General features: G+C 63.3%; 176 protein-coding genes, 3 tRNA genes, 2 rRNA genes and 4 pseudogenes (1 of these 185 only partly in view). 118 read left to right on the forward strand and 67 right to left on the reverse strand.

The features are described 5' to 3' along the window. From HN018_RS00530 to HN018_RS00540, 3 genes are all read left to right on the forward strand, one after another. Nucleotides 1-2265, forward strand: a 23S ribosomal RNA gene (locus tag HN018_RS00530); it begins 478 nt to the left of the window's first position. 151 nt (nt 2266-2416) lie between these two features. Further along, nucleotides 2417-2532, forward strand: a 5S ribosomal RNA gene (gene rrf / locus HN018_RS00535). A 49-nt stretch (nt 2533-2581) separates the two neighbouring features. Continuing rightward, nucleotides 2582-2658 (forward strand) — tRNA-Met (locus tag HN018_RS00540). Between the two features lie 619 nt (nt 2659-3277). Here HN018_RS00540 and HN018_RS00545 read toward each other — a convergent pair. After that, nucleotides 3278-3454 (reverse strand): hypothetical protein, encoded by a 177-nt coding sequence (locus HN018_RS00545; protein WP_171832698.1) that lies wholly within the window; start codon nt 3452-3454, stop codon nt 3278-3280. A gap of 945 nt (nt 3455-4399) precedes the next feature. Between HN018_RS00545 and clpS the strand changes: the two genes are divergently transcribed. Together clpS and HN018_RS00555 are read left to right on the forward strand one after the other, a co-directional pair. Next, entirely contained in the window at nt 4400-4705 is a 306-nt protein-coding gene (clpS, locus tag HN018_RS00550) for an ATP-dependent Clp protease adapter ClpS (RefSeq protein ID WP_171832699.1), read from the forward strand. A gap of 136 nt (nt 4706-4841) precedes the next feature. Further along, complete coding sequence (locus HN018_RS00555; RefSeq protein ID WP_171832700.1) at nt 4842-5063, forward strand: hypothetical protein; 222 nt, start codon at nt 4842-4844, stop codon at nt 5061-5063. 31 nt (nt 5064-5094) lie between these two features. Here the strand turns inward: HN018_RS00555 and HN018_RS00560 are convergent, their stop codons facing one another. The 5 genes from HN018_RS00560 to HN018_RS00580 all read right to left on the reverse strand — a co-directional run bounded on the left by HN018_RS00560 (nt 5095) and on the right by HN018_RS00580 (nt 12039). Next, the gene (locus HN018_RS00560; protein ID WP_171832701.1) at nt 5095-6903 is read right to left on the reverse strand and encodes a diguanylate cyclase; all 1809 of its coding nucleotides are present in this window, start codon (nt 6901-6903) and stop codon (nt 5095-5097) included. A 437-nt stretch (nt 6904-7340) separates the two neighbouring features. Continuing rightward, complete coding sequence (locus HN018_RS00565) at nt 7341-8063, reverse strand: DUF3313 family protein (RefSeq protein WP_171832702.1); 723 nt, start codon at nt 8061-8063, stop codon at nt 7341-7343. Nucleotides 8064-8101: 38 nt separating this feature from the next. Beyond that, nucleotides 8102-8263, reverse strand: a complete 162-nt coding sequence (locus tag HN018_RS00570) for a hypothetical protein (protein WP_171832703.1) — start codon at nt 8261-8263, stop codon at nt 8102-8104. A 69-nt stretch (nt 8264-8332) separates the two neighbouring features. Next, on the reverse strand, nt 8333-9019 hold the full coding sequence (locus tag HN018_RS00575; protein WP_239478904.1) for a TetR/AcrR family transcriptional regulator: 687 nt from the start codon (nt 9017-9019) through the stop codon (nt 8333-8335). 344 nt (nt 9020-9363) lie between these two features. Continuing rightward, on the reverse strand, nt 9364-12039 hold the full coding sequence (locus HN018_RS00580; RefSeq protein ID WP_171832705.1) for a glycoside hydrolase family 3 C-terminal domain-containing protein: 2676 nt from the start codon (nt 12037-12039) through the stop codon (nt 9364-9366). A 909-nt stretch (nt 12040-12948) separates the two neighbouring features. Between HN018_RS00580 and HN018_RS29325 the strand changes: the two are divergent. The 5 genes and pseudogenes from HN018_RS29325 to HN018_RS00605 all read left to right on the forward strand — a co-directional run. Further along, nucleotides 12949-13368 (forward strand): annotated as a pseudogene (locus HN018_RS29325) (LysR substrate-binding domain-containing protein); the annotation flags it as partial. Between the two features lie 138 nt (nt 13369-13506). Beyond that, the gene (locus tag HN018_RS29045; protein ID WP_172443415.1) at nt 13507-13749 is read left to right on the forward strand and encodes a Tn3 family transposase; all 243 of its coding nucleotides are present in this window, start codon (nt 13507-13509) and stop codon (nt 13747-13749) included. Continuing rightward, nucleotides 13707-14396 (forward strand): annotated as a pseudogene (locus HN018_RS00595) (Tn3 family transposase); the annotation flags it as partial. The gene HN018_RS29045 and the pseudogene HN018_RS00595, both read left to right, overlap by 43 nt. Nucleotides 14397-14492: 96 nt before the next feature. Beyond that, nucleotides 14493-14615, forward strand: a pseudogene (locus tag HN018_RS00600) (transposase); the annotation flags it as partial. 273 nt (nt 14616-14888) lie between these two features. Further along, entirely contained in the window at nt 14889-15839 is a 951-nt protein-coding gene (locus tag HN018_RS00605) for a hypothetical protein (RefSeq protein ID WP_171832708.1), read from the forward strand. Between the two features lie 160 nt (nt 15840-15999). Here the strand turns inward: HN018_RS00605 and HN018_RS00610 are convergent, their stop codons facing one another. Then, the gene (locus HN018_RS00610; protein WP_171832709.1) at nt 16000-17031 is read right to left on the reverse strand and encodes a glycosyltransferase family 4 protein; all 1032 of its coding nucleotides are present in this window, start codon (nt 17029-17031) and stop codon (nt 16000-16002) included. Between the two features lie 258 nt (nt 17032-17289). Between HN018_RS00610 and HN018_RS00615 the strand changes: the two genes are divergently transcribed. The 19 genes and pseudogenes from HN018_RS00615 (at nt 17290) to tnpB (ending at nt 40456) form a co-directional block, all read left to right on the forward strand. Further along, nucleotides 17290-18705 (forward strand): oligosaccharide flippase family protein, encoded by a 1416-nt coding sequence (locus HN018_RS00615; RefSeq protein WP_171832710.1) that lies wholly within the window; start codon nt 17290-17292, stop codon nt 18703-18705. 356 nt (nt 18706-19061) lie between these two features. Beyond that, nucleotides 19062-19886, forward strand: a complete 825-nt coding sequence (locus HN018_RS00620; RefSeq protein ID WP_171832711.1) for a hypothetical protein — start codon at nt 19062-19064, stop codon at nt 19884-19886. Next, nucleotides 19883-20920, forward strand: coding sequence for a glycosyltransferase family 2 protein (locus HN018_RS00625; RefSeq protein ID WP_171832712.1), 1038 nt, complete (start codon nt 19883-19885; stop codon nt 20918-20920). Before HN018_RS00620 ends, HN018_RS00625 begins: the two co-directional genes overlap by 4 nt. Nucleotides 20921-21078: 158 nt before the next feature. Beyond that, entirely contained in the window at nt 21079-22110 is a 1032-nt protein-coding gene (locus HN018_RS00630) for a polysaccharide biosynthesis/export family protein (RefSeq protein ID WP_171832713.1), read from the forward strand. Nucleotides 22111-22207: 97 nt separating this feature from the next. Continuing rightward, entirely contained in the window at nt 22208-22459 is a 252-nt protein-coding gene (locus HN018_RS00635) for an acyl carrier protein (protein ID WP_171832714.1), read from the forward strand. After that, nucleotides 22459-23634, forward strand: coding sequence for an acyl-CoA dehydrogenase family protein (locus HN018_RS00640; RefSeq protein ID WP_171832715.1), 1176 nt, complete (start codon nt 22459-22461; stop codon nt 23632-23634). The genes HN018_RS00635 and HN018_RS00640 overlap by 1 nt, the downstream gene beginning before the upstream one ends. Further along, entirely contained in the window at nt 23631-24542 is a 912-nt protein-coding gene (locus HN018_RS00645; RefSeq protein WP_171832716.1) for an amino acid--[acyl-carrier-protein] ligase, read from the forward strand. Before HN018_RS00640 ends, HN018_RS00645 begins: the two co-directional genes overlap by 4 nt. After that, nucleotides 24542-25513, forward strand: a complete 972-nt coding sequence (locus tag HN018_RS00650; protein WP_171832717.1) for a DUF1839 family protein — start codon at nt 24542-24544, stop codon at nt 25511-25513. Before HN018_RS00645 ends, HN018_RS00650 begins: the two co-directional genes overlap by 1 nt. Then, the gene (locus HN018_RS00655; RefSeq protein WP_171832718.1) at nt 25510-28002 is read left to right on the forward strand and encodes a glycosyl hydrolase 2 galactose-binding domain-containing protein; all 2493 of its coding nucleotides are present in this window, start codon (nt 25510-25512) and stop codon (nt 28000-28002) included. Before HN018_RS00650 ends, HN018_RS00655 begins: the two co-directional genes overlap by 4 nt. Continuing rightward, nucleotides 27993-29780: an alpha/beta fold hydrolase gene (locus HN018_RS00660; protein WP_171832719.1), complete on the forward strand. Its 1788-nt coding sequence runs from the start codon at nt 27993-27995 to the stop codon at nt 29778-29780. The genes HN018_RS00655 and HN018_RS00660 overlap by 10 nt, the downstream gene beginning before the upstream one ends. A 179-nt stretch (nt 29781-29959) precedes the next feature. Then, nucleotides 29960-31399: an exopolysaccharide biosynthesis polyprenyl glycosylphosphotransferase gene (locus HN018_RS00665; RefSeq protein WP_171832720.1), complete on the forward strand. Its 1440-nt coding sequence runs from the start codon at nt 29960-29962 to the stop codon at nt 31397-31399. A gap of 42 nt (nt 31400-31441) precedes the next feature. Beyond that, nucleotides 31442-32389 carry a glycoside hydrolase family 16 protein gene (locus HN018_RS00670; protein WP_172443416.1) on the forward strand — a complete coding sequence of 316 codons (948 nt, stop codon included), beginning with the start codon at nt 31442-31444 and terminating at the stop codon, nt 32387-32389. Next, a complete protein-coding gene (locus HN018_RS00675) occupies nt 32389-34773 on the forward strand; it encodes a glycosyltransferase (RefSeq protein WP_171832722.1) in 2385 nt (794 codons plus the stop codon). The genes HN018_RS00670 and HN018_RS00675 overlap by 1 nt, the downstream gene beginning before the upstream one ends. 8 nt (nt 34774-34781) lie before the next feature. Beyond that, the gene (locus HN018_RS00680; RefSeq protein ID WP_171832723.1) at nt 34782-36806 is read left to right on the forward strand and encodes a GumC family protein; all 2025 of its coding nucleotides are present in this window, start codon (nt 34782-34784) and stop codon (nt 36804-36806) included. 143 nt (nt 36807-36949) lie between these two features. Further along, the gene (locus HN018_RS00685) at nt 36950-38101 is read left to right on the forward strand and encodes an O-antigen ligase family protein (protein ID WP_172443417.1); all 1152 of its coding nucleotides are present in this window, start codon (nt 36950-36952) and stop codon (nt 38099-38101) included. Nucleotides 38102-38230: 129 nt separating this feature from the next. Continuing rightward, a pseudogene (locus HN018_RS00690) lies at nt 38231-38416 on the forward strand (IS701 family transposase); the annotation flags it as partial. Further along, nucleotides 38412-38684 (forward strand): hypothetical protein, encoded by a 273-nt coding sequence (locus tag HN018_RS00695; protein WP_171832697.1) that lies wholly within the window; start codon nt 38412-38414, stop codon nt 38682-38684. The pseudogene HN018_RS00690 and the gene HN018_RS00695, both read left to right, overlap by 5 nt. 240 nt (nt 38685-38924) lie before the next feature. After that, a complete protein-coding gene (locus HN018_RS00700) occupies nt 38925-39632 on the forward strand; it encodes an EAL domain-containing protein (RefSeq protein WP_338034005.1) in 708 nt (235 codons plus the stop codon). Between the two features lie 608 nt (nt 39633-40240). Continuing rightward, a complete protein-coding gene (tnpB, locus tag HN018_RS00705; protein WP_171832726.1) occupies nt 40241-40456 on the forward strand; it encodes an IS66 family insertion sequence element accessory protein TnpB in 216 nt (71 codons plus the stop codon). A 92-nt stretch (nt 40457-40548) separates the two neighbouring features. On the opposite strand, the gene HN018_RS00710 is transcribed toward tnpB, so the two are convergent. Further along, complete coding sequence (locus HN018_RS00710; protein WP_171832727.1) at nt 40549-41073, reverse strand: GDYXXLXY domain-containing protein; 525 nt, start codon at nt 41071-41073, stop codon at nt 40549-40551. Continuing rightward, nucleotides 41070-42245 carry a DUF2157 domain-containing protein gene (locus HN018_RS00715; protein ID WP_171832728.1) on the reverse strand — a complete coding sequence of 392 codons (1176 nt, stop codon included), beginning with the start codon at nt 42243-42245 and terminating at the stop codon, nt 41070-41072. Before HN018_RS00715 ends, HN018_RS00710 begins: the two co-directional genes overlap by 4 nt. A gap of 117 nt (nt 42246-42362) precedes the next feature. On the opposite strand from HN018_RS00715, the gene HN018_RS00720 reads away from it, so the two are divergent. Both HN018_RS00720 and HN018_RS00725 read left to right on the forward strand, forming a co-directional pair. Further along, nucleotides 42363-44459, forward strand: coding sequence for a M48 family metalloprotease (locus HN018_RS00720; protein ID WP_171832729.1), 2097 nt, complete (start codon nt 42363-42365; stop codon nt 44457-44459). A gap of 196 nt (nt 44460-44655) precedes the next feature. Further along, complete coding sequence (locus HN018_RS00725) at nt 44656-44889, forward strand: hypothetical protein (RefSeq protein WP_171832730.1); 234 nt, start codon at nt 44656-44658, stop codon at nt 44887-44889. Nucleotides 44890-45033: 144 nt separating this feature from the next. Here the strand turns inward: HN018_RS00725 and HN018_RS00730 are convergent, their stop codons facing one another. Continuing rightward, nucleotides 45034-46584, reverse strand: a complete 1551-nt coding sequence (locus HN018_RS00730; protein WP_204259622.1) for an alkaline phosphatase family protein — start codon at nt 46582-46584, stop codon at nt 45034-45036. A 986-nt stretch (nt 46585-47570) separates the two neighbouring features. On the opposite strand from HN018_RS00730, the gene HN018_RS00735 reads away from it, so the two are divergent. Then, nucleotides 47571-50366, forward strand: coding sequence for a bifunctional YncE family protein/alkaline phosphatase family protein (locus HN018_RS00735; RefSeq protein WP_171832731.1), 2796 nt, complete (start codon nt 47571-47573; stop codon nt 50364-50366). A gap of 219 nt (nt 50367-50585) precedes the next feature. On the opposite strand, the gene HN018_RS00740 is transcribed toward HN018_RS00735, so the two are convergent. Together HN018_RS00740 and HN018_RS00745 are read right to left on the reverse strand one after the other, a co-directional pair. Further along, nucleotides 50586-50783 (reverse strand): hypothetical protein, encoded by a 198-nt coding sequence (locus HN018_RS00740; RefSeq protein ID WP_171832732.1) that lies wholly within the window; start codon nt 50781-50783, stop codon nt 50586-50588. Next, complete coding sequence (locus tag HN018_RS00745; RefSeq protein WP_171832733.1) at nt 50780-51523, reverse strand: hypothetical protein; 744 nt, start codon at nt 51521-51523, stop codon at nt 50780-50782. Before HN018_RS00745 ends, HN018_RS00740 begins: the two co-directional genes overlap by 4 nt. 211 nt (nt 51524-51734) lie before the next feature. Here HN018_RS00745 and HN018_RS00750 point away from each other — a divergent pair, with 211 nt between their 5' ends. From HN018_RS00750 to HN018_RS00765, 4 genes are read left to right on the forward strand one after another with little or no spacing between them, the layout of a single operon-like run. Beyond that, the gene (locus tag HN018_RS00750) at nt 51735-53822 is read left to right on the forward strand and encodes a TonB-dependent receptor (protein ID WP_171832734.1); all 2088 of its coding nucleotides are present in this window, start codon (nt 51735-51737) and stop codon (nt 53820-53822) included. Next, nucleotides 53819-54889: an ABC transporter substrate-binding protein gene (locus HN018_RS00755; protein WP_171832735.1), complete on the forward strand. Its 1071-nt coding sequence runs from the start codon at nt 53819-53821 to the stop codon at nt 54887-54889. Before HN018_RS00750 ends, HN018_RS00755 begins: the two co-directional genes overlap by 4 nt. Beyond that, complete coding sequence (locus HN018_RS00760; RefSeq protein ID WP_171832736.1) at nt 54886-56448, forward strand: ABC transporter permease; 1563 nt, start codon at nt 54886-54888, stop codon at nt 56446-56448. The genes HN018_RS00755 and HN018_RS00760 overlap by 4 nt, the downstream gene beginning before the upstream one ends. Beyond that, nucleotides 56445-57506: an ABC transporter ATP-binding protein gene (locus tag HN018_RS00765; RefSeq protein ID WP_171832737.1), complete on the forward strand. Its 1062-nt coding sequence runs from the start codon at nt 56445-56447 to the stop codon at nt 57504-57506. Before HN018_RS00760 ends, HN018_RS00765 begins: the two co-directional genes overlap by 4 nt. On the opposite strand, the gene HN018_RS00770 is transcribed toward HN018_RS00765, so the two are convergent. Together HN018_RS00770 and HN018_RS00775 are read right to left on the reverse strand one after the other, a co-directional pair. Continuing rightward, nucleotides 57495-58640: a sensor histidine kinase gene (locus HN018_RS00770; protein ID WP_171832738.1), complete on the reverse strand. Its 1146-nt coding sequence runs from the start codon at nt 58638-58640 to the stop codon at nt 57495-57497. The two genes, HN018_RS00765 and HN018_RS00770, sit on opposite strands and share 12 nt — an antisense overlap. After that, the gene (locus HN018_RS00775) at nt 58637-59326 is read right to left on the reverse strand and encodes a response regulator transcription factor (protein ID WP_171832739.1); all 690 of its coding nucleotides are present in this window, start codon (nt 59324-59326) and stop codon (nt 58637-58639) included. The genes HN018_RS00770 and HN018_RS00775 overlap by 4 nt, the downstream gene beginning before the upstream one ends. A 442-nt stretch (nt 59327-59768) precedes the next feature. Here HN018_RS00775 and HN018_RS00780 point away from each other — a divergent pair, with 442 nt between their 5' ends. Both HN018_RS00780 and HN018_RS00785 read left to right on the forward strand, forming a co-directional pair. Next, the gene (locus tag HN018_RS00780) at nt 59769-60452 is read left to right on the forward strand and encodes a class I SAM-dependent methyltransferase (RefSeq protein ID WP_171832740.1); all 684 of its coding nucleotides are present in this window, start codon (nt 59769-59771) and stop codon (nt 60450-60452) included. Nucleotides 60453-60609: 157 nt separating this feature from the next. Then, a complete protein-coding gene (locus HN018_RS00785) occupies nt 60610-61344 on the forward strand; it encodes a VIT1/CCC1 transporter family protein (RefSeq protein ID WP_171832741.1) in 735 nt (244 codons plus the stop codon). Nucleotides 61345-61440: 96 nt separating this feature from the next. On the opposite strand, the gene HN018_RS00790 is transcribed toward HN018_RS00785, so the two are convergent. The 5 genes from HN018_RS00790 to HN018_RS00810 form a co-directional block, all read right to left on the reverse strand. Continuing rightward, the gene (locus HN018_RS00790) at nt 61441-61860 is read right to left on the reverse strand and encodes a hypothetical protein (protein WP_171832742.1); all 420 of its coding nucleotides are present in this window, start codon (nt 61858-61860) and stop codon (nt 61441-61443) included. Between the two features lie 5 nt (nt 61861-61865). Further along, nucleotides 61866-64907, reverse strand: a complete 3042-nt coding sequence (locus tag HN018_RS00795) for an efflux RND transporter permease subunit (protein ID WP_171832743.1) — start codon at nt 64905-64907, stop codon at nt 61866-61868. 91 nt (nt 64908-64998) lie between these two features. Then, nucleotides 64999-66033 carry an efflux RND transporter periplasmic adaptor subunit gene (locus HN018_RS00800; RefSeq protein ID WP_171832744.1) on the reverse strand — a complete coding sequence of 345 codons (1035 nt, stop codon included), beginning with the start codon at nt 66031-66033 and terminating at the stop codon, nt 64999-65001. Continuing rightward, complete coding sequence (locus HN018_RS00805; RefSeq protein ID WP_171832745.1) at nt 66030-67364, reverse strand: TolC family protein; 1335 nt, start codon at nt 67362-67364, stop codon at nt 66030-66032. Before HN018_RS00805 ends, HN018_RS00800 begins: the two co-directional genes overlap by 4 nt. After that, nucleotides 67361-68443 (reverse strand): YncE family protein, encoded by a 1083-nt coding sequence (locus HN018_RS00810; RefSeq protein WP_171832746.1) that lies wholly within the window; start codon nt 68441-68443, stop codon nt 67361-67363. The genes HN018_RS00805 and HN018_RS00810 overlap by 4 nt, the downstream gene beginning before the upstream one ends. 116 nt (nt 68444-68559) lie before the next feature. Between HN018_RS00810 and HN018_RS00815 the strand changes: the two genes are divergently transcribed. The 11 genes from HN018_RS00815 to HN018_RS00860 all read left to right on the forward strand — a co-directional run bounded on the left by HN018_RS00815 (nt 68560) and on the right by HN018_RS00860 (nt 83505). Then, a complete protein-coding gene (locus HN018_RS00815) occupies nt 68560-69240 on the forward strand; it encodes a response regulator transcription factor (RefSeq protein ID WP_171832747.1) in 681 nt (226 codons plus the stop codon). 112 nt (nt 69241-69352) lie between these two features. Beyond that, a complete protein-coding gene (locus HN018_RS00820; protein WP_171832748.1) occupies nt 69353-70636 on the forward strand; it encodes a HAMP domain-containing sensor histidine kinase in 1284 nt (427 codons plus the stop codon). A gap of 736 nt (nt 70637-71372) precedes the next feature. Beyond that, nucleotides 71373-72050, forward strand: coding sequence for a response regulator transcription factor (locus HN018_RS00825; RefSeq protein WP_171832749.1), 678 nt, complete (start codon nt 71373-71375; stop codon nt 72048-72050). Beyond that, complete coding sequence (locus tag HN018_RS00830; protein ID WP_171832750.1) at nt 72022-73485, forward strand: sensor histidine kinase; 1464 nt, start codon at nt 72022-72024, stop codon at nt 73483-73485. Before HN018_RS00825 ends, HN018_RS00830 begins: the two co-directional genes overlap by 29 nt. After that, nucleotides 73482-74720, forward strand: a complete 1239-nt coding sequence (locus tag HN018_RS00835) for a TolC family protein (protein WP_171832751.1) — start codon at nt 73482-73484, stop codon at nt 74718-74720. Before HN018_RS00830 ends, HN018_RS00835 begins: the two co-directional genes overlap by 4 nt. After that, nucleotides 74717-75925, forward strand: a complete 1209-nt coding sequence (locus tag HN018_RS00840; protein WP_171832752.1) for an efflux RND transporter periplasmic adaptor subunit — start codon at nt 74717-74719, stop codon at nt 75923-75925. Before HN018_RS00835 ends, HN018_RS00840 begins: the two co-directional genes overlap by 4 nt. Nucleotide 75926: 1 nt before the next feature. Beyond that, a complete protein-coding gene (locus HN018_RS00845; protein WP_171832753.1) occupies nt 75927-79055 on the forward strand; it encodes an efflux RND transporter permease subunit in 3129 nt (1042 codons plus the stop codon). Between the two features lie 376 nt (nt 79056-79431). Then, the gene (locus HN018_RS28520; protein WP_239478905.1) at nt 79432-79893 is read left to right on the forward strand and encodes a carbohydrate porin; all 462 of its coding nucleotides are present in this window, start codon (nt 79432-79434) and stop codon (nt 79891-79893) included. 1 nt (nt 79894) lies between these two features. Continuing rightward, on the forward strand, nt 79895-80449 hold the full coding sequence (locus HN018_RS29330; RefSeq protein ID WP_408886778.1) for a carbohydrate porin: 555 nt from the start codon (nt 79895-79897) through the stop codon (nt 80447-80449). 353 nt (nt 80450-80802) lie between these two features. Next, nucleotides 80803-82014 carry a glycosyltransferase gene (locus HN018_RS00855; protein WP_239478906.1) on the forward strand — a complete coding sequence of 404 codons (1212 nt, stop codon included), beginning with the start codon at nt 80803-80805 and terminating at the stop codon, nt 82012-82014. 51 nt (nt 82015-82065) lie between these two features. Then, nucleotides 82066-83505 (forward strand): oligosaccharide flippase family protein, encoded by a 1440-nt coding sequence (locus HN018_RS00860; RefSeq protein ID WP_171832756.1) that lies wholly within the window; start codon nt 82066-82068, stop codon nt 83503-83505. Nucleotides 83506-83534: 29 nt separating this feature from the next. Here HN018_RS00860 and HN018_RS00865 read toward each other — a convergent pair whose 3' ends face one another. Together HN018_RS00865 and HN018_RS00870 are read right to left on the reverse strand one after the other, a co-directional pair. Further along, nucleotides 83535-84566: a radical SAM protein gene (locus HN018_RS00865; RefSeq protein ID WP_239478907.1), complete on the reverse strand. Its 1032-nt coding sequence runs from the start codon at nt 84564-84566 to the stop codon at nt 83535-83537. Nucleotides 84567-84620: 54 nt separating this feature from the next. Continuing rightward, on the reverse strand, nt 84621-85790 hold the full coding sequence (locus HN018_RS00870) for a glycosyltransferase (protein WP_239478908.1): 1170 nt from the start codon (nt 85788-85790) through the stop codon (nt 84621-84623). A gap of 349 nt (nt 85791-86139) precedes the next feature. Here HN018_RS00870 and HN018_RS00875 point away from each other — a divergent pair, with 349 nt between their 5' ends. The 3 genes from HN018_RS00875 to HN018_RS00885 all read left to right on the forward strand — a co-directional run bounded on the left by HN018_RS00875 (nt 86140) and on the right by HN018_RS00885 (nt 88857). Beyond that, nucleotides 86140-87108, forward strand: coding sequence for a glycosyltransferase (locus HN018_RS00875; protein WP_171832757.1), 969 nt, complete (start codon nt 86140-86142; stop codon nt 87106-87108). 85 nt (nt 87109-87193) lie between these two features. Beyond that, nucleotides 87194-87910, forward strand: coding sequence for a phosphocholine cytidylyltransferase family protein (locus HN018_RS00880; protein ID WP_171832758.1), 717 nt, complete (start codon nt 87194-87196; stop codon nt 87908-87910). 50 nt (nt 87911-87960) lie between these two features. Beyond that, nucleotides 87961-88857, forward strand: a complete 897-nt coding sequence (locus HN018_RS00885) for a CDP-alcohol phosphatidyltransferase family protein (protein WP_171832759.1) — start codon at nt 87961-87963, stop codon at nt 88855-88857. Here HN018_RS00885 and lptG read toward each other — a convergent pair. From lptG to HN018_RS00900, 3 genes are read right to left on the reverse strand one after another with little or no spacing between them, the layout of a single operon-like run. Beyond that, on the reverse strand, nt 88832-89986 hold the full coding sequence (lptG, locus tag HN018_RS00890; RefSeq protein ID WP_171832760.1) for an LPS export ABC transporter permease LptG: 1155 nt from the start codon (nt 89984-89986) through the stop codon (nt 88832-88834). The genes HN018_RS00885 and lptG overlap by 26 nt on opposite strands. Then, the gene (gene lptF / locus HN018_RS00895; RefSeq protein WP_171832761.1) at nt 89983-91071 is read right to left on the reverse strand and encodes an LPS export ABC transporter permease LptF; all 1089 of its coding nucleotides are present in this window, start codon (nt 91069-91071) and stop codon (nt 89983-89985) included. The genes lptG and lptF overlap by 4 nt, the downstream gene beginning before the upstream one ends. Nucleotides 91072-91087: 16 nt before the next feature. Then, nucleotides 91088-92614, reverse strand: coding sequence for a hypothetical protein (locus tag HN018_RS00900; RefSeq protein ID WP_171832762.1), 1527 nt, complete (start codon nt 92612-92614; stop codon nt 91088-91090). Nucleotides 92615-92770: 156 nt separating this feature from the next. On the opposite strand from HN018_RS00900, the gene HN018_RS00905 reads away from it, so the two are divergent. Continuing rightward, nucleotides 92771-94285, forward strand: coding sequence for a hypothetical protein (locus tag HN018_RS00905; protein ID WP_171832763.1), 1515 nt, complete (start codon nt 92771-92773; stop codon nt 94283-94285). 6 nt (nt 94286-94291) lie between these two features. On the opposite strand, the gene HN018_RS00910 is transcribed toward HN018_RS00905, so the two are convergent. Beyond that, nucleotides 94292-95494 carry an inositol-3-phosphate synthase gene (locus tag HN018_RS00910; RefSeq protein WP_171832764.1) on the reverse strand — a complete coding sequence of 401 codons (1203 nt, stop codon included), beginning with the start codon at nt 95492-95494 and terminating at the stop codon, nt 94292-94294. A gap of 840 nt (nt 95495-96334) precedes the next feature. On the opposite strand from HN018_RS00910, the gene HN018_RS00915 reads away from it, so the two are divergent. Next, nucleotides 96335-97510, forward strand: coding sequence for a metallophosphoesterase family protein (locus HN018_RS00915; protein WP_171832765.1), 1176 nt, complete (start codon nt 96335-96337; stop codon nt 97508-97510). Nucleotides 97511-97516: 6 nt separating this feature from the next. Here HN018_RS00915 and HN018_RS00920 read toward each other — a convergent pair whose 3' ends face one another. Next, nucleotides 97517-98815 carry a metallophosphoesterase family protein gene (locus HN018_RS00920; protein ID WP_171832766.1) on the reverse strand — a complete coding sequence of 433 codons (1299 nt, stop codon included), beginning with the start codon at nt 98813-98815 and terminating at the stop codon, nt 97517-97519. A 2519-nt stretch (nt 98816-101334) separates the two neighbouring features. Here HN018_RS00920 and HN018_RS00925 point away from each other — a divergent pair. Genes HN018_RS00925 through HN018_RS00935 form a run of 3 tightly spaced genes read left to right on the forward strand, consistent with a single transcriptional unit; the run spans nt 101335 to nt 104884 of the window. Beyond that, nucleotides 101335-102879 carry a sugar ABC transporter ATP-binding protein gene (locus tag HN018_RS00925; RefSeq protein WP_171832768.1) on the forward strand — a complete coding sequence of 515 codons (1545 nt, stop codon included), beginning with the start codon at nt 101335-101337 and terminating at the stop codon, nt 102877-102879. Then, a complete protein-coding gene (locus HN018_RS00930; protein WP_171832769.1) occupies nt 102866-103879 on the forward strand; it encodes an ABC transporter permease in 1014 nt (337 codons plus the stop codon). The genes HN018_RS00925 and HN018_RS00930 overlap by 14 nt, the downstream gene beginning before the upstream one ends. A gap of 45 nt (nt 103880-103924) precedes the next feature. Continuing rightward, the gene (locus HN018_RS00935) at nt 103925-104884 is read left to right on the forward strand and encodes a substrate-binding domain-containing protein (RefSeq protein WP_171832770.1); all 960 of its coding nucleotides are present in this window, start codon (nt 103925-103927) and stop codon (nt 104882-104884) included. Nucleotides 104885-105465: 581 nt separating this feature from the next. Here the strand turns inward: HN018_RS00935 and HN018_RS00940 are convergent. The 3 genes from HN018_RS00940 to HN018_RS00950 all read right to left on the reverse strand — a co-directional run bounded on the left by HN018_RS00940 (nt 105466) and on the right by HN018_RS00950 (nt 108180). Further along, on the reverse strand, nt 105466-106176 hold the full coding sequence (locus HN018_RS00940) for a GntR family transcriptional regulator (RefSeq protein ID WP_171832771.1): 711 nt from the start codon (nt 106174-106176) through the stop codon (nt 105466-105468). Continuing rightward, nucleotides 106176-107192, reverse strand: a complete 1017-nt coding sequence (locus HN018_RS00945) for a 4-hydroxyproline epimerase (RefSeq protein ID WP_171832772.1) — start codon at nt 107190-107192, stop codon at nt 106176-106178. Before HN018_RS00945 ends, HN018_RS00940 begins: the two co-directional genes overlap by 1 nt. An 88-nt stretch (nt 107193-107280) precedes the next feature. Next, nucleotides 107281-108180, reverse strand: a complete 900-nt coding sequence (locus HN018_RS00950) for a dihydrodipicolinate synthase family protein (protein ID WP_171832773.1) — start codon at nt 108178-108180, stop codon at nt 107281-107283. A 78-nt stretch (nt 108181-108258) separates the two neighbouring features. Here HN018_RS00950 and HN018_RS00955 point away from each other — a divergent pair, with 78 nt between their 5' ends. From HN018_RS00955 to HN018_RS01005, 11 genes are all read left to right on the forward strand, one after another. Continuing rightward, nucleotides 108259-109545, forward strand: coding sequence for an NAD(P)/FAD-dependent oxidoreductase (locus HN018_RS00955; protein ID WP_204259624.1), 1287 nt, complete (start codon nt 108259-108261; stop codon nt 109543-109545). Nucleotides 109546-109558: 13 nt separating this feature from the next. Next, nucleotides 109559-111184 carry an APC family permease gene (locus HN018_RS00960; RefSeq protein WP_239478909.1) on the forward strand — a complete coding sequence of 542 codons (1626 nt, stop codon included), beginning with the start codon at nt 109559-109561 and terminating at the stop codon, nt 111182-111184. Then, nucleotides 111181-112371: a M24 family metallopeptidase gene (locus tag HN018_RS00965; protein ID WP_204259625.1), complete on the forward strand. Its 1191-nt coding sequence runs from the start codon at nt 111181-111183 to the stop codon at nt 112369-112371. The genes HN018_RS00960 and HN018_RS00965 overlap by 4 nt, the downstream gene beginning before the upstream one ends. Beyond that, entirely contained in the window at nt 112368-114716 is a 2349-nt protein-coding gene (locus tag HN018_RS00970) for a glycoside hydrolase family 127 protein (protein WP_239478910.1), read from the forward strand. The genes HN018_RS00965 and HN018_RS00970 overlap by 4 nt, the downstream gene beginning before the upstream one ends. 234 nt (nt 114717-114950) lie before the next feature. Beyond that, entirely contained in the window at nt 114951-117779 is a 2829-nt protein-coding gene (locus tag HN018_RS00975; RefSeq protein ID WP_172443418.1) for a TonB-dependent receptor domain-containing protein, read from the forward strand. Then, nucleotides 117779-119359 (forward strand): DUF5597 domain-containing protein, encoded by a 1581-nt coding sequence (locus HN018_RS00980; protein WP_171832776.1) that lies wholly within the window; start codon nt 117779-117781, stop codon nt 119357-119359. Before HN018_RS00975 ends, HN018_RS00980 begins: the two co-directional genes overlap by 1 nt. A 21-nt stretch (nt 119360-119380) precedes the next feature. Beyond that, nucleotides 119381-121243: a DUF885 domain-containing protein gene (locus HN018_RS00985; RefSeq protein WP_171832777.1), complete on the forward strand. Its 1863-nt coding sequence runs from the start codon at nt 119381-119383 to the stop codon at nt 121241-121243. After that, nucleotides 121195-123630 (forward strand): Tat pathway signal protein, encoded by a 2436-nt coding sequence (locus tag HN018_RS00990; RefSeq protein WP_171832778.1) that lies wholly within the window; start codon nt 121195-121197, stop codon nt 123628-123630. Before HN018_RS00985 ends, HN018_RS00990 begins: the two co-directional genes overlap by 49 nt. A gap of 110 nt (nt 123631-123740) precedes the next feature. Continuing rightward, a complete protein-coding gene (locus HN018_RS00995) occupies nt 123741-125162 on the forward strand; it encodes an MFS transporter (RefSeq protein WP_171832779.1) in 1422 nt (473 codons plus the stop codon). Nucleotides 125163-125399: 237 nt separating this feature from the next. Continuing rightward, entirely contained in the window at nt 125400-126635 is a 1236-nt protein-coding gene (locus HN018_RS01000; protein WP_171832780.1) for an MFS transporter, read from the forward strand. A 396-nt stretch (nt 126636-127031) separates the two neighbouring features. Next, on the forward strand, nt 127032-128879 hold the full coding sequence (locus HN018_RS01005; RefSeq protein WP_171832781.1) for a cellulase family glycosylhydrolase: 1848 nt from the start codon (nt 127032-127034) through the stop codon (nt 128877-128879). Nucleotides 128880-128987: 108 nt separating this feature from the next. Here HN018_RS01005 and HN018_RS01010 read toward each other — a convergent pair whose 3' ends face one another. From HN018_RS01010 to HN018_RS01020, 3 genes are all read right to left on the reverse strand, one after another. Beyond that, complete coding sequence (locus HN018_RS01010) at nt 128988-130355, reverse strand: beta strand repeat-containing protein (RefSeq protein ID WP_171832782.1); 1368 nt, start codon at nt 130353-130355, stop codon at nt 128988-128990. 995 nt (nt 130356-131350) lie between these two features. Then, nucleotides 131351-132241: a response regulator transcription factor gene (locus HN018_RS01015; protein ID WP_171832783.1), complete on the reverse strand. Its 891-nt coding sequence runs from the start codon at nt 132239-132241 to the stop codon at nt 131351-131353. Continuing rightward, nucleotides 132238-135600, reverse strand: a complete 3363-nt coding sequence (locus HN018_RS01020) for an ATP-binding protein (protein WP_171832784.1) — start codon at nt 135598-135600, stop codon at nt 132238-132240. The genes HN018_RS01015 and HN018_RS01020 overlap by 4 nt, the downstream gene beginning before the upstream one ends. A 208-nt stretch (nt 135601-135808) precedes the next feature. Here HN018_RS01020 and urtA point away from each other — a divergent pair, with 208 nt between their 5' ends. Genes urtA through urtE form a run of 5 tightly spaced genes read left to right on the forward strand, consistent with a single transcriptional unit; the run spans nt 135809 to nt 141237 of the window. Then, nucleotides 135809-137128, forward strand: coding sequence for an urea ABC transporter substrate-binding protein (urtA, locus tag HN018_RS01025; protein WP_171832785.1), 1320 nt, complete (start codon nt 135809-135811; stop codon nt 137126-137128). Then, nucleotides 137121-138695: an urea ABC transporter permease subunit UrtB gene (urtB, locus tag HN018_RS01030; RefSeq protein ID WP_171832786.1), complete on the forward strand. Its 1575-nt coding sequence runs from the start codon at nt 137121-137123 to the stop codon at nt 138693-138695. Before urtA ends, urtB begins: the two co-directional genes overlap by 8 nt. Further along, the gene (urtC, locus tag HN018_RS01035; RefSeq protein ID WP_171832787.1) at nt 138692-139789 is read left to right on the forward strand and encodes an urea ABC transporter permease subunit UrtC; all 1098 of its coding nucleotides are present in this window, start codon (nt 138692-138694) and stop codon (nt 139787-139789) included. Before urtB ends, urtC begins: the two co-directional genes overlap by 4 nt. Further along, nucleotides 139786-140529: an urea ABC transporter ATP-binding protein UrtD gene (gene urtD / locus HN018_RS01040; protein ID WP_171832788.1), complete on the forward strand. Its 744-nt coding sequence runs from the start codon at nt 139786-139788 to the stop codon at nt 140527-140529. The genes urtC and urtD overlap by 4 nt, the downstream gene beginning before the upstream one ends. Before the next feature lie 12 nt (nt 140530-140541). Beyond that, a complete protein-coding gene (gene urtE / locus HN018_RS01045) occupies nt 140542-141237 on the forward strand; it encodes an urea ABC transporter ATP-binding subunit UrtE (protein ID WP_171832789.1) in 696 nt (231 codons plus the stop codon). Nucleotides 141238-141401: 164 nt separating this feature from the next. On the opposite strand, the gene HN018_RS01050 is transcribed toward urtE, so the two are convergent. The 4 genes from HN018_RS01050 to HN018_RS01065 form a co-directional block, all read right to left on the reverse strand. Continuing rightward, nucleotides 141402-141974: a histidine phosphatase family protein gene (locus HN018_RS01050; protein WP_171832790.1), complete on the reverse strand. Its 573-nt coding sequence runs from the start codon at nt 141972-141974 to the stop codon at nt 141402-141404. Nucleotides 141975-142038: 64 nt separating this feature from the next. Further along, nucleotides 142039-142512, reverse strand: a complete 474-nt coding sequence (locus tag HN018_RS01055) for a GNAT family N-acetyltransferase (protein ID WP_204259626.1) — start codon at nt 142510-142512, stop codon at nt 142039-142041. Nucleotides 142513-142686: 174 nt separating this feature from the next. Beyond that, entirely contained in the window at nt 142687-145068 is a 2382-nt protein-coding gene (locus tag HN018_RS01060; RefSeq protein WP_171832792.1) for a TonB-dependent receptor plug domain-containing protein, read from the reverse strand. Nucleotides 145069-145314: 246 nt separating this feature from the next. Then, the gene (locus tag HN018_RS01065; RefSeq protein WP_171832793.1) at nt 145315-145974 is read right to left on the reverse strand and encodes an aspartate/glutamate racemase family protein; all 660 of its coding nucleotides are present in this window, start codon (nt 145972-145974) and stop codon (nt 145315-145317) included. Between the two features lie 140 nt (nt 145975-146114). Between HN018_RS01065 and HN018_RS01070 the strand changes: the two genes are divergently transcribed. The 11 genes from HN018_RS01070 to HN018_RS01120 all read left to right on the forward strand — a co-directional run bounded on the left by HN018_RS01070 (nt 146115) and on the right by HN018_RS01120 (nt 157307). Next, nucleotides 146115-146816 carry a GntR family transcriptional regulator gene (locus HN018_RS01070; RefSeq protein WP_171832794.1) on the forward strand — a complete coding sequence of 234 codons (702 nt, stop codon included), beginning with the start codon at nt 146115-146117 and terminating at the stop codon, nt 146814-146816. Next, on the forward strand, nt 146816-147688 hold the full coding sequence (locus tag HN018_RS01075) for a sulfurtransferase (protein WP_171832795.1): 873 nt from the start codon (nt 146816-146818) through the stop codon (nt 147686-147688). The genes HN018_RS01070 and HN018_RS01075 overlap by 1 nt, the downstream gene beginning before the upstream one ends. Nucleotides 147689-147737: 49 nt before the next feature. Next, nucleotides 147738-149102, forward strand: a complete 1365-nt coding sequence (locus HN018_RS01080) for a dihydroorotase (protein ID WP_171832796.1) — start codon at nt 147738-147740, stop codon at nt 149100-149102. A 64-nt stretch (nt 149103-149166) separates the two neighbouring features. Beyond that, entirely contained in the window at nt 149167-149931 is a 765-nt protein-coding gene (locus HN018_RS01085; RefSeq protein ID WP_171832797.1) for an SDR family oxidoreductase, read from the forward strand. Between the two features lie 2 nt (nt 149932-149933). Further along, nucleotides 149934-151082, forward strand: a complete 1149-nt coding sequence (locus tag HN018_RS01090; protein WP_171832798.1) for a MalY/PatB family protein — start codon at nt 149934-149936, stop codon at nt 151080-151082. Then, nucleotides 151079-152089: an ABC transporter ATP-binding protein gene (locus tag HN018_RS01095; RefSeq protein WP_171832799.1), complete on the forward strand. Its 1011-nt coding sequence runs from the start codon at nt 151079-151081 to the stop codon at nt 152087-152089. The genes HN018_RS01090 and HN018_RS01095 overlap by 4 nt, the downstream gene beginning before the upstream one ends. Then, nucleotides 152086-153072 (forward strand): ABC transporter ATP-binding protein, encoded by a 987-nt coding sequence (locus HN018_RS01100; RefSeq protein WP_171832800.1) that lies wholly within the window; start codon nt 152086-152088, stop codon nt 153070-153072. The genes HN018_RS01095 and HN018_RS01100 overlap by 4 nt, the downstream gene beginning before the upstream one ends. Nucleotides 153073-153327: 255 nt before the next feature. Continuing rightward, complete coding sequence (locus HN018_RS01105) at nt 153328-154050, forward strand: amidohydrolase family protein (RefSeq protein WP_204259627.1); 723 nt, start codon at nt 153328-153330, stop codon at nt 154048-154050. Continuing rightward, entirely contained in the window at nt 154043-155038 is a 996-nt protein-coding gene (locus HN018_RS01110) for a sugar-binding transcriptional regulator (RefSeq protein WP_171832801.1), read from the forward strand. Before HN018_RS01105 ends, HN018_RS01110 begins: the two co-directional genes overlap by 8 nt. Before the next feature lie 62 nt (nt 155039-155100). Beyond that, the gene (locus HN018_RS01115) at nt 155101-156519 is read left to right on the forward strand and encodes an MFS transporter (protein ID WP_171832802.1); all 1419 of its coding nucleotides are present in this window, start codon (nt 155101-155103) and stop codon (nt 156517-156519) included. 2 nt (nt 156520-156521) lie between these two features. Continuing rightward, nucleotides 156522-157307, forward strand: coding sequence for an N-acyl homoserine lactonase family protein (locus tag HN018_RS01120; RefSeq protein WP_171832803.1), 786 nt, complete (start codon nt 156522-156524; stop codon nt 157305-157307). A 104-nt stretch (nt 157308-157411) separates the two neighbouring features. Here HN018_RS01120 and HN018_RS01125 read toward each other — a convergent pair whose 3' ends face one another. The 15 genes from HN018_RS01125 to HN018_RS01195 all read right to left on the reverse strand — a co-directional run bounded on the left by HN018_RS01125 (nt 157412) and on the right by HN018_RS01195 (nt 175432). Beyond that, nucleotides 157412-159436 (reverse strand): SUMF1/EgtB/PvdO family nonheme iron enzyme, encoded by a 2025-nt coding sequence (locus HN018_RS01125; RefSeq protein WP_171832804.1) that lies wholly within the window; start codon nt 159434-159436, stop codon nt 157412-157414. After that, the gene (locus HN018_RS01130) at nt 159433-159837 is read right to left on the reverse strand and encodes a VOC family protein (RefSeq protein ID WP_171832805.1); all 405 of its coding nucleotides are present in this window, start codon (nt 159835-159837) and stop codon (nt 159433-159435) included. The genes HN018_RS01125 and HN018_RS01130 overlap by 4 nt, the downstream gene beginning before the upstream one ends. A gap of 13 nt (nt 159838-159850) precedes the next feature. Next, nucleotides 159851-161251, reverse strand: a complete 1401-nt coding sequence (locus HN018_RS01135; RefSeq protein ID WP_171832806.1) for an ABC transporter substrate-binding protein — start codon at nt 161249-161251, stop codon at nt 159851-159853. After that, the gene (locus tag HN018_RS01140; protein ID WP_171832807.1) at nt 161248-162090 is read right to left on the reverse strand and encodes an ABC transporter permease; all 843 of its coding nucleotides are present in this window, start codon (nt 162088-162090) and stop codon (nt 161248-161250) included. The genes HN018_RS01135 and HN018_RS01140 overlap by 4 nt, the downstream gene beginning before the upstream one ends. After that, nucleotides 162087-163097, reverse strand: coding sequence for an ABC transporter permease (locus HN018_RS01145; protein ID WP_239478914.1), 1011 nt, complete (start codon nt 163095-163097; stop codon nt 162087-162089). Before HN018_RS01145 ends, HN018_RS01140 begins: the two co-directional genes overlap by 4 nt. Further along, complete coding sequence (locus HN018_RS01150; protein WP_239478916.1) at nt 163094-164704, reverse strand: ABC transporter substrate-binding protein; 1611 nt, start codon at nt 164702-164704, stop codon at nt 163094-163096. The genes HN018_RS01145 and HN018_RS01150 overlap by 4 nt, the downstream gene beginning before the upstream one ends. 83 nt (nt 164705-164787) lie before the next feature. Then, entirely contained in the window at nt 164788-165801 is a 1014-nt protein-coding gene (locus tag HN018_RS01155) for a C-terminal binding protein (RefSeq protein ID WP_171832808.1), read from the reverse strand. A gap of 25 nt (nt 165802-165826) precedes the next feature. After that, nucleotides 165827-166573 carry an amino acid ABC transporter ATP-binding protein gene (locus HN018_RS01160; protein WP_171832809.1) on the reverse strand — a complete coding sequence of 249 codons (747 nt, stop codon included), beginning with the start codon at nt 166571-166573 and terminating at the stop codon, nt 165827-165829. Beyond that, the gene (locus HN018_RS01165) at nt 166570-167232 is read right to left on the reverse strand and encodes an amino acid ABC transporter permease (RefSeq protein WP_171832810.1); all 663 of its coding nucleotides are present in this window, start codon (nt 167230-167232) and stop codon (nt 166570-166572) included. Before HN018_RS01165 ends, HN018_RS01160 begins: the two co-directional genes overlap by 4 nt. Nucleotides 167233-167246: 14 nt before the next feature. Continuing rightward, the gene (locus HN018_RS01170) at nt 167247-168794 is read right to left on the reverse strand and encodes a flavin monoamine oxidase family protein (RefSeq protein ID WP_171832811.1); all 1548 of its coding nucleotides are present in this window, start codon (nt 168792-168794) and stop codon (nt 167247-167249) included. A gap of 43 nt (nt 168795-168837) precedes the next feature. Then, the gene (locus HN018_RS01175) at nt 168838-169656 is read right to left on the reverse strand and encodes a substrate-binding periplasmic protein (RefSeq protein ID WP_171832812.1); all 819 of its coding nucleotides are present in this window, start codon (nt 169654-169656) and stop codon (nt 168838-168840) included. After that, nucleotides 169653-171101: an NAD(P)-binding domain-containing protein gene (locus tag HN018_RS01180; RefSeq protein ID WP_171832813.1), complete on the reverse strand. Its 1449-nt coding sequence runs from the start codon at nt 171099-171101 to the stop codon at nt 169653-169655. The genes HN018_RS01175 and HN018_RS01180 overlap by 4 nt, the downstream gene beginning before the upstream one ends. Next, nucleotides 171098-172108, reverse strand: a complete 1011-nt coding sequence (locus tag HN018_RS01185) for an NAD-dependent epimerase/dehydratase family protein (protein WP_171832814.1) — start codon at nt 172106-172108, stop codon at nt 171098-171100. The genes HN018_RS01180 and HN018_RS01185 overlap by 4 nt, the downstream gene beginning before the upstream one ends. After that, nucleotides 172105-172893: an RraA family protein gene (locus HN018_RS01190; RefSeq protein ID WP_171832815.1), complete on the reverse strand. Its 789-nt coding sequence runs from the start codon at nt 172891-172893 to the stop codon at nt 172105-172107. The genes HN018_RS01185 and HN018_RS01190 overlap by 4 nt, the downstream gene beginning before the upstream one ends. Before the next feature lie 16 nt (nt 172894-172909). After that, nucleotides 172910-175432, reverse strand: coding sequence for a TonB-dependent receptor plug domain-containing protein (locus tag HN018_RS01195; RefSeq protein ID WP_171832816.1), 2523 nt, complete (start codon nt 175430-175432; stop codon nt 172910-172912). Nucleotides 175433-175737: 305 nt separating this feature from the next. Here HN018_RS01195 and HN018_RS01200 point away from each other — a divergent pair, with 305 nt between their 5' ends. From HN018_RS01200 to HN018_RS01240, 9 genes are all read left to right on the forward strand, one after another. Next, entirely contained in the window at nt 175738-176667 is a 930-nt protein-coding gene (locus HN018_RS01200) for a dihydrodipicolinate synthase family protein (protein ID WP_239478917.1), read from the forward strand. A gap of 176 nt (nt 176668-176843) precedes the next feature. Then, nucleotides 176844-177704 carry an urease accessory protein UreD gene (locus HN018_RS01205; RefSeq protein WP_171832818.1) on the forward strand — a complete coding sequence of 287 codons (861 nt, stop codon included), beginning with the start codon at nt 176844-176846 and terminating at the stop codon, nt 177702-177704. 43 nt (nt 177705-177747) lie between these two features. Continuing rightward, complete coding sequence (locus tag HN018_RS01210) at nt 177748-178050, forward strand: urease subunit gamma (protein ID WP_171832819.1); 303 nt, start codon at nt 177748-177750, stop codon at nt 178048-178050. Further along, nucleotides 178034-178381, forward strand: coding sequence for an urease subunit beta (locus tag HN018_RS01215; protein WP_408886737.1), 348 nt, complete (start codon nt 178034-178036; stop codon nt 178379-178381). The genes HN018_RS01210 and HN018_RS01215 overlap by 17 nt, the downstream gene beginning before the upstream one ends. After that, entirely contained in the window at nt 178381-180087 is a 1707-nt protein-coding gene (gene ureC / locus HN018_RS01220; RefSeq protein ID WP_171832820.1) for an urease subunit alpha, read from the forward strand. Before HN018_RS01215 ends, ureC begins: the two co-directional genes overlap by 1 nt. An 11-nt stretch (nt 180088-180098) precedes the next feature. Further along, a complete protein-coding gene (locus tag HN018_RS01225; protein WP_239478918.1) occupies nt 180099-180593 on the forward strand; it encodes an urease accessory protein UreE in 495 nt (164 codons plus the stop codon). Further along, nucleotides 180571-181251 carry an urease accessory protein UreF gene (locus HN018_RS01230; protein WP_239478919.1) on the forward strand — a complete coding sequence of 227 codons (681 nt, stop codon included), beginning with the start codon at nt 180571-180573 and terminating at the stop codon, nt 181249-181251. Before HN018_RS01225 ends, HN018_RS01230 begins: the two co-directional genes overlap by 23 nt. Next, nucleotides 181248-181898, forward strand: a complete 651-nt coding sequence (gene ureG / locus HN018_RS01235; protein WP_171832821.1) for an urease accessory protein UreG — start codon at nt 181248-181250, stop codon at nt 181896-181898. The genes HN018_RS01230 and ureG overlap by 4 nt, the downstream gene beginning before the upstream one ends. An 84-nt stretch (nt 181899-181982) precedes the next feature. Next, entirely contained in the window at nt 181983-182624 is a 642-nt protein-coding gene (locus HN018_RS01240; protein ID WP_171832822.1) for a GntR family transcriptional regulator, read from the forward strand. Between the two features lie 61 nt (nt 182625-182685). Here the strand turns inward: HN018_RS01240 and HN018_RS01245 are convergent, their stop codons facing one another. Together HN018_RS01245 and HN018_RS01250 are read right to left on the reverse strand one after the other, a co-directional pair. Continuing rightward, nucleotides 182686-183714, reverse strand: coding sequence for a zinc-dependent alcohol dehydrogenase family protein (locus HN018_RS01245; protein WP_171832823.1), 1029 nt, complete (start codon nt 183712-183714; stop codon nt 182686-182688). Nucleotides 183715-183774: 60 nt separating this feature from the next. Then, nucleotides 183775-184581 (reverse strand): DeoR/GlpR family DNA-binding transcription regulator, encoded by an 807-nt coding sequence (locus HN018_RS01250; RefSeq protein WP_239479229.1) that lies wholly within the window; start codon nt 184579-184581, stop codon nt 183775-183777. 202 nt (nt 184582-184783) lie between these two features. Between HN018_RS01250 and HN018_RS01255 the strand changes: the two genes are divergently transcribed. From HN018_RS01255 to HN018_RS01280, 6 genes are read left to right on the forward strand one after another with little or no spacing between them, the layout of a single operon-like run. Next, nucleotides 184784-186052 carry an ADP-dependent glucokinase/phosphofructokinase gene (locus HN018_RS01255; protein WP_171832825.1) on the forward strand — a complete coding sequence of 423 codons (1269 nt, stop codon included), beginning with the start codon at nt 184784-184786 and terminating at the stop codon, nt 186050-186052. A 20-nt stretch (nt 186053-186072) separates the two neighbouring features. Further along, nucleotides 186073-187395: an ABC transporter substrate-binding protein gene (locus tag HN018_RS01260; RefSeq protein ID WP_171832826.1), complete on the forward strand. Its 1323-nt coding sequence runs from the start codon at nt 186073-186075 to the stop codon at nt 187393-187395. Nucleotides 187396-187429: 34 nt separating this feature from the next. After that, nucleotides 187430-188338, forward strand: coding sequence for a carbohydrate ABC transporter permease (locus tag HN018_RS01265; protein ID WP_204259629.1), 909 nt, complete (start codon nt 187430-187432; stop codon nt 188336-188338). 1 nt (nt 188339) lies between these two features. Continuing rightward, nucleotides 188340-189164: a carbohydrate ABC transporter permease gene (locus HN018_RS01270; protein WP_171832827.1), complete on the forward strand. Its 825-nt coding sequence runs from the start codon at nt 188340-188342 to the stop codon at nt 189162-189164. 28 nt (nt 189165-189192) lie between these two features. Further along, nucleotides 189193-189966, forward strand: coding sequence for an SDR family NAD(P)-dependent oxidoreductase (locus HN018_RS01275; RefSeq protein WP_171832828.1), 774 nt, complete (start codon nt 189193-189195; stop codon nt 189964-189966). Between the two features lie 26 nt (nt 189967-189992). Beyond that, a complete protein-coding gene (locus tag HN018_RS01280; protein ID WP_171832829.1) occupies nt 189993-191024 on the forward strand; it encodes a hypothetical protein in 1032 nt (343 codons plus the stop codon). Nucleotides 191025-191053: 29 nt separating this feature from the next. On the opposite strand, the gene HN018_RS01285 is transcribed toward HN018_RS01280, so the two are convergent. Further along, nucleotides 191054-192013, reverse strand: coding sequence for a LysR substrate-binding domain-containing protein (locus tag HN018_RS01285; RefSeq protein WP_171832830.1), 960 nt, complete (start codon nt 192011-192013; stop codon nt 191054-191056). A 318-nt stretch (nt 192014-192331) separates the two neighbouring features. Between HN018_RS01285 and HN018_RS01290 the strand changes: the two genes are divergently transcribed. The 6 genes from HN018_RS01290 to HN018_RS01315 all read left to right on the forward strand — a co-directional run bounded on the left by HN018_RS01290 (nt 192332) and on the right by HN018_RS01315 (nt 198530). Beyond that, complete coding sequence (locus HN018_RS01290) at nt 192332-193285, forward strand: sugar phosphate isomerase/epimerase family protein (protein WP_204259630.1); 954 nt, start codon at nt 192332-192334, stop codon at nt 193283-193285. A 67-nt stretch (nt 193286-193352) separates the two neighbouring features. Continuing rightward, complete coding sequence (locus HN018_RS01295; protein ID WP_171832831.1) at nt 193353-195059, forward strand: dihydroxyacetone kinase family protein; 1707 nt, start codon at nt 193353-193355, stop codon at nt 195057-195059. Next, complete coding sequence (locus HN018_RS01300) at nt 195056-195532, forward strand: ribose-5-phosphate isomerase (protein WP_171832832.1); 477 nt, start codon at nt 195056-195058, stop codon at nt 195530-195532. Before HN018_RS01295 ends, HN018_RS01300 begins: the two co-directional genes overlap by 4 nt. Nucleotides 195533-195548: 16 nt before the next feature. After that, nucleotides 195549-196304: a triose-phosphate isomerase family protein gene (locus HN018_RS01305; RefSeq protein ID WP_171832833.1), complete on the forward strand. Its 756-nt coding sequence runs from the start codon at nt 195549-195551 to the stop codon at nt 196302-196304. A 27-nt stretch (nt 196305-196331) separates the two neighbouring features. Continuing rightward, nucleotides 196332-197315 (forward strand): 3-hydroxyacyl-CoA dehydrogenase family protein, encoded by a 984-nt coding sequence (locus HN018_RS01310; RefSeq protein ID WP_171832834.1) that lies wholly within the window; start codon nt 196332-196334, stop codon nt 197313-197315. Between the two features lie 162 nt (nt 197316-197477). After that, nucleotides 197478-198530 (forward strand): enoyl-CoA hydratase/isomerase family protein, encoded by a 1053-nt coding sequence (locus HN018_RS01315; RefSeq protein WP_171832835.1) that lies wholly within the window; start codon nt 197478-197480, stop codon nt 198528-198530. Nucleotides 198531-198569: 39 nt separating this feature from the next. On the opposite strand, the gene HN018_RS01320 is transcribed toward HN018_RS01315, so the two are convergent. Then, nucleotides 198570-198887 carry a 2Fe-2S iron-sulfur cluster-binding protein gene (locus tag HN018_RS01320; protein ID WP_171832836.1) on the reverse strand — a complete coding sequence of 106 codons (318 nt, stop codon included), beginning with the start codon at nt 198885-198887 and terminating at the stop codon, nt 198570-198572. 228 nt (nt 198888-199115) lie between these two features. Between HN018_RS01320 and HN018_RS01325 the strand changes: the two genes are divergently transcribed. Then, nucleotides 199116-201374, forward strand: a complete 2259-nt coding sequence (locus tag HN018_RS01325; RefSeq protein WP_171832837.1) for an EAL domain-containing protein — start codon at nt 199116-199118, stop codon at nt 201372-201374. A 402-nt stretch (nt 201375-201776) separates the two neighbouring features. Continuing rightward, nucleotides 201777-202604: a 2OG-Fe(II) oxygenase gene (locus HN018_RS01330; RefSeq protein WP_204259632.1), complete on the forward strand. Its 828-nt coding sequence runs from the start codon at nt 201777-201779 to the stop codon at nt 202602-202604. Nucleotides 202605-202638: 34 nt separating this feature from the next. Here the strand turns inward: HN018_RS01330 and HN018_RS01335 are convergent, their stop codons facing one another. Together HN018_RS01335 and HN018_RS01340 are read right to left on the reverse strand one after the other, a co-directional pair. Further along, nucleotides 202639-203574 (reverse strand): isopenicillin N synthase family dioxygenase, encoded by a 936-nt coding sequence (locus tag HN018_RS01335; RefSeq protein ID WP_171832838.1) that lies wholly within the window; start codon nt 203572-203574, stop codon nt 202639-202641. A gap of 3 nt (nt 203575-203577) precedes the next feature. Further along, complete coding sequence (locus HN018_RS01340; RefSeq protein WP_171832839.1) at nt 203578-204129, reverse strand: NUDIX domain-containing protein; 552 nt, start codon at nt 204127-204129, stop codon at nt 203578-203580. A 147-nt stretch (nt 204130-204276) separates the two neighbouring features. On the opposite strand from HN018_RS01340, the gene HN018_RS01345 reads away from it, so the two are divergent. Together HN018_RS01345 and HN018_RS01350 are read left to right on the forward strand one after the other, a co-directional pair. Then, on the forward strand, nt 204277-204864 hold the full coding sequence (locus tag HN018_RS01345) for an LOG family protein (RefSeq protein WP_171832840.1): 588 nt from the start codon (nt 204277-204279) through the stop codon (nt 204862-204864). 65 nt (nt 204865-204929) lie between these two features. Continuing rightward, a tRNA-Pro gene (locus HN018_RS01350) sits at nt 204930-205006 on the forward strand. 76 nt (nt 205007-205082) lie between these two features. Here the strand turns inward: HN018_RS01350 and hemH are convergent. After that, nucleotides 205083-206132: a ferrochelatase gene (gene hemH / locus HN018_RS01355; protein ID WP_171832841.1), complete on the reverse strand. Its 1050-nt coding sequence runs from the start codon at nt 206130-206132 to the stop codon at nt 205083-205085. An 82-nt stretch (nt 206133-206214) separates the two neighbouring features. After that, nucleotides 206215-207732: a catalase gene (locus HN018_RS01360; protein ID WP_171832842.1), complete on the reverse strand. Its 1518-nt coding sequence runs from the start codon at nt 207730-207732 to the stop codon at nt 206215-206217. A 128-nt stretch (nt 207733-207860) separates the two neighbouring features. Here HN018_RS01360 and HN018_RS01365 point away from each other — a divergent pair, with 128 nt between their 5' ends. Next, the gene (locus tag HN018_RS01365; protein ID WP_171832843.1) at nt 207861-208847 is read left to right on the forward strand and encodes a LysR substrate-binding domain-containing protein; all 987 of its coding nucleotides are present in this window, start codon (nt 207861-207863) and stop codon (nt 208845-208847) included. Nucleotides 208848-208858: 11 nt separating this feature from the next. On the opposite strand, the gene HN018_RS01370 is transcribed toward HN018_RS01365, so the two are convergent. Together HN018_RS01370 and HN018_RS01375 are read right to left on the reverse strand one after the other, a co-directional pair. Next, on the reverse strand, nt 208859-209368 hold the full coding sequence (locus tag HN018_RS01370; RefSeq protein ID WP_171832844.1) for a DUF4142 domain-containing protein: 510 nt from the start codon (nt 209366-209368) through the stop codon (nt 208859-208861). Between the two features lie 48 nt (nt 209369-209416). After that, the gene (locus tag HN018_RS01375; protein ID WP_171832845.1) at nt 209417-209980 is read right to left on the reverse strand and encodes a hypothetical protein; all 564 of its coding nucleotides are present in this window, start codon (nt 209978-209980) and stop codon (nt 209417-209419) included. 258 nt (nt 209981-210238) lie between these two features. Here HN018_RS01375 and HN018_RS01380 point away from each other — a divergent pair, with 258 nt between their 5' ends. The 3 genes from HN018_RS01380 to HN018_RS01390 all read left to right on the forward strand — a co-directional run bounded on the left by HN018_RS01380 (nt 210239) and on the right by HN018_RS01390 (nt 211062). Continuing rightward, nucleotides 210239-210472, forward strand: coding sequence for a hypothetical protein (locus tag HN018_RS01380; protein ID WP_171832846.1), 234 nt, complete (start codon nt 210239-210241; stop codon nt 210470-210472). A gap of 81 nt (nt 210473-210553) precedes the next feature. Further along, a tRNA-Thr gene (locus tag HN018_RS01385) sits at nt 210554-210628 on the forward strand. 149 nt (nt 210629-210777) lie between these two features. Then, the gene (locus HN018_RS01390) at nt 210778-211062 is read left to right on the forward strand and encodes a hypothetical protein (protein WP_171832847.1); all 285 of its coding nucleotides are present in this window, start codon (nt 210778-210780) and stop codon (nt 211060-211062) included. Between the two features lie 348 nt (nt 211063-211410). On the opposite strand, the gene HN018_RS29050 is transcribed toward HN018_RS01390, so the two are convergent. The 3 genes from HN018_RS29050 to HN018_RS01405 all read right to left on the reverse strand — a co-directional run bounded on the left by HN018_RS29050 (nt 211411) and on the right by HN018_RS01405 (nt 219293). Next, a complete protein-coding gene (locus tag HN018_RS29050; protein ID WP_172443419.1) occupies nt 211411-217473 on the reverse strand; it encodes a Hint domain-containing protein in 6063 nt (2020 codons plus the stop codon). Between the two features lie 178 nt (nt 217474-217651). After that, entirely contained in the window at nt 217652-218167 is a 516-nt protein-coding gene (locus HN018_RS01400; RefSeq protein ID WP_338034006.1) for a DUF72 domain-containing protein, read from the reverse strand. Between the two features lie 559 nt (nt 218168-218726). Next, nucleotides 218727-219293 (reverse strand): hypothetical protein, encoded by a 567-nt coding sequence (locus HN018_RS01405; protein ID WP_171836185.1) that lies wholly within the window; start codon nt 219291-219293, stop codon nt 218727-218729. 424 nt (nt 219294-219717) lie between these two features. On the opposite strand from HN018_RS01405, the gene HN018_RS01410 reads away from it, so the two are divergent. Then, nucleotides 219718-221037, forward strand: a complete 1320-nt coding sequence (locus tag HN018_RS01410; RefSeq protein WP_171836184.1) for a family 1 glycosylhydrolase — start codon at nt 219718-219720, stop codon at nt 221035-221037. A gap of 78 nt (nt 221038-221115) precedes the next feature. Here the strand turns inward: HN018_RS01410 and HN018_RS01415 are convergent, their stop codons facing one another. From HN018_RS01415 to ubiA, 3 genes are all read right to left on the reverse strand, one after another. Beyond that, nucleotides 221116-222021: a hypothetical protein gene (locus HN018_RS01415; RefSeq protein WP_171836183.1), complete on the reverse strand. Its 906-nt coding sequence runs from the start codon at nt 222019-222021 to the stop codon at nt 221116-221118. Between the two features lie 166 nt (nt 222022-222187). Further along, nucleotides 222188-222850, reverse strand: a complete 663-nt coding sequence (locus HN018_RS01420) for an HAD family hydrolase (RefSeq protein ID WP_171836182.1) — start codon at nt 222848-222850, stop codon at nt 222188-222190. A gap of 109 nt (nt 222851-222959) precedes the next feature. Next, nucleotides 222960-223865 carry a 4-hydroxybenzoate octaprenyltransferase gene (gene ubiA / locus HN018_RS01425; RefSeq protein WP_408886738.1) on the reverse strand — a complete coding sequence of 302 codons (906 nt, stop codon included), beginning with the start codon at nt 223863-223865 and terminating at the stop codon, nt 222960-222962. 65 nt (nt 223866-223930) lie between these two features. Here ubiA and HN018_RS01430 point away from each other — a divergent pair, with 65 nt between their 5' ends. The 4 genes from HN018_RS01430 (at nt 223931) to HN018_RS01445 (ending at nt 230574) form a co-directional block, all read left to right on the forward strand. Next, complete coding sequence (locus HN018_RS01430; protein WP_239478922.1) at nt 223931-224659, forward strand: 16S rRNA (uracil(1498)-N(3))-methyltransferase; 729 nt, start codon at nt 223931-223933, stop codon at nt 224657-224659. A 166-nt stretch (nt 224660-224825) separates the two neighbouring features. After that, a complete protein-coding gene (locus tag HN018_RS01435) occupies nt 224826-226220 on the forward strand; it encodes a glutamate--cysteine ligase (protein WP_171836180.1) in 1395 nt (464 codons plus the stop codon). A 184-nt stretch (nt 226221-226404) separates the two neighbouring features. Continuing rightward, nucleotides 226405-228282 carry a bifunctional 2',3'-cyclic-nucleotide 2'-phosphodiesterase/3'-nucleotidase gene (locus tag HN018_RS01440; protein WP_204259633.1) on the forward strand — a complete coding sequence of 626 codons (1878 nt, stop codon included), beginning with the start codon at nt 226405-226407 and terminating at the stop codon, nt 228280-228282. 111 nt (nt 228283-228393) lie between these two features. Further along, on the forward strand, nt 228394-230574 hold the full coding sequence (locus HN018_RS01445; RefSeq protein ID WP_171836178.1) for a glycosyl hydrolase family 28-related protein: 2181 nt from the start codon (nt 228394-228396) through the stop codon (nt 230572-230574). Nucleotides 230575-230686: the final 112 nt, after the last annotated feature.

Raw genomic sequence — 230686 nt, forward strand, 5'->3', positions numbered from 1 at the left:
GGGAGTGAAATAGACCTGAAACCGGATGCCTACAAGCAGTCGGAGCCTCTTATGGGGTGACGGCGTACCTTTTGTATAATGGGTCAGCGAGTTTCTGTTTGCAGCGAGCTTAAGCCGTTAGGTGTAGGCGCAGCGAAAGCGAGTCTGAACAGGGCGTTCAGTTGCTGGCAGAAGACCCGAAACCAAGTGATCTAGCCATGGCCAGGCTGAAGGTGCGGTAACACGCACTGGAGGGCCGAACCCACGCCTGTTGAAAAAGTCGGGGATGAGCTGTGGCTAGGGGTGAAAGGCCAATCAAACTTGGAGATAGCTGGTTCTCCGCGAAATCTATTGAGGTAGATCGTTAGGTGTTTACCCCGGGGGGTAGAGCACTGGATGGGCTAGGGGGGCCCAAAGCCTTACCAAACCTAACCAAACTCCGAATACCCGGAAGTATAGCCTGGCAGACAGACGGTGGGTGCTAAGGTCCATCGTCGAGAGGGAAACAGCCCAGACCACCAGCTAAGGCCCCCAAATCGTGGCTAAGTGGGAAAGGATGTGGAGATTCCAAAACAACCAGGAGGTTGGCTTAGAAGCAGCCATCCTTTAAAGAAAGCGTAATAGCTCACTGGTCTATTAGAAACTCTGCGCCGAAGATGTAACGGGGCTCAAGCCACGTGCCGAAGCTGTGGGTGCATACTTTGATGTATGCGCGGTAGCGGAGCGTTCCGTAGGCCTGTGAAGGGAGATGGTGATGTCTCCTGGAGGTATCGGAAGTGCGAATGCTGACATGAGTAGCGACAAACAGTGCGAGAAACACTGTCGCCGTAAGTCCAAGGGTTCCTGCGCAAGGTTAATCCGCGCAGGGTGAGCCGGCTCCTAAGGCGAGGGCGAGAGCCGTAGTCGATGGGAATGGGGCGAATATTCCCCAGCCTGCCAGAAGTGACGAATGCAATATGTTGTCTGTCCTTATCGGATTGGATGGGCTTTTGGAGCATTCCAGGAAATAGCTCTGGCGTATAGACCGTACCCTAAACCGACACAGGTGGACTGGTAGAGTATACCAAGGCGCTTGAGAGAACGATGCTGAAGGAACTAGGCAAATTACTCGCGTAACTTCGGGATAAGCGAGACCTGTCCTTGGGCAACCATGGGTGGGTGGCACAGACCAGGGGGTAGCGACTGTTTAGTAAAAACACAGGGCTCTGCGAAGTCGAGAGACGACGTATAGGGTCTGACGCCTGCCCGGTGCCGGAAGGTTAAGAGGAGGTGTGCAAGCACTGAATTGAAGCCCCGGTAAACGGCGGCCGTAACTATAACGGTCCTAAGGTAGCGAAATTCCTTGTCGGGTAAGTTCCGACCTGCACGAATGGCGTAACGACTTCCCCGCTGTCTCCAGCATCGGCTCAGCGAAATTGAATTCCCCGTGAAGATGCGGGGTACCCGCGGTCAGACGGAAAGACCCTATGAACCTTTACTGTAGCTTTGCAGTGGCATCAGGAAAATGCTGTGTAGGATAGGTGGGAGGCTATGAAGCATGGGCGCCAGCTCGTGTGGAGCCATCCTTGAAATACCACCCTGAATTTTTCTGATGTCTAACCGCGTCCAGTCAGCCTGGACCGGGACCCTGCATGGTGGGCAGTTTGACTGGGGCGGTCGCCTCCTAAAGTGTAACGGAGGCGCGCGATGGTGGGCTCAAGTCGGTCGGACATCGACTGTTGAGTGCAATGGCATAAGCCCGCCTGACTGCGAGAGCGACAGTTCGAGCAGAGACGAAAGTCGGCCATAGTGATCCGGTGGTCCCGCGTGGAAGGGCCATCGCTCAACGGATAAAAGGTACTCTAGGGATAACAGGCTGATCTCCCCCAAGAGTCCACATCGACGGGGAGGTTTGGCACCTCGATGTCGGCTCATCACATCCTGGGGCTGGAGCAGGTCCCAAGGGTTCGGCTGTTCGCCGATTAAAGTGGTACGTGAGCTGGGTTTAGAACGTCGTGAGACAGTTCGGTCCCTATCTGCCGTGGGTGTTGGAGACTTGAGAGGAGCTGTCCCTAGTACGAGAGGACCGGGATGGACATACCTCTGGTGCACCGGTTGTCACGCCAGTGGCACCGCCGGGTAGCTACGTATGGAAAAGATAATCGCTGAAAGCATCTAAGCGAGAAACTTACCTCAAAACCAGGTCTCCCCGAGGGCCGTGATAGACCATCACGTTGATAGGCCAGATGTATACGGGCAGTAATGCCCTCAGCTAACTGGTCCTAATCGCCCAATAGGCTCAATCATAACCGGGACCGCAGCAATGCAATCCCAAAACCACATGCATAGAAATCATCCACAACACCAGAACTGCTACTCACACACACGACCAAACGACAACACGCACACGCACCAACCCCCACACGTCCCATCAAACATACCAAGTTTGCTCGGACGACCTGGTGGCCATGGCGGGGAATGATCCACCCGATCCCATCCCGAACTCGGCCGTGAAAACCCCCAGCGCCTATGATACTGCATCTTAAGATGCGGGAAAGTCGGTCGCCGCCAGGTCTTCCAAACAAACCAAGCCGCATCCTCCATGCAGCAATCACATCACCCACGCGGGGTGGAGCAGCCCGGTAGCTCGTCAGGCTCATAACCTGAAGGTCACAGGTTCAAATCCTGTCCCCGCAACCATCTTAACTTGCAACGCTAACACCCCCGCGCCATCAGGCGCGGGGGTGTCGCTGTTTGCGCCGGCCGATCCACCCGATAGCGTCCCAGACGCGCTGTTGCGGCTCACGCCAGACACACACAGCGCCAGGATCGCCCCTAACTCCCCGCGCACCTCCATACGATAACCTCGTCTGCTGCCCGCTCGGCCGCAACGTCGCCCTGCGTGCGCTTCCATTCAAGCATTCAAGCGCAAACGTCTCGGCGAACACCTTGTAGAGCGTCGGGTCCATCAGGCGATCCCGTAGCGGGTGCAGCACCCGATCCGCGAGCGTGTCACGCCCAATGGTACGTCGATTGCCAAACGTAGTCGGCCCCCTTGTTGCAGGCCGTCGAGCAGGCGGACCAGTCGCGCTGATCTTGGAAAAGCCTCCGCCACATACCCCACCATGCATCAAACCCGAGAACAGGTAGCGTGACCGTTTTTAGGATGTTGTGAAGCGGCCAGAAGCAGGTGGTAGGTGATCAGCACTTCCACGCCGACTGGATCATCCAGGTTCCAGCGAACTCTATCGTGCCGCCTTACCTCGTAGCCCCTCATTCTGCAGCAGCAGGCGAAGGGCGCGAGGGTCGTGCCGAGCAACTAGTGGGCAACGAAGAGCCAAACGATCGCGCTGAAAGGCATCAGGGCGAGCGAGGCGCGGATTGCCAGATCGGCGGTGGCAGTCAGGTGCTCTGAGGGCAGCGGGTTCGTGCTGCGCGCAACCTGAACGGTCGCGAGGCGGGTATGCAGACCGTCGATGATGCTGGTGGTGGTCATGGATTTATCCTTTGCTTGCCGGTCCCTGCCAGGACCTGAACACTACTTTGCATCAGACGTGCCACGACCTAACGTATTGAAGTAACTCAGCTAGTCTTCATGCCTCAACCGACTCGAGGTGTAAGGCATCAACTCTTGGCATCTAGGAACTCATGATAGTGAAAAACACCAATGTAACCCTGATGTGCTCGTCGGGCTCACCTGCAGGTGAGGCACCGTGTTGTGACCACATGGCGTTCTCGCGTTTTGGTATCGGACATATTCTAAGAGCAGAGCGCGGGCCATGCTGCTATCTCCAGATGCTGTCGACATCGAGATGCTGATCCGCCGGGGTCGTGAGACGATCAGGCAATGCCGGTCTGATCGCGAGTGGGTCTCGGCCATGGTTGCGCAGAGCCACGCCATAATCGCACGAGCTGACGAAGACCGGAATGCTGTGCAGCGGGCGCGTGAGACTTCGAATTCTCTGTCTTTGGCATCGCTATCTGACCAGGCTACCGGACCGCCACCTCATCCGGATCCAGCCCGCTCTACCCCATAAGCCGATGACCTGCTTCTCGGTCAGGTCGAGGCAGTTCTTCAACGGCACCCAGCTCGCCTCCCTCGTGCCCTTTCAGATATAGACAGAGCGGGCTGAGCTGGTAGCGAGCGCTTCAGGAGCTCATCGGTCTTTTGGATGGGAACGCACGGCTTGTCGTCCGGGACAACGCTGCATGCTATGGGAAACGATGCGAGCTGTGCTTTATACCGATGTTACCTGCGGCAAACGCCTGGTGGTGCTGGTTGGGTAGCGGAAGGCGTTTGGCCTGGCGGTCGGGAACGGTAATGCACGTCCCTGGTGGTCCAACCTAGGAATGGCTGCAACCAGGCCGCTGACAGGAACTTAGCTAAAGGACGGGATTTGTCCCGTGAAACGGCAGGCCTGTCTTTTGATGAAAGTCGTCGATGCCTGAAACCATCACCGCGCCAAGGGTCCAACTCGAGATCAAGGTCGAGCGGCCACGCCTCTACAAGGTCATGCTGGTCAATGACGACTTTACGCCGCGTGAGTTCGTGGTCCAGATATTGAAGGCGGAATTCCGGCTGGATGAGGGTCAAGCCAGCCGGGTGATGATGACGGCGCACCAACGTGGGGTTTGCGTGGTTGCCGTCTTCACGCAGGAAGTGGCGGAGACCAAAGCAACCACCGCAACTGACATGGCCCGCAGCAAGGGCTACCCGCTGCTGTTCACGACTGAGCCTGAAGAATAGAGCGAAAGCGATTTTAGGCGCTGCTGCTCCGAGCTGGCAGCACATCCAGACCTGCTACCATCGCTTCACGCCGGCCATCTGCATCTGGGTGACTGTCATTTTTTGGCTGTGATCGACAAGTCGTGAGCCTGACTTGATGGCCTCGGGTGTCGCGACCGCGACGATGCTCTCGATCGAATATTGCCCGGATCAGTCCCTGCTTAAGCATCTCGTCACTCATCGCCATCGCCAACTAAGTCTGAAGGCGCTCTGCCTGTCGGCGGCTGATGTTATGGTCAACAGACTCACGATTCCGTTAACTCGCGCCATGCTGCAGCCTGAGCAACTACAACATCAGGAAGTCGAGGTGAGTGACTGACATTTAAGTGAGGTTTGTTTCGAGCGCAGCCTTATGCGGATTGCGATTTGCCATCAGGCAAGGTTGGTGGTGTGCGCACAAGATCTAGCCTACCGACGGTGAGGCCAAGAGGCGTGGCGGCCGTGCGCAGCGGAGCCGCTACGACGCGGTCGCGACCCTGCTGCTTGGCCGTATACAGCGCCGCATCCGCTGTCGGAATCAAATCGACAGCACGCAGCGATGTGTCTGGAGTCGCTGCAACACCGAAGGACGCTGTGACGGTCACTCTCTCACGGGCCTGTGCCACTTCGGCAATACGTACGCGCAATTGCTCGGCACGGCCAACCGCCATATCAAGCGGGCAGTCGGGCATCAGGATAGCGATCTCCTCGCCGCCATAGCGGCAGGCCACGTCCGTGGCGCGCAGCATCGACATGATGGTGCTACCAACGTCTCTCAGGACAGCATCGCCAGCCGCATGGCCATGCTGGTCGTTCAATCGCTTGAAATGGTCGAGATCGATCATGATCGCCGAGAGTGGCGACTGTCGCCGCTCGGCATCTCGTCCAAGCCGCTCGAGCATCTCCTCGAGAAAACGCCGGTTATATAAACCGGTCAATGGATCGCGGAGCGCCTGATTGCGCAATTGTGCTCGCAAGGCAATGCTCGACAATGCCAACGACATCGCGTCGGCCAGAGCTGTGGCAAGTTGCTGCACATCGCGCAGCTGCTGCTCGGCATCATCGCCGGCGTGGGATATTTCCAGCAAGCCGTAGATCTGGCCACGCGCCATCATCGGGATTTCCAGCCCGACATGGTGGGGCTTGCTGTGGCCGCAACGCAGCGCGCCCTCACCGTCGCTATTGACCTGAAACTTACCTCGCTTGAGAGCCCAGCATGATGCGGGCGCGATATGATCGGGATATTCGTCGGGGGCGCGCGCCCCCCAATTCGTGGAGAGATCCAGCCGATCGCGGGAATTGTTGAACACGTATAGCGCACCGCTGAAACCAGGCAGCAGACGCAGAGCAGTGGCTCGTAGTACCTCGTTTGCATCCTCGCCATCACTGGCACTCTGCAAGGTGTCGGTCATACCGAACAGCTCTTCGATATGCTGACGGGCTCGAACGCTCACCGAGGTCGCCTCTTCACGTCCACGCGCTTCCTGTGTGCTAATACGGAAGGCGTAGATCAGGGCGAGAATAGCAATCAGCGCTCCCGCCGGATTGATTAACAGCAGGGCATCCTGTTCCAGCGAGATTCGACGTTCGGCCGCCTCGATACCGACGTCACGCTTCGCCAGATAACCCGATATGACAGCGCGCATCTCATCCATCAGCGCCTTGCTGTGCATTGCTTGCAGGCCAAGCTGTGCTTCCGCCGGCTCTCCGTCCGCAACCTTATCCTGGGCCTGCTCCCAGGCCTTTCGCAGATCCCCAAGCCGGCGTGCAACAGGTGACGCCTCCTCGTGCATCCCGGGCAGGACGGTTGAATAGGCCTCTAGTTTGGGCAATAGCCTCGGGCTCAACGTCTCTATCCTGCTCAAGCCGGATACGTAGGGTTGAAGGTATTCAGCCTTTTGGGTCAATACGTAGCCACGTATGCCGGTCTCGGCATCGATCAGTGCCACCTGGAACACGCGCACCTCCCGGGTGGCGGTCCGATAGTCCCACAACTTCATCTGGTCCTCGCGGCTCAGCATGAAGCCCACGACCGAGCTAACGCCCATGAATGCCACCAGCAACACCGCCAGTGTCGGCAGCGTTCCGTAATTGCGGGAGATCTCTACGATCGCGCCGCGGCCGATACGACGTTTCGCCGGCCCGGTCTGCTTAAATTCGGGGGACAGGTCGTCGGACATGCCTGAGATTTTCAACTTTTCTGTAATTAATTAATAATTCTAAAGGCTGCGCACCTAGAATTCAACACGAATATGATCTTAGTTGTCGAGCGTTTAAGTATTGGGTGCGTCAATACTTAAACGCCGACCCATTTTTTCGAACAAGGTTCATTATCGGGTCATTTCCGGCTTAGGAAATGGGCTTGCGGGATTCCCGATATCATGTTGCTCGATACTGGTAATCTATTCAAACGCACTGCCAGGGCCGTATGTTTGCGACCTATACTCTAGGATCGAGGATGAACTCGCCCTTGCTCACCTTGCTCAAGGTACGAAGATCAGAAGTAAAAGCTACTCCGATTTTCTCGAAACTGCGTCGGACGTGACGCTCGCCCGAGGCGTTGAACTTCGACCCGCTCCACTTCATCGAAACTGAGCGGCTTCGGATGGTCCGCAGCCTAGCTGCGCCCCGCTTTCATCTCCAAGACGAGCAGGTTCGAGGCGATATGGAAGGCACGCCTTGCATGCCCATACGGCGTGATCTGGCCGACCGGGTTCCACGGCATCCCGTTATTGTAGGTCGAGATCGCGACCAGAACGTCGCCGTGGCCATTGACGACCTCGATTTCCTCGCTTGCCCCACCTGGGGCCGGCGGCGGGATCGGCGGCAGCACGCCGCCGGCAGCACTCGCACCCAGGCCGAGCACCATCGGCACGATATTGTAGTACCACTTGCTCCGCCGGATGTTGGTGATGGCGGCCCTGATGTGGAGGACGTGTGAGCCGTCGCCGCAGGCACCCGCCTGCACGATCGGCAGGCTCTTGCCGACCTGCTGCACGAGTTCAGCGCGGAATGCGCTGGTCATGCGCGCCACGACTTGGTCTTTCAGATGCGGCGCCTTGCCGACCGGATGCCAGACGACGGGATCGATCAGGGCAGCCTGGTATTGGTTCAGGGCGAAGCCGGGCCTGACGTAGATCAGGTCGTCGGTGTGATCGCCTGTCGGCTTCATATCGGTGTAGTCGGCAATGAAGCCTGTTTTCGTTGCTCCCTGTCCCGCGCAGCCCGATAGGATCAGGAGCAGCAATATGAACGCCAGACTGATGACGAGCGGCGGGACAGGATCGCCGAGAACAGCGACGAAACGATTGCCGGACCGGACCGGTGTCTGGCGGAGCATAGCGAGGATACAGTTCCGGACCGAAAACCTGGACGCGCTCATAACCAGGGCAGCCGCGGTAGACCGCCGTAGAGAAGTCCGGGAACGATGTTTCCGACCGAACCGGATGACCGGAAGCGCCGATCCTCCCGCACGATCCAGCGAACGCCCATGATCCGCAGCCGAACCTTCAGGGCGCGCAGAAAGCCACGATGCCGCATGGGTCGTTCTCCTTGTTCAGAAGAACATCCTAGCGTCCCCAACTGCCAAACGCAAACCGTCCGGTCGGTTTATGTATCTATCGTTCTATTGGCTTTCTGGTCGCTGTGTCCCGGCCAGGAGGCAGTGTTCAGGATCCGGTCGAAAAGCCGTTCCCGCTCCTCATCAGAGAAAGGGCACATCCCGATCATCTTGGTCACCAGGAGCCCCCGCGCCGCCGTCCATCGCAGGAGGGCGAGATCCGCGTCAGCGGCCTCTTCCTTCATCGCCTGGATATTGTCCCTCTGGCTGTCGGTGGACGCTTTCAGCAAAGCCGGGTCCTCCGCCATCGCTGCCAGGACGGCGGAGACCATGTTCCTCGACGTCGACAGGGCCTTGCGGAGCATCTCGAGCTGCGCGATCAGGTATTTCTGGTCGGTCGCGGGATCGAGTGCTGCCAGGTTCTGCTCGAAACGATCCCTTGAGGTCTTGACCTGATGGTCCAGCAGCGCCTTGATCACCGCCTCCTTGGTGCGGAACTGGTGAGTAAGGCCGCCCTTGCTGATACCGCTTTCCCGGGCGATCGCATCGAGTGTGAGTCGCGTAGGGCCGTCCCGCTCCAGGATCGTCGCAGCCGCCGAAATCGCTGCCTCGCGCGTCCGGCGCGAACGCTCGGTGTTTTCCATCCGTCCGCACTCTGTCCTATCGGCTGGCACTCGAAACAGACCAGCCGGTCTGATCGTGATGTAAGGCCCGCCTCCTGTCCAGCCGAGCGGCAACGCTGCAGCCGTGGCACTCCGTGTCACTCGGCAAGTTTCTTACCGGGGCGCTGGCCGCCGACTGATGCGACAGTACGCTGTAACTTCCGACTGGAACGGCGGTAAGCGCCTGCGCCATCATGACGTGTCGCTTACGCTTAATCTTAAAGCTTGGGTTTAGGTCGCTGATCGGCTGAAGCGCCTTCTCCCGGAATAACGGTACGAGACCTGTTTACTGGCCTCCGCCGAGAGAAACCGGCGATAATTGGCGGGTCGGCCGGGCGCCAGCTGGAAGAAAACCCCACCGCTGGGCGCGGCGGGGTTTTCCAGTTCCGCTGGGCAGCCTCGACGCTGCTGCCGAGCAGCTACTTCAGCAGGCGGATCTGCACGCCGCCGTGCCGGACCGCCGGTTTGCACGACTCCCGTCCGCTTGCAGCATACTGTGCAAGTTGTAGCGGATTGGCCGCCTGTGCGTCGGCCACCCGGGCACAGGTGCTCGGGGCGAAGTCGGCTGTGCCGAACAGCGTGACGTCGCGCGTGACCGCATCCGCCGGCGGGGTCAGCTGAAACGCGACACTGAGCGTCTGACCGGGCAGCACGTTGCTAAAGCGGGTGGCGGTCGTCGGCTGCACCTTCCACCCGTCGGGGGCGGCAAGTGAAAGGTTGATTTCGGCCAGCGTCTGGCTGCCGCCGGCGCTGAGCGTAACGACCGCGGTATTGGAGCCACCCAAGGTGAAGCTGCGTGGCGCAGAGACGCCGACGTGACGGTTGCCGATGCCTCGATCCATTGCATAGCTTCCGGTCGCGGGGAGATCGGCGAGGGCGGAGCTGTCACCAACCCAGACCTTGTATTCGCCGGTGGTCTCGTCCCATCCGTTGGTGTTCCACCACCACTCGTCGCTCGGGCGGATGGTGAAGTTCAGGCGCTTCGATTGCCCGGGAGCCAGATTCACGCGCTGGAAATCGACCAGCTTGCGAGGCGGCTCGCCGGCGGCGGACGGATAGCCCAGATAGAGCTGCGCCGCATCGCTGCCCGCGACCCTGCCGGTGTTGGTGACGGTGGCGCTCACGCGCACCGGCGTCACGCCGTCCACGGACCTGCTCTCGACCCGAAGGTCACTGTACTTGAAGGACGTGTAGGAGAGCCCGTAGCCGAAGGGGAACAGCGGCGTGACCTTGTTCTGGTCATACCAGCGGTAGCCCACCAGCAACCCTTCCGAATACTCGACCGTGTTGTTCTGCCCGGGAAACTGCGCGGGCGATGCGGTCGGGATCGCGCTCAGGCTGGTCGGGAAGGTGATCGGGAGGTGCCCGCCGGGGTTCGTCTTGCCATACAGCAGATCGGCGAGCGCCGTGCCGCCGGTCTGCCCGGGATACCAGGTGTCGAGCACGGCGCCGACACCGTTGAGCCAGGGCATGGTGATCGGCGCACCAGCCTGGACTACCACGACGGTGCGCGGATTAACGGCCTCGACGGCCTCGATCAGCGCATCCTGCGCTGAAGCCAACGACAGATTCGGGCGGTCGGCAGCCTCCGACTCGGTGTCGTCGGCAACCACCACGATAGCCGTCCTGGCTGCCCGGGCGGCGGCGACCGCGGGGGCTACGTACTTCTGAAGCGTGGACGGTGTCGCCCAGACCAGGTTGCTGGTCGGACCGGCGCCGCCGAGCGTCAGGCTGTATTTCCGACCCGCCGTGAGTTGGACCGCAGCCGAGTAGATGGAGACCGGCGGGGTCCCCGGGTTATTGATGATCGCCGTGCCGTTGATGGTCAGCGAAGCGACGTTGTAGCTACCGGGATTGGTGAAGCCGACGATGTAGGTACCGCTCTCCGTGGGCGTCAGCGTCGCGCTGTAGGAGCCGCCATAGTTGGTGGGGGCGTAGGGCGTGGACAGGTCACCCGACGGGATCGGCGTGAGTTGGGCGTCAGTCGGCAGGCCCTGCTGGTAGGTGACGCCACCGCTCGACGCGGCCTGGATGCCCGCAAGTGGCGTGACGACGGGGCCCGGGATGACATGGGCGCTGCCGCCGCCGCTGGTGGTCACCTGCGCCGAGGCGGCGGGGCCGATGACGACGATGTCGGCACCGGGCGCGAGCGGCAGCAGGCTGTTCTTGTTCTTGAGCAATACACTGCCTGCCTCCGCGAGCGCATTGCTGGTGGCGACATGGTCGGGCGAGGTGGCGACAGCTGCCGTATTCCCCTGCGGCGGATCGTTGAAGAAGCCGAAGCGGAACATCTCGTAGAGGATCGGCTCGACCTGCGAGTTGAGTACTGCGCGGGAAATCGAACCGTTCTGCACGGCAGCCTGCAGCGGGGCGCCGAAGTAGGTGTTCTCCGGCTGCTCGGAATCGGTGCCGGCTGTCGCGGCGCTGACGTCGTGGACCGCGCCGTAGTCCGACATGATGAGGCCCTTGTAGTTGACCTCGTTGCGCAGCACGCCAGTCAGGAGCGACCGGCTTTCACATGAGTAGTAACCGTTCACGGACGAGTAGGCGCACATCAGCGAGCCCGACCCGGCGTCGTTGATCGCCGTACGGAAGGCGGGCTGGTAGATCTCGTGCAGGGTACGCTCGGAAACGATGTCATCTTCCGCCTGGGTATTGCGGTTCGTCTCCTGGTTGTACGCGTCGAAATGCTTGACCTGCGCCATGACGCGCTGGCTCTGGATGCCCTTGATCTCGGCGGCGCCGATACCGGCGGTGAGTGCCGGATCCTCCGACAGGCTCTCGAAGGTGCGGCCCCAGCGCGGGTCCCGATCGATATTGACGGTTGGGCCGAGATCAGCACCGGAGCCCTTGGCAGCCTGCTCCGCACCGAGCGTAATGCCATAGAGCAGGGCGTCCATCTTGGAAAAGCTCGCGGCGACGGCGATCCCGGCCGGAAACTGCGTCACATTGGTGAGACCGTCCGCGGCGCCGGCGGGACCATCCTCGTAGCCGATGCTCGGAAGACACAGCTTCGGGTTGGCGGCGGTGAAGAACACGTAGGGCTCGCTGCTGCCATTGCCCTGCACGAGCGCAATCTCGTCGGCTATGGTCATCTTCGCCAAAACCATGTTGACGCGGGTTGCGACAGACAGGCTTGGGTTGAGCCAGGGACAGTCGGCAGGATTGCCAACCGGCCCGGCAACCGCTGCGTGGAGCGGCACGAGCCCTACAAGGAGAGCCGGCAAGGCGGCACCGGTCCAGCGTGTATGCCGTCTGCTGCGGGGTATGGAACCGCTTTCGGGAGGTCGTGGTACCCCTGCAGGACGCATCGCGTGCCGACAGCCATGATCGCTATTCATTCCTGACGTTCCTTTTTATCTTAGATCGACAGCAACAAGACTCCCGAATCACACTCTTGATATGTGCCACCTCGAACACGGCGGCCGGAAACAGGACCAATTGTGCATGCTCGCTTTTGCAAGGTGCATTGATGGGCATGTTCAGGGATTAGCATGATATCGATCCCCGGACATGACTGTAGCTGTCAACAAGGATGAATTTAGGCGGCTGTTTTTTGTTTCGCAAGCACGTTTGATATAACTTCTGCAGATAGACGGTCGGACTGACTTTTCAGGTAACGCGGCGTCCGTCATGTTCCGAGAGCATAGGCAGGTTATCGATTCCTTTGTTTTTGAGGCCTCAGAAAGTTCATCCACCATCAGCATGTATTTTTTGAACTTTTCTTTCCTACGCTGGGGGAAGCAGATGCTATTTATTGCGTTTGGCCAGACGGAATGCTTGGGCTCGCGGCAGGTGTTGACAGATCCTTCCATCCGGGAGGATCGTCCCTTAAGCATACCGAGCCAGGAGCCTTTGCAAGGCAGGGGCTTCGAAGCCTCGTGAAATCTCTAGGTGAGGGGACTGGCACAATCCCGCCACCAACTCGCTGAACGAGGTCGACTACGTTCGCAAAGCTCAAAGGCAAATGCCGCGTCGATACGCGCAGCCCAGCCGTTGCATCGCCCCTCTACCTTGCATGTCATGGCCGCCCTGTAAGGCCGGAGGAACTACAGTGGCATCGCTGCATCCATCCATTACCAGATTCCAGCAAGCAACAAGCCATTGCCTGGGAATTCCACCGCCGGAGAAACATCATTCCGGTCGACGTTACTGGCGCGGTCGCCGTTACTGATGTCTGCACGATGCTGGCGGCCTGCGTTGCCGGTATAGGCATCGCACAGGTGATGGCGCTGAGCAGCGAGACCGTGATCACAAGCGGTACACTGGTCAGGCTCTTCCCCGACTGGCGTGGCGAGACCTTTCTGCTGCCCGCCTATCATCCCTCACGCCATCAACCACCAGCCCGAACCAGAGCGCCGATCGATTGCTGCTTCCAAATCACGGCAGGTGCAGGCTCGGCAGCCGTTAATTCAGCCAACTGAATGCGCAATCGGTGGCCCCTCGTGGCCACTTTGGCCGGTAAAGGCAGGCGTTCCTCCTGCGCGCTGGTGAGGAAGATGCAGAGGCTTCTCCATTCCAAACGTGCAGCGGTGTCACGTCCCGCCGACTCGCCTGGGTGCATGACTGACATCCGTGAGGAGACCTACGCTGCCGCCCTCGCCCGTCTTGTCGATACCTATCGGACCTTGCCGCTCTCCACCGTCTGGGGAGACGGTTCCCGCTCGTCATCGGACGGGCAGTATTTCCGATCGGGCAGTCAGGGGAGCGGCCTGGGTGACATAAACGCTCGCCATGGCAGTGAGCCCGGGGTTGCCTTCTACATACACATCTCGGACCAGTTGGGCCGTTTCACACCAAGGTGATCGCGGCCGCCCCGTCCGAGGCGCTGCATGTCCTGGACGGCCTGCTGTCGCATCGATCGGGCCTGCAGATCCGCGAGCACTGCACTGATACGGGCGGCGCGACCGACCACTCATTAGGCCTTTGCCTGTTCCTTGGCTCCCGGTTCGCGCCCCGCCTGCGAGACATCAAAGACCGGCGCATCTATCTGCTACCCGGCATGAACTGGGACGAACTCTTGAGTCTCACCGTCTCCATTCGCGCGGGCACGACGAGCGCTTCGCCGATGCTCCGGAGGCTGGCTGCTTATCCACGCCAAAATAGTCTGGCCGTCGCACTTCGTGACGTCGGGCGCCTCGAGCGCACCGTGTTTACTCTTGTCTGGATCCTCAGTCGCGACATGCGCCGGTGCGCCCAGGTTGAGCTGAACAAGGGCAAGGCCCGTAACGCGCTGGGTGGTTGCGGCTATCATCATGTAGACCCCCCGCGATCTCAACGAAGCATTCACGAGGCTTGGGGCGACCGTGCCGCAAGAACTCAAGAGGCATGTGTACTGCTTAGCTGGGAGCACATCAGCCTGACCGGTGACTACATTCGGCCTGGCGACGCGGTGCCCGAGCGCAGCGATCTCAGGCCTCTACGTCGGCCCCAGTCGCTGTTGGCAACGTAAACTTGTACATCGATCCTTGTCTGGGGTACGCGAGATCATTTTTCGTGCTGTGACTCCGACATCATCCGTCGTCGCGATGGTGGCAAGGCGTCCGAGGTGCAGCCGCCTCGATGGGTTGTGGAACGATCCTTCGGCTGGATGACCCGCCGGCGTCGCCTCGTTCGTAATTACGAACGCCGGATCGACGTGTCGGAGGCCATGATCTTCCTCGGCATGAGTAGCAATCGACGCCACAGAATACCTACCCATGACTTTCCAAACGGGCTCTCAGGATCAAGCAGTCGTGACGCGCCTCCCAAACAGGATCTCGAGCGGCGGTCACGGTAGCTCAGCGCGCCGAGGGCGTATGCATGCTTTTCGAGACGTGAGTAGAAATATAGATCAACCGAAATCAGATCTAGTCGTCTTCGAAGCAATATAAGGTTGACCTCGGACAGCTGGAATTCTACTCAAACTATCAAACACCTCAAGAAGTCTTAGGAACCGTGCATCATGGCTGCCGCCCCAAGCCTGGAATTGATTGCACGCGACAACTCTATATTGAGACGCGTCCGGGAACGGTTTCCGACCTATTGGAGCGATTTTCGCGAGGATCCCCGTTGGCTCCTGATGTTTATCTTCGGACGAACAAGCATCGGCGGTCGTCTGCACAAACGCGGCCATGTCGATCGGCAGGTTGATGAACTTCCGCTTCACTCGAACTTTACGGCCGATCGGTCCTCCGTCGTTTCCGGACTGTTGAAGGACGGGATCTTCGACAACCTGACGCTCCCGGTCCATGTCAGGGACGCGATCCTTTGCTTCGCAAACACGACCGGGTGTTTCGGCAACCACGACCGTAACCATGATCTCTTGCCGTCCGAGCAGACCGCGCGGCAAGACCCCGACAATCTTATCACCAGCGGACACTATTTCGAGCGCGTGGAAGATTGCCCGGAGGTTATGGCGATCCAGTCGGACCAGCTGCTGCACGCTGTAGCGCGAGACTATCTTGGACCGAATGCTCAAGTCATCAGCACTCGGCTTTGGTGGAGTTTCTCGACAGCGATAAGTGGACACGTGAATGACACGAATCCAACTGAAATGCTGCATTTCGATCTTGATGATTGGCGGATGCTGAAGTTCTTTTTCTACCTCACGCCCGTTGACGCCGGTTCTGGTCCGCACCTCTACATGCGCGGCACCCACAGGCACCATGCTCTCAAGCATCAACTGTCCCTGACCGTGGGACGCCCGATGGACGAAGTGATCTCGACCTACGGGGGCGATAATCTCATGAGGATCTATGGCGCTGCCGGTTCCGGGTTTGCCGAGGATCCGTTCGGATTCCATGCCGGGAGCCTTGCAAGCGCTACGGACCGCCTCATGCTGGAGATTGGTTTCGGCATCACGCCGCCAAATCGTCGTCGCTTCTTCGGAGAGCGAGTGCTAGCCGCTCCCTAGTGATCAACTATGCATCAGCCGTGAACCGAGCCTGCGGCTCCGGCCGCCCGGATACAGGCGGAAACCCATCAATACAGATGGCGACCCGCTGAAGCCTTGGAACTCAGTGCAACGGACGCGATAGGAAAGATGGTTCGGTGTCCCCGTCTCTGTTCGGTGGCTATGCCTGAATGAGGTTCTCGATCCTGTGGCAATACGCCTCGAGGCTGAACTGCTCATGCATACGGGCTGCGCCGGAGGCCCCCATCGCCTGAGCGCGTGCTGGATCATTGAGCAACAGCATAATCTTGTCATGAAGGCCCGCGACATCGCCCGGTTCTGTATAGAAACCCGTCTCACCGTCGATGAGAAGGTCTGACGGAGCATCCGTGCGGGTGGTGATCACCGCCTTGCCCATGGCCATGGCCTCGCCGATGACGGCATAACCTGATGCAAATCGTGCCTGATGAAGCGGAACGACCACGAAGGAAGCGCGCGCATAAAGTGCTCGCAATGCCAGGTAGCTGCCTGCAGATCCAACATCGACATGGGCTGGAACTGCCGACGCATCGAGCCCGCTGTCCGTCGGTCGCCAGAGACTATCTGCGGCAATACGAAGTTGTGCGCCAGTTCCCTCGGTTGCAGCGATCAAGGTCTGATAGTCGCGGTTGGCACTGCCCGCTGCAAGGATCATGGTTGTATCGATAGCGTCGACTGGACGAAAAAACGATGTATCCACGCCATATCCAGCGTTATGGCAACGGTGAGCAGGGAAGCCATATTTCCCGACCATACGCGTGCTCAATGACTCGGACAGACACATGAAATGAACGTGTCGAGCCCGCCGGAGCACCGGTGCAATCAGGGCGAATTTTCGACTCTCGAGATAGGATCCGTGCAGGATTATCCAGATCGGCTTGTGCCGTCGATAAATCAGGGATAACAAGGCCAAGGGAAAGCCGATATCCTCACCAGACGCCACCAGAGCATCGTAGTCGTCGCCTTTCTTCCGCATGACGAGCAGAGCCAAAGCCAACCGCCGACGCTGTGACGTCGGTGATCCCGTTTCCACACGGTCCGTCCCGATGAGCTGCGCATGGTTCCGGGCGATGAAGGTATTAAACTCTGACAGCGGCTGCTCTGCCGAACGCTTTTTTGACTCCAGGCTCTCAAGAACAGGTCCACCAAGGATGTAATTTGTGCGGGACAACATATTGCGTTTAATCCTTCATTATCTTCGACGTTCTACTGTTTTCTAGACAGGTTTCTTCTTGGACAGATTGCGATAACAGTCTAAACCAATTGCAAAACAAAGCCTACCGATTGGTGTCCTGCTGCCTCCGTCTCATTATTTACAAATGAATGGGCAAAGTCGTTGCTTAATTTTAACTTTCGAAAGGTATTTGGACGGAACGACAGGTCGACCGATAACGTTGGTTCCGAGAAGCACGCTTCGTATATAGCAGGCGCGTTGTGGGCAGGTCTGAACGCAGCTGCAAGCGTCCTCCTGCCATTTGCGCTTTTCGTCTTCTTCGCACGTGAGATCACGCCTTCGTTACTTGGCCTTATTGCACTGGCGATGGCCTGCACGGAAGTCTGCAAGGCGATCGGCCTCCCGGGCATCTACGAGGCGTTGTTGCAGCAAAAGAACGATCTGAAGCGTTGCCACGAGGCAGCGCTCGCTCTGCTGCTATCTGCAAGCTGCCTCCTGGTACCGATCTGCCTGCTTATTATCTTCGGTCTGGGCTTTCTCGTACATGGCTTACATGCGCACTTCGTGTTGCTGAGCATGCTTGTCTTGCGCATTCCTCTTGATCTGGCTTCCGTGCAGCCGCAGGCGGTACTTGTCGCGCGTCTGGCATTTCGCAGGCTGGCCGTGCGCACGATCATGGCAAACGTGATCGCCGGCTGCGTAGGTGTGGTGATCACCAGAAACGTCAATGCGGGCGCCGGATTGGTCATCTACCAGCTCGTGCAGTCGATCGTCACCTTCGTGAGTACCTCGTTCGGCTCAGGCTTGCTCGTTCGTCCACGCTTCCATTGGGACTGTATCCGGCGCCTGAGGCGCGAGACCCTACTCGCGACGGGGAATCGAACCCTGGCTGCCACGATCAATTCCGTGGACCAGATGCTGATTGCGCCTTTGGCCGGGAATATCGGGCTGGCATATTATAACCTCGGAAAGCGGCTGGAGACGACGTTCGTGACGGTCGCGAACTCTTTTTCCGCTATTCTGTTTCAACCGCTGTTTGCTGCCGAAGGTGGACTGTCGAAACAGAAGACGACCGTACGCGCGCTGCTTGTCCTCGGCCTCGTCTGCGGTATCCCGGCCTCGGTGGTGTTCTGCAACAGTCGGGTCGTTGTCGGTCTGATCTTCGGCCGGACCTGGCTTCCCGCGGCGCCGATCGTAGCATGGCTGTCATTGAATGGTTTCGTCCGGGCGATCGGCATGGTGCCGGGCTCGTTTCTCTCCGTGTCAGGGCGCAATCGCGAGCTCCTCACGACTTCAATTGTCTCCGCGATCGGAAGCCTCGCCCTCGTCGCGCTGATCGCCTCTAAAAGCATTACGCTCTGCGCGTTCTCTCTGGTCATTAAGAATGCGCTGATCGTCGCCTGGATGGCCTGGCTGAGCCGCCGGGAGGTGCAGCAGCCGGCACTGACCTACACGGCCTCGGTTCTCGTCCCGATAGTACTCATGATCGGCGCCGTCAGCGCGATCAAGTCGATGCTGCCGATGGATGGAGGCGCGGGACCGATGCAAGAGATCACGGGTCTCCTGCTTTCCTGTGTCGGTGCCTTGTGCTGCGGTGGCGTCGCGATGGCATTCGCCTACTTGCTGTCGCTTCGATCGCTTGATCGGCCGATGCCGGCTCGGCTGCACGCATGAAGGTTCTTTATCTCGTGCACGATTTGGGAGATGCCGCCGTAAAGCGGCGTTGTCGCTTTCTCCGCGAAGGCCAGGCACATCTCTCCGTGATCGGCTTCAATCGCAGGAAGGCTACCCCGCGTCGCCTCGACGGCGACGAGCTTTCAATCGGGGAAACCCGGAATGGCCAGCTGTTCCAGAGAGCGGTCGTAACCATCTGGGCCGTCGTCGCATCGGCACGCTGGAGCAGGGCGCTCCAGGATGCAGACGTTGTAGTTGCGCGTAGCCTGGAGATGTTGGTTATCGCCCTGCTTGTACGGTGGCGTGTTCGGTCTGCGTGCCCTGTGGTCTATGAGTGCCTGGATATCCACAGGTTGATGACCAAGACGAACATCCTGGGCGTAATCCTGCGTCGTCTCGAGCGACGGCTTCTCCAATCCTGTGCACTGCTGATCGTAAGCTCCGAGAAGTTTATCGATGCCTATTTCGCGCGATTTCACGAGAGCCTGCCGCGCTGGATCCTGCTTGAGAACAAGCTTCTCCGTAGCGAGTTGGGCACCGACATGATCGCCCAAATAGATGACGCCGGGTGTTCCGACGCGCCACCCTGGCGCATCGGCTGGTTTGGCATCATCCGGTGTAGCCGAAGCCTCCAACTGCTGGCGGCGCTCGTACGGTCTTCGAACGGAACGATCGAGGTGGAGATCCGCGGACGTCCGGCCATCGATGTCTTACCGGACTTCTATGCCGTCGTGGCTGCCACACCCGGTATGACGTTTGGGGGCGCCTATGACCGTGCGACCGATCTTCCCACCATCTATGGCCGTGTCCATTTCAACTGGGCGATCGACTTCTACGAGGACGGGTTGAACTCGGCGTGGCTGTTACCGAACAGGCTGTATGAGGGGAGCATGTTCGGGTGCGTTCCACTGGCGCTGGCTCAGGTCGAGACAGGACGGTGGCTGACGCGGCACGGGTGCGGGCTGCTGCTCGACGGGGTGCTGGAGCAGACGCTTTCCGCCTTGTTTGTTGCCATGACACCGTCGATGTATCGCGAAGCGAGGGAGCGTATAATTTCGCTCGAGCCTGGCGCGCTCATGGAGACACCGGAGACGGCATCGGCCTTCGTGGCAACGCTGGCGCAGCTGCCGTCTACAGCGCGCGTCGTCGAGCCTCGGCTCATTCCGGTTAGAACGATATGAAGACCAAATCCCTGCCATTCTTCTCCGTCGTGATCCCGGTCCTGAACGAGGAGCGTCATATCGGGACGGTACTCGCGTCGCTTATCGTCCAGCTGCAGGATATGGACGCCGAAATCCTTGTCATGGATGGTGGCAGCAGCGATGCAACGCGCGCAATCGTCGCCGATGTGGCTGCAACCAACGCAATGGTCCGTTGGATCGACAACCCGGGTCGAACCCAATCCGCTGCGTGTAATCTGGCTGCCGAGACGTTGGCGCCTCAAAGCCGGATCCTGTTACGGGTCGATGCCCACGCGGCCTATCCACGAGACTTCGTCTTCCAGGTAATCGACGCGCTCCGTACCACGGGCGCCACCTCCGTTGTCGTCCCGATGCGGACGGTAGGCATCGGAGCACAGCAACGAGCCATTGCTGCTGCCCAGAACAGCAGGTTGGGCAATGGCGGGTCGAGCCATCGTCGCATCGGTGAATCCCGGTTTGTGGATCACGGTCATCATGCTGCGTTCGATCTCGACTTCTTCCGCTCCGTCGGTGGCTACGATCGCAACTTCACCCATAATGAGGATGGAGAATTCGATGTGCGCGGACTGCGTGCCGGTGGCCGGGTCTGGCTCTGCAGCGAAGCTGTCATCGACTATTTCCCACGCGAGAGCCTTTCAGCGCTGCGCCGGCAGTATGTTCGACACGGCCGCGGTCGGGCCCGAACCACCCGCAAGCATGGGCTGCGGCTCAAGGCCCGGCAGGCGCTCCCGCTGTTGTTGTTGCCAGTGACTGCGATCGGCCTGCTTACACCGGTGGTGCCATGGGTCGGTATCCCGGGCGGCATCTATCTCTGTAGCAGCTTCCTGTGGGGCACGGTCGCTGCCATCAAGCAGCGCGATCCCGCACTCCTGCTGATGGGACCGGCTGCGGTGGTGATGCATCTATCGTGGGCGATCGGCTTCCTCGACGGATGGCTACGCGCCAGACCTGGCCGGCCGATGCCGGCCCAGCGTGCTCTCGACGACACTCAACAGGCTGAGGCAAACCGATGACGGTCTATGATCCGATAAGGCCAGTCACCGTGCGATGCCATCGCGCCATGACGCGGTATGGGGTCGGTCTTCTGCTCGCGAGCTCGGTTGCCGGGTGTGGACCGTTTCTCTCCGAGAGTGGCCCGGGCCGGGAGGCTGTCGTCACGAAGGCTGCGACCGTGTCGGCCTCGCCCGTCTCTCCATTGTCGTATCGGCTGGTGACCGTCAATTCGATAAGTCTGCCGGCTCTGGAGGCTCCTCCGGCAGAATCGACGTTCGACCTTATGCCGACCCGGGCTGTCACTCGCGGCACGATCGGCGTCGGCGACGATCTTGGAATCACGATCTTCGAGGCAGGCCCGGGAGGGTTGTTCATTACTGACCATCCCGAAAATCCTTCAGGCAATTCGATCACGCTCCCGTCGCAACAGGTCGACGAGACCGGTACCATTACCATCCCATACGGCGGGTCCATTTCTGTCGTTGGTCGGACGCCTACCGCGGTCGGCCGGATGATCCAGCAGCGGATCAGTGCCCGTGCGCTTGAGCCACAGGTCGTTGTCACTATTCTCAACCGGCGTGCAGGGATGATCAACGTCGTCGGCGATGTTGGCGGCGCGACCCGCTTCCCACTCGATCCTGGCGGCGAGACCTTGCTCGGCGCGATCTCCCGCGCTGGCGGCCCACGTTTCCCCGATTACGAGACGGTCGTCACGTTGCATCGCCATGGGCATATCGAGAAGACGAAACTATCGACCATCGTCGAGCGACCGGAGCAGAATATCTCGCTCGAAGCTGGAGACACGCTCTATCTCGAGCATAAGGCCGACTTCTTTCTGGCACTCGGCGCGACCGGGCAGGCGACATCGCTCGGTCCAATCGACCGGAGGATCGCCTTCGGCGATGCACGGATCACGCTTGCCGATGCTCTGGCCAAGGCAGGTGGTCTTGAGGATGACCGTGCCAACGCAAGGGCCTGCTTCGTCTATCGGCTCGAACATAGTCGTGACGGCCAGAAAGCCCTGGTGCCGACCATCTATCTGACCGACCTGCGAGATCCCGCAGGGTATTTTTATGCAAGTCAGTTTCCGATGCATCCGGAAGATGTCGTGTTCGTATCGAATGCGCCTGTTACCGATCTTGCAAAGTTCCTTTCGCTGGTTCTTCCGGTTGCTTACTCGGCAAGCGGTTTCAACAGCGGGTTCAAATAGCATGGGTAGGGAGGGCCGAACATTGTGCGACCCCTCCGAGGGTCCGGGAGCGCCTTACCCGTACATTCACGTCCAGCCAGCAAACAAGGTTCACGACATGGAAAACCGTATCCGCGACATCCTATCGAAAGTCGGCCGTCTTCCGGTTCCGGTCGGAGGGATCGGGATCGACGATGATCTCTACGATGCCGGCCTGAGCTCGTTGGCAAGCGTCAACGTGATGCTGGCTATCGAACAGGCGTTCGATATCGAGTTCCCCGATCAGCTGCTTACCCGCCGGTCCTTCCAGACCATCCGATCCCTTACCGGGGTGGTGGATGCGCTCAAGTCGAGCGCCGTTTCCTCTTGATGGATGTTCAGCATCTTGTCGCGCAGGCGGACGCGGCTGCCTCGATCGCCTCGGTCCATGCCGAGGACGTGGATGCCAAAGGTCGGTTTCCGGCCGAGGCGATACAGGCCTTCCGGAGTTCGGGTCTGCTTGGCCTGCTGGTTCCGGTGGCTGCCGACGGTCCGGGCGCTTCCCTGGCCGATGTCGCCAATGTTTGCCGCATCCTCGGTCAGGCCTGCGCCTCGAGCGCGCTGATCTATGCGATGCACCAGATACAAGTTGCGTGCCTGATCGCCGGGGCAGGCGAGGGTGCGTGGCAGCAGACGTTCTTGAGACGGATTGCGGTCGAGCAGCTGCTTTTGGCCTCGGTGACGTCGGAAGTCGGGATCGGTGGAAACATCCGGTCGAGCCTGTGTTCGCCCGAAATTGATATCGATCATCGACGCGTGACGCTGCTCAAGCACTCTTCTGCGATCTCCTATGGCGAGCATGCGGATGCGCTGCTGGTAACGGCCCGCCGGCATGCTGACGCGTCAGCGTCGGATCAAGTGCTGATCGTGGCGGAGAAGCACGACGTGGTGCTGAGCGAGACAAGCCGCTGGGACACGCTCGGCATGCGGGGCACCGACAGCAAGGCGTTCGACGTCCGGCTGTCGGTCGATGCAGCACAGATCGTGCCGGTGTCGTTTGGTGAGCTCGCCCAGCACACCATGCTGCCGACGTCGCATATCCTCTGGGGGGCGGTGTGGCTCGGCATCGCTGTCGAAGCGACAGAAAAGGCGCGGGCATTTCTTCGTCGCCAGGCCCAGGCCAATCCCGGCGTGTTACCACCGGGTGGGATCCGCTTTGAGAAGGCGGCGTCGCTGGTAGCGACGATGCGTACGCGGCTGGAGAGTGCAACGACCGAGTATGCTCGCAACCCGGCAAAGGATCTGGACGCGCTCCCGCTGGGATTTCTCGCCGAGGTGAATGCGCTGAAGGTGACGATGTCCGAGCTTGCCCTGGACGTCGTGCAGCAGGCGATGATGATCTGTGGAATAGCGGGATATAAAAACGGCACGCCATACAGCATCGGCCGTCATCTTCGTGATCTTTACTCTGCACCTTTGATGGTCAACAATGATCGTATAGCCGCCAATACTGCTACGTTGCTGATAGCGCAACGTTCTCCATTGCTGAGAGGTTCAATCCCATGAGTGCAGAAACGGCGTTCCGCGACGAGCTGATCGAAGCCCGCATCCTGATCCCCAGTGGTGTCGACGGTGTATTCGGGCGAAGCGGACTGTTCGAGTCGATCGTGGATGGGATCGACTCCCTTATCACGCGGAACGGGCAGGATCAGGATGCCGAGATCGTCCGGTTTCCGCCTGCGATGCCTCGCAGCGTGATGGAAACCAGCGGCTATCTGAATGGCTTTCCCCATCTTGCCGGCACCGTCCACTGCTTCTGCGGCGACGAGCGCGCCCACCAGACACTGCTGCGCTGCCTGGAGGCGGGCGAGGATTGGACCGAGGGACAGAAATGTGTCGACCTGACGCTGACCCCGGCCGCCTGCTACCCGGTCTATCCGATGATCGCCGGGCGCGGCGCGCTCCCGCAGGGAGGCTGCACCGTCGATGTCGCCTCCTATTGCTTCCGCCACGAGCCGTCGCTGGACCCGACCCGGATGCAGCTCTTCAGGATGCGAGAATTCGTCCGGCTCGGATCGCCTTCCGATGTGCAGGCGTTCCGCGACAATTGGGTGCAGCGGGGCAAGACCATCATCGGCGACCTTGGGCTGCCTGTCGCCATCGATCTCGCCAATGACCCGTTTTTCGGGCGCGGCGGCACGTTTATGGCGAGCAGCCAGAGGGATCAGGCCCTGAAGTTCGAGCTGCTCGTCCCGGTTACCAATCCGGAAAAACCGACTGCATGCCTCAGCTTCAATTATCACATGGACCATTTCAGCGAGGTCTGGAACCTGCGTCTTGCGGATGGTGAGCTCGCCCATACGGCCTGCGTTGGCTTCGGCTTCGAGCGCCTGACGCTCGCCTTGCTCCGCCATCATGGGTTCGATATCTCATCCTGGCCTCAATCCTGCCGGAAGGCGCTCTGGAATTCGTGATGGAGCGCGAGCCGAACACCAGGTCTTTCGTCGGCCATCCTCTGCATGATTCGGCCCGGTCGTGGCCGGAGACGAACTGCTACATCGATCTTTGGATCGAGGTGCTTGCGTCCCTCGGAGAAATGCCGGAAGCAGCCTTCGGCTTCACCGTCCTTCAGAACTTCGAGGGGGACCAGTTCACTTTTTCAAAGCTCATCCCCGAGGATTTGCGCCGGCTGTATGGGCTGACCGTGCAGGAGCTATCGGTCTACCGGACCCTGGAGGATCATACGGCGCTGCATGTCGGACGGGGTGAGATCGTCCTGCTTGAAGTGGACGCATTCTGGCTTCCTGACACAGCAGCAACGACCTATCGCCAGGTGCACACCAAGACAACCATCGCGATCGACGTGTGCGATCTGGCAGCGCAGGAATGCGGTTACTTTCACAATGCGGCACGCGCCGTCCTGGGCGGGGATGATTATCTGGGTGCATTTCGGCTCCGACCAGAGTTTCGATCCGAACCCGACCTGTTGCCTCCCTATCTGGAAACCGTCACGCAATGCGTGCGTCATCGCGACATTGGGTCGAAGCAGGAGGTAGCGCTCGACATCCTTCGCGGTCACCTGCCCAGGCGACCGGAACAGAACCCCTTTTCAGCCTGGCGCGCCGTCTTCAGCGATCATGTGGAGGATCTTCTGCAATCGCCGGAACGGTTCCACGACTACGCGTTCCATTTCCCCCGGCTGGCTGGGTCGAACTTCGAGCTTCTCGGCAGTCATGTCGCATGGTTGGGTGGGAACGCGCTCCAGCCGGTTGTCGAAGCGTGCGAGCGCCTGGCACAGACGACCAAGATCCTGCAGTTCCGGCTGGCTCGCAGCGTTGCCCGCCGGCGTCCCGATCCATGCACCGAATGCTTCGACAAGCTCGAGGCGGATTATGAAACGGCCCTGAGCAAGCTGGCGCAATGGGCTGGTGCAGGCACGCCATGACCGACTTCGGCCATCCGGCGGATGCGATCCCGACCGATAAAACGGCGCTAAAACCAGCCGTCCGCTGGATGCTGCCGCAAGTCCTGCTGGCGGACTGGTGGATCGCCATCACACCGGAGGGCGAGGCCGGTTCCCCGAAGGATCTACCAGTTGGCGCGAACCGACAAAAAGCACCGGTTCCGGGAACTGCACTCGACGCCCTGTGGGAGCCGCATCTACGGGAGGCTGGCGCCCCACCCTCGCTGCATGAGCATGACGTTTGGTATGGAACAGTCATCCAGGCACTTGCCGGCGATCGGATCAGGTTTCTGGGGCTGGCCGGTCTTGCGGAAATCTGGCTGGACGACGAATGCGTCATCCGCACGACCAGCATGTTCATCGCATATACCGTACAGGTTCCGCGCAGCGGAAAAATCACCCTGTCTATCCGGTTCCGCTCGCTGAAAAAGGCGCTCGCGGCGACGGCCGGAAGGCCAAGATGGCGAACGCAACTTGTTACATCGAACGGGCTTCGCCTGCAGCGCCAGACCCTGCTCGGACACATGCCCGGTTGGTGCCCTTCCTACGACGCTGTCGGTCCTTACCGTGCCATCGAGCATTTTAGTGGCCCGGGTGCGATAGAATCCTGCCGCCTTTCTGCAACCCTACGCGGCGGCACGGGAGTCGTGAATCTCCGAATCGAGTTTGCCGAGGCGCATGATCGGCAGGCCGACCTGAAGGTGCAGGTGGGTGACTATTTTGTGCCGCTCCAACGCGTGGCCACTGGAAGCTTCATCGCCGAACTATCATTGCCTGAGGTCGAGCTCTGGTGGCCGCACACGCACGGTGAGCCGACGCTGCACGACGTGTTCCTGGTCGATGGTACGGCGGAACTACTGATCGGCCGGGTTGGTTTCCGCGAAGTCCGTGTCTCACGGGGTCAGGATGGGAAGGGTTTCGGGCTGGAATGCAACGGGGTCCCGATTTTCTGCCGCGGTGCCTGCTGGACCAACGCCGACCTGATCCGCCTCAGCAGCGACAGGGACACGTACATCGCCTGGATCCGATTGGTCCGTGACGCGGACATGAACATGATCAGGGTCGGCGGCACCATGCTTTATGAAAGCCGCGCCTTCCACAATCTCTGCGACGAGTTCGGTATCCTGGTTTGGCAAGACCTGATGTTTGCCAACCTGGACTATGCGACCGGCCAGGCAGATTTCCGTGAGAGTGCCGTCCTGGAGATCGAACAGCTTGTCGAGCGTCTCGCTGGCAGCCCATCGCTGGTCGTGCTGTGCGGCGGGTCCGAGATAGCGCAGCAGGCAGCCTTCCTGGGCTTGGGTCCGGACCAACGGGCGATGGAATTTTTCGAGACATTCCTGCCGGAACTTGTAGCGCGACTCAAGCCGGATCTCCACTACGTGCCGCATTCGCCCTGGGGCGGACCGATGCCGTTTACGGTCAACGCCGGCGTCTCTCACTACTACGGGGTCGGTGCCTACAAAAGACCGCTCGAGGACGCGCGCCGGGCTGGCGTACGCTTCGCAACTGAGTGCGTCGCGCTTGCCAATCCGCCTGCGGCAACTTCTCCTTCTGCCCGTCGAATTGAGGAAGGTCCCCGCGACAGGGGGGTATCCTGGACGTTCGTGGATATTCGGGACCACTACCTTAGAGACCTCTATAAGGTGGATCCTGCGCATCTGCGCGGTGAGGATCCTGAACGTTATCTCGATCTATCGCGAGCCGTCACCGCGGATCTTGTCGAGACTGTTTTCGCTGAATGGCGACGACCAGGATCGACCTGCTGCGGTGGCCTCATCTGGCAACTGCAGGACCTTGCGCCCTGCAGCGGCTGGGGGATCATCGACAACCACGGCATTCCGAAGGCCGCATGGCATGGCTTCCGTCGGGTATCAGCTCCGATCCAGATCCTGCTCTCGGACGAAGGTCAGGACGGGCTTGGAATTTATATCCTGAATGAACGCAACGCACCCCTGGAAGGGCTTGTTCGCCTGGCTGGCTTGAAGCGTGGATCGGTTCCGGTGGTCACAGCGGAAGCGGCTATCACATTGGAGCCGCATGGCAGCATCTCGATCTCAAGCCAGGATCTTATAGAAGGATTTTTTGACATCAGCAGAGCTTATCGATTCGGTCCGCCGGAGCACGACATCACGATTGCAACGCTGCACTGTCGGAGATCGGGCGAGATCCTCTCGGAGGCATTTCACTTTCCCCTCGGTCGAGCATTGCCACTGAACGATCTTGGCCTGACCGCTGTGCTGTCCCAACAGGATACGGACTGGTTCCTGGACATTGCCGCATCACGCTTCGCCCAGGCTGTGCACGTGGAGGTCGACGGCTATCGTGCCGATCGTGAATGGTTTCATCTGCCACCTGCCGTGACGCGACGGGTCCAGCTCCTGCCCGGCCCCGGCGTCGCAACAAGGCCGACGGGATTCGTCAGAGCGCTGAACGGCGTTCAATCAGCCTCGATCAGAGAATGCCAATGATACCGATCACGTTCTCTGGTTGTTTCGGCTGGCTTCATCCTGGGGCCGGTACGACTGGCGTCGTGCTGTGCGGGGCATTCGGGCACGAGAATATGAACGCCCATAGGGGGTGGAAATACCTTGCCGACCACCTCTCCCGCCAGGGCTTCCACGTCGTCCGATTCGACTATCCTGGCACCGGTGACTCGCTTGGCTTGGACACGGATCCGGATCGACTTGCCGCCTGGAGAGATAGCATATCCGCAGCCACTGTTTTCTTGCGCTCGGCCACTGATACCGACTCCGTGATACTGATCGGCCTCAGGCTTGGGGCGACGCTTGCCTTGCTTGCAAGTCAGGACATCGAGCGGGTCAAGGCGATTGCATGCCTTGCACCGGTGCTGTCAGGAAGAAGTTATATCCGGGAACTTCGCCTCCTCACCAATGCGTGGCGGGAGGCGAACCACCTGCCGGCAGAGGCGCGAACAGGCGGTGACCTCGATGTAGTCGGAAAACACCTGACCAATGAGACACTTCGGACCCTGTCAGCCCTCAAGCTCCAAGAGCTAGAAGTCGCTGCGAAAGCGGTTCTACTTATGCAGGAGTTCGAGGGGCCTCTGAGCACTGACCTTGTCAATCTCCTGAGCAACCAGGGATGCACGGTGCTGAACGAAGACTTCCCCGAATCGTCGGACTATCTCCAGAACTCGCTATCCAGTCGGATCCCCGAGAAATCATTCAGGATGCTGATCGACTGGTGCGCAGCGTTGCCGTCCGATCAAATCCCCGTGGTGGACGCAAAGCCCGTGCCACAACCCGTCGAGAGCGTGCTTCGCCTATCGAATGCGATCGAAACGCCGCTTCGGTTTGGACCAAACGGGAAGCTGTTTGGTATCTTGTGTGCTCAGACCGGTCGAATTCCATCCACTTTACCGACTGTCATCATGCTCAACACGGGCTTTGGCCGTCACACCGGTGACGGGCGCGTCTTTGTAACTATGGCCAGGGAACTTGCATCCTCTGGCATTGCCTCGCTTCGGATGGATCTGGCAGGCTTCGGGGACAGTGACACAGCGAGCGATGCGAGGGTTGAACCTTACCTGAATGACACGAACAACGACGTGGTTGCCGCAATCGATGCCCTAGAGGGGCTTGGCCACGTTCACCCGGTTCTCATAGGGATCTGCTCGGGCGCCTATGCCGCATTCCACGCCGCGCTTGCTGAGCCACGAGTGCGAGGACTGCTACTGGTCAACCTACAGAAGTTCATCTGGAAGGCTGGTTCATCCCTCGAGGTCGAAAACACGCGGCTACGCCGGCCACTTACTTTCTATGTGAGGTCTATCGCTCAACCGGCAGCGTGGCGTCGAATCGTTCGAGGCAATGTAAAGCCGCTAGCGATCGTCAAGGTTTTAAGCTCCCGTCTCTTCCTTGGATTGATCCGAAGGGTTTTTCTGAGATTTGAGAGTATTACCGGCACCGCAACACGTTCTGGGCAAATAAAGAGATGGCTGCAATTACTGAATTCGCGTGAGGTTGATTTGAGCCTGTTATACAGTGAGGCAGATCCTGGCATATCGGAGCTCGCGTGCTATGCCCAAAGAACGCAAACAGGCATACGCAACCTTCCGAATGTCCGCGTCGTAATGCTTGCTGCCGCAGATCATGCGCTTCTCGATCACACGGCTCGAAACCAGTTCATGGATATAGCCCGGCAAATCATAACTACCGAACGCGTCGATAGTCATGCCGCTTGTCCGGCCCGATCAAGAGGCGAAGTCATGGCTGATTCCGTGTGAATATAGTGGTGGGCCTTCCGAGTCAGTTGCCTTCACTTAGTTATGATAGAGACGAAGTGGACCTAAAATATGTCGATTGACGGTGCGTCGTGTCACTCGCGACGCTCAACGCAAATATTTAGTCGCTGCCGCTCGGGGCCGTCTCATCGGCCCGATTACACCGTGACGAGATAATCAGGATGGATATGCACATCGCATCATCTCATGGCGCTGCGGTCAGGGCAGAGAGAGTGGCGGCGCGGACCTGGCTGGCTCGTGGTAGCTACTTGGGAGTAGTTGTAGGCTTTCTTGTTCTCGAGGCGGCTGCGATCTTCGTCGGTGGCCTGATCGCAACCCTTGTAGATCCACGGCTGGCGACCACGGTAGAACTCCGTGACTTGACTGAAACTTATCTGGTCCTCGCCGCAATTACTGCATTACTACGGAGACCAGTCCAGGCACGTGAGACGCATACCATATGGCTCCTTTGGCTCGCACTTCTCCTCGGGATGATGGTCGCCAACAGGCACGGTCGACTTGATCTCGAGGCGCTGACGATCTGGTTCGTATTTGCGGGTTGCTTGCTGACGATATGCCAATTCTCCTGCAGGTGGGTATTGGAGAACGTAGTTGCTCGTATCCCGGTGCCCAGGACCGTCGCATTCCTGGGCAACAGCGACTCTGCCGCCGCTGTGCTCGCGCAGCTTCATGGAAGCCGCTACAGCCAGGTTCACGTCATCGGATTCTTCGACGACCGGATAGGTAGGGCCGGCCCGTTAACGGATCTGCTCCCGTGTCTCGGCGCCATCGATGGGTTGGTGAGCTATATTCAGGATGCCGAACTCTCTGAGGTCTACATGGCCTTGCCATGGTCGGCCGGACCTCGGATCTCGCAATTGATAGAGCGGTTGCGCTTCCTGCCTTTGACGGTCCGCCTGATCCCCGACCATGTGCCACCAGCGCTGCCGGGGCGCGGGAATCAGCAGCTGCAGGGTGTCGTCATGCCGACCCTGATGCTGCCGCCGTTTTCCAACGCCGGCGCGATCTTCAAGCGCACCTTCGACCTTTGCGGGGCGGGAATCCTTTTGATCCCGTTGGTCCCTCTATTCATCGTGGTTGGGCTTTGCATCCGCTTCGATAGTGCCGGACCGGTCTTCTTTCGACAGGTCAGGTCGGGACAATACGGGCAACCCTTCAGGATCTACAAGTTTCGCAGCCTCCATGTCGCTCAGGCAGACTCGGCAGCTGAAACTTTGGTTAGCGCCGGCGACCGACGGGTGACCCGGGTCGGGCAGATCCTGCGAAAATACTCTATCGATGAATTTCCCCAGATATTCAACGTGCTGCTCGGGCAGATGTCGCTGGTTGGTCCACGTCCTCATGCGCAGCGGGCAAAGGCCGACGGAAGGATCTATGCCGAGGTCATTCCGGAATACATGCTTCGCTACCGGGTGAAGCCCGGCATGACCGGATGGGCGCAGGTCAATGGGTGGCGCGGCAATACGGATACGGAAGAGCAGTTACGCAAGCGGGTCGAGTTTGACTTTCAATATATCGGCAAATGGACCTTCTGGAAGGACGTCGAGATTATGATCCGTACGGTTCCGGCGATGCTTCTCCCGCCCGCTCAGAACGTCTAGAAAGTGGAATATATTCGGCACGCTTGGGATTCCCCAGGGCGAATGGGACTCGTCTGCGCAGCGGTTTTGGCCGGTTTGGTTTGTGTCTTAACGCCAAACCCGTTGCTTGCGGAAACTGGGTCGGCTGCGGATAAATCCGGGCGGCCAATCCTCGATCTTGCATTCTCGAGCGTCCCGAACTGGCGCTCCGGTCCGATGCCGTGGCCACCGCTGCCGAAGCCGTTCGATGACAAGGACTTTATTTTGAGTGCCGGCCTGATGAGCGGACTACGCCCGGCGTTCGATAAACGGGCTGGGACGAACTCTGCCTGGGCGAGCCTTTCGAATGAGGAGGAGGCTTATCCGGATGCCGACGCAATGCGGCTTCTGCAGATATCGCCCTATTCCATGCTGGATGGCGCATTGGCGATCACCGCAGCCTCTATGCCAGCGAGCGCTGCCAAAACCCTTCCCCGGGACATGGTGCGTCGCTACCTGTCGGGCGCACTTAATACCTACCCGTTCAGTCAGACATACGGGTATTTCGAGATCACGGCGAGCGTACCCAGCGGCGATGGTTTGTGGCCTGCCTTCTGGCTCCTTCCGGTCGACCAGGCGTGGCCGCCCGAGATCGATATTGCGGAGGTGCTCGGCGGTGACAGTCGCACGGCTTACTTCTCGCTTCATTCCTCAGACTTGGCCTGGGTGCATGCGGAGCCCCACAGCTATAATAACAGCACGACTACAGATTCAAGTTCTGCAGCAGGGGATCTATCCCAGAAATTCCATCGCTACGCGGTCGATTGGCAGCCCGACTTCATCACGTTCTATCTCGATGACGCGATGGTCGGACGCCATGCGACACCTCGCGACATGAACAAGCCTTTCTATCTCATCATCAATCTCGCCGTCGGCGGTCCTGGCAGTTGGCCGGGTCCAACCTCGCGTCAGACCCGTTTCCCCGCGGTGCTCGCAATACGATCGATAAAGATCTGGAAGCGGCAACCCTGATGAAAACAGTTGGAGCGACTGTGGGTACAGGCAGTCTGTCAAGCACGCGGGTGCCGGAAGGTTTATTCCTCGTCGCCACGGATACGGAATGTACCGGTGAAGCAGGCGGTCTGGCCGACCCCGTCAGTAGTCCGATCGTCAGTGTCATCATGGCCAATTATAATGGAGCGGCCTACATTGAGGATGCTCTCTGCTCGGCGACGCGGCAGACGCTGCAGAACATAGAAATCATCATTGTCGATGACGGTTCGACCGACGATAGCGTCGAACGCGTCCAGACAATTGCTCGTGACGATCAACGTATACGGATCATCCAGACGGCCTGCCGTGCCGGCCCTGGCGGTGCAAGAAACCTCGGCATCACAGTTGCGCGCGGAACGTGGATCGCTATCCAGGATAGTGACGATCTCATGCATCCGCGTCGACTGGCGGATTTGGTATACGCGGCCTCGGTTGATGGCGTGCAAATCATCGCCGACAACCAGTTGGTGTTTGATCATGCGCGCGCTGTGCGGACACGGCCTCTTCTTTCGAAGCGGCAATTGCCGGTTGATGGGCGTATCCACTTAGAGGCTTACATCGACTCGAACAGCCTTTCCTCGCGAGCCTCGCCGCTTGGCTATCTTAAGCCATTGTTTCTCCGGTCTTTCATGGAACGGACAGGAAGCCGCTACAACACGACAATGCCGATCGCTGAGGACTACGACCTCGTTCTCCAACTTCTGCTGGCGGGAGCGCGTTTTCGAGTTTTGCCTCAAATGACCTATTTCTATCGAAGGCACTCCGGCTCGACCTCCCATCGTCTTTCAGCGGCAACTCTCGTTCCCATGCTTGGGGCGGACACGTGGTTACGTAGCCGTTTCTCATCGGCCGATACTTTGACGGCTTCGGTCGTTGCGGCCTTGGAGCGCCGGCGTAAATCGATCTCCCGGGCAATCGGCTTCGAGGAGCTGGTCGGCGCTATCAAAGAACGCGGTTGGGTCAAAGTTGTTCGTATTGCTGCGCATAAGCCGGGATCAGTGGCTCTCTTGAGGGGACCTGTCCAAGATCGGCTGCGACGGTTCGTCCAGCGCAAACCGCAGCGTTCGACGGCAATCAGTCCGGAGCGGTGTATAACCCTCCTGTCGCGACAACGCATCGTCGGGACGACGAACGGAAGCTCGGCCTACCTGCTCAGTGTCTGCACAAGCTTACGGAATGCAGGCTATGAGATCGATCTGATCTCTCCATCTCCAGCTATGTTCGGTCGCTGGCCGTTCTTGCGGCTCGACCCCTCCATGGAGCTGTTCCGGTCGATCTCGGTCCGTGGCTCATTTCGTTTCGGACGGATCATCATAGCTCGTGACCCACGGATCGCATTGCGCGCCGGCGGCGGGATGATGTATCGGCTCCTGAGCGCGTTGAACGTCAAGGCGGCGGGTCTGGATCGAAAGGCGCCGCACGCGGTCGCGGTTCCGCTGACCGATGCCGATAGACTCTTCATCGCTGATACGGTCCGGAGATCCGACGCGATCCTGACGGATTACGCGTTCCTGAACGAGTCGATTCCATTCGCCCTACAGCCTCGCATACCCACGGCCGTGGTCATGCATGACCTGTTCTTTGCTCAGGATCAGGAGAAGACAGTGGTCTTGCTTGATAAGGACCAGGAACTCTTGCTGCTGGACCAGGCCGACGCTGTTGTCGCCATTCAGGATGAGGAGGCTTCGACGATCCGGAAGCTTCTTCCACATAAGCACGTCATCCTCGCACCTATGGCAGTGTACCCGGTCGCCGAAGTGCAGCCCGGCGACGACGGAATTGTCCTTTTCATAGGGAGCAAGACGCAACCCAACATAGAGGGGATCAGCTGGTTCCTGGATAAGGTCTGGCCGGATGTTTTGGCCCGGTGTCCGGAAGCCCAGGTCTGGATCGCCGGCAGCTGTTGTGGAAGTCTTCCGATCAATGTCCGTAACGTGAAGCTGCTCGGCCGGATCGACGAGCTGGATGACGTCTATCGGAAAGCCGGGGTTGTCATCTCGCCGTTGCGGCTGGGCTCGGGGCTGAAGATCAAGCTGATCGAGGCCATCGGTCGGGGCAAAGCGGTCATCGCGACCGAGACGACATTGCAGGGCGTCAAATCCATTATGCAGGGTGCTGTCCTGCAAGCCGATACATCGCGAGATTTCACTGAGGCACTTGTATCTCTGCTACATGACCGGGCTACCCGGTCGCAGATCGGAGCCAGAGCTCTCGAAGTTGCGCGAAAGCATTTCTCGCCCGAGAGCTGCTATGCCGGCTTAATCGAGTTTCTTCAGCATACAAGCCAACCGGGCGAGTCAGCCTCGCGACGAGCATTGGTGTCAGAAGCATCGTCGCGTTCCAAAAGGGTTTTGAGCCAATGAATTCGCACTTGGCGCATGAGCGGATACCGCTCGGAGCGAGCGATGCAGCAGCGCAGCCGTTCGCATGGCTTCAGGAGCTTGTCGGGTTCTTTCGACGTAACATAAGGCTGTTGTCCGCGTCGACCGCGTCGGTAACGCTATTGGCCCTGATTTACGTTGCCACTGCGACACCCCAGTTTATGGCGAGTACGATCCTGTTGATCGATCTGAGGCAGGTGGCGCCATTCCAGCAGCATCCGCCGGTCGTCGATGCCCAGATCGAGAACGCGATGATCGAAAGCGAGGTCGAGGTACTTCGCTCGGCGGGCTTGGCGAGGAAAGTGGTCGCAGCGCTGAACCTTACGGCGGACCCCAACTTCGTCGGAAGGTCATCGGCGCTTGCAAGAGGCCTTTCCGGGCTACGAGCTCGGTTCACATCCGGGACGGCGTCGTCGAAAGCGAACTCCGATTTTGAGGATCGGGTAGTCCAGCAGTTTCTTCGCGCCGTAAGCGTACATCGAATTGGCCTGACCTATATCATTGAGATAGACGCGACCGCCAAGGACCGAAATCTAGCCGCGCGTCTGGCGAATGGGCTGACGACGGCCTATCTCGCCGAGCAACTCGTGGTCAGGAATACGTCGACCCAGCAGGCCGCGATGTGGCAGGAGGGAAGGCTTGCCCAGCTCCAGGATCAAGCTCTCAAAGCCGATCAGCAGGTGCAGCGGTTCAAATCCACCAACGGTATTGTCGATACCGGCCATGGCCTTCTGAACGAGCAGCAACTCACTGAACTGAATAGTCAGCTGGTAGCTGCGCGTGGCCGTACCGCGGAGGCTTCGGCGGCACTTGATCGCATCCGGCAGATGACCCGCAAGGGAAGCGATCCCGGTATGGCAGTTACAGACGTGTTGAAAAGCCCGGTGATAAACGGCCTGCGCGAGCGCTACCTGAACGATGCCACGCGTGTCGCGGGATGGTCGTCCCAGTATGGGCACGATAGCGGTCCCGCCATCATGCTCCGCAAGGAGATGGCTCAGCTGCAAGTGTCGATAAACAGTGAAATCCGGCGGATCGAGCAGGCAACGGAAAGCGATCTGGTCGTGGACCGTGCGGGTGAGGCGGCGATCCAGGCGCAACTCGACAAGCTGGTCAGCCAGTCTGCTTCGACCGATACCGCTCGAGCCACTTTCAGATCACTGCAGAGTTCCGCAGATACGTATCGGTCGCTCTACGTCGCGTTCCTCCAGCAAACCATGCAGGCCGATCAGGCCGATAAATATCCCGTCGCTGACGCACGTGTGGTCACGCAGGCCCGACCTCCGCTGACGAAGAGTAAGCCGCAGGCCAAGCTGATCCTGGCCGCGGCCATCGTGTTGGGGTTGGTCATAGGGTTTGTCATCGCCATTCTTCAGGAGGCACTCGACAGGCGGCTGCGCAATCCTGCGGGGCTGCTGGCGGATACGGGCCTATCATGTATCGCGACACTGCCGGATATCGGAGCGGCACCGCCATCGTTCCTGCCCAAGTGGCCCCGGCGCCACGGGTTTGCGCGCACCACCGCTTCGCCCCCGTTCTCATTGATGGAAAACTTCGTCGCGACGAATCCGGACGCCCCCTTCACCATGGGGATGCGGAGGTTGCAACTCCGGCTGCTCCAGCAGCAAGCCGACAAGAGCGGGATCATCGGTCTGGTCGCTCCATCTCGAGGTGCTGGAACAAGCACCGTGGCCGCCAACCTTGTGAAGCTTCTGCAAGCGTCCGGGCACGACGCGGTCCTGTTGCCGCTCCCCGGTGAAGCCGGATTACAGCCGGGGTTTCGTCACCGGATCGAGACCCTCCACCGTGACCACGCCTTCGTCGTCGTCGACTTTCCTGCACTCGATCGACCGGTCGAGGCCCATACCGTGTTCCCGGATATCGGGCTCATGGTTCTCCTGCTCGAGGCAGGCTCTCTGGATGGCGGCACGCTTCTTGAGCAGCTTCGTTACGCCGGCCTGGACCGCCGAAGCATCATGGGCGTCGTCCTCAACCGCGTTCCCGTCGACCCATAATGTTTGCTGGTCCATATCCCGATGAGATGGACATGCGGCCTCCGTTCCTGGCAGCGGGCGCGCGGACTGTCACGCATGGCACAGGCATCTGGTGGCTCTCCTTCTTGTCTCTCACGGGCTTCGTGCTCGGTACGCGCTATGGCATGCCCGCCATGGCGATCTGCCTGGGCGCGTGGGGGCTGTATGTTGCCGCATGGCCCGGTCGGTGCGTCACATGGATGACGGAGTATCGCCTTCCGTGGCTGCTACCCGTGTGGGCGACGATGTCGACGCTCTGGTCCATAGAGCCCAATATCTCGATCAAGCTCGGTATCGAATTCCTGGTATTCACGGCCCTGGCGATCGTCGCCGCGCGGGCTCAGACGCTTCGCAGCCTGATCTCGTCGTTCATGTGTGCGTTGCTCGTGGGCGTCGTGCTGAGCGCGATCACCCGGACGACGGCAGCCGTGGGAACTACTGGTGAAGTCGCCTTGATTGGCGTTTTCGGAAGCAAGAACAACCTGGCAAGCTTTGTCTGTCTCTCCATGATGACAAGCCTCTCAGTCCTTGTAAGTGGCAAACAACCGAGGCACTTGCGCGCCCTGGCACTTCTTGGCCTGGCGATCGATCCGATCCTGCTGCTCAAGGCCCATTCGCTCGGTGCTCTCCTTGCCGGAGGTGGAGCCATGGTCGCGGCACTCGGCATTGTCTTCCTCTCATCGCTGTCGCAAAAAATGAGAGGCCTGGTGCTGCCGTTGCTGGTTGTTACGGCGGCAGGTGTCGGCTTAGTCGTCCTGCTTGCCTTCCAGCAGGGGTTTGACTTGTCGTCGCTTCTTGCGGCAGCCGGCAAAGATGCCAGCCTGACGGGACGGACGTTTCTCTGGTCGCGAGCGCGCGATTACATCGACTTGAAGCCAATGCTCGGGGTCGGATATCAGGCGTTCTGGGTCCAGGGGCATGTTGAGGCGGAAGGCCTCTGGCGTTTCGCGCAGATCGCAAGCAGGTCAGGATTCCATTTCCACAACCTTTATTACGAGACTGCCGTCGAGCTCGGCGAAATCGGCGCAGCATTCCTGGCGGTCTCATTGGTGTTCGCTGCGATCGTGACGGCTCGACGGGGCCTGCGGTATCCCGACGCCGAGGCTGCCTTCCTGTGTGCACTCGTCGTGTTCTACGCTATCCGCGTCAGTGTCGAGCTCGACTTCCTCGACCCGTTTTCGCCTGGAAGCTTCCTGCTTCCCGTCCTTTGGGTCTACTCTGTCCGATACCGCGGAGAAAACTACCCGCGTTCGGCCCCCTGGATGTTACCGCAATAGGCACAGTGCTTAGCCTTACCTTGGGGTTTAACCTCTGCCAACAATAATGCATTAATGCGACCTAGCACTACAGTGGCGCTTTCTGTGAACTTCTGAATCAGTAGGCGACCATGATACGGGAGGTCATGGATGGCGCATGCCTCGATTGAGACCACGGTGGAGTGGTGGGCGTCATCGGTCGGTGACGTCAAAGCGCGGATACAACCCTTCTTTACCCAGGAGCGTATGGCCGCCTCGGCGAGCCTGCCCCTGGACGGTTTGTCGAGGAACGAACACCGTAAGACTGGCTGGATGCATGCGGAGGCTGCTGGTGAGGATGACGCTGCAGCATCTTGGCCAGCTGGTGGCGGGTCGGCGGCACGCCGTTCTCGCCGCAACGGCGGTTCGACTGGAGCAGGAGTTGACGGACGCGACACTCAGCATGGCCGACAAGCTCATGGGTTTTCCGGCCCGACAAGCCGAGCGACGGGCCAAGCAGAAGGTCATGCTGTCGATCCCGGATCTGCAGGCGCATGTCAAAGCAATTGCCGTGGTCGGCGAAGCGCAGCGGTCGGGTGTTGAACCGGACCAGCCTGCCCAGTGACATCATGGCCTCAATGGTATCATGCCGTCAGCACTACCGGCCGACGGTGCGGGACCTGAGCAGAATCTTGTTTATAAAAACTTCCAGGAAGAAGATTCTATCTGTAATGACGAATGGTTGTTCTGCGCCGTCGTCACGGGACCAATATAAGAAGCCATGGTAAATGTTGTTCCTACGGACATGGCTGCGGCTCATGACCATCGATCCGCAGGCTGCCATGGTTGCCTGCAGGACCAGTTCGTGTTGCCGATCACCATGGCGTTCCAGCCGATTATCCGGGCTGATGGCAGTGTCTTTGCCCAAGAGGCGCTCGTCCGTGGTCTGAACGGTGAGGGAGCCGGCGAAATCCTATCGCAGGTGACCAACGCGAACCGTTACAGCTTTGATCAGCGCTGCCGCACGACGGCAATCAAGACCGCAGCATCTCTTGGATTATCAAACGCCGGCGCAATACTGTCCATCAACTTCAAGCCGAACGCGATATACGAGCCGCTCCGCTGCCTTGCAACGAGCCTCGCCGCTGCTCGAAAGGCTGACCTGTCGAACGAATCTATCATGTTTGAGATAACTGAAGACGAGATAGTGCGAGAGCCTCGACGCCTCCGCGACATCGTTACGGCCTACCAAAATATCGGCTTCACAGTGGCGCTCGATGATTTCGGTGCTGGTTACTCAAGCTTCGGTCTACTGGTCGACATTCGGCCAGACGTTATCAAGCTGGATATGAAGCTGGTGCGTGGGATCGATACAGATGTGGTCAGGCGTGCGATCGTTCGTAGCATGGTTAGCCTCTGCAGCGAACTTAACATCAAACTTGTTGCAGAAGGTATAGAGACGCTAGGTGAGTATCGGATCCTGCGATCGATCGGTGTCGGTTTGTTCCAGGGCTTTTTGTTTGCTCGCCCCTTGATAGGAGTATTGCAACAACCTCTCATGCCGCTGGAGTGATGTGACCAACCTGCGATTAAGCATCTGGTCGGATATTGGTGGCTAGGGCAAGCAACACCGCGTGCAATCTCCGAAACCTAGACCGCTGTCTATGAAGGCTGCCGCCTCCAACCCGGTAAATGTCACCGACGAGAGAGCCAGATAGCTGTTCACTTATGGAATATTGTTGGGATCCGGTAGGGTTGACGATCCAGACATGCGCCTACAGGTTTAACCGTCTCGGCGCTGCAGCCGGACCCAGGTGACGCATGCCGCAGATCTATCCGCAAGCTCGCACCACGCCCGCCACCCGTGTCGAGATCACTCCATCCACGAAGCCGAGTAGCGTTGTGATTAGGTACTACGGCATCAGCGCAGGAACCGACCGCAAGTGCGCAAACGGGGCGCCGCTGATTGTTTCGACCACTCAGCGCGCCTTCAGAGCCTGCCCTGAAAGGCGACTGATGAAGAGCGCGCGCTCGTCGGTGCCGAGCGGCGTCAGGTCGACTTCCCCCTTGATGATCTGATTTTCGTCGTCTGCCAGACCCCAATCGCGATCAGTATCTAGCGCATTCTTAAGACAGCAGGCCCGAATCGCAGAATAAAGCCCTCATCCGCCTATCCAGGCGGTGACCGATAACGGAAGCTGCTTCACGCCGGCCTTCGCAAGGATACCTTCGAGCCTCGGTCTCGACCCGTCCAGCGGCTCTCTGTTCCTGTTCCGAGGCAGGCGTGATGACCTGCTCCGATGCCTGTTCTGGGACACCCACGGCCTGGTGCTTTACGCCAAGTGTCTCGAGCGGGGCCGGGTCCATACCTCTCCGCCCGTGAGGCGGGGACGATAATACTGTCCCCAATATCTAAGATTGGGTTGAGGCGGTTGCAAGCCGTTCCTGCCGGCTTGGCCTCACGGGAGGGGCTGCGGTGGCGACCTACGTCAGTGAGCGGCGCGGGAATCCCATTCGGCAATTGTTCTGCCATCGATGTGCCAGGTCACGAGCCGCGCCGTGCCGTCCTTAGACACTGCCAGATCAATTGTCATAGCTGCTCCGCCGGATCGCAGGGCTGACTGGAGCGAGTCGGCGCGCTCCTCCGGGATGAACAACTCGTCTGATATGCCGACGGGCATGAAGCTTCGATAGGGGCCCGGTGCAAGGCGCACCATAAGCAGGCAGGAGGGATCACCGAGTAGGGGTAGCGGCCGAACAGGTGGATTACTGGCGCGGGACGTTACGCATAGAGCCGCTGTCTCCGCAGGCGGTTGGCCACCGAGCCAGTTCCACACGATGCGGTATCCCAGGAAATGACCTCGCAAGGGATCTCGGGGATCGTAACCGGTGATCGGCACCCGGATCACGACACCGCCGCGCAACGCATGCTCGGCTTTCCCGACCATGCCGGCCAGCAACAGCAAGGGCAGCACGAGACTGAGAGCAACGGCACGACTATGGATATGCGTCATTGCCGAGTGGCTTTCCGCACAACGGGGAGCAAGGCCATACGGCGGATTATCTGCCAGCCAAGGGCTGCCAGGACGATGCACACCAATCCACCCATCACCAGACCAAGTCCGGTCGAGAGCAGGCTGCCAAAAGCTTCCCAGTAAAACAGGAATATGCGCAGCGCGATAATCGTCACCGCACCGGCGAACAGGCTGCGGCGACCGGATCGCAGCGCCAGCCAGCTGACGACGCCCCAGAACGCAATGAAAACCAGTGCCACCCCCAGTTGCGCAGCGTCGTCAGTGCCCCGGGCGGTACGGGCCACAGCGTGCAGGCTGTCCCAGGCCCAGATCGTGGCGGCCCAGGAGATCCAGCCCGCGGTAGCCAGGAAAGCCGAAGTCATGCCTCGGTCAGGATGGCGCCGGCGCATGAGGGCCGCCATGAGTACCAGCGCCACCGTTGCCGCCAATCCCCAGTCGAGCCAAAGCATGAGGCCGCGCGTGCCGTCGTCCAATCGCAGGACGACCTGCGGCAGGCTGGCAGCCCCAAGCAGTCCGAGGATAGCCGCGCCTTCCATCCAGAGACCTTGAACCCGCCCGTTCGGCATCAATCCGCGTCCGAGACCAAACGCAAGAAGGGTGATGGCCGGCAACCAGGTCAGGGCCATGATCGGGTTGCCCGCGATGGAGGCGTAGAGATCCGACAGGGCAACCGCGTAAGTGGCAACCGCGCCAAGCTGCCAGGCTACGGCCAGCAGCCCGGATCGCGTGACCAGAAGCATGAATGGCGTGCAGACGACCATCCAGGCCAGCATGGCCTGCCACGCCGTGCCGCCAAGCTGATAGACCTGCCCGACCAGGCCAATCCCGGACAGGACCAAGCCGAATAACAGCAGTGCCAGCAACTCCCGCGCCTTGTGCCAATCCTCCCGCCAGGCGGCAAACAGGCTGGCGGCTACGATGCCATCCAGCGCAAAATGCACGGCGATCTTGGCAGCACCCGGAATGGCCATCCAGTTCGCGGCGACCAGGGCCAGCACGCCAAGGGCGACGGTAAACACCCCGATCCCGGCCAGCCCCAATAGCCAAACGGGCCGCGCATGGTCCGCCTCCCAGGCCTGTATACGCAGGCGGGCAGCATCGTCCAGCAGTCCGGCCTTATGCCATCGGTCGAGGCTGCGGTTGGCAAACATCGTTCCACTCTCAGCACAAGACTGCTGGCCGTCAATCATCCACACTGCTAATCTGGCCCATGTTAGGCAAGCGTAATGTGGCGGAATACACGCGTGTAGCTGATACCGGAGCGTGGGATGGCGGCAGGGGTGTGGCAATGGCGGGCTATAGCCTTGCTGGTCTTGCCGCCGATGCTTGCAGGCTGGCAACTCGAGCGCGGGTCGGCAACGGCAGCCTCGTACCGACGTGAGGCTACGGAGCTTGTTGCCAAAGCTAATATCGTAGCCGCCGTAGCCGCTCACACCCCAGACAGGCCGGTGGCGTTCGGCGATAATTCGACCACGTTACCCGCGATAGCCGCGCTGGCGCTGGTCCATCGTGGCATGGAGGCACTGGGCCGGGATGTGGTCGTCGCCGACCTGCGGGTCGGCTGCGCAGCAGCTACACTAGGCTCCGGTCTGATGGCATGCCTGGCAAATGCCATCGGCCTGCTTGCCGCACGATGGGCATTCCGTGCCGGCACCCTGTCCGGCGTCGGTCTCGCTGCGGTGTTGAGCCGCATTCGATGGCTGCTGCCAGTGCTGCTTGGAACGATGACGCTGGGCCTGGCGCTCTCGATCGTGGGAGCCGTGCTGTTCGAGTTCGCAGGGCTATGGTTTCTCGGCGCAACCGGCGAGGACATGATGAAGGTCGCCGCGGTGCCGATAGCGGTCGCCTGGGTGATCATTTGGCTGGCATGTCTAACCCTTCGCGATCTTGCCGCCACCAGACGCTGGGCCCCGCTGCCGATGCCACTGTGGGGGCGGGACATCACGCTCGCCGAAGCACCGGCGCTTTGGTCTTTGGTCGCCGGGATCGCGTTGCGCCAGCAGGTACTGGCGCCTGAGCATATCGTGTTGGGACTGGTCGAGGGATGCTTCGTGACTTCGTCGACCGTTATGCTCGAACCCGCCTATTGCACGCTGACCGGGCGCACCCTGCATATTGCCATTCCCTGCCTCGCGCTGCTGGATCGGAACCAGTTCGCTGCGATGATCGGTCACGAACTCACGCATTTTGGCGCTGAAGACACCGAGTATTGCCTGCATGTCGTGCCGCTCCACGATGCCGTCGGGCGCATCGCGGCGGCAGCCGGCTGGTCAGGTGTGGCGGGCGACCGGATGCTGCTGCCTCCGGCAGCTCTCGGCGAGTACATGATTCAGGCACTTGACCATGCCATCGGGCATTGGAAACAGCTGCGCGACGTTGCCAGATTGACCATGACGGATGTCGCCGCCGCCGAAAGTGCGTCGATCCGAGGCGCCCTGGTCGCCACTCTCGTCAAACGGATACTGGATGAGGCGGCCCAGTATCCGCGACAGGCACCTGCGGATCTGCTGGCGCACATGCTGGTACGGGCAAAGACAGAAGGTATTGCGGAACTACAGCCGTTGCTTGCCGACAGGGTGTTGCACCCGAAAGACCGAACTCCTTTCACGCGGCAGCGGATCGCAGACCTTGAGGTTACTGCTGATGAGGCGTCAATGGCGCAAGCGAAGCGCTCTGTACTGGAAAAGGACGATGATTTCGGGCGCAGTCTTATTCCCGGTTGGGAGGCATTATGCCTCGGGTTAAGTCAGGACATCATCGATTTCGCAGCCGAGCTTGATGACGAGCTTGATGACGAGCTGGAGGTAGCGGTCGCTGCTCCCATGCCCGATCGAACCGAAATTCATGCAGCTGTCCGTGGCGGCTTATGGCGACGTGGACTTATGAGCGTCGGACTGATCGCAATCGCCGCTCTCGTGGCGGTGACAACCTTGCATACGCCAGACGCGCAGTGGTCGACACTGTTGATCTGTCTGGTTCTTGCTGTCGCCGGATTTGTGCTGGCCTTGCTGGCGGTGCAATTGCGCCGTGAGGCACTGGCGCCCTTCCTTACACTCGATCATTGGGGATTCACCACACGCGGCCTGGACCGCGCTGTTTCCTGGACCGACGTAACTGAGGTGCGGCTATCCACCTACCGTATTACAGTCACTAACTTTCAGCTTTCTTTCGACGCGCGCCTGCCACGGCGGGTGTCCGGCTGGCGCGTGCGAGTGCATCAACGCCGGCGTGTGGTGTCGCTGATCGGGCTTCACCCGCACGGCATGACGATGCCGGCTTATATGGACCTGATCGACCGGTATCTGCGCGCCGCTCACGCGTGCGCCGCACTTGATGCACGCGACAGCGATGCGGCCCTGAAATAAACGGGAACTGGACTATATCCCGCACTGAATGGTTACGACAGCTATAGCATGTCCTGAACTGATCGCTGCGACATGCGTTGCAGCGCCACAACAGGTGCTGCCGTTCAATGGCTAAAGTGGTCATAGAACACCGTGTGCGCCGTCATATCCGGCTAGCCAGCGTCCCGCTGCACCACCCACAGGTGCGTACCTGGCATTGGCACCGCTGGTTGTGCTGGATCCAAACCTGCGCACGCCGATACGAGCGTCGACCATCAAGATGGAAGACACGCTGCGCATCGTCAGGCGTAGCTGCAGCCTGATCGCCAGGGCCATGCTGGTCGCGCCAAGCAGGGCGCAAATTCAGGAGATGGTGAGCAGGAAGGCGCTGACCTGGCTGGCCGCACATGGCGCCGATGGCTGGCGTGCAGGCGAACCCGTTCCTGGGTGAACTCGTGGTCCCGAGGTTCACAGAAATGCAACCGTCATGTCAGGTCAGACTTCAACTCGAGTCCGACGTATGCTCCGCTCACGAACTACGTGTGCCTCTAAATATCCAGCAAGCCCGGGGCCCTTCGCAGGGCCCCGGTTCCAGTTATTTCAGACCGGGCAGCACCGCAGTATGCTCGATCCTCACCGCCTGCAGATCGTTCGGATCCAGGCCGAGGGCAGTCAGAATGGTCGGTGCAATCTGGGTGGTCTGCACCGATGCGATATCGACCGACGGTGCGATACGGGTCCCGGCTACCAGGAGCGCCACGTTGCGATCATCGAACGAGAAACCACCATGCTCTGCAAGCTTGGTTCCGGTGGTGTAGATCACGCCATGTTTCGAGACGTCGATAAAGTCCGGCGTGCGGGCATCGACCGCCGGGTCGCGGTAGACGTCCTTCAGAGCATTCCGATCGAGCAGGTATTCAGTGCCGAGTGCCTGCGCGTTTTTTGTCAGGTAGGATCCGGCGCCAGCCAGGTTTTTCGCCCGGGTTGCCGGGGCCAGCCAGATCATCGCTTCGTCATCGGCGATGTGGAAGCCGTAGCCGGGAGTGAGCGTGAACGGGGTGTCGTCGATGGTCCGGCGGGTGCTGGGGTCGATTGGCGACTGGCCGTGCTTCGCGCTGACGATCAACAGCGTACTGTCGAGCAGTCCTCGGCTTCTCAGGTGAGCGACGATGCGTCCGAGAGCATCGTCCACATACTCGGCCTGGGCCAGCAGAGCATTGTTCGGGGTACCGTTAGCATCGGCATATCCGCCAACAAGACCGGCCGGATCGGTCGGGCCCGAGCTCGCCAATTTCTGGCCGACGCTGACCGCCTGGAAGTTCATTCCGAAGATCTCAGGCACTGGTGCCGCATTGTTGCCGTTGGCGGTCCGGCCGTCGATCTCGTTCAGGACTGCCCGCACTTTCATTTCGTCATTCTGGCGGGTGGCGGCGTAGCTTGCAGTATGGCTCTCGCCGGGCTTGCCGCCGACGAAGTCGGAATCGATCTCAGGCGTGTAGAGATCGATAATTCCCTTTCCCGATGGTCCGTTAAGGATGTCGTATGCGGGATGCTTGTCGGCCCACGCTGTATAGCCGCCATGGGCACGAATGACTTCGAACATCGTGTTTACGCGGAGGAACTGGTGCGGATAGACAGGCGCGCACACGCCGTTCTCCAAGCGCATTGGCAGCTTTTTTGGGTCGATTTGGGTCAGAGGTTGGCCCAAAGTACCGCCGGCATTTATCAACGACGAGTTGTAGTCGATATTCTCGGCGAAATTCGTCTCAGTTCCAGGCAAGCCCTTGCAGCCGGAGCCAGGTGCATACAACGTCCGGTCATAGCTGTCGTCATAGAAGACGCCGGCTGAGTAGGGCGTGCCACCCGTCACCTGGCCGACCATTCCCGGGAAACTGTCGGACGGCGCGGACGTGAAGGCGTTCGGATAGACGACCGCATGCTGGCCAAGAAGCTTCAATGTCGGGAAGCCCTTCGCACTCGCCAGGATGTTCGAGAGGTCGATGCCATGCAGGCCATCGACACTGACTAGCAATACGTGGCGATACGGGGTGTTGGAAGCAGCGGTCGCGGAGCCGCCCGCGGACAGACTGACGACGAGGCTGACGGCACTTGCCGAAAGCACCGCTCGCTTGGACGAAATTGACACCTGGAACCTCCATTCACGATCGATGACAAACAGTATCGGCGGGTTTTGTATCCAAGTGTGAAGCTTTGGGGGCAAAGACCGAACGGGAACCTCTGGGTTAAAGCTTACACCAATCCGTGAATTGCATGTCCAGGATCTCAGACTTAATAAATTCGAGGCGAATCACGGGTCCTGACTGAACGCCTCAACGGGATCGATTCGCTATTCGTCGTTCGCCTCTGCAAGAAATAGTTGAGTGGACGGCTCGAGGGTTACCACAAGATTGATCGAGAGCCCAAGATATCATCTAGTTGTGATCTATCAATTACTACGTACACCTGTTTATCAGGCTTGCGGAGACCATGGCCGGTGAGGCCGTGGGGCACCCCTCTGGGTAGGCAGGCAGTCGATGGGGCGCCACCAGCCATCGAGGGCAAGCAGGATTCCGGCGGCGCCACATGCATGGCATCAATCCGCCCCACCGCCCGGCTAAATCCGTGATTTGCGGAAACGAGGTGAGGCGCTTCTCGACGGCTGGACAGAACAACATCTGAGATCGCCGACGGAACCCGCTACGTACGCTGGTTATTCAAGTCGAGGCCACATCGCCCGCACGCCGCAGCAGGACGATTCTGCGTTTGCCAGGTTGGAACCTACGCCGGGGCTCAGTTGCAGGGCGAAAGTACCGCTGCACCGACGGTTGCGCCGGCATCAGGCGCATGCAATGCATAGACCTATCAAGACTAAGTAAAGCTGACAGCAACCTGACAAAACAATCGTATGTGGACGCGCCTTTCTGGCATCCTGCTATTAATTTCTGTCAAATTCTCAGTCTTAACACAAGTGTAACACCGGATGACTCCACAGGACCGATTGCTCCGCTAGATTAGTCGTCAAGCCAAACAAGGTCCGTCAGGCTTGACCCGCAACGACGCAAGCTAGGCGTCATTCTCAGGACTTCTGATCGCCTATTGCGGAGCGATCAGCGACGTATGCAGGAGCATCGAATGAAAAACTGTTTTAGAAGGCATCCCTACGCGGGCTTGTTTGCCTTGACGCTTGTCGTTCCGGGTCTTGCGCCAATTATGAGCGCTCAGGCAGCACCGTCGAGCGAACGGGTGGTTGGCCCTCAGAAGAATGGTTCGATCGTCGCATCGGACAACCAACTGCTGACGCCTGCGGGAACATTGGTCGATCTGGGATCACCGGTGGTTGCGAAAGCGGTCGCGATCAATCCTCGCAAGCGGACTCGAAGCGCAGCGGTCCTTCTGATGAACGCCGCGCAGCCGATCATCGTATTCAATACGGTAACCGGAGAGGTCATCCAGCGCTACATCCCGACAACTCTGAACGGCACGACGTTTTCGAGCAACAGCAACGGCTCCTTCACCGGCGTATCCTACTCGGCCGATGGGTCCAAGCTGCTGTTCAGCCAGGACAATAATTTCGTCGCGGTCGCGAATGTTGATCCATTCAGCGGCAGGCTGACCCCGGCATTCAGCGTCACCCTGCCTTCCCCGCCGGCAAATCCAAAACTCTACGACAGCTTTTCCGCCAACGCCGGAGGCGTCGTGGTGGCGGACGGCTCACTCGGCCTCGTCGCGCTCAATGCGAACAACACAGTCGGAATTATCAATCTCTTCAACGGGACCCTTGTATCGGAGACACCGGTCGGCAACGCTCCCAACAGCATCGTGACCAAAGGCGACTTCGCCTATGTGAGCAACGAGGGTGGTCGGCGCGCGACCGACTCCGACTTCACCAACCTGTCGGATGGAACCCCGATCGTCGTCGATCGGACAGATGCGTTTGCGACGACCGGAACGGTATCGGTTATCAACCTTCATAGCGGCCTTGTTACCAAGACGATCAAAGTCGGACTTCATCCGGCTGGCATGGCCAAGTCCGGCTCGCTGATCTATGTCGCGAACTCCTACTCGGACACGATCTCGGTCATCGATACAGACCTTCAGAAGGTGGTGCGGACCATCGATGTCGGGGTTCCGATCAAGGGCGGTGCATTTGGTGCAGGCGCAAACGGCATCGCGATCGTCGGCACCACAGCTTACGTTACGCTCGGCCAGTCCAATGCCGTCGCCGCTGTCGATCTGACCAACGATTCCAAGAATCGCGTTCTCGGCTACATCCCGACGGCGTATTTCCCGACATCGATTGCCTACGACAAGGCGACCCGCCAACTGGTGGTTTGCGACGATAAAGGTATCGGCGCGCAGGGATCGATCGGAACGGCGCACGGCGTGAGCGCGTTCAACACGCACCAGGAAACGGGTGTGGTAAACCTGATCCCGATACCGGACCGGATAGAGCTTGCCAAGATGACGGAGAAGGTCATCAGGAATAACCATTGGAATTCCGAGAATATCAAGGTCGGCCCGGAATATGCCGATGCCTCGGCCAAGCCAGTTGCGATTCCCGAGCATATCGGCGAGCCATCGCTTATCAAGCACGTCTTCCTGATCATCAAGGAGAACCGGACCTACGACCAGATGCTGGGCGACCTTCCGCAGGCTAACGGCGACCCGAGCCTTGCCGTGTTCGCGGCGAACGTGCCAAATCAGCATGCTTTCGTGAAGCGGTTTCCGTTGATCGACAACATGTATGCACCCAGCCGTCAGTCGGCGGATGGTCACCCTTGGATCGTTGAGTCCGGCTCGTTCTATTCCAACGACATCCTCTCTCCGGACTGGATCCGCAGCTATCCGGGCGGCAACAGCAACGACGCGCTCACTTACACCCAACAGGGATTTCTGTGGTCCGGTGCGGAGAAGAAAGGCCTCAACGTCAAGATGTATGGCGAGTGGAGCTCCGGCTACACGATCAACCCAAAGGCCGACGGAAGCCAATATACGTGGGCAGACTTTTACAATACATCGCTCTTCAAGGAGACCGATGGCCGGCAGGGCCGCATGATCGTTCCTGACAATTCCGATACCGAGTCCGCCGAGATCCCCTCGGTCACCAAAATCCTGGACCAGCACTACCCTTCATTCAACCTGGATATTCCGGATCAATACCGGGCCGATTACTACATCCAGAAGTTCCAGGCGCAGGAAGCGGCTGGCAAGGTTCCTAACCTGACGATCATCTGGCTGCCGGATGATCACACGAACGGAACCACAACCGGCAACCCGCTGCCGAACAACTATCAGGCTGACAACGACCTGGCCCTCGGCCGTATCGTCGAAGCGATCAGCAACAGCAAAGCCTGGTCAAAGAGCGCGATTTTTGTGGAGGAAGACGATAGTCAGGACGGTGTCGACCATGTCGACGGTCACCGCCAGCCGGTCTATCTCATCAGTCCCTACAGCGTCGCGCCGCAGAGCCCCGGTATCGGTAAGGTAATCCATACGACGTATACGCAGGAAAATATCAATCGCACGATCGAGAACATCCTCGGCCTTGCGCCGCTGACCCAGTTCGATCTGACGGCCGCCCCGATGTTCGACTGCTTCCAGAACACGGCCGATCTGACGCCGTTCGTCCATGTTCCGGCGACGACACCGCTGAACATCGGTCCAGGTGGAACGCCGATCGCCGGCACCGGGTCGGCGAACTACGCGATGAAGATGACTCGGATGCAGAAAGCCTGGAACCTGGCCTCTAACCAGATGACGCGTGGAAAGCAGGGCAAGGCCGACTCTGTCGACGAAAACTTCCTGAACCACGTCATCTGGTATTCCGCGACCGACTGGAAACGGCCTTACCCGGGCGAGGCGAAGATCCAGTGGCCTGCTCGTCTGGTCACTGCGGCATCGCACAAGGCAGTCGTCAAAGACGATTGACCACAAGGTCTTGCCAAATCAGAAAGCCGGGCGTTCGCGCGCCCGGCTTTCTGCGTTCCGGTTCTGCTCATCAGCACGGTCTCGATCCCAGCAGTCGATCCTCATCGGTGAGATCCGAGGCCGACGCTTCATCCGCCTCAAGGCCGGCGCCGTTTTCCCGCTTCGCGACCTGAGGGACCGTCTCGCAGATGCCGGATCATAGCTGTCCTTGACGGCTTCTCAGCGCTGACGCCAGGCTCCGACGCATGTAATCGCGGCGACACCCATGAACAGGATCGGCCCGGACCATACTCCCAGCGCGAGGTACCGGAGACCGAAGCAGGCGGCGGCGATCCAGGCGATCATCAGGAATGGCGTAATGCTTCCGTCGGCGAACAGCTCCCAGATTTCCCTTACGCTCCTGCGCAGGAAACTCATGTGACTGCACCACGCCGGTAACGCCGCAACTGCCAAGCTGTCGTTGTGGACAGCAGCAGGAAGGCGAGGGTCAGGAACACGATCGACAGGTCCCCTGCGGGCCACTCCAGCCCTGCGCCTTCGCCGACCCAATAGAGGCCAAGGCCCGACAGTGCCGATCCGACCAGCTGCTTCAGGGTGTTTTCGGGTACACGGGTGATCGGTCGATGCAGGAACACTGCCAGCAGGCAGACGATCCCGAATGCCGAGGCCGCTCCTGCGATCGCGGCGTGCAGCAGCCCGGACGCGCCGGCCCCGATCGCGACGACGATGAACACGACCTCCAGGCCTTCGACTGCCGTCGCCTGGAAGGCTGCCGCCAGTGCCGGAACATCCCAACGCTCGACCGGCTGGTCGATCTTGCCGATCCTCTCGCTATGGCGGCGGAAGGCGGCGTTCTCGTCCCGCAGGGGGATGATCCCGGCGGCTCGCCTGGTCGCCTTGCGCAGCCACCGCGTGCCGAACAGCACCAGCAGACTGCCTAGAACGAGCTGTGCCGGCGCCATCGGCACCCGTCCGAGCGCTGGACCAAGCAGGGCGACCAGCACGGCGAGCACTGCCACGGCCAGCACGGCGCCCAAAAGTGCGGACCGCAACCCCCGCGATGCGCCGACAGCCAGAACGACGGTCATGGCCTCGATGAACTCGACGAGCGACGCGGCTCCGGAGGCAAGGGCGGCCGAGACGGCATGGGGGGTCATGATGGGGTCAACCGAAACTCCGCAGGGGCGCCGGATATAGCCGACCGCCCCGGTCTCGTCACCTTCGACCGGGAGCCGTCACAGAACCATCATCCAACGATTGAGAAAACATCGCTAAATCCACGCCGCGTCAGATTGATGTCAGGTTATGATCATTAAACGAAATTCCAATCCCTCCGACGCTCATGATCGTCGCGGTCGGCTTCCGCACATGGTCATCGTCCTCCTTATATTGCCGACCTCATCATGGGCCCAGCAATCCGGCGAGGTCGAGCGGGTGCAGGTTCTGGGCAGCCTGACCAATGATTCGCGGATCGCTGCACCGACAAGCACGCCGCTGAGCGCCACCCAGCCCACATCAGTCTTCAATTCGAGCTACATCCAGGCAAACGTGCCGCCGCAGTCGGACTACGCGCAGATTGTCGCTCTGGCGCCCAGCGTTCTGGCTATCGAGCAGAACGGCCCCGGTAACGCCTTCTCCGGGGATGTCAGCATCCGAGGCTTCCAGGATGGCCAATACAACGTGACGCTCGACGGTATCCCATTCGGTGACTCTAACAACTACACGCACCATACCTCGGCCTATTTCATGAACCGCGACCTCGGACAGGTGTCGGTGGATCGTGGACCGGGCACTGCCTCGACGATCGGCGATGCGACCTTCGGGGGGACGATCGGCCTGCAGAGCAAGGCGCCTGCGGAACATGCGGCGCTGACGCCGTATGCCGCCGGCGGCAGTTTCAACACGACATTGTTCGGAGGCGAGCTCGATACCGGAACGCTTCCTGGTGGCGGGTCGGCGGTCTTCGACGGGGAACACACCTCCAGCGACGGCGCGCTCACGTTTGCGGGAGCGGCACGGACGAATGTGTTTGGAAAATACGTCTCGCCACTCGGCGCCTACACCACGCTGACCGTGGTCGGAATGTACAACACCATCGACCAGAATTTCGCGCGCGGCGCATCGCGGGCGCAGATTGCATTATATGGCCCGAGTTACGGCTTCTCGAACGATCCCCGTCTACAGAACTACTACAAATACAACGCCAATCACGCACATTCCGATTTCAATTATGTCGGCCTTCAGTCGTCGCTCTCCAGCGTGTGGTCGATCGAGGACAAGGTCTACACCTACGGCTACAACCTGAAGGGAACGCGAGGGATCGACGTTTCCAATACGACGTCGCCCGGCACGACCTATTCCAAGGACGGCGTGCCTGGAACGGCGCAGAACAACCAGTATAGGGCATTCGGCGACACGCTCCAGATCAAGCGGCTGTTTGCGTACGGCGACGCCAAGGTCGGCGTCTGGGTCGAGCACCAGGCCAACGCATACTCGCAGGCCAACATCGATCTGGCGCGCGGCAACCTGCTGAGCCCGAACAGCTTCAAGGCATTCACCTACCTCGATCACGAGGATCTGCTGACTCTCCAACCCTATCTTGAGCTCGATCTGCATCCGTTTCCGGGGCTGACGATCACCCCGGGTCTCAAATACGACATCTTCCAAAGATCGTTGAACGCCCAAGTGAACACAGGAGGCCAGGGCCCGCTGAATTACACAAGAACCTATAGCGCACCGCTCCCGGCAGTCACCGTGCACTACATGATCGACCCACACTGGTCGGCCTATGCGCAATATGCGCAGGGTTTCCTGGCACCGAGCCTGAACTACGTCCAGGTGCCCGATCCGACGGCAAGCACCGTCAGCCCGCAGAAGACGTCCAACTACCAGCTCGGCAGCAGCTGGCAGACGGCACTGCTGACCATGTCGGCCGACATCTACTACATCGATTTCTCGAACATGATCGCGAGCCGCAACGTCGGCGTGAACACCATCTACTTCAACCAGGGTGCCGTCGACTATTACGGCGTCGAGGCCGATGCGACCCTGGCCGTCGGTCACGGCTTCAGCCTCTATGCCAACGGCAGCGGCAACTCCGCGAAGAACCGGGCCACGCATCAGCCGGTCGCCAACGCACCGGAAGCCACCGCGGCCGGCGGCATCCTCTATTCCGGGCATGGCATTTCCGCCTCCCTGCTCGATAGATGGGTCGGCAGCCGCTACGGTGATACCGGCTTGAAGCAGGGGCTGGATCCGTTCAACCAACTCGATGCGGCCGTGTCCTATACCGTGCATCAGCATGGTCATCCGTGGGTGGTCCGGCTGCAGTTCAACAACCTGCTGGATAGCCGCAAGATCGACCAGTTCGACCTGTATGCAGGCCCCAAGCAGACGCCGATCTACTACACCCAGGCCGGCCGAAGCGTGTTCGCATCGGTCGAATTCCCGTTGTGAAGGCGTTTCGCGGTGGCAGGGCCTGCATCCGGCCGGTCCAGCTGCGAATTCTGAGCGCCTGTCTTGCCGTCGGCATGGCCGCCTCGATGTTCGTGCTCTGGCCTGCCAGCGAAGACAGCAACCTCGTTATCTACTCGGCAATGGGCCCGCCCGGCGCGCTGATCCCCGCCTTCGAGAAGGCCAGCGGCCTGCGCGTCACCTATATCAACATGGGAGGGGGCCCGCTGCAGGCGCGGATCTACGCAGAGGGCGCGCACCCGCGCTGGAACGTCGCCTGGTTCGCCGGCGATGCCGCGATGGCGGCACTCGACCAGGCCGGCCTGCTGGTCCGGCACGCATCATCGGATGCGGACTGGACCGGTGCCGGCACCGCTCAGCCCGTCTGGACGGAAGCGGCACATGCCGTCCTGCCCTCGGATGGTTCCTATGCGCCGAGCGGCCTCACGCTGGCGGGCGTGTTCGTCACGTTGCGATCGAGCCCGGTTCCGGCACGCAACTGGCAGTCGCTGCCGTCCTATCCCGGCGCCGTCGGAATGGTCAGTCCGGTCGCTTCAGGCACTGCCTATCCGGTGCTTTCGGCAATGATGGAGGCCACCGGCGGTGTCGCATCCGGCCATACCCTGCTGCTCGCACTCCGCCAACACGATCTGGGGATCGCCGCATCCAATCCGCTCCTGCTCGGTCAGCTTCGTGCCGGCGACATCTCGCTCGCCGTGCTGCCCAGCGAGACCGCCTACACCGCGGCGAAACGCGATCCTGCAATCCGGGTCACGCTTCCCGAGCCGGCGGGCGTAATGCCCGCGGTGCTCGGTGTCAGCGTCAGGGCCAGCCCGGCTGCCAGGCGGGCGGCAGGGTTGTTTGTCCGGTTCCTGCTGACGGCGGAGGGGCAGCGACTGATCCGGACATCCACCGCCGAGGGGCTGGGCTGGGCCCCGGTCGATCATATCGCCGCACCGGCCGACCTGCCGCCGCTGCGTTCCCTCGTGCTCGTCCATCCCGATGCGGACCTCTGGGGGCAGCGGGAGGGAAGCGAGGTCGGCTGGTTCCGCCGAGAGATCACAGGGTGATCCTGCGTCGCCTGTCGTCGGTCATCATTGCCAGCACCGCATGTCTCGTCACCGCCCCCCTGCTACGGTTCCTGCTGATCCCGCTTGTGCCCTGGTTCGGGCTCGGCATGGCCCCACCGGTAGGAGATGGGCCTGGCCTCGGTAACGCTGCCGCCAACTCCGTGCTGCTGGCGGGGCTTGCCGTGCTGTGCGCGCTTCCGCCGGCACTCTGGTTCGGCTTCATGCTCGAACGGCGGGCATGGTCCGGCCGTGGCGCGTTGATCGGCGTCTTGTGGCTGGTGTTCCTGCTGCCGGGCTATCTCGTCGCCGCGGGATGGCAGATCGTGCTCGGAACCCATCTGCTTCCGCTTCCCGCGTCGCTCGCTCTCGACCTGCATGCGGCTTTGCTCGGCTGGCCCGGCCTGGTCGGGATCACGACCCTCAAGGGCCTGCCGGTGGCAACGCTTGCCGCGCGCAGCGGCTGGTCTTCCAGCAGGCGGGAATTGCGGGAAGCGACCCTGCTGCACGTGGCAACGCGCCGGCAGCGCCTCCTGCTGAACCTGCGCCTGGTGCTGCCGGCGATCGCACCGGGCCTGCTGATCGTGTTCGTGGAATCGACCCAGGATTACGGGGTTGCCAGCGTGCTGGGCAGCCGGCTGCACAGGCCGCTGCTCGTCACCGAAGTCTATGCCAGCCTGGCCAACTGGCCGATCTCCTGGCCAAGGGCAGCCTGGGCGGCCGATCTCCTGGTCGGGATCGCCTTGCTTCCGTTGCTGGCGCGGCTTGTCTTGCCCGGTCTCGGATCCGGCACGCAGGTTCGCGAAGGTCGGGTCGCCCTGGCGCGAGCTTCCCTGGTCCAGAACGTGTTCGGCTGGCTCGCACTGGCTATTCTGCTGCTCCTGGGCGCCGGTGTCCCGCTGCTGGCACTGGCTGGCGACGCTCTGACGCCGGACACGTCGACGATGCCGGCCGGCGCGTGGCGATCGTTGCTGATCGCGGCACTCTACGCGTTCGTGGCGTCGGTATCGGCGCTCGGCCTTGCGTCCTTCCTGGTCGCACAGCGCAGGGCTTCGCCGTTCTGGCGGCTGCTGACGTGGCTGCCGGTGGCGAACATGGCCGTTCCCGGGATCGTGGTCGCGGCGGCGTATGTGATCGCTTTCAATGGTCCACCGCTGCCGCTGACCAACACGCCACTGGCCCTGCTGCTCGCCGAAACCGCGACCCAGATGCCGGTGCTGGCGCTCCTGCTGCTCGAACCGGTCCGATCGCGGCTTGCCTCGAGCGGCGACGTTGCACGCGTGCACGGCATTCCGCTGTCTACCCGGATCGAGCGGATCTACCTGCCGCCGCTGCTCCGGCCCCTGGCGTGGGCGTGGGCGCTCGCCTTCTGCCGGCTGTTTTTCGAACTTCCCCTCGCGCAGATGTTGGCGCCGGCCGGTGCCGAGCCGGTCGCCGTCGTGCTGGTGCAGATGCAGCAGGGTCTGCATTTCGGCAGCGAGGCACGGCTGGCGTTGATCGGCATGCTGAGCTGCGGCGTGCTCGTGGGCCTAGTCCTGCTTCTTGCGGAGCGAAGCCGATGACCGGGGGCACGAACCCGATCCTCAGGCTGGAGTCCGTCCACCGGAACCTCGGTGGGCAGCCCGTTCTCCGCGGCATCGACCTGACCTTGGCGTCCGGTGAAATTGCCGTGCTGATCGGTGGATCCGGCTCGGGGAAAACGACATTGCTGCGGATTGTCGCGGGACTGGAGCGCGTCGACAGCGGTCGCGTGGTCCTGCGCGGCACGGATGTCGATGGACCCGGCACCCGTCGGTTTATTCCTCCGGAGCGCCGGAGCCTGGGCATGGTGTTTCAGGAGGCGGCCCTCTGGCCACATCTCACTGTCCAGGAAAACGTGGCGATCGCCGCCGGTCGTGGTAGCGAGGCGTCGGCCCGGGCGGCAGTGCGGCTGCTCGAGGTTGTCGGTCTTGGTTCGTTGGGTGCGCGGCTGCCGGACACCTTGTCCGGAGGCCAGAAACAACGGGTCGCGCTGGCACGTGCACTCGCCACCGGATCGGATCTCCTGCTGCTCGACGAGCCGCTCTCCAGCCTCGATGAGATGGTCCGCGACCGCCTGCGCCCGCTGATCCGCGATACTCTTCGCAGCCAGCAAAGGTCCGCACTGTTCGTCAGCCATGACCGGATGGATGCCTGGCGCCTGGCCGACCGGATCCTGGTTCTGGAAAACGGCCGCCTGTCGCAGGCCGACACGCCGGAGGCACTCTATCGCGCACCGGCGACACCGACCGTCGCCCGGTACATGGGTGCGACCGGATCGTTCCTGGTGCGAGGCGCCGGATCCGGCCGGGTTGCGACGCCGGGCGGAAGGATTGTCGGCGCGACGTGCGTGGATCTCGCAAGCGGCGCGCCGGGGGTGGCGATGGCCTACCCGGACGCGCTGTCTTTTGCATCGGATGGGATACCGGCGCGCCGGATCGACAGCATCTTCGAAGCAGGACGATGGCGTACGCGATGGAGACTTGCGGAGTTCCCGGGAGAGATGCACGGGCTGCATGATCACCTGCCGCCCGATCATGCACTGCTGCAGATCGATCCCGCCAAGTTGTTCGCGTTCCCGGTCGCGACCTCACTCGAGTAGTTCGGCTCCTCTCCGTTGTTGCGATACGCGCCTGGTCTCCACGCCGGGCAGGGCAGGCCGCGCGAGCGCCGGTTCAGCACGTCCGGCGACGGGCAGCGCCACGCGAACGACGCAGTTCGCACCGCCTGCGAAGCCCACCGTGCCGCCATGGCTTCGTGCGACCTCGCGGACGATCGCCAGTCCCAGGCCGCTGCCACGACTTGCCTGCCTTCCCTTGCGAAATCGCTCGAACAGCTGGTCGCCCCGATCCGGTTCGATACCTGGCCCGTCATCGGCAACGTCGAGCACGATCCTGGAGCCGGTGATCGGTTTCTCGATGCGGCCATGCAGGGCGATACGCCCGATCCCGTGGGTCAGTGCATTCTCGATCAGATTGCGCACCAGGTCCTGGAGGTCGGCGGCATCGCCTCGAACCGGCATGGCATCGGGCAGCTCGACCGACAGCGCCCGGCCGAGCGACTGTGCCAACGGCAGCATCTGCGCCGCCGCGTCCCTGACCAGCTCGTCGAAGCGCACACAAGGCTGCTGTTCGGGATCGCGGTCCCGCCCGACAGCCGCCTCTTCCTTGCGGGCCAGATCCAGAAGCTTGTCGATCAAGCCGTTGATCGAGACGAAATCCCGGTCTATTGCCGGCCAGTCCACCGGGACATTGTCATATCGGACGCGCTGCAGGCGCAGGCTGAGTGTGGCCAGCGGCGTGCGTAATTCATGGGCTGCGTTCATCGTAAAACGTCGCTCGATTTCATAGGCGCTTCCCAATCGATCGAGTGCGGCATTGACCGCGGCGACGAGCGGCGAAATCTCCGAAGGCAGCCCTGCCGTGCTGATCCTGTTGCCAGGCCGGTGGGGCCCGACCAGGCTTGCCTCGGTCGAGGCGTGGATAAGCGGTCGCAGGCTCCAGCGACAGACGATACCGATCAACCCGAGGATCAGGCATCCGAACGGGGCCAGGACCATCACGTCCTGCCATGGCTCGGGCAGCTCATCACCAAGCAGGAGACGACTCAGCTGCCCGCCTACGCCGTGTCCATTCTCCTCCATCTCGTGCAGGGCCATGACCAAGGCGACGCTGCCGCACAGGACGGCCGCCATCGACAGGGTCAGGCGGCCGCGCAGGCTCCGTCCAAGGATCATCCTGCGGCCCGAATTGCCACCACCAGCCGATAGCCGATACCGCGGATCGTCTCGATACCGACATCGGATTGAATCACTACAAGGCGGCGACGCAGGCGTGACACGAGGGCCTCGAGAGCATTTCCGGTTCGAGGTACGTCCAGACCATAAAGCCGTTCTTCCAACAGGTGTCGCGCGATGAGATGCCCAGCACCGCGAAGAAGCTCCTCGAGCAGCACGACTTCAAGCCGGGTGAGCGCAAGCGGCACGCCTGCGGCGACGGCCTCGCGAGCCGACATGTCGAGACTAAGATCGCCGAACTGCAACAGCTTCTCGGACCGGGTCCCCGCCCGACGGGTGATGGAACGCAGCCTCGCATCCAGTTCGGGGAGATCGAACGGCTTGAGCAGGTAGTCGTCAGCGCCCGCATCGAGCCCCTCGACCCGGTCGTTCAACGTCTGACGTGCGGTCAGCACCAGGATCGGCACCTGGGCGGCGATTCCTGCCCGGATACGTCTCAGCACGTCCATCCCGTCTATATCGGGGAGCCCGAGATCCAGGATGACGACGTCGTAGCTTGATCTGCCCAGCATGGCCAATGCGTCCATCCCGCTCGCACAAGCTTCGGTTGCAAATCCGACCTGTTCCAGATGAGACTGGAGCATCTCGCGCATTTCCTGATGATCCTCGATAAGAAGTAGTCGCACCTCAGATCGAGCCTTCCGCCTGCAGCATATTCATATCCTATATCGCCAAGGCTGGAGAACTTACCAATGCCATCAGGGACACGGTAAGGGCGGCGACACATAATCACAACGTATCCTGGTTGCCGGTAGATCGACCTCGATCTTCCGCTCGTCTCTGTCTCTGTCGCGGAAGTGAGCACGCTGCGGAAGCTCGGGCGGCGTGAGAGCGGATTATCTACAATATGCTGTTGCGCGGGTTCATCGGACTGTCACGGACGCGACGTCATTGGAGGTGTCTGTGTCCACACATATGCCGAGATCTGCTGCAGGCGAGCGGCATCGCGATGACGCGCTGACAACGCGGGTCAAGTTATCAATCGACAATGTCTCCAGACTTTCGAGGTGTCTGATGCTCTGTCATATGGCTAAGACGACGAGTCTGAGCCCAGCATGTCGCATCATCGTGAGGACGTCCACCCTGTTCAGTTTCGGTGAAGCGATCTATACATCAGGCAGGTGGCTCCGGCCGCTTCTTTCACCCAAATCATGCTTCAAAGCAGAGCGGCTCGGCCGATTTACTCATCGCGCTGTGAAGGAAATGCAGTCGCATGAACAGGAACGTAACTACAAGGAACTACTAAACCTGATTCCACGCCGTATTTACAACTTCTCACTTGATACTGGGTGCGGCTCAGGTCTTCTTGCTGCCGATTTGGTCGCAGACTTTCCAAGATCATCTGGCATTCAGACTGGGCTGAAAGAACCTCAGGAGCGATCCGGATGGTGTTCGAACATGAGCCTTGCGACTGGTAACGTCTTCGAGGTTTCCGAATCACTCTATGGCCGTTTCGACTTGATCGTAGCCGATATATCCGGTTCCCCTTGTTGTTCAGGCGGTAAACCACTCAGGGCGTTGGGCGACAGGGTATCCAAGCTTTTGATGCCGGATGGTATCTGTCTTCTGATAACCGGTTTTGCTTCGAATCTGTACTCAGATACGGATATCTCGACGGAGATCTACGAATTCTTTGCAAGCTCCGGGACCTTGAGTGTTTTACGACAAACACGCTCGAAAGACTTCATCACGATTCTCCTCAAGAGGTCGATGGAGACCGGTGTCGGCCTGTTCTCTGAAGCCTCCCGCTGAGGATTGTAATTACCTCCCTGGAGCTTTTGAGTCGGTACGTTTCCTGATCCAAGGAAATCATGGCAACACATATCAGGCTCTAGTGCGTGATCGACTACCGGTTACTGAATTCATATTTCCCGCGCCGGTCCCATGGTCTGGAATGAGGCTAACGATCATGCAATCTAGACAGACCATACCAGCGCCGGCCGACCCCAGACTTCGACACCAGGAACATCACTCGATCGACAAGCTCGGATGGCTCCGGGCGGCAGTTCTGGGCGCCAATGACGGCGTGCTGTCTACGGCAAGTCTGATCATCGGAGTTGTGACTGCGCACGCCAGTCGGCACGGTATCCTGATCGCAGGCGTGGCCGGGCTCGTCGCTGGCGCCATGTCGATGGCGGCTGGTGAGTACGTGTCGGTCAGTTCCCAATCCGACGCGGAGCGAGCCGATCTGGAGCGCGAGCGTCGCGAGCTAACTGCGGATCGTGCCGGGGAGTTCGAAGAGCTAACCAAGATCTACGAAGCGCGTGGGCTGCGTCGAAAACTTGCGGTCGAGGTTGCGGATCAACTCATGGCACATAACGCGCTCGAAGCGCATGCTCGTGATGAGCTTGGTTTGGGAGAAGGCGTCGGAGCGCGGCCTGTTCAGGCAGCCGCGGCGTCCGCGGCGTCGTTTGCGGTAGGAGCAGTCGTTCCTCTATTTGTCGCGGTTGCTATGCCATTCCACGGGGTCGCTTGGGCCATCGCGGTCGCGTCGCTGCTGTTTCTGGCTATTCTCGGCGTTCTTGGTGCGATGATTGGCCGCGCGCCTCCTCTGCGAGCTGCGGTGCGAGTGACGTTTTGGGGGGCGCTGGCTATGGGTGTTACCGCCGCGATCGGTGGCTTGTTCGGAACCCAGATCGGCTGAGGGGCCGGACGCACTCCGTCGGCGCTTCGGAGGGGGTCAGCTTTCTTAACCAGATCTATGGCGGCGAGCCTGCTTCTCAGCGTTGGGCATCGGCACCTATCTTGCCGAGCGAAACGGAAACGCGATGAACGTGCTGGCGAACATTGCCATCCAGATCAGGATGAGCCTTAGATCTACCTGTAGCCATTCATAGACATACGCGATCCACGCCTGCCAGACATGGCTCGATAAACCTGCTGGATCGACCCATACCGGAACGGCCACCGCTGCATAGACCGCAAGAGCCAGGCCGGCCATCCGCCTCCATACGCCGCACCCCATTCCAACCACCGCCACAAGTTCAAAGACGCCGGTCAGGCCGGAGGCCGCGCGCGGGAGCGGAATGCCTGAATGAAGCAGCGGTGCGAACACGTCCGGCAGAAGAATATGAAGAGCGCCGAATATCGCATAATAGACGATCAGTATGTCCCGGCTGACGAGTTGCCAGGTCCGGACTCTTGCCTGCTGCGCTATCACGACGCTCATGCAGGGTCTGCCGGTTGCGGCAGCGTCAGCCCGATCATGACAGGCAAAGCGAGAAGCACGAGAGGATACTGCAGCAGCAGGCCGGCGATGATGGCGATTGCCAGGGGTTGCTGGACGGCCGATCCGGATCCGATGGCCAACGATAGCGGTAACAGGGTCAGGACTGCAGCGAGCGTCGTCATGGTAATCGGGCGCAGCCGCGTCCGGCTGGAAAGCCTCAGGGCCTCGCGCGGCTGCATCATGCCGGAAAGGGCCGCGTATTCCGAGACGTAGAAAATTGCCATTTCGGTACTGATGCCGACAACCATCGTCGTGCCCATCAGCGCAGTGATGTTGAGTTCGACGCCGGTCAGCCAGAGAGCAACGAACACCGCCACGGTCGACAGGATGGAGCAGGCCATGATGATCAGCGGGATCAGGAAGCCGCCATACAGAAACATCAGCAAAAGCAGCTCGGCAAGTAGTGCGGCGCAGAATACGCGCAGCAATCCGGCGAACGCGATCTGCTGCTGTTGGTAGACGCCACCAAGTGTATAGCGCATCGCGGCCGGCAGCAGTCCCGGTTTTGCCAGGACGTTCTGTATATCGGCGATTGCCGCTCCGATGCCACGGTTCTGGATTCGACCGGTGATCGCGATCATCGGTTGCAGGTTCTCACGAGAGATCTGCGGCTGACCGATCACCGGCGCGATGGTCGCCACCCGGCTGAGCGGAAATATGTGTCCGTCCGGGGCTCGGATCGCCAATGCCGCAAGGCTGTCCTCGCGCAACCTCTGTGCCCCGGCGATCCGGACGCGCACACCGACACTCTTGGTCGGGAGGACCAGGAAGGTCGCGATCGATCCGGTCAGGGCATCATTTGCCTGCTGCGTGACCATGATCGGCGTCATTCCCTCCAGCCCGACCTTGACTGGATCGAGCCGGATATCGAGCGCGTCTCCTGCCAGCTGGACCCCGTCATGCACCTCGACGACGCCCGCCAGCTTGCCGATCGCGGCAGCAACCGCCTTCGCCACCGGGATGAGTTGCCGCGTGCTCTCGCCGAAAAGCTTCACCTCGATCGGCTGCGGCGCGCCGGCGAGATCCCCGATGAGATCCTCCATCCGCTGGGCGGCATCGACCTGGATACCCGGAACCTGCGACTTAACCTTCGCCAGAAGGTCCGCCATGATCACCGGCGTCGAGCGCGCATGACTATCTTTCAACCGGACGAAGTAGTCGCCGTGATAGCTCTGGTTGAGGTCGCCCCCGAGACCGGTGCCAAGCCGGCGCGAAAAGGTATCCAGCTCCGGCATCGCCAGCAGCATCGCGTCGACCTGCGCCATCTCGCGATCGGTCTCGGTCAGCGACGTTCCCGGTGCGGAATAATAGTCCATGACGAAACCACCCTCGTCGACTTTTGGCATGAAGCCCGTCGGCACGCGGTGGTAGGCAATCCAGCCAGCCGCCAGCAGCACCGCCAATGCCGGCAGCAGAAGCCAGGGCTGCGCGAACAGGCGGGTCAGCAGCCAGCCATGGGTTCGATCGAGCCAACCGCGCCCGGTCGTTCCTGGATCGTGCCAGCGCGTGAAATCGACCAGCGAGCGCGCCAGCAGCGGCACAACCAGCGCAGTCATTGCGTAGGACACGATGAGTGCCGACCCCATGGTGACGGACAGCGCCATCGAAAATGCGCCGGTCACGCCGCTCAGGAAGCCGAGCGGAACGAACACGATCAGCGTCGCCAAAGAAGAGCCGGCCAGCGGCCGCAGGAACCTGTGCGCCGCCGGGAGCACGTCCTCCCGCGACCGAGCCTCCCGCGCGATATGCTCGATCATCACGATCACGTCGTCGATCAGCAGCCCGACTGCGGCTGCGATCCCGCCCAGCGTCATGATGTTGAAGCTCATGCCCAGCAGTTCGAGCGGAATGATGGTCACGGCCAGTGTCCCGACGACCGCGATGCAGGCGATCAGGGTCATCCGCCAGCTGCGCAGGAAGCCCATCAGCACGAGGGCCGCCAGCACCAGGCCGATCAGCACCGCATCGCGTACGCTCGCCGCGGAGCGGTTGACGAGCTGGCTCTGATCATACCAGGTCACCAGCCGCACGCCGGCCGGAAGCCCGAACCTCGACAACCGGCCCCGCACCGCTGCTGCTATCGAAACGGCATTCCCATCCGGCTGTTCATAGATGTCGAGCAGGACCGCCGCATGTGTGTCCTCGGTGACCCGCACCCATTGCGGCACCACGCCCTCTGCAACGCTGGCCACGTCGCGCACCCGGACCAAACCGGTCGAGCCGGCGCGTACGACCAGGGCGCCGATCGTGGCGGCGTCGGTCGGGCTGCTGTCGGCGATCGCCAGGAACAGCTTGTCGCGATCCTGAAGCTGTCCCACCGCTTGCAGCACGCTGTTGTCGCCGATCGTCCTCGCCAGATCGGCCAGTGTCAGGCCATAGGTGGCAAGCCGGTGCGCATCGGTCTGAACCTCGATCTCGGCCGTGTCGCCGCCTTCGACCGATACCCTCGCCAGCCCGGCGATCGAGGATAGCAACGGCACTATTTGAAGCGTTGCCAGATCGCGCAAGGCAACGGGATCGGCGGCCAGCGGCGTCTGGCCCCGGGGTCCGGCGCTCGGCACCAGCGCGAAGGACATGATCGGATAGACGGTCGGATCCATGCGCCGGACCCTGTAGCCGGTGCCGGCGGGCAGGGTCGGAACCACCTGTGCGATCGCTGCCTGCACCAGCAGGGTAGCGGCGATCATGTCCCGGCCCCAGCCGAAATCGACGGAGATCTGTGCCGATCCGCGCGTGCTCTGGGAGCGGACCGACTGGACCCCGGGGACTGTCCGGACCGCCTGCTCGACCGGTGCCGTCAGCAGCAGGGCCGTCTGCTCGGCCGAGCGGCTCCCGGCGTCGAGATCGACGACGACGCGCGGGAACGCCACTTGGGGAAACAGCCCGACCGGCAGCGACAGCGCGGCGATCGCACCGGCGACAGCAAGCGCCAGTGCCAGGACGAGGAGGGTGGGGCCGTTCCGTGCGGTGAAGCTCACCGGGCACAGCACAATGGGCAATGGGCCTGCATAGGCCAGGCCCGTAGAATTGCCAGTTCGTCAGCCGGGAAAAGCAGGGGCACGAAGCATGTCATGGCGCCGCCTCGCGGAAGTCGGCGCCATCGGACAACTGGTAGGCACCATCCACGATAATCCTCGCGGACGGGCTGAGCGCGCCGGAGACGATGTCGACGTTGCCGCGCGTGGCAAGGACCTTCACCGGAACGCGCGCTGCCTTCCTGCCCAGCGACTGGAACAGGTAGGTTCCGGCAGCGTCCTGCAGCACCGCATCATGCGGTGCGCGCCAGCCTTGCAGCATGCCCACGGCAATCTGAGCGGTGTAGTCGGCGCCGGGCAGCACGTCCGCCGGCGCGACCGCAAGATCGGTATTCACCAGGCGCGTGCGGGGGTTGAGGATCGCGTCGAACCGCAGCACCCGGCCGGCGACGGGCGTACCGCCGGCGACCGGCATGATCGTCGCGGTCTGGCCCACGCGAAGCTGGAGCCGCCGCGCCGGGTCGACCCCAACCGTGACCACGATGCCGCCGCTCGACATGATCGTGGCCAGTGCGGCCCCGGCTGCCAGACGGTCGCCCTGGCTGACCGGAATGGTCAGGACAGTACCGTCGGCTGGTGCCGAGATCGTCCGGTTCGCCTGATCGGCGCCGGTGCGTTTGAGCGCATCCACGGCTGCCTGCGCGTCGGCCAGAGCCTTGTCCGCCTGGTCGAGCTGGTCTCGTGTCCCCAGGTGATGCGTGAGCAGCAGGACCATGTGCGCGCGTTGCTGTGCTGCCAGCACCGATCCGGTGCGGGCCTGCTCCCATGCCTGGCGCGCAGCCGGCGATTGTTCCCAATCCAGCAGCGGCGCGCCACGGACCACCGCCTGGCCCGGGCTGGCGAGGATACGAACCACGCGTCCCGGTTCCATGACGCTGATCGTCTGTGTGCCGCTCGAGGCCGACCTCGCGGTGCCATAGGCCTCGATCAGATCGGCAACGCTGATCGACCGGGTCGCGACCGTGGTTGCGAGAACGCCCGACGCTGGACCATCGGCCGCGCGGGCCGAGATGGACGCCATCATCAGGCAGCAGAGGATCATGGCAGCGCCGCACTGTCGCGATGTCATGGTATGGCGGTCGTGGTTGTGTTCATGCCGATACCGGCGAGCGTCTCGACCGCGACCTGCTGCTCGAGCCGGATCTGCTCGAGCGCTACCAGTTCGCTCTCGCGTGTGAAGCGCGCGGTCAGCAGGTCCGTTTGCGCCTGCGGATCGAGCAGGCCGGCCAGGTCCTGTCGCGCGGCGGCATCCGAGGCCGCCCGGACCGCGGGGAGCGCTGCACGCGCGGCCTCGATCTGGCTGCCCAGCTGGACCAGCTCGTCCAGCCGTGCCGCCACTTCCCCGTCTGCCGCGGCGATTCGCGCGGCATACTCGTCCCGCAGCTGCTGTCGCGAGGTCCGCGCAATGGCGATGTTGCCCTGTCCACGGTCAAAGATCGGCAACTCGAAGGTAAGCTGCGGACCGATCCCGCGGACGTTGCTATTGTCGCTGCCGCCGCTCGCACCGAAGCTGACGTTGGGAAACTGCAACAGGATGGCGGTGCGCAGCTTCTGGTTGGCAGCTTCGTAGCCCCAACGCAGCGCCAGAAGGTCCGGGCGGCGTCGCGGCAGTCCGGGCAGGGCGGCCCGCAGTGCCTGCATGTCGAGCCGCGGCAGCTCGACTCTATCTGCCAGAGGCAGTGGAGCATCCGGCTGCAGGCCGAGGAGGGCGGCAAGCTGGTGACGCTGCTGCAACTGCAGGCGGCCGGCAGCGCGAAGTTGTCCCTGCGTGCCTGCCAGCGTCGCCAGGTCCGGTGCCAGCATGGCGTAGGTGGCATCTCCGGCATCGAGGGCGATCTGCTGCCGGGCCACGCGCCGCGTCAGCAGGGCGCTCAGGTCGTGCAGCAGGCCGAGCGTGTCGTTTTCCTCGATCAGCTGTACCGCCAGCAGCCTGGCCTGACCGACCACCTGCCATTCCTGCCACAGGATCTGCGCGTCGACCTGATGCAGTCCGGCTTTGGCCGCGCGCTCGGCGGATGGACGCAGGATCAGCGAGCGCAGGTCCTGCGTCAGTCCGGCATTCCAGGCGGTTGTGACACCCGGCCCGGCCAGAGTCGGGGTAGCGGACAGGCTTCCCTGCGGGTTCGGAAGAAGCCCCGCCTGCAGAAGCTGGGCATCGGCGATCCCATGCCGGATGCGGATCGCCTTGAGGTCGGGATTATTCAGCACCGCCAGGCGGGCGACGGTCTCGACGTCCAGATATGGCGGCAACGGCCGATCATGCCGAAGTGACGCGATGCCGGGTGCGAGCAGCGGTGTTTCCGGCAGGGGCAGGGGCGCATAGCGGGCGCAGCCGGCCAGCGCGATCGCCACCGCCAGGGAGCAGGCTCTCCGACCCGAGCGTATGATCCGTCGCTTCAATGCGTGTCGACCACCAGCACACCGAAGCTGCCCGGCACCAGCGTCGGTGTGCCGGTGGTCCTGTCCATCCGGCCATAGGGCAGGTAGACGTACTGAGTTTTCGGGTCATAGGCGCCGGTCCGGGCCCCCGGCCTGGTGCTGAATACCCTGGACACGTGCGGCCCGCCTGCGAACGAGATCTCGGACAGCGTTCCGTTTCCGCCGCCTGGAATGAACACCCGGTCATGCACGCGATCGACTATCACCGCGTCCGGATGTGGTCCGACCGCCAGCCGCGCGCGTTCCACTCCGTCGTCGCCCACTATCTCCGCAACCCCGTTGCTGCAGACCGACACCAGCACCCGGTGGGACGCGACATAGGCGAGCCCGGTCGGGCCCTCGCACCCGGCGAGCTTGTAGCGTGCAACGACCGCGCCTTCTGAAAGGCCGATCACCGCGATCTCGTTGCGATCCTCCACGTTGACGAACAGCCGTCCGGATCCATCGAGCACCGGCGCTTCCAACGCGCCACCGACCTGGATCGTGCCGGCTACATGCGACGAACGACCCACGTCGATGCGCGTGATGCTGCCGCTTTTTCCGTTCATCACCAGCACCTGGCCGGTTGCGCGATCGAGCACGGCTCCGTCCGGCTTGCTGCCGGTCTTCAACGTGTCCAGCAGCAGGCCGCTCTCGTCGTCGACGATCGTCGCCGTGTTGTCGTCGCCGTTGGTCAGCAGAAGGCGATGATACGGCACCGGCAATACCGAGTGCACGTGCCGGCCCGACGTCAGGACAGGCCCGGCCCGGTTGGTGGCCAAGTTTACGGTATCGACGCCGGCCATCCTCGCGACCAGCAGCCGGCCCCCCGCTGCATCGACCGTTGCATAGTCCCAGCCACCGCCGGCGTCCCCGAGATGCAGGTCCGCCACAATGCGCGATGGAATTGCGGCAGGTATCGGGGACGGACCCGCTAGAGTGGAGGCACGCCCCATCGGCGCCAGAACAACGACGAGCAGCGACATCGATATGGCTGCCAATCGCGAGCGCATCCGGGTGCTGGCACGCGGCTCGGGTGATATTTCATTCGTCAGGCCCACGTCCGGAGATCTCCATGGCGGCGGGAGATTGACCGGGCTGGGTATCGGCGCCAATGAGGTTAGAGATTGTTGATCAACAACTTGACGATCATGGCCGTGTGGGCCGGATAGGCATCATGCGCCTGCTGCTGATCGAGGATGATTCCGAAACCGCCGCCTACATTGTCGAGGGCCTGCGGGAACTCACACATGATCTGCATGTCGCCGTCGATGGCCGCGGTGGCCTCGCCCGCGCGAGCGCCGAGACCTGGGATGTAATCATCCTCGACCGTATGCTGCCCGGGCTGGACGGGTTGTCCGTCCTCCGCCGGCTCCGTGCGACGGGGGTGGAAACTCCCGTGCTTTTCCTGACGACCCTGGATGGCATCAACGATCGTGTGGCCGGCCTCGATGCCGGGGCCGACGACTACATGGTCAAGCCGTTTGCGTTGGCCGAGCTTGCTGCGCGTCTTGCCGCCATCATCAGACGGCGCCAGCCGCCTGCACCGACGGTCAGCATGCAGGTCTCGGATCTCGAAATGAACCTGCTGACCCGAAGCGTATTCCGGGCTGGACGGGCGGTTATTCTCCAACCACGCGAATTCCGGCTGCTTGAATTCCTGATGCAGCGCGAAGGGGAGGTGGTCACCCGAACCATGCTGCTCGAGCATGTTTGGGAGTTTTACTTCGACCCCAACACCAATATTGTCGAAAGCCACATCAGCCGCCTGCGCGACAAGCTCGGGCGTGACCAGCTCGAGCTGATCCATACGGTGCGCGGCGCCGGATATGTGCTGCAGAAACCTTCAATTGGCTGATACCGAAGCCAGCGGGATCAATACCGAACAGGGTCGCAGCTTCGGCTGGCGGTTGACCCACAGCTCGTCATTCCGATTGATGATTGTATATGCATCACTCTTCACGATGTCCGTGCTGGTACTCTTCGTCATCATCGGCCTGACCACCGACGGCTTCATGACCCGCGAGCTCGATGCGGTCGCGGCCAATGAGCTGACCGAGATCCAGGCCGACGCCGGAGGCACGCGGATGGAGCTGTTGCAGCCTGTCGTCGATGGTCTCGTCAGGCATGCCCCGGGTTTCTTCTACCTGCTCCAGAGTGCGAGCGGGCACGTGCTGGCGGGCAACATGACGCCGATCGATCCGGTTCCCGGAAAACGCAGCGTCTCATCACGGCATGGAATAATTCATACGACGGGCGATAGTGAGATCAGGGGGCGGGGCCTGCTTCTTCCGGATGCCGGCTACCTGTTCGTAGGCAGCAGTGCGCGAGCCCGCGACGAGATGCGTCACTCGCTGCTCGAAGCGTTTCTCTGGAGCATCGGCGCGATCGTAGCGCTCGGGCTCGGGGGTGGCCTGTTTCTGAGCATGCTGGTCCTGAAGCGGATCGAGGCAATCAGCCTGGCGACGCGCGCCATCATGGCGGGCAAGCTGTCACAACGGATCGCGATCACGGGGTCCGGCGATGAGCTGGATCATCTATCGGGCAGCCTCAACGCAATGCTGGACCGGATCGAGACCCTGGTGGCTGGTCTCGAACAGATCTCGAACGACATCGCCCATGATCTGCGCACTCCGCTTACCCGACTACGGCACAGACTCGAACTCGCCCAGGGACGTGCGAGCTCGCCGGAGGAAATGCAGGCGCAGGTCCGTGCTGCCACCAGCGACGTGGACACGATCCTGGAGACGTTCACGTCACTCCTGCGGATTGCCCAGATCGAGGCCCATGCCGGTGACGCCGGCTTCGCCAGAATAGCGTTGCAGCCGTTGATCGAGGCTCTACTGGACGCCTACACTCCAGTCGCCGAGCAGAAGCAACAACTGATCAGTGCCGACATTCAATCCGGAATCACGGTGTATGGCGACCGCACACTGCTTGGACAGCTTCTCGCTAATCTGATCGAGAACGCGCTTCGTCACACCCCTGCCGGCAGCCACATCGCGATCACGGTTGCCAGCTTCACCAACGGCGTCCAACTCGCCGTTTCGGATGACGGGCCAGGCATTCCGTGTGAACAAACAGCCTACGTGATCCGCCGATTTGCCCGGCTCGACGCCAGCCGCAACACCCCGGGCACGGGGCTGGGCCTCAGTCTAGTCAAGGCTATAGCCGGTCTGCATCATGCAACTTTGCAGCTGGTCGACAATCATCCGGGCTTGTCATGCGTGTTGGTTTTCTACCCGGCCCGTTGACCTTGAAGCTGAAGTACGTTCGCCCGAAGACTTGAGCCCTCAGCAGTCTCCGACGGAGCTGTTCTGATCGATGCTCCGCGCCAGGTCCTCGATCTGACGACGGGCGACTGCGGGCGGAGAGGTACCGACAGCGTAGCTAACAAAGAACGAGCCCCGCGGAGCTTCACCGGGCGTAAACATACAGGCAAAGACCCGCGCTCCAGGTTTTTCGGCGCCGAGTGGTTGCATCAGCCAAGACCAGTGTCGCCCGGTTACAGGGCGCCGATGTTTCTGGCCAAGCCTGGCAATTGCCAGGCTTGTCGATTGCACAAACTCCTTATTGGTGAAACCGGGCGCAGATCCCACCGCGTCGATTACCTCGCTTCGAGTGACCGAAGCGCGCGTGTCGAAGGCTTGCGGCAGACCGCAGCTTGCCAGAAAACACGCTAGCGGTAGCCAGAGACACCGACCCTGATACATCGTTTCGCGAGTTCCAATCCACGAGCCTGCGGACCGGCATAGTCCGGAAGCATGCAGTAACTCAATTCAATACTGCCAATCGAAGATATCTGGAAGTAAAGCTGTCGTCAGGATAATGAAGCTGACTTCATAGATCAGGCATTGTAAAAGTGATTGTCTCCGATGCCAAAACTCAGTGTATCGGGGCGGAAGTATCGATATGATATTAACCAGATCGGAATGAGCGCAACCTCGGACCGCTCGGGTTCGTAATCCACTCGAATGCAGGCGGGCGGCGATGGCTAAGATCTTGCTTATTGAAGATGATGCCGGCACCGCAGTCGAAATCTGCCTCGAACTAACCCGCCATGGTCATGAACTCGTGCATGCACGATCGGGTCCCGAAGGCTCCAGAATGGCTCAGATAGCCCAGCCGCATCTTATGATTGTTGATCGGATGCTGCCCGAGGACACCGGTCTTGAGGTGGTGGAACGGTTGCGAGCAACGGGATGCCGGGCGCCGACGCTGATCTTGAGCGCACTGAGTGCCTTGAATGACAGGGTCGATGGATTGCGTGCCGGTGGCGACGATTACCTGGGAAAGCCGTTCGCGCTTATCGAGTTGGTTGCCCGGGTCGAGGCCTTGCTCCGGCGTCCCGCAAACTCGCGGGAAACGTTCATTCATGTCGGCCCGCTGACACTCGACCTACTCCTGAAGCAGGCGTGGCGGACAGGCCGGGAGCTGGATCTGCTTCCGAAGGAATTCGAGGTGCTGGCTTATCTGGCACGCAGGCCAGGCTATACCGTCACACGCTCGATGCTGCTGTCTGATGTGTGGGGCTACCGATTCGAACCACGCAGCAACGTTGTCGATGTCCTGATGAGCAAGTTACGGCGCAAAGTGGATCTTCCGGATGAGCCTATGCTGATTAAAAATGTCCGCGGCAATGGATATCGTCTTGATTGCCCCAGCTAGTATGTTCGCGTCGTTTACTTTTCGATGGACGCTGGCGGTATGCTTCGTGTTGTTGTTCCAGAGCGTCGTGGTCTCCGGAATATTTTGGTGGAACACATCACATTATGCCGCCAGCATGATCGAGCTATCAGTCGTCGAGGAGTGTGGCGACCTCAAAAGCCTCCCGCTAGCCAGTCTGCTTCGGACAATCGCAGTGCGAGGCGATCAGGATCTGCATCGGAAACGGTATGTCGCGCTGTTCGATCCCGATGGCACGGTTATCGCGGGGAACCTAGCCCGGATTCCTGCTGGATTGCCGGTCGATGGAGCGGCGCATCAATCTTTAGTCGACAGGAGCAAGCCTGTTGCGGCCTTGGATACCGGAATTGTGAGCGCATGTCATGACGTCGCAGGTCGCACTCTCCTCGTCGGTCGGGATCTGGATGAACTCGATGATCTTGGTAGTCTGGTCATCCGTGCCATCGGGCTGGCTGCAATTCCCGCTGCCTTCATAGCGATGTTGGGCGGTGCCCTGCTCGCGGCCCAAAGCCAGCGCCGTCTCGGGCAGGCGGAGCGGATCACCCGGCAGGTCATGGCCGGTAATCTCAGCGAGCGCATCCCGGTCTCGGCGTCACGGGATACCTTTGGACGACTGGTCTCCAACGTCAATATGATGCTGGACCGTATCGAGACATTGGTCGCGGAAGTTCGGGGTGTCGGTGACGATATTGCTCATCAGTTAAAGACGCCTCTAACGCGGCTCCGGGCCGGATTAGAGCGGGCGATATTGCATTCCGTAGGCCATGACGATCTTCTGGTTGCAAGTGAACAAGCGATCCGCGAGATCGATGAGGCTCAAGAAATCATCGCGGCACTGCTTCGTATCCGGGAAATTGAAGTTTCCGCCAGGACCTCCCATTTTCGTCCACTTCACGTAGCTCGTGTGGTTCGGGATGCGGTCGAGCTCTATGCGGCGAAGGCCGAGGAGAGTCGGGTCATGTTAAGTTTCGAAACGGACATCGACCCGGTGATCCCCTGCGATGCAGACCTCCTGATGGAGGCAATCGCGAACCTCATCGACAATGCTATCAAGTTTTCGCCGGCCGGCGGGACGGTTTCCGTGTCGCTCCGGCAGGACGGTCCGCGGTTTGCGTTGCTTCGAGTCGCCGATCAGGGTCCGGGCGTGCCGCCGGGAGAAAGATCCGAAGTGTTCCATCGCTTCTATCGCTCGGCCCGGGATAATCGAGTGCCGGGGGTCGGACTCGGACTGAGCCTGGTGGCGGCCATTGCGACGTTGCATGGCATCGTCGTGAACTTTGACGATGCCGCTCCTGGCTGCATCGTCATCGCCAGATTGCCTTTGTGCTTTGCCGATCGGCGCCTCGATGAGGCTTCGGTCGGAGCGCATCCTGTCATTGCGTCCCGTCGACCACGCCTGCAGGCGGGCCGACCATGAACCCGGTTTCGTCATGGTTGGTCTGGAGCAGGGGGATCCTGCTGATCTGGCTGCTTGCCGGCGCCGCACCCGTCCAGTGGACATTCAGGGAGGCTTTTGATGCAGCCTGGAGCCTCTATCCCGACCGCCCCGGCATCGAAGCCCAACGGGTGGCTGCATTGGCGCGTGCACGTACGGCAAGAGGCTTCTTTCCTAATGCGCCAACGGTGACCGGAACCTATTTCGATGATCACGCGATCGGTAGCAACCAGGGATACACAACGTATCAAGGCGAGTTGTCCACGCCGATTTGGCTGCCCGGAGAAGGAACCGCGACCGAGCGTGTTGCCAATGCCGATGCGCGCACCTTCGTGGCCCAGAGCGCCAACGCCCAGCTGACGGTAGCCGCCGCAGTGCTGGATGCGGCGGTCGTCGCGACCCAGGCACAACAGGAGCTCATCATCGCCAACAGGAAACTACGCTTTGCACGTCGCGTCGCAGCCGAGGTCGGGCATGCCGCCCGTGTCGGCGAACTCTCCGGCACCGATCTCGATGCGGTACAGGCAGAACTCGATAGTGCGGTCATGTCGCAGAGCAACGCAGCCGCGGGTGCTACGAATGCCATCGCCGCTCTTGCGGTCTTGACTGGATCGCCTGAGATCCCGATTCTTGAGGCCTTTTCGGAACTCCAGCCCGCTCCCGCTGGTGTAGACCGGAGTGCTGGACAGGAAGATCCGCGTATCCTGGTGATGGAACGGCGGCTTGAAACCGCCAGAGAGCAGCTTCGCCTGGTGCGCGCATCGCCGATGGCGGATCCGGATGTCGGGTTCGATGGGATCCGCGAGAAGCAGTTCGGCAGCCCATGGGATACGAGAGTAGGGGTGGTGATCCGCGTCCCGTTACCGAGCCCGGCAATCAATCGGTCCCGACTGGCGTTGGCGCAAAGTGCCGTGACGGTTGCAGAGGGCGAACTGTTGCGAGTGCATCGCGAGGTAGAGCTGGGTATGGTCCAGACCGAGATCTCACTGCGCGCGGCGCGGACGGCACAAGCGTCGGCGATCCATCTGGCCAGTGACCTGAACAGGCGGGCCGGCTCGATGGAGCGGGCCTGGCTCGTCGGCGAGACAACGTTGATCGAATTCCTGCGCGCCAGACAGGCCGCTTTCGATGCCGACCGCCAGGGTGCGTCGGCGGGCGTATCGGCGCACGCCGCCGTGCTGCGGGCGGCCCTGGCGACCGGGATGGTGCCACCATGAGCAAGTCATGGCAGCCCGTGGTTCTTGTCGTGCTCGCCGGCCTGATCGGCGCCGGTGGATTCGCTGCAGGCCAAATGACCGGTTCGACCGCACAACCGGCAAAGGCGCCTGACAAGCCGGATGACGCGTCTGGGCCGCCGGGAACCATCACGATGGACCAGACAGCACAGGCCGGGATCGGGCTGAAAGTCGCGCAGGTGCAACGGCGGAATCTCACCAGGCGGCTGGCCGCGTCCGGCCAGATCGTGGCCGATCCGGCGCGCACCGCACAGCTTCGTCCGCTTGGCCCGGGACGGGTTACATCCGTGCTGGTCCGGTCCGGCGATCGGGTTCGTCGGGGACAGGCGCTGGTTCACTATCAGGACATTTCCCTGGTGACGATCGACACCCAACTGACCGCCGGTCATGCGTCGCTCGAGCAGGCGCAGGCTGACCGGGCAGTGGCGGCTGCGGCGTTGGCGCGTGGTCGGGCGTTGCTCGGCGGCGTCATTGCGCAGGCCGAACTCGACCGGCGCAAGGCGGCGCTTGCCCAGGCCGACGCGATGCTGATCCTTGCGCGCGGACAGGTGGGCAGCCTGAAGCAACGTCGACAGCTTTACACGACCGAGCCAGGTGCGCCGGGGGAGGCAGCGGTCATAGCCCCGAGCGATGGCTACGTCATGTCCGTGCAGGTTGCGGTCGGTGACACGATCGACCCGGCCCGTGTGGTCGCGACCGTAGCCGACCTCTCCACGGTCTGGATCGAGCTCCCGGTGTATCAGGTGGACATCCCGAACGTCGCTACAGATGGCGACGTACCGTTCACCATCGCCGCACTCCCTGGCCAGCACTTCACCGCCACGCTTGATGCGAAGAGTGCGATGCTCGACCCGGGTACCGGAGCGATGCAGGTGCGCGGCATCGTTGCCAATCCGGACCTGCGCTTCCGGCCCGGGATGCGTGTCGAGGCCAATCTACCGACAACCGGGACGACGGACGCACTGACGCTGCCCCCGGCATCTCTGCAGGACATCGGTGGCGAGCCGGTGGTTTTCGTCCAGGCCGGCCCGACGCAGTTCAGGCAGCAGAAAGTCCGTATAGGCGTGCAGACCAGGGAACTCGTCGAGATTGCCGCGGGGCTCGAACCTGGCCAGACCGTTGTGACCAATGGAAGCTTCTGGCTCAAATCGCAGGCTCTGCAAGCCGAACTAGGGTCGGGTGACTAGCATGGATCGCGTTGTCGCTCTTTCCCTGCGTTACCGGGCGCTGGTGTTCATTTTCGTGGGTCTTGCGGTGGCAGGTGCCCTGCTCTGTATGCTCACATTGCCGGTGGAAGCTGTCCCGGACATCTCGCCCAAGGAGGTGCTGGTTTCGATCGTGGCACCGGGCCTTGCGCCCGAGGAAGTCGAACGGCAGGTCACGTTCCCGATCGAGAGCCAGATGACCGGGCTGCCGGGAATGACCGACCTGCGCTCCGTCTCGCGGTTCGGGGTTTCGGTCGTCTATGTCGAGTTCAACGACAGCACCGATATTTTCCAGGACCGGGTCCTGGTCAACGAGCGGATGCAGGCCGCACGCTCCTCGATCAACGTACCCGGGGTCAATCCGGTGCTGGGGCCGCTTTCGACCGGTCTTGGCGAAATCATGCAGTTCCAGCTCAGCGGTCCGCCCGGCATGTCGCTGATGCAGCTCAACACGATCATGACCTGGCAGGTGGCGCCACGCATCAAGCAGATCGACGGCGTGGCGGACCTGAACGTCAATGGCGGGTCGGAGCAGACGTTCGAGGTGTCGCTCGACGAGCGCAGGCTGCTGCAATACGGCGTCTCGCCGGGAGAGGTGTTCCGGGCGGTCGACGAGAACAACGCCACCGCCGGCGGCGCCTGGATCGAGCACAATCAGGAACAGCAGGTGGTGATCGGCCGCGGGCTGATCCAGACACTCGACGATCTCGGCAACATCGTCCTGCGTGGCGGCAACGGGGCGAACGTACCGCCAGTGTTCATCCGCAATGTGGCCGACGTCAGGATGGGGCCACGCGTCCGGCTCGGCGCGGTGACACGCGACGGCAAGGGCGAGATCGTCAACGCGGTCGTGCTGATGCAGGTCGGCAGGAACTCGGGCGATGTGACGCGGGCGGTGCGCGCCTCGATTCCATCGATCGAGCAGTCATTGCCGAAAGGGGTTACGTTGCGCCCGTTCTATGACCGCTCCGACCTGTCCCGCCGCACGATCCATACGGTGGAGGAGAACCTGACGCTGGGTGCGGTCCTGGTGATGGTGACGCTGTTGGTCATGATCGGCGACGTGCGTTCGGCGCTGGTCATCACCTCGGTCATCCCGCTGTCGCTTCTTATCGCGCTGACCGGCATGAAGGTTTTCGGGATCTCCGCCAACCTGATGAGCCTGGGCGCGATCGATTTCGGCATGATCGTGGATGGCTCGCTGGTGCTTGTCGAGAACACCCTGCGCCGGCAGTCGGCAGGATACGCGTCCTCGAAATCGGCTGGCGACATGACGCAGACGGTTGGAGATGCCGCCCGGGACGTGGCGCGACCAATCACGTTTGCCGTCGCGATCATTATCATTGTCTACCTTCCGGTGCTGAGCCTGCAGAGCATCGAGGGAAAGATGTTCCGGCCGATGGCCGAGACGGTCATCCTGGGCCTGCTCGGCTCGCTGCTGCTGTGCCTGACCTGGATCCCGGCGATCGCGTCGCTGGCCCTACGGTCGGATCGCCGGGATCGGGACACGGCCCCGGTGCGCTGGGCAAGAGCCGGCTACACAAAGGCGCTCGCCGTCTGCGAGAACCATCCCTGGATCGTGCTGAGCGTGGCGGCGATCCTGTTCGGCACCGCCGCGATCCTGGCGACCCGCCTGGGCGGTGAATTCATCCCGCAACTGCAGGAAGGCTCGCTGGTGGTAACCTCGGCACGCCTGCCCAGCGTCGCCTTGCCGACTTCGATCGCCAACGCAACCTTGATCGAAAAGACGCTCAAATCGTTCCCCGACGTGAAGACGGTGATCAGCAACACTGGGACGTCGGCGATCCCGACCGACCCAATGGGCGTGGAGCAGACCGACAGCTTCGTGATCCTGAAGCCGTCCGCCGAATGGAAAACTGCCGACGGCCAGGATGGTCTGGTTGCCGCGTATGGCAAGGCCTTGGAGAAGGCGGTTCCGGGGACGGCCTTTACCTGGAGCCAACCGATCGAGATGCGCATGGACGACCTGCTTGAAGGCGTCAAGACCGCCGTTGCGATCTCCATCTATGGCGACGACCTCGCTACACTTGCGCGGCTTGGCAAGGAGGTCGCCCAGGTCGTGCGGTCCGTGCAGGGGGCTGCAGATACCGCGCCCGAACAAGTAAGCGACTTGCCGTTCATGCAGATCGACGTCGATCGGCGGCGCGCAGCCCAGTACGGAGTGAATGCACGCGATGTGCTCGACGTGGTCGCGGCGATCGGCGGCCGGATCGGTGGCAACGTGTTCCAGAACAACTCGACATTGCCGACGCAGGTGAGGTTCAACGCGGTCGATCGTGATGGCATCGACCGGATCAGCGCGTTGCGGGTCCTGATACCGGCCGGAGGAAGCGTCCCGCTTTCGGAGGTCGCAACGATCAAGGTGGCAGGATCCGCCGCCCAGGTCAGCCGCGACCAGGTGCAACGTCGTACGGTGGTGCAGACCAATGTCCGTGGTCGCGACACAGTATCGTTCGTCAAGGCAGCACAGGTGGCGGTTGCGCAGCAGGTAAAGCTGCCGCCGGGATATCGAATCGAATGGGCTGGCCAGTTCCAGAACCTGGCCCAGGCATCCCACCGGCTCGCAATCGTGGTGCCGGTGGCGCTGATCCTGATCTTCGTGATGCTCTACATGACGTTCGGCTCGGTGCGATTGGGATTACTCATTTTCCTCAACCTGCCGATGGCCGCGACCGGCGGCATCTTCGCGCTGGTGCTGCGCGGCCTGACCTTCAGCGTGTCGGCGGGAATTGGTTTCATCGCCCTGTTCGGCGTGGCGGTGCTGAACGGCGTGGTAATGGTAAGCTACATCGTGGCCCGGCGCGAAGACGGTGGCAGCGCCAAGGACGCCGCCACCGAGGCAGCCCAGGAGCGATTTCGGCCGGTCCTGGCAACGGCTCTGGTTGCGAGCTTCGGCTTCATCCCGATGGCGTTCTCGACCAGCGCCGGCGCTGAAGTCGAGCGGCCCCTGGCGACAGTGGTCATCGGCGGCCTGATCTCGTCGACCCTCCTTACGTTGCTGCTGCTGCCGTCGCTCTACCCGCGCATCATCCAGATGCATCCGTTGAGGTGGATCAGCCACCGGGTTAGGGCGACAGCCTCCACCCGTTGATCGGCTGGAAGTTGGCTCTGCCATGGCCTTATGGCGACAGGTATCGAGGCTGCTGCATGTGCCGAAGGTGCGATTCCCTCGTTCGAGCGCGATCCATGCCGCGTTCGTACTGACAAGCATCGGGGGCTCCTGCCTTGTCGAAACGCCAGAGAAGCCCGCTTGCGCCGCTACCCTGGATGGCATTGCCGTCCTGGCCAACCAGCGCAATGACACACTGGCTCTTCCGGTAAATCGGGCGCCGGCCAGGCCTGGCCCTACCCCGGAAGCGGCGGAACCAGGTTCCACTGCGCCGCCGAGTGTCTGGCAGCGCAACGCCTTGCTCGGAAACACGGCAGGTATAAGGAACGCTTTTGCAGCCTGGGGGATGACACTTGGGTTGGCGGAGACCAGCGAGGTGCTTGGCAACGTCACGGGCGGCCAGCAGCAAGGCATCGTGTACGAAGGCCTGACCCAGGCTAGCATCGGCATCGACCTGAACGCCGCGATCGGGCTGGCAGGCGGCACGGTCGACATCAGCGCTCTTCAAATTCACGGCAGAGGGCTATCGACTAATAACATCATTAATCTGAACACTGTCAGCGGTATCGAGGCCAGTCGATCGACACGGCTGTTCGAGCTTTGGTACCAGCAGTCGTTCTTGAGCGACCAGCTTGACGTCAAGATCGGCCAGATCAGCGCCGATACCGAATTCGTCGTCACACAATATGGCGGGTTGTTCATCAACGGGTCGTTCGGATGGCCTGGCCTTCCAGGAGTGGATCTGCCATCGGGCGGCCCTGCCTATCCGCTGGCTACGCCAGCTGTGCGTCTCCGGATTAGATCTTCCAGGCAGCTATAAGATCGGCGGCTGGTATAATTCCAATGCATTTACCGATCAGTTTTACACCGGGAGTGCCTTCAGTTCGGTCCAGGCCTTCGGATCGTTCGCTCGCTCGCGCAAGAACGACTGGAGCGTCTACGCCGTCATCGACCAGATGGTCTATCGGCCTGGCAAGATGTCGGCTGGTGGCGTCTCGGTCTTTTTCCGTGCCATGGGGGCACCGGGAAACCGCAATTTGGTGAACGTGTTTGTCGATGCCGGCGTCGTCTGCAAGGGGCTATTCGATCGAGACAACGACACGGTCGGCCTAGGGGTCAACTGGGCCCGGATCAGCGACACTGCAAGGGCAGAAGACTCCGTCGTGGACAGATCGAGCTATCTACCCAGACCGGTCAGAAGTAGCGAGACCGATTTGGACCTGTCATATCAGGCTCAGCTCGCGCCGTGGTGGATTCTGCAACCATATGTTCAATACGTGTTCAAACCGGGCGCGGGCATCGTCAGTTCGACGAACCCAGCTAAAGTCATTGGAGACGCTCTCGTCCTTGGTCTTCGAAGTACTCTCAGTTTCTGAAGGCAGGAGGATATAGTGGATACTCGGCCTGCCGATCGGACGTCCGGACGCGGAAACCGTATCGGTGGGTATCGTTGGGCCAGGTTGATTGCGCCCCCGCTGGTCGCAGCAGCGGCTACTATCTAAATAGAGTGAATCCCGCTAGATAACCCTGGGTTCGGACCGCCAACTCGGAGAGAGACGGGAGATCATGCTGTGCCGGGGGTTCCGCTGGGAACAGCAACGCCATCATGATCTTGGATGGGCCAGGCGGTGCGGATTTAAGACGAAGATTCGCTGAGGCAAACGTCCTGAAGATTTTGTTCACATTCGAAAACCCGCTACCGAGCAAGGAAGCGGACGCGGAAGTCTTCATGACCACCGCAAGGTATCTTGCATCCAGGATTTCGACGGCCTGGATGCATGTGCCGCAAGCGCGTAAAACCGCTATGGACAGCGCTTCCGACCTAGCCGGCCTCACGCTCGTCCCAGCCCGTGCGCCCCTTCGGCCGGCCGCTCTTCGGCATTTCTGTTGCGGGGTGACCCTCGTGTTCACGAAGGAGTTCAGGCAGGCCGACGTCATCTACACGCGCAACCTCTGGATCGCATGGATGGCCATGCTCTTCGGCCAACGCGTCGTGTTCGATCATTACCGTCCATGGTCCGACCAGATCCCCCCTCTGGCACACTGGATCTATCGCCTGATGTGCCGACGCTCGTTCCTGGTCAACATCTGTCACTCGGAGTACACGCGCGAGAAATATCTCGCCCTCGGGATCCCGGAGGAGAAGCTCGTGTGCGTACGAAACGGCTTCGAACCGCAACGTCTCCAGTCGCGTGTTCCGGTCAACGCGGCCAAGCGGTCCATCGGCCTGCCCGATGACCGAAAGACGGTGGTTTACACCGGACGCTTGAACCACCGGAAGGGCCTGTCTCTCGTGGTCGAGGCGGCTCAACGTCTGCCGGACATCCTGTTCGTCCTGGTCGGGTCGTACGGGAATGGCGTTATCGAGGCATCGGCGGCCGGTATCGAGAATATCCTCGTGATCCCATGGCAGCCGGCGGACGTCATCGGCCAGTACGTCCTTGCAGCCGATGTCCTGCTGGTGCCTCCTTCCTGGAAACCGCTGGCCCAGTTCGGCTCTACCGTATTGCCGCTCAAACTCTTTTTCTACATGGCGTCTGGCAGACCGATCCTCGCAGGGAACACCCCGGATGTAAGCGAAGTGCTACAGCATGATCGGAATGCGTTTCTGTGCCGCCCAGACAACCTGGACTCGCTGGTCAACGGGCTTCGGATCCTGACAAGCGATACCGTGCTTGCGGACAGGATTGCGGCAATGGCGCTGGCCGATAGCGCTGACTTCACCTGGGACAAGAGGACCTCGCGGATCGTCGATATCATCCGGAATAGGTTGGAGGCGCCACCGGTGACGGGTAGCTGGAGTGACGCGCATACCCGGATCTGGCGGCATCAGTCCTGGCGCTGGCTGAAGAACCTCCTTCGAACACGCTCCTTGATATTGCCGCCATCCTTCGGCCCGGGTGTCATCTCCAGAAGCGAAGTGACAACGCTTCGCGCATGATCGTTTCCTCATGGATCATGTGATGCCTGTGCCGGTCGAGCTTCGGCGCAAGTGACCACCCATCACCGTCTTCTCGGAACCGGCTTCAACTGGCTTGCCGGCGCGACCGTCATCGCCAAGATCGTGGACTTCGCCACGATCCTGATCATGCTGCTGTATCTGAGCAAGCAGCAGGTCGGAATTGCTTCTCTCGTGGTGTCGATCGCCATGGTCGTCGAAGCGCTCAATGGGCTCGGGACCGGCGAGGCATTGATACAGGCCAGGTCCGTCTCGCGGCTTCAGCTCGACACGTTGTTTTGGTATGTCGTCGGCGCGTCGCTGCTGGTCGGGAGCCTGACCCTGCTGGCGGCGCCGTGGATCGGCGCGCTGTATGGCTTCGCCGGCCTGGGAGCCTATTTCACTGTAGTCGCGGCTAAGCAGCCCCTTGTAGGTGCCGCCTTGATCCCGATCGCGATGATGAGCAGGGACCTGCAATACCGGCGGATCGCGATCGTCAACGTCTGTGCAACACTCGCTGCATCGTTCACGCGCCTCGGCCTCGGTGCCTGCGGGGCCGGAACATGGGCTTTGGTGGCCGGCTACTCGGCAAGCGGGCTGTACACGTTGATCGGGGCGGTGTTGGCCCGGCCATTTCGACCCAGGCTCAGGTTCCAGTTCTCCGCAATCAGGCCGCTGGTCCGGTTCGGGTTCCGGTCTGCCGCGGCAAACGTGTCGGAACAGATGTTCAAGAACGTCGACTATATGTTGATCGGGTTGTTCTACGGCCCCTCGCAGCTCGCGATATACCGGGTCGCCTTCGATATCGCCATGGAGCCGGCCATGGCCGTCGGCACGCTCGTCAATCGCACGACCCTGCCGGTCATTGCGCGTGTGGCACTCATCAAACGCCATCTTGCAGAGACCTTTCTATGGGGACTGGAAAGAATTGCAGTCCTCGTGCTGCCATTGACCGGCGGCCTGATGTTTGCCGCTTATCCACTCACGTCGTTACTTCACGACCACCAGGGCATCAGCTATGTGGCGGCGGCCCTGCCGCTCCAGATCCTGTCGATCGCTGCGTTGCTGCGGGTATCGCTGCTGCTTCTGTCGACGGTCATGATCGGCTCCGGCCGGCCGGGGATGGCCGCACGTCTGTCCCTGGCGGCGTTGCTGCTTCTGAGCATGGGCATCCTCGTAGCCGGGTTCGCGTGTCGAGCCCAGGTCGGCATCGTTGCCGTGTCGGCGGTCTGGCTCGCCATCTATCCGCTCTTGCTGGCCTGGGGGGCCCGATACCTCTATCGCGATTGGAACGTCTCCGGCAGCGACCTCTGGCGCCACTTCAAGGTCCCGTTCATCGCGGTCGGGATGATGATCCCCGTCCTGGCCATCGGACGCCTCCTGATCGGCGGAGGCGATCCCAGGCTGCTGCTGGCTCTGGATGTCGTCGTGACGGCTTCAGTCTATTTCATCTTATACCGGCAGCAGCGGAAGCGCAGCGGAACCCCTCGGTAGCCAGCTTCGACAGGCAGTCTTTCCGTGGCTCAGGCCCGCGCCATGGCAGCCGAGTGGCTGGTCTGCGCTCCCCGGTAACGATCGAACATGCTCATCTGGTGCACGCAGCTCAGGGTGCAGGTCGCACTGCAGGATTTCTCGGTGTTGTATTCGCGGCGAAGATCGTCGCGCGTGTATTCCAGAAGCGGGATGCCGGGATATCCACGCTGCTGGGAACACCAGTGGACCTTGCCGTCCTCGGCGACATAAAGGTAGCGGGCGCCGGCGCGGCATTTCCAGTCGTTGGTCTTGCCGTTCATGAGATTTTTCTGGAACAGCCGGTAGTTCAGGGTATGGACGATCGACGGTGAGATCTTCGTGACAAGCTCGTAGGCCTGCATCTGGTCCGAACTGAGGGGCTTCAACGTGCCCGTATGGTCGTGCAGCACCCCCACGGAATGCTGAAGGCCATATTTTGCCGCGGTCCTCGCGACCGTCACGACGTCCTGCGTCCGCTCGTTGGTGACACCCAGGACCGAGTTCACGTTCACCTTGAAGCGCGCATGCTGCTGCAGCAGCGCCAGCTTTCCTTCGACCGAGGAGAGGCTTTTCATCGAGACGTCGTCGGGCTCGAGGTTGTCGATGCTGATCTGCATGCCCTGCAGGCCGGCCTCGTTGAGACGGTCGATCCAGCTCCGGCTCAGCCGGAAGCCGTTCGTGATCATGGTCACGATCATCCCGTGCCTGCGGGCTGCAGCGATCGCCTTGTCGAGTTCCGGATGCAGCAAGGGTTCGCCGCCGGTGAAGGTGATGGAAGCGGTTTTCAACATCGCCAGATGATCAATCCAGCGGAGGAGATCGGCGAGCGGCACGGGTGGTGAAACCGCGTCGTATTCATTGCAGTAGCCACAGGCGAGATTGCAACGCCGCGTAACGACCACCTGAGCCAGCAGCGGATTGTAGCGTGATCCGATGACCCGGCCCAGGAAGCGAGCCCCGGAGACGAGGCTGCCGAGGCGATGCGAGGACCTGGTGCCTGCGACGATGGTCTTTGTGCTATCGGCCGGGCGGGGTGGGCTCAAAGCGTGGTTCCTTTGCGGTATGGGCGTCTCAGGTGGCTGATCTGACTCCGAAGATCACTGCCCAATGACTAGGCTATCATAGTAAGCTTCGAGTTTCTCGTTCTGCCGATTGGCATCGAAATGCTGCTCCACGAAGGCGCGAGCGCGCACCCCCATCCGTTGTCGGAGCAGCGGCTCGTCGAGGAGGTCGCTCATTCGCCGAGTGAGTGCTTCCGGATCTCGTGCCGGCACAAGGAAGCCTGTCTCCCCGTCGATCACGGCTTCAGCGATCCCTCCGACATCCGATCCTACTACAGGTACGCCGGTCGCCGCGGCTTCCAAAAGCACCATGCCCAAGCCTTCGACACGCCCGGACGAGGTGAGGATGCTGGGCAGGACCAGCATCGCCGCCTTCCGCATCCACTGAGTGACCTGAGTGAATGGAAGTGCACCGAGAAAAACGACATGATCGCTCAACTCCAGGGTTGCCACCAGCCGGGATAGAGAGCGGCGCAACGGGCCGTCACCGATGATCACCAGGCGGGCGCCAGGATGCCGGCGGCGCAGCATCTTGAAGGCCTGGATCAAATAACGCGTACCTTTCATCTCCACCAGTCGGGCGACGTGAAGGATCGTCAGTGTTTCTTCCGAACGATCGCGTGGCATTACCGTCGTCGGATCCACACCGGTGTAGTGAACGTGGGTACGCGCCTCGGGAAATCCCATGGCAAGAACCCGGTTCCGGATGAAGGTGGATGAGCACAGGAACAGATCGCCCTGACGGGCCAGCCGGCGGCGGAACAGCGGAAAGTTTGCCCAGGCTGGAGAACACAGCAGGGCAGCGGTCGACAGGGTCGCGTCAAAGCCGTGAAAGGTGGTGACAAGCGGGATGCCAAGGCGACGGGCCAGCGGCAGGGCATACACGCCGTCGGTGCCGAAATGGGCGTGGATCAGCAGCGGCCTGACACCCTGTAGCACTCTCAGGTAGGGTCGAGGGTCCCGGCTGATCACCTGCCAGCCGATCTCCGGCAATGTTCGCCATCGCCCTGCATCGCGTAACGCGAAGGCCTGAGCCCCGGGAGGGGTTTCGCCGTAGCGTAGCCGCCCCAGATACGAGGCACGATACCGCCGAAGCCCCTCCGCCTGCTGGGTAATGAAGGGTTCCGATATCCTGAACAGGTTCTGGCGGAACACGATGATGTCCCGCTTGCCGACCGTGTCGGGCGCCATATCGGCGGGCGTCATCTTGCTCAAGAGCCTGCCATGCCTGGAGGTCCAGCAGCTTCGGAAAGTCGCCGAACGTGCGCGTGGGCGGCGTATAACATGATTGCAGCGTTGAGCAAGACACCATCGAAAGCAGTTCGATGTCGTGGCACCTTTATGAAATCTACGCTAACGAAGCCTAACACGCTAGACAGCGGCTGGATGACCATTCGAGTCCTGCACAAAGCACGGTGCCTGCTGCTTTAGACGTCTTACCTCGGGAGCTCAGACCTTGTTTTCTTGGTGACGAACATAACAAGGTTCCGTAAATGTTCAGACCGCTGGGCGTGGATAGTGAAGGCAATTTTATGGTAACGTCCGGACCGGCGGTATGACGATCCCGCAGAGACTTCATTTTTGCTGGATCGGTCCTTCGCTCCCCTGGGCCTATGCGTTCGCCGTGCTGTCCGCGGCCAAGCGCGGCGAGCTCGAGGAGGTCGTCCTCCACCATACCGATCTACTCGACGACAGCGCCCAGGTGGAGGCGCTCAGGCGTACACATGGTATCCGCCTGTCGCGGATCGACCCGACCGCGTGCCTGTCGGAAACCGCCCGCGGTCTCGGGCTTGGCGACGGCCTGATTGATCTCTACGAACGCCTGGATAAGCCGGTCATGCGATCGGATGTTCTCAGGGCCGCAATCTTGTACATGAATGGCGGAATTTATGCCGATCTTGACACAATAACGGTTGCGTCACTGCTGCCTCTGACCGAAGCCGCGGCGTTCGTCGGCTCGGAATTCATCGTTTGGCCTCCGTCCGCACGGTTGTCGCGCTCGCCCATGGTGCTGGGACGCCATCTTCTACTCGATCTGATCAGGAAGGTTCTTCGGCAGATGCCCGGCGGCTGGCGTCCGTTTCGCCGGTTCGAGAGGTTCTATGTACGAAGATTGAATAACGCGATCATGGGAGCCGAGGCGAAATCTCCGCTCCTCGCCGCCTACCTGACTGCAATGGTGGACCTTCCACAGGACCGCGCCTTGCAGCCCTACGCATTGGGGCCACATCTGCTGAACGAGGTCGTGCAGCGGTCCGATCCGGGTTTGCTGGTCGTCCCGGAGCCGCGGGTCTTCTCTCCCCTTGCGCCTGAAATCTCGGCGCACTGGTTCCGGACAGGTCGAACAGTCCCCTTGGCCGCCATCCTCTCGACGGAAACGCGGATCGTGCACTGGTATGCTTCGGTTCGCACGCACGCGAGGGTGGCCTCGATTACACCCGAGTCCGTGCTGAAAAACAGACACCGCCAGCTCTACAGCGCGCTCGTCTGTTCCTGCATCGACACTCTGCCAAGCCTGGCATGAGCCGAGACCAAGCCGGCTTGCCGCCCTGCCGTCGTCGCGTCGAAAGCGCCGATAAACTATCGACATCGTATCCAGGAAACCGTTGATGAAATGTCTAATCGTCGCCGCAGGGCAGGGATCGAGGCTCAGGGAAAAGACCGATCTCAAGCCGTTGATCCCGTTGCGTGGCGTTCCACTGATAGAACGGGTGATCTCCGGTGCGCGTCATGCCGGTATCGACGAGTTCCTGGTAGTGAGCGGCTATCGGGGCGACGAACTGCGAAAACACCTCGACAGCCTTGGCAAGCAAGATGGCATTCGGATCGAGCACGTCATCAACGACGAGTGGAACCGGGCCAACGGGGTTTCGCTGCTCAAAGCGAAACCTTATCTGAGTGAGCCGTTCGTCCTGTCCATGTGCGACCATCTGGTCGATCCGGATATCCTTCGCGGCTTGATCTCGGCGGCGGTCGAACCCGACCGGGTGACCCTGGCGGTCGATTTCGATATCGCGAATCCTCTGAACGATCCGCTGGACGTGACGCGCGTCAAGTGCAACGCCGGTCGGATCGAGACCATCGGCAAGCTTCTGCCGGATTTCGACGCCTTCGACACAGGTATTTTCCTGTGCAATCCCATCATTTTCGCAGGGTTGGAAGAAAGCCAGTCCGCCGGCGACGATAGCATATCGGGCGCAATGAACGTTCTGGCCCGATGGCAGAAGGCCTTTGTCTTCGATATCCAAGGGAAGGTGTGGATCGACGTCGACGATCCAGCCGACGTCGAGAAGGCGGAAAAGCTGCTCGATAGCGGCAAGCTATAGAGGCTCCCCAATTGATTGTTATCGCCTTCTATCAATGGGAGTGGGTTGACGTGGACAGTGCCGAGCCGATCAGGCGCAACTCTGAAATAGAGGATCCAACCAACCTGTATTGTGTCCACCCGATCTCGAATCGGCTGACTCCGCTGTTTGCGCGGATCGGTATCGTGCCGAATGCCGTGTCGATTACGGGCATGGTTTTCGGCGTCGGCTCGGGGTTTGCCTATTATCGTTATCAAGACACATGGTTTGCGATCGCAGGCTTCGTCCTGATGTTCGCCTGGCACGTGATGGACGGCGTCGATGGCCAACTGGCACGCCTGACGGGCGCGCAGTCACCGTTCGGGAAAGTCCTCGATGGCATATGCGACTATGTCACATTTACGTCCGTCTACATCGGTCTCGCCCTGGCGCTGGCCCCGCAGCATGGGAGCTGGGTGTGGGCACTGGTGCTCGTGGCAGGGCTTTTTCACGCAATCCAGGCTGCGGTCTACGAGGTGCAACGTCAGGAATACAATTTCTGGGGACGTGCCCAGAAGTCTGCCGAATTCAGGTTGGTCAGTGGCCCCCCGCCTGGATCTGGAAGGTCTCCGGTCCTGGAGCATATCGCAAACCGACTTCATTCTATTTACCTGAACGTGCAGCTTCTTCCACTTGGCTTCAACGCCGCCTTCCGGACGAAGCTCGATGATGCTTTGCGCTCGCGCCAGGGTCACGATGCATCGATCAGGCAGATCTACCGTCAGGTGTTCGCGCCCGCTGTACGCACATGGTCAGTGATGTCGGCGAACTACCGGACTCTCGCTATATTTGTCTTCAGCATCATTGGTCGCCCGATGTATTATTTCTATTTCGAGATCTTCGGCCTGACACTCGTGATGTGTATCCTGTTGAAGCGCCAACGACTGCTATACACGAGGTTCTTCAAACGCCTGGAGGCGACAAGCTGACCTCGTCTCGACGGCGTCTGGATCGGTGGGAACGATGGAAAAGATAGATCGAGATCACGATCGTCAGCATTGCGGGGGTAATGGCTGCAACGGCCGCGCTCAGGCCGGTCAGGAGGCCAAGGCGGCCCGAGATTTCTTCCGCCAGAGAAAACGCGACGCCCACTCCGACCCCGCTCGCAAAATCCCGCCCGCTGTTCCGGTCCCGATGAGACCCGAAGATGAACGGGACAGCCGCGATCGTCATCGCAACGAGCGATAAGGGCAAGGTCAGCTGGGCCCATAGTTCCTGCTCGTAGCGTGTCGCCGGCTGGTCGGGCGGAAGGTCCCAAATGTGCCGATAGAGATCGATCGGTGGAAGACTGCCTGGTGGAAGCATCAGGAATCTGATCTGCCTCGGCGAGACGAAGGAGTGCCAGGACAGTGTCGCGAAGTGGTCGGTCTTGATCTGCATGACCCGGACCGATTTCCGGGCGACGTCGGTCAACAGCCATGTGCCGTCGGGCCGGATAACTGCGGTTGCGGCATGGATGATGGTATCCATGTTGCCGTCTATACGGAAGCTATAGATGTCGATGCCGATCGGAATATCCCCAGGGGCAAACCGTTGAACATTGAGATACTGCCGGTCGCGCTGGGCCCAGAAGCTGTCTGCGTGCCTGGTCGGTGATGACGACAGGGCCGAGGCTCGCTGCTCCAGGGCGAGCTGCTGCGCAGGGGGGATTCCGAACTCCATCAGCAGCATGAGCGAGATCACGATCGGGACGATCAGCCAGAGTACGCTGCCAATGATCCGGCGTTCCGAAATACCAAGGCTGAGCATGGCAGTCAGCTCGGAGTTCCGCGCAAGGTTCCCGAGTGAGAGGAGGCAGCCTAGCAGCATCGATACCGGCAGCACCTGCAACAGCCGGGATGGCGCGGTCAGAAGCACGTAGGTCAGGGCATCGACGACCGTATAGTTCCCTTCGCCGACCGAAGCGAGCTGCTCGACGAATTCCAGCAGGCTGAACAACCCGGTCAGTGCTAGCGCGACCAGTCCGATTGCCCTGGTCGCACCGGCCTGGATGTAGCGCTGCACCGACCATGTCTTGCCGGGGCCGTGGCGGCCGGTGACGCTCGGGAACCGGTTCATGCAGTGGCGCGCCCGAACGCCATCCTGAAGCGGCTCCAGCCGATCGTGACGATGACAAACAGGGCCAGGATGGCCGGCGCCCACCAGATTCCCGGAACCCGGCCGATGATGCCGTGCTGTACCCAGGTCCGCGCCGAGGTGCACAGGAGATAGTAGGTGAAATAGATCAAAAGAGCATTCAGGTAGAGCGAGTATTTGGCCTGCCGTGGCCCGCTTCGGCTCAGCGGTATGGCAACCAGCCCAAGCAGGAGCGTCGACAGGGGCGTGGATAGCCGCCACTGTAGTTCGGCGACGTCCTCATCGGAGCGCGAGTTGAAAAGATGTGCGCTGGTTGCCGCGACCGCGCTATAGCCGGGCGCGCGGGCAGCATGTCCGTCGGGGCTGACGACCAATCCCTTAGCCTGCACGACCTGATCCGGCCGACCATCATTGTAGTCCAGTTCGTAGATGTGGGCATCGGTCAGGTAGACCTCCGTACCCGAGACAAGCGTCTTCTGCGCCAGTTCGTCGGCGAGATGCGCGTAGATGATCTCGGTCCGATCGCTGTGCCTGAGTTTTACGAACACATCCCGCGCCGAGGAGCCTCTAGGTTGGCGGTGACCCAGGAAGATGACCCTCGCGCCCTGTTTGCCGACATAGAACGAGCCGGCTTCCATCGCGCCGAGGTCGAGCAGCGTAGCCGCCCGATCGGACAGGGCGTGCAGCCTCTCATAGGCAAACGGCCTGACCACCAGGGAGAGGACCGCCACGACGATGGCCAGGGATCCCGACAGCGTCAGCACGGCACGAACCACGGTCGCCTGCGTCACACGAAGCGCGGCCATTGCGGCGAGCTCGGAGTCGCCGTGCAACCGGGCAAGACAGAACAGCACGGAGATATACAGTGCCGCAGGAATCAGGACTTCCAGGGAGATCAGCAATTTCAGGCCGATCAGTTCCGCGATAGCTCCGGCCGGCAATAAGCCGTTCACGGCATCCGACAGGAAGCCGGCGGCCGTATAGCTGGCAAAAAGGGCTATCAGGATGCAGAGCGTTACAGCCAGCGGATTCCGTAGCTCGCGAACCAGATACCGATGGATGATCACGGTTGTGCCCCGGTCATTATCTGGTTCCGACGCTATGGGGCCGAACCGCGTAGAGTGAACTGCCACCCTCGGTCCACCGCACCGTCAGCCGGGAATTGGAATAGCCGGGGGGTAGCGCTGCATCGATGAGCCAAAGGTAGTCGATTCCATCGAAGGGAATGGCTGCGAGTGCATTCTGGATGGTTGGATGTTTCCGTGCGGTCCCACCGCAGCCGGTTGGCCAGACATACTCGGACGGGTCGTCGTAGAAGCTTTGCGATGGTCGATAACGGATTTGCAACAGGTGTCCCCCATCCACATCCCACTCCGAATTTGTCCAGCTCCGCCGAAAGACGATTGCAAGCTCTCCCAGATGGTCCAGTCGGTTGCCTCGCCAGTTGCGCAGGGCACTGCAATCGCGGGTTTCGAGGACGATGACCCGGCTATGCAGCGGAAGCTGTTGAAGGGCACGAAGTTCGGACGCGAACCGCGTATCGTACGACGCGAAACCGACGGAGGTTACGGCCAGTCGGATGAAAAGCACACATAGCCCGGACAGGGCGACCAGTCTGGACAATCGCGGGTCCACACCGCTCCAATCCTGTGCGGCGAAGGCCAGCATCGGGATGAGCGGGAGGAGACGCTCATCCGCGTAGTTCGAACCACCGAGCACGCCCGGCGTGATGATAAACAGCAGGATCAGACCGAGCAGGGCCGGGACGACCGCGCGGTTCGGGCGTGCGCCACGCTTCCAGCCCACGACGAACACGGCAAGCGCCAGACCCAGGGTGCCGATATCCAACAGGAGGTTCTGGTCGCGAAGCAACATCACCAGCGCATTGAATTTTGCCGGGATGCTGTACCTGTTCGTTCCGGTCAAAGATCTGCTTGTAAGCCGCCACAACACAATGATGACGAAAGACGAAAGGAGCGGCCTGCAACGGACCAGGAGCGAGCGCCACCGTCTGTCTGATCGAGCCAGCTCCAACTCCCTCGACGCGATGAACAGGACGAGCAGGCAGCCTGCGACGACATGGCAGAGAAAGACTGCCGGGATGATGATCCAGGCTCCCGCTTCGCGCAGACGCACGTGCCCGTCCAGCCGGATCCAGGAGGCGAGGCAAATCAACGACAGGGCCACGCCCAGCATGTAGTTGAGGAAGCCGCTGTTCAGCGGATAGCTGTAGATGAAGACCAGCGCCCAGGCTGTCGATGCCGCGCCCCGCGGGTTGACGGTGCGAGCCACCATGATGATTCCTGTCGCCAGCAAGAGCGGGATGCTCGCGGCGACGAGCCGGTAGGACCAGACCAGGCCGAGCACTCGCCTCAGCGCCGCCACGACCAGGTCGGTGCCCATGTTCGGGATCAGGTGCCACTCGAAGCTCATGCGGCTGGCAAAGACGGGATCGTCCGCATAGGCAGCAACGGCAGCACTTCCCATGTGACCGGGGAGATCCGTAAGAGGCGGAATGCTGCAGAAGAAGAATGGGACCGTCAGCAGGAGGCTGATTGCAAGCACGATGCGCGCATCCAGCGCAAGCCATAGGTCGAGGGTCCGTCGCATCAGAAATGGGTTCTCTCGACGCAGCGTCGGACGAGCATAGCTGGAACGGCAGAACTCGCAATGCCTCCAATGCACCCAGGCCTTCCGGGATGGCCGGAAGCCGCATGCTTAACCGCATAGAGGCGATCGCCTCTATCGGTCACAGGTGGTTGACGCATGACGATCGTCGCCGTCTCTTGCTCGGGCGCCTTCAGGAGCCTTCGGTTGGGATACGTGCTACGAAGATCGGATATCCTGTTGCTGGTTGCTGCGGCAATGATCGTGTTTTTCCTGGCAGGCCCGGTGCTGACGATGCCGCTCAGGATACCGCTGAGCTACAACGAGGGTTGGAACGCCTATTTCGGTGCGCGAGCCATGGATGCCCGTCTGGGGCCACTTTATCCCGGTTCAGATAGCCTCGTATTCAACAACTATCCGCCGCTCTCCTTCTACATTGTCGGTGTTCTGGGCCGCTATGTCGTCGGCGACCTTATCGTAGCCGGCCGCATCGTCGCTCTGACTTCGTTGCTAGCATCCGCGGGCTTACTGGGAGTCTGTGTCAGGCTCCTGGGTGGCACTGTCAGAGGAGGTCTGGCAGCGGCGGCTCTTCTCTTGCTCTACACCAGCACGTTCTATCGCGACTACGTAGCGGTGGACGATCCGCAATGGCTCGCGCATGCGCTGATGTTGGGAGCCCTTGCCATGCTCCTTACCGAATATCGGGCGGCACGCTATCCAGTCGGTCGAGTCATGATGGCTGCACTGCTGATGACCGCCGGCGGCTTCGTCAAGCACAGTCTGGTCGGCTTGCCGGTGGCGGTCACGATCTGGCTCTTCCTCGTTCAACCGCGCACGGCAAGGGTGTGGTTGATATCGGCGATCGGCTGGGTGTCGCTCGGGCTGATCGTCACGGAGATCCTGCATGGGGGTGCAGCGTTCCTGGACATCCTCGAGCACCACCGGGTATTCCGGTTGGGTCGGGCGGTGAAAGCCTTCGAACGGCTGCTTCCGCTGCTGCCGTTGATGATTGTCGCGACGTTGACGTATCGGGCGCGGAGGCAGGGCGATCGGCCGATCGGGCTTGCCGCGCTGTTTGTCGTCATCTCGCTGCTTGGCAGCCTGGCACAGCGCTTTGGCGAGGGCGTAAACTACAACGCCTACTTCGAAACGATGATCGCGTTGTGTCTCACCCTGGGCCTGGCATTGTCCGCAAGACCGACGCAGGACCCGTCGGTGCGGCGGCGCCTGCCAAGTCCCGGGCAGGTGGTCGGCCTGGCCTGTATCCCCTTGCTGGTCATGATGCCGTGGCAAATCGGGCGTGCCTGGGGCGATATAGACGGACGGTTTGCTCGGGCGCGATCATGGCAACCCATCATTCTCCAACTTGCCAGGCAGCCGGGGCTAGTGGGATGCGAGACCCTTTCCTTGTGTTTCTGGGCGGGCAAGCCGTTCGCCGTCGACATGTTCAACCTCAATCAGGACATCCTGACGGGCGGTTCGATTGCGCGGTTCGACGCGCTGGCCGGTCACCACGCCTTTGGCCTTTTCGAGTTCTCGAGCATCCTCACCGTCGTGAACGGCCACTCAGCGCTCAAGCACGATCCGTTACTGGAGAACTTGCTTGCGCATGGTTACGCGGTCCACCAGAGGGGGCCGGAGGGGAGTGTGGTGCTCGGACCCCCCTTGCCCTGACGCCGGTCAGGCGTCGTGCTGCAACCAGTCCACCAGATTTTGTTGCTGCCTGAAAAAATCATGCTCCGGGGGAACGGCATCGACCGTCATGGGAGATTTGAAAAACAGCCCCATCTGCATCTGGGCACCTCCTGCGCCCCGACGCCGCGCCAGATCGAGACACCGTGCGATCTCGATGACGAGAGGCGCTGCCAGAACCGAGTCCTTGCAGAGAAAGTTCACCTTGATCTGCATGCGCTGGCCGAGGAAGCCGGAGATGTCGATATTGTCCCAGGCTTCCTTGTCGTCGCCACGGGGGCGGTAATAATGGATCTGGCAGACATGGTCCTCGACCTTGTAGCCCAGGATGTCGTCGAGGACCGATCCCTTGGTCTGCAGCTTGGAAGCGAGGCTTCCCGAATGGTCGAGGGCGAAGCCGTCGTTGTTGCCCAGGATGTTGGTCGAGAACCAGCCATCGACATGAAGCGCACGGTCGCGGAACGCCGGGGCCAGGACGGTCTTGATCAGGGTCTGGCCGGTTTTGCCATCCTTGCCTGCCACCGGAACCCCGAGCTCCTTGGCAAGTGCGGTCAGGGCCGGGATGTCGGCGCCGAGGCTGGGCGTGAAGTTACCGTAAGGGATGCCTTCCCTGATGGCGGCATAGGCGTAGAGCATCGCAGGACTGATCGAAGGATGATTGTCTATCAAGGCCTGCTCGAAGCGCTCGACCGTCGCAAAGGCCGCGGTGTCTTCGGGCCAGCTCTCGACGGAGGCGAGGTTTACGACGACGAGACGCTTGATACCGGTTCGCGCGGAGAAGCCCCTGATGTCCTGGCGGATCTGTTCGATCGACCCGAGATGGGAATTCGCCTTGATACGATTGCTGCCATCGACATTATGACAGAAGTTCGTGTTGATGGTCGCTGCCCACGGGGTAACGCCAGCTAGCCTATCGTTGAGGCTGGACAGCATCGACTGTGGGAGAACCCCATGATGGGCCGCAGCATCAGCCAGATTGGCCGGGTTCAGATCCCAACCCGCGATCTCGATATGGTCGTAAGGCACGAGGCCGGCATTGTCGAACTGGGCAAGCGGCAATCCGATGCGATCGGCCGATCCCTGCCGGATATGTTCAAGTCCGGCCGCCACGGTCGACGCAACCGCTCCACCAACGCCAACGATCAGAAGACCGATACGATCAGCGGCGCCTGCCTCTTGTCTGAAATCCATGGATCTATTTTCCAAAGCACATGTACCGAAAGGTCTGAAGAGATTGAACCGTATCTAGCATGCGCTCGTGCGGCAACAATAGTGGGCAAAGTGCTCATTGCACCCGGGACGGGCGTGATTGACCATTTCTTTAAATACAGGTTCATCTTGACCGGATGGCGTTCCGGGTGAGAAGAAGCGCCTATCCCTTCGGCCGACATTTATGAATCTTTGGCGACGTTATCCGATGGCTAGGGTCAGTTGCCCTGGATCACGCCGCAAGCTTTGCCGATGAGCCGAAGTCGTAAACACAAGCCCCGAGACGCGGAGGCGGATACCTTACGCTCGATGCAATCTTGGCATCGAGGCCTGGTCATGGCGATAGACGACAGCAGCAACGTCTCACATCCGCAGGAGAAGGGTCTAATCTACAACCAAATCGAGGCCTGATAAGCGGTTCAGAGATTGGGAATTCACAACTTGACCGCCAGATAAGGGGTCTCAGTGAGACTGACCTGCCAGGGAGCCGTGAAGTCGGCATGGCTTGAGTCATTGTCGCGAGCCCGGAGCTCGCCATGCCGATCCCACCTTGGGGCGACCTTGTCCGAGATCAAATGCGCGTTGCAGTGCAAGCGCGGCAGGGTGCTCTCATCTGCTTCAGCGAGGCGCGAGCGGATATGGGTCAAACGGCTACCACCGCGTCGTCCAGCGCATCCAGTCCTTTATAGGCCATGGCCACCAGGACCGGATCAGGACGGTCATGTCCCGGCCCCGCATGGCCGGTTCTCATATCCAGCCCCGCCTGCTGTGCTCTTGAAAAGTTCACGCAATCGGAGCGGTCGGCAATCTACACTTTGTGGCATGACACGCTCCTCCGATCATCGCTTCGGTCAACCCCGACCGGCGATAGAGCCACCGCATGCGACGCAGGCGCCGCTCTATGCTGGCAGCCCATTACAGCCATTGCCTGCGCCGACCGGGGCTGCACCGTTCCGGCTCAACCTTGCCGACATCGTGCCGCACGCGGTGCAGGCAGCCGAAAAGGTTGGCGGAATGGCGTTCCACATGGTCGGCGACACCGGGGGCGTGAAAGACCCGAAGCCGCAGCTCCTGGTGGCGCAGGGGCTCGAACACGATGCCGGCGTGGCGGGGCAATTCGGCAAGCCGGCCTTCTTCTTCCATCTAGGCGACGTGATCTATTTCGATGGCCAGGCACAGGAATACGTGCCGCAATTCTACGAGCCGTACGCGCACTACCCATTGCCGATCCTGGCCATCCCCGGCAACCACGATGCCGACGTGTTCGACGACGGTACACGCACCAATCCGTTGCCCTCGCTGGCGACCTTCGTGCGCAACTTCTGCGCGCCCAAGCCGGGAGTACGCTCGGTCGATGCAGGCGAATCGCCGCGTACCGCGATGATACAGCCCAACGTCTACTGGACGCTCGAAAGCCCGTTCGCAACCATCATCGGACTATACACAAATGTTCCCGAGGGCGGAGTGGTGGAGCCGGACCAGGCGGACTGGTTCGCATCCGAGCTGGCGGCGGCGCCGAAGGACCGTTTGCTGATCGTGGCACTCCATCATCCGCTGTATTCGCTCGATACCGAGCATTCCGGCAGCAAGGCGATGGCGACCCTGCTGAAGACCGCGATTGCGCGCTCGAAGCGGCGCCCGGACGCGGTGTTCACGGCACATGTGCATAACTACCAGCGCTTCACCGTCGCCGACACGGACGGCAAGGGCGTCACGCCGTTCTTTGTGGCCGGCCAGGGCGGCTATCATAACCTCCACAAGGTGGCGAAGGTGAACAACCAGCCGCTGGTCACGCCCTACGCCGTTCCCGAACAGCCGGGCGTGACGCTGGAGAGCTACTACGACGACCGCTTCGGCTTCCTCCGGCTCGAGGTCTCACCCACCGAGCTCCTGGTGCAGGCCTACACCGTGCCGCGACCGCAGGAGGCCTGGGACCATGCGCCCAAGCTGTTCGACCAGATGCGACTGGACTGGAAGCGACGCACCATCCTGCGCTGAGCCGGCTCAGGCGCCGGGGGCTTGTCCGGCCACGGGTTGCGGCCCGAGCCGCTCGCGATGGATCGGCGCGGCCGGACGGCTGGCGATCCAGTAGGAGGCCTCGATCCCGTCCGGTGACAGGTCGAGCAGGGCGAAGCCGTGCGCATAGGCTCCATCCACCAGATCGATCGGCGGCCGGGCGCCGAGGGTCGGCGGATCCACCAGGCCGGCCAGGGACAGGTCGTCGGCGGCTGCCACCGGGATGGCGCCGTTGCCGATATTGCGGCCGGCTGCCACGCCACGATAGGGAGCATAGAGCCGCAGCGCATGCTCGTGACCCCAGAACCAGGCGTCGATCCGGCCGGAGCCAGCCAGGATAGCGTGGGTCGCCATCAGGTTCGGATTGGTTGGATCATGGTCGGCTGCACGCCCGATCCGGGAGAATGCCGAGAATGGTTGATGATGGCTCAGGAAAACGGTGCGGCCGGGGAAGGCGCGCAGCTTGTCCGCGTGCCAGGCCTGCTCGGCGGGCTCGAGCCGGGTGACCGAGCCGGCCTCGTCGAACGGATCGCGATCGTGCAGCCCGGTGTCGGCGGCCAGGATCTGCCAGGACAGGTCGGGACTGCGCAGACAGAAGTAGCTCGCCGGCTGACCGATCCGCTGCAAGAGCCCGTAATAGCCGTCGCCCCCGCTATACACGTCGTGATTGCCGCATAGGCTGAAAAGGCGCGTCCCGGGCAGCACGGCACGCAACGGCGCAAGGAAGTTGATTTCGCATTCCTCGGTGGTGCCGGCGAAGTAGATGTCGCCCAGATGGATCACCATGTCGGGCCGGTGGGTGGCGAGCTGGGCGGCCACCGTGTGTGCCGACGCGGTGCCGGTTCCCCAGTCCGAGATCAGGCCGATCCGTAGCGACGGCGTCGCTGCCGCGACGACGAAGTCGGAGAGGGCGGCATGCCGGATATAGGGGATGGCGCGAGGCTGTCCGTCGGGCTGGAGCGTGGCTGCGTAATCGATCAGCGTCTCGGCCCAGCGTGGATCGCAGGCGGAGAAGGCCAGTCGGTCGTTCAGGGTCTGTACCTGCTCCATGTCGCCGGCGAGGCGCGCCTGAAGCAGTTGTAGTCCGAGGCGACCACAGGTGAGTGAGGGTAAGGAGACGTGCCCCTGGGGGGCAGTGCTGCCCTGCGCGTGCGAGACCAGACTATCGACTGCCTGAACCAGGGGATGGGGTCCGGGCCCGTGTCCATCCAAGCGCGACAGTCGCGCCGCGGCGGATTGCAATAGGGAGAGCACGGGATCGCGGGCGGTCGGCATCTCGAAAGGCATACCACCAGGCTAGGAGGTCGGCTGCAGCGCGGCCATGTCACTCACGTGACGTTTATGCCGTTGGAACGTGATGCACCGCGGCGCGCGGATTACAGCACCGACCACCATTTCATATTGTTGCTCCGGTCATGACTGGGGGCCCGTCATACCGGACGATACATCCACGGCGACGCAGCGCCATGACATGGTCGATGTCCGCTTCCGGAGGGGCGATCACGTTGAATTCGGCATCTGGCCTGACGTGGGATTTGGCACGTAACAGCATCAGGAGCGCGCCGTAGTCCCAGCATGCATGGGACCCACTGCTTGTGTCTTGATCCGGTTGCCGTTCAGATATCTGCCACATCCGTCTGCGCATTGCGTCCCCGGTCAACCTTGTTATTTCGAAGCACTATCTAAATTCTTGGACGACCTCAAGGGGTATGGTGGAAGCCGCCGGAAAGGGGCCTACCCGAGGCATGGCCGATCGCGGGCTGGCAGCTATTGGATGCCGGCTGGCGAACGCTGTCGTTGCCGAGAGACAGGGGACAGGCACCGGCCACTTCGGCCAAAGCAAGTGCTTGTCTTCCGGAACCTGTGGTCGGCCCGATCGGGAGCTACCGATCGCGGTCGCGCCGGACCGATAGGAAATCGACATGGCTGAACGAACGGCTCGATCCTGGCTTTTGCCATTCGCTGATATCGCTTCCGCGCGTTCAGTCAAATTATAAGCAAGTATGCGATGATCCGCTGAATGGAAATTTCAGTCCATAAAGGTGGGACCTGCGCAGCCGGACGGCCCAGATAAAGTCCCTCACCACAGCCCTAGCCACAACGGAGCGTGGTTGAAGGCCGTTCCCCCGAGCCCTCCATCATCGGCGAAGGCCTTTGACGATATTATGTCGCACAAGGTCGCGCAGATCATGGCCATTCCATCTACCACGACCCAGAACGGCCTGTGGATATCGAGGGCCAGTGTCAGCCGACATCGCAACACGCTCTTGGATGAAGTTCGTCCGGCTAAGCGAGCCCTTCAAGCACGTAACGCACAATCTTCGCTCTCGCTCAAAAGAACAATCAGAACGACGTCGCGAGAACACGAAAGACGGTCTTTTTGCAGTACGACAAACACATCGATATCACGGCTGCTCAGCCCGCATTCGCCGTGAGCGCCATTGACTGCTCCATGAAGAGCCCAGAATATTCAGACGAGCTTGGCATCTCGCATTCGGCTCAACGTATAACGGCGGCCTGGTCAGGCGAGCTATGCTCCTTGCCGTTGCCCTCCTACTGGTAGCAGTAACGACCGCAGCCGCGGCGGACGATCCGCTGCTTGTTGATGCGTCCGACCTTGCCGGAACCGTGGCCTTCAGAGTCCAGTGCGCCCGGCATGGTTATCGTCGTCGTGCGGGGTGACACCCACTCGGCCGCTCCGCCGCGTGAGATGCCCGGTGCGCCGGACGGATACAACCCTCGCACATGGCCGACGCAGACGGATCGTCGGGCCTGGCTGCCGGGCTACACGCTTTCCTCGGCGGCCCGCTCCCGTGCGTCATGCTGGTGGCACACGGTGCGCAGCTGGCTCCGCTCAGCATAATTGGTGGCGGAGCAGGGTTCATGAGCTACACGGCGTTCGCGCAGGGCAAGGGCGTCGGCGTGTTCATCGTGGTCAACCGGGTCGACTTCCCAATGTTGCCATCCTTACCGACGCGGCGAACAAACCGATCACCAGCTTGGTCACGCGCTGCGTTTTCAGCATAGTCAGGCGCTGCGGAGTGGCTGGTGTTCAAGGCATGTTTCAAGTCGGTCATGAAGATGGCCAACTAATTCTGCTTTGAATAACTGCTGCCCTTCCGACTTCGGTCCGATAGTAGGCATTGGGCCATCCGGCCCTTGTCCAGAGTCCGGGCGGCGTATGCCCTTACTCAAGTACATCGTCGCCGGAGGCGAACCCACGGACTGCAGGTCCGCGGCAAGGATCTTTCCAACAGAGGCGGCTGGCGAGATGTCGTCGCTGGCCAGGAGCGCATTCGGATCTCTACCGTCACCCGAGGGAATCCCTCCCGGCAAATACCATCGACCGGTGGAAGGTCTTTCTTTGAGGTGCGCCCTTCAAAGGGTTGGCAGACTGTGCTAGTCGTCTGTCAAAGAGACCCGGAATTCGGGATCAGCGGTACTTGTAGTAATTGCAGTCATCTGATCGTTTGGAAGTCTCGGGAGGACATCCATGCCGACAACAAGAGGCCCCAAAACCCTCCGCGCCCAGCTCGCTGGCGACGATGTAGCGTTCGATGACTTCAGAACGACCTGTCGATGGCCAGCTCGTGTCGGTCACAAGCCATCGAGAAAGCGAGGCAATTCCTCTTTACAGTTATTCCAGGTCCTCGAAAACAACTACTCTTTACGGGCAGTTGTTGAGTGGAAGTTCTCTCTAGAAAGCTCCGGACAGAGTGCCGCTGAAGGTGCGCGCGCTTCAAACCGCTTCACGGCCAGTCGCGTCGTTATGGCGGCCGAACGCAAGCGACCGGACCTTCGGTAATATGGCCACGAACGCCTCCGCTATCCTGCTGCAAGGCCGGAAGCTGTCCAAGCGATACGGGGCCGTCCAGGTCTTGTTCGATCTCTCCATTGAACTCCGCGCCGGCGAAGTCCACGCGCTGATCGGGGAGAATGGTGCGGGCAAGTCGACACTCATGAAAATCCTGTCCGGTTATCAGCTGCCAAATGGCGGCGAGATCATGCTCGGTGACCAGCCGCTTGTGTTCCCGTCGAGCGAGGCAGCGGAGAACGCCGGCATCGTGCTGATCCACCAGGAGTTCAACCTGGCCGAGCAGCTCAGCGTCGAGGCGAACATCTTCCTGGGCCGCGAGATGAGGCGCGGCATGCTGCTCGATGTGAAAGCCATGCGCGCCCGCGCACGGGCCTTGCTCGCGGCCCTGGAAACCACGATCGACCCGGGAACGCGGGTCCAGGATCTTACCGTGCCCGACAAGCAAATGGTGGAGATCGCCAAGGCGCTGGCGCGCGACGCACGCGTGCTGATCCTGGACGAACCGACGGCCGTACTGACGCCCAAGGAATCCCGTGTGCTGTTCCGCCAGATTGCGCGCCTGAAGGCGCAGGGGGTCGCAATTCTGTATACCTCGCACAAGCTCGACGAGGTAAGCGAGATCTCGGACACCATCACGGTGCTGCGGGATGGCCGACACGTTATTACTGCGGCTGCGGAGACTTTCACCGAGAGCGACATGGCGCGCTACATGGTGGGTCGCGATCTTTCCAAGCTGTTCCCGCCGAAGGTCCCGGCGCCCGGCGCCGACCTGGTGCTGGAAGTCGAGGAGTTGTCGGTTCCGGGATACGTGACCGGCGCCAGCTTCCATCTGCGACGTGGCGAGATCCTCGGATTTGCGGGGCTCGTCGGCTCGGGCCGGACCGAACTCATGGAGGGGCTGATGGGTCTGCGCCCGGCTGCGGGCCGGGTACGGGTGATGGGCAAGCCCGTCCATATCCGCAGCCCGTCCGACGCGGCACGGCTGCGGCTTGCCTATCTCACCGAGGATCGCAAAGGCCGCGGATTGCTGCTGCGGAATTTGATGCGACCGAACCTCACGCTCCTGGCACTCAACCGTTTCGCGGGCATCCTGATCGATGAAGCTGCGGAAGATCGCGCGCTGGACCTCGCGATCCGGGAATTCGATATTCGCGCACCAAGCCGGACGGTCGCCGTCGGTAATCTCTCGGGTGGAAACCAGCAGAAGCTTCTTCTGGCGAAAACCATGCTGATCGAGCCGGAGATCGTCATCATCGACGAGCCGACGCGCGGCATCGACATCGGCACCAAGCAGCAGATCTACGGCTTCATCCAGCGGCTTGCAGCCGCCGGCACGAGCGTCATCGTGATCTCGTCGGAGATGGGCGAGGTCATCGGTCTCAGCCATCGGGTGATGGTGATGCGCCTGGGCCGGATCACCGGCGAGCTTCAAGGTGACGCAATCGGGGAGGATGGCATTGTTCGCTACGCGATGGGGCTGGATGGCGTGAAAGCAGATCAACAGGCCGGGGGTGCACTGCATGTCTCACGCTGACGCCATCGTAGCTGGAACGGCGCCCCCGCCGCATCGCTTCAGGCTCAACCTTCATCTGCTCGGCCCCCTCCTGGCGCTGATCCTGCTCCTCGTCCTTGGCGCCTCGCTCAACAGCCATTTTCTGAGTGTCGAGAATATCTCCAACGTACTGGCGCGATCGTCCTTCACCGGCATCATCGCGGTGGGTGCGACGTTCGTGATCACCTCGGGCGGCCTCGACCTTTCGGTAGGCTCGATGGCGGCTTTCCTCGCCGGCGTGATGATCATGGTGATCAATGCGTTGGTGCCGCAATTCGGGGTCGGCTGGCATGTGATCGTCATCGGCATGGGGACGGGCCTGGCACTCGGCGCTCTGTCCGGTGTCGGCAACGGGCTCCTCGTGACGCGCGGGCGGATCGAGGCCTTCATTGTCACGCTCGGGACCATGGGCGTCTTCCGCTCGCTGATCACCTTTCTCGCCAATGGCGGTACGCTGTCGCTCAACTTCGATGTGTCGGAAGCCTATCGCGCCGTCTATTATGGCGCGGTCGCCGGAATCCCGGTGCCGGTCATCGTGTTTGCAGTCGTGGCGATCCTGGGCGAGGTCGCCATGCGTCGCACGCCGTTCGGACGCCATTGCTCGGCAATCGGCTCGAACGAGCAGGTTGCTCGCTACTCCGCCATCCATGTCGACCGCGTGCGGCTGCTGACCTACGTGCTGCAGGGCGTTCTGGTGGCTGTAGCCACTCTGCTCTACGTGCCGCGTCTGGGTTCAGCCTCCAGCACGACCGGTGTGTTGTGGGAGCTGGAGGCGATCGCAGCGGTCATCATCGGCGGCACCACGCTACGCGGCGGCTACGGCCGGGTCTGGGGGACGGTCATCGGGGTCGTGATCCTGAGTTTGATCGACAACATCCTCAACCTCACGAACGTCGTCAGCCCCTATCTCAACGGCGCCTTCCAGGGCGTCATCATCATTCTGGCGGTCCTGCTACAACGTAGCCGGGGCAAGAACCAGTAGGCAGAAGAAGCCCGAAGGGCTCATCATCACAGGGAGAATTCAATCATGCGTCTTCGACAGTTTATCGCGGCTGTTGCCTGCGTGACAGCGCTGACCGGCGTCAACGTGCAGGCGTTCGCGCAGGAGAAGACCTATACCATCGGCGTCTCCGTGCCCTCCGCCGATCATGGCTGGACCGGCGGAGTGGATTATTTTGCGCAGCAGACCATCGCGTCGCTTGGCAAGACCTATCCCAACCTCAAGTTCGTGCTGGCGACTGCCGGAGATCCGGGCAAGCAGGCATCCGACCTCGAGGATATGCTCGCCACCCGCAACATCGACGCCCTGGTGATTCTCCCCGGCGACCCGGACGCCCTGACATCCCCCATTCTACGAGTGAAGAAGGCCGGCAAGTTCGTCACGGTCGTTGACCGCAAGCTGTCACGGCCCGGGATCGAGGATCTGTATGTTGCCGGAGACAATCCTGGTCTTGGCCGAACGACAGGCGAATATTTCCTGTCACGCTTCCCCGACGGCGGCAACATCGTCGTGCTGCGCGGCCTGCCGATCCCGATCGACAAGGAGCGGGTGGATGCATTCAATCAGGCGATCGCCGGCAGCAAGATCAAGGTGCTGGCCAGCAAGTTCGCGAACTGGAACCGGGATGACGGGTTCAAGGTGATGCAGGACTTTCTCTCCCGCTTTCCCAAGATCGATGCCGTGTGGACACAGGACGACGACACCGCGATCGGCGCGATCGAGGCAATCAAGCAGGCTCACCGCACCGGTGAGATGTGGGTCGTGGGCGGAGCCGGCATGAAGCAGACCATCAAGCAGGTGATGGACGGCAGCAAGCTGGTACCGATCGATGTTGGTTATGATCCAGGGATGATCGGCACGGCGATCGCGCTGACGGCTCTCAAGTTCGAGACCGGCTTGCCGGTCCGGGGAAGCTTCATCGTGCGGTCGCCGTTGATCACCCAATCGAATGCGGCCGAATATTACCACGCCGACTCGCCATACTGACGTCACGGGTATTTCGGTTGTAGTTGCGGGAAGAACGGTCGGAGCGGCCCTACTGGCCCTCCGCCCGCCCGTTGCCCCATGGCTGTATCATAGCACTATGAAACCAACGAGGCCCCTTTTGGTGAGATTGCCGAGCATCTCGGGATCACGACAATCAGCATTTAATATCATTTCGGCAACAGGCAGGGCCTGGCCGACGAAGTAGTCAAAAACTACATCGTCGCTGCAAGGATATGCCATCTTTACATTTGGGAGCATCCCCGGGGCGGCTCGTACTAGCCTGGCGTCTTTCACGGACGCCGTTCACGACGGCATTCGTTCGGCAATCGACTGTGCCTGGCGACGAGGCGAGGTGCGCGACGATGCCCTGCCTGAGGATCTTGCATTCTTTATCATCAATGCCGTGAGCAGCTCTTCGGTGTTCACCCACGGGGCCGGTCAATTTCGCCGCTTGCGGCTTTTCTTAAAGACTTTCTCACGCGTAACACTGGCGGCCTATTCGCCGTCCGGCCCGAAGCAGGCAAGTGGCAACCGCGTGCCTCGAGGGCGATCCAACCAGAGCGAGCCTTAGTCTGCCTTGTTCATCGAAGCTGAAGGCGCAGATCAACAAGGGTCTCGCGAATGTGCCCTTTGACAAGTTGATCCAGCCGGCGCAGGTCGCGCCTGATCCAGCAATCGAGAATTTCGCTGTGCTCCGCATTGGCCCGGCTGTTGCGTCCGTCCGGACGCAGATGCAGCCGGACGTAACGGTCGACGATCATGTTCAGGCGCTCGATCAAAGCGTAGGTAATCCGGCCGGCACCCGGCTGGATCAGCGCCATGTGGAAGATGCGGTTCTCGATGCCCTGGTCAGGGCTTCCTGCGTCCACCTTGGCGTTCAGCATTTTCAACGCTGCCTTGGCGGCATCGTGATCCGATACCAGCGCGCACTGGCTGCCGCGTACCATCGCATCCGGCTCCAGCTTGAGACGCAGGGCGAAAACTTCCTCCGCTTCCTCGGCCGACAGCGAGGACACCACGTAGCCGCGATTGGCGTAGGAGGTGACCAGCCCGAACTGTTCCAGGCGGGTCAGGGCCTCGCGCAGCGGGATCTTGCTGATGCCGAGTTCGCCGGCGATGGCATCCTGGCGAATCGGCTCGCCCCCGGCCATGTCGCCCGACAGGATGCGGTCACGCACGACGTCGTACACGCGATCGGCGAGGGTTCGAACCTCGATCGGCTTGAACGAAGCCGGTACGGTTCTGGTGGGGATGATGATCGTCGCTCCGGGCGCGTTCGCGGTGGAGGCCATTATACGACCTGGAAGCCGCGCCAGAACAGGTCGTCGCGATCGATCCAGATGGTGTTGAAGCCGGTCGCCACCGCGGAGCCTTCGATCAGCGGCACGATCGCCTTCTGGCCGCCGATCTCGGTTTCCTCGGCGACAGTGCCGATGAAGCGGCTGTGGATGTAGCTCTCGTGGTGGAACGGCTTGCCGACCGGTAACCGGCCCTGGCTCCAGAGATGTGCCAGCCTGGCCGACGTGCCGGTGCCGCACGGGCTCCGGTCGATGGCCTTGTCCCCGTAGAACACCGCGTTGCGCCCGTGTGCGATATCATCACCGTCGATCCAGGGGTCGGCCCACAGCACGTGGCTGACGCCCGAGATGGTGGGATCGAGCGGATGCACCGGCGTCAGCTTCTCGCGCACCAGGGCACGGACCAGCGGGCTCAGCGACAGCAGCCGTTCGGCCCCCATGGCATCGAGCCCCGTATACGCACCCGGGTAGGCTCCCTGGGGCTCGACGATGGCGTAGAAATTCCCGCCATAGGCGACATCAACCGTCAACGGCCCCAACCCGGGCACGTCGATCGAAATGCCGGTTGCGGCGACATAGGACGGCACGTTGCGGATCGTCACCGAAACCACCCGCCCGGCTTCCTCGCGGTAGCTGACCGAGATCAGCCCCGCCGGTACTTCCAGCAGCAGGCGGCCCGGCTCGCGTGGCTGCACCAGGCCATGTTCCAGGGCGAAGGTGACCATTCCGATGGTGCCGTGACCGCACATCGGCAGGCAGCCGCTGGTCTCGATGAACAGGATGCCGGCGTCGGTGTCCTCGCGGGTCGGCGGATACAGGAAGCCGCCGGACATCATGTCGTGGCCACGCGGCTCGAAGCACAGTCCGGTGCGGATCCAGTCGAACCGCGCCATGAAGTCCTGGCGTCGCTCGCTCATCGAGGCGCCGCGCAGCAGCGGCGCACCGCCCGCCACCAGCCGGACCGGGTTACCGGCGGTATGGCCGTCGATGCAGAAGAAGGTATGCCGCATGCTGTCCTCGATAAGCGCCCGGGGTGGGATGGCACCCGACAGGCGAGCCTATCCTGCCCCGGATCCTTGTCTTATGGCACCGGGGCGATCAGGAGGCCGACAGGTCCGGCCGGGTTGCCGCCGCCGCCTCGACCATGGCGATGACCTCCGCCCGGCGTTCGCCCTCGAGCGGCAGGCGTGGCGCGCGGACGCGCTCGCTGCCACGGCCCATGACCTGCTCGGCAAGCTTGATCGACTGCACCAGGTCATGTTCCGCATCGAGATGCAGCAGCGGCATGAACCAGCGATAGATCCGCAGGGCGGCGGCGAGGTCGCCGCGCTGCACGGCCTCGACCAGTGCCACGGACTCGCGCGGGAAGGCGCTGGTCAGGCCCGAGACCCAGCCGACGGCACCGAGCATGAGCCCTTCCAGGGCGACGTCGTCGAGGCCGGCCATCAGCACGAAGCGATCGCCGAACGCATTGCGCAGATCGGTGAAGCGTCGCGTGTCGGACGCACTCTCCTTGATCGCGACGATGGTCTCGACGTCGGCGAGGCGGGCCAGCACGTCGTTGGTGATGTTCACCCGATAGGCGGTCGGGTTGTTGTAGAGCATGATCGGCAGCTCGGACGCCGCCGCCACCGTGCGGAAATGCGCCTCGAGCTCGTTCGGCTTGGGCACATAGACCATCGCCGGCAGCACCATGAGCGCGTTCGCGCCAATTCGGGCGGCTTCGCGGGCAAAATTGGCAGCGCGCGGGGTGGTCATTTCCGACACGCCGACAATGATCGGCACCCGTCCGGCGACGATCTCCACAGCCGCCCCGAGCACGCGTAGTTTCTCGTCCGGCTCCAGCGAGTTGTTCTCGCCACAGGTGCCCATGACCACCAGGCCATGCACCCCGTCACGCACCAGGGCGTCGAGCACGCCCTGCGTCGCTTCGAGATCGACCGAGAGGTCGGGTTTGAACTGAGTCGTTGCGGCGGGGAAAACACCAGACCACTGCATTTGATATTAAGCCTTGCTTGCAATAGGACGTCGTTCGTCTACCGTATACGAAATGCTCCAGCAAGGAACAACCGCGCAGTGCAGGAATTCGGCAGCGGAGTGAGCGCGATCGTCGTCGGCGGCGGTATCGTCGGGCGGACAGCGGCGCTGCGGCTGCAACAGGCCGGGATGAGCGTCGTCCTAGTCGATCCCGACATGGTGCCGCAACCGGCGTCCTTCGGAAATGCCGGACATGTCGCGACCGAGCAGGTGCGGCCGATCGCCAACCTGGCCTTCCTGCGAAGCGTACCCCGGCGCCTGTTCCTGGCCGGTGGGCCGCTCGATATCGGCTGGCGACATCCCCGGATCTGGCTGCCATGGGCGATCCGTGCGGTAGCCGCCTGCTTCCGGGCGGACGCCGGCGAGCGTGCGCTCACGAGACTGCTCGCCGCGGCATTGCCGGCCTGGGAAAGGCTCGTGACGGACCTCGGGCGGCCGGAGCTGCTGATTGGGGGCGGCCATCTGATCCTGTGGCATGACCGGGTGAGGGGTGAGGCAGGTGCGCGTGCGTGGCGCCAGGCCCGGACCGGAACCGCCCGCGTGCTGCCCATGCCGGACGATGCCCTGGACCGAGTTGCCTCTCATATGTCGGGACGTCCGGCGGTCGGGCTGCGCGTCGAGGGCACGGCCCAGGTCAGCGACGTCGGCGAAACGATGCGGGCCCTGGCAGCAGCGTTCGAAGCCGCGGGTGGCCGCCGGGTACAAAGCCGTGCGATCCGGCTGGTCCGCAGGGACCTGCAGCACGGCGTGGTGTTGAGCGACGGCAGCACCGTCTGGGCCGACCGGATGCTGGTGGCCGCCGGAGTGGGGAGCGGACCGCTGTTGCGCCCGCTTGGGGTGACGATGCCGCTGATCGCCGAGCGCGGTTATCACGTCGAATGGGAGCATGGGGGCGGCTACCACCTGCCGCCGCTGGTGTTCGAGGGCAGGTCGGTGATCGTCACCCGGTTCGGCGACCGGCTGCGGGCGTCCTCTTTCGTCGAATTCACCGCCGAGGGTGCGCCACCCGATCCGCGGAAGTGGCAACGGCTCGAGGCGCATGTGCGGGCACTCGGATTGCCGGTCGCGTCGGGGTTCAGCCGCTGGATGGGTGCTCGCCCGACACTGCCGGACTACCTTCCGGCGATCGGCAGGCTCGATGCGCCGGGACTGGTGGTCGCATGCGGGCACCAGCATCTCGGCCTGACGCTGGCGCCGATCACCGCGGAACTGGTTGTCGCCCTGATGACCGGGCAGGAGCCGTCGGAGACGCTGGCTCCCTTCAGCCCCACCCGGTTCGGCTTCAAGTCCTTCGGGCGCACCGTGTCGTCGCGTTCTCCTTCATGATCAGACGGGATCCTTGCTCCATGCCGATCGTCGCGCCCTTGCTCTGGACCAGCCTGCGACCGGTCACGGCGGCCTGACCACCATGGATAAGGCTCCTCCCGCCCGTTTCCGCCGGTCCCTGTCGCGGCTGGACCTGACCATGATCGGCTTCGGTTCGATCTTCGGGTCGGGCTGGCTGTTCGCGGCCGCGCATGTCTCGGCGATCGCCGGACCCGCCAGCCTGATTTCCTGGGTGATCGCCGGGCTGGCGGTGCTGCTGCTGGGCTTCGTCTATTGCGAGCTGGGTGCGGCACTTCCGCTCGCCGGCGGCGTGGTTAGATATCCGGAATGGTCGCACGGCAAGCTGACCGGGTTCCTGATGGGGCTGGTGACGACCATCGCGTTCTCCAGCCTGATCTCGATCGAGATCGTCGCGGCGCGGCAATATGCAGGAGCCTGGATACCGGGGCTGACGCGCGATACCGGCGGCGACCCGACGCTTGCCGGATGGCTGCTGCAGCTCGTCGTGCTGGGTGCATTGTTCCTGGTCAACCGCGCCGGGATCGGCACCTTCGCGCTGGTGAACAATATCGTCACCCTGTTCAAGTTCTGCGTGCCGGCACTGGTGGCGGTCATGCTGCTCGCGCATCTGCACCCCGCCAATTTTTCCGCGCACGGGTTTGCGCCGGGCGGCAGCATCGGCGTCGAGGCCGCCATCTCCACCGGCGGAATCATCTTCGCCTATCTGGGACTGACACCGATCGTGTCCGTGGCGAGCGAAGCGCGCGATCCGCAGCGCACCATTCCGTTCGCCCTGATCGCCTCGGTGCTGTTGTCGATGCTGGTCTATGTGCTGTTGCAGGCGGCCTTCGTCGGCAGCGTGCCCGCCAGCCTGATCGCCGGTGGCTGGGCCGGGCTGGACGCCAAGCTGTCGCTGCCGTTCCACGATATCGCCGTGGCACTCGGCCTGGTCTGGCTCGGTACCCTCGTGGTGTCGGATGCGATCCTGTCGCCGAGCGGCACCGCCAATGTGTATATGAGCGCCACGCCGCGGATCCTCTACGCCTGGTCGAAAAGCGGCACGTTCTTCGGCCGGTTCGCCAGGGTGGAAGCGTCGAGCGGCGTACCGGGGCCGGCGCTATGGCTGACCTTCGCACTGGCAGCGTTCTGGACGCTGCCGTTCCCGTCATGGCAGGCACTGATCGGCGTGGTCTCGTCGGCGTTGATGATGAGCTACGCACTGGCGCCGATCTCGGCTGCAGCACTGCGACGTACAGCACCCGACCTGCACCGGCCGTTCCGGGTGCGTGGGTTCTCGGTGCTGGCTCCGGCATCGTTCGTGATCGCGTCGCTGATCGTGTTCTGGACCGGCTGGACCGTGCTGTCGTGGCTGCTGGCGATCCAGCTGCTTGCCTGCATCGGCTTTGCCGGCTGGCGACGCTCCCGCAACCAGCCGACCGGACTGGGCAATGCAGCCTGGCTGCTGGTGTGGCTGGCGGGGCTGATGCTGCTCTCCAGCCTCGGCAGCTTCGGAGGCAGCCTGCTCATCCCGCATCCGGCCGACGATGTCGTGGTCGCGGTATTTTCGCTGCTGATCTACGTGTGGGGCGCACGCAGCGGCATCGCCAGCCCCGCACTTCCGGTCGATGGCGACGCATGATGCGTGATGCGTGGTCCCCGCCGTTCCGTGACGCGCTGGAGCGGATCGTTCCGTGGCCGGACCCGGCGCCGCCGATTGGGCCGGGCGAGTATGCGGCGCGTCTGGATCGCGCCCGGGCATTGCTCGAGGCGACCGGACACGATGCGCTGCTGGTCGGCGCCGGAGCGTCGTTGCGTTACTTCACAGGCGTGGACTGGATGCCGTCGGAGCGGCTGGTGGCGATGCTGCTGCCGCGCGACGGCGCTGCGTTCCTGATCTGCCCGGCGTTCGAGCTCGGCTCGCTGACCCGCTCGATGACGGTGCCGATGGACGTGCGGTGCTGGGAAGAGGACGAGGACCCGGTGTTTCTGGCCGCTTCCGCAATCCGGCATCGCGGGCGGCTGGCGGTCGACCCGGAACTGCCGTTCCGGATTACCGAGGCGGCGCGGCGACTTTGCCTCAACCTGTCGGACGGCGATGCGGTGATCGGTGGCTGCCGCCGGATCAAGTCGGTGAACGAACTTGCCCTGATGCAGCAGGCGATGTCGATGACGCTGGAGGTGCAGCGGATCACGGCCGGGATCCTGCGCCCCGGCATGACAGCCAGCCAGGTGCGGCAGTTCATCGATGCCGCTCACCGGGCGCTCGGCGCGCCCGCTGGATCGAGCTTCTGCGCGGTCCAGTTCGGGCAGGCGACCGCGTACCCGCATGGCGTGCCGGGCGAGCAGGTGCTGGGGGAGCGGGATCTCGTGCTGGTCGATACCGGCTGCATCCTGCATGGCTACCACTCGGACATCACCCGCACCTACGCGTTCGGCGTTGCGGACCCGGACCAGGCGCGCATCTGGGCGATCGAGCGGGAGGCGCAGGCCGCCGCGTTCGACGCGGTCCGGCCCGGTGTGACGTGCGCGTCGGTGGACCAGGCCGGGCGCGACGTGCTCGAACGATACGGGCTGGGACCGGATTATCGTCTCCCGGGGCTGCCGCACCGGACCGGTCATGGCATCGGCCTGTCGATCCACGAGCCCGCCTATCTGGTTCGTGGCGACACGACGATCCTCATGCCAGGCATGTGTTTCTCGATCGAGCCGATGATCGTGGTGCCGGACCGGTTCGGCATCCGTCTCGAGGACCATGTCGTGGTGACCGAGACCGGCGCACGGTGGTTTACCCTGCCGGCGCGATCGATCGAAAGTCCGTTCGCATGAAGCATCTGAACATGTCGCGCCGTGCGGTGTTGCTGGGTGCGTCGGGAACGATGCTGGCGAGCGCGACCGTTAGCCGGGCGGCTGCCGCTATACGGCTGGCTGCAGTTCCGGTGCCGATGCAGTCGGTGCGCCTGTCGCCGTCAGCCTACCGGGAGGCGATGGAGGCCAATACCGCCTACCTGATGCGACTGGAACCGGACCGGCTGCTGCACAACTACCGTGAGCAGGCAGGCCTGACGCCGAAGGGCCTCGTCTACGGTGGCTGGGAATCCGATACCATCGCCGGACATACGCTCGGCCATTATCTGAGCGCGCTGTCGCTGCTGCATGCCCAGACCGGCGATCCGGAGGCGCGTCGTCGCGTCGACGGCATCGTCGCGGAGCTGGTGGTCTGCCAGAGCCAGGGCACTGACGGTTTCGTCTGCGGTTTCACCCGCAAGCGCGATGGCCGGATCGAACCGGGACGCGCGGCGTTCGACGAGATTGCCGCAGGACACATCCACTCCACCGGCTTCGACCTGAACGGCGCCTGGTCGCCTCTATACAACTGGCACAAGCTGTTTGCCGGCCTGCTCGACGCGCAGCTCTATTGCGGCAATATGGACGCGCTCGGTGTGTGCACCGGCCTTGCGCGATATCTGGGCAGCGTCTTCGACCATCTTGACCAGACGCAGATGCAGCAGGTTCTCGCCTGCGAATATGGCGGGCTGAACGAGAGCCTGGCCGAGTTGTCGGTCCGCACCGGACAGCGCCGCTGGCTCCTGCTCGCGCAGCGGATCTACGACGGCCGCACGCTCGATCCTCTGGCGCGCGGCGAGGATAATCTCGCCAACCTGCATGCGAATACGCAGATCCCGAAGGCGATCGGGCTCGCACGGCTGCATGAGATCACCGGACGAGCGGATTACGCGGTGGCGAGCCGGACCTTCTGGACCGCGGTGACGGACCACCATAGCTACGTGATCGGCGGCAATGGCGACCGGGAGTATTTCACCGCGGCCGATAGCGCCGCCGGCCACGTGACCGAGCAGACGTGCGAGACCTGCGCCAGCTACAACATGCTGAAGCTGACGCGGCAGATCTATGCCCGTGCCCCGCATGCGACGATGTTCGACTTCTACGAACGCACCCACCTCAATCACATCCTGGCGCAACAGAATCCACGCACCGGCATGTTCGCCTACATGACGCCGCTGGCATCCGGCACCGCGCGGGCCTACTCGACCCCGTTCGATGATTTCTGGTGCTGCGTCGGCACAGGGATGGAAAGCCATGCCAAGCACGGCGATTCGATCTACTGGCATTCCGGTCGTGATACCATCCTGGTCAACCTGTTCATCCCATCGAAACTGGACTGGAACGGGATCGGCCTGGCATTGGAAACCGATTATCCGAAATCCGGCGCGATCGTGTTGCGTGTGGTCGATACGCCTGACCGGCCCTGGACGCTGCGTGTGCGTATACCGGGCTGGTCGACCCGGAACAGCGCGCAGCTGAACGGGGCGGACATCGCCGTTGCCCCGGATGCAGATGGGTATCTGTCGCTGCGCCGGCGCTGGATCGAGGGCGACCGGCTGACAGTGTCGCTCGACATGAGCCTGCGTCTGGAACGGCCAGCCGGTCCTACGCAACTTGTATCGGTGCTGCGCGGGCCTGCGGTCCTGGCAGCCGACCTTGGCCCTGCATCCGCTCCGTTTACCGGGGTCGCACCGGCATTGGTCGGTGATGCCGTGCTGGAACGGTTGCGGCCCGAGGGAGACGGCTATCGAACCACCGGAACCGGACGTCCGAGCGATTTTATCCTGACCGCTTTCGCCCAGCAGCATGAGCGACGCAGTGCGGTCTACCTGCCGATGTTCACCGAGGTTGAATGGGTGACCGAGCAGGCCATGTTCCGTGCCGAGGAAGTGCAGGCGCGTGCGCTCGCGTTGCGCTCGACCGATATCCTGCATCCGGGCGAGATGCAGTCCGAGCATGATCATGGGCTCGAGTCGAGCATCTCCTATCCCGTCGTCTATCGCGGCCGCAACGGGCGGGACGCGCGCGCCGGTGGCTTCTTTTCGTTCCGGCTGCAGACCCGGCCAGGTCCGTTGGAGCTGCGCGCGACCTATTGGGGCGAGGAACGCGACCACCAGTTCCGCATCCTGGTGGACGGCATACCGGTCGCGGTGGAACGGCTCGGCGCCAGCCATCCCGGCCGCTTCTTCGACCGCACCTACCCGATACCCGTGGAGCTGAGCACCGGCCGAAGCAGCCTCCTGATCCGGTTCGAGCCTCTGCAGGATAAGTCCGCCGGACCGGTTTTCGCGGTCTCTTGTCTTACCGCAAAAGACAAGCACCCATAATCTGCAACGATTGAATGCACGTGGCAGGGTATACTGCCTCCATCGCGTGCAGTGCCTCGAAAACGCTGATCCATATCGATGCGTGAATGACGCAATGGACGGCTTAAGGAAACGAACCGGTCATTTCACCCTTTACGTATTCCGTATACGATAGCCTAATGGTGTCGACGCTGTCCGAGGCAGACATCTGATCGGGTGTGTGCCGAGCCGACAGAACGACACTCAAAGGCAGTCATGATGATCGGTCGCAGCACCAGGCTATTCCTTGTCTATTCCGCGTGCCTTGGTGCGTTTTCAGTGGCGGCCATGCCTCTTCATGCGCAGACGAGTCCCGCTCCGGGCGCCGCCGTATCGGCAACGAGCGCAGCCGTTGCGGCCGGCGCGGGAACCAGCGAGCAGATCCTGGTAACCGGATCGAGTCTTCGCACGACCAACTCGACCAGCCCCAATCCCGTCACCATCGTGACGGCGAAGGACATCCAGAAGACCACGGCCGTCACCATCTCCGACTATCTGTCGCGCCTGCCATCGATCGGATCCAGTAGCGTTGGCAACACGACCACGAATGGCGGCGACGGATTGTCGTGCGCCGACATCCGTAACCTGGGCTCGGCCCGCACGCTGATCCTGATCGACGGCAAGCGCGAAGTGCAGACCGGCGGGTTCGGATTCTCCTGCGTCGACATCAACTCGATCCCGGTCTCGATGGTCGACAGCATCGAGATCCTGAAGGATGGCGGTTCGGCGCTCTACGGTGCCGACGCGGTCGCCGGCGTCATCAACATCAAGCTCAAGCACAATTATGCCGGCACCAACTTCTATGTGAAGGGTGGCCTGACGGACGCGGGCGATGCAAGAAGCGCCCTGATCAGCGGCGTCCACGGCTTCGACTTCGACCATGGCCGTGGCAACGTCACGCTTGGCGGTCAGTACATGACGCAGGGGCCGGTCTATCAGGCCGACCGGTCCTGGGCGGGCCCGGTACAGGTCAGCAACCCGGCCAGCGGTACGCCGCTCTATGGCTCCGGCGTTCCCGAAGCGTCGCGCTTCTTTGTTGGTGACCAGGATCTGATCGCCAGGAACGGTAGCGTCTCGAACTTTACGGACGCCGACCGCTACGACTACTCGAAGGACCAGCAGCTCACCAACTATGTGCAGACCGGGTCGTTCAACGGCAACGCACACTACACCATCAACGATCATTTCAATCTGTATACGCGCGCCCTCTACACCCACAAATCAACCGCCGAGCAACTGGCGCCAAGTCCGGCGACCGGCAGCTCGTATCCTTCGACGCTGCCGACCTCTTTTGTTTTCCCGGCCGGAAATCCCTACAATCCGTTCGGACAGGATGCCGACATCTATCGGCGTTTCGTCGAGTTCGGTAATCGCGGCTACTCGCAGGGCACCGACACGTACCAGATCAACGGCGGCCTGAACGGCACGATCGTCGGGAACTGGTCGTACGACGTGTCGGGCGCATACGGAAAATCCACCTCGACGATCAACACCTCCGGCAGCACCAACTACCGCAAGCTGGAGCAGGAGCTCGGGGCGCGACAGGTCGATCCGTCCGATCCGAACAGCGCGGTCGTGTATGACCCCTCCTACTGCACGAACAGCCCGGGCTGCGTACTGGTCAATCCGCTCGGCAAATGGCCGACGAATGCCGTGGATTATGCACGCTTCACCCAGCACGACCGGTCCGCGTATCAGCTTCGCGACTTCAACCTGCGGATCAAGAACGACGATCTGGCCCGGCTGCCCTGGCGTGGCGGTGGCGACGTGGGCATCAGCTTCGGCGCCGAGCATCGCGGCGAGTCCGGCTCCTACCAGGTCGATCCGATCGTGGGCTCCGGCGACAGTGGCGGTGGCGTCGCCTCCGACCCGACCACCGGCGCCTTCAACGCGACCGAGGCGTTCATCGAGGGCAATTTTCCGCTGCTGCACGACATGCCATTCGCCCGTGACCTGTCGGTCGATCTGCAGGGCCGGTTTTCCCACTACAACACGTTCGGCAACACGAAGAACTGGAAGGCCAGCATCAACTGGGCTCCGGTTCGCGACATCCGTTTCCGTGGTACCATGAGCACGGGATTCCGGCAGCCGAACGTGAACGAGCTGTTCGGTGCGCAGAACGTTTCATACAACTCCGCCAACGACCCGTGTATCCAGTCCGGCACCTATGGCGCGAAATCGGCTGCCGTGATCGGCAAATGCGTCAGCCAGGGCATCAATCCGGCGACGTTCCAGGCCGCTAATTCCGGCCAGGTGCCGACGACGGCCGGCGGCAATCCGAGCTTGCAGCCGGAGACATCGCGTACCTATACGTTCGGCACGGTGCTGACACCGCGCTGGGCGCCGCATCTGACCGCATCGATCGACTACTGGCACACGTCCATCGAGAACCTGATCAGCAGCGTCTCGAGCCAATACATCCTGGACCAGTGCTATACCGGTTCAAACCCAACCTATTGCAGCGCGATCTCGCGCAACGGCCTCGACCAGATCTCGTCCGTGAAGTCTCTGGAAGCTAATCTCGGCGGTCTCAGGACCAACGGCATCGACTTCAACCTAGACTACATGGTGCGTCTCGGCCGTCATGACACGCTGACATTGTCCAACCAGTATCAGCAGCTGATCGGCTACGTGATGCAGAACGTAGCTGGCGGAGCCTGGAACAATTATGCAGGGCGCCTGGTCTATACCAATGGCGGAAATTATCCGTACGCGATCCCGCGGGTGCGCGACTATGTGAGCGGCACCTGGACCCACGGCCACTTCAGTGCCACCTACATGATGCGCTATATCGGCGGTATGGTCCTGAACAACGGCTCGTCGGACCTGGTCAAGGGCCAGAACGGCAGATACCAGGTTGCCGGGATTTACTACCATGACGTGGCGCTCGGCTACACGATCGGCCGTTGGAACTTGCAGGCCAACGTCAACAACCTGTTCGACAAGAACGCGCCCTTCGTGCCCGACGCAGGCTTCAATACGGGAGCCGGGATCTACGACGTGGTCGGCCGGACGATCTTCATGTCGGCGGGGGTCACCTTCTGATGCCACGCCGGCTCGGTGTCGCGGCGGCGCTGGCTTTGGCCTTGGCGAGCAGCACGGCGATGGCTGCCGACCCGATGCCGCGGATCGTTCACCAGGGCGGCCACTTCGAGCTTCAGGTCGACGGCCAGCCCTACTTCGTCCTCGCCGGCCAGATGCATAATTCCAGTGCCTGGCCGGGCCGCATGCCGGCGGTGTGGGACGCGCTGTCGGCGATCGGCGCCAACACGCTCGAGGCGCCGGTCTATTGGGAAACGATGGAGCCGACGCCGGGCAAGTTCGACTTCTCCGAGGTCGACATGCTGCTGGACCAGGCGCGCGCGCATCATGTGCGCCTGGTGCTGCTGTGGTTCGGCACCTGGAAGAATGGCGGCATGCATTATGCGCCCGAGTGGATACGGCGCGATACCGTGCGCTATCCGCGGCTGCTGACCGCGGAGGGCCAGCAGGTCGATGGATTGTCACCGTTCGGTATTGAAACCCTGGCCCGGGACAAGCAGGCTTTTGCCGCGCTGATGGCGCACCTGAAGCAGGCGGATGCGCTGCATCACACGGTGATCATGATGCAGGTCGAGAATGAATCCGGCTTGTTCGGCACGGTGCGCGATCACGGCGCAGCGGCGGATGCGGCCTTCGCGGCGGCCGTTCCGGAGGCCGTTCTGCACGCGACCGGGCGGCAGGGCGGCAACTGGCGCGCAGCATTCGGCTCGGATGCCGAGGAGGCATTCAGCGCCTACGCAGTCTCGCATTACGTCGACGCGATCGCCGAAGCCGGCAAGGCGGTCTATCCGCTGCCGCTCTACACCAATGCCTGGATGCGCTATCGCGGCCTGACCCAGCCCGGCACCGAGTATCCGAGCGGCGGTCCGAGCTGGACAATGCTGCCGATCTGGAAGCAGCAGACACCGGCGCTCGATGCGATCGGCTCCGACGTCTATACCGACACCTTTGCCGAGTTCCGCAAGGGCGTTCTCCCGTATGGCCGCGCCGACAATCCGCCCTGGGTCTCGGAAAGCGGCTTCACCGCACCGACGTCGCGCTGGGTATTCGACGTTCTGGCACGCGGCGGTATCGGCTGTTCCCAGTTCGGTATCGACGGGGATGCGGACGAACCCGGCCGTGCGGCGGCCGTGCAGGCGCATGGCGACAATAACCGCCTGCTGGCACCGGTTGCCTCTACCCTGGCTGCCGCCGCCTACGAGGGGCGCATCGCCGCCTTCGTGCAGGAGCCGGGCGCGATGTCGCCGCAGCAGACGCTCGGCAATTGGGCCGTAACGGTATCCTTCGGTGCGGTCTGGGGTCATCCCAGCCCGACGACGGCACCGCAATCCGGCACGCCGCTTGGGCGGGCGCTGGTGGTCCGGCTCGATCCGGCGCATTTCCTGGTGCTCGGGATGGGTGCGCGGGTGGAGTTCGCCTCGACGCTTCACGATGGCGGCGTGCATGAGATGCTGCGTGCCGAGGAGGGCCGGATGACACCGTCCGGCTGGACCACGACGCGGATCCTGAACGGCGACGAAACCGATTATGGCCTCGATCTCCCGGTGCATGGCGACATGCTGCGCGTCGAGGTGACCCCATGACCTGCCGGAGTGCATGACTGCATGATACCGTTCCTCCGCCTCCGGCCGCGCAGGCGTTCCACATCGCAGCATTCCCAGTCGCGCATCCTGGGGCTGCGCGCCCTGTTGCTCGCAGGCGGCGCTGCGCTGTCACCGCTGGCCGGGCATGCCGGCGTCGCGGCGACGACCAGCACAAGTGCCACCGCCTTGTCGCGCATCATCAGCGACTACGATGCCTATTCCGACATTCTCGATCCGGTCACTGCCGGGCAGCGCGGCGACCGGGCGGCTGCGATCCTATGGCCCGACGACTCACCGGCGGCGGTGACGCGGCATCACGCCACGCTGCAGGCGCTGCAGACCCGGTTGCGGGCGATCCCGCGCGCGTCGCTGACCGGCGAGGCGGCCCTGAACGACGACCTGCTGTCCTGGCAGATGGCGCTCGATCTCGACGGGCACCGGTTCGACGAGGAGCGCATCCCGTTCACAGCCGACGAGGGTTTCTTCCAGACCCCGAACTATGCCGCCGACGGCACCATCATTCGCGACGAGGCCGATGCCCAGGCCTGGCTGGAGCGCCTGCGTCGCCTGCCCGCCTATGACGACATCGAGATCGCCAACATGCAGCGCGGCATCCGCACCGGCTTCGTGCAGCCGCATCTGATCGCCGTGAAAATCGCCGCGGTGACTGCGACACAGGCGGCACTGCCTGCCGAACAGAGCCCGCTGCTCAAGCCGTTCGCGACACTGCCGGCATCGTTTTCCGCCGACCGGCAGCAGGCGCTGCGGCAGGAGGCGCTCGACATCGTTCGCACCCGGATCAAGCCGATGGAGCGGAAGGTCGCGGACTTCTTCAAGACCAGCTACGTGCCGGCCAGCCGCGCCACGCTCGGGGCCTCCAGCTTGCCGGACGGACGCGCCTATTACGAATATCGCGTCCGTCACGAGACCACCACCGACATGACGCCGGACCAGGTGTTCGCGCTCGGGCAATCCGAGATCGCGCGCATTCGCAAGGCGATGGACGCGCAGATCGCCCAGACCGGCTTCAAGGGCGACTTCAAGGCGTTCCAGGAACACCTGCGCACCGATCCGGAATTCTACGTCACCACCCGTACGGCATTGCTGGAAAAGGCGAGCCGGCTGGCCAAGCGCGTCGACGACCAGTTGCCGCGCTTCATCGGCAAGCTGCCGCGCCTGACCTACGGCGTGCGCCAGGTGCCCGAGGCCATCGAGGAGAACTACACCACCGGTCGCTACAATCCAGGCAGTCCGGAGCTGGGCATCGCCGGTGGGCTGATGATCAACACCTCGCACCTGGACCAGCGGCCGCTGTTCGAGCTGCCGACGCTGGTCGCGCATGAAGGGGTGCCTGGGCACCATATCCAGATCGCGCTGGCGCAGGAGATGACCGACCTGCCGACCTTCCGCCGCAACTCCAACATCACGGCGTACGTCGAGGGGTGGGCGCTCTATTCCGAGCAGATGGTGTCCGAGATGGGGCTGTACGACACGCCATATATCCGGTTCGGCATGCTCTCGATGGAGATGTGGCGTGCCTGCCGCCTGGTCATGGATGTCGGCATCCACTGGAAGGGCTGGACGCGCGACCAGGCGATGGCGTGCCTGCGCGACAACACCGCACTCGCCGACAAGAACATGCAGAACGAGACCGACCGCTACATCGCCTGGCCGGGACAGGCGCTCGGCTACAAGATCGGCGAGCTGCGGATCATGGCGTTGCGCCATCGTGCGGAAGCGGCGCTGGGCGACCGGTTCGACATCCGCCATTTCCACGACGTGGTGCTGGACGAGGGCGCGATGCCGCTGTCGCTGCTGGAGCAGCGGGTCGATGCGTGGATCCATGCGCAACAGCAGGCCGTGCCGGCACCGGCCGCGCACTGACGATGCATCGGCGCAGCTTCCTGGCCGGAGGCGTCGCCGGTTCGTCTCTCGGCGTGTTGGCGGCGCGGGCGACACCCCGGTCCGGCACGAGCCCGGCAGGGTGGCCCACCTTTACTGCCGATGAAGTGGCGGGGCTGCAGCCGCTGGCGCAGTTCCAGGCGAAGGGCGGGCTCTGGAGCGTCTATGAGCGGCGGGACGGGCAGGTGGGCACGCTGTGGTTCGTATCGCCGGACCGGCGCATGCTCGGCCTGCCGCGCCGGCTTGAGGCCTGCGGCGCCGGCGACACGACGTTCTATGCCGGGCTCGATTTCGAGACTGTCGCACTGTCGGGACCGGACCTGCTGGCCGACCATCTGCTGGTGCACGGCGACGATCCGGACCCCGAGGCGGTCAGGCTGATCGCCCCGCCGGTCGCGAGCCGGCCTGTTGCGGCGGACCAGGGCCCGCGCCTGCTCTGGACGTTCTTTCTCGGCACACGGCAGGGCAGCGACACCATGCCGGTGACGCCGGCCGGCAGCACCCGCAACTGGCACGTCGACCAGGCCGTGCCGGGACTGACCAACAATGCGCCGATGGTCGCGCGCCGTCTGGAAGGGCTGCTCGGCGGCTGGATGCCGGCGCTGGTGAAGGTGCTGCCGATCGATGCGCACCGGTTCTGGGAGGTGATGCTGTTCGCCGATGTGCGTATGGGCGGTCCGCCGGTCACGCCGACGTTCCAGCGCGTGTGCCTGGTCGAGAACGGTGTCGTCACCCGGACGCGGTTCTTCGGCAGCTATCCGGTCTTCGGGCCACCTGACGATCCCATCGCCGGGCATCCGGCCGCGTCCGTGTTCTATGCGGCGCTGCTGGCGTTCGTGCTGTCGTGGCAGGCCGACCTTGCGGGCGGCACCGACTGCACCCTGCCGGATCAGAGTTGGTCCGACATGGCCCGGCACGCCTTCGCCAGGGAGCTGATGACGCGGCCCGGCGGGGTCTACCCGCGCTATGGCGCCGTGGACCGGGACTATGCCGGCTCGGAATACGATGGCTTCCAGGACACCTTCACCAGTTCGCTGCTGGCGAACCTGGAATGGGGCCGCTTCGGGCAGGCCCACGACGTGCTGGCCGGGTTCCTGTCCGACTTCGTGCTGGATAACGGGCTGGTGCGGATGCGCGGAACCGAGATCGGCCAGACCGGACTTGGCCTCTCGCTGATCGCGCGCTACGGCCTGTTGACCGGGGACATGCAGACGCTGCGCCGGTTTCGTGTGCGGATCGCGGCAATGGCGGGCATGCTGACGACGCTGCACGACCGTAGCCTGGCGCTCCCTGGTCGAGATCCCGGCTACGGGTTGCTGTCTGGATGGAGCGAGAGCGACTCCTGCCTGTTCGCGGATCCGTCGGTGTGGTGGAAGCCGTATTTCGGCAACAGCGCCCTCGCCGCACGCGGCCTTGCCGACCTCGGTGCGCTATGGCCGCGGATCGATTCGTCCGGCGCCGCAACCGGGGCGGCGTGGGTGTCGCGATCGGCCGTACTGGTCCGCCAGCTCGATACGACGCTGCGCCGGTCGGTCCGTTACGACCTGGACCCGCCCTACGTGCCGATCCTGCCGGGCCGTTCGGAGACCTTCCGTGAGTCGCTGACCCGGCGCACCCCGAGCGAGCAGCAATGGGCGCACCGGGTCTATGCCGAGCTGCTGCAAGCCGGGGTGCTGGCGCCGGACCTGGAGAACCTGGTCATCGATGCCATGCGTGGCCACGGAGCGACCTCGGTCGGCGTGGTGGCAAATATCGGGCCGCCGGATGCGCAGTCCCGGGACCTGCTCGGGTTCATCTCGTACGGCTATGCTCGCGCGCTGCTGCGCCAGGACCGCATCCCCGAATACCTGTTGTTCCTGTATGCGCACCGTCATCATCTGCATACGCCGGGCAGCTGGACCGCCGCCGAGGTCGCGGGGCTGAAGGGCGACCTGCCGCTGTTCTGCATGCCGGCGCAGCTGACCATTCCGATCCTGCTGCGCTGGATGCTGGTCTGCGAGGACGAGACCGAGGAGATGCTGCATCTGGGCCGCGCCCTGCCGCGGGACTGGGTCATGTCGCCGGCCGGGGTCTCCATCGTCGGTGCGGCGACCCGCTGGGGCCCGGTCGATTTCGCGCTACGCACCGATCCGGTCGGGCAAGCGATGCGGGCGGACATTCTGCTGCCACCGAACGCGCGCTGTCTCGTCCGGCTGGTGCTGCGGCACGACAAGGCGCTGGGCGTCCGCGGGCTGGATGTCGTCGGAGCCGTGGCGACCCCGGTCGTTGCCGCGCCTGGAGGGACGCGGGATGGAAGCGTCATCATGCTGCGCGGCGATTCCGGCAACTCCGGCCGCATCCAGGTTTCGGCGCGCTTGTATCGGCTCTAGCCCGGCTGCGCACCGGATGGTGTCCCGGAAGTCCGGATCGGGCCGGGGCGGGCATCTGCCGTGTCCCCTCCAGGATTACAGTCCGGCTGCTCCTGCTCTAAACGATTTCCATGTCTCCTGATCCCGCCCAGCCGGCCGATGTTCGCCGCACTGTGCCGATTGTCGCCCTGATCGTCGCCATTGCCGCCTTCATGCAGAATCTGGATGGCGCGATCATCAACACCTCGCTGCCGCAGATGGCGCGGTCGTTCGGCGTCACTTCGGTCGATCTCTCGTTCGGCATCACCGCCTACATGCTGGCCTCGGCGGCGATCTCGCCTCTGGCGCACTGGCTGTCGCAGCGGTTCGGCTCGCGCACCGTACTGGTCGGCGCATTGCTCACCTTCACCTTCGCATCGCTCTGGTGCGGGCTGGCGCACAGCCTGCCGATGTTCGTCGCCGCCCGCGTGGCACAGGGGTTCGGCGGTGCGCTGATGATCCCGATCGGCCTCGCCGTGGTGATGCGCAATACGCCGGCATCGGAGATGATGCGGATCACCGCCTACACGGTCTGGCCGGCGCTGCTGGCGCCGGTCATCGGGCCGGTTCTGGGCGGCTTCATCACCCAGGCCGCCAGCTGGCGCTGGAACTTCTGGCTCAACCTGCCGATCGGCCTGGCCGGGGCAATGGCAATGCTGCGGTATGTGCCGCAGGAGCGTGACGACGACAGGCCGCCCCTGGACATGCGCGGCTTCGCACTGTGCGCGCTCGGACTGACCTGCCTGCTGGCGGGGTTCCAGCGCTCCTCGACCAGCGGCGTGGAGCGAGAGGTCGCGATCGGCCTGATCCTGGTCGGGCTCGTCGCCGGCTGGGCAGCCATCCGCCACCTCCGCCGGCACCACTCGCCGCTGCTGTCGCTGGTGTCGTTGTCCCGGCGCAGCGTCACGTACGCCTCCCTCTATCCCGGTGGCCTGTTCCGTGCGGTTTTTTCCACCGCCCCGTTGCTGTTGCCGCTGCTGTTCCAGCTTGGCTTCGGCCTGTCCCCGGTCGCCGCGGGTGGGTGGGTGCTGGTCTATTTCTGCGGCAATATCGGCATCAAGCCGGCCACCAGCCTCATCCTGCGCCGCTTCGGCTTCCGCACCGTGATGCTGGTCGATGGCGTGCTGGTCACTCTGTCGCTGGTGGCACTCGGGCTCGTCACGCCGGGGACGCCCAAGGTTCTCCTGGTCCTGCTGTTGCTGTTCGCGGGGGCGGTGCGCTCCATGCAACTGACCAGTGTCACGACGCTCGCCTTCGCCGACATTCCCGGCCCGGAGCGCAGTGCCGCCTCGAACCTGTTATCGATGCTGCAGCAGGCCTTCTCGGCCGCGGGCGTGGCGATTGCCGCATTCAGTCTGTCGCTGTTCCAGGCGATATTCCACAGCTCGGTTGTGATGCTGCCCGAACTGCACGCCGCATTTCTCCTGACCGCTTGTATCTGTCTGGTTGCCACCGTTGGTCTCGTCGCTATGCCGCGTGATCTCGGGCGTGAGGTTAGCGGTCACCCCGGATGATATACTCATGGTAGCGGAAGCTGCACAGGACACCGCGACGTGACAGGTGCGTCCAGCAGGATCGACGCGGCCGGCTTGTCGGGCTGTTGCCGGCTTTGAAAGCTTGGGTATACAGAACCCTCGTGTCGACTGTCGGATACCGGTCTACCTCTTGACCTTTCAACCATGCCGGCTTGCATGCTGAGCAACTCGGAAGTAGCGCGGGATATGTAGCGTCCGTGCCGATCGGATGAATGCATGGCCGCCCAGGAAGACTCCCTCGCATCGCTGAAACGAGGGCCGCTCGCAGTCCTTCGTGAACGAAACTTCGCGCTGTTCTTTGCGGCGACGACAGCCTCGACGCTGGGGTCGGCGGTCGTTCCGGTAGCACTCACCTTCGCGCTGCTCAGCCTTCACTTCTCTGCGACGAAAATCGGTCTGGTGCTTGCGGCGCAGACCACCCCGACGGTCGTCCTCATGCTGGCCGGAGGCGTCGTTGGCGATCGATGGCCGCGCAGGCGCCTCATGATGGGAGCCGACTTCCTGCGCTGTATCGCTCAGGGCCTGCTCGCTCTCTTGTTGGCACTCGGCCATCCGCCCCTGCTGGCGCTGATGACGCTGGCTGCCGGCGTCGGTGTCGGCAATGCCTTCTTCGGGCCAGCTGAAACCGGCCTGATTCCCCAGGTGGTACAACCCGAGACCATCAAGGAGGCCAACAGCCTTCTCAGTATCACGGGCTCGCTGTCTGCGGTCATCGGCCCTTCGGTCGGCGGTCTTCTGGTCGGCCTCGGTAACGCGCCAATGGCGATCGGCCTCGATGCGACGTCGTATGCGCTCAGCGCAGCCTGTCTCGCACTCATGCATGTTGCCGAGCAGGCGAGACCGCCGTCCACATCCTTTCTGGCCGATCTGATCTCCGGATGGCACGAGTTCCGTAAACATCGCTGGCTCGTACTCGTTACTCTTCAGTATGGACTGCTCAACCTCGCTGCTTTCGCGCCGTTCTTCGTCCTGGGCCCGGTCTTGTTCGGCTCGATTCCCCACGGTGCGCAACTTTGGGGATTGGTGGCGTCGGCGACCGGCGTCGGTGGCGTGATCGGTGGTTTGCTGATCCTGCGGTTCCGCCCGCATCGGCCTCTCGTCGCCTTCGAACTATCGGCGGCGTTCCTGACCATCCCCCTGGTCCTGCTGGCATTTCATGCGCGCGTGCTTCCATTGGTTCTTGGAAGCGCCATGTTCGGCGCCGCGCTGGCCGTGCTCAATGTCATGGTTCAGACAACCATACAGGAACGGATCCCCGGAGAGGTCTTGTCGCGTGTCAACGCGCTGTTCAGCCTGGTCGCGATGGGCCTGGGTCCGATCGGTTACGCATTGTGCGGACCGGTCGCGCACGTGGTCGGCACACGAAACGCACTGGCGGCCGGTGCTGCTGTCATCCTGATCAGCGCCGCGCTGCTTATCGGATCCCGTAGCATCCGCAACCTGGAGAGCTGAGGGGGAAGCTTCGCCAACCTTCATGGCACGCTTCCGGATCAGGTAGCTCGTGCGCGCCACTCCCGACCGCATGATGTGTCTTCATCCGTTCGTGTCGTCGCCCGCATGCCGGCGCAGATATTCGAAGGCTGCGAAGTCGACCGCTACCTGACGCGGGGCAGTTGGCTGAAGGGCCGCCTCTCCATGCTTCGCAGTATGGAAATTGCAAGCCGATGTACAAAAATGTACATACTGTTTAAAAATAGCTACTGAAGCATCATCGATATAATACTGCGTGAAGTTTCCATTAAAGACAGCGCTTCGTTGAATAACTGTCGACTGCAATGTTTTAGAAATTCAGTCGGGAATACGGCCAATAGTTCGTTAGGGTAGTGCCAACTGCGGAGCTACTACCTCATGATCAGAATCAAACGCCGTACCCTGCTGCTGGCAGCGGGGGCAGCGGCCTCGCCGCTGGGACGAGCTTCGGCTGCCGCCGACACGGCACTCGCGGGGGTCGATCCGGCCACGAATGCGATCCCGTATCTGGGCGTAAATCTTGGTATGAGCAATAGCGGTACCGGGGAGACCGAGCCCCTGGCAAGCTATGCGCAGATGACGGATATCGGTGCCAACATCTTCCGGATCGTCTGCAGGTGGAAGAGCCTGCAGCCCGAGGATGGCGGTCCGATCGATCCGGCGGCGTTGTCGGCGCTCGAAACCCAGATCAGCTATGCGACCGCGTCCGGCGGTGTCGCGGTGATCGACATCCATGATTATGCAAACCGGAATACCAGCTTCACAGTGCAGGAGGATGCCGCGATCGGCACGAGCAAGCTCGTCCTGACGACGACGCCCACCGCCTTCTCGACCGGGGCGACCGTGTCTGCGAACGGGATTGGAAACCACCCCGGCACGACCGCAACTATCATCAAGGCCAGCCCGACCATACTCTTGTCGCAGCCGACGACAGCGGTCATTCCCGCGGGCAGCATCATCTCCCTGATCGGACGGATCGGCTCGACCTATGCGAGCGCTTATTTCGTCGATTTCTGGACAAAGCTCGCGCAGCATCAGGCGTTTCAAAGCAACTGGAAAATCTGGTTCGGCCTGATGAACGAGCCCGCGTTGGAGGCGGCGGCCTGGGTCCCGATCTGCAACCAAGTGATTGCAGGGATCAGGTCGACCGGCGCCAAGAACACTATCAGCGCGCCCAACGCCCCGAACAGCGGTATCTACATCCAGGGCCTGGCGTTCAGTGGCTCGAGTCTTGTCTACGAGGTCCACCTTTATGGCGACGTCAACAATTCGGGTACCGGCCCCGTCTCGAGCCCGACGATCTATGTCGAAGGCCTGACCCTGGCCGTCAATATCGCCCGGGCACAGAAACAGAAGCTGTTTCTCGGAGAGTGCGGGTTCGATACCTCGGATACGAGCCTAGCGGCTCTGACCGGCATGTTGTGCTACCTGCAACGTAATACCGATGTGCTGGAAGCAATCACCTTCTGGTACGACGGAGTGTTCTTCTCCGACGGATATTCCTACCAGCTGGGGTCGAGCGACAGCGTCGAGAAGCCGCAGACCGCCATCATCAGGCGCTTCATGCCGGGCGGCGATGCGAGGGGCCTCGCGATTCCTGCACCGGTCTATTCATTATCGCCCTATGGGGGGTCAACGGCACCGTCCTTTGCCTCGATGCCCAGCTTTGGCGGAAAGACGAAGGCCCTGACCGCAACGGCTACCGAAATCTACAGCAAGCATCCCACCTCGTACACGCTCTGCTCGACCGCGGAAGGGCTGATCAGTCTCGACCAACCGCCCGCGTTGCTCTCCAGCGTCTGGGGTCAACTGCGCTATCACGCACTCCAGGTCACCACGGACGGCACGCTACTTGTTACCTGCGGCAACGGAGCGGCTACCATCGTTCTGAACGGCAGTACCAATGTGTGCGATGGCGTCGAGCACCGGGTCGAAGTCAATTGCGGTCCGAAAGGCATCTGGGTGTTCGTCGACGGAAGGCTGGATGCACTCGACAAAACGCCATTCGAGAGCACCGATCCGCAGGCGCTGCGCTGGGGTGTCGGCGACGTCGGGCAAAGCTCGAGCAACTGGTCAATGTGGCTCGGCACGTTGCGCGAGCACGCGCTGTGGGCGACGGTGCGCCATTTGCGGGACCATACGCCACCTGCCGCACCCTACACCGGTATGGAACGCGGCCTCGTCGGCTACTGGGATCTGAACGGTTCGCTGTCCGGATTCTGCTGAAGCAGCAAGGTTTTAATCCGGACACTGTACGCGAAAAAACCGGGCCATGAGGGCCCGGTTTCCTGCACGTCATTGGTCGGACCCGAAGGCCGAAGGGAAGCGGTCGGGTTATGCGTCGCCGATGAAGCTGCCGGACTTGAGGTTGGTGACGTTGTTGAAGGTGATGGTCGACTTGTCGGACAAAGTGACCGTGGTGTTGGAACCGGAAACCACCGCGGTGCTGAGCGTCTTTGCAACTTCGTTGGCGCCGTAGCCATAAAGCTGGACCATGTTTCCGGCGGAGCTGCCGAAATCGCTGATCGTGATCGAGGCATTACCGGCCGTGCCGTTCGCGGCAATGATGAACTGGTTCATGCCGGCACCGCCGGAGAGGGTCTGGTTACCGATGCCGGCAACCAGCGTATCGTCGCCGCTGCCGCCACTGATGCTGTCGCCAGCTGCCGTGGACTGGTTTGAAATAAATCCGATGAAGCCCTGCGTGCTCCCCGATCCGTTGAGGGTCTCGTTGCCGGAGCCTGCAATGACCATCCCGTGGCCGGTGTAGGTGATGTTCGAGCCATTGGCACCGAACACGGTAGCAGCGCCGGCACCGGAGTTGACCGTTGCATTGCCCACGCCGCCGATGAACGTCAGCGAAGCGCTGCCGGTCTGGGTCAGGGACGTGCCGCCCGCGCCATAGACGGTTGTGTCGCCGGCTGCGTTGATGGTGTCGGACGTGCCTGCGAAGACGGTCGACGTGCCGTTCAGGCTATAGAAGCTGTTCGTCCCGCCGACGATCAAGGCGTTGCCGCTGCCACCGGCGAGGCTGGTGCCGGTGCCTGCCTTGTCATCGACGACCAGGTTGCCGGAGCCGCCATAGATGGTGCTGTTCGTGCCGGTCAGGCTGATGGTAGCGCTGCCCGTGCTCGCCAGGATGCGATCGGTGCCGTCGGAGACAACGGTATCGGCGCCGGAACCGAGACTGATCAGGTTGTTGCCGGTTCCGCCATAGATCGAGGTCGAGCCCGTTCCGGCAAAGATGCTGTCGTTCCCGTCGCTGGTGGCGATGGTGTAGGTGCCTGCACCGGATCCGAGGAACAGGTTGTTCCCGCCGCCGGCGATGAATGTGCCTGACTCGTTACCCGAGATGAATGTCGCGCCACCGATGCCGACCAGCGTGTTGAGCGTGGTGCCGGCCGTGGCTGCAGACGCATCGATCAGGACGTGCGAGGTCGTTTCCGTGACGAAGTGGTTGTAACCTGCCGGGTAGGTATAGGTACCGCCGACGGTCGCGACATACTGATTGACCGATGAGCCGCCGGCAGTCGGTACGCCCGCGCCATTTCCTTCAGCAGCGAAGAAGTTCCCGCTGCCCGATGCGCCCGCGACCGCGCTTTGATAAGCCTTGGCCAGTGAATAGGCCTGGCTGCCGTTGACCGTCACCGGGATGATATGTCCCGACGCGCCCAACACCGTTACTACGCCACCGCTTGCCATAATTAATCCCCTTTTGCTCGCATAACGACCGATCGATCATTACGACTAACCAACGCGTGCATCGGTTAACTAGCATGGCAATCGAACAGCGCAACCAAAAACCATGTCGTCAGAAAGCTTTATCTCAAAAGAAGAGTTTTATTATGCGTTTATAACGCTGGATGCGTTGCCGACTAGTTGTCGTGCCATGTCGTTTATTTGGCGAGGACTTTCCGAGCGTTAAATTCTCACTAATCTTCGCTCTTAAGGAAGCTGGTCGTTTAAACTATAATTAAGAGAAACTTAATGGCAATCTTCCTCTGTTACAGACTGTTTAAGCAAACTGTCGAAGTTTCGGGTTGTAAGGCGGAGTGCGATACGAATGAAACCTTTACGCATAAAAGGATAATTTAACGTTAAATCTATTCGGTAAAAGTTTGTTGGCAGGAACAGGCCTGACATGTCTCCGCCGCTTGAAGCGCCAAACCGTTCTGATTGCTCAGCATCCTGAGTAGACGAACGATTGAACAGACTGCACAAAACCCGGCTTTTGCTTCAGCTTGCTTGATGCACCAAGTAAATGCGGGCTGTTGAGTTTGCACGCGACGAGCATCATAAACGGCCACTGCATTGTGGCCAGGTAATATATTGCGAAATTAACGCGGCATTGCCCGGAACACTCCTATCGCGGTCTTTCGGTTGCCCGCATGCGCCCTGAGGACAGATAGTCGTCAAAGCTCAAGACACCATTTATCGTTACTATGTCGTTGCAGCTGGCTTTGATTCCGCGACCCGATAGGACGGTCCGTCCCGGCTTGCTGCTTGCGTGCACAGACAGGGTAGATAAGGAGTATCCACGGCTTGCATTAGGGGTTGCTGGTTCAATCGGATGCCGGAAACAGGCTAAACAATTGGCCTCGCAATCGCACCGCTCCCTGCGACACCAATACTGCAGAGGCCGCCCTGCCGTACTTAATCAACAACCCACATGACTGTGAATTGCAAGCGACCGAAAGCTAGCCGTTGAAGTCGCTGATGGTCTGCGTTGCGAGAGAGGCAGCGGATGCCCGATTGGCGATACCAAGCTTGTTGTACACCTGCTCGAGATGCTTATCGACCGTTCGTGGGCTCAGTTTGAGTATATCGGCAATATCACGGGTCGCTTTGCCATAGCTGAGCCAGAGGAGGACCTGCGCTTCACGCGACGTCAGATCAAGCCGTTCCTTCAGGATCCTCTCCGGCTGTACCGCATGCGCGGACACCCTGAGAAGAAGTTCATCAGGTGCCGGCACACCGACGAAGCTGATCCGGACATCCGCGCCGGTCGTCCCCGATGAAGCGGGGAGAAGGCTGCCCGGAGCCATCGAACCGGCCGCGAGTTGTCGCGCGAGCTGTTCGGATACCGGTGCCTCGTCGCGGGCAAGCAGCGACGCAGCCTGCGGCGTAGCCCAGAGCAGACGGCCCGACGGGTCAACCGCGAACAGGAACCGTCCTGCGCCATCCAGCGCGCGGTGCGCCACCTGTGCCCGCTGCGCCGCAAGCAGATGCACCTTGAGACGTGCCAGCACTTCGTCGAGCTGAAGCGGCTTGGTGACGTAATCCGCAGCACCCGCTTCGAAGGCTCGTACCACGTGTTCGGTCTCGGATATGCCCGTCATGAACACGATCGGGATCGCAGCCAGCGCCGCGGTAGCTTTCAGCCGCAGGCAGGCTTCCAGTCCACCCATGCCCGGCATGACGGCATCCATCAGGATAATGTCGGGCCGGTTATGGTCCAGCACCGTGAACGCTGCCTGCGCGCTCTGAGCCATGAGCACGACGTAGCCCGCATCCTCCAATACCGTGTCCAGCAAGCCCAACGTCTCGGGTGCATCGTCGACCACCAGGACGCATCCCCGCGGGCTCATGCGGATGTCTCCAGCTCATCGAGGGCGTCCCGCAGCGCCTCCAGCTGATAGGATGAGAGCAATCGCCGGAGCGGCTGCAGGGCATAGGCGAGGCCGGGTGTCTCGCGCTCCAGGACGTTCATCTGCTCGCGCAGGGCCCGCATGGATCCTCCCTCGACCAGGACGCGCAGTGCGGCGACCTGCGCATGCGACAGGAACCGGGCCTGCCCGGTCGGCACGAGTTGCTGCTCGATGTTTTGCCCGGCCAGCGCTGCCGTTCCGTCCGATTGCACCCAGTTCAGATCCAGCGCGATCCCGATCTCCCTCAACAGGGCAGCCAACTCCACCGGCTTGCTGAGCAAAGTGCAGTCTTTCAAGTCGAAATCGGATCTGAGACCGACATCGGAAGGCCGGCCATGCTGCACATCCCCGGAGATGAAAATGATCGGAGCCCGTCCTGCCTTGGTTTCGCGCAGGCGCCGGGCGAGCTGGAACCCGTCCATGACAGGCATCGACAGGTCGAGCAGGAACAAATGCGGCTGGAACCCGACGGCCGCCAGGAGGCACTCCGGCCCGTCGCTGGTGGTCACGACATCGAAACCGAGCGGCATCAACAGGTCGCTGATCAGGGCGCGATGAGCAGCGTTGTCGTCCGCTACCAGGATGCGTCGCAGTGCACCTGCATGACCGGTTACGTGCTTCGGTATCGGCACCGAACCGGTATCCGCGGTGTCGGACAGCAACAGCCGCACCCGGAACCGGCTTCCCTCGCCCGGGGTGCTGCCGACGGTGATCTCGCCGCCCAGGATCTCGGTCAGCAGCCTGGTGATGGTCAGTCCCAGGCCGGTGCCCGGGATCGTCGCAGGTGCGGCGCGCTCGAACGGCTCGAAGATGCGCTCGAGGTCGCCGGCCTGGATGCCGGGCCCGGTATCGGTGACCACGAACTCGGCGATCTGCGCGCGCCACGACGCGGACAGGTGCACCGAACCGGCCACGGTGAACTTGATCGCGTTCGACAGCAGGTTGATCAGGATCTGGCGCAGTCGGTGTTCATCGGCCAGGACGATTGCGGGAAGCCCGTGTGCCTCGAAGGTTAGCCGGAGACCCTTGGCCTCCGCCTGCGGGCGCAGCATTTGCGCCAGGCCCTCCAGCAACTCGGGCAGGCGGATGCGGTCGCGGTAGAGTTCGATGCGGCCAGCCTCGATCCTCGATATGTCAAGCAGGCCGGCGATGATTGCACTCAGGTGTTCACCGCTCTCGCGGATGATCCGCACGCCGCGATGGCGTTCCGGCGGAATGCGCGGATCGCCTTCCATCAGCTGCGCATAGCCCAGGATTGCATTGAGCGGGGAGCGCAGCTCGTGACTGATGCCCACGACGTAGCGGCTTTTCGCCAGGCTGGCGGCCTCGGCCTTGTCGCGCGCCTTCTGCAGGGCGGCATCGGTACGGCTATGCGCGGCGATCTCGTTCATCAGCAGGCGAGTCTGCCGGTGAGTCTCCTCCACCGCGTTGCGGCGGCTCTCCCCAGACAGCACGATCAGCCAGGACAGGATCGCCGCGATCAGCACCGCTGCAAGCCGGCCAACACCCGGCGCCGTGCTGCCGACCGAGGCGAGCAGCCCGTAGATCCCCGCGAGTGCGACCAGCAGCAGCAGGACGAAGCGACTGAGGCGCGTCTCGAGCAGGCCACGGAACCGCAGCGGCAACAGGCGCAGCGGCGCGGCGAGGGGGGCCATCAGCTGAACCGGCAGTCGGGTTGCGGCCGGCTTGCAGCTATCGCCGCAGCGGCTGTCCAGCGAGCAGCAGAGCGAGCAGATCGCGCCGCCATAGGCCGGGCAGAAGGCCATGTCTTCATGCTCGAAGCCATGCTCGCAGATCGTGCAGGTGATGATCCCGCGCTTCGACCAGCTGGCCCGTGGCCGCCTTGCAAGATAGGTGCGGCCGCCGGTCGCCCAGGCGATGCCGGGCGCCGCCAGGAAGGCGACGGCGAGTGACAGGAACGGTCCGAACGCGCCCGGCGTGGTGCCGAGCACTCCTGCATAAGCGGCCAGGCCGACCACGCTGCCGAGCACCATGGCGCCGATGCCGACCGGGTTGATGTCCGGCAGATGCGCGCGCTTGAACTCGATGACCGGCGGGCTCCAGCCGATCGGCTTGTTGATGACCAGGTCGGCGACCAGCGCGCCCATCCAGGCGGCGGCGAGATCGGCGTACAACACGAGGCCGCGCTGGATGGTGTCGACGATGCCGGCCTCCATCAGGACCAGCGCGATGGCCACGTTGAAGAAGACGTAGAACACCCGGCCGGGATGGCTATGGGTCAGGCGCGAGAAGAAGTTCGACCAGGCGAGCGAGCCCGCATAGGCGTTGGTCACGTTGATCTTTACCTGGGAGACCGCGACCAGCGCGATCGTCGCGGCGATCGCCGGCACCGGCGGCAGGAAGGCCGAATAGGCCAGCCGGTACATCTGCGTCGGCTGGACCGCGTCGAAGCCGGCATATCCGGCAGCGAGCCCGGCCCACATGAGCAACGACCCGGCCAGGATCTTGAACGCGTCGAACAGGATCCAGGCGGGACCACCCAGCACGACGGCACTCCACCATGCGACGTCCCGTGCGTGCCGGCGGGCGGGCATGAAGCGGATGAAGTCGACCTGTTCCGCCGTCTGGCTGACGAGCACGAACATGATCGACGCGGCCATTCCGATCGCGCCGACATCCAGCCCGCGTGCCTCGGTGCCCTGGAAGTGCGACCAGCCCGACAGCCAGCCGGGATGCAGGACCAGGACGGCCACCAGCGGCGCCAGGTTCAGCACGAGCCAGACCGGCTGCGTGACCAGCTGGAAGCGGGCGATGAAGGTGACGCCGTGGGTGACCAGCGGCACCACGACGATCGCGCACAGGATGTAGGCGATCCAGGGTGGGATCAGGAGGAAGCGGTTCAGCATGCCGGCGAAGATCGCCGCCTCGATACCGAAGAACAGGAAGGTGAAGGTTGCGTAGATCAGCGATGTGATGGTCGAGCCGATATAGCCGAAGCCGGCGCCTCGCGTCAGCAGGTCGATATCCAGCCCGGAACGGGCGGCCGCCGCGCAGATCGGCAGGCTTATCATGAAGATCAGCAACGAAACCGCCACGACGGCGATGCAGACGTTGGCAAAACCGAACGACAGGGTGAGCGTACCGCCGATCGCCTCCAGCGCCAGGAAGGAGATCGAGCCGAGTGCGGTGTTGGCCACGCGTAGCGGCGACCAGATGCGGGCGCTCTTGGCGGTGAAGCGGAGCGCATAATCCTCAAGCGTCTGGTTCGCGACCCAGCGATTATAGTCCCGTCGCATACGGACTATGCGCAGCCTGGTCGTATTGGCTGGCCCGATCATCGCGTCTCCCACAGGCGCCGGGTATGCACCGCAACTCGGAATGGAGCAGGTGGCCCCGCTGCCCGGGATCGATCCGTGCCCCCGACGTAATACCACGGATGACCGTGCGGCCTGCGAGCGCCGGGCCCGATCATACGTAATACCGCGTATTGGACCATGTGCCGCCGCTGGATACGGTCATCCGCAACCCATCAGACCCGGAGCCGGCATGAATTCGAGCAGCACTGGTTTCACGAGACGTACGTTCGGACGCATGGGCCTCGGTCTGCTTGCGGCAACATCGACCGCCCGCTACGCGACGGCCGCACCCTCCGGGGAGCCGATCCGGATCGGGATCCTTCATTCCCTTTCGGGAACGATGGCGATCAGCGAGACCACGCTGAAAGACGTCATGCTGATGCTGATCGCGCAGCAGAATGCCAAGGGCGGCGTGCTCGGGCGCCCGCTCGAGGCGGTCGTGGTCGACCCGGCGTCCAACTGGCCGCTGTTCGCCGAGAAGGCCCGCCAGTTGCTCTCGGTGGACAAGGCGGCCGCAGTGTTCGGATGCTGGACCAGCGTATCCCGCAAGTCGGTGCTGCCGGTGTTCGAGGAGCTGAACGGCATCCTGTACTATCCGGTCCAGTACGAGGGCCAGGAATGCAGCCGCAACGTTTTCTATACCGGTGCCGCGCCGAACCAGCAGGCGATCCCGGCGGTCGACTACCTTGCGTCCGAGGAGAAGGTGGAGCGCTGGGTGCTGGCCGGCACCGACTACGTCTATCCGCGCACCACCAACCAGATCCTGCAATCCTACCTGAAGGGCAAGGGTGTCGCCGATGCCGACATCATGATCAACTACACGCCGTTCGGGCAGTCGGACTGGCAGAACATCGTCGCACAGATCAAGGCATTCGGGTCGACCGGCAAGAAGACCGCCGTGGTCTCCACCATCAACGGCGACGCCAACGTGCCGTTCTACAAGGAGCTCGGCAACCAGGGCATCCACGCGACGGATATTCCGGTCATGGCCTTCAGCGTCGGCGAGGAAGAGCTGGCCGGCATGGACACCAAGCCGCTGGCCGGCCAGCTCGCCGCCTGGAACTACTTCGAGAGCATCGATACGCCGGCGAACAAGACCTTCATTGCCGAGTGGCATACATTCACCAAGAACCCGAAGCGCACCACCAACGATCCGATGGAAGCCCATTACATCGGCTTCAACATGTGGGTGCAGGCGGTCGAGGCGGCGAAGACGACCGACCATGACGCGGTCATCGAGGCGATGATCGGCATACGCCAGCCCAATCTGACCGGCGGCGTCGCCACGATGCTGCCCAATCATCATCTCACCAAGCCGGTCTTCATCGGCGAGATCCAGGATGACGGCCAGTTCAACGTGGTCTGGCAGAGCCCCGACCTGATCCCGGGCAAGGCGTGGTCGCCGTATATCGCATCGACCAGGGACCTGATCGGCGACTGGCGCAAGCCGGTCTCGTGCGGAAACTACAACGTCGTGACCAAGGCCTGCGTCGGCACCAAGCATGCGTAGCGTCTCCGTCCTCCTTGCTGTCCTGGTGCTGCTCGTCTTCGCAACGACGGCCCGGGCGCAGGAGGACGGATATGCCGGACTGGCATCCGGCCGTTATGCGAGCATTGCCGACGGGGCGACGCAGCTGGCGGCCTCCGGCGATCCCCATGCGGATACGGTGCTGCATGCCCTGGCAGAACATCGCCTGCTGGCCGGTCCGCCAGGCGGTCCGCTCTATATTCGAGCCGGCGATGCCCTGACGGATGCGCGCACCGGGGCAACCGTCGGCGCCAAACCGGAGGGTCTCCGGCCTGTCCGCCTGAACAACCGTGTCCGCGAGGCACTGGATGCGGCGCTGGCCGTGCTCGATCTGCAATCCCCGGACCGCGGCAAGCGCCTGCATGCGGTCGAGGCGATCTACGACACCCATCCGCCGGCACTCCTGCCGGCCCTGGACCGCGCCCTGGCGCACGAACCCGATGCCGGCATCCGGCGCGGCCTGGCCGAGGCACGGGCGGCCATGCTGCTGAGCGCGCCGGTGCTGCCGGGACCCGCCGAGGCTCTCGGCGCGGTCAGGATCCTGGCCTCGCGCGGCGGCCTTCCCGCGCGTGCCATCCTTGCCAGGCTGCAGCATGACGCATCGCCCGAACTGCATCATGCCGCGACCGAGGCGATCGCCGCGATCGACCTGCGCCTGCGCCTGTGGAGCATTCTGCAGGACCTGTTCTACGGCATCAGCCTAGGTTCGGTGCTGCTGCTTGCAGCCATGGGCCTCGCCATCACCTTCGGGGTCATGGGCGTCATCAACATGGCGCACGGCGAACTGATCATGATCGGCGCCTACGTCACCTACCTGGCGCAGCAGGCGACCGGATCGCCCGGGGTCGGGCTGGTGCTGGCGATCCCGCTGGCCTTTCTGGTGACCGGTGGCCTCGGCGTTCTCATCGAGCGCGGGCTGATCCGCTTCCTGTATGGACGCCCCCTGGAGACGCTGCTGGCAACCTGGGGGCTGTCCCTGGTGCTGCAGCAGGCGATCCGCTCGCTGTTCGGCCCGACCAACATCTCGGTCACGACCCCGGCCTGGATGTCGGGCTCGATCGCCGTCGGTGGCCTAGTGATCACCCTGAACCGGCTGGTGATCATCGTGTTCGCCGCCCTGGTGATGCTTGCCTTGACGCTGGTGCTGAAGCGCACGTCGCTCGGGCTGCAGATGCGGGCGGTGACGCAGAACCGCCGCATGGCGTCGCTGATGGGGATCCGGACGCCGCGCGTCGATGCGCTGACCTTCGGCCTCGGCTCCGGCGTCGCCGGGCTTGCAGGCGTGGCGATCAGCCAGATCGACAATGTCAGCCCGAACCTCGGCCAGGGCTACATCATCGACAGCTTCATGGTGGTGGTGTTCGGCGGCGTCGGCAATCTCGGCGGCACGCTCGCCGGCGCGGCTACGCTCGGGATCGCCAACAAGGTTCTCGAGCCGGTGGTGGGCGCGGTGCTCGCCAAGATCATCGTGCTGCTGCTGCTGATCGCGTTCATCCAGCGAAAGCCGCGGGGGATGTTCCCGTTGCGTGGACGGGGCATCGAATCATGATCGCCGTCCGCACCACGGCGGCCCTGACGGTGCTGGTGGCGATCCTGCTGGCGGTGCTGAACCTGTTGTCGCCCGGATCGCCGCTGCATGTATCGGATTTCGCGGTTGGACTGGCCGGCAAATACCTCTGCTTCGCGATCCTGGGCGTCGCGGTGGACCTGGTCTGGGGTTTCGCCGGCATCCTGACCCTGGGCCACGCCGCATTCTTCGCCCTGGGCGGCTATGCCATGGGGATGTACCTGATGCGCGAGATCGGCGCGCGTGGCGTGTATGGCAACGCGGCCCTGCCCGACTTCATGGTGTTCCTGTCCTGGCCGCGGCTGCCCTGGTACTGGTGGGGCTTCGACCATTTCAGCTTCGCGTTGCTGATGGCGCTGGTGGTTCCGGCGTGCCTTGCGGGACTGTTCGGATGGCTCGCGTTCCGCTCGCGCGTTTCGGGCGTCTATCTCTCGATCATCACCCAGGCGCTCACGTATGCGCTGCTGCTGGCTTTCTTCCGGAACGACATGGGGTTCGGCGGCAATAACGGCCTGACCGATTTCAAGGACGTGCTTGGGTTCGACCTGCATTCGTCGGCCACGCGCGCCTGCCTGCTGATCATCACTGCCCTGTTGCTGGCGGCGAGCCTGCTGCTGACGCGTGCGCTGCTGTCCGGCCGCTTCGGCCATCTTCTCACCGCCGTTCGCGATGCGGAAAGCCGGACCCGGTTCCTCGGCTACCGCCCCGACCACATCAAGCTGTTGATCTGGGTGTTCTCCGCGATAATCGCCGGGCTGGGCGGCGCGCTCTATGTCCTGCAGGTCGGCATCATCAACCCGGGCGAGTTCGCACCGGCCAATTCGATCGAGGCGGTGATCTGGGTGGCGGTCGGTGGACGCGGCACCCTGTCCGGGGCGGTGCTGGGCGCGGTGCTGGTCAATCTTGGCAAGACGGTGTTCACGGGCCTGCTCCCGGAACTCTGGCTCTACGCGCTCGGGGCCCTGTTCATCCTGACGACCCTGTTCCTGCCGCGCGGGCTCATGGGGCTGCAATGGAGCCGCCTGGGATTGATGCGCAGGCTGGGTATCGGGCGGCGCACGGGTGCTGCGTCATGAGCACGCCGAACCTGCTGTATCTCGATGCCGTCTCGGTCAGTTTCGACGGCTTCCGTGCGCTGAATGCGCTGTCCCTGCTGCTGGCCCCGGGCGAAATGCGGGCGATCATCGGGCCGAACGGCGCCGGCAAGACGACGATGATGGATGTGATCACCGGCAAGACCCGTCCCGACAGCGGCGTGGTCGAGTTCCGTGGCACGCACGACCTGACCCGCCTGGACGAGCCGGCGATCGCGCGCCTCGGCATCGGGCGCAAGTTCCAGAAGCCGACCGTGTTCGAGAAGCTGAGCGTGCGCGACAATCTTCTGCTGTCGCTGAAGGGAAAGCGGCGGCCGTTCGCTGTCCTGGCAGCGCGCGAGACCTCGCACGAGGCTGGGCTGATCGCCGATATCCTGCGCACGACGCGCCTGTCGGATCATGCCGCCCGCCTCGCCGGTGCGCTCAGCCACGGCCAGAAGCAGTGGCTCGAGATCGGCATGCTGCTCGGCCAGGATCCGGAACTGCTTCTCGTCGATGAGCCCGTCGCCGGCATGACCGATGCGGAGACCGCGCAGACCGCCGAACTGCTGCGCGAGATCAACCGCACGCGCAGCGTGGTCGTGGTCGAGCACGACATGGATTTCGTCCGGGCCCTGAACGTGCGGGTCACGGTGCTGCATGAGGGGTCCGTGCTGGCCGAGGGCTCCATCGACGAGGTAAGCGCCGATCCTCGCGTGGTCGAGGTGTATCTTGGACGCTGAAAGCGGGGGCGCATGCTGCAGGCCGAGTCCATAGACCTGCATTACGGCGCCGCGATCGCCCTGCGTGGCGTTTCGGTCAGCGCGCGGATCGGCGACGTCACCTGCCTGCTCGGCCGCAACGGCGTCGGCAAGACCAGCCTGCTGCGCGCCATCACCGGCGTCCACCCGGTGACGCGGGGCCGCATCCTGTGGAACGGCGAGGACATCACCCGCCTGTCCGCGCACGAGCGGGCAGGGCGACGCATCGCCTCGGTGCCGCAGGGACGCGACATCTTTGCGCTGCTGAGCGTGCGGGAGAATCTTGAAACCGGGTTCGGCCTGCTGCCGAGACGGGAGCGCAAGGTGCCGGACGAGATCTTCGAACTGTTCCCGGTGCTGGCACAGATGCAGCGCCGCCAGGGCGGCGATCTTTCAGGTGGTCAGCAGCAGCAGCTGGCGATCGCCCGGGCGCTGGTAACCCGTCCCCGCCTGCTGGTGCTGGACGAGCCGACGGAGGGAATCCAGCCCAGCATCATCAAGGATATCGGTCGCATCATCACCCTGCTGCGCGCGCGTGGCGACATGGCGATCCTGCTCGTCGAGCAGTATTATGAATTCGCCCGTGCACTCGCCCAGCACATTACCGTGCTGGATCGCGGCCAGGTGGTCATGCAGGGGGAGGCCGATATGCTTGACGAGACGGCCCTGCGGGGTCACGTCACGATCTAGGCGTTTATCCTACTGGCTGATTTTCACAACAAGCCAGCGTTAGAGCCTGCTGTGGCTCGCCCGAAGCGTCATCGGGCAAGGCTGTCGAAGGACAGGGCGGGCAGCAGCAACGTAATCAAGAAATCGACAGTAATCAGCCCTCTGGTGTCTTTCACCGACAGCGATCAGACCGCTTCAAGGTCCAACTCGATCATCCCGCAGTTGGGTAGGAAGACGCCGGTGAGGTAGTAAAAGAAGGTTCCGTGGCCAACCACCGCAATGTTGCGTTCCGGGCGGCCGGCAAGAAACGCTCTGAACTCTGCAATCCGCTGCAGTGCGGTTTCAAGCGGCTCAACATGGATACCTCGATCGTCACGCTGGCCTTCGGCGTGCCACCAGACGTCCGGTAGGTGCTGAAGCTCAAGATCCGGGTAATCTGTCAGCAATGTCGCAGGCGATCGTCCGACATCACAACTGCTTTCCAGGCGCTCGCGATGTAGAGCCTCGACCACGAAGCGTGGTTTTGAATAATGATTATCGAAAATGCCTCGAGCGGTTTGTAGCGCACGCGTGAGGGGCGTCACCACGACGAGGTCGAATGGTGTATTCCGCAGAAGTTCACGTGCTGTAAGGACTTGAGCTTCCCCTTTTGAAGTCAGTCGCGCATCCGGCAATAACGGATCGATGCCAGTCTCATCGTACGCTGCGTTGAAGGCAGATTGGCCGTGGCGAATGCAGAGGATTTTCTGGGTTTGCATATGTCAGACTTACCGGCTCGTTTGAATCAGGGCAACGCGTCGGGATTGCGGGTGATGCGGAAGGTCAGATATCGATGGCTGATCGATTTACCGTCTCCGCCAGCGGCGTCTTCTCCTGTAGATCCTCGTGGACAGACGCAGGCGGCGTGGGATCCAGCGTCTTCCACATGCACCGGTGCGCGATCGTCACCTCCTCGAACACGCGATCCTCCGCCAGATAGCCGTGCCCGGTATAGAATCCAACCGCGCTTTCACGGGCATGCAACATGACCTCCGGAGCGTCCTGATCACGCATCTCGCGCTCAGCCGCGGCGATAAGCGTTGCGCCGCCTCGCTTTCCACGGAACGCTGGGGCGACAGCCATCTGCCGCAGCTTCCATATCCGCGAGTCGCTCGTTGGCGGAACAAGCACAACCACGCCCGCGAGCGTCGTGCCAGCGTAGAGCCCGAGATGTAGCTGCGATGCTTCCTGCTCCAACTCGGCCTTCGAGAAGGCTAGCCCCAGCGGCGTGCGCAGAACAGCATCTCGCAGCCGCACCGTTTCGTGCCATCCCACACTCCCGTAAGCGACTGGCCGTGTCCGAAATTCCATGCCGGCAGAGCATCACCTGACCGTCATTGCCACAACCCCGATAGCTTACAAAAATTTGGGGGGATGGGCGTGACCCGATCCCGCTGCAACTGCCACGTAACGTGGTAGAATGCGCGTGTCTCAGAATTTGTAGCCGACATTCAGATAGTAGAATCCACCATTGAAGCCGATCTGCTGGGCATAACGGTCGTATTTGACCTGGTTATAGTAGGAAGCCAGCACCGGAACCTTGTTCGGGTAAGTATTGAAGAGATTATTGGCACCTGCGCTGACGGTCAGACGGTCGGTCGCATGATAGCTGACCAGGATGTTGGTCAGATAGCGTGGGCGGAGCGTGTAGGCCTGGAAGACCGAGCTCGAGAATGCGTTGGCGCCTTGCTGATACGTCATCTGGTCGAAGATATGGCCGTAGCGCATCTCATGTATTGAGAGGTTCCATTTCTGGAAGGTCCAGTTTCCTCCCAGGATGACCACGTTATGCGGCGCGTCGGTGGTCAGGTAGCCGACCTGCTGCAGGTTCAGATCGCTGCGGCCGAAGCGGTTGGTGTTCGTGTGACGGATCGTGGTCTCGTTCAGGTTGAGGGCTGCGTCGAGGACCAGGAAGCCTGCGCTGGCCAGGTCGATCCGGTAGTTGCTGGTAATGTCGACGCCGCGGGTCCGCGTGCTGGCGGCGTTCGTGAGGTAGGACGCCGATACCGCCGAACTTGCGACCCCGGTCGGGAGCGTACGGCCATCCGCTGCGAAAGCCGCAAGCGCAAGCGCGCCGTTGTAGGTGCCGCCATCGAGGATGCGATCGCGGATGTCGATCTGGTAGCCGTCGATCGCGACGTCGAGGTTCCTGATCGGATGAAACGTCAAACCGGCCGTGACACTGGTCGAGCGCTCCGGTTTCAGTGCGTTCGCGCCCAGGACCTGCGCGCCGGCAGAACTCGGTGCGAGCTCGCCGGTGGCACCCGACGTCGTGACGGTAGCGGATGTATGATGTTCTTCAGCCAGTGTCGGCGCGCGAATGCCATTGCTGATCGTGCTGCGGAACCCGACGACACGGTTGAAGTCATAGCGGGTGGAGAGTTTCGCTGACCCGGTATCGCCAAAGTCGGTGTAATGTTCGAGCCGGCCTGCTGCATCGACCTGCCACTTGTCGGTCAGCTTGGTCGCAAGGTCCGCATAGACTGCATAGACGTCGCGCGAGTGCGGTCCGGCACTTTGCGGCTGAGTGCCCGGAACGGATTGAGAGCCGCCGACCGCGTAGGACGCGTAGCTGCCCGAACCGACCGAATAGCTCTCGAAACGGTGCTCGGCGCCTACCGCGATATCGATCGGGAAGCGGTAGAACGACGGCGCGAACCGCCGCTTCAGGTCCAGGTCGGTTGTAACCTGCACGGTCGCGGAATCGGTCAGGTGGAAGCTCTGCGGCGTCGACCCGGTCAGGGCATACAGGCTGGTGTTCGCCGAGTTCGACATATCGATGTTGCTGCGGTCGGTGCCGAACGTGGAACTGAAGTCCCAGTGCCAGCCGGCAAGATCATCGCCGCGGAACCCGGCCGTCGCGGCGTAGTCGTTCTCGTCGATCTCGAGCTTGGGCGAGAAGCCGTTCGCGTAGATGGGCCTCAGGATCGACGGCAACCGATAGATCTGGAACGTGCTGGCATCGCGATGTGCATATGTCAGCAAGCCATAGGATTCGATCCCCCCGGTAAGCCGGTAGGCGCCCTGGGCGGCAACCGATATGCGGTCGCTGAGCGGCTCGCCGATCCAGTGGCTATCGAACAGTCCCGTGCGTCCGTCTATCCCGGTCCGGTCGGTCCGCTCATGATGCTGGTAGCTCAACCCGAGATGGACGTAGCCGCGGCTGCCGAGGCTGAAGCCATGGTCGAGATCGATGTTCTGGGTGAAGCCATCCCCGGCCGCATAGGCACCGCTTTCCTCGTTGAAGCTGCCGCCATGATCGGAGGTCTTCAGAATGATGTTGATGACGCCGGCAACCGCGTCCGAGCCGTACTGCGCGGACGCGCCGTCACGCAGGACCTCGATATGATCGACCATCGAGATCGGGATGAGATCGATGTCGACAGGTGTTGCGCCCCGGAAAGGTCCCGCATCGGTCTGGGTGTTCGTGGTGGTGTGGCGCCGCTTGCCGTTGACCAGGACCAGGGTTTCATTCGGACTCAGTCCGCGCAGATTGATCGAATCTGTCAGCGCGCCGACGGTGGTGCCCTGGGTCTGGCGATTGACCGACGGCAGCAACTGCATCAGGGCATCGCGCAGATTGTTCTGCCCGGTTTCGCGAAGCGCACGCGACGAAACGACATCGATGGGACTGAGGCTCTGGCGCGCAAGCTTGCCGGTTACGCGCGTGCCTGTAACGATCACGCTTTCTTCCGAGGTCGCGGGCCGCGTATCGGCCCGTGTCGTGGGCGTGGAAACGCCTGCCTGGGCGGCCGGGATAACCTGCTGGGCCCATGCCGTATCCGTAACGGCACAGATTGCTGTCACTGTCATGAGGGTTTGCCGCCAACCCGGCAAACGGCCGTTTGCGCGGCATAGTCCGGTTCCGGCAAGGACGGCAAGCGATCGTGCGGCGGTCAGGTTCGGACTGTTCCCCATGTCGGCGATCCCACTCTTAGTATATCAGCTAAGATATCAAGAGAGACATTAACGATCGTCATCTGGTTTGCAAGCTAGAACCAACACCGATTTAAAACTTTTATGTTAGTTAATCTTGCAGGGTTTAAATCGAAGAAACGTTTACCGAGTCGGTACAAGATCCAGCGACAGGAACGTCGCCGCCTGGGCGACTGCCGCCTGGACCGGATCGATGACCGGAATGCGAAGTGCTGCCTGGAGGGCCGCCCGATACGTTCCAAGACCTGCACATCCCAGAATAATGGCTTCGGCAAGGTCCTGGTCGCGTAGCGCCATGCCGACCGCAACGAGGCGTTCCATGACTCCCTCTTGCTGTAGGTCGTCGACGCTCACGTTGATTGCCCGATCGCCGGCCAGTCGGGATATGAAGCCGAGGTCGCTTAGCCTGACTGCGTGGCGACGTATGGATGCATCCACGATTGAGACCACACCGAACCGGCCGGCGAGACCCATCGCGGTCAGATAGGCCGCCTCGGCAATGCCGATGACGGGGTGACCGGACGCGGCCCGCGCAGCCCTGACGCCGGGATCCGAGAAGCATGCGACGACGGCGATGTCGGCACCGGCGGCACGGATCGCGCCTAGTACCGCCGGGACGACTTCGGCCACATGAGCGTCAGTTTCGATTCCGGACGGACCGTTCTGGTTGGTTGCGCAGTCGATCTGCAGCGCGCAACCCGCCCGCAAGCCATCGAGTGTTGCATCGAAGCCGGACGTGACGCGCTCGGAGGAATTTGGATTGAAAACGAAGATGCGCTTCATGACCCGTTTCGAGGCTGAGACAAGACTTCCGGACATCCGGGAGACAAGGTTGAGTTGATATCTCTCCAAATATATCATAAGCAGGTCGGGCTTTGATCTGCAAACCGCATGTGCGGGGTTGCGATGGGCAGGGACGATAGATGCAGAAGCATGGCAAGGCGGGAGACGCAGGCAGCGCACGTGGTCCGTCGTTGATGGATCGGGCCTATGCGATCCTGCGGCGCGAGATCATTACATGCCAGTTGCCGCCGGGCAGCGAGATCTCCGAGCTTGAAATCGCCGACCGGCTCGGCATGAGCAAGACGCCGGTGCGCGAGGCACTCGGTCGCCTGGATATCGAAGGGTTCGTAGAGACCTTTCCGCGTCGTGGCTATCGGATCAAGCCGATCACGCTGCGCGACATCAACGATCTTTTCGCCGTCCGTTCGGTACTCGAGCAATCGGCAGCGACACTCGCCGCCAGATCGATGTCGGACCTGCAGCTCGATCATTTGTCCGCCCTGGCAGCCGCTTCCTATCGGCTCGAAGAGCATCACAGCCTCGATCATTTCGTGGAGACAAACCGGCTGTTCCATGAAGCGATCGCGGAGGGCTCGGGCAACCCGCGCCTAGCGGCGTTGGTGATGGCTCATATCGAGGAGAGCGAGCGCTTCTTCTATATCGGCGCCCGGTCCCGCGACGTGAACGTCGAGACCAATCACGATCATGCGGGCATTGTCGAAGTTCTTCGCAAGCGCGATGGCCCGGCCGCCGGCCACATCATGGGCCAGCATATCGACAATACCCACAGAGGCCTGGCAACCTCGCTGCTGACCTCGGCGACCGGCGGAGTCAGCCTGTGATGCGCGCGCCGGACCCGGACGATGTGCGCAGCCGGGTCCTGATCACCGCCGAGGCGCTGGCCCGGCGTCGTGCCGCGGGGGAGGCGTTGGTCATTGTCGCGATACGGTCGGATGACAGTACCGCGCCGCGTCCCTTCGAGACGTCGCCGCGCCTGCCTGGCGCCTTCGACGGCTCGCTGGCGAACGACTTCGCCGCCCCGTCGGATCCGGTGCTCGGCTCGCGCCCTCTTCCCTCGATCGCGCCGCTGCAGGACGTGGTCCGGCGCTGGGGCGTCACGCCGGAAACGCTGGTTGTGGTCTATGACCATGACGGCAACCTGCAGGCAGCACGGGCCTGGTGGGTATTGCGCTGGGCCTCCCTGTCCAACGTCGTCATGCTCGATGGCGGTTTTGCAGCCTGGATGCGGGCCGGCCTGCAGGTCGATACGATGGTGCCCCCCGATCCGAAGCCAAGCGCGGTGATCCTGTCCGCAGGTCATATGCCGATGCTGGATGCAGAGGGGTCAGCCGCGCTGGCACGACGCGGAACCCTGTTCGACTCACGCATCTCGCCCAACTACGTCGGCGGTCCGACCGCTCCGGATCAGGCGGCGCGCGGTCACATTCCCGGAGCATTGAACGTGCCCGCATCCGACAACCTCGACGCGGACGGTCGCTTTGCGGACGTGAACATCCTGCGTGCACGTTATCGCGCCGAACACCCGGACTCGCTCGAGCCCGTCGGCATCTATTGCGGTGCAGGCGTCTCGGCAGCCCACACCGTCGCCGCCTTGGCGACGCTCGGCATCCAGGCGTCGATGTATCCCGGCTCGTGGTCCGCCTGGAGTTCCGACCCGGGCCGGGCGGTCGCCCGGGGACCGGAACCCGGCTGAACCACTGCGGCGGCGCAAGCGCGTCGCGCAGTTTCGACAGGATCGCCTGATGGCTTATGACGACCTCATCTGCGGCACAATCGTCACGCCCGATGGCCCGATACAAGACGGCTGGGTCGCCGTAGCAAGCGGACGCATTGCCGAGATCGGCACCGGTGCGGAGCCGGATGCCGAACGGCGGCACGATTCCGGAGGCGGCCTGGTGCTGCCCGGTGTCATCGATGGCCAGACCCACGCCGGCAGCTACGGCGGCCTGGCCGGGCTCGCCTCGACCACCCGCTCGGCGATCGCCGGCGGCGTTACCACGATCGTCGACATGCCGTACGACAATCCCGAGCCGCTCAGCACGGTTGCCCTGCTGCACGACAAGATTGCCGCGATCGACGCGGATGCACATTGCGACGTGGCACTCTATGCGACGGTGATGCCGGGGCGGGGCGTCGGTGATGTCCGTGCATTGATCGAAGCCGGCATCGTTGCCTTCAAGATATCGTCTTTCGAGAGCAGCCCGACGCGCTTCCCGCGTATCGCCGCCGACCTCATGCTCGACCTGCTGGAGGAACTGGCAGGCACCGATATTCCGCTCGGCCTGCACAACGAGGACCAGGAGATCGTCCGTGCGCGGATGGCGCTGGCGCGTGCCCAGGGCCAGGACGGTATCGCCGCGCATTCCGCGAGCCGCCCGCTTGCCGCCGAACTGTCGGCATCCGCGGCGTTCCTGGAACTTGGTGCGGCAGCCGGTGGGCATGCGCATCTGGTGCATCTGTCGCACCCGCGCGGGTTCCGTCTGGTCGAGCATTATCGCGGCGATGGGTTTCGGTCGACCGGCGAGCTGTGCGTCCATTATCTGTGGTTCGACCCCGACACGGACGGCAAGACCCTCGGCGCGCTGATGAAGGTCAATCCGCCGATCAGGCCCGGGCAGTGCGCGGCACTCTGGGCCGAGATCACCGAAGGCCGCGTGGCGTTCGTCAGCTCGGACCATTCGAGCTGGCCGATCGACAGCAAGCAGACGCCGTCGATGTTCTCGGCCGGTGCCGGCGTGACCGGGCTCGAAACCCTCCTGCCGGCGTTCTTCACCGGTGCGGAGGCGCAGGGGCTCGATGCGGCCGCGCTCTGTGCCGCGCAGCTCAGCGAGCGGCCGGCGAAGTTCTTTGGCCTTTGGCCGCAGAAGGGCGCGATCCAGGTCGGTGCCGATGCCGACCTTGCGGTTCTCACGCCAGAAACTTTCCGATGGGACAGTGCGCACGCGCATGACGGGCTGAACTGGAGCCCGTACGATGGTCGCCAATTCTCGGCACGGGTCAGCCGCACCTACTTGCGTGGCAAGCTCGCCTGGGATGGCACGGATGTTCGAGCCCAGGCCGGTCAGGGCCGTTACGTCCGGCGCGGCACCTCCGCCTGGTTTCGGTGACGGTGACGAACCTGGCCGGCGTCCCTTCTGAAACAATCAAGCAGTGCCTGGAGGCATACATCTGATGGATCTCGGATTGACCGGAAAGCGTGCCCTGGTGCTGGGCGCCAGCCGCGGCCTCGGCGCCGCCAGCGCATTGGCCCTTGCACGCGAGGGCGTGCAGGTGATTGCAGCCTCGCGCCACCCGAAGCCGCTCGAGCCGGAAGCGAGCGTGGACATCTCGAAGCTCGTGCTCGACCTCTCCGACCCGGCATCGATCGGCGCGATGATCGATGCCGTCCTGGCCCAGGGCGGCGTCGATATCCTGGTCAACAATACCGGCGGCCCGGCACCGGGGCCGGTCGAGGGACAGCCTGCCGACGCCTGGAGCAACAGCTTCGCCATACTGGCGGCGTCCTTGTTCCGGATCACCGAGGCAATGCTGCCGACGATGCTGGCGCGCAACTGGGGACGGGTGATCACCATAGGCTCGTCGGGCGTCGAGCAGCCGATTGCCGGCCTCGCGCTTTCCAATGCGGTGCGTGGTTCGATCGCCGGCTGGTCGAAGACGCTGGCCACCGAGGTCGCGGCGCGCGGCGTGACCGTCAACATGGTGTTGCCGGGTCGGATCGCCACCGACCGGGTCGCCGAGCTCGATGGGGCACGCGCTGCACGCACCGGGCTGCCGATCGAGCAGGTGCAGCAGGCCTCGCGACAGGAGATCCCGGCCGGCCGCTATGGTCGACCGGAGGAGTTCGGCGCGGCGGTTGCCTTCCTGGCCGGTGTCCCGGCGTCGTACATCACCGGATCGATGATCCGGGTCGATGGCGGCGCGATCCGATCGATCTAGCCATGCCGCTGGACTTCGACGCGCCGGTCGACCGGATCGGGACCGACTGCTCGAAATGGAGCCGATACGGCCCGGACGTGCTGCCGCTCTGGGTGGCCGACATGGACTTCGCCGTCGCGCCCGGCATCGTCTCGGCACTGCAGGCCCGGCTGCAGCATCCGGTGTTCGGCTATGCCGCCGCCGGCGATGGTCTGCGCGCGCAGATCGTTGCCGAACTGCGGGAGAGTCACGACTGGACCGTGGGGCCGGAGGAGATCGTGTTCCTGCCCGGGGTGGAACCGGGTTTCAACATGGCCCTGCGCGCGCTGCTGCGTCCCGGCGACACCGTCGCGGTGCAGACGCCGATCTACCGGCCTATCCTGAACGCTCCCGGCCATTGGGGCATGCAGCGGCTCGACCTGCCGCTCCATCGGGAGCCAGGCGGCTGGTCGATGGACAGGGAGGCGCTGGAGGAGGGGATCGGCCGGTCCCAGGCACTGCTTCTGTGCAATCCGCATAACCCGACCGGCAAGGTCTTCACGCGCGACGAGCTTGCCGAGATCGCGGTCACATGCCTGTCGCATGGCACGCTGATCATTTCCGACGAGATCCATTGCGACCTGCTGCATGACGGGAGGCGTCATGTTCCGATCGCGTCGATCGACCCCGGCGTGTCCGACCGGACGATCACGCTGATGGCGGCAAGCAAGACCTACAATATCGCCGGGCTGAAATGCGCCTTCGCCATCATCCGAAATCGGGCGATGCGCGCGACGTTCGAGGCGCATCGGCTCGGCATGGTCGACAGCGTGAACGCGCTGGGCCTGGTCGCGACCGAGGCGGCCTATGCCACCGGCAAGCCTTGGAAAACGGCGTTGCTGACCTACCTGCAAGCGAACCGCGATTACCTGGTCGAAGCGGTGCGGACACGCCTTCCGGGCCTGTCGATGCAGGCTCCGGAGGGAACGTTCCTGTCGTGGCTGGACTGCACCGAGGCCAGGCTCGGCATGCCGGCGCAGCAGTTCTTTCTCGACCGGGCCAAGGTCGGACTGAATAATGGTTCGGACTACGATGCCGCCGCCGGCGACTTCGTTCGGCTGAATTTCGGATGCACCCGTGCTGTGCTGGAGGCGGCGATCGGCCGGATGGAAGCGAGCCTGTCGGCAGGATGAGCGAGGCCTGCGCCCGTCCGACGCCGGACCTTCCGGTCCTTGCCGTGGACCGGCTCTCGGTCACGTTCGCGAGCGGGCGAGCATCGGTCCGTGTGGTCGACGATGTCAGTTTCACACTCGGGCAAGGCGAGATCCTGGCGCTGCTGGGGGAGTCCGGCTGCGGCAAGAGCATGACCGCACTGGCGATCATGGGGCTGGTCCCGGGCGCTGGACGGCCGGGTGGGCGGGTCATGCTGGATGGCGAGGCGCTGCTGGACGTGCCTCCGGACCGTTTGCGCGCGCTGCGTGGCCAGCGCATGGCGATGGTGTTCCAGGACCCGATGTCGGCGCTCAACCCGGTGCTGAGCTTGGGCAACCAGATCGGCGAGGCGCTGCGTTGTCACACCGGCCTGCGTCGCGCGGCACTGCGCGATCGCGTGGTGGCGCTGCTCGGCGAGGTCGGGCTGGCAGATCCGGCGCAGGTGGCCGACCGGTTCCCGCATGAACTGTCCGGCGGCATGTGCCAGCGCGTCATGATCGCGATGGCGATCGCCTGCGACCCGGGATTGCTGATCGCCGATGAGCCGACCACGGCGCTGGACGTGACCGTGCAGAAACAGATCCTCGACCTGCTGCATGGCCTGCGCCGGCGGCATCGCACCGCCATCCTGTTGATCACCCACGATCTCGGCGTAGTCGCCGAGAATGCCGACCGGGTCGCGGTCATGTATGCCGGGCAGGTGGTCGAGGAGGCGCCGGTCGCCGTGTTGTATGCCCGGCCGGCGCATCCCTACACGCTGGGGCTGCTGCGCTCGATGCCCCGGCTGGAGTCCCGGCCGGACGATGACCCCGGCAGCTTCTACGCCATCCCGGGCACGGTTCCCGATCCGGCGAACCTGCCGCCGGGCTGCCGGTTCGAACCGCGCTGCGACCGGGCCGACCAGGCCTGCCGCGAGACCGCCCCGGCACTGGAGGCGCTCCGGCCGGATCATCGGGTGCGTTGCTGGCATCCGGTCGCGGGTCCATGAGCGCGCCGCTGCTGCAGGTCACCGGCCTCGGCAAGAGCTATCCGGTTCGCAACGCCTGGCCGTTCGCCGCGCGTCGCACGGTGCGTGTGCTCGACGATGTCAGTTTCAGCCTCGACCGTGGCGAAACGCTCGGGCTGGTCGGTGAGTCCGGAAGTGGAAAATCAACCACCGGGCGGGTCATCCTCAAGCTGGTTCCGGCCTCCGGCGGCTCGGTGCGCTTCGATGGCCAGGAAATCCTCCCGCTGTCCGAGCCCGCGTTCCGCCCGTTGCGCCAGGCGATGCAGATGGTGTTCCAGGATCCCGCCGGTTCGCTCAACCCGTCGGACCGCGTCGGCCGGATCATCGGCGAAACGCTCGGCGTACATGCGCCAGGCCTGTCCGCATCCGACCGGGTGGCGCGCACCAACGAACTGCTTGGGATGGTCGGGCTCGATCCAGCCGCATCCGGGCGCTATCCGCACGAGTTTTCCGGCGGGCAGCGGCAGCGGATCGGGATCGCGCGGGCGCTTGCAGTCGGCCCGCGCCTGATCATCGCCGACGAGCCGGTCTCCGCACTCGACGTCTCGGTGCAGGCGCAGATCCTGAACCTGATGCGCGACCTGAAGGCGCGGCTGGGCTTGTCCTATCTGTTCATCGCGCACGATCTCGCGGTGGTGCGGCAGATGAGCGACCGGGTCGCGGTCATGTATCGCGGACAGATCGTGGAGACTGCGAGCAGCCACGACATTTATCGTACACCGGCGCACCCCTATACGCGGCTGCTGCTCAGTGCGATCCCACGTCCCGAAGTGCCGAAACCGGTGAGGGATCAGGCGGCGCCCGATCTGCCGATGGCTAGCCAGCCGTCGGACGCATCGTCCGTGGGGACGGGGGGCTGTGTCTTTACGGCACGCTGTCCGATCCGCAGCCCGATCTGCGTCGAGGTGCGACCGCAGACGCGGCTGGTTGGCACGAACCATCATGTGGCGTGCCACAATAGCTGAGTGACTTTCCGAGGGTGCTGCTGCGATAGCCTGGTGGAAAAATCAGACGGTTTCCACCTTATTGCGCCGAAATCAGGTGTGCGAGCCAGGTCGATGGACGGACGATCCCGCCTGACCCGGCCACATCGATCCATTGGCTGCACCTGTCGCGCAGTCCCGGCGCACGGGTTTACACCGACGAACGGCGAGAGCAGTATGCCCGGGAATTAAATAATTGCCCGGACGAGGTCAACTCAAGTGGGGCGGGAGCGATCGATGTCGATCATCGTGGACGCGCATAATCATATCGGCGACCGTCCCGGCGCACGCCAGACCGGGCCCGAGCTGGTCGCCAAGATGGACCAGGCCGGCGTCGACCGCGGCGTGATCTTTCCGTTCGTCGAAGGGAACTTCACGAACGATGCCGTCAAGGTCGCGATAGATGCATGCCCGGACCGGTTGATCGGCTACTGCGCCGTCAATCCCTGGCAGCCGGACGCCGCGGCCGAAGTAAGGCGTTGCGTGAAGGACTGGGGCTTCCGTGGCCTCAAGCTGCACCCGACACTGAATGGCTTCCACCTGTCCGACCCGAAGCTGGTGGACCCGCTGTTCGAGGAAGCGCAATCGCTCGGCATTCCGATCATCGCGCACGGGGCCAGCGATCTCTACAACAGCCCGCCTGAATTCGCGGAAATGGCTCGTCGCTTTCCGAAGGTCTGCCTGCTGATGGCGCATATGGGCTTCTTCTGGTCGGTAGACCAGGCGATCACCTACGCAGCCGCATTTCCAAACCTGATCCTCGAAACGTCCCGTGCGCCGATCTTCGAGATCACCACGGCGGTTGCGGCACTCGGTCCCGACAAGGTCGTCTGGGGCACCGACTCACCGTTCGTCGATTACGAATGGGAGTTTCGCAAGATGGAGCGATGCAGTCCCGATCCCGGGATACGGCGCCGCGTGCTCGGCGAAACGATGGCCGAGATGCTGGGCCTTGGCTGACAAGCCAGGGCCGCAATCGGCGTCCTTCGGCGGCGCCGACGCGCCGGAGATCCTGAGCGAGAGGCGTCTCGAACTCGCGGCGCGTGCCGCCTGGCTCTACTACGCCAAGGGACAGCGGCAGGACGATATCGCCCGCACGCTCGGCCTGTCCCGCCAGGTGATCCAGCGCCTGATCGCGACAGCGGCGGCCGAGAAGCTCATCCGGTTCCAGCTGCTGCATCCGCTGGCGGCCTGCATCGAGCTCGCCGACCAGCTGGCCGACCGCTTCCAGCTGGTTTGTGCCGAGGTTGTGCCGAGCCTGCCCGACCGGCGGGACAACATCTCGTCGATTGCCGACGCTGCAGCCTGCACCATGGAGACGCTGCTGATGAAGACCGAGCCGGCGATCGTCGCGATCGGCGGCCAGCGGGTCATCCGCGACGCGACCCTGCGCGTGGCGCCGATGCACCGTCCCATGCATCGACTGGTCTCGCTGATGGGCAACATGACCCGCGAGGGACGGGCCACCCACTATGACAGCATCATGGGCCTGGCCAAACGCGTCGGCGCGCAATGCTATCCGCTGCCGATGCCGGTGGTTACGGACTGCGTCGAGGCAAAGACCGTCCTGGAATCGCAGCCCGGCTATCGAAGCTGCGCCACCCTGGTTCGCGATGCCGACCTGCTGATGACCGGCATCGGCTATATCGACGGCACCGCTCCGCTTCTGCGCGACGGCTTCGTCACCGAGGCCGAGCTTGCGCGCGCGACCGAGCTCGGGGCGGTCGGTGAGTTGCGCGGCTACTGCTTCGATGCCGGGGGATCTGTTATCGATGCGCCCCATCATGCGCGCCTGACATCGTTTCCGCTGGTGTCGCCTGCCACCTCGCGCACCATCCTGGTGCAATGCGGCGCGTTTCGGGTGCGTGCCTTGCGTGCCGCATTCCGCGGCGGCCTGGCCAACGGCCTGATTACCGATGAGGAAACGGCACGTCTGCTCCTGGACTGAGCGAAAATCACGCACTTAACGAAATGGAAGAGCCGCCAAGCGGCCTCTAGGGGGAATATGTCATGAACAGCGAAAGCACTGCTTCCGCCATCCGCGTAACGGCTCCGGGCGGCCTGCTGTCCCGGATCGGCGGCCGCCTGTCCTGGGCGGCGATGGTGTATCTCTGGATCATCTACGCGCTCAATTCGAACATGCGCCAATGGTTCTCGATCGTGCAGCCGTCCGTGGTCGAGGAGTTCCACCTGACACCGGCGACGATGGGACTTTATTCCGGTCTGCTCACCGCGGCCGTCGGGGTCTCCGGCATCGTGTTCTCGCCGCTGCTTGCAGGCGGCGGGCGCGGATGGGCTCGCAAATACCGGCATCTGCCGATAGTCCTCTGCTACGGGATTTTCTCCGTCCTGACCGGCATCGGCGCGCTGACCACCACCATCGCCGCGATCTTTGCATTCCAGCTCATAAAGAACCTCGCCAGCGGTATCGGAGAAGTGGCGGAAGTGACAGCCATTGCCGAATGGTGGCCGCTGGAACGACGTGGCTTCGCGCAAGGCCTGCACCATACCGCCTTTCCCTGGGGCTCGCTGATCGGCGGGCTCGCGATCTCGGCCGTGCTCGGGATTTTCGGCAGCACCCATTGGCGCTACATCTTCCTGATCCTGCCGTTCTTCCTGCTGCCGGTGTTTTTCTTCTACTGGCGCTTCTCGACAAAAGATAACTATGCCGGCTTCGTCGAGGACACCCGTGCACGCGGGGAGACCCCGCCTCTGGCGGAGGACGAGCAGACCCATCGCGCACCGCCGGGCGCCTTCTGGCGAACGGTCCGCAATCCGAACGTGCTGGTCGTCTCCATCGCCTCGGGCTTCGGCAACTTCAGCCTCTACGGGCTGGGCTTCTGGCTCCCGGCCTATCTTGCGTTCATCGTGCACTATCCGCTGGCGAAAGTTGCCGCGTATTCCGTACTCTTCACCATCACCGGCGGCATCGGCCAGATCGTGTGGGGAGCGATCTCGGATCGGTTCGGGCGGAAACTCAGTCTTGTCCTGATGTTCCTGTGGCTGACCGTCGCCTTCTCCCTGTTCCGCTTCGTCGGCGTCGGTCTCGGCACGATGATTGCCATCCAGCTCTTTGCCGGCATGGCGACCAATGGAATCTATCCAGTGCTCTATGCGATGGGCTCGGATTCCTGCGAGCGCGGAACCATTGCCATCGCCAACGGGCTCAACATCGGCGGCGTCATCCTGGGAGGCCTGGGAACCGTCGTCGTTGGCGTGCTGATCCAGTGGGGCGGCGGCTATTCCTCACCGGTGGGCTTCAATCTCAGCCTGTATTTCCTGGCCGGCACGATGGCCCTGTCGGCAATCATGATCGCGCTGTTCACACGCGAGACCAACGGCCCGTTCATCCACCTCGATCGCGCCCTGGTGTCGCGCGAGTCCTGCCTCCGGAACGAGTATCGGCATTCCAACGAACAAGGAGATTAGCAATGTCTGCAACAGGTTTCGTCAAACGCCTCTGGGCGCTGGAAGGTGGCACGCTGCAGGACGACCGCGGCAAGCTGGTCGTCGGAGAGTCGGGCCAGGTGACGCTGCCCTGCCCGAGTTTCCTGATCGAGCACGAACGCGGCCTCGTGCTGATGGATACCGGCCTGGTCCCGGCCACCGCGGACGATCCGATGGCCGTCTATGGCGAGATGGGCAAGGAACTAAGCGTTTCGCTCACCCACGCGCAGCGCATCGACCGGCAGATCGAGGCGCTGGGCTTCGCGCTGACCGACGTCAAGCACGTCATCATGAGCCATCTGCACTGGGATCACACCGGCGGGATGTATCTTTTCCCGCACGCCGAATTCCACGTCATGAGCGGCGAACTGCAATACGCCCACTGGCCGCTCCCGGCCGGGCCGACTTATCGTCTCGAGGACATCACGCCCACTCGCGGCTTCAAATGGAATGAAATCGAGGGCGCCGAGCTGGATTTCTTCGGCGACGGCAGTCTGGTCATCCTGCACATGCCGGGTCACACCCCAGGCAATGCCAGCCTGCTGGTACGCCTGCGCAGCCGCACCATCCTGCTCGCCGCCGACAGTGCCCATCTACGCTCCGGCTACCTCTCCGACCTGCCGATGCCGTCGGACTGGAATACCCTGCAATCCGTCCAGTCGTTGCGACGCCTGCGACAGATCGCCAGGAGCCACGACGCGATGGTCTGGATACTGCACGATCCCGAGGACTGGGCGGAATACAAGCACGCGCCGGAATTCTACGAGTAGAGGCTGGGTCCGTCCCGACGCGCATCTTCGATGCCGAAGCGAGCAGGCGGAAATCCGATTCCGGAACCGTCTGCGCCGCCTCCGAAAGAACGTCTCACGGCCCCTTACGCCGAGACGACGATCCTGAAGCCATTGCCGCGCCAGAACCCGTCCGGTTCGAGGCTGCCCCTATAGGTGCAGCAGGCTTTCGCCTTGCCACTGGAGAAGCAGCCGCCGCGCAGCACGCGCCGGATCGATGCGTCCGCCGTAGGATTTTCGCGTCCATCCGTCCGGTAGGGATAGGCCCAGGCCGGATGAGCCATGTCGGGGCCCCAGAGGGTGCTGGTCCATTCCCAGACCTGACCCGTCATGTCGTCCAGCCCGAACAGCGATCGCCCCGCCGGGAACAGGCCCACGGCGCAGGTATCGTTCAGCCCGGTTTCGCTGGAATTGGCACGGCTCGGGTGCCAGCCTCCTTCCCACGGATAGACGATTAAAGGGTCCTGATCAGGCTGGCCGCACCGGGCGGCGTGTTCCCACTCCGGTTCGGTCGGCAGCCTCACCCGCTCCTGCATCGCGATCCGGCCGTCGGCGCGCCACCGGTCCGTCAGCCAGTCGCAGAACGCGTTCGCATCGTGCCAGGTCAGGTCGACCGCCGGCACATTGGCGCGTTCGGCACGCGGCCCGTCGGCGCTTCGCCACGGCCGTCCGGTGGCGGCGATGAAACCGGCATAGGCCCGGTTCGTGATGGGATACCGGCCGACCCGGAAGGCGGCCGTCGCGGCGGCATGGACCGGCATCGAGTTGGGGTGGGTCGTCGACCCCATGACGAACCCGGCGGCCGGGATCGAGATCAGCAAGTCGAGGTCGCGCGGATCACCCGCTTGCGCCAGGTGCCGGCCAGCCGCGACGCGCAGCGGTATCGGCAGCCTATCTCCTGCAATGGCGGCCAACAGCGCCTGCACGACCGTGTCCCAGGCACCTGGCCATGAGGGCAGCCCCTCGGTTTCGATAACACCGGCCGCCACCAGCGCGCCCCGCCCGCCGGCTGCATCCGGGAGGGAGGCCAGCCCGTCCACCAGGCTGGCGAGCGAGGTTGCGGCGCCTGTGTCACCGGTTGCCCTGTCCGAGAGCCGTCGACCGGTCAGTCCGGCGGGCTCGGCCCAGCGGACGGGGTCGCTGGCGAACATCGCGAGAATTGCGGATGGGCCGATCGTCTCGAGATGGCGGGCCACGAGATGAAGCGAGACCAGCGACGACAGGTCGTTCGGTGCCGGTACTGCGTCGCGATGGTTGTCGAATGCCTGCGCGGCCAGCTGGGCGACCGCGTTGTCCGAGCCAAGGGCCGCAAGAAGCCAGGCATCGACCAGTCGATAGGGCGTCTCGGGCGGATCGACGAGATCGAGCGACAACAGGAACAATTCGGGCAGTGCCGGCCCACCGCGTGCCGACATGGCTTCGGCCGCCGGCGCGACGGCCTTGCGGTAGGCATCCCGCTGCGTCTCCAGCAACGGCAACAGGCTGTATGTGGCAAAAACGTCCGGCAGCGACCAACCAGCGCAGTGCCCGGTTTCACCGAGCACCAGCACACGCAGCGTCGGCACGCGTGCCAGCAGGTCGCCGAGTGCGGCGAACATCTCCGCGGCCGACGCGTCAAGATGCTCCGCGCCATCGAGGATCAGCAACATCGGCTCGCCTGCACCGAGCGTCGGCGCACCGGGGAGGGCTTCCAGCACCGCAGCGAGCGTGGTCGGCCCGGTGACCCGCAGATAGACCGGCACCGGTAACTTCCCGCTCCAGGCTTCCGGTGCGACATCCCCGAGATCGTTGCGCGGCAGCACGCGCTCCAGGCGGGCGAGGTTGAAGGCGGGATCGCCGATCCGCTCGCCCGCGAGGTTGAGAGCGAGATCGAGCGCGAAGCTCGTCTTGCCGGCACCGTGCGGTCCCAGCAGGAGCACGGCGCGGTCCTGCGCCACGACCTCGACGGCGGAATAATGGATCGGTGGTCGCGCCGCACTCGGGTCGGCAATGGTCCGAAGTCCCTTTGCCGCTCTGTCTTCGTGCGTATAGTTCACCAGCAGCGGCAGATATGTCTTCCGCGCCCCGAAACGCGCGATCAGCGTACGGCACGCGGCATCCGCCTTGTTCATGATCGCGATGGTCCGGCCGTGTGAAACAGGGCGGCGACAGCCGGATCCCGGAATCGCTGCACCTCGATGGCGTAGCCGCTGGGGTCCTCGAAAAAGAAATGTTCGCAGAACCGGCCGAACAGGATCTCCGACATGCCCGGCACCCCGTCCTGCCGCAGGCGATTATGCCAGGCGATGACGTCGTCGACCACGATCGTCAGCAGCACGGCGCTGTTCGGCTGGTGGTGAAGATGGCCGCGATTGCCATCGACGATGCCGAAATAGCTGCCGCCGCCGATACGGTAGATCCGCGCCATTCCCTGGTCGAGCACGAGCTCGAACCCGAGCGTCTGCTCATAGAACGGGATCACCACGTTGAGGTCATCGTAATAGAAGAACGTGATAGTATAGTCCGCGGTCATCGAGATGTCCTGGTCATGCATCAAGTTTCAGGATGCCCTTGTGGTCGAGGCCGATACCGGACCGGAGCCGGGTGGCGAGCACGCCGACCGGGTGGAACAGATACAGCCAGGGCGGATCGGCGTTGAGCCGCGACAGGCAGCGTCCATAGGCCACGGCGCGATCGCCATCCTCGACGCTGTCGTTGGCGGCCCGGATCAGCGTCTCGATCTCCGGGTTCTCGTAGCCCTGCCACCAGACGCCGTGCGTCGTGCTGGAAATCTTGTCGTTCAGCACCCTGTAGGTGCTGTGCGGCGAAGAGTCGAAGATGGCGAGATCGCCCATGTGCCCGGCGCCGATCTCGCGGGCGTATTCCGGCCGGTCCGGCTGTTCGTCGAGCCTGACCCGCACACCGACCTCGGCCAGCGCGTCCTGCACCATCAGGCTGATCCGCAGGGCACGTGTCGGCATGTGGTGCGGAGTGCGCAGGACTAGCTCGCCGGATGGGGCGGCCCGGTCCAGCAGCCGTCGCGCCATGTCCGGGTCGTAGGCAAGTGGCGCTACCGCCGCGTCGCGATACCCGAGATGGAACGGGCTGACGATCGTTGCAGCCGGTTCGGCAAGTCCGCCGAACAGATCACGCACGATCCGTGTCTTGTCCACGGCGTGATTGATCGACCGACGCGCCTCAGCGGAGCGGAAGAACCCGGTGGCGCAGTTCAGGTAATACATCACCGACAAGGTGCCGGTCGCCCGGTGCCAGTTGAGATCGTCGCCGAAGTCCGGGCCGCGCTCCAGCAGTTCGAGGCCGCAGGCGATGTCCGCTTCGCCGGCCCGTACACGCCGCCGCCGCTCCTCCGCACTCGGCACCGCGATTGCCACGAGGCGCGATGTGTCGTTCCCGTGCACCGGCTCGAGTATCGCGCGGTCCTGCGGCGTGAACTCGGCAACCCGATAAGGCCCGGTCCCGAGCACGGGGAAGCCTGCCGCATCGTTTTTCGAGATATAGAACTCGGAGAACACGTCGAGCATGTCGGCGAACGGGTGCGGGCTGGAGACACCGAGCGCGGTGTCTGATAGGACGCTGAAGCGCGTGTGTTCGAAGTAGCGCGCATACGACCATTTCATGCCGAACATGTCGAGCGAGTCGAGGATCGCCTCGATGAAGGCGAGGATATCGGCCGCCGTGCAGGGTGTTCCATCGTGGAACCGTGCGTTCTCGCGGATCTCGAACCGCCATGTGCGGCCGCTGCCGTCGTGGCTCCAGCGCGCGAACAGGGCCGGGCGGACAAGCCCCTCGTGCCAGCGGCAGAGCGGCTCGAACACCAGCGATTTCAGCGTCAGGATACTGGCATCGTCGGTGACGCGGTTCGACGGCAGGAAGTCGACGCGTTCGAGGACGATCACACGCTCGGTCATCCGCAAGGCCCTGGTCATGATGAACGGCGCCGCTGGCGCGGGTCGAGCAGCGCACCGAGAGAATCGCCGATCAGGTTGAACGACAGCACCGTCAGCAGGATGGCGAGCCCGGGAGCCAGGGCCACCCAAGGCGCGCTACGAACAGTTTCGAGGTTGGCGGCGATGTCGGCACCCCATTCCGGCAATGGCGGCTGCGCGCCCAGCCCGAGGAACCCGAGGCTCGCGGTCTGCAGGATGGCGCTGCTGATCGACAGGGTCGCCTGGGTCAGCAACGGCCCGATCCCGTTGCGCAGGATGTAGCGCACCAGGATGCGGCCGGTCGGTATGCCGATGCAGCGTGCCGCCTCGACATGCAGCGCGGTCGACAGCAGGGCGGCCTGCGCGCGGGCCACGCGGGCGAACTGCGGCGCCAGGGTGATGGAAATCGCCATCATGGCGTTGCCGAGGCTCGGACCGAAGGCCGCCGCCAGCGCGATGGCCAGCACCAGCGCCGGGAAGCTCAGCAGCGCGTCGACCAGCCGCATGATCACGCTGTCCAGCAACCCGCCGAAGAATCCGGCGATGGTGCCGACCGTGACTCCGGCGATGAACGCCGATGCCACCACGAGCACGCCGATCGCCAGCGTGGCGCGACCGCCGTAGAGCACGCGCGACAGCACGTCCCGGCCGAACATGTCGGTCCCGAACGGATGTGCCGCCGACGGTGGCCGCAGCATGTGCAGCACGTCGAGCCGGTCCGGGGGCGCGCCAGCCAGCAGCGGCGCGGCGGCGATCGCCAGCAGCAACAGCGTCAGCATGGCGAGGCCGGCCGTCGCCAGGGGGCTTGCACGAAGCAGCGTGCGCACGCGGGCGATCATCTCGATTGCCGGCGCAGGCGGGGATCCAGCCGCAGCGCGATCAGGTCGACCAGCAGCGAGGTCAGCACGAACATCAGCGCGAACACCAGGGTCGCACCCTGGATCGCCGGGTAGTCGCGGTTGCGGATCGCCTCGAACGTGTAGCGGCCGAGGCCGGGCCAGGAAAACACCGTCTCGGTCAGGATGGCGCCGCCCAGCATGTCGCCGAACTGCAGGCCGATCACGGTCACCGCCGGCAGGATCGCGTTGCGCAGCGCATGGCGCACGATCACCGCGCGTTCCTGCAATCCCTTCGCCCGGGCGGTGCGGATGTAGTCGCTGGTCATGGTGGCGATCATGGTGTTGCGGACGAAGCGGCTGAGCGTGGCGGCGAGGAAGCTCGCCAGCACCGAGGCCGGCAGCAGCACGTGCCGGATCGCGTCCCACAGCGCGCTCCCGTCGCCCTCGAGCACCGCGTCGAGCATGACGAAGCCGGTGATGCCGGTGCGGATCTCCCAGGGATCGGTGCGGCCGGCGACCGGCAGCCAGCCGAGCCAGACCCCGAAAGCGTATTGCAATCCCAGCGCCAGCAGGAATGCCGGCACCGACACCCCGGCCAGCGCGACGAGCCGCAGCGCCTGGTCGAGCGGTCCTTCCGGCCGGCGCGCCGCCCAGACCCCGAACGGAATGCCCACCGCGAGCGCCATCAGCAGTGCCGTGACGGAAAGCTCGATCGTCGCCGGCAGCCTGGTCGCCAGCGCCCGCGAGATCGGCTGGCCGGTCTTGAGCGAGGTGCCGAAATCGCCGTGCGCCAGGCCGCCGACATAGGACAGGAACTGCCGTGCCTCGGGTTCGTCGAGATGCAGTTGATGCCGGAGCGCGTTCAGCTGCGCGTTGGTGGCGCCGGGCCCGAGCAGGGTAACCGCGGGGTCGCCGGGGATAAGCCGGGTCAGGCCGAACACCATTACCAGGACCAGCGCCAGCACCGGCACGACGGCCAGCAGGCGGCGGCCGAGATAGAGGCTCAAGGACCGGTTCCGGCTGCAGGATCGCGGTGAACCGACCGGTATTCGGTCAACGGGGGGGCGCCGCTGAGCTTCAGTCCCCGGATGTCGGCCCGCGCGAACACGATCACCCTGTTGCTGAACAGATAGATTCCGGGCACGCGGTCCATGATCCGGTGCTGGATCTCGCCATAGAGCGCCTTGCGCCGGACCGGATCCGGACAGGACTGGGCCTCGAGGATCAACCCGTCCAGCGCCCGGTCGGGTGGCATCCTGAAGGTCATCGCGGTGTCGGCCAGGCTCGACAGGTACCCGATCGTGATGTGCGCATCCGGATCGTTGTACCAGGCCTCGCGGCCATCGAGTGCCACCTCGAAATGGCCTCCGGTCTGGATGGTACGCAGGCTCGGGAACTCGACCTGCTCGATCCGCACGTCCAGGCCGACCGCGGCGAAGTTCGCCTGCAGGAAGGTCGCCACCGTCGCCCATAGGCTGCCCTGGAAGGTGTAGAGGGTCAGGTGGATGCTGCCAGGGGCGTAACCGGCCTCACGCAACAGGCGGCGGGCCTGGACGGGGTCATAATGGAACGCGGTGCGTTCCATGGTCGGGTCGTACGCCCAGTTGCTGCTGGGCAATGGCCCGTAGGCACGATCGACGGTGCCGTCCATGACGCCGTCGATCAGGCCGTCGTAATCGACCGCGAGGGCCATCGCACGCCGCACCCGCAGGTCCCGCGTCGGACCGCCGGCGGCCCGGTTGTTGAACTCGAGCTGGCGCATGATCTGGCTCGGGGCCTCGATCACCTGGATCGCTGGGTTCCTGCGATAGGCCTTCAGATCCTCCATCGGCAGCGCCGAGAGCTGTCCGTTCTGCTGGCAGATGTCGATGTCGCCATTCTCGAGCATCAGGCGACGCGTCGAGGCATCGGCGATGACCAGATAGACGATCCGCCGCATTCCGGGTGCGCCCCGGAAATAGGTGGGAACCGCATCCAGGATGAGGCTCACGTCGGGATCGTAATGGCATATGCGAAATGGCCCGCTGCCGACCGGCGTGTTGGCAAACGCGGCCCCCATCGAACGCACCGCCGTCGGGCTCACGATCGCCGCCTGGGGCTGGGCCAGCAGGGTCAGCAGGAAAGGGATCGGCCGCGAGAGCCGGATCTCGACGATCCAGCGACCCGTGACCGTGACGGCCTGCACCGCATCGAGGCTCGCGCGCGTGTAGGAGTTGTGCGTCAGGCTGCGATCCAGGGAGAATTTGACCGCTTCCGCATCGCAGGCAGTACCGTCATGGAAGCTCACGTCGGTGCGCAGCTGGAATGTGGTGACGCACCCGTCCGGCGAAACCGTCCAGGATCGTGCCAGCCTGGGTTCCGGCATGGTCTGGCTGGCATCGCCCCAGGCGACCAGCGTGTCGAACACGTTGAGGATGATCTCGCTGCCGATCGGTTCGGCGCGATTGACCGCCGGCTCGAGCCCGACCGGGTCGGACGCGACGGCGATCACCAGTGTCTGTGCCCGCAACGATGCGGACGATGCTGCCCTGGCCCACGCTGGCAACAGGAAGCCGGCGCCTGTGGCGAGCACCATCTCCCGTCGCGCCAGCATGACCATCCAGAGTTCACCCAATCTGATATCTCAAATGATATATCCGGGTAGGGCTCCCGTCAAAGCTTCCGATCAAGCCTGGTGTTTTACGGGCAGCGTAGCTGTCAGACTAGGTGCTGGTTGAGGCACGCGCGCAAGGCTCCGGTGCGCAGGAAATCGATCGCGGTCGACGTCGTCAGGCGGCGTTTGTCCGCGATCGATTCTGGCGCATAGAAGGCCGAATGCGGGGTGATGATCAGCCGGTTGCGGATCCAGTCCTCGCCCTCGCGCCACGCACGCAGCAACGGGTGCCCGTAGTCCGGCGGCTCGGTCGGCAGCACGTCCAGGCCGGCCGCCTGCAGGCGGCCGCCCCGCAACGCATTGGCGATCGCATCGAGGTCGACGACGCCGCCCCGGCTGGTGTTGATCAGGATCGCATCCGGCGGCAACGCGGCCAGGGCATCCGCATCGATCATGCCCCTGGTATCCGGCGTCAGCGGCGTATGCAGCGACACGATGTCGGAGTCGGCCATCAGGTCATGCAACGAGATATGCCGCCTGTAGCCGACCGCGAGTTCCGCGCCGGGCGGCAGATGCGGATCGAAGAAGCGGACCTGCATGTCGAAGCCGGATGCGCGCCGCGCGGTGGCAACGCCGATCCGGCCCAGTCCGACGATGCCGAAGCGAAGACCGCGGAGACGACGCACGGTCGGCATGCCCAGCGCCGCCCAGCCTCCTGCTTCGCGCAGGGTCGCGTCATAGCTCGCGATGCCGCGGGTCAGCGACAGCAGCAGCGCGAGCGCATGGTCCGCAACCTCGGTGGTCCCGTAGTCTGGAACGTTGCAGACCGGAATACCGCGCCGCGCCGCTGCCACGATGTCGATATGGTCGTAGCCGACGCCGGACGTGACGATGATCCTGCACCGGGTCATCTTCGCCAGGATGTCGTCGGAGAGACGATGCCGGCCGCGATAATTCAGCCAGGCATCGGCACGCGCATAGACAGCGTCCGGCAGCGCCGTGCCGGGTGCCAGGTCGTAGGGCATGAATTCGAGATCGAAGTCGCTGCCGCACAGCGCGTGCTCGATGTCCCGCTCCGGATGCTGGGGATCGACGACGACGATAAGCGGCTTGTTCATCGGCAACCTCTTGGACGAGCCGCGATCACGCGTAATGGGAATGCGACAGGAAAGCCCGGATGTCTGGATGGGAGGCTTCGTTGAAGAACATATCGGTGGGTTGCTGCTCGAGAATGCGACCCTGCTGCATGTAGACGATCCGGTTCGCGACACGACGCGCGAAGCTCATTTCGTGGGTAACCACCAGCATCGTCACCTGCTGTTTCGCAAGGTCCGCGATGGTCGCCAGAACCTCCGCGGCTAGGCCGGGATCGAGTGCCGATGTCGGTTCGTCGAACAACACCACCAGGGGCTCCATCGCCAGCGCACGCGCGATCGCCACGCGCTGCTGCTGGCCGCCCGAAAGCTGCGACGGGAACTTGTCCGCGTGCGACGACAGGCCGACCTGCGCCAGCAGCCGAAGCCCGAGTTCGTGCGCCTGTGCAGGGCTTTGGCGGCGGACCCGGATCGGTCCCTCGACGACGTTCTGCAGCGCGGTCATATGCTGCCAGAGATGGAAGCCCTGGAAGACCATGCCGACCCGTGCACGAACGGCCGCAAGGGCGCGTGTCGGCATGGTGCTGGTCACAGGCTGCCCGTCTATCAGCAGCGTGCCGGCCTGGTGCGGCTCGAGCTGGTTGATGACCCGCAGCATGGTACTTTTCCCGGCGCCGGACGGCCCGATGATGCCGATCACGTCGCCCGCGAATACGTCGAGCCGGATATCCTGCAACACCGGATCGGCGCCGTAGCTTTTGCAGATCCCATCCAGGCGGACGACGGGCACGGTCATGGTGAGCCTCCTACGCCGGGTGCCAGGCGTCGTTCCAGCCAGATCTGCAGCAGCTGCAGGACCGACGTCATCGACAGATAAAGCACGCCCGCGGTCCCCAGGATCTCGGCAACCTTGTAGGTGGAGCTGTAGATCGACTGGCTGGTGAACATCAGTTCCTGCACGGAAATGACCGACACCAGTGACGAGTTTTTCAGCAGGTTGATCGACTGGCCGATATAGGGCGGCAAGGCCGGGCGAAGTGCCTGCGGCAGCACGATCCGCCGCATCACGAGGCCCGGCGTCATGCCGACCGCCAGGGCCGCCTCGCGCTGCCCACGCGGCACGGTCAGGATCGCAGACCGGAAAATGTCGATGTAGTAGGCGGCCGAGTTGAGCGCCAGCACCAGCACGCCGGCGGTGAATGCCGGCATGCGTATGCCGATCCCTGGCAGCCAGTAGTACACGACGAAGATCTGCAGCAGCAGCGGCGTGCCCCTGATCAGCCAGACGTAGATCCCGACGATGATCCGCAGCGGCCGCGCCTTGGAGAGACGCAACATGGTCAACGCCAGGCCGAGGATCGATCCGCCGATCAGCGATAGACCCGACACGGCGATCGTGGTCCCGCTCGCCTGCAACAGGTAGGGAAGGTAGTTCCAGACGATTGCCCAATCCACGCGCGTCGCCTCGATCAGAGCTTCGCGGATTGTCGATGGGCGGCGATACCGTCGATCGCATAGTACGCCGACTGGATCGCGCCCTCCTGCCAGCCATTGATATGCGTCAGGTAGTCGGCCGCGAAGAAGAACGGTCCGTCGGGCTTGTTGAGCCGGTCATAGGCCCATTGCGTATCTGTCTCGAAGACCGCTCCGGTGCCGAGACTGTAGGGGATATTGCCCCATGTCACGGATACCGGCCGGGTCAGGCTGTCGCCGTGGCCGGGATAGACCTTGCCGATCGCCGCACGCGCGAGAGTGGCCTGCTCGCCCAGGGGTTTCGGGCTGATTTCGGTTTCTCCGCCATACAGGACCAGGACACCTTGCGGCGAGAGCAGGCCGCCGCTCGGATGCCAGATCACCGCGTTCGGCGATTTCAGATAGGTGATCCCGCCGAGGACATCGTAATCGGTCTCCCAGAAGCGCGGGGCCTGGAAGGCGATCTTCTGGCGCATGTGGCTGCCGGGGGTGCTGATCGCGCGTTTCACATCGGGCGAGAAGTCCGACGGGATCGAGGAGAGCACGGCGAGCGGAATGGTCGAGAGGCAGATGTCGGCATCGACGGCATGCGACGTGCCGTGCTTCTTGTCGGTGTAGATAATCCGCACGCCGTCGCCGCGGCGTCCGACATGGGTGACTTCGGCATTGGTCGTGATGACCGGGCCGAGCTGGCGTGCGAACGCCATCGCGATGCGATCCATGCCGCCGATCGGCTGCAGCATCGTCGCCTGCATCACGAAGAGCTCCTCGTACATGATGCTCTTCCACATGTCGGCATCCAGCAGCACCGACATCGGCACCGGCGGAAGAATGGTGCCGACATCCTCTGCCGCGCCGGGGACGGTCACGTAACCCGATTTGGACGAGCCCTTATAGAGAAGATCCGGCGCGAGATCGCCGTAGACGCGCAGGAACGCGATCATGCGGTCCCGGTCCTGCACGGTCATCACCGCATCGAGGCCGTGCTGGTTGATCGATTTCGCCAGCATCTCGGATATGTGGCCCCGCGTGTCGTTGGCAGCCTGGCCGAGCGTGATCGGCCGGCCGCCATTGACGGCATCGTCCTGGATCGCCGCCTTGTGGTTGGCGTTGATTTCCACTTCCATCGCGACGCCGAACTGTCGGCAATAGCCCAGCAGCGCCTTGTGATGGCTCGGGATCCGGCCCGGACCCGCGTTGAAATACTGGCCCTCGTCGAAACTGCAATGCTGCGTCCGGCCGTCCGCGAAGCGTACCGTGTCGCCACCGCGGATCGTCCAGCTCTTGCCGCCGACCCGCTCGCGTGCCTCGAGTATGGTGCAGCGGTAGCCGGCGCGGCCGAGTTCGTAGGCAGCAGCCATTCCGGCAATACCGGCGCCCAGGATCACCACGCTGCGCCCGTTGCCGGAACCCGGGGCCAGAACCGGGCGCTTCGTTTCGGCATAGGCTGGCGCGATGTCGAGACCTTGCAGCGCCAGGTGCGCCGCACCCAGTCCACCGGCAAGGCCGACGCGCATGATCCAGTCGCGACGTGTCATCGACATGAATGATATCCTTGGGGAAAATCGTACGGATCTAAAATCGCGACTAGCCCACCGAGGGTGGAGCCACATGAAAATACTGCCGGTAGAGGCGGTCGTAGGTGCCGTCGGCGACCTTGGCCTTGATCACCGCGTCGATGGCACTCTTGAGTGCGATCGCGTCGTGGCGAAGCACCACCCCCTGCGCCATCGGCGCGGCCCCTTCGCCGACGATACGCATGTCGGTATTGCCGGCCTGCTGGTAATGGGTGATCGCGCTCATGCCGAGCACGGCGATCTCGGCATGACCGGTGCGGAGCGACATGAACACGTCGCTGGCGCCCGGCAGCGCCATGACCGACGAAACCCCCGGCGTGGCGCGGGTGATCTGTTCCTGGAACGATCCGGCGACCACGGCGACATCATGGTGCGCGACATCGGCAAAGCTCTTGAGCGTCGTGTTGGTCGAGGGCGCCACCGCGACAGTCGCCTCGTAGGAGTATGGCACCGAGAACGCGAACACCGTTTCCCGTTGCGGCGTGATCCGGATGCCGGACATCAGCGCGTCGACCTGTCCGGCCTGAAGTGCCGTCATCAACCCGCGGAAATCGCTCTTGACCCAATCGACATGGAGCCCAAGTGCTGCTCCGATCAGGTTTCCCCACGCGATATCGTATCCGGTCAGCTGGTTGTGCGGATCAACGCCGGTATAGGGTGGCGCACTCCCCGACGTGCCGATCCGGATCGATCCGGCCTTTTTCAACGAAGACAGCGAGTCATCCGACGCATAGGCGGCTCTGCTCCAGGATGGCAGCAGAAGCGCCCCGGCCAGTCCCGAAAGGCAGGCTCGGCGTGACAGGGCCTGGATCATTGCTGACGCCTTCATGACCGGGTGGTATCCGCATCGGGTTTCGGCTGGTCGCGTGCGAACAGGAGCGGAAACTCGGGGATGTCGTAGGCGCGGATCGAGGTTTCCTGCGCCGGGAAATCGGCGCGGAACAGGTCGTTGGTCATCGCATGAACCAGCCGTGGAACAGCGAACTTCATCGCGCTGATCGAGGAACCGGATGGGCCCATGCTCATCGTGGCGCCGAAGTTGAAGCAGTGGATGTCGGCAATCCAGGGTGCGGCGCCGGGTGTCCGTTCCTGGAACTGCAGCCCGGGGCCGAGATACGGATAGAAGCCGAGCCGGTCATCGCGCTCTTCGGCCGATGGCTGGAACCGATCCCGCCAGAGCGCCACATGCGGCGCCACTTCGGCGAGTTCGGGCCGCTGCATCAGGTCGATCTCCAGACCGGTGCCGCAGATCACGAAATCCGCCTCGATGGTTTCGCCGGGGATGGTGATGTGCACGACGCCGTTGTGCGAGGACGCGGCAAGCACCGGCGCACCGGTCCGCACCGAGAAGTTCGGATGCACGGTGGCACGGTTCCAGGTCTCCAGCGTCAGCGCTTCGCGAACCGTCAGCAGGTGACGCATCATCCGCCACCGTGTGGCATCGTCGAGCGTGCCGAAATGCCGCAGGAATCCGGGGGTCGAGATGATCTTGAAGGGCTGGGTCCGCTGGATGACCGGGCGGCGGCACAGCAGTTCGACCGAGGCGGCCCGGTGCTCGAGCGCCGTGGCTGCATTGTCGAACGCCGAAGCGCCGGCCCCGATGACCACGACCCGCTTGCCGGCCAGCGCCGCGAAATCGATCGGGTCGGCGGTATGGGCACGGACGTTGGAGGGCAGGGCGGCGATCTCGGGTGGCATCCACCAGCGCCCGCTGGTCTCGATTCCGCCGGCAAGCACCAGCTTGCGCGCCATCACGTGGCGGATGACGCCATTCTCCAGCAACGTGACGCGAAGACCATCGGCGGCCGGGACGACGCCTTCGAATCGGGTGTTGTTCTGGACCGGGATGGCCATCATGCGGCGAAGCCAGCCGAGGTAGCTGTTCCAGTCCTCCTTGGCGATCTTGACGAGCCGTTCGAAGGCGATCTCGCCTTGCTGCGCTTCGAACCAGGCCTGGAAGGTCAGGCTGGGGATGCCGAGATCGGGGCCGGTGACGGTCTTTGCGGTGCGCAGGGTGGGCATCCGCGCATAGCGCAGCCACAGGCCTTCATCGCCTTCCGCGGCCTCGTCGATGACGAGGATGTTGTCGACGCGCTCATGCAGCAGTTGCGACGCCACGGTTAGCCCGCCCTGACCCGCGCCCACGATCAGCACGTCGATGATCCGCTCGCCGTCCAGATGTCGCGGTGGCACCCAGGACGCGTTCGGATAGCCGATCAGCCGAAGGTCCCGCACCACCTGTCGTTCGAGCGCGTCCAGGCCGGTCGCGATCACGCTGCAAATCCGGACATGGCACTCTCGCGGATGAAGCTGTCGTACTCGTCGAATGCGCGGTCTAGCGTGTAGCCCGGCCCTGCATCGAGGTCGTTTCGGCCGCGCTGCCAGGACAGCAGGCCGCCATCATTGTCGCCCCAGAGATCGATGCGTTCACCTGCCGAACTCTGCTCGGCTTCGACCGCGTAGGTGAATCCGGGATAGCGGACACGCAGGCGTTCGCACCAGTCGGCGAGCGACCAGACCTGCGAGGTGCCCAGGTTGTAGACGCGGTGGGGGGGCGCGTGGTGGTCGAGAAGTGCCACCAGCGCGCCGGCTGCATCGCGGGAATAATGCCAGTTCTTGCTGCAGGGCCGGGGCAGGCTGGCATGGCCGTAGCGACGGGCGATCGCGGTCACGCTGTAGACCTGGCTGAGCGTATCGCGCACGCCGGATGAATATTCGTACGGTCCGAACACCCGGCCGAGGCGGCCGATCCGCCAGTCCAGTCCGAAGGCGTCGCCAAGCCTGGCGGTCAGTTGCTCGCCGCTCATCTTGGTGATGGCGTAGAGGGTGCTGGGAGAGCGCAGGCTATCTTCGTCGAGCAACGTGCCATCGGGCACCGAGGAGCCGAACACCGCGACCGATCCGGCAAACACGAAGCGTGTCGCGCCGACCACATGGGCCGCACCCAGAACATTGACCAGTCCGGAGATGTTGATGCCGACGGTATCGGCGGCTCGTGCGGCTTCCTGGCCTGCGCCCGTGGTCATCGCGGCCAGGTGCAGCACGCTGCGTACGCCGTGCTGCCGCATGATCATGGTCAGCCGTTCGGCATCCCGGATATCGCCGACTTCGTGCAACAGGCTACCGGGCAGCGTCCGGAGGTGTGCCAACCACGGAGCAGGCATTTCCGTCGATGAATATCCCACGACGTGACGGCCGGCTGCCAGCAGAAGCTCCAGCACGTTCATGCCCACGAAGCCGGTGGCGCCGGTGACCAGGACCGGGTCGGCCGCGATGGTCACGCAGCGCTGTCTTGCTGCGCGCACCAGAGACGATAGGCGGCGAGCGTATCGGCATTCGGCGGATAGGCGATGTCGATCGGCACACCCGCGCGGACCCGCTCGATCACGTAGGCCTCCAGGCGTTCCTGCTCGGCCGCCATGCCGGCGATCTGCATGGCGAGATGCCGTGGAACACAGACCGCGCCGTCCGCGTCGCCGACGATGATGTCGCCTGGAAAGACCGCAACATGGTGCACCCCGATGGGCTCGTTGCAGCCGACCACCATGATCGCGGAAAAGGAGGAAACCGCATCCCGGCCGGCGCACACGACCGGCAGGCTCATCCGCGCCACCAGGGAGGCATCGGAGATCCCGGTATCGAGCACGATGCCGGCCACGCCACGCGAGATCAGCGCGGTGCTCATGATATCGCCCATGAACGCGACCGACGGATGACCACCGGAACCGCAGACCACGACACTGCCCTCCGGCGCGGCATCGAGGGCCAGACGGTTCAGGCTAGGTGCCGCACGCGAGGAAATCGCGGTGCGGATATCCTCGCGCACCGGGATGGCACGCACCGTCCACGCCGCGCCGCAGAAGCGCGGCTGGTCCGGGTTCAGCGGCCGCAGACCGGTAAAGAAGCGGCTGTGCAGCCCCATCTGGAACATCACTGCGGACAGTGTCGGTACAGCCACGAGCAGTAGTGCGTCACGAAGCTCGGGTTCGATCGGTGCATAACCAGGCGATGCCAGCGGCCCGAGCGGAGGCAATGTGAAACCGTTCAATGTCTTGTCCTGCATCATGACTCTATCCACCCGACTAGAAATTGTAGTTCGCGTGGATGTAATAGAACCCGCCACTGATGCCATACGGAGAGTTCGCGTTGTAGATCTGCGCGCCGTTGAAGGTGTTTGATGAGAAATTCAGGGAGTTCGTGCGATCGGGATATGCGTTGAAAAGATTCTGCGCACCGATCGAGACGCGCAGTCGTTGGAGCACCATGTAGCCGGCATCGAGATCGGTTGTCCAATGCGGGCTGAGAAAAGAATCGCCGCCGGTCACGGTCGATGTGGCGACAAGAGAACCCCAGCGATGCTCGCGCAGCACGATGTTGAGGCGTCCGAGTGTGTAGTTGATCCCGAGTGCCAGGTTGTTCTTTGGGTTGGTCTCGGTGAGATTGTGCTGGGCCGTTTTGTCCAGCACCTGGGTTCCGAAGACAGTGCTTCTGGCAAGTGTGCTCAGCCCGAGGATCTGCGTCTCGTTGAGGTTCAACCCGGCAGTCCAGAGAACTCGGCCATAATTTTGAAAGTCGGAGCGATAATCCGCAACGATATCGAGACCACGGGTCCTGGTCCGGGCACCGTTGAGGAAGTAGCGCGCTGCGCCGACGCCTTCGACGCCGATACCTTTCAGAAGCGATGCTACGCCGGGATCGAGGGTGCCGCCCGGAGAGAGTCCGATATATCCACTCTCGACGATCCTGTTGGCAATGCCGATCTGGTAGCCATCGACCGTCACGGTCATCCGGTGCATCGGTTTGAGTACGAAGCCGGCGCTGTAATCGATCGAGGTTTCCGGCCGCAGTGCCTGCGCACCCAGTGCCTGGGCACCGGCCGAATAGACCGGAAGATTGACCGAATTGTAGGGCACGCCCTTATAGAAGCTGGTGTTCTGGGCCTGGTAGCCCTCCTCGCCCAGTGACGGCGCGCGGAACCCGTTGCTGATCGCCCCCCGCAACGCGAGCCACTTGGTCACCTCGTACCGGGTCGAGACCTTGCCGATCTTGTTGTTCCCGAAATCGTCATAATGTTCGAACCGTCCGGCGGCGCCGACCTGCCATTGCGGCAGCAGCTTGGTCTCGAGGTCGATATAGCCGCCCACGTTGTTGCGCCAGAGATTGGCGGTCTGGCTTGGCAGGAAACCGGCCTGCGACTGTGCGCCCGGCGTATTCAGGAACTTTCCGGCGTTCGGCCCGGTCAGGATCGGCACGCCGCCATTCAGGTAGGATGACGGTTCGCCCGCGATGATGCGATAGCTGTCGATACGCTGTTCCAGTCCGGCTGCAACGTTCAGCGGTGCTGCAAGAACCGGCAGGTTGAAGGCGCGCGTGACGTCGAAATCGTTGGTGATTTCGGTGGCTTCCCATGCCCCATCGCGAAACTGGGTCGGGCTGTTCACGCCGTAGGTCGAGTTGACGGTGTTGAGTGTCTGGATGTTGGCGTAGTTGCGGCCATAGGTGGAACTCAGATCCCATTTCCACCCGAACAGGTCGGCCCCCTTGAAGCCGACGGTCGCGGACACGTCGTCCTGGGTGATGTCCTCGCGCGGCTGGTAGCCGTTCGGGAAGATCGCCAGCACGGCGTCGTTCGCGGCAGGCTGCCGGAAGTTCTCCCACTGTACGCCCTCGTTATGGGCATAGGTCCCGAAGCCGTAGAAGGTGATCCCGGGCGTGATCGGCTTTTCGAGATTGACCGCGATGCTCTGGGTACGCTGCTCGGGTTGTCCGTAGCCGCTATAGGTGACCCGGTGCGGCAGCGAGTTCCGGGGGTCGCCCGCATAGTAGTAAGGCAATGTCGAGGTGAGTGCGCGGCCTGTATGATCCTGCCGGACGCCCTCGTAGGACAGGTGAATGAAGCCATCCTGTCCCAGCTTGAAGCCGATATCGTCGTCGGTCTGCCAGGTGATGCCGTCGCCCTCGCCATAGATCCCGCTGCTGGCATAGGCACTCCCGCCGTGGTCGCCGCTCTTGAGGATGATGTTGATGACGCCGGCGATCGCGTCCGAGCCGTACTGTGCGGCGGCGCCGTCCCGCAGGATCTCGATGTGGTCGATGGCGGCAATCGGGATGAGGTTCAGGTCGACGGCCTGCGAGCCGGTATTGACCGTGCCCGAGACATTGACCACCGAGCTGACGTGGCGCCGCTTGCCGTTCACCAGAACAAGGACCTGGTCGGAGTCCAGACCTCTGATCGTGGCTGTCCGCACGATCGAGCTGATGTTGCCGCCGGCCTGGCTGGGCAGGGCGAACGAGGGCAGGAGATCCGAGAGCGCCTCCTGCAAACCGGACTTGCCGGTGCTCCTCAGATCCTTGGATGTCACGACATCGATCGGCGTCGAACTGGATGCGACCGAGCGGCGAACGCCGCGGGCCCCGGTGACGACGATCGCCTCGTTCACATCGGTGACCGCCGTGGCGGTGGATGAAGGACCCGGTGCCGTTGCCTGCTGTGTGCCGATAGTTTGTGCGTACGCTGCACCTATCGGAAGCACCGGCAGCGAAAGCGTCAGGCCAACGCGCAGAAGATGACGATCATATCGATGATGGGTCCGCCGCTTGGTCATGTCGTTGTCCTGGGTTCGAAATGTAGGTCTTCGGCAATCGAGGGAAGGAATTATGGAATGCGGCGATACGGCTCTTGCGGTGCATGAACGAACGCGAGCCTGCCGATGACAGGGCCCGTTTCAGCTTACGTCCGCCATGGGAATGCAAACGGTATACCACTCAGATACCGAGCTCGTCGCAACGGATTTCAGGCTCCAGGCACTACCCGTAATATGCATTCTCGGACCGGGTAGTCAGCGATCGATTGCAATCGCTGAAAGGTATAAATATGGTATACCACTGGTTCAGAGATGGCGGGGTCGACTTGGGCAGACTTATTACCGAGGCCGAAGTCGGCGTGTTTGCAATCGCCGTCACCCCGTTCGATACGGGCGGCCAGCTTCTGGTCGGCGACATAGAAACTCTGGTCGAGTTCTATGTTGCGGCCGGGGTCAGCGGCCTGACTATTCTGGGCATGATGGGAGAAGCGGACAAGCTGCTTCCGGAGGAGTCTCTCCTCGTCGCCGAACGGTTCCTGGCAGCGGTTTCCGGGCGGGTGCCGGTCGTTGTCGGCGTCAGTTCACCCAATCCGCGCAGCATGGGCAGGCTCGCCGGCCTGGTGATGGACAAGGGTGCCGCGGGCGTGATGATCGCCCCGGGCGGAAACCTGAAGCACGATGCTGCGGTCAGCGACTATGTCCGCACCGCCTGCGAGGTGGTCGGCGAGCGGACGCCCGTCGTCCTCCAGGACTTCCCGCAGGCGACCGGCGTGCAGATGCCGGTCACGGTCCTCAATTCCCTTGTGCGGGACCTGCCGCAGATCGTCATGCTCAAGCACGAGGACGTGCCGGGCCTGGCCAAGCTGAGCCGCATCCGGGCGACCGTCGCCGAGGCCGGCCGGCGCATCAGTATCCTGACCGGAAATGGCGGGCTCTTCCTGCCGCAGGAGATGGGGCGCGGCGCGGACGGCGCCATGACCGGCTTCGGCTATCCCGAGATGCTCGTAGGCGTCGTCCGGCTGGCGCGGGAGGGCAGGATGGATGCCGCCGAAGATCTGTTCGATGCCTACCTGCCGCTGGTTCGCTACGAGCAACAGCCGGTCATGGGGCTCGCAGTGCGCAAGGAGATCCTGTTCAGGCGCGGAGTGCTGTCGTCCGCATCGCTCAGGCGCCCAGGCTATGTCCTGACGCGCGAGGATCGGACCGACCTGGATACCATGATGAACAGGCTGCAACGCCGTCTGACCAGCGTCTGATCCATGTGAGGCGCGACGCATGGTTCCCGCTGCAAGACGGCCCGCACGGTGTTGTTCCTGCGTCGGCATGCCGACGCAGGCATCGTGGCGGCGTTGTCGAGCCGACTGGTTCCCGGTCTGCCCCGATGATGCCGGTGCGGTTGCGGCACCCGCGAATTGCCCGCTTACTGCCGCCGATGCACGCCAATGACGCAGCGCCGCCGGGGCTCCAACGGTCCCGCGGCTCGTTCCAGCTCTCCGTCGGCGTTGCTGGCCCCCGGGCGGGCGCGCCGACGCGGATCCGGACCCTCGGCCAGGTGGGCTGCCTCAAGCTCCTGTTCCCACGCACGGACCCGTCGGCCCCGCTCGAAGCCGTCATGGTCAACATCTCCGGCGGCATTGCCGCCGGCGACAAGCTCTCCGGCCGGATCGCCTGCCTGCCCGGGTCACGGCTGGTCGTGGCGAGCCAGGCCGCCGAACGGTGCTATCGCGCGCGTGCCTGCGAGGATGCTGCCCGGGTCGACATGTCCATCCGGCTCGACGCGGGCGCGTCGCTCGACTGGCTCCCACAGGAGACCATCCTGTTCGATGGTGCCGTGCTTGAGCGCAGGCTCGAGGTCGACATGGAAGCCGATGCACGGTTCCTCGGGATCGAGAGCCGCGTGTTCGGACGAGCCGGTTCCGGGGAGACGGTCAATACCCTGCGTCTGCGCGACAGCATGCGCATCCGTCGCGGCGGCCGGCTGTGTTTCGTCGACGCACTGAAATGGGATGGCGATGCCGCAGCGGCGCTGGCCCAGCCGGCAATCGGCAACGGTGCCACCCTGTCCGCGATGATCGTGCTGGTGAGCCCCGATGCGCCCGCGCGTCTCGGAGGCGTGAGAGCGGCCCTGGGCGATGATCTGCCTGCCGGTGTCTCGGCGGCGGCATCGGCGTGGAACGGGCTGCTGGTGGTGCGGGTTCTGTCGACGCACGATATTGGCCACAGACGCGTGACCCGTCGCGTCTTGGAGCGTCTGCTCGATCAGGGCATGCTTCCCAGGGTCTGGCAGGGTTGATGCATCTGCAAACGCGGACGCCCAGGGACGGAGACAGGACACCATGAATCTCACGCCGCGTGAGAAGGACAAGCTGCTCATTGCCATGGCAGCAATCGTGGCCCGCCGGCGGCTCGATCGCGGCGTCAAGCTGAATTATCCGGAGGCGATCGCGCTGATCAGCGATTTCGTGGTCGAGGGCGCCCGGGACGGCCGCAGCGTTGCCGATCTCATGGAGGCGGGCGCCTACGTCGTCACCCGTGACCAGGTCATGTCGGGGATCGCCGAAATGATCCCGGACGTCCAGGTCGAAGCAACCTTCCCCGACGGGACAAAACTGGTGACGGTGCATGAACCGATCCGCTGACGCAGCCGGTCCGGTGCCGGACATGATCCCCGGGGAAATCCTGACCCGGGCGGGGGAGATCATCCTCAACGAGAACGCCGACTGCCTGTCGATCGAGGTGGTGAATACCGGCGATCGGCCGATCCAGGTCGGTAGCCATTACCATTTCGCGGAAACCAATCCGGCCCTGCGTTTCGATCGCGGTCTCGCGCGCGGGCGTCGGCTCGATGTTCCGTCCGGCGGCGCGCTGCGCTTCGAGCCGGGGCAGACCCGCGAGGTCGTGCTGATCCCCTTCGGCGGGGCGCGACGCGTCATCGGGTTCCGGTCCGAGATCATGGGAGACCTGGACTGATGGCTCGCCTCAGCCGACGCGCCTATGCGGACATGTACGGCCCGACCACCGGCGACCGCGTCCGGCTTGCCGATACTGCGCTGCTGATCGAGGTCGAACGCGATCTCACGCAGTATGGCGAGGAGGTGAAGTTCGGCGGCGGCAAGACCATCCGCGACGGCATGGGCCAGTCGCAGCTCAGCAACGCCGAGGGGGCCGTCGACACCGTCATCACCAATGCCCTGATCCTGGACCACTGGGGTATCGTCAAGGCCGATATCGGGATCGTTGCAGGTCGGATCTACAGGATCGGAAAGGCCGGTAATCCGGACGTGCAGGGCTCGATCGACATCATCATCGGACCGGGCACCGAGGTGATCGCCGCCGAGGGCAAGATCGTCACCGCCGGCGGCATCGACAGCCACATCCATTTCATCTGCCCGCAACAGGTCGATGAGGCGGTCGCGTCGGGCATCACGACGATGATCGGCGGCGGCACCGGCCCGGCGACCGGAACGTCCGCCACGACCTGCACGCCGGGGCCATGGCACCTCGCGCGCATGCTGCAGGCGGCCGAGGCTTTGCCGGTCAACATCGCGTTCGCGGGCAAGGGCAACGCCTCGCGGCCGGCGGCGCTCGAGGAGATGGTGCGGGCCGGCGCCGCGTGCCTGAAGCTGCACGAGGATTGGGGCACCACGCCGGCTGCGATCAACTGCGCACTCTCGGTCGCCGACCGGATGGACGTACAGGTGATGATCCATACCGACACGCTGAACGAAAGCGGGTTCGTCGAGGATACGATTGCCGCGTTCGAGGGCAGGACGATACACGCATTCCACACCGAGGGCGCGGGAGGCGGGCATGCTCCCGACATCATCCGCGTCGCCGGCCTGCCGAACGTCCTGCCATCCTCGACCAATCCGACGCGGCCGTTCACGGTCAATACGCTGGACGAGCATCTCGACATGCTCATGGTCTGTCATCACCTCGACTCCAGTCTCCCGGAGGATATCGCCTTCGCGGAAAGCCGGATCAGGAAGGAAACGATCGCCGCCGAGGATATATTCCACGATCTCGGCGTGCTCTCGATGATCTCGTCGGACAGCCAGGCCATGGGCCGGGTCGGCGAGGTCATCATCCGGACATGGCAGACGGCGCACAAGATGAAGATGCAGCGGGGCGCGCTCGCCGGCGATGGGGACGCCGACAATGCACGCGCAAAACGCTATGTCGCCAAATACACGATTAACCCTGCCATCGCGCACGGGATCAGCCACGAGGTCGGTTCGATCGAACCCGGCAAGCTTGCGGATCTCGTGGTGTGGCATCCTGCGTTTTTCGGCGTGAAGCCGGATCTCGTGATCAAGGGTGGCGCCATCGTGCATGCCCTGATGGGAGATCCGAACGCATCGATCCCGACGCCGCAGCCGGTGCATGGCCGCATGATGTTCGGCGCACTCGGCGGCGCCCTGGCCGCGAGCTGCATCACCTTCGTCTCCAACGCGGCCCTGGAAGACGATATCGGCCAGAGACTGGGCCTGAAGCGGATGCTGTCGGCGGTCCGGGACACCAGGGGTGGGATCGGCAAGCGGAGCATGATCCACAACGACGCGATGCCGATGATCGAGGTCGATCCGGAAACCTACGAAGTGCGGGCGGACGGTGTGCTGCTCACATGCGAACCAGCGGCGGAGTTGCCCATGGCACAACGGTATTTCCTGTTTTGATCAGGGTCACGGTGGTCCTGCCGGCGGGACACTGGGATCCGGCGCGCGAAGTCGATCGACTCGTCGCCGATCATGACGGAAGGTTTCGGCGCCGTGTGCTGATGCAGGGAACGAAAGGCACCGAGTTTCTCCTCGATCTCGAAACGGCGCGGCACCTGTACGACGGCGACGGCCTTCTGCTTCCGGACGGGGCGGTCGTGCGCGTCACGGCAGCGCACGAGGCACTTCTCGAGATCAGGGCGGGGAGCATGACCTTGCTGCTCCAGCTGGCCTGGCATCTCGGAAACAGGCACCTGGCCGCATCCATCGAGACCGACCGGATCCTGATCCGGAACGACCATGTCATTGCCGCCATGGTTCGGGGGTTGGGCGGACTGGTTCAGGAAATCGATGCGCCGTTCGATCCGCAGAGCGGCGCCTATCATGAACAGGATAGCCGGGCCCCGGACGTTCATGCGCACCACCATCACGAGCATGACGGACATGGACATACCCACGATCACTGACAGCCAGCTGGTCAGGCTTATGGTGTGGCTGTCGCCATCGTTCCCGACGGGCGCATTCGCCTATAGCCACGGACTGGAGTGGGCAGTCGAGAAGGGGCTGGTGCATGACCGGGCAAGCCTGATCGACTGGATGACGACCGTGATCACCAACGGATCCGGCTGGACCGACTGCGTTCTTCTCCGTCTCGCATGGCGATGCGACGATGATGCGGCCCTGCAGGATGTGGCGGACCTGGCCGCGGCGCTGGCTCCGTCCCGGGAACGGCATGAAGAGATGACCGCACAGGGAAATGCATTTGCCCGTGCGATCGGAACCTGGGGTGTGGTGCCCGGAATAATCGTGTCGGACGATCGCGCCCTCTGGCCGCTTCCGGTCGTGATGGGAGCGACGTTCCGGATCGCCGGGATCGGGGAAGATCATGCCGCTCTGCTCGCGCTGCATGGTTTTGTGGCAAACCTGATCTCGGCCGCGGTGCGCCTGGTGCCACTTGGGCAGACCGATGGTCTCCGCGCCCTGGCAGCCCTGGAAGACCAAATTATTTCGACGAGCGCCGCAAGTGCATGCGCCGGCGCCGGGGATCTGGGCGGGTTCAGCCTGAACGCCGATCTTGCGGCACTTCATCACGAAACACAGCAAACGAGACTGTTCCGCACATGACACTTGCAGTTGCAGAGCCGCATAAGGACACCACCAACGGCCCGCTTCGTGTCGGGATCGGAGGTCCGGTCGGATCAGGCAAGACCGCGCTGATGGACGCATTGTGCCGAAAGTTCCGGGACCGGTATGATGTCGCCGCCATCACCAACGACATCTACACGAAGGAAGATGCAGAGTTCCTGACGCGGGCTGGTTCCCTGGCACCGGAACGTATTCTCGGGATTGAAACCGGCGGTTGCCCGCACACGGCCATTCGGGAAGATGCCAGCATCAATCTCGCTGGCGTGGCGCAACTCAATCGGCAATATCCTGCGCTGGACGTCATCCTGATCGAGAGTGGCGGCGATAACCTTGCCGCGACCTTCAGCCCCGAACTGGCCGACCTGACCATCTATGTCATCGACGTGTCCGCTGGAGACAAGATACCACGCAAGGGAGGGCCCGGGATAACACGCAGCGACCTCCTGGTGATCAACAAGATCGACCTGGCGCCGCATGTCGGGGCCAGCCTCGAGATCATGGACCGGGACACGCGGCGGATGCGGCAGGAGCGCCCCTTCGTGTTCGCAAACGTCCGGGCGGGAACGGGCGTCGAGGAAATCGCGAGCTTCATCGAGCGCGCCGGGGGATTGGCGTCGTCCGGTTAAAGCGACGGGCAACCGCAACGTCCGCGTGCGGTTGGCGTCGCCCTCGGCGCTCGTGTAAGACGGGATCCAACCTTCTGGTGCCAGATGTCGATCGTTCCTGAGTCCACACTGTCCCAGAGCGCGTTCGAGACCATGCGCGGCTGGATCGTGTCGGGTGAACTCGCCGCCGGCTCCGTGGTAAGCGAGCGACGTATTGCAGAGCGTCTTGGACTGTCCCGTACGCCGGTCAGGGAAGCGCTCGGCCGACTGGAAGGCGAGGGGCATCTGCGGCGGGACGGCCGTACGATCATCGTTAATGCGATCGACTCACGCGAGATCATGGAAATCCTCGCACTGCGTGTCCTGCTCGAGGCCGAGGCGGCGCGCCTTGCCGCACGACGGGTTTCCGCATCCAAGGTCAAGGCCATTCGAACCGCGGTCAAAGCGATGCGTCAGGAAAAGGTGACGCCGGAACAGCATTGGCTGGTCGACGATCAGCTTCATAACGGGATAGCCGAAGCCAGCGGCAACCGGACCTTGCAGCGGCTCGTGGCCGATCTACGTGACCGTACCAGGATGTTCGGGATCGACAAGATCCCGGCGCGGTTCGCACCCGGTCAGACGGAACATCTCGCCATCCTGGACGCACTCGAGAAGCAGGATCCGGATGCGGCGGCAGCGCAGATGGAGCTTCATCTGCAGAATGTCAGGAAAGCTATTCTCTCGAGTTTTTCCCTGGACGAGTGAGCGACTGCTCCACTGAAGCCTCGTCCGGCCGAACCGGACGAAGATGCTGCCGGACTGAGCGCTAGCTGCCACCCGGCGGAATGATCACGGACTTGATTCCCTGCCGCTGCCATGAATGCTCGAGAGCCTTGCCCCAGTCTTTCAGCTTGAACTCGTGCGTCACGATCTCGTCCACCTTGACCTGACCGGTCTCGAGATAGGCGAGTGCCCGCCCGAAATCGTGGATCTGGGCAAAGGATCCCTTGATCGTGATCTCGTTGCGAAAGACGTCGAACGGGTTGACCGGAAATGTCGCCGGTTCGGGGTAGACGCCATAGATCAGCACGGTGCCGCCGCGACGCGTCTGCCGTACGGCTTCCGCGCACATCTCCGGCGCGCCCGTGGCTTCCACCACATAGTCGAACCCGTTGGGGCTGATGTCGCGCAACGCAGCACGATGCGCCTCGGGATGATGGCGGTCCACGGCAACCACCCGGTCCGCCGACAGCCGCTCGGCCAGTGTCAGCTTCGGGCCTGCAGGTGCGGCGACGGTCAGGCGCGCAGCACCGTTCCGCTTAAGCAGCTGTGCCAGTACCTGTCCGGTCGGCCCGGCGCCGAACATCAGAACATCCGCACCAGGTCTGACATCTAGTACGTCCATGCCATGCACCGCGCAGGCGGTCGGTTCAACCATGACGGCCTCGCGCCACGGCAGGCCCGACACGGAGAAGAGCTCGCGCGCCTTGATCCGCATGAACTCCGCGAATCCGCCATCCATCTGAATGCCGTAGGCCACCAGGTTCTCGCAGCGTAGCTGCTCGCCGCGGCGGCAATAGAAGCACTCCATGCAGGCGCGGTTGCAGTTGGCCACCACCCGGTCGCCGGCCCGCCAGTTTCCTGCGGCCTTGCCGACTTCGACGATCTCGCCGGCAAATTCATGTCCCGGGATGAGCGGGAACCGTGGCCCGAACTCGCCCTCGTGAATATGCAGATCGGTGCCGCACAATCCACAGGCGCGAACGCGGATCACCACCTCGTCGTCCTCGACCTTCGGTTCTGCGACATCGCGATACGAAAACGAGCGCGGTGCATCGTAGACAATGGCCTTCATGACATGCTTCTCCCTTTTTTCGGACCGTGGGCGCGCCGTGTCGCGGCGGCCTGTTCCGTTTCAACCCGCCACGACGATCTTGACCCCGGCCTCTTCCAGTGCTGCTGCGAGGTCGCCATCAGGCTGGGCGTCGGTGACCAGATATTCCACCAGATCGTAGTTCGCCACCATCGCGAAAGCCTGGACGTCGAACTTGCTGCTGTCGGCCAGCAGGATCGTTCGCTGGCACGCGGCCATCATCTCCCTGGTGGCCGTCGCTTCTTCCAGTTTGCTGATCGAGCAACCCTTCGACGACAGGCCCGACACGGCCATGACCGCGGTATCGACCGAGATCTGGGGCATTGCCGCGAAGCCGGCAAAACCGACCATGACCTGTGAACTCGCGATGTAGGTACCACCGAGAACATACACGGCCCGGACGGCATGCGCCGGCAGGATGGACGGCACATGCAGGTTGTTGGTGACGATCGTAAGGTCGTGATGGCTGCCGAGCTCGTCCGCGAAGTAGGCGATGCTCGATCCGCCGTTCAGCATCAGCGTCTCGCGATCCCGAATCAGTTGCGCCGCAGCCTTGCCGATGCGCTCTTTCGGATTCCGCTGCATGTTCATGCGGCTATCCAGCGTCGTGATGGAGGAGGTCACCAGCCGCTCCCGCGGGACGGCGCCGCCGTGGGTGCGGACCAGCAGGCCGCGCTCCTCCAGAAGAGTGAGGTCGCGCCGGATCGTGTCCCTGGAGACGCCGAAGATATTGACGAGTTCGCTGGCGGAGACCTGACCGCGCTTCTTCACCAGCTCGACCAGCTTGGTCTGGCGCGCCGCCGGCAGGTTGCTGCTTACCTCATCCTGGTTGCCGGTCCGAAGCAGCATCTCGTCCACCAATTACCTCCAGATCACCCGGCTGATCAGCCCGCCGAATTAACACAAACCTGGCACGGATGACCAGCATCGCAGGTTGACAGCATGCAGCATGCTGCAGATAACCGCAGAACTGCGCATGCTCAGGCATGAAGATGGCATAAACGCCACAGAGCGGACGGTCGGGGTGCACGCGCCCCGGGGAGGTCGAACCATGAGCTGGAATGACGACTATCGACATGCTGCGAGCCGTCTCGACGATCATATAGCGCATGCCAGGCTGACCTTGTGCGGTCTGTCTGCCTGCGTCGATGCGATGGTCTCGTTGCATGACGCACAGGCGCTTCTGGAAGCGACTGCACCTGCCGAGGCCGTCGAGTTCGCCGGGATGCTCGTCGCTCGCGCAAAGGCCGGGATCGGCGGCGAGATTCGTGTCGACTGGCCCGGTGGCCCGGATTGGCTCGATAACACCCTGGCGTTCCGGCACCTCCCCGGAGGGACCGGGCCACATGCGGCGCGAATCCTCACGCGGCTTGGCGCGCCGGCGTTGCTCGCACTCGCAACCCGCAGTCCCGAGCAGATGGCTGCCCTGGATCCAGGTCTTCATCTTGCGCATGAGGGACAGGCTGTCGAGATCGCCCAGCTCCGGCCGACACAGCCGAATGCGAACAAGATCTATATTTTCGAATTCAGCGCCGGACGCGCGCTCGACGGCGCACTCCTGAAGCGATCGTCACGGATCATCGTAAGGTTCGATGATCCCGGTCTCGAGGATGACAGCGAATACAACGCGCTCAGTGCCCGGCTTGCCCGCAACGCCGGTGCCGGCGTGCTCTCCGGCTATAACTGCGTGGGGCGGGGTGACCTCGAGGGCGCGCTTGCCAGAACGCGGCGCCTGGTCGGGGAATGGCGCAGGCAAGGCACGTTCGTGATCCACCTGGAGCTGGCCGGGTATGAGTGCGACGCCTACCGCGACGCGGTCCTCGAGGGATTGTCCGGGCACATCACCTCGCTGGGACTGAGCCTGTCGGAATACGAGGCGCTGGTCCCTCCGGATACGTCTCTCGCGACCGGGATGTTCGACCTGGCAGTCCGTCTGCACCTTCAGAGGATATGCGTGCATGCCGACAACTGGGCAGCGTCACTGACCACCGGCGATGCTACGCAGGAGCGGGAGGCGCTGCTGGCCGGATGTCTGCTGGCCAGTTCCAGGGCGGCGACCGGGCAGGTCTCGAAGCCGGAGGGCGCGTCCGCCGAGGCTATCTTCGAGCCACCACCGGAGCTTCCAGCATCCCTCGGAGGACGCAGCTTCGTTGCTGTTTCCGCGCCCTACGTGGCGAGGCCGGCAACGACGTTGGGCCTGGGCGACACGTTCATGGCCGGATGCCTCCTTGTGCTGGGGCAGGACGACAGGCCCCGGCTGGCGGCCTGGCAGCGGCCGGACGCCGCGATCACCGCCGCGACTCACGAAAGCGTCGAATAAGAAAAGTTGGAGATGTCCAGATGAAACAAACGCGCACACTCGCAACGATGCTCGCCATTAGCTTCGGCATCGCATCGAACGCCCCTGTTCAGGCCGCCACGACGATCACGATCGCAACCGTGAACAATTCCGACATGATCGTCATGGAGAAGCTGTCGTCGCAGTTCGAGAAGGAAAACCCGGACATAAAGCTGCACTGGGTCACGCTCGAAGAGAACGTGCTCCGTCAACGCGTCACGACCGACGTCGCCACGCATGCGGGTCAGCTCGATCTCGTTACGGTAGGCGTCTACGAGGTTCCGATCTGGGGCAAGCTGGGATGGCTGTCGCCATTCACCGACATCCCAGCCTCCTACCAGGTAGACGATTTGCTGAAGCCGATCCGCAACGCGCTGACCGTCGACGGTCATCTCGACGCGTTGCCGTTCTACGGCGAAAGCACCTTCACGATCTATCGGACCGACCTGTTCAAGGCCAAGAACCTGGTGATGCCTGCAAACCCCACCTGGACCCAGATCGCGGACTTCGCAGCCAAGCTGAACGATTCGTCGCAGGGCGTCTATGGCATCTGCCTGCGTGGCAAGCCGGGCTGGGGCGAGAACATGGGCACGATCGGGGACCTCGCCAACAGCTTCGGCGGCCGCTACTTCGACATGAACTGGAATGCCCAGCTCGAGTCGGCGCCTTGGAAACAGGCTGTCAATTTCTACGTCAAGCTGCTGAAGGATTCCGGACCGCCGGGTGTGGTCTCGAACGGCTACAATGAAACCCTGGCATTGTTTGCCAGCGGCAAGTGCGCGATGTGGGTCGACGCCACCGTGTCGGCGAGTTTCCTCGGCAATCCGACCCAGAGCAAGGTGGTCGGCAAGGTCGGCTACGTGGCGGCACCTTATGAGACGTCCGCCGTCGGTTCGCATTATCTTTGGGCCTGGACGCTGGCAGTCCCGAAAACCTCGCGCAAGGCGGAAGCCGCCAAGCGTTTCGCGCTGTGGGCAACCTCGCCGGCCTATATCGCGCTTGTCGCCAAGACCTCCGGATGGGGTGCCGTCCCACCCGGAACGCGCACCTCGACCTATGCCAATCCGGACTATCTGAAGGCCGCGCCCTACGCGCCGATCGTGCTGCAGGCCATGCAGACGGCGGATCCGAGGCATCCGGTCGATCAGCCGGTTCCCTATGTCGGGATCAGCTATGTCGGCATCCCCGAGTGGCAGGATATCGGCACGAATATCGGCCAGCAGATCGCCGCGGCGGTGTCGGGCCAGGAGAGCGTCGATAACGCGCTCAAGCAGGCCCAGCAGGACACGACCCGCGCCATGACGCAGGGCGGGTATCTCAAGTAGACGCGCGATGAGCATGCTTCAGGAACGTCCGGGGATGGCGTTTGGCTCGGAGGCGCAGGTCGGCCACGGCGGCAAGACAGGCGGACATGGCGCAGCGCAGGCACGTTTGATGTTGTCGCCGACGGTCATCGTGCTGCTGATCTGGATGATCGTCCCGCTTGTCCTGACGCTGTGGTTTTCGTTCCAGCGCTACAACCTGCTCCGGCCGGCCGGCGGGTTCGTCGGTTTTGACAACTATGCCTATCTGCTGGAAGGGCATGACCTCTGGCGGTCGATCTGGAACACGGTTCTTCTCGTCGGAGGGGTCCTGATCGCCACCATAACGTTCGGCACGCTATCGGCGGTCCTGCTCAACCAGCCGCTGATCGGCCGGGGTATCCTGCGACTGCTGTATATCGCTCCTTTTTTTGTCATGCCGACGGTTGGTGCGCTGATCTGGAAGAACCTGCTGCTCAATCCCGTCACCGGACTGTTCGCCTGGTTCGCGCACCTGCTGCGTGTGACGCCGATCGACTGGTTCTCCAACGTTCCCTTGCTGGCAATCGGGATCATCGTGGCGTGGCAGTGGATACCGTTCGCCACCTTGATCCTGCTGACCGCACTGCAATCGCTCGACCAGGACCAGATGGAGGCCGCGCACATGGACGGTGCGGGCCCTATCGCGCGGTTCCGCTACATCATGCTGCCGCACCTGGCGCGGCCGATCAGCATCGTCGTGATGATCGAGACGATTTTCCTGCTGTCGGTGTTTGCCGAGATCCTGGTGACGACCAGCGGCGGCCCGGGCATCGCCACCACGAACCTGCCCTTTCTCGTCTACAAGACGGCCCTGCTTCGCTACGACATCGGAGGCGCGTCGGCAGGCGGCATCATCGCCGTGGTGCTTGCCAACATCGTCGCGTTCTTCCTGGTGCGCAGCGTCGCCACCAGCATGGAGCGTTGAGATGCGCCAGCCCAGCGCATCCGCCCGGATCTCCCTCTCCGCCCTCGCCTGGATCATCGGCGCGATCGTGTTCTTCCCGATCTTCTGGATGGCACTCACGTCGATAAAGACCGAGGCGCAGGCCATATCCTCGACCCCGCTCCTGTTCTTCCGTCCGACCTTCGCCAACTTGGCCTCGATGCTGGAAAGCGGCGACTACCTGCACTTCGCAGCCAACAGCATCATCGTCAGTATCGGTTCGACGGCCGCCGCCCTGGTCCTGGGCATTCCGGCAGCCTACGCGATGGCGTTCTATCCGACGCACAGGACAAAGAACCTTCTGCTTTGGATGCTGTCGACCAAGATGATGCCGTCGGTCGGTGTCCTTGTCCCGGTCTACCTGATCTTCCGCGATGTCGGGCTGCTCGACACCCGCGTCGGCCTCGTCGCGATCTACACGCTTGCCAATCTCCCCATCGTCGTGTGGATGCTCTACTCGTTCTTCCGGGACGTGCCGCACGAGATCCTGGAAGCGTCCCGGATGGATGGCGCGACCTTCCTGCAGCAGATGGTCTTTCTGCTGCTGCCGCTTTCGGCACCCGGCATTGCCTCCACAGGCCTGCTCTCGATCATCCTGAGCTGGAACGAGACCTTCTGGTCGATCAACCTCACCTCGTCCGAGGCGGCTCCGCTGACCGCCTTCATCGCATCCTTTTCCAGTCCGGAAGGCCTGTTCTGGGCTCGGCTTTCGGCAGCGTCAGTCCTGGCGATCGCCCCGATCCTGATGCTCGGCTGGATGACGCAGCGGCAGCTGGTCCGCGGACTTACCTTCGGCGCGGTCAAGTAGAAACCGTCATGTTGCAGGAAACACTGTCATGTATCTCGAGAAATACCGGCTCAACGGTCGCACGGCGTTCATCACCGGCGCCGGTCGCGGGATCGGCCTGGCTGCGGCACATGCGTTCGCCGAAGCCGGGGCGCGCGTCGTCATCTCCGACCAGTCCGAGGTGCTGCTCGCGGAGGGTCTCGGCATCCTGAAGGATGCCGGACATGACGCGCACGCGGTCCAGCTCGACGTCACCCGTTCCGACGATGTACGGCGGGTAGCGGACGACGCGCAGCAGCAGTTCGGTCCAATCGATATCCTGTTCGCCAATGCCGGGATCGCGTGGCCGGATACGGGTGGCGAGGACATGACCGACGATGTCTGGCTCCGGATGATCGACATCAACCTCAACGGCGTCTTCTGGTGCTGCCGGTCCTTCGGCAGGCACATGCTGGAGCGCGGGCGCGGAAGCATCGTCACGACCGGCTCGATGTCGGGCCTGATCTCCAACCGCCCGCAACGGCAGGCGCACTACAACGCCGCCAAGGCGGGTGTGCACCACCTTACGCGATCGCTGGCGGGGGAGTGGGCCGCGCGCGGCGTGCGCGTCAACAGCATCGCGCCCGGCTACATCGACACGACGATGTCCGGCGCAGGGCTGCGCATACCCGGTCTTGGCGACGTCTGGCTCGAAGCCACGCCGATGGGCCGCGCCGGAACCGCCGAGGAAATCGCCTCGGTCGCGCTCTTCCTCGCATCCGACGCATCGAGCCTGCTGACCGGCGCCATCATCGTCGCGGATGCTGGCTACAGCATCTGGTAATCGAAATTTCAAAGAGGAACTTTATCATGAGCCGCATGGACCAGAAGCTTCACAACATTCTCTCGGGACACTACACGCGCAACGACTTCATGATCGCGGATGCCAAGGACGGCGACATGGGCGGTGGCGTGCGGATGGCCGGCCCACGCCGTCGGAAGGATGGCACGATCGATGGCTATCGTACCCGCCGGGAATATCTGGACAGCATCAAGGCGGTGGTCGCCCAGGACATCGTCGACATCATGCTGGTGTCCGCTTCCAACTTGGAAGTGCTGAACGAGGAGGGAACCTTCCGGAACAGCCTGGTCAAGCCGGCGATCCGCGCCAACGAGACCACCGATATCTGGGGCGGCCTGCGGAGCGAAAACTACGCCTCCGCCATGTCGATCCCGCACAGTTCTGCAGTCCTGCCGCGCATCATGCACGGTAAGACCACCGCGACACCGGACGCTCCGGTAACCGGCACGGACCTCGGTCTCTACTCGATGACGATCAACAACAACCTCACCGCCGATCTCGCCTCGCTGGAGGCATACATCGCGTTCCGTGCCGAAGCGGGGAAGATCGGCTTCCGGCATTTTCTCGAGGTTTTCAACCCGAACACCGCGACCGGCCTCGACCAGAACGATATCGGCTTTCTGCTGAACGATCATATCGTGCGCTGCCTGGCGGGCGTGATGAAGGCCGACCGGCCCTTGTTTCTCAAGATCCCGTTCAACAGCCCCGCGGCCATCGAGGAACTCGCCACCTTCGACCCGACTCTCGTGGTGGGCGTTCTGGGAGGAAGTGCGGGCACGACACGGGACACGTTCGAGCTGGTGCACCAGGCGGAACGCTACGGAGCGCGGCTTGCTTTGTTCGGCCGGAAAATCAATCTCGCCGAGCAGCCGCTGACCTTGATCGCGCTGATGCGGCAGGTGGTCGATCAGGCGGTCGCGCCGAAGGACGCGGTGCGGGTCTATCACGCGGCACTGCAGACGAGCGGGATCACGCCCATGCGCCCCCTCGAGGACGACCTCAAGATCACCGAGAGCGCGCTGCAACACGAACGGTCCTGACGTCCGCCACGCACGCCCCCGGCCGGTGATCAGCCCTGCATGGTCGCCCGCCGCGCATCGGCAAGCAGCTGCAGCACCACGTGGGTTGCAGGCGAGCAGGGTCGCTGGCTCGGCAGGATCAGGCCATAGGCTCCGGCGCTGATCTCGGTATCGAGCCGCAGGATGCAGAGCTGGCCGCACGCTTCCTGTTGCCGTGCGACCGGCTCCGAAACGATGCTGATCGCGTCGGTCCGTGCGACATAGGTGAGGGTCATGAGCAGCGAGTTCGTGCTGACGATCCGCGCCGGCGGAAGCAGGCCCGCGGTATGGAACAGGTCGTCCACCCGCGCCCGCAGCCGGGACCCGTGCGCCTGAAGCACCCAGGAGGCGTCATGGAGTTCGGCGATATTGACGGTGCGCCCATGCTGGAACGGATGCCCGCGACGCCCGACCAGGCGGAGCGCTTCGGTGCCGAGTTCCTCGTAGGAGAACATGCTGCGGTCGAACGAGGGGACCGGACGCCCCAGCATCATGTCGAGATGACCGGTCAGCAGTCGATCGAGCAGGAAGTTGCTCGATCCGGCCTCGAGCTCGAGCTCGATGCGCGGGTGGCGCTCCTGGGCGGCTGCCAGCACCGACGACAGGAGGTCCACGATCGGCCCGTCGATCGCCCCGATCGTGACCCGTCCGAGATGGCCGTCCTGGATCGCGTTGATCTCGTCGCGTGCCCCATCCAGTTCGGCGAGGATCGCCTGCGCGCGCCGGGTCAGGATCTCGCCATAGATGGTCTGTTCGAGGCCTCTCCCGTGCCTCGCGAACAGCTTCTGGCCGATCGCCGTCTCGAGATCGATCAGGAGCTTCGAGGCTGCCGGCTGCGACAGGCCGAGGCTGGCGGCGGCCTGGTGCAGCTTGCGGTCGCGAACGAGAGCGGCAAGCACCTGCAGGTGCCGGAGCTTCAGGCGGCTCTGGATGAACCAGTTGGCGGCAAGATGACGTCGGACAGGTATCATCGACCCATACCCGAATGTGTATGTTTTGCAGGAAAAGCCGGATTAGACGGATATGGCGGAGTTGGCTATCGTCCTGAGAACGACTCCAGCCGGAGGGTATTATTGCTGCCGGCCCGAGAGCCGATCGGGAGACTGTCCAGTGTCATCGCACCTCGCGACGCACGTTGATCATGCCGCTGACGTGATTGGTCTTCCGGCGCCCGGTCTTGTCCGACTGCCTCGTGCTGTCGTTCAAGCGGCATAGGCAAACCGGCGGCTGGCGCCCTGCCTGCTTGCATCGTTTCCCCAACTTCTGCCACGCAGCCAGGAGCAGTCGTCGTGTCCGCTTTCAACCCGTCCAATCTCAACAGAGACAACTGGCCCATCGCCGCGGCGATGATCCAGTACGCGAATATCCTCCCCGATGGTACATCCGTGCAGGATCAGCCTGCGGAGGCCTGGGCCGCGACGATGTCGGAGATCGCCGATGCGGGCTTCACCGAGATCGATCCGACCGATTGCTGGCTTCGCGTCGCCGACCTGACGCAGGCACGCCGCGACGAGTTCAAGCAGGCGCTGCGTGAGGTCGGCCTGACCGTTCCCGCCATCTCGACGTCGCGACGTTCGATCATAGATCCCGAGCGGGGCGACGAGTATCTCACCTATTGCCATCGGGTCATCGATGCTGCCGCCGACCTGGGCGCTCGCACGGCCTGTTTCGGGCTGTTCGGTCCGCTGACCGACGAGCAGAAGAAGGTCCTGTGGTTCTGGACCGTGGACGGCGTGCGCAACCCGGACGATCCGGCAGTCTATGCTCGCGCGGTCGCAGGCATGCGCGAACTCGGGCGTCATGCAGCCGAAGTCGGTATCGACATCGCCCTGGAGATGTATGAGGACACCTATCTCGGAACAGCCGACAGCGCGGTCAAGTTCGTCAAGGACATCGATCATCCGGCGGTCGGCCTGAACCCCGACCTGGGCAACCTGGTCCGGCTGCATCGTCCGGTCGAGCATTGGGCCAGCATGGTCGAGAAGACGATGCCCTATGTCCGCTACTGGCACGTGAAGAACTACCTCCGGATCGTGGACGAATCGAAGGGGATCTATCTCAGCGCGCCGGCCCCGCTCGAGACCGGTGTGATCAGCTATCGCGCGGCCGTCACCAAGGCGATCGCGCTCGGCTTCCGCGGTGCGTTCGGCTGCGAGCATTACGGCGGTGACGGTCTCAGCGTGAGTGCCGCCAACCGCGCCTACCTGAAGCGGATCCTGCCGAAGCATGTCGGCCCGGTCTGACAGGTATTTCGTCCGGTCGACTTTCGGGACGACCGGACGACCCTCCAGGCACTGCGTGTAGGTTGAAATGACGCATATTCTCCAGGACCCCGAAGACTTCGCCGCGGACGCCTTGCGCGGCTACTGCGACATCCACGCCCGACTGGTACGGCCGGTGCGCGGCGGGGTGCTGCGATCGACCGAGACGCCGGACGGCAAGGTGGCGCTGGTGATCGGCGGTGGCAGCGGCCATTACCCGGCGTTCGCGGGCTACGTGGGCCCCGGCCTGGGCGATGCGGCCGTGGCAGGTGACGTGTTCGCCTCGCCTGCAACGGAGCTGATCGCGGAGATTTCCCGCAAGGCGCACCGGGGTGCGGGCGTGCTGCTCGCCTTCGGGAACTACGCCGGCGACGTGCTCAATTTCGGCTTTGCGGCGACGCGACTGCGTGGCGACGGCATCGACGTGCGGGTCCTGGCGATCACCGACGACATCGGCAGCGCCCCGAAGGGCGAGGAAGCCAGGCGCCGTGGCGTGGCCGGCGATATTCCGGTCCTGAAGATCGCCGGAGCGGCGGCGGAAGCGGGCCTGGGCCTCGATGAAGTGGAGACCGTGGCGCGACGTGTGAACGACCGCACCCGGTCCTTCGGCGTGGCATTCGGCGGCTGCACGCTTGCCGGCGCCAAGGAGCCGCTGTTCGTCGTGCCGGAAGGCCGGATGGCGATCGGTCTTGGTCTGCATGGCGAGGCCGGGATCGACGAGACCGATATTCCTCCGGCCTCCGAGCTTGCCGTTCTGCTGGTCGACCGTCTGGTCGACGAGGCGCCGGCAGCACCCGGCACCCGGGCTGCCGTGCTGCTGAACGGACTTGGCGGCACCAAGCAGGAAGAGCTGTTCGTGCTCTGGACCCATGTTGCGGCGCGTCTTCGCCACCACGGGATCGAGATCGTGGCGCCACTGGTCGGCGAGTATGCCACCAGCCTCGATATGGAAGGCTGTTCGCTCACGATCACCTGGCTCGACGAGGAGCTGGAGCAGTTCTGGCTGGCGCCGTGCGATTCCGCCGGCCTGCGGGTCGGCAACACTCTGCCCACCCGGCCGGCGCCGCCACTGCCAGCCGATGATGCGGCACGCACGACATGGCCGGAAGCATCCCCTGCGTCCCGGTCTGCCGGGACGTTCGTCGCCGGCACCTTCATGCGCCTGGCAGATATGCTGCAAGCCGCCGAGGACGAACTCGGTCGCATCGACGCGCTGACCGGTGATGGCGATCATGGAATGGGGATGGCCCGGGGGTCGCGCGCCGCGGCGACCGCCGCACAGGATGCCGCGTCTCATCAGGCCGGTGCCGCCAGCGTGCTCGCCGCTGCCGCGGACGCTTGGGCAGACCGGGCCGGTGGTACGTCCGGTGCGATCTGGGGTCTGGGCCTGCGATCGGCGGCAAACGCCCTCGATGACGGTGTCGCGCCGACCGACGAAGCGATTGCATCCGCTGTCACGCAGGCTGTCGAAGCGGTCATGACGATCGGTGGCGCGCGTCCGGGCGACAAGACACTGGTCGATGCGTTCGAGCCGTTCGCCCGGACACTGGCGGCCCAGGTCGCCGGTGGCGCGTCGATCGCGCAGGCGTGGAGCCGGGCTGCCGATGCGGCAAAGCAGGCGGCCGATGACACCGCCGACCTCTTACCCCGGCTTGGCCGGGCGCGCCTGCACGCCGCCCGCAGCAAGGGACATTGCGATGCCGGTGCCGTCTCGTTCGCGATGGCGGCCCGGACTGCCGGAGAGACCATTGAATGACCGACACGAAGCTGAGGATTGTCATCGGCTGCGATGAGGCAGGGGTTCGTTTCCGTGACGCCTTGAAGGCTGACCTGTTGCGCCATGCCGACGTTTCGGACGTCACCGACGTCGGTGTCACGGCGAATGACAGTGAGGCATATCCGCACGTGGCAGTCCGTGCGGCCCGCATGGTCGCGGCCGGCGAGGCCGATAGGGCGCTGTTGATCTGCGGAACCGGCCTCGGCGTGGCGATCAGCGCCAACAAGATTCCAGGGATCCGCGCCGTGACGGCGCATGACGTCTATTCGGTGCAGCGTTCTGTCCTGAGCAACGACGCACAGGTGCTGTGTTTCGGCGAGCGGGTCATCGGCCTCGAGCTGGCCCGGATGCTGGCGCAGGAGTGGCTGAAATACCGGTTCGACCCCTCTTCCGCGTCCGCCTCGAAAGTCGCCGCCATTCGCGACTACGAGACGCCGAATCCGGCCGGTTGAGAAGGCGCCCGAGCGAATGCCAGTCCGTCGTCGTATCGTAGGCGTCAGTCTCAAGATGTATATGGGTCTGGAGCGGACGCAGCACTGGCTGCACGCGGTGGCCGACATGGCGGCGTCGGGTCTTCCGGCGGACGTCGATCTGTTCGTGATCCCGTCCTTTCTCTCGCTCTCCGATGCCCGCACGATTTTCGCCGGCAGCCGCGTCGCGGTCGGTGCCCAGGATGTGTTCTGGGAAGATGCGGGCGCCTATACCGGAGAAATCTCCGCACCCATGCTGGCCGAGGCCGGATGCCGGTTCGTGGAAATCGGCCATGCGGAGCGCCGGCGGATCTTCGGCGAAACCGAGGACATGATCAGCCGCAAGATCGATGCGGCGGTCCGGTCCGGCCTGGTTCCGGTTTTGTGCATCGGCGAGGCGGCGAAGGCTGCGCCGGAGGATGTGGTTCTCGATTGCATGGCGCAGTTCGCGACCGCTACGGCCGGGATCGAGAAGACCGCCACGGTAGTATTTGCCTGGGAACCGATCTGGGCGATCGGCGCGGCCGAGCCTGCTTCCGCCGACTACATCGCCGCGGTCGCACGTGGATTGCGCGAGGCACTGGCATCCTGGCCCAACATGCGCCTGATCTACGGTGGCAGCGCCGGACCAGGGCTGCTCGATCAGATCGGCGATGCGGTCGATGGCCTGTTCCTCGGCCGTTTCGCACACGATACCGATGCACTCCGGCGCGTTCTCGCCGAGGCATCGAACTCTACCGCCACCTCCGCCTGAAATCCTGACTTTCTGGAGATATCGACCATGATAACGACGATCAAGACAGTGGCAGTCATCGGCGCCGGCTATATGGGCGGGGGGATCGCGCAGTCGCTCGCCGCCGCCGGCATGACCGTGATCCTGGCGGATGCATCTCCGGAGACCACCGCTACCGCTCTTACGAGATTGCTTCGCGAGGCGAAGGAATTCGAGGAGCAAGGCCTGTTCCCGGCCGGGGCCGCAGCTTTGATCGAGGCCAACCTCACCACGGCGGACTCGATCGAGGATGCGGTCCGCGACGTCGATTTCGTCGAGGAGGCGGTGTTCGAGGTCGTCGCCGTCAAGCACGAGGTGCTGCGTCGCATCTGCGCCGCGGCCCGTCCGGATACCATCATCGGCACCAACACCTCGACGTTGCCGGTCAGCACGCTGGTGCCGGCCATTACCGGACCGGAACGTTTCCTCACCGTCCATTTCAGCAACCCGGCGCCGTTCATCCCGGGCGTCGAACTGGTCGCGGGCGTGGATACCGATCCGGCGATCATCCCGGTCGTCAAGGACATGCTGAAGCGCGCCAAGCGCTCGGGCGCCGAAGTGGCCGACGTGCCCGGTTTTGTCCTGAACCGCCTCCAGTATGTCCTGCTGAAGGAAGCCAACTCGATCGTCGAGCAGGGAATTGCCACCGAGCGGGACGTGGATACCATCGTGCGCTCCACATTCGGCTTCCGCCTGCCGTTCTTCGGTCCGTTCGCGATCGCCGACATGGCCGGGCTCGACGTTTACGCCAACTCCTTCAAGACGTTCGAGGATGCGTTCGGCGATCGCCTCGCCACGCCCACGCTGCTGGCGTCGCTCGTGGCCGACGGCAAGCACGGGCTCAAGAACGGCTCCGGCTTCTACGGTGACTTCGACCCGGCGATGACCGCCGAGATCGTCGCCTACCGCAACAAGGCGTATGCGCGGATGGCACAACTGCTCGAGGAACTCGGGCCGTCGCCATTCGAACGCCTAGCTGCCCCGAAATCCTGAACACCAGATACGGCGGGTCGCGTTCTGCGTCATGACCCGCCGCATCATGCTGGCAGGGGTGACGGATCGGCTATCCCTCATAGGCAGAGCCGGGATATTTGATCCGGCCCGCGATGCCCTGGACAGCCGGGCCGGCGGCAACCGGTATAGGATTTTTGTCCGATGAGCGATCCCGGCATCAGCGCTCGCCGGCAGGGCAATCTCGGGCGCATCACCCTGAATCGGCCAAGGGCGATCAACGCGCTGACCGTCGGCATGGTCGGGACGATCGACGCCGTCCTGGACGAGTGGACCGTCGATCCCGACGTGCGTTCAATCCTAATCGACGGTGCCGGTGAACGCGGCCTGTGCGCCGGCGGTGACATCCGGTTCCTGTATGAGAGCGTCCGCGGCGGACATCCCGAGCAGGCCGACCGATTCCTGCACGCCGAATATACGCTCAACGCACGGATCGCCCGCCTCGCGAAGCCTTACATCGCGATCATGGACGGGCTGGTGATGGGCGGTGGCGTCGGCGTCTCGGCCCATGGATCGATGCGGATCGTGACCGAGCGCACCCGGCTGGCCATGCCGGAAGTCGGCATCGGCTTCGTACCCGACATCGGCAGCACCTACCTGCTGTCGGCGGCCCCGGGTGAACTCGGAACCCATATGGCGCTGACCGGCGAGGGTATCGGTGCAGCGGATGCCATGCTGTGCGGTCTTGCCGATCACCACGTGCCATCCAGCCGGCTGCCGGGTCTGCTCGAGGCCCTAGGTTCCTGCACTGGCGCCGCCGACATCGACGTGTGCGTCGCCTCGTATGCGATGCCCCCTCCAGCCGGAAGGCTTGCCGTCGATCGCGGCTGGATCGATGCCTGCTACCGGCACGATACCGTGCAGGCGATCACGGACGCGCTGAACGCCCGTCCCGAGCAGGCAGCCGGTGGGGCGGCCGGACGGATTGCCGTCAACTGCCCGACCTCGCTGACCGTGGCCCTGCGAGCACTGAGGCAGGGCCGGCGGTCGGAGCGACTCGAAGCATGCATGGAGCAGGAATACCGGCTGGCGACCGGGCTACTGCGGCAGCCGGACTTCAGCGAGGGTGTCCGCGCAGCGATCGTCGACAAGGACCGAAACCCGGCCTGGATGCCCGCCACCCTGGCTGGGATCGATCCGGGCCGTGTCGATACGTTGTTCGCATTCGATGGAAGTGTCGCACTTACGCTTGCCTGAACCGCCGGCCCGGGGGATTCCAGCGGTCGTTCCCGCCCTTTACTGACGTTCCGGAGTGCGCACGACGAGTCCGTCGAGCTTTGCCGTCATTGCGATCTGGCAGGACAGGCGCGAGTTCTCGCGAACGTCGACGGCACAGTCCAGCATGCTTCGTTCCGCCGCGTCCGGCGTGCCGGTCGCCGCGTGCCAGGCCTCATCGACGTAGACATGGCAGGTGGCGCAGGCGCAGGCGCCCCCGCAATTCCCCAGGATGCCGGGCACGGCCTCGTCGACGGCAGCTTCCATGACCGAGAAGCCGGGTCGGGTCTCGACGATGGTCTCGGTGCCGTCGTGAGCGATGAAGGTGATGCGGGCCATAGCGGCTGCCTCGTTCAGGTTCAGTCGGTGGTCGGAAGCGGTGTGTTACCCCGGCCGGTACCATGCGGCCACGTGTCTTGCTAGGTCGACGAACTCCAGGAGTTGGTTCCGGCAGTCGATGTAACCGTCGATGTTCTCGATAATATGCCAATGATCGCGTGAAAGTGGGCTAGCTGAAGGACTTTCATCTCCTTATCGTTATAACTTCGATACATGACGGAGCCTGACTTGCGCGACCAGAGATCGAGCGAGCGAGAAAAGCTGCAGGAGTTGCTGCGGCAGCAGATCATCCTGACGCGGTTCGGAGAGCTTGCTCTGCGTTCCGACGATCTCGACGAGATCCTCACCGAGGCCTGTCATCTGGTCGGCGAGGCGATGGGTACGGATCTCGCCAAGGTCGTCGAACTTCAGGAGGATCAGGCGACCTTGCTGGTGCGTGCAGGGGTCGGCTGGAAGGCCGGCGTGGTGGGCGTCGAGACCATCCGTGCGGCGGACGACACGTCCGAGGCGCATGCGCTGAAGACGCACGAGCCAATGATCTCCCCCGATGTGTCGACCGAGACGAGGTTCCGATATCCGGCATTCCTGACGGACCACGGCGTCAAGGCTGTAGTCAACGTCGTTATCATCGGGGCCAAGGACAAACCGCCGTTCGGCATCCTGCAGGTCGATAGCCGCGAGCCGCGCGACTTCACGGACGAAGATATCCTTTTTCTGCGCAGCTACGCGAATCTGCTTGCGGCGGCGGTCGACCGCCTGAGCGTCATCGGTGAGATGCGCGAAGCGCAGGCACGTCTCCGGGAGAGCGAAGCCAGGCTCGCCCGCGCCATTTCGGCTGCAGGGATGAGCACCTGGGAATGGGACACGGTGAACGACACCCTCCGTTTCTCCCACGGCTTCGAAGCCCTTTACGGCCGGGAGATTGGCACCTTGCCGTCGGTCGGCGCCGTCCAGCGAACTGTCCACCCGGAAGACCGGTCGCCGATGGATGTTGCCATGGACCGGGCGCTGCAAGGCGAGGACAAGGGCGATTACACCGCCGAGTTCCGGGTCGTGCTGCCGGACCGCTCGATACGCTGGCTGCGTTCGACCGGGAATGCGGAATTCGACACGATGGGCGCACCTACGCGTCTGGCCGGTGTCACGCAGGATATCACGAGCAGCCGCGATGCCGACGAGCGCATTGCCCACATGGCCCGGCATGACGGGCTTACGGGCTTGTTGAATCGCCGCGCGCTCAGAGAGCGGCTTGAGGATGCGCTTCTTCGCAGCCAGCGCGGGGAAAGCTGCGCGATATTGGCGCTGGACCTTAACCGCTTCAAGGACGTCAACGATACGCTGGGTCATGCTGTGGGCGATGCGGTGCTGTGCGCTGTTGCGTCCCGCCTGTCCGAGGCTACGCGCGAGACGGACGTGCTGGCACGCCCCGGCGGCGACGAGTTCGTCGTCATACAGTTCGGCCTGCATCATCTGCAGGACGTCGAGATCCTGGCGACGCGAATTGTCGACACACTCAGTCAACCGTTCGAAATCGACGGTCACACCATCCATACGGGTGTGAGTATCGGAATTGCCGTCGTACCAGCCGACGGCACCGACGTGGAACAGGTACTCAGGTGCGCCGACCTGGCACTTTACGGCGCCAAGCGGGATGACGACATCCGGTTCAGGTTCTTCGAGCCGGGAATGCAGGCCCGCGTTCAGGAGCGCAGGCAACTGGTGGCGGATCTTCACCTGGCGCTTGATCGAGGCGAGTTCGAGCTGCATTACCAGCCGCTGGTCGAACTCGTGCAGAACAGGATCATCGGCTTCGAGGCCCTGGTGCGGTGGCGGCACCCGGTCCGCGGTCTCGTTCCTCCGGACGCCTTCATTCCGTTGGCCGAGGAGACCGGCCTGATCGAGCCGCTTGGCAAATGGATCCTGTTCAAGGCCTGCAACGATGCCATCGCCTGGCCACCGGATATAAAGGTGGCGGTGAACCTGTCGGTCGTGCAGTTCGCCAAGGGTGACCTGCCGGGAACGGTTGCGGCCGCCCTGGCAGGAGCGGGGCTGATGCCAAGACGCCTCGAGCTGGAAATCACCGAGAGCCTTCTGCTCCATGAAAACGAGGCGACCCTGGCGACCCTGCGGAAGCTCCGCGAGCACGGCGTCTCGATTTCCATGGACGATTTCGGGATCGGCTACTCTTCCCTGAGCTACATCGCCAAGTTTCCGTTCGACAAGGTCAAGATCGACCGTTCGTTCGTGGCCGCTGCTTCCAGCCAGAGGCGGGGTGGAGCCGCAATCATCCGCGCGGTTGCCGAGCTTTGCGGGAGCCTCGGCATCACCACCACGGCCGAGGGGATCGAGACGCTGGACCAGTTGCAACAGGTCGTTAGTCTCGGCTGCAGCGAGGGCCAGGGCTACTTCTTCGCCCCGCCTCGTCCCCTTGCGGATATCGCGGCTCTGTTCAACAGCTGGTCGCAGTCGGATCACTCGATGCACTAGGCGCCTTGCCGAAGCTCGTTCCGAGCGGCATCTCAACGAAATGGCGCGCAGCCGTGGTCAACCGGCAGCGTCAAAAGCCGTCTCAGTAAATTTGTTTCGATACCATTTTAGAGATGTTTAGGCTCTGCCGAAAGGTAGCTGCCGAAGTCGTGTTCGCGTCTCGGCACGCGTATTATTTTGTTACCAGTTATATTTATTCGACGCGTGCGTCCGCATCCCGGCACGGCGGCCCGATGCTTTGCCATTAAGACAATCGACATAAACAGGGCTTACTTCCTGCAGCCGAATACGGATCGGTATGCGGATAAATCTACCAAAACAGGGAGATCGGCAGGGAAAGAAATCAATATGTTTCTGTCAAAAAAGGTTTATGTAGTTCAGCCTGCTGGACGAGTGCGGACAATGCAATTTAAGACAAAAACTCGAGATAATGAGATTTGGCCGGATTTTGACTGCATTTCGGCGCCGTTACTCGATGAAACCCGGAGATTTTACGAAGGGGCGCAGCCGTTTCCGCATTTGGTCTTCGATGATGTCTTTTCGCCTGAGCCACTTCTCAATATAGATGCTGCCTATGAGAGCGTCGAACCGGGCAGCTGGCATACCCATAGCGGGCCGTTGCAGTCGAAGCGGCGTACCCGCCACGACTCCCCGCTTCCGCCCATAGCCCAGTCTTACTTCAACATGCTTTCGTCGGGACCGTTCATCCGCTTCCTCGCGGCGGTGACCGGTATCGCTCATCTGGTTCCGGACCCGGCGTTGCATGGTGGTGGCATGCATGAGGTTCGCGAGGGTGGGCATTTCCAGGTTCACGTCGATTTCAAGAATTCTCCGGTCACCGGGCTCCAGAACCGGCTCGTGGTCATTACCTACCTGAATGAAGGATGGACCGAGGCCGATGGCGGATCCCTGGAGTTGTGGGATCCGGCGAGCAACACTTGTACCAAAAGCATCGTACCGACGTTCGGCCGCATGGTGATCATGAAGCAGTTCGAGGGTGCCCTGCACGGGCATCCCATGCCCGTACAGGCCGGAAAATGCCGGCGTGCGCTGATTGCCTACTTCTACACGAACGGTGAGGGCGCGCGGGCGGCCGATACGACCCTTGCGACGCAGTATCTCATCCGTTCGGAGATGCGCATGTCCCAGAAGGCCGAGATCCTGCTGCGGCCACTTCTGCCGCCCGTGGTGATCAAGAGTATCAAGAGCCTGGTTCGCTCAGGGCGCTGAAGCCGCGCGACGATCGGTCGCGACGCGTTACGGTTCAGCCTGTCTGGAGACGGATTTCCCGGAGCCGCTGCAGCAGGTAGTCATGCGCGGTGATCGGTTCCGGGTAATGGTTTCCATCCCTCCCGATGCAGCCCGGCAGGGTCTCGATCAGGTAGTCCATGTTCGGTGCCAGGAAGAACGGCATCGAGTAGCGGCTCCGGCGTGCGGCATCGCCCGTCGGGTTGACCACGCGGTGCGTCGTGGATGGGTAGGCCTGATTGGTCAGCCGTTGCATCATGTCCCCGACATTGACCACCAGCGTGCCCGGTTCGGCGTCGATTGGCAGCCAGGCTCCTTCGCGGGTCAGCACTTCGAGGCCGGAGGCGGTCGCGCCGACCAGTAGGGTGATGAGGCTGATATCCTCATGTGCCTCGGCACGCACCGCCGGCAGATGCTCCGGGGCGATCGGCGGATAGTGCAGGGCGCGCAGGATCGAATCCCCGCGATTGGTCAATTGCGCGAAGAAGCCGGGTTCGAGCCCGAGATCCAGCGCGATCGCGGTGAGCACACGCTGGCCGGCCGCTTCCATCGCGCCGAACAGGGCGAGGCCATGCGCCCGGAATCCTTCGACCTGCTCCGGCCACACGTTCGGGCGGAGCACCGGATCGTCGGGCGGTCCGTCATTGCGGCCGATGTGGTAGAATTCCTTGAGATCGGCGATGTCGCTGGTGCGCGCGGTCTCCACCCGAAAACCGATATAGCCGCGCCCGCCGCCGCCTGGGGCAGTGACCGTGTAGCGGGATTTGGCTTCGGTCGGCAGCGCGAAAAAACGGGCGAACTCGCCATAGGCATCGGCGATCAGTGTGTCGTCGATGCCGTGGTGGCTGAAGCAGCAGAAGCCGAAATGCCGGTACGACGCGCCCAGCTCGGCTACGAAGGCGTCGCGGTCGCTGTCGAGCCGGCGCAGGTCGAGGGTCGGAATACGGTCCATCGGTCAGATCAGTCCCTTGAGGCGCAGCAGCCCGATCGCTGCGATCGTCACCATGCAGGTGATGCCGCCGTCGCGGATCATCGCCTCGACGTCGGCCAGTGGAAAGGTCCTGGCGATCATGTCCTGTTCACTCGGCTCCCGGTCATGGGTGGCGCCGGTAAGCCCGGTCGCCAGGAACAGGTGGCCCTTCTGGTTCGAATAGCCCGGGCCCTGGAACAGGGTGGCGACGTGGGTCATCGTGCCGGCGATCAGGCCGGTTTCCTCGGCGAGCTCGCCCGCGGCGATGTCGCCCGGCGTCGCGTCGGGCCGTTCCTCCCACATGCCCATCGGCAGCTCCCACAGGCGCTGACCGACCGGGTAGCGGAACTGCTCGACCAATGTGACGCTGCGATCCTCGCCGAGCGCCACCACCACCACGAAATCGTCGCGCTCGACCACGCCGTAGAGTCCGTCCGAGCCGTCCGGCCGGCGGATGATGTCCTCGCGCAGGCGAAGCCACCGGTTCTCGTAGGCGATCCGGCTGGAAAGGGTCGTGAAACCGCCATTGTCGGGCATGTGGTGGAGGCTCTGCAGCTGTGGGACGTGCCTCGCACCTTACAGGAGTCGTCCGAAGTGGGGCGTGTCGTACCCCAGCTTTCGCATCACGGACCGCTCCGATAGTCTTGGGCGCTGTTGCCCACGTGACGCGGAGCCCTGCCAACGATGCCAAATGCCCTTTCATCCGTCGCCGTATTCTGCGGTTCGCGCTTCGGCAACAACCCGGTCTACCGCGAAGCCGCCGAGGCAACCGGTCGCGGCCTCGCCGAAGCCGGCTTCCGGCTGATCTACGGTGGCGGCAAGGTTGGGCTGATGGGCGTGGTGGCCGACGCGGCGCTGGCGGCGGGCGGTGTGGTATCGGGCATCATTCCGCACTTCCTGCAGACGCGGGAAGTCATGCATGCCGGCGTCGAGGACCTGACGGTCACAGACTCGATGCATAGCCGCAAACAGAAGATGTTCGCCGAAGCGGAGGCCTTCCTGGTGCTGCCGGGCGGCCTCGGCACCTTCGACGAGACCTTCGAGATCATCACCTGGCGCCAGCTCAGGCTGCACGACAAGCCGATCCTGATCGTCGATGCCGGCGGATGGGCACGATCGCTCATCGCCACGATCGACACCGCGATTGCCGACGGCTTCGCCGACGCCTCGGCGCGTGCCCTGTTCGAGCATGTGCCCGATGTTGCGACCGCCCTTGCCAGGCTGGCGACCCTGCCGCGTCCGGTTCACACCGGGGACGCTGCACTGCTTTAGAAGAAGCTCGAGGTGGCGGCAGCCTCTTGCCTCCCCCGGCGACGGCCTGTATAGCGCCGTCCAGCCGGAGTGTAGCTCAGCCTGGTAGAGCACTGTGTTCGGGACGCAGGGGCCGGAGGTTCGAATCCTCTCACTCCGACCAATTACCCCATGGTCCAGGCGGCTTCAGAGCCGCCCGGACCGGGGTTATTCCGGGACGCCTCCGGCAAGCGATCGCGTCAGACCCAGCCCGATAATTCCCGTCGTACCAGCGTCTCGAGCAGCGTGACTGCCAGGTCGCTGTCGTTGAGGCACGGGATCGTGGCGAACTGCTCGCCGCCCGCATGCAGGAACGCCTCGCGCAGTTCGCGACCGATCTCGTCCAGCGTCTCGATGCAGTCCGCCATGAAGCCCGGCGTGATCACGACGATCTTTCGGATGCCGGTCCTGGCCATCTTGCAGACCTTCGGCTCGGTATAGGGTCCAAGCCATCGCGTCGGCCCGAACCGCGACTGGAAGGTCAGCGGGAACTCCCGGGGGGTCATGCCCAGCGACTGGCGGAGTGCGTCCATCGTGCGCGCGCATTCGGTCGAATACGGATCGCCCCGCTGCACGTACTCGACCGGCAGGCCATGGAACGACGCGATCAGCACGTCGGGCGTCCAGTCCAGCTTGGCCAGCCCGTTCCGCACGCTGGCCGCCAGCGCCTCGATGTAAGCGGGATCGTCGGGAAAGGACGGCATGGTGCGCAACGCCGGCTGACGACGCAGTCGTAGCAGGGCGCGAAACGCCTGGTCGTTGGCGGTGGCCGTGGTGGTGGCCGAATATTGCGGATACAGCGGCAGCAGCAGGATGCGGTCGCAGCCGCGCTCGATCAGCCGGTCGATCGCGCCTGCTGTGGTGGGACGGCCGTAGCGCATGCCCCATTCGACGGCGATGCCGTCGGCGGCAAGCCGCGCTTGCAGTCCCTCGGACTGGCCGCGGGTATAGGTACGGAGCGGACTCTCGTCGCGCTCGTTGTTCCAGACGCGCTTGTAGTTTGCAGCACTCTTGCGCGGCCTGGTGTTCAGCACGATCCCCTGCAGGATTGGCTGCCAGACCAGTGGGTTCGCCTCGATGACGCGCTGGTCCGATAGGAACTCGGACAGATAGCGTCGTACCGACTTGGTATCGGTGCCGTCGGGCGTGCCGAGATTGACCAGCAGCACACCGACGGTCCCGGGCCTGACGCTCGCGGCGGCAGTCCCGGGGTTGCCAGTTTTCCGATCCCTGGCGTCTATGAAGCTCATCCGTTTTCCACCATCGAAATCGAATGAACCTAACGCCGCCAGGGGCCGGATAGTTAGCCCCGTCTGAGGCTTAGTCGTTCGCTCAGTCTGCGGCTTCCGCAACCTGGGCGTTGCTCAGCGGCGAGGACGCGTCGTCGCTTGCATCGTGGGCGGCCGCACTCCGCAGTGCCGCGCGCACACCGGCCTCCCAGATTGGATCGGCCTTGCCGAAATGAACCATCTGACGCTCGACGATCTCGGTCGGCACGCCCTGCATCGCACCGGCGATGTTGGCGAAGAAGCGCTGCCGCTGAGCCTCGTCGAACATCCGGAACAGGTTGCCCGGCTGCGTGTAGTCGTCGTTGCCGGCGCGGTGGTCGTAATAGCCCGCGTCGCCGTTGATGCGTAGCGGTGGTTCCTTCGCCGATGGCTGCTCGACCGCACCACCGAACGAGTTCGGCTCGTAGTATGCGTCCGTGCCCTTCGGTGCGTCGAAGCGCATCGGACCATCCGCGTGGTAGGTGTTCACCTGGCTGTGCGGACGATTGACCGGCAACATCTCGTAGTGGGTGCCGACGCGGTAGCGATGCGCATCCGCATAGGCGAACAGGCGGGACTGCAGCACCTTGTCCGGCGAGAAGCCGATGCCGGGCACGATGTTCGACGGCGAGAACGAGGACTGCTCGATCTCGGCGAAATAATGGTCCGGGTTCCGGTTCAGCTCGACCACGCCCACCTCGATCAGCGGATACTCGGCGTGCGGCCAGACCTTGGTCAGGTCGAACGGGTTGTACGAGGTCTTCTCCGCATCCAGCTCGGGCATGATCTGGACGTGCAGGCGCCACTTCGGACCGTCGCCGGCCTCGATCGAGTCATACAGGTCGCGCTGCGCGCTCTCGCGATCGTTCGCGATGACGACATTGGCTTCCTCGTTGGTCCAGTGCTTGTGGCCCTGCATGGTCTTGAAGTGGAACTTCACCCAGTAGCGCTCGCCCGTATCGTTCCAAAACGAGAAGGTGTGGCTGCCGTAGCCGTTGATGAAGCGGTAGCCCTGGGGCAGGCCACGATCGGAGAACAGGATCGCGACCTGGTGCAGGCTCTCCGGGCTCAGCGACCAGTAATCCCACATCGCCGTCGGCGAGCGCAGGTTGGTGCGCGGGTGACGCTTCTGGGTGCGGATGAAGTCCGGGAACTTCATAGGATCGCGGATGAAGAACACCGGCGTGTTGTTGCCGACGATGTCCCAGTTGCCTTCCTCGGTGTAGAACTTCACCGAGAAGCCGCGTACGTCGCGCTCGGCATCGGCGGCACCGCGCTCGCCGGCAACGGTCGAGAATCGCATCAGCAGGTCGGTGGTCTTGCCTACCTCGGAGAAGATCTTCGCCTTGGTGTACTTGCTCATGTCGTTGGTGACGGTGAGCTTGCCGTAGGCGCCGGAGCCCTTGGCGTGCACGACCCGCTCGGGAATGCGCTCGCGATTCTGGTGCGCGAGCTTCTCGAGCAGCTGGTAGTTCTCGATCAATAGCGGGCCGCGTGGGCCGGCCGTCATGCTGTTCTGATTGTCCGGCAGCGGCGAACCGGCTGTCGTGGTCAGAACCGGGCGTGTCGTAAGGTCGCTCATGGAGACTCCTGCCTCGGTTGGGGCGTTGCGGGATCGTGTTAGACGTTCCACCATGATAGGTGAAATCGATCGTTCTTACCGAGACGATAGGCAATATCTATAGCTATCGATCCTTGAAGGAACTGCTTATGGCCCAGCACCATCTGTCCGGCCTGTCCCTGCGTGACCTGGACTACGCCGTGGCGCTGGCGGAGCTCCGGCATTTCGGTCGCGCGGCCGAGCGCTGCGGCGTCAGCCAGCCGGCGCTGAGCGAGCAGATCCGCAAGCTTGAGGCGGTCCTCGGCACGCCCTTGTTCGAGCGGGGACGGGGCGGCGTGAGCCCAACCCCCAGGGGCCAGCTCCTGCTGCGCCAGATCACGGTCGTCGTGCGTGAGGCACGCGGCCTGCTGGCGATGGCGCGCAGCCAGGTCGGGGCGCTCGAGGGCGGGCTCGATCTCGGGGTCATTCCGACGCTCGGACCCTATTATGTGCCGTTGGTGCTGCGTGATCTCAGGCAGGAATTTCCCAGGCTGGTGCTACGCCTCCAGGAAAACCGGACCACGCTGCTGCTGGACGCCCTATCCCGTTTCAGCCTCGACGCCGCCCTGATCGCGCTGCCCGTGGACCGTGACGGCCTCTCCGTCAGCCCGATATTCTTCGAGCCGTTCCGGGTGCTGTTGCCGGCCGGCCACGCGCTCGCCGAAGTATCCTCGCTCGATGTCGCGACGCTGGATGCGGACGATCTGTTGCTGCTCGAGGAGGGCCATTGCCTGCGCGACCAGGCGGTGTCGCTGTGCCGGAGGCCCAAGCAGGTCGCGACCGACCGGTCGGCCCTGTCGTCGCCGATAACCGAGCCACGGTTCGCCACCAGCCTGGAGATGCTGCGTCACATGGTGGCGGCCGGCGAGGGATTCTCGCTGATGCCGGCGCTTGCGACGCGCGAGGTGTCGGAGCTCAGCGGGCTGGTCAGGCTGCGTCCGCTGACCGATCCCGCTGCCGGACGAACGATCGGTCTGGTCTGGCGGGCGAGCGACCCGCGCACGCCGGATTTCGAGCGGCTTGCAGAAGCCCTGAGGAGCACCGCGCCGGACGACACCGAGCCGGCCAGGTGGCAGGCCGAGACCGCCCAGCCCTAGCGCATGACGATCTACTTCGCTTCGGGCCCGGCGCCGTGCAGCTCGCCGAGATGGCGTTCGACGATCCGGTGGGTTTCGCGGGCGAAGGCGCGCAGCTTCGGATTGGTGCCCGACGCGGCCTCGGTCGCGAAGGCGGCGCCATCCTTCACATGGATAACCTCCATCGCATGCACATAGGCATTATCGAAGCTGGGTCCGGACATCGCCTTGAGTCCGTCGAGCTGCCTCTGGAATTGCGGGTTCAGCGTGTCCGGGAAGGTGATTCCCGCGTCGGACGCAATCGACTTCAGGCTGTCGCCGACCAGACCATGGTCATGCGCCTCGGTGGTGCCCTGGTCCTTGATGTCCTGGGCAGCACCCTGGTCGCTGGCGAGTTGGCCGAGCTTCACCTCGAACATCCCGCCCTGGCTTACCTTCGCGACGAAGGCACGGTCGGCGGCCGAGACCGTCTCGGCGGCGTGGGCCGCTTGTAGCATTGCGGCGAGCAGGATACCGGACAGAAGGAGCGGGGACTGTTTCATGGTGCTGTTCTCGACTGGATCAGCACCTCCCAACGGCGTCGCAAGGGTTCAGGTTGCGGGTCGTCGATTGGGCTGGAACAGGCCGCCCGGCGCGGTGCCGGTGCAGGCCGCTTGTGTCCACCCGGCGATCAGGCCGCGAATGCGCGCACGCAGTTCATTGCGATCGGCCAGCACCTGTGAGGTCTCGTTGATGCGGTCCCGCGCAGGCAGCAGCGTCAGTGGTGCCAGCCGCTGCGCCGCCACCGATGCCGGAAGTTCGGACAGGGCGACGAACGTCAGCGGCAGCCCGATCTCCTGCGTCTGGCCACGGGTCGCACTTCCGGTCAGCGCCATGCCGACGGCAGCCGAACCGACGGTGAAGCCGCCGCTGGCCGAGAAGCTGCCGGTCAGATCCACCGTGAGGTCGTGCGCCAGGAGCGGGATCTCGGGATCGGCCTGCTGCGCCGCGCATTGCGCGGTCCTGATCGCGGCCGCGAAGCCGGCCGGGTCGGTGCCGACGGCGCTGACCGCTCCTGCCGCCCGAAGCTGTTGCTGCAGTGTCTGCAACGCCTGGCCGATGCTGACCGGCCGGCTCTGTTGCGCGCAACCAGCGAGCAGAAGGGTGGCCGCCATGACTCCACCGACTTTCATCCGCACAATCATGCTACCTAGCCTCGATGTCTCAATAAAAGAAATAACTTCACGCCAGGGAACAAGTCGAGCCCGACTTTTGGTTTATTCAGTCTAGTCAAAACAAGTTTGCGACTGAAGACATCCATCCGGCACGCCCATGCGTTAGCCGCGCATGGAACTGCCGTTTGGAGCGACGGCCCGGCATAACTGGGGATCGATTTGAACAAGCCCACGACCAGAAGTATGGAGCTTTGGCGGATGTGGCGGGAAGCCGACCTCGAGGTCCATCGGCTGACAGCCGCGTCCCTCCGAGATACGGGGCAACCGGTGACCGAAATCCAGACCGCCCGCCGCCGCGAACACGCGCACGCACTTCAGTATCGCATGGCCATCCTGAACCTGCTTCGATCCGACCCCGAACTGGGCGGCATCATCGCGCCAGGTGTGGACAGTCTTCCCCTGCCGCGGCACGAGCTCGAGGCAGCCGAGTAGCGCTTCGCGGCTGCCCGTTCGCAGGCGAGACCAGGATTTGCACAGCCGTCCGAAGCCGCTACAAGGCCTCTGCTGAGGCTTGCCGGGTTAGCACAGTGGTAGTGCAGCGGTTTTGTAAACCGAAGGTCGCGGGTTCAAATCCTGCACCCGGCACCAGGCCTTCTTCAATCGAAGCGCCAGGCCCTACGCCTCCATATGCCGAAGTCGTGAGCGCGCTAACGCCTTGACTCGGCGTATGTATCGATCGTTCCAGCAGGTATCGAACATGCTGGAAGCAACTGCTTAGGATCGATATTTCGATACGGATGGCGCATCGATTTTGTGTATCCGTTGGTCGCAGCGCGGGAGACAGCGTGAAAAAATTCGCACTGGGCCAGGGTGTCCGTCTCAAGTCCGGTGGCCCGCTCATGACCTATGGCGGTACGCTGGGCAATACCGATCTGGCCTATCTTACCGGCATCGTCGGCACCCAGACCTACAGCTCCACGGTCGCCGAGGATCAGCTCGAGGCGGTCGAACATGAAACCGACACTTTGCATTGGTCTGTTGAATTCCGTCGAACAGCCTCTCGTGCATTCATCGGCGCCTGATCGCCGACGTCGGACTTTCAAGGATTAGAAAATTGCCTTCATACCGGGTCGCTCACGTCAACCATGAAGGTCGCGACGTCATCATCGTGCCACTCGACAAGTCCTACGGTCTCCAGGCTCCGAAGGAGCAGGAATTCTTTCGATCCGAATGTCAGAAGCAGGTTCTGGCACGCGGGCTGAATGGAACCATCGTGCCCGTGTGGGACGTCGGTGATGGCAGAATGGCGATCATAGCGCCGACCGAATGGCAGGGTTTTCTCCGCACCCTCACAATGACGGATGTGGTTCGCAACCTTAACCGGGTCCTGGAATGGTAGGACCCGGTTCGCCGGACAGGGCTGTCCGATCCTAATCGGCTCCCATCCGGTACCCTAGCGCGGCGATGGTCGGGCGGTAACCATCGATTGCCGCTTGGAGAGTTTCCCGGACCGTCTCGAGCCCGTGACGTTCCCGCACGAATGCAAGCCCTTCAATAGCCGCGGTTTCGTGCATCGCCTTGTCCTGGTGCAGCCGGCAGATCAACGCCGCGATCGATGCAGCATCCTGTCCGACCAGCCTCTCCAGTCCTGGCGGCAGCGATAAGCCTTCCGCCCCGGCTTCGGTCATCACGCAGGGCACGCCCGCCGCCAGACTGTCCAGCACCTTCGCTTTCACGCCCGCTCCATAACGCAACGGCGCCACGGTCAGACGCACCCGGTCCAGCACGTCCGCAAGCTCGGGCACATGGCCGAGTGCCACCACGCCCGGCCGGGCCAGGGACCGGATCGTCTCGGGCATGTCGGCGCCTGCCAGCACGCAGTCGATCTGCGGGCACGTCGCCCAAACGATCGGCATGACCGCCTCGACCAGCCACATGGCCGCGTCGCGGTTCGGCGCATGGGCATAGTTGCCGATGAACGCGATGCCTTGCCGGGCTGCAAACGGAGCGATCCTGTCGGGCACTGGAATGTGCCAGGGGACACGATAGACCTGCGCATCGGGCACCGCCTGACGCAACAACGCTTCCTCGTCCGCGGAATGCGTGAGAACCGCGTCCGCCAGCCAGGCTGCGGTGCATTCGTCCAGCCGGCACTGGCGGCTGAATGCCAGCAGGTCCGGACGCTGCTCGATTTCGGCCTGCCGTGCCAGCCGGACATGATGCAGGTCCGCCACGCTGTAGAGGATGCGGGCGCGGGGCATGTGCCGGCGGGCGAGCTTCAGATAACGCGCCGCCACCGACATCCGATGGAGATACACGACGTCGAAGCAGTCGGCCTGGCGATGCAGCACTTCCTCGACCGACGCATAGAACGGGCTGCCGCAGACCGTGACGCCCCGGGTTCGCAATGCCTGCGCAGCGGCGCCACCTTCGCCGGGTCCGTCGGCGGCGGCAAAGGTCACGGCGTATCCCAACTGCTGCAATGCCTCGATATGCGACAGGATCGCCATCGATCCGCCATCGCGGCCGGCAGCCGGAACCTGCTCGTCGAGCACCAACGCGCGCAGCCCCGGCGCCGGCGCAGCGGTATCGGACGGGCCGTGCAGCCGCTGCCGGCTGCGATCCCGCAGTCGCCAATTCCGCTCTCCCGAACGATCGGCGGCCTGTTGCCGCAACTGGTCGACCCGCGCCAGCATGAACGACAGCACGCGCGCGTCCTCCTGCTCGTTCGCGACGGATGCCACGGCGCGGGTGATCGTCTGCTCCAGGTCCATGTCGAAGGAGCCGGCGGCTTCGAACACCACCGGAGATCCGATCAGCTCGGTGCCATCCAGTTCGCAGCGTGCCTGGATCACGTGACGCGACAGCGGCGACAATCCGCCCGGGATGGACAGGTCGAAGCCGTGCCGGCCCAGCCCGACGCCGGCCTCGGCGAGGTCGGACCTGATTCCGTTTGCCAGCACCCGCGCGATCGGGACGCCGTTATCAAGGATCTGTACCGCCAGCGGGACGTCCGGTTCGCCGCGATGCCGCGCCCAGCCGACGATGCGATCGCGTGTGGTGATGTCGAGGTGCCCATGACAGCTCGGTGCCGTCTGATGTTCGGGGAGTTCAGCAAGCGGCGCTGCCTCTACCACCCACGGCGATCCATACAGGGCCTGCCCATCTGCAACCCGCTGCACCTGGATCACATGCCGCAGCATCGGCGACAGTCCGCCCGGCACGGTCAGCTCGAACCCATGCCGTCCGTCGCCGATATCGGCCTGCTGCAGGTCTCCACGATACTGGTCCGCCACGACCTGTCCGACCACGATCCCATTATCGAGGATGCGCAACTGCACCCGCACGGTGTCGTCGGTCTCGCAAGCCCAGCCCCTGATACGGTCGTCGCCGACTTCGTCGACACAGCCTCGCAGAATGCCATGCGCGGACTCGCCCTGGCCATCGGACGACGGTGTCGCACGGTCCTGCAGGCGCCTGCGCACCGTCTCGACGCGCTCGCCCTGGTCCACGCGCGGCGCGCAGTATCGCGGGGCCGAGCGCGGCATGTTCGGATAGAGCAGGTTGTACTCGGCAGCGTTCTGGAACATGCCCCGGCTGCCGTCGTCGACGAAGCTTTCCGAAAGAGCTCCCTCGGCGACGATCACGTCGTGCGTTTCCAGTTCCAGGTGGAAATAATCGACCCGGTCGACCGTCCCTGCCTGCAGGATCGAGCTGCCGTTCACCAGTGCCATGGCCGGGATCAGTATCCCGTCGAGATACATGGCGTGCAGCGGCGAGACCATCAGGTCGCGGCGCGGAACATTGTCGGCCAGCGCATCCTTCCGGATCATCACCGGCAATACGTCGTTGTTGTTCGAGGCAAATCGTCCGGAATAGGAACGTGTGCCGACCCAGCGCAGCGGCCGTGCCTCGCCGGCGTGGGTGATCAGGTGATCGCCGATCCGGAGCGCCTCGACGGCGATCTCGCCGCGGTCGGTCAGGATCAGCGTGCCCCGGCAATAGCAGGGCGTTCCGTTCACCGTCACTTGTGTCCCGCCATGGCCGTCACTGGCCAGGTGGAAATATTCCCCCGTGTATCCACCTGGCGTTTTCAGAACCAGCCTGTCGGTGGTCGCGCCGCTCTTGATCGTCAGCGTGTCGCCGGACAGGCTGGCGCCGGCGCCGGTGGCGTATGTCACGTCCCGCAGGTCGAGCGTGTCGGTGCGGCCGAAACCGGCGATCGTATCGGCGAATGCGACGGTGTCGTTCAGCGCCAGGATATGGTTCGTGCCGGCCAGTGTCACCACCTGGCCACCACTCGATGATGCGCCGTCCAGAAGCCAGCGTGCATTCTGGTCGAGCACGATGCTGCCGAACCGGATGAATTCCGCGCCGAACGCAGTGACCGTTCCCATGCCGCCGGCGCTTCCGCGTGCGAGTTCGAGCGTGTTGGAGGCAGAGCCGCCCAGCACCTTACCGATCAGGAGGGCGCCCGGATCCAGGATCACCCGGTAGGCGTAGCTGCCGGTGAAGCGGATCGCGTAGGTCGAGCCGGAAATCTTGCCCGCATTCGTGACGGTAGCCGCACCGCCCGAGACCTCGATGCCATCCCCACCCTGCGACGCAATGACGGCGCCAGGCCCGTTGATGACCGTGCCACCCGTCGTCAATACCACCGCGGCATTGCCGCCGGCGGCAGGCGTCGCGTAAGTCGACGTTCCTGCCTTGCCGTTCGAGATCGTTCCATCATTGGTCAGGCTGCCGCCGGCACCGAGCATGACTCCAACTCCTCCGGCGCCACCTGACCCGAACACGCCGGCGCCGCCATCACCACCGGAGATGGCTCCGTGATTCTCCACTTGTCCGCCGGAGACGAGATCGACGCCGATACCGCCGGCCGCTCCCGGGTCATCGTTACCGGCTCCACCGGTACCTCCGACAATGGAGGCCGTGTTGCCAACCTTGCCACCAGCTATCAGTTCGACGCCGATGCCGCCTTCACCGCCGAAGGTCCCAATGCCACCTGTGCCACCAAGAATTGTTCCAGAGTTTTGGAGTTCGCCACCGGCGGCAAGCAGGATGCCGTCACCGCCAGCAACACCAGGTTCCAACTCGGCGATTCCGCCGGTTCCTCCAACGATCCTGCCGCTGTTAGTTGCCAGGCCACCAGCCTCGAGCCGCGCACCAATTCCCCCGACACTGGTTGCATTTCTCGAGAAGAGGCCGTCGCCTCCCAGGATTGACCCACTATTGGTCAGCGCTCCGCTCAGGAACAGGTCGACCCCGACGCCGCCAGCACCGCTGGCCTCCTGGCCATAGCCGCCCGCTCCGCCAGAGATTGTTCCGCTGTTCCGGATCGTGCCGTGGTCGTTTGCAATCGCTCCGGTCCCGCCGGTGCCGCCTTGGTCACCCGAGCCGCGGGCGCCGGCCCCGCCGCTGATTTGGCCGGCGTTATCAAGGACCCCGTTCGACTCAAGCGCTGCGCCGACACCGCCGGCTCCACCGATCAGAGAGCCGATACCGCCCGCGCCACCGACAACCTGCCCGGTATGGAGGGTGAGGCTACCGGACAACAGCTCGAGTCCGATGCCGCCAGCCCCACCAGTATCAGCCGGACTGTCGATGCTACCGCCGCCGGCACCACCCGAGATCGTTCCGTCATTGATCAGGCTGCTGCCGGTCGTGAACACCACGCCGCTACCGCCGGCACCGCTTGGACTGAATTCACCAATGCCGCCATTCCCGCCATTTCCGCCGGAAACGGTGTCATGGTTAATAAGCTGGCCGCCAGCCAGGAGGTCGATGCCGACGCCGCCACGACCGCCTCCGTCGACACCAAAGTTGCCGCCTGCGCCACCAGCGATCTTGCTGTTGTTGGTGATTTTGCCGCCGGATATCAGTTCGACCGCAATGCCACCTGTTCCGCCCGTATCGCCGCTGCCACCGGCGCCACCCAAGATAGTTCCGGAGTTCTCCAGGTCGCCACCGGCGGCAAGCACGATGCCATCGCCGCCTGAAACTCCGCGTTGGAGCTCTGCTGTACCCGCGGTCCCGCCGATAATGCTGCCGCTATTGCTCACCTGGCCGCCTAACTCGAGCCGCACCCCGACACCGCCAATGCTGGTGTCATGTCTCGAAAACAGGCCATCGCCGCCCAGTATGGATCCGCTGTTGAGCAGGGTTCCGCCGAGCACCAGGTCGACGCCGACGCCGCCTGTTCCACTCGTCTGTTGGCCATATCCGCCCGTTCCGCCGGCGATCGTGCCGCTGTTCCGGATCGTGCCGTGGTCGGTTGAGATCGTTCCGGTCCCGCCGGTACCGCCCTGTCCATTCGAGCCGTCGCCGCCGGCACCGCCGCTGATCTGGGCGGCGTTATCCAGAACACCACTGGACTCAAGGGCTGCGCCGCTGCCGCCGGCTCCACCGAACACAGGGCCGGCTCCGCCCGCGCCACCGACAATCTGCCCGGTATGGAGGGCGAGGCTACCGGACAACAGCTCGAGTCCGATGCCACCAGTCCCGCCAGGAGCAGACAAGGCATCGGTGTTTCCGCCGCCGGTTCCACCTGAAATCGTCCCATCGTTGGTCAGGCTGCTGCCTGTCGTAAACACCACGCCGCTACCGCCGGTACCGCTCGGACTGAAGCTACCAATGCCGCCACTGCCGCCGGAGACGGCGTCATGATTGATCAGCTGACCGCCGGCCAGGAACTCGATGCCGACGCCGCCATGACCGCCCACGTCGTCACTGGCGTTGGCGCCTGCGCCACCAGCAATGTCGCCGTCGTTGGTAACTTTGCCGCCGGCTATCAATTCGACCGCGATGCCGCCGGTCCCGCCTGCGTCGCCGCTGCCACCGACGCCACCCAGGATAATTCCCGAGTTCTCCAGGTCGCCACCGGCGGCAAGCACGATGCCATCGCCCCCTGCAACTCCGGGTTCGAGCTCTGCAGTACCCCCGGTCCCGCCGACAATGCTGCCGCTGTTGCTCACCGAGCCACCCGCCTCGAGCCGTACGCCAACACCGCCAATGCTGGTGTCATGCCTTGAGAACAGGCCGTTGCCGCCCAGGATGGCTCCGCTGTTGACCAGGGTTCCGCCCAGCACCAGATCGACGCCGACGCCGCCTGTTCCACTCGTCTGCTGGCCATATCCGCCCGTCCCGCCGGCGATCGTTCCGCTGTTCGAGATCGTATCGTCGGCGAGCCCCTGGACGCCGATGCCGCCGGCACCACCCTTGTCGCCGCCGTCGCCACCGACACCGCCGGTGATGCTGCCGCTGTTGGTCAGCCTGCTGTTCGATGGCAACTCGATACCGGCACCACCGGCCCCGGCCTGGCCGATCGTGGTCGACGTTCCGGAGGCGCCGACGATCGTTCCGGTATTGTCGATCGTCACCGCCGGCGCCGCTTTCGCGACCATCCTGGCCAGGCTGGTGCCCGATCGCGGGTTCAGCCAGGCCATCGTGGTGGCGTAGCTCGCACTCAGCCTGCTCGTGATCTTGCTCATCATCCGAACTCCGCATTGAAGGGACGGCGACCAGACCAGGAACGATTCCGAGGAGCCTGCCGACGCCGATCCTTCCACGAGACGTGCTTCGAAACAATCGGGATTCTTCTCACAATCAAGACGTTCCGACCGTTCGCCTCAGCAAGGCCAGGCGCTGGTAGGCAGATCGTTATGGCGCTGGTTATTTCGACAGCCGGCCGGAAAGCCAAAGTGCGTCCGGTATGGCCTCGCCGAGTGCGGTGTTGTCGAAAATGATCCAGCAATCGCTGGCAGGGCAAAGCCGGGTCGCCAACCGCTCGAGACGCTCCGCTCCGTAGCCGGAATAATACATGCGCGGGTTGCCGTGCAGGCGGTGGTAACTCAGCCCATCCCAGCCGCCGGTATCCGCGGCAACCGGCACCGGAGCCGGGTCGGCGGCCACCCGGGCAAACCGGGTGCCGCGCAAGACCGCGTCGGCTGCTTCCGAATGCGTGATGGACCGCGGCATCTTCACGGCGAACCGGAACGTGTCCGGCACCGCCTCCGCCCAACGCGCATAGGTTGCGGGACGATGCAGCTGGTAGAAACTGGAGTTGATCTCGACGCAGTTGAAGCGTGTCGCATACCGTGCAAGCTGACTTGCACCTGTGCCGAAACGATCCGCCAGATCGCGACGCAGGCTCCAGCCGGCGACACCGATCCGTGGCAGCCCGATCATCCCTCTCGCTGAAGTCCGATCGTTCATCTGCGACGGCATGCAGTGTGAGCTCAGTCACCCAGCCCGAGGATGGCGGGGAGTTTCTGGATCGGAAGAATTCGACCGGATCACGACGCCAGTGATGGGACCCGAGATGCCCTTCGTAAACCGGTGGCCAGGCGTTGCCTTCATCACGATGATCCACCCGTCGACCAGGACGGCGAAAGCGGTGGACAATCCAACGCTGGCTCGGACCCGGAACGGAGTGCGTCAAGGGGGTGCGGCAACTGCTTGCGGCCCTGCGGATCGTCCAGATGAACCGTTGCGCTACACCCGGCAGCCCGCTCCCGATGAAGGAGATATCGACCCTGAACAGGTCGTCGCCGAAATCGCGCGGGTCGGTGCCGGGACCGCCGGCAGGCGGCCAGTCGAACCGGTTCGGCAGGATCTTGCTGGCCACCGGCAATCCAGCCGGCGCCCCGGTGCCTAAGCGAGACAGGTATTGGCGACCCTATCCCTAACAACGGCCCGTCGATGGGGACCTTGCCGGCTTAGACCAGCAGCGGCCGCCCTCCGCTGCTCATGCCCGCTTGGGCTTCAGCAGACCCAGGCGGCGCATGGCCACCTCTGCTTCAGGCCGCAGCGTCCAGCCGTGTGTCTTGCGGCCCACCGCGTCGATCTTGGGGACGATCTCGCAGATCAGGTCGCTCCATTGCGGCTGCTTGCGCAGTGCCGCGATCTTCGGCGGCGGCAGGTAGTCGGCGCGGTCGCGGCAGAGTGCGCTGATCCACAGGTTGAAGGCAGCTGCATCCTTGTCGCCGGCGAGATCAGCCAGCTTGTCCTCGTCCCGGCCGGGATTCTCATGGATCAGCTGCAGCCGCCGAAGCTGGGCGTCGGTCGGCGGCCGGTCCTTCAGAGCAGCCTCGAACGCCTTGGCGAGCGGCTCGTCGGCATAGCGGTTCTTGATGGCAGCTTTTCCGGCCGCCTTCGAGGTGGCCACATTCAGCTTCAGGGTCTCGAGCGCGCTCGTCGCCGCCTCGATGACCCCCTCGGACTGCGGATTGCCCGGCCTGGCGCGTGCGTTGTCCACCAGCTGCTGGAGGGAGGCAGCATTCATGCCGGGAATCTTGTCGAAAATGGTTGCCATGTCGTTCCTTGCTGCAGCCGCGTCACTTAGCATAGCGGCCCGAGGGTCGGCAGTCTCTCCATCCCGTGAGATTTGGTGCTCCCAAGACTCAACATTCGCCTGGGCAGGCGGACCCTGGAACGGGGCAGGGGCCGGGAATCAGGCACAGGGGACCATCGATCGGCCCCGGCGGCTGCAGGTCCGCCCGGTGCAGGCATGCCATTCTCCGGTATCGGGAGCTTTCCAGCCGGGCCGAAGGTTCCGATCGCCAGACGTGGCCGGCCTGGCCCCTACCGATCTGCCAGGCGCTGGGTCGGCGACGCTGGGCAAGCCGCAGCGGGCTAAGCTGCACTGGCGCGCGCTGCAGCCCCGATCCACACGGGCAGGTGCCAACTAGCCGTTGAGCAGGCCGTTCATCCAGAACCACTCTGATCCGGAACCTCTCATGACCAACGCCTTCATGTTCGCGACAGGGATCGAGAACAGCTACCCGACCATCCAGAACGGCCGGATCCGCGTCGACGAGATGGAAAAATGCGGCCATTACACGCATTGGCGACGCGATTTTGACTGTGTTCAGGAGCTCGGGATCCGGTTCCTGCGCTACGGGCCGCCGATCCACACGACATTCATCGGTCCCGGCCGCTATGACTGGTCGTTCGCCGACGAGACGTTCGCCGACCTGCGCACCCGGGGGATCATGCCGATCGTCGACCTGTGCCATTTCGGCGTGCCGGACTGGATCGGCAACTTCCAGAACCCCGACTTTCCGGACCTGTTCGCGGCTTATGCCAGCGCCTTCGCCCAGCGCTACCCCTGGATCCAGCTCTACACGCCGGTCAACGAGATGTACGTGTGCGCCACCTTCTCGGCGAGCTATGGGTGGTGGAACGAGCAGCTCCGGACCGACGCGGCGTTCGTGACTGCCCTGAAGCACCTCGTCCGCGGCAACGTGCTGGCGATGCATGCGATCCTGCGGATGCGCCCGGATGCCATCTTCATCCAGAGCGAATCATCGGAATATTTCCACGCGAAAAGCACCGGTGCGATAAAGCCGGCCGAGATCATGAACGCCAGGCGTTTCCTGTCGCTGGACCTCAACTATGGCAGGCGTGTCGACAGCGACATGTACGAGTTCCTGATGGATAACGGGATGAGCCGCGAAGAATACCATTTCTTCCTCGAAAACCAGTTGCGCCATCACTGCGTGATGGGCACCGATTATTATGTCACCAACGAGCATCTGGTAAACCAGGATGGGTCGACCGAACCCTCGGGCGAAGTGTTCGGCTACGCCGAAATCACCCGCGAGTATTTCCAACGCTATCGCGTCCCGGTGATGCACACCGAAACCAATCTGGTCCAGGGGGCGAGTGGGGACGAGGCGATGCGCTGGCTCTGGAAGGAATGGGCCAACGTCCTGCGCCTACGCAACGACGGCATCCCGATCATCGGCTTTACCTGGTTCTCGCTGACGGATCAGGTCGACTGGGACTCCGCGCTCAGGGAGGACCGCGGCCAAGCCAATCCTCTCGGCCTCTACGACCTCGATCGCAAGATCCGGCCGGTCGGGGAAAGCTACAGGCAACTCATCGCCGACTGGAGCGAGGTGCTGCCGACCCAGAGCTACGCGCTGACCCTGCCGCTCGACATGCCAAGCCCGCCCGTATCCGCCGCCAGGCATCCGCTTGGACTGTTGCAGAACCATGCCTTCGTATCCCATTTGGAAAGACGCCTGGGCTGGAGCCTGAGGCAGGACAAATAGGCAAGGCTTAAGCCGTCTGGATGCAAAGCGGCCGTGAACGCAGACCGCTGGCGAACCGGGCGGAATCTTAGCCGGACGCTACGGGATCATTTGCTCGGCCCACTGCAGCGTGGACGTTGCGAACCATCGTGGAATGTGCGGGATAAGCGCGCGTGCCAGTGCGCGGCGAAACTCGTCCAGGCTCACGAGCAATCCCATCGAAGGAAACCAGATACCGGCTATTCCTGAGTTCTGGTCCGAAACCAGCACGAAGAACACGAGTCCGTTGCTTGCGTCGCCGAAGCGGACAGCGGAGTGGAGATCGTCGAAAGCGACGATGCCTAGGGCGTTCAGCGGTCTACCGTCGACCGGGCTCGGCCAGCTGATGCTGCCGGCATGGACCAGGCCGCCGTCGCGGTCCCGCAGGTCGCCGCGCAGCCCATCGCCAAGATGGTCCCGATCGATCGAACGCAGGATGTCGTTCTCGTCGCGGTAGATGAGCGAGTACGGCATGAGGTGTTCGACGAGATATGAGTCCGGCATTCGGACCAGCTCGTCCTGGCAGACGGCGGCGATCGCACGTCGCGTCGCCGCGTTGACGCCCATGAAATCCTGAAGCGACTGGTCGATCCTGACGTCGGAAGTGCGGGTGACCGCGTCTGCGAGAGAGCACAGCAATGGAAGTGCGCGGAGCTTGAGCAGACCGATGATCTCAGGCTCAAGCTTGTCGACCTCGCCGTTGAGATACTGAAACCGAAAATCCAGGAACCAGGTTGCCCTGCTGCCGTCCGCGTTTTGCAGTTCCAAGAGAAAAATGGGGGCAAAGCCGGTAAACAAGGCCGATGCATGCCAGCCCGGCAGGAACGCCTCGAGCGGCGTGCCTCCCAGCAGAAGCGGCACATCGTTGCCGCCTATCGAAGCGTGCAGATGATTGCCGCTGAGAAACAAGGGGTTCTTGATGAACGACGGCTCGGGCTGCCGGGTTATCTCGCCTGGAGCAATCATGAAGCCATCGCCGCTGAGTGTGGTCGGCTACTCCTAGCAAGCGCCCGGTTGCGCCTCAAGGTGATCTCGCCCGCGCGGTCGCTCCGGAACAATCCGGTTCTGGAGCGCAACTGCTCGCTTCGACACCGCATGGTCCGGTCGGGAAGCAGGACGATCCGATGATGCTCTATCGACCCAGTGGCGACGCGTCGAAGCATGCGAGGAGTGCGCCGGGCCCCGGATAGACGGCAATGCAGCCACCTTCGCGCAGGTCGGTCTCGGTAAAGCCGCCGCAGAGCACGCCGATGGTCGGGATGCCGGCCTTTCCCGCCGCCTGTGCGTCGTAGGGTGTGTCACCGATCGCGACCGCATCGGCACCGTCGAGGCCCAGCTTCTTCAGCGCGACCTGGAATATGTCCGGTGCGGGCTTCGATTGCTCGGCATCCTCCGACGATGTCGCCACATCCACCAGATCGGTGATGCCTGCGATCTCGAGGTATATCTCGAGTTCGCTTTTCTTGGCCGAGGTCGCGGCCGCAACCTTCAGTCCGGCGTCGCGGATCCGGCGCAACAACTCGGGCACTGTCGAGAACGGCCGCACCAGTTGCATGTACTCGGACTTGAACAGCTGGCCCCGCCATTCCTCCATCTCCTCGCCATGGTCGTCCTGCTCGGTCTGGGACAGGAACACCGGCAGCAACTGGTCGCCGCCCTTGCCGATCTGGCTCCGCGCCTGCTCGAACGTCACCGCGTGCCCGAACTTCGCAAATGTCTCCTGCCAGGAGCGGGCGTGCAGATCGACGGAATCCACCAATGTGCCGTCGATGTCGAAGATGGCGGCCTTGGGCATGGGGATCTCCTCGTTCCAGTCTCGATCCGCCCCCAACGCGGGACCATCACGATCCGCCGCTGCCCGCGTCTCAACACATGTATGCGACCAGCCGGTCGGCGGTGGGTCTTCAGCCGGCGAAATGGCCGGCTAGCAATGCCAGTGCGATCGCTAGCCCCACCTCGCGATTGCTCCGGAACAGGCGCAGGCAGCCCGCCGGGCTGGCGATGTCGAGACGGCGCACCTGCAATCCGAGCAGGATCGCCGGCAGCAGCAGCACCAGCCAGAACAGCGGCTGCAGCCTGGCCAGCCATGCCGCCGCGACCAGTGCGGCCAGGGTCAGTCCATAGCAGCCGGCGATGAAGCGGTGCGGGTGGGCTGCCACCATCCGCGAGGTGGATTTCACCCCCGCCATCACGTCGTCCTCCATGTCCTGGAAGCCGTAGATCGTGTCGAATCCGAGGTCCCACAGGATCGCCGCCGCGTAGAGCGCCAGCATCGTCATGTCGATCCGGCCGGTGGCGGCGACATAGCCGAGTGGTGCCCCGAAGCCGAAGGTGAAGCCCATCACCAGTTGCGGCCACCAGGTCACCCGCTTGGCGAGCGGATACAGCCCGACCAGCACCAGCGAGCCGGCGCCGAGGATCCAGCACAGCCGGTTCAGCGACAGCAGCACCGCCAGCCCGGCCAGCAGCAGCAGCAGGAGGAACAGCGTGGCCTGGCGCATCCGCAACGCACCCGACGCCAGCGGCCGTCCGGCGGTGCGCGCCACCTTGCGGTCGATGTCGCGATCCCACATGTCGTTGACCACGCAGCCGGCCGACCGCATCACCACGCTGCCGACCGCAAACAGCACGATCAGGCGCAGGCGCTCCGCCGGTGCCACGCCGAACGGCAGCAGGATGCCCCAGAGCCCCGGCAGGAACAGCAGCCATGTGCCGACCGGCCGGTCGAGCCGCGCCAGCAGCGCGTAGGGTCGCAGGGGTGCCGGCAGGTGACGGATCCAGCCGGTCGCGACGATGTCGGTATGCGCCATGGCCTCTGCTATGGCGGTGTCGGCTTTCGGTCAACGAGCGACCGGCCAAGCGGAGTGTGACCACGGTGCAGGACGAGCCGAGACTTCATGCCGAACCGCGGCTCTCCGACGACGCGGTCATCGCGATGGCACCGCGACAGGCGCACTACCTCGGCCATGTGCTGCGCCGTCAGCCGGGCGACCGGGTGCGCCTGTTCAATGCAACGGACGGCGAATGGCTGGTGCGGATCGATGCCCTGCGGAAGGACCGCGGCAGCTTCGTCGTCGAGCAGCAGATCCGGGCGCCTGCACCCGAACCCGGGCCGGTGCTGCTGTTTGCGCCGATCAAGCGCGACGGCACCGACCTTGTGGTGCGCATGGCGACCGAGTTGGGCGCAGCTTCCCTGCAGCCGGTCATGACCGAACGCACCAACACCGCACGGGTCAACACCGAGCGCTGGGTGGCCATCGCCACCGAGGCGGCCGAGCAATGCGAGCGGCTGAGCGTACCCGAGATCGCCGAGCCGGTCCGCCTGATGGACCTGCTCGGCACCTGGGATGCCGAGCGACCGTTGCTCGCGGCGATCGAGCGTGCGGAGCAGCGGGGTGCCGCTGCCGACATCGTGCACGCTTGGCGTGCGCGGACCGATCCCGGGGTCCAGCCGGGCCTGCTGGTCGGGCCCGAGGGCGGGTTCTCCCCGGGCGAACTGGACCTCCTGCGCACGCGGTCCTTCGTGGTGCCGGTGTCGCTCGGACGCCTGGTCCTGAGGGCCGAGACCGCCTGCCTGGCCGGCCTGGCAGGGCTGGTTCGTTGATTCCCGGGCCGGCTCTCCGGCATGGTTCGAGCTTCCCCGACAGCGCTGGCTGGCACGGTTTCCTGATCCAGGTTGCCGACCGGCCGGACGCGCCATAGACACACCACGAAACCGGGCGGTCGGTCGCGAAGACCATGCCGCCCCCTGAGGGATTGCTTGCGCGCCGATGTCGAACCCTGGTGACCAAGACGACACGCCCATCGCCTCGGTGGAGCAACTCGCATCGCATCTTGCCGTCGGCTGCAAGCCCCGGGAGGACTGGCGGATCGGCACCGAGCACGAGAAGTTCGGCTTCCGCGAGCCGGGACAGGCCCAGCCATCCTGGTCGCCGCCGCCTTATCAGCCCGACGGGATCGCCGACCTGCTGGGGGCATTCGCGACCGACACCTCGTCCTGGGAGCCGATCCGCGACACCGGCCAACTGATAGGGCTGAAGGGCCTCGGCGCGCATGCCGGCGGTTCGATCTCGCTCGAGCCGGCCGGACAGTTCGAGCTGTCCGGTGCCCCGCTCGCCAGCCTGCACGAGACCGAAGCGGAACTGCGCGACCATGCCGCGGCCCTTCGCCCGCATGCCAGCCGGCTCGGGCTGGGCTTCGCGCCGCTCGGCTTCCATCCGACTGCGACGCGCGAGCAGATGCCGTTCATGCCAAAGAGCCGGTACGCCATCATGCGCCGCTACATGCCGCTGGTGGGCACCCGCGGCCTCGACATGATGCTGCGCACCTGCACCGTGCAGGTGAACCTGGATTATGCGTCGGAAGCCGACATGGCGCGCAAGCTGCGCGTGTCGCTGGCGCTGCAGCCGGTGGCTACCGCCCTGTTCGCGAATTCGCCGTTCAAGGAGGGCCGGCCGAACGGACTGCTCTCCACCCGGGCCGAGGTCTGGACCGACACCGACAATGCGCGCAGCGGGATGCCCAGGCCGTTCTTCGACGAGGGCTTCGGATTCGGCCGCTATGTCGAGTGGGTGCTGGACGTGCCGATGTATTTCGTCAGCCGCGACAACCGGCTGATCGATGTCGCCGGTGGTTCGTTCCGTGCCTGGATGGCGGGCCGGCAGCCGGGGCTCGAGGGGTTCCGGCCGACCCTCGGCGATTTCGACGATCACCTCACCACGGCCTTCACCGATGTCCGCATCAAGCGGTTCCTGGAGATGCGCGGCGCCGATGCCGGCAGCATCCCGATGATGGTGGCGCAGTCCGCCCTCTGGGTCGGGCTGCTGTACGACGATGCTGCCCTGGCCGCCGCCGATGCGTTGGTGCGCGAACAGCCGTGGGAGGCCTATATCGCCATGCGCGCGCAGGTCCCCGCCCAGGGCCTGCATGGGCCGTGGGCCGGCGGCACCGTGCGCGATCTAGCCGCACGCATGGTGGCGATCGCCTCGGACGGGCTGGCGTCGCGCGGCATCATGGATGCAGGGGGGCAGGACGAGCGCCGCCACCTGTCGCCGCTGCTGCCGATCGTGCAGGGCGCCCCGAACCAGGCGGAGCACTGGCTCGAGCGGTATCGCGGCGATTGGGCCGCGGATGTCACGCGGATTTTCGCCGAAGCCGCAATCTGAACGTCAATCGACCGCCCAACAGGCCGTCGCGCTTGCGACCTGCGCCTGAATCAACGATGAGCGAAGGGGGCAGACGATGCCGGGAAAGGTAACGAGGCGCGTATTGATCGGCGGCGCGGGCGGATTGGCGGCGACTTCAGTGGCAGGGAAGGCCAGGGCGGCAGCCGGCGGAGCCATATCCGCGGTGGCTGCCTCGACCGCCCGGGTGAAGCTGAGGCTGCTCGAAACCTCCGACCTGCACATGTTCGTCTACGACTACGACTACTACCAGGACCGCCAGGACAACACGGTCGGGCTGGCTAAGGTCTCGACACTGGTTCGGCAGGCACGCGGGCAGGCCACGAACACGCTGCTGTTCGACAATGGCGACATCATCCAGGGTAACCCGCTCGGCGACTACATGGCGCTTCCCGGCCACCTGACCCGGGCTGGCGGCCATCCGATGTTCCGGGCGATGAACCTGCTCGGCTACGACGCTGCCACCTTCGGCAACCACGAGTTCAACTATGGGCTCGACTTCCTGAAGCTGGCCCTGAAATCCGCGAAGTTTCCGTTCGTCTGCGCCAATCTCGAGACGCCCGACGGCAAGCCGTTCATCGCCCCTTCCATCGTCCTGGTGCGCGACGTGGTCGACGAGGCCGGTGCCACGCACAAGCTTCGCATCGGGGTGTTCGGCCTGGTCACGCCGCAGATCATGGTGTGGGACAAGGCCCGGCTCGAGGGCCATGTCACCGCGCCCGATATCGTCGAGGCGGCGGCACGGATCGTCCCGGAGCTGCGGGCGCGGTGCGACCTGGTCGTGGCACTGTGCCATTCGGGTATTTCTGGTACGCCGCGACGCGAGGGCGAGGAGAATGCGGCGTTGCACCTCGCATCGGTGCCGGGCATCGACGTGATTTTCACCGGCCATGCCCATCGCGTGTTTCCCGGTCCCGATTATGCGCATCTGGACGGCGTCGATACCGTCCGGGGCACGCTCGGCGGTATCCCGGCAGTCATGCCCGGGTTCTGGGGCAGCCATCTTGGGATCATCGACCTGGTGCTCAACCGTCACCAGGACGGATCCAAGCCGGTGCGCTGGACGGTGGACGACTTCCAGGTCGAGGCGCGCCCGATCTATCGCCGCCAGGGCCGACAGGCGCTTGCCCTGGTGCCGGACGATGCGGCGATCCTGGCCGCCGCGGCGCCCGAGCATGCGGCCACCCTGCGCTGGATGGAGCAGCCGGTCGGCAGCACGACCGTGCCGATCAACACCTATTTCTCGATGATCGGCAACGATGCTGCCCTGTCTCTGGTGAGTGCGGCACAGCTCTGGTACGCGCAGCCGCTGCTGGCCGGAACGCCGAACGCCCACCTGCCGCTGCTTTCGGCGGCATCGCCCTTCAAGGCCGGTGGCGCCGGGCCGGACTCCTTCGTCGACATCCCGGCCGGGCCGCTCGACATGAAGGACATCGCCAACCTCTACATGTTCGCCAATACGGTTTGCATCGTGAAGGTCGACGGCAACCAGCTGCACGAGTGGCTGGAGCGATCCTGCGCGATCTTCAACCGGATCGACCCGGCCATCGACACCCCGCAGGAACTCACCTCCGCCCGTGCGCCGAGCTACCTGTTCGATACCATCGCCGGCCTGACCTACGAGATCGACCTGTCGCAGCCCGAGCGCTACGACGGCGAGGGCCAGGTGATCCAGCCGGACGCGCACCGGGTGCATGATGTCCGCTACCAGGGCCGGCCGATCACCGGCGAGGAAAGCTTCCTGGTGGTGACCAACAACTACCGTGCCGATGGCGGCGGCGCGTTCCCCGGCACCGGTGGTTCGCACGTGGTCCTGCAGGCGCCCGACCTGAACCGCGACGTGATCGTCCGCTACGTGATGCAGGCAAAACAGATATCGCCGGTGGCGGCGCCGGTCTGGCGCTTCCGCCCGCTCGCACGCCCGGTCACCCTTGCCTTCAACGGCAGAGCCGAGACGGCGAAATACATCGGCGGCCGGCCCGATATCACGCGGCTCGGGGATGCTGCCGGCGGCTTCATCCGTTACGGGCTGCGCCTGGGCTGACCAGGCGTTCGCGAACCCGCAGGCAGCGGACGCATTCTTTCCGGAAGCGTATTGAACCGTCGTAGCATCCAGCTCGGCCCCGGCTCCCCGGACGCCATAGTCGGAGATCCCATGACGCGCCTCCTCCTCGCGCTCGCCTTCATGACAATCGTTTCCACGGCTGATGCACAGCCAATTTTCAGTCGTGCAGGCGACGCCACGGCCCGTGACCTGAGTGTCCGCAGCATCAATAGCGGGGCTACGGTGGGTAGTGTGACCGGCCCGACGCTGGCGACGCTGGCGGCACAGGCGGCGGCGGCTCTTCCGGCATCGCAGGTCGGTGCCGCGACGCCGCTGCCGGCGCTCGCCATCGCGTCGCGCACCCTGGCCGCCCGTTTTTCCGACAGCCTGAACGTCCGCGACTACGGCGCCAAATGCGACGGCACGACCGACGACACGGCCGCATTCCGGGCGGCGATCTCGGTGGCAACGGGCCAGGTTCCGGCCGGAGGGGTCGCCGCGCAGTTCAACGCCGTCGTCGGCATCGGGCCCAACCGGAACGGTGCTGCCAAGATCGTCATTCCGTCCGGCGCCTGCATCCTCAGCGGCACCCTGACCGCCAATATGCTGGCCAATTCGAGTTTCGCCATCGTCGGCGAGGGAACATCCAATACCGAGCTGGTCTGGACCAGTTCCGGCGACGGGCTCGACATCAATTTCTCGCCTAATCCGGCCAGCACCGCCACCGGCATCGTCGGCGGCAACGACATCGCGCATAGCGGGACGTTTCTGGGACAGGCTGTCTACGTCAAGGGTATCAAGTTCGCGACGGCGTTCGCGGGTGCGACCAATCCCGGCGTCGCCCTGAACATCAAGGCGATCCCGCTGGTCAATGCGAATTTCTCCCCCACGCAGGTGATCGAGGATGTCGTGATCACCAACCGGGGCGGCTGGGTCGCGAACACCCAGGCCTGGGCGGTCGGGTTGCGCTACACCGACCCCGACTTCCTGTTCATGAACCGTGTCGAGGTGGTCGATCCGCGCGAGGCCCGCACGATCGGGTTCCAGATGGTCAGCGATGCTCCCGCCGGCGGCACCGGCCATTCGGAGATCGTCTGCCAGGATTGCGGCTCGATCGGCGGCGCCAGGTTCTTCGACATCAGCGGCTGGGGCATCCAGGGCGTGTTCCTGGAGCGGCCATACTGGATCACCGGCCAGACCGGCATCACCTGGCTGTCGGCCCTTAACGGATCGGCGGGATCGCTCTCGATCCACGCGGCATCCGGCGGCAGTGGCCAGGAACTCGTGCATGTGCAGAATATCGGCACGGTGTTCTCGTCGGGCAGCTTCTACTACACGGTCAATCATCCGGCCGGCCATGACTGGCACGCGATGTGGATGGACGGCGTGGACTGGGTCAACGAGAGCGGTGACACCATCGTCGCACCGGCAGCCGGCGCGCAGGGGGCGGGCTTCAACGCCTATGGCGTGGTCCTGAACCAGGGCTCGAACGGCATCACCAGCTATGATCCACAGCCGAGCCTGGTGAGCAACGTCAGCATCTCGGGCACCGATTTCGGGTTTCTTGCCCAGGGCCCCAACGTCGTGGTGCAGGGCGGCATCTGCTACGCCGCCACGACCTGCTTCCGCGACACGTACAGCGGAACAGACGTCCGCTTCCATCCGCAGTTCCTGCACATCACGACCAGCGACGAGCTGCTCTATGCGGAGGCGGGACAGGACACCATCATCCATGGGTCGCTGGCGCAGTTCTTTGGTGCCGGCTTCGAACTCGGCATGCCTGGCGTGGCGATTCCGGGCGTCGGCACCGGGGCCGTCGGCACGATCGACTGGCACAGCACGCCCTCGTCGAACGCCACGCTGACCGGGCTGAACGATTTCGACTGCCGCACCTATGTCAGCGGCGGTACTGCCGGGACGTCGGGTCTCGGCACCCTCAACGCGCTCTGCAAGGGCGGCATCGTGACGACAGGCGGGATCGTGGACGGATCGCCGCTGCCCGTCGCCGCGGCGAGTGGCGGTACGATCACGGCCGCGGACAATACGAGCGGAACGATCCTGGTCTGTAACGGCACGCTCGCGGCGCTCTCCGAGATCATGCCTGCCAACCCTCGCAACAAGCAGACGTTCCACATCGCGTCCGAATGCGCGATCACCAGCCTGACCGTCGCCGGCGGCACCTCGACCACGGGCGCGGTGCCTACGATCCTGGGCGCGCCATCCGGTATCACTCCGACAACCCCGGTCACATTCGTCTTCGACAACGATCGGTCGATCTGGACCCGCTGGTAGCCATCGTTCCTCCTGCGGCAGGCGGGCGATGTGGCTCGTCCAGCCGCAGGACTGCAGCAACAAGATGCATGTGTGGCGATGCTCATAGACCAGACATAAGAGGTTCACCTGG

It is taken from the genome of Lichenicola cladoniae (genome assembly GCF_013201075.1).
GTDB lineage: Bacteria > Pseudomonadota > Alphaproteobacteria > Acetobacterales > Acetobacteraceae > Lichenicola > Lichenicola cladoniae.

Coding starts and splice junctions, on each gene's coding strand:
- HN018_RS01375 (WP_171832845.1), bottom strand. CDS start 209,980: ATGGCGGCCACCCTTCTGCTCGCTGGTTGCGCGCAACAGAGCCGGCCG.
- HN018_RS01005 (WP_171832781.1), top strand. CDS start 127,032: ATGATCAGAATCAAACGCCGTACCCTGCTGCTGGCAGCGGGGGCAGCG.
- HN018_RS01135 (WP_171832806.1), bottom strand. CDS start 161,251: ATGACCAGGGCCTTGCGGATGACCGAGCGTGTGATCGTCCTCGAACGC.
- HN018_RS01115 (WP_171832802.1), top strand. CDS start 155,101: ATGAACAGCGAAAGCACTGCTTCCGCCATCCGCGTAACGGCTCCGGGC.
- HN018_RS01120 (WP_171832803.1), top strand. CDS start 156,522: ATGTCTGCAACAGGTTTCGTCAAACGCCTCTGGGCGCTGGAAGGTGGC.
- HN018_RS00880 (WP_171832758.1), top strand. CDS start 87,194: ATGAAATGTCTAATCGTCGCCGCAGGGCAGGGATCGAGGCTCAGGGAA.
- HN018_RS00985 (WP_171832777.1), top strand. CDS start 119,381: ATGATACCGTTCCTCCGCCTCCGGCCGCGCAGGCGTTCCACATCGCAG.
- HN018_RS01210 (WP_171832819.1), top strand. CDS start 177,748: ATGAATCTCACGCCGCGTGAGAAGGACAAGCTGCTCATTGCCATGGCA.
- urtB (WP_171832786.1), top strand. CDS start 137,121: ATGCGTAGCGTCTCCGTCCTCCTTGCTGTCCTGGTGCTGCTCGTCTTC.
- HN018_RS01160 (WP_171832809.1), bottom strand. CDS start 166,573: ATGACCGTGCCCGTCGTCCGCCTGGATGGGATCTGCAAAAGCTACGGC.
- HN018_RS01285 (WP_171832830.1), bottom strand. CDS start 192,013: ATGATACCTGTCCGACGTCATCTTGCCGCCAACTGGTTCATCCAGAGC.
- HN018_RS01020 (WP_171832784.1), bottom strand. CDS start 135,600: ATGATCGGGCCAGCCAATACGACCAGGCTGCGCATAGTCCGTATGCGA.
- HN018_RS00975 (WP_172443418.1), top strand. CDS start 114,951: ATGATGATCGGTCGCAGCACCAGGCTATTCCTTGTCTATTCCGCGTGC.
- HN018_RS00925 (WP_171832768.1), top strand. CDS start 101,335: ATGGCCACGAACGCCTCCGCTATCCTGCTGCAAGGCCGGAAGCTGTCC.
- HN018_RS00845 (WP_171832753.1), top strand. CDS start 75,927: ATGGATCGCGTTGTCGCTCTTTCCCTGCGTTACCGGGCGCTGGTGTTC.
- HN018_RS00670 (WP_172443416.1), top strand. CDS start 31,442: ATGGGACTCGTCTGCGCAGCGGTTTTGGCCGGTTTGGTTTGTGTCTTA.
- HN018_RS01195 (WP_171832816.1), bottom strand. CDS start 175,432: ATGACCAAGCGGCGGACCCATCATCGATATGATCGTCATCTTCTGCGC.
- HN018_RS01245 (WP_171832823.1), bottom strand. CDS start 183,714: ATGAAGGCCATTGTCTACGATGCACCGCGCTCGTTTTCGTATCGCGAT.
- HN018_RS00835 (WP_171832751.1), top strand. CDS start 73,482: ATGAACCCGGTTTCGTCATGGTTGGTCTGGAGCAGGGGGATCCTGCTG.
- HN018_RS00830 (WP_171832750.1), top strand. CDS start 72,022: ATGGATATCGTCTTGATTGCCCCAGCTAGTATGTTCGCGTCGTTTACT.
- HN018_RS01310 (WP_171832834.1), top strand. CDS start 196,332: ATGATAACGACGATCAAGACAGTGGCAGTCATCGGCGCCGGCTATATG.
- HN018_RS00620 (WP_171832711.1), top strand. CDS start 19,062: ATGACCAAGACGAACATCCTGGGCGTAATCCTGCGTCGTCTCGAGCGA.
- HN018_RS01390 (WP_171832847.1), top strand. CDS start 210,778: ATGGCGCATCGATTTTGTGTATCCGTTGGTCGCAGCGCGGGAGACAGC.
- HN018_RS29050 (WP_172443419.1), bottom strand. CDS start 217,473: ATGATGAGCAAGATCACGAGCAGGCTGAGTGCGAGCTACGCCACCACG.
- HN018_RS01085 (WP_171832797.1), top strand. CDS start 149,167: ATGGATCTCGGATTGACCGGAAAGCGTGCCCTGGTGCTGGGCGCCAGC.
- HN018_RS01255 (WP_171832825.1), top strand. CDS start 184,784: ATGAGCTGGAATGACGACTATCGACATGCTGCGAGCCGTCTCGACGAT.
- HN018_RS01370 (WP_171832844.1), bottom strand. CDS start 209,368: ATGAAACAGTCCCCGCTCCTTCTGTCCGGTATCCTGCTCGCCGCAATG.
- HN018_RS00910 (WP_171832764.1), bottom strand. CDS start 95,494: ATGGATTTCAGACAAGAGGCAGGCGCCGCTGATCGTATCGGTCTTCTG.
- HN018_RS01305 (WP_171832833.1), top strand. CDS start 195,549: ATGCCAGTCCGTCGTCGTATCGTAGGCGTCAGTCTCAAGATGTATATG.
- HN018_RS01125 (WP_171832804.1), bottom strand. CDS start 159,436: ATGAACAAGGCGGATGCCGCGTGCCGTACGCTGATCGCGCGTTTCGGG.
- HN018_RS01260 (WP_171832826.1), top strand. CDS start 186,073: ATGAAACAAACGCGCACACTCGCAACGATGCTCGCCATTAGCTTCGGC.
- HN018_RS00940 (WP_171832771.1), bottom strand. CDS start 106,176: ATGGCCTCCACCGCGAACGCGCCCGGAGCGACGATCATCATCCCCACC.
- HN018_RS00565 (WP_171832702.1), bottom strand. CDS start 8,063: ATGCTCCGCCAGACACCGGTCCGGTCCGGCAATCGTTTCGTCGCTGTT.
- urtC (WP_171832787.1), top strand. CDS start 138,692: ATGATCGCCGTCCGCACCACGGCGGCCCTGACGGTGCTGGTGGCGATC.
- HN018_RS00665 (WP_171832720.1), top strand. CDS start 29,960: ATGGATATGCACATCGCATCATCTCATGGCGCTGCGGTCAGGGCAGAG.
- HN018_RS01445 (WP_171836178.1), top strand. CDS start 228,394: ATGACGCGCCTCCTCCTCGCGCTCGCCTTCATGACAATCGTTTCCACG.
- clpS (WP_171832699.1), top strand. CDS start 4,400: ATGCCTGAAACCATCACCGCGCCAAGGGTCCAACTCGAGATCAAGGTC.
- HN018_RS01275 (WP_171832828.1), top strand. CDS start 189,193: ATGTATCTCGAGAAATACCGGCTCAACGGTCGCACGGCGTTCATCACC.
- HN018_RS01400 (WP_338034006.1), bottom strand. CDS start 218,167: ATGATCGGGCTGCCACGGATCGGTGTCGCCGGCTGGAGCCTGCGTCGC.
- HN018_RS00945 (WP_171832772.1), bottom strand. CDS start 107,192: ATGCGGCATACCTTCTTCTGCATCGACGGCCATACCGCCGGTAACCCG.
- HN018_RS00675 (WP_171832722.1), top strand. CDS start 32,389: ATGAAAACAGTTGGAGCGACTGTGGGTACAGGCAGTCTGTCAAGCACG.
- HN018_RS01295 (WP_171832831.1), top strand. CDS start 193,353: ATGACGCATATTCTCCAGGACCCCGAAGACTTCGCCGCGGACGCCTTG.
- HN018_RS00785 (WP_171832741.1), top strand. CDS start 60,610: ATGCAATCTAGACAGACCATACCAGCGCCGGCCGACCCCAGACTTCGA.
- HN018_RS01155 (WP_171832808.1), bottom strand. CDS start 165,801: ATGAACAAGCCGCTTATCGTCGTCGTCGATCCCCAGCATCCGGAGCGG.
- HN018_RS00875 (WP_171832757.1), top strand. CDS start 86,140: ATGACGATCCCGCAGAGACTTCATTTTTGCTGGATCGGTCCTTCGCTC.
- HN018_RS00840 (WP_171832752.1), top strand. CDS start 74,717: ATGAGCAAGTCATGGCAGCCCGTGGTTCTTGTCGTGCTCGCCGGCCTG.
- HN018_RS01205 (WP_171832818.1), top strand. CDS start 176,844: ATGCACGCCAATGACGCAGCGCCGCCGGGGCTCCAACGGTCCCGCGGC.
- urtA (WP_171832785.1), top strand. CDS start 135,809: ATGAATTCGAGCAGCACTGGTTTCACGAGACGTACGTTCGGACGCATG.
- HN018_RS01435 (WP_171836180.1), top strand. CDS start 224,826: ATGTCGAACCCTGGTGACCAAGACGACACGCCCATCGCCTCGGTGGAG.
- HN018_RS01015 (WP_171832783.1), bottom strand. CDS start 132,241: ATGAGCCCGCGGGGATGCGTCCTGGTGGTCGACGATGCACCCGAGACG.
- HN018_RS01050 (WP_171832790.1), bottom strand. CDS start 141,974: ATGCAAACCCAGAAAATCCTCTGCATTCGCCACGGCCAATCTGCCTTC.
- HN018_RS00555 (WP_171832700.1), top strand. CDS start 4,842: ATGGCCTCGGGTGTCGCGACCGCGACGATGCTCTCGATCGAATATTGC.
- HN018_RS01280 (WP_171832829.1), top strand. CDS start 189,993: ATGAGCCGCATGGACCAGAAGCTTCACAACATTCTCTCGGGACACTAC.
- ubiA (WP_408886738.1), bottom strand. CDS start 223,865: ATGGCGCATACCGACATCGTCGCGACCGGCTGGATCCGTCACCTGCCG.
- HN018_RS00560 (WP_171832701.1), bottom strand. CDS start 6,903: ATGTCCGACGACCTGTCCCCCGAATTTAAGCAGACCGGGCCGGCGAAA.
- HN018_RS00645 (WP_171832716.1), top strand. CDS start 23,631: ATGAGTGCAGAAACGGCGTTCCGCGACGAGCTGATCGAAGCCCGCATC.
- urtE (WP_171832789.1), top strand. CDS start 140,542: ATGCTGCAGGCCGAGTCCATAGACCTGCATTACGGCGCCGCGATCGCC.
- HN018_RS01000 (WP_171832780.1), top strand. CDS start 125,400: ATGGCCGCCCAGGAAGACTCCCTCGCATCGCTGAAACGAGGGCCGCTC.
- HN018_RS00855 (WP_239478906.1), top strand. CDS start 80,803: ATGACCACCGCAAGGTATCTTGCATCCAGGATTTCGACGGCCTGGATG.
- HN018_RS01320 (WP_171832836.1), bottom strand. CDS start 198,887: ATGGCCCGCATCACCTTCATCGCTCACGACGGCACCGAGACCATCGTC.
- HN018_RS01130 (WP_171832805.1), bottom strand. CDS start 159,837: ATGACCGCGGACTATACTATCACGTTCTTCTATTACGATGACCTCAAC.
- HN018_RS01365 (WP_171832843.1), top strand. CDS start 207,861: ATGGCCCAGCACCATCTGTCCGGCCTGTCCCTGCGTGACCTGGACTAC.
- HN018_RS00735 (WP_171832731.1), top strand. CDS start 47,571: ATGAAAAACTGTTTTAGAAGGCATCCCTACGCGGGCTTGTTTGCCTTG.
- HN018_RS01070 (WP_171832794.1), top strand. CDS start 146,115: ATGCAGAAGCATGGCAAGGCGGGAGACGCAGGCAGCGCACGTGGTCCG.
- HN018_RS00970 (WP_239478910.1), top strand. CDS start 112,368: ATGAAGCATCTGAACATGTCGCGCCGTGCGGTGTTGCTGGGTGCGTCG.
- HN018_RS01420 (WP_171836182.1), bottom strand. CDS start 222,850: ATGCCCAAGGCCGCCATCTTCGACATCGACGGCACATTGGTGGATTCC.
- HN018_RS01100 (WP_171832800.1), top strand. CDS start 152,086: ATGAGCGCGCCGCTGCTGCAGGTCACCGGCCTCGGCAAGAGCTATCCG.
- HN018_RS00870 (WP_239478908.1), bottom strand. CDS start 85,790: ATGACGCCCGCCGATATGGCGCCCGACACGGTCGGCAAGCGGGACATC.
- HN018_RS00980 (WP_171832776.1), top strand. CDS start 117,779: ATGCCACGCCGGCTCGGTGTCGCGGCGGCGCTGGCTTTGGCCTTGGCG.
- HN018_RS01340 (WP_171832839.1), bottom strand. CDS start 204,129: ATGCCCGACAATGGCGGTTTCACGACCCTTTCCAGCCGGATCGCCTAC.
- HN018_RS00905 (WP_171832763.1), top strand. CDS start 92,771: ATGACGATCGTCGCCGTCTCTTGCTCGGGCGCCTTCAGGAGCCTTCGG.
- HN018_RS01380 (WP_171832846.1), top strand. CDS start 210,239: ATGTGGCGGGAAGCCGACCTCGAGGTCCATCGGCTGACAGCCGCGTCC.
- HN018_RS00930 (WP_171832769.1), top strand. CDS start 102,866: ATGTCTCACGCTGACGCCATCGTAGCTGGAACGGCGCCCCCGCCGCAT.
- HN018_RS00625 (WP_171832712.1), top strand. CDS start 19,883: ATGAAGACCAAATCCCTGCCATTCTTCTCCGTCGTGATCCCGGTCCTG.
- HN018_RS01080 (WP_171832796.1), top strand. CDS start 147,738: ATGGCTTATGACGACCTCATCTGCGGCACAATCGTCACGCCCGATGGC.
- HN018_RS00920 (WP_171832766.1), bottom strand. CDS start 98,815: ATGCCTTTCGAGATGCCGACCGCCCGCGATCCCGTGCTCTCCCTATTG.
- HN018_RS00580 (WP_171832705.1), bottom strand. CDS start 12,039: ATGACCATAGCCGACGAGATTGCGCTCGTGCAGGGCAATGGCAGCAGC.
- HN018_RS01360 (WP_171832842.1), bottom strand. CDS start 207,732: ATGAGCGACCTTACGACACGCCCGGTTCTGACCACGACAGCCGGTTCG.
- HN018_RS01315 (WP_171832835.1), top strand. CDS start 197,478: ATGAGCGATCCCGGCATCAGCGCTCGCCGGCAGGGCAATCTCGGGCGC.
- HN018_RS01335 (WP_171832838.1), bottom strand. CDS start 203,574: ATGGACCGTATTCCGACCCTCGACCTGCGCCGGCTCGACAGCGACCGC.
- HN018_RS00650 (WP_171832717.1), top strand. CDS start 24,542: ATGGAGCGCGAGCCGAACACCAGGTCTTTCGTCGGCCATCCTCTGCAT.
- HN018_RS00655 (WP_171832718.1), top strand. CDS start 25,510: ATGACCGACTTCGGCCATCCGGCGGATGCGATCCCGACCGATAAAACG.
- HN018_RS00815 (WP_171832747.1), top strand. CDS start 68,560: ATGCGCCTGCTGCTGATCGAGGATGATTCCGAAACCGCCGCCTACATT.
- HN018_RS01270 (WP_171832827.1), top strand. CDS start 188,340: ATGCGCCAGCCCAGCGCATCCGCCCGGATCTCCCTCTCCGCCCTCGCC.
- HN018_RS00570 (WP_171832703.1), bottom strand. CDS start 8,263: ATGCGGCATCGTGGCTTTCTGCGCGCCCTGAAGGTTCGGCTGCGGATC.
- HN018_RS00660 (WP_171832719.1), top strand. CDS start 27,993: ATGCCAATGATACCGATCACGTTCTCTGGTTGTTTCGGCTGGCTTCAT.
- HN018_RS00825 (WP_171832749.1), top strand. CDS start 71,373: ATGGCTAAGATCTTGCTTATTGAAGATGATGCCGGCACCGCAGTCGAA.
- HN018_RS01190 (WP_171832815.1), bottom strand. CDS start 172,893: ATGATGCAGGACAAGACATTGAACGGTTTCACATTGCCTCCGCTCGGG.
- HN018_RS01065 (WP_171832793.1), bottom strand. CDS start 145,974: ATGAAGCGCATCTTCGTTTTCAATCCAAATTCCTCCGAGCGCGTCACG.
- ureC (WP_171832820.1), top strand. CDS start 178,381: ATGGCTCGCCTCAGCCGACGCGCCTATGCGGACATGTACGGCCCGACC.
- urtD (WP_171832788.1), top strand. CDS start 139,786: ATGAGCACGCCGAACCTGCTGTATCTCGATGCCGTCTCGGTCAGTTTC.
- HN018_RS00995 (WP_171832779.1), top strand. CDS start 123,741: ATGTCTCCTGATCCCGCCCAGCCGGCCGATGTTCGCCGCACTGTGCCG.
- lptG (WP_171832760.1), bottom strand. CDS start 89,986: ATGAACCGGTTCCCGAGCGTCACCGGCCGCCACGGCCCCGGCAAGACA.
- HN018_RS01010 (WP_171832782.1), bottom strand. CDS start 130,355: ATGGCAAGCGGTGGCGTAGTAACGGTGTTGGGCGCGTCGGGACATATC.
- HN018_RS00635 (WP_171832714.1), top strand. CDS start 22,208: ATGGAAAACCGTATCCGCGACATCCTATCGAAAGTCGGCCGTCTTCCG.
- HN018_RS00965 (WP_204259625.1), top strand. CDS start 111,181: ATGATGCGTGATGCGTGGTCCCCGCCGTTCCGTGACGCGCTGGAGCGG.
- HN018_RS01300 (WP_171832832.1), top strand. CDS start 195,056: ATGACCGACACGAAGCTGAGGATTGTCATCGGCTGCGATGAGGCAGGG.
- HN018_RS00750 (WP_171832734.1), top strand. CDS start 51,735: ATGGTCATCGTCCTCCTTATATTGCCGACCTCATCATGGGCCCAGCAA.
- HN018_RS00685 (WP_172443417.1), top strand. CDS start 36,950: ATGCCCGCCATGGCGATCTGCCTGGGCGCGTGGGGGCTGTATGTTGCC.
- HN018_RS01330 (WP_204259632.1), top strand. CDS start 201,777: ATGCAATTTAAGACAAAAACTCGAGATAATGAGATTTGGCCGGATTTT.
- HN018_RS01405 (WP_171836185.1), bottom strand. CDS start 219,293: ATGGCAACCATTTTCGACAAGATTCCCGGCATGAATGCTGCCTCCCTC.
- HN018_RS00640 (WP_171832715.1), top strand. CDS start 22,459: ATGGATGTTCAGCATCTTGTCGCGCAGGCGGACGCGGCTGCCTCGATC.
- HN018_RS01345 (WP_171832840.1), top strand. CDS start 204,277: ATGCCAAATGCCCTTTCATCCGTCGCCGTATTCTGCGGTTCGCGCTTC.
- HN018_RS00745 (WP_171832733.1), bottom strand. CDS start 51,523: ATGACCCCCCATGCCGTCTCGGCCGCCCTTGCCTCCGGAGCCGCGTCG.
- HN018_RS01175 (WP_171832812.1), bottom strand. CDS start 169,656: ATGAAGGCGTCAGCAATGATCCAGGCCCTGTCACGCCGAGCCTGCCTT.
- ureG (WP_171832821.1), top strand. CDS start 181,248: ATGACACTTGCAGTTGCAGAGCCGCATAAGGACACCACCAACGGCCCG.
- HN018_RS00605 (WP_171832708.1), top strand. CDS start 14,889: ATGGCTGCCGCCCCAAGCCTGGAATTGATTGCACGCGACAACTCTATA.
- HN018_RS01095 (WP_171832799.1), top strand. CDS start 151,079: ATGAGCGAGGCCTGCGCCCGTCCGACGCCGGACCTTCCGGTCCTTGCC.
- HN018_RS00770 (WP_171832738.1), bottom strand. CDS start 58,640: ATGATCCTTGGACGGAGCCTGCGCGGCCGCCTGACCCTGTCGATGGCG.
- HN018_RS01410 (WP_171836184.1), top strand. CDS start 219,718: ATGACCAACGCCTTCATGTTCGCGACAGGGATCGAGAACAGCTACCCG.
- HN018_RS00950 (WP_171832773.1), bottom strand. CDS start 108,180: ATGCAGTGGTCTGGTGTTTTCCCCGCCGCAACGACTCAGTTCAAACCC.
- HN018_RS00610 (WP_171832709.1), bottom strand. CDS start 17,031: ATGTTGTCCCGCACAAATTACATCCTTGGTGGACCTGTTCTTGAGAGC.
- HN018_RS00710 (WP_171832727.1), bottom strand. CDS start 41,073: ATGACGCATATCCATAGTCGTGCCGTTGCTCTCAGTCTCGTGCTGCCC.
- HN018_RS01240 (WP_171832822.1), top strand. CDS start 181,983: ATGTCGATCGTTCCTGAGTCCACACTGTCCCAGAGCGCGTTCGAGACC.
- HN018_RS00900 (WP_171832762.1), bottom strand. CDS start 92,614: ATGCGACGGACCCTCGACCTATGGCTTGCGCTGGATGCGCGCATCGTG.
- HN018_RS01215 (WP_408886737.1), top strand. CDS start 178,034: ATGAACCGATCCGCTGACGCAGCCGGTCCGGTGCCGGACATGATCCCC.
- HN018_RS01075 (WP_171832795.1), top strand. CDS start 146,816: ATGCGCGCGCCGGACCCGGACGATGTGCGCAGCCGGGTCCTGATCACC.
- HN018_RS00720 (WP_171832729.1), top strand. CDS start 42,363: ATGGCGGCAGGGGTGTGGCAATGGCGGGCTATAGCCTTGCTGGTCTTG.
- HN018_RS01230 (WP_239478919.1), top strand. CDS start 180,571: ATGGACATACCCACGATCACTGACAGCCAGCTGGTCAGGCTTATGGTG.
- HN018_RS00765 (WP_171832737.1), top strand. CDS start 56,445: ATGACCGGGGGCACGAACCCGATCCTCAGGCTGGAGTCCGTCCACCGG.
- HN018_RS00915 (WP_171832765.1), top strand. CDS start 96,335: ATGACACGCTCCTCCGATCATCGCTTCGGTCAACCCCGACCGGCGATA.
- HN018_RS01415 (WP_171836183.1), bottom strand. CDS start 222,021: ATGATTGCTCCAGGCGAGATAACCCGGCAGCCCGAGCCGTCGTTCATC.
- hemH (WP_171832841.1), bottom strand. CDS start 206,132: ATGAGCTTCATAGACGCCAGGGATCGGAAAACTGGCAACCCCGGGACT.
- HN018_RS00715 (WP_171832728.1), bottom strand. CDS start 42,245: ATGTTTGCCAACCGCAGCCTCGACCGATGGCATAAGGCCGGACTGCTG.
- HN018_RS01090 (WP_171832798.1), top strand. CDS start 149,934: ATGCCGCTGGACTTCGACGCGCCGGTCGACCGGATCGGGACCGACTGC.
- HN018_RS00740 (WP_171832732.1), bottom strand. CDS start 50,783: ATGAGTTTCCTGCGCAGGAGCGTAAGGGAAATCTGGGAGCTGTTCGCC.
- HN018_RS29045 (WP_172443415.1), top strand. CDS start 13,507: ATGACTGACATCCGTGAGGAGACCTACGCTGCCGCCCTCGCCCGTCTT.
- HN018_RS01140 (WP_171832807.1), bottom strand. CDS start 162,090: ATGATCGCCCGCGTGCGCACGCTGCTTCGTGCAAGCCCCCTGGCGACG.
- HN018_RS01105 (WP_204259627.1), top strand. CDS start 153,328: ATGTCGATCATCGTGGACGCGCATAATCATATCGGCGACCGTCCCGGC.
- HN018_RS01170 (WP_171832811.1), bottom strand. CDS start 168,794: ATGTCGATGACACGTCGCGACTGGATCATGCGCGTCGGCCTTGCCGGT.
- HN018_RS00935 (WP_171832770.1), top strand. CDS start 103,925: ATGCGTCTTCGACAGTTTATCGCGGCTGTTGCCTGCGTGACAGCGCTG.
- HN018_RS01250 (WP_239479229.1), bottom strand. CDS start 184,581: ATGCTGCTTCGGACCGGCAACCAGGATGAGGTAAGCAGCAACCTGCCG.
- HN018_RS01060 (WP_171832792.1), bottom strand. CDS start 145,068: ATGACAGTGACAGCAATCTGTGCCGTTACGGATACGGCATGGGCCCAG.
- HN018_RS00800 (WP_171832744.1), bottom strand. CDS start 66,033: ATGACATCGCGACAGTGCGGCGCTGCCATGATCCTCTGCTGCCTGATG.
- HN018_RS00545 (WP_171832698.1), bottom strand. CDS start 3,454: ATGACCACCACCAGCATCATCGACGGTCTGCATACCCGCCTCGCGACC.
- HN018_RS01265 (WP_204259629.1), top strand. CDS start 187,430: ATGGCGTTTGGCTCGGAGGCGCAGGTCGGCCACGGCGGCAAGACAGGC.